The sequence below is a fragment of the Pseudorhodobacter wandonensis genome (assembly GCF_001202035.1).
GTDB lineage: Bacteria > Pseudomonadota > Alphaproteobacteria > Rhodobacterales > Rhodobacteraceae > Pseudorhodobacter > Pseudorhodobacter wandonensis.
In genome coordinates, this window is record NZ_LGHT01000031.1 from 1 (window position 1) to 230,686 (window position 230,686).

Annotated in this window: 207 protein-coding genes, 3 tRNA genes and 2 riboswitches (1 of these 212 cut by a window edge); of the genes, 110 read left to right on the forward strand and 100 right to left on the reverse strand. The window is 58.9% G+C overall.

Features of this window, described 5'->3' with window-relative positions:
- The coding region (locus AKU79_RS19720; protein WP_231580132.1) for a hypothetical protein at positions 1–288 on the forward strand (288 nt) is incomplete at its 5' end.
- Between the two features lie 18 nt (positions 289–306).
- Here AKU79_RS19720 and AKU79_RS08630 read toward each other — a convergent pair.
- From AKU79_RS08630 to AKU79_RS08650, 4 genes are all read right to left on the reverse strand, one after another.
- Positions 307–1,326 (reverse strand): hypothetical protein, encoded by a 1,020-nt coding sequence (locus AKU79_RS08630; protein WP_156209614.1) that lies wholly within the window; start codon positions 1,324–1,326, stop codon positions 307–309.
- 136 nt (positions 1,327–1,462) lie between these two features.
- Entirely contained in the window at positions 1,463–2,500 is a 1,038-nt protein-coding gene (locus tag AKU79_RS08635) for a restriction endonuclease (protein WP_050523200.1), read from the reverse strand.
- Positions 2,490–5,411: a class I SAM-dependent DNA methyltransferase gene (locus AKU79_RS08640; protein ID WP_050523201.1), complete on the reverse strand. Its 2,922-nt coding sequence runs from the start codon at positions 5,409–5,411 to the stop codon at positions 2,490–2,492. Before AKU79_RS08640 ends, AKU79_RS08635 begins: the two co-directional genes overlap by 11 nt.
- Before the next feature lie 502 nt (positions 5,412–5,913).
- A tRNA-Ser gene (locus tag AKU79_RS08650) sits at positions 5,914–6,003 on the reverse strand.
- Positions 6,004–6,192: 189 nt separating this feature from the next.
- On the opposite strand from AKU79_RS08650, the gene AKU79_RS08655 reads away from it, so the two are divergent.
- Positions 6,193–7,074: a DUF2059 domain-containing protein gene (locus tag AKU79_RS08655; protein WP_082223982.1), complete on the forward strand. Its 882-nt coding sequence runs from the start codon at positions 6,193–6,195 to the stop codon at positions 7,072–7,074.
- Between the two features lie 118 nt (positions 7,075–7,192).
- Here the strand turns inward: AKU79_RS08655 and mntR are convergent, their stop codons facing one another.
- Positions 7,193–7,630: a manganese-binding transcriptional regulator MntR gene (gene mntR, locus AKU79_RS08660; RefSeq protein WP_082223997.1), complete on the reverse strand. Its 438-nt coding sequence runs from the start codon at positions 7,628–7,630 to the stop codon at positions 7,193–7,195.
- Between the two features lie 251 nt (positions 7,631–7,881).
- On the opposite strand from mntR, the gene AKU79_RS08665 reads away from it, so the two are divergent.
- Entirely contained in the window at positions 7,882–9,165 is a 1,284-nt protein-coding gene (locus tag AKU79_RS08665) for an Nramp family divalent metal transporter (RefSeq protein WP_050523205.1), read from the forward strand.
- On the opposite strand, the gene AKU79_RS08670 is transcribed toward AKU79_RS08665, so the two are convergent.
- The 6 genes from AKU79_RS08670 to AKU79_RS08695 form a co-directional block, all read right to left on the reverse strand.
- On the reverse strand, positions 9,162–10,517 hold the full coding sequence (locus tag AKU79_RS08670) for an MATE family efflux transporter (protein WP_050523206.1): 1,356 nt from the start codon (positions 10,515–10,517) through the stop codon (positions 9,162–9,164). The two genes, AKU79_RS08665 and AKU79_RS08670, sit on opposite strands and share 4 nt — an antisense overlap.
- Before the next feature lie 206 nt (positions 10,518–10,723).
- Positions 10,724–12,982 (reverse strand): glycoside hydrolase family 2 protein, encoded by a 2,259-nt coding sequence (locus AKU79_RS08675; protein WP_050523207.1) that lies wholly within the window; start codon positions 12,980–12,982, stop codon positions 10,724–10,726.
- A 1-nt stretch (position 12,983) separates the two neighbouring features.
- Positions 12,984–14,132 (reverse strand): galactonate dehydratase, encoded by a 1,149-nt coding sequence (dgoD, locus tag AKU79_RS08680; RefSeq protein WP_050523208.1) that lies wholly within the window; start codon positions 14,130–14,132, stop codon positions 12,984–12,986.
- A 7-nt stretch (positions 14,133–14,139) separates the two neighbouring features.
- Positions 14,140–15,054 carry a Gfo/Idh/MocA family protein gene (locus AKU79_RS08685; protein ID WP_050523209.1) on the reverse strand — a complete coding sequence of 305 codons (915 nt, stop codon included), beginning with the start codon at positions 15,052–15,054 and terminating at the stop codon, positions 14,140–14,142.
- A complete protein-coding gene (locus tag AKU79_RS08690; RefSeq protein WP_050523210.1) occupies positions 15,054–16,112 on the reverse strand; it encodes an ABC transporter ATP-binding protein in 1,059 nt (352 codons plus the stop codon). Before AKU79_RS08690 ends, AKU79_RS08685 begins: the two co-directional genes overlap by 1 nt.
- A 46-nt stretch (positions 16,113–16,158) precedes the next feature.
- Positions 16,159–16,968, reverse strand: a complete 810-nt coding sequence (locus AKU79_RS08695; RefSeq protein WP_050523211.1) for an IclR family transcriptional regulator — start codon at positions 16,966–16,968, stop codon at positions 16,159–16,161.
- A 146-nt stretch (positions 16,969–17,114) separates the two neighbouring features.
- Here AKU79_RS08695 and AKU79_RS08700 point away from each other — a divergent pair, with 146 nt between their 5' ends.
- The 7 genes from AKU79_RS08700 to AKU79_RS08730 all read left to right on the forward strand — a co-directional run bounded on the left by AKU79_RS08700 (position 17,115) and on the right by AKU79_RS08730 (position 24,640).
- Positions 17,115–18,347, forward strand: coding sequence for an ABC transporter substrate-binding protein (locus AKU79_RS08700; protein ID WP_050523212.1), 1,233 nt, complete (start codon positions 17,115–17,117; stop codon positions 18,345–18,347).
- Positions 18,348–18,465: 118 nt separating this feature from the next.
- Positions 18,466–19,380 (forward strand): carbohydrate ABC transporter permease, encoded by a 915-nt coding sequence (locus tag AKU79_RS08705; protein WP_050523213.1) that lies wholly within the window; start codon positions 18,466–18,468, stop codon positions 19,378–19,380.
- Positions 19,380–20,225 (forward strand): carbohydrate ABC transporter permease, encoded by an 846-nt coding sequence (locus AKU79_RS08710; RefSeq protein WP_050523214.1) that lies wholly within the window; start codon positions 19,380–19,382, stop codon positions 20,223–20,225. Before AKU79_RS08705 ends, AKU79_RS08710 begins: the two co-directional genes overlap by 1 nt.
- Positions 20,222–22,306 carry an alpha-galactosidase gene (locus AKU79_RS08715; RefSeq protein ID WP_231580133.1) on the forward strand — a complete coding sequence of 695 codons (2,085 nt, stop codon included), beginning with the start codon at positions 20,222–20,224 and terminating at the stop codon, positions 22,304–22,306. Before AKU79_RS08710 ends, AKU79_RS08715 begins: the two co-directional genes overlap by 4 nt.
- Positions 22,303–23,193 (forward strand): 2-dehydro-3-deoxygalactonokinase, encoded by an 891-nt coding sequence (locus AKU79_RS08720; protein ID WP_050523215.1) that lies wholly within the window; start codon positions 22,303–22,305, stop codon positions 23,191–23,193. The genes AKU79_RS08715 and AKU79_RS08720 overlap by 4 nt, the downstream gene beginning before the upstream one ends.
- Positions 23,190–23,792, forward strand: coding sequence for a 2-dehydro-3-deoxy-6-phosphogalactonate aldolase (locus tag AKU79_RS08725; protein ID WP_050523216.1), 603 nt, complete (start codon positions 23,190–23,192; stop codon positions 23,790–23,792). The genes AKU79_RS08720 and AKU79_RS08725 overlap by 4 nt, the downstream gene beginning before the upstream one ends.
- Complete coding sequence (locus AKU79_RS08730; RefSeq protein ID WP_050523480.1) at positions 23,789–24,640, forward strand: SMP-30/gluconolactonase/LRE family protein; 852 nt, start codon at positions 23,789–23,791, stop codon at positions 24,638–24,640. The genes AKU79_RS08725 and AKU79_RS08730 overlap by 4 nt, the downstream gene beginning before the upstream one ends.
- Before the next feature lie 82 nt (positions 24,641–24,722).
- On the opposite strand, the gene AKU79_RS08735 is transcribed toward AKU79_RS08730, so the two are convergent.
- On the reverse strand, positions 24,723–25,634 hold the full coding sequence (locus AKU79_RS08735; RefSeq protein ID WP_050523217.1) for a LysR family transcriptional regulator: 912 nt from the start codon (positions 25,632–25,634) through the stop codon (positions 24,723–24,725).
- 93 nt (positions 25,635–25,727) lie between these two features.
- Here AKU79_RS08735 and metF point away from each other — a divergent pair, with 93 nt between their 5' ends.
- Positions 25,728–26,597, forward strand: coding sequence for a methylenetetrahydrofolate reductase [NAD(P)H] (gene metF / locus AKU79_RS08740; RefSeq protein WP_050523218.1), 870 nt, complete (start codon positions 25,728–25,730; stop codon positions 26,595–26,597).
- A 49-nt stretch (positions 26,598–26,646) separates the two neighbouring features.
- Here metF and AKU79_RS08745 read toward each other — a convergent pair whose 3' ends face one another.
- Together AKU79_RS08745 and putA are read right to left on the reverse strand one after the other, a co-directional pair.
- Positions 26,647–27,393, reverse strand: a complete 747-nt coding sequence (locus AKU79_RS08745; protein ID WP_050523219.1) for a rhomboid family intramembrane serine protease — start codon at positions 27,391–27,393, stop codon at positions 26,647–26,649.
- Between the two features lie 42 nt (positions 27,394–27,435).
- Positions 27,436–30,885, reverse strand: a complete 3,450-nt coding sequence (putA, locus tag AKU79_RS08750; protein WP_050523220.1) for a bifunctional proline dehydrogenase/L-glutamate gamma-semialdehyde dehydrogenase PutA — start codon at positions 30,883–30,885, stop codon at positions 27,436–27,438.
- Positions 30,886–30,989: 104 nt separating this feature from the next.
- Here putA and AKU79_RS08755 point away from each other — a divergent pair, with 104 nt between their 5' ends.
- Complete coding sequence (locus AKU79_RS08755; protein ID WP_050523481.1) at positions 30,990–31,454, forward strand: Lrp/AsnC family transcriptional regulator; 465 nt, start codon at positions 30,990–30,992, stop codon at positions 31,452–31,454.
- 7 nt (positions 31,455–31,461) lie between these two features.
- Here AKU79_RS08755 and AKU79_RS08760 read toward each other — a convergent pair whose 3' ends face one another.
- The 11 genes from AKU79_RS08760 to AKU79_RS08810 form a co-directional block, all read right to left on the reverse strand.
- Positions 31,462–32,550: a thiolase family protein gene (locus AKU79_RS08760; RefSeq protein WP_050523221.1), complete on the reverse strand. Its 1,089-nt coding sequence runs from the start codon at positions 32,548–32,550 to the stop codon at positions 31,462–31,464.
- Positions 32,547–33,740, reverse strand: coding sequence for an AMP-binding protein (locus AKU79_RS08765; RefSeq protein ID WP_050523222.1), 1,194 nt, complete (start codon positions 33,738–33,740; stop codon positions 32,547–32,549). Before AKU79_RS08765 ends, AKU79_RS08760 begins: the two co-directional genes overlap by 4 nt.
- A gap of 61 nt (positions 33,741–33,801) precedes the next feature.
- Positions 33,802–34,590 (reverse strand): inositol monophosphatase family protein, encoded by a 789-nt coding sequence (locus tag AKU79_RS08770; protein WP_050523482.1) that lies wholly within the window; start codon positions 34,588–34,590, stop codon positions 33,802–33,804.
- Between the two features lie 102 nt (positions 34,591–34,692).
- Positions 34,693–35,316, reverse strand: coding sequence for an SAM-dependent methyltransferase (locus AKU79_RS08775; protein ID WP_082223998.1), 624 nt, complete (start codon positions 35,314–35,316; stop codon positions 34,693–34,695).
- 171 nt (positions 35,317–35,487) lie between these two features.
- Complete coding sequence (locus tag AKU79_RS08780) at positions 35,488–36,030, reverse strand: biotin transporter BioY (RefSeq protein ID WP_050523224.1); 543 nt, start codon at positions 36,028–36,030, stop codon at positions 35,488–35,490.
- A gap of 13 nt (positions 36,031–36,043) precedes the next feature.
- Entirely contained in the window at positions 36,044–36,640 is a 597-nt protein-coding gene (locus tag AKU79_RS08785) for an energy-coupling factor transporter transmembrane component T family protein (protein WP_050523225.1), read from the reverse strand.
- Positions 36,615–37,355, reverse strand: a complete 741-nt coding sequence (locus tag AKU79_RS08790) for an energy-coupling factor ABC transporter ATP-binding protein (RefSeq protein ID WP_050523483.1) — start codon at positions 37,353–37,355, stop codon at positions 36,615–36,617. Before AKU79_RS08790 ends, AKU79_RS08785 begins: the two co-directional genes overlap by 26 nt.
- 149 nt (positions 37,356–37,504) lie before the next feature.
- Positions 37,505–37,765: a glycine zipper 2TM domain-containing protein gene (locus AKU79_RS08795; protein ID WP_050523226.1), complete on the reverse strand. Its 261-nt coding sequence runs from the start codon at positions 37,763–37,765 to the stop codon at positions 37,505–37,507.
- Positions 37,766–37,908: 143 nt separating this feature from the next.
- A complete protein-coding gene (locus tag AKU79_RS08800; RefSeq protein ID WP_050523227.1) occupies positions 37,909–39,186 on the reverse strand; it encodes a 4-aminobutyrate--2-oxoglutarate transaminase in 1,278 nt (425 codons plus the stop codon).
- Between the two features lie 200 nt (positions 39,187–39,386).
- Complete coding sequence (locus AKU79_RS08805; protein WP_050523228.1) at positions 39,387–39,797, reverse strand: hypothetical protein; 411 nt, start codon at positions 39,795–39,797, stop codon at positions 39,387–39,389.
- Between the two features lie 12 nt (positions 39,798–39,809).
- On the reverse strand, positions 39,810–41,012 hold the full coding sequence (locus tag AKU79_RS08810) for a pyridoxal phosphate-dependent aminotransferase (RefSeq protein ID WP_050523229.1): 1,203 nt from the start codon (positions 41,010–41,012) through the stop codon (positions 39,810–39,812).
- A gap of 122 nt (positions 41,013–41,134) precedes the next feature.
- Between AKU79_RS08810 and AKU79_RS08815 the strand changes: the two genes are divergently transcribed.
- From AKU79_RS08815 to AKU79_RS08825, 3 genes are all read left to right on the forward strand, one after another.
- The gene (locus AKU79_RS08815) at positions 41,135–41,530 is read left to right on the forward strand and encodes a helix-turn-helix domain-containing protein (protein ID WP_050523230.1); all 396 of its coding nucleotides are present in this window, start codon (positions 41,135–41,137) and stop codon (positions 41,528–41,530) included.
- A gap of 47 nt (positions 41,531–41,577) precedes the next feature.
- Complete coding sequence (locus AKU79_RS08820) at positions 41,578–41,814, forward strand: succinate dehydrogenase assembly factor 2 (protein WP_050523484.1); 237 nt, start codon at positions 41,578–41,580, stop codon at positions 41,812–41,814.
- A 106-nt stretch (positions 41,815–41,920) separates the two neighbouring features.
- Positions 41,921–42,418 carry a MarR family winged helix-turn-helix transcriptional regulator gene (locus tag AKU79_RS08825; RefSeq protein WP_050523231.1) on the forward strand — a complete coding sequence of 166 codons (498 nt, stop codon included), beginning with the start codon at positions 41,921–41,923 and terminating at the stop codon, positions 42,416–42,418.
- Position 42,419: 1 nt separating this feature from the next.
- Here the strand turns inward: AKU79_RS08825 and AKU79_RS08830 are convergent, their stop codons facing one another.
- The 3 genes from AKU79_RS08830 to AKU79_RS08840 all read right to left on the reverse strand — a co-directional run bounded on the left by AKU79_RS08830 (position 42,420) and on the right by AKU79_RS08840 (position 47,009).
- Positions 42,420–44,489 (reverse strand): capsular polysaccharide biosynthesis protein, encoded by a 2,070-nt coding sequence (locus AKU79_RS08830; RefSeq protein ID WP_050523232.1) that lies wholly within the window; start codon positions 44,487–44,489, stop codon positions 42,420–42,422.
- A 7-nt stretch (positions 44,490–44,496) separates the two neighbouring features.
- Complete coding sequence (locus tag AKU79_RS08835; protein WP_050523233.1) at positions 44,497–45,630, reverse strand: polysaccharide biosynthesis/export family protein; 1,134 nt, start codon at positions 45,628–45,630, stop codon at positions 44,497–44,499.
- An 86-nt stretch (positions 45,631–45,716) separates the two neighbouring features.
- A complete protein-coding gene (locus tag AKU79_RS08840) occupies positions 45,717–47,009 on the reverse strand; it encodes a capsule biosynthesis protein (RefSeq protein WP_050523234.1) in 1,293 nt (430 codons plus the stop codon).
- A 166-nt stretch (positions 47,010–47,175) separates the two neighbouring features.
- Here AKU79_RS08840 and AKU79_RS08845 point away from each other — a divergent pair, with 166 nt between their 5' ends.
- From AKU79_RS08845 to AKU79_RS08870, 6 genes are all read left to right on the forward strand, one after another.
- Entirely contained in the window at positions 47,176–47,778 is a 603-nt protein-coding gene (locus AKU79_RS08845) for a riboflavin synthase (protein ID WP_050523235.1), read from the forward strand.
- On the forward strand, positions 47,775–48,320 hold the full coding sequence (locus tag AKU79_RS08850; RefSeq protein ID WP_231580134.1) for a hypothetical protein: 546 nt from the start codon (positions 47,775–47,777) through the stop codon (positions 48,318–48,320). The genes AKU79_RS08845 and AKU79_RS08850 overlap by 4 nt, the downstream gene beginning before the upstream one ends.
- 81 nt (positions 48,321–48,401) lie before the next feature.
- Positions 48,402–49,502: a 3,4-dihydroxy-2-butanone-4-phosphate synthase gene (gene ribB, locus AKU79_RS08855; protein WP_050523237.1), complete on the forward strand. Its 1,101-nt coding sequence runs from the start codon at positions 48,402–48,404 to the stop codon at positions 49,500–49,502.
- 3 nt (positions 49,503–49,505) lie between these two features.
- On the forward strand, positions 49,506–50,027 hold the full coding sequence (locus tag AKU79_RS08860) for a 6,7-dimethyl-8-ribityllumazine synthase (RefSeq protein ID WP_050523238.1): 522 nt from the start codon (positions 49,506–49,508) through the stop codon (positions 50,025–50,027).
- Positions 50,024–50,509 (forward strand): transcription antitermination factor NusB, encoded by a 486-nt coding sequence (gene nusB / locus AKU79_RS08865; protein ID WP_050523239.1) that lies wholly within the window; start codon positions 50,024–50,026, stop codon positions 50,507–50,509. Before AKU79_RS08860 ends, nusB begins: the two co-directional genes overlap by 4 nt.
- Before the next feature lie 72 nt (positions 50,510–50,581).
- Positions 50,582–50,896: a hypothetical protein gene (locus tag AKU79_RS08870; protein ID WP_050523240.1), complete on the forward strand. Its 315-nt coding sequence runs from the start codon at positions 50,582–50,584 to the stop codon at positions 50,894–50,896.
- Positions 50,897–51,221: 325 nt separating this feature from the next.
- Here the strand turns inward: AKU79_RS08870 and AKU79_RS08875 are convergent, their stop codons facing one another.
- Positions 51,222–51,635: a hypothetical protein gene (locus AKU79_RS08875; RefSeq protein WP_050523241.1), complete on the reverse strand. Its 414-nt coding sequence runs from the start codon at positions 51,633–51,635 to the stop codon at positions 51,222–51,224.
- On the reverse strand, positions 51,632–53,053 hold the full coding sequence (gene tldD / locus AKU79_RS08880) for a metalloprotease TldD (RefSeq protein WP_050523242.1): 1,422 nt from the start codon (positions 53,051–53,053) through the stop codon (positions 51,632–51,634). The genes AKU79_RS08875 and tldD overlap by 4 nt, the downstream gene beginning before the upstream one ends.
- Positions 53,054–53,225: 172 nt before the next feature.
- Between tldD and coxB the strand changes: the two genes are divergently transcribed.
- The 10 genes from coxB to AKU79_RS08930 all read left to right on the forward strand — a co-directional run bounded on the left by coxB (position 53,226) and on the right by AKU79_RS08930 (position 62,184).
- Positions 53,226–54,101: a cytochrome c oxidase subunit II gene (gene coxB, locus AKU79_RS08885; protein WP_050523485.1), complete on the forward strand. Its 876-nt coding sequence runs from the start codon at positions 53,226–53,228 to the stop codon at positions 54,099–54,101.
- An 85-nt stretch (positions 54,102–54,186) separates the two neighbouring features.
- Positions 54,187–55,119 carry a heme o synthase gene (cyoE, locus tag AKU79_RS08890; protein ID WP_050523243.1) on the forward strand — a complete coding sequence of 311 codons (933 nt, stop codon included), beginning with the start codon at positions 54,187–54,189 and terminating at the stop codon, positions 55,117–55,119.
- A 1-nt stretch (position 55,120) separates the two neighbouring features.
- The gene (locus AKU79_RS08895; protein ID WP_050523244.1) at positions 55,121–55,300 is read left to right on the forward strand and encodes a hypothetical protein; all 180 of its coding nucleotides are present in this window, start codon (positions 55,121–55,123) and stop codon (positions 55,298–55,300) included.
- Positions 55,297–55,869, forward strand: coding sequence for a cytochrome c oxidase assembly protein (locus AKU79_RS08900; RefSeq protein ID WP_050523245.1), 573 nt, complete (start codon positions 55,297–55,299; stop codon positions 55,867–55,869). Before AKU79_RS08895 ends, AKU79_RS08900 begins: the two co-directional genes overlap by 4 nt.
- Before the next feature lie 53 nt (positions 55,870–55,922).
- Positions 55,923–56,723 (forward strand): cytochrome c oxidase subunit 3, encoded by an 801-nt coding sequence (locus AKU79_RS08905; protein WP_050523246.1) that lies wholly within the window; start codon positions 55,923–55,925, stop codon positions 56,721–56,723.
- Positions 56,724–56,804: 81 nt separating this feature from the next.
- Positions 56,805–57,476 (forward strand): SURF1 family protein, encoded by a 672-nt coding sequence (locus tag AKU79_RS08910; RefSeq protein ID WP_050523247.1) that lies wholly within the window; start codon positions 56,805–56,807, stop codon positions 57,474–57,476.
- 12 nt (positions 57,477–57,488) lie between these two features.
- Complete coding sequence (gene thrC, locus AKU79_RS08915; RefSeq protein ID WP_050523248.1) at positions 57,489–58,874, forward strand: threonine synthase; 1,386 nt, start codon at positions 57,489–57,491, stop codon at positions 58,872–58,874.
- Positions 58,871–60,130, forward strand: coding sequence for a M16 family metallopeptidase (locus AKU79_RS08920; protein ID WP_050523249.1), 1,260 nt, complete (start codon positions 58,871–58,873; stop codon positions 60,128–60,130). The genes thrC and AKU79_RS08920 overlap by 4 nt, the downstream gene beginning before the upstream one ends.
- Positions 60,130–60,717, forward strand: a complete 588-nt coding sequence (locus AKU79_RS08925) for a GNAT family N-acetyltransferase (RefSeq protein ID WP_050523250.1) — start codon at positions 60,130–60,132, stop codon at positions 60,715–60,717. The genes AKU79_RS08920 and AKU79_RS08925 overlap by 1 nt, the downstream gene beginning before the upstream one ends.
- Positions 60,718–60,765: 48 nt before the next feature.
- Positions 60,766–62,184 (forward strand): FAD-binding oxidoreductase, encoded by a 1,419-nt coding sequence (locus AKU79_RS08930; RefSeq protein ID WP_050523251.1) that lies wholly within the window; start codon positions 60,766–60,768, stop codon positions 62,182–62,184.
- Between the two features lie 225 nt (positions 62,185–62,409).
- Here the strand turns inward: AKU79_RS08930 and AKU79_RS08935 are convergent, their stop codons facing one another.
- Together AKU79_RS08935 and AKU79_RS08940 are read right to left on the reverse strand one after the other, a co-directional pair.
- The gene (locus AKU79_RS08935) at positions 62,410–62,943 is read right to left on the reverse strand and encodes an adenine phosphoribosyltransferase (RefSeq protein ID WP_050523486.1); all 534 of its coding nucleotides are present in this window, start codon (positions 62,941–62,943) and stop codon (positions 62,410–62,412) included.
- Positions 62,944–62,971: 28 nt separating this feature from the next.
- On the reverse strand, positions 62,972–63,832 hold the full coding sequence (locus tag AKU79_RS08940) for an S-methyl-5'-thioadenosine phosphorylase (protein ID WP_156209640.1): 861 nt from the start codon (positions 63,830–63,832) through the stop codon (positions 62,972–62,974).
- Positions 63,833–63,990: 158 nt separating this feature from the next.
- On the opposite strand from AKU79_RS08940, the gene AKU79_RS08945 reads away from it, so the two are divergent.
- Together AKU79_RS08945 and AKU79_RS08950 are read left to right on the forward strand one after the other, a co-directional pair.
- Positions 63,991–64,479: a GNAT family N-acetyltransferase gene (locus AKU79_RS08945; protein WP_050523252.1), complete on the forward strand. Its 489-nt coding sequence runs from the start codon at positions 63,991–63,993 to the stop codon at positions 64,477–64,479.
- A gap of 59 nt (positions 64,480–64,538) precedes the next feature.
- Positions 64,539–65,309, forward strand: coding sequence for an EcsC family protein (locus AKU79_RS08950; RefSeq protein WP_050523253.1), 771 nt, complete (start codon positions 64,539–64,541; stop codon positions 65,307–65,309).
- 59 nt (positions 65,310–65,368) lie between these two features.
- On the opposite strand, the gene AKU79_RS08955 is transcribed toward AKU79_RS08950, so the two are convergent.
- From AKU79_RS08955 to purD, 9 genes are all read right to left on the reverse strand, one after another.
- Positions 65,369–66,661, reverse strand: coding sequence for a sigma-54-dependent transcriptional regulator (locus AKU79_RS08955; protein WP_050523254.1), 1,293 nt, complete (start codon positions 66,659–66,661; stop codon positions 65,369–65,371).
- The gene (locus AKU79_RS08960) at positions 66,658–68,418 is read right to left on the reverse strand and encodes a sensor histidine kinase (protein WP_050523255.1); all 1,761 of its coding nucleotides are present in this window, start codon (positions 68,416–68,418) and stop codon (positions 66,658–66,660) included. Before AKU79_RS08960 ends, AKU79_RS08955 begins: the two co-directional genes overlap by 4 nt.
- Positions 68,418–69,617 carry an L-2-hydroxyglutarate oxidase gene (gene lhgO / locus AKU79_RS08965; protein WP_050523256.1) on the reverse strand — a complete coding sequence of 400 codons (1,200 nt, stop codon included), beginning with the start codon at positions 69,615–69,617 and terminating at the stop codon, positions 68,418–68,420. Before lhgO ends, AKU79_RS08960 begins: the two co-directional genes overlap by 1 nt.
- 96 nt (positions 69,618–69,713) lie before the next feature.
- Positions 69,714–70,070, reverse strand: a complete 357-nt coding sequence (locus AKU79_RS08970; RefSeq protein WP_050523257.1) for a DUF1850 domain-containing protein — start codon at positions 70,068–70,070, stop codon at positions 69,714–69,716.
- The gene (locus AKU79_RS08975) at positions 70,067–72,145 is read right to left on the reverse strand and encodes a TRAP transporter permease (RefSeq protein ID WP_050523258.1); all 2,079 of its coding nucleotides are present in this window, start codon (positions 72,143–72,145) and stop codon (positions 70,067–70,069) included. Before AKU79_RS08975 ends, AKU79_RS08970 begins: the two co-directional genes overlap by 4 nt.
- A gap of 76 nt (positions 72,146–72,221) precedes the next feature.
- Complete coding sequence (locus AKU79_RS08980) at positions 72,222–73,178, reverse strand: TAXI family TRAP transporter solute-binding subunit (protein WP_156209616.1); 957 nt, start codon at positions 73,176–73,178, stop codon at positions 72,222–72,224.
- A gap of 159 nt (positions 73,179–73,337) precedes the next feature.
- Entirely contained in the window at positions 73,338–75,581 is a 2,244-nt protein-coding gene (ptsP, locus tag AKU79_RS08985) for a phosphoenolpyruvate--protein phosphotransferase (RefSeq protein ID WP_050523259.1), read from the reverse strand.
- Between the two features lie 23 nt (positions 75,582–75,604).
- Positions 75,605–76,855, reverse strand: coding sequence for an aspartate kinase (locus AKU79_RS08990; RefSeq protein WP_050523260.1), 1,251 nt, complete (start codon positions 76,853–76,855; stop codon positions 75,605–75,607).
- 145 nt (positions 76,856–77,000) lie between these two features.
- Entirely contained in the window at positions 77,001–78,263 is a 1,263-nt protein-coding gene (purD, locus tag AKU79_RS08995) for a phosphoribosylamine--glycine ligase (protein WP_050523261.1), read from the reverse strand.
- A gap of 81 nt (positions 78,264–78,344) precedes the next feature.
- Here purD and xseA point away from each other — a divergent pair, with 81 nt between their 5' ends.
- Positions 78,345–79,928: an exodeoxyribonuclease VII large subunit gene (xseA, locus tag AKU79_RS09000; RefSeq protein ID WP_050523262.1), complete on the forward strand. Its 1,584-nt coding sequence runs from the start codon at positions 78,345–78,347 to the stop codon at positions 79,926–79,928.
- A 93-nt stretch (positions 79,929–80,021) separates the two neighbouring features.
- On the opposite strand, the gene AKU79_RS09005 is transcribed toward xseA, so the two are convergent.
- Positions 80,022–80,417 (reverse strand): hypothetical protein, encoded by a 396-nt coding sequence (locus AKU79_RS09005; protein WP_050523263.1) that lies wholly within the window; start codon positions 80,415–80,417, stop codon positions 80,022–80,024.
- Between the two features lie 14 nt (positions 80,418–80,431).
- A complete protein-coding gene (locus AKU79_RS09010) occupies positions 80,432–81,517 on the reverse strand; it encodes an alkane 1-monooxygenase (protein ID WP_082223983.1) in 1,086 nt (361 codons plus the stop codon).
- Between the two features lie 293 nt (positions 81,518–81,810).
- On the opposite strand from AKU79_RS09010, the gene ftsY reads away from it, so the two are divergent.
- From ftsY to AKU79_RS09030, 4 genes are all read left to right on the forward strand, one after another.
- Complete coding sequence (gene ftsY, locus AKU79_RS09015) at positions 81,811–82,815, forward strand: signal recognition particle-docking protein FtsY (RefSeq protein WP_050523264.1); 1,005 nt, start codon at positions 81,811–81,813, stop codon at positions 82,813–82,815.
- Positions 82,816–82,882: 67 nt separating this feature from the next.
- Positions 82,883–83,782 (forward strand): DMT family transporter, encoded by a 900-nt coding sequence (locus tag AKU79_RS09020; RefSeq protein WP_050523265.1) that lies wholly within the window; start codon positions 82,883–82,885, stop codon positions 83,780–83,782.
- Positions 83,783–83,785: 3 nt separating this feature from the next.
- Positions 83,786–84,394, forward strand: coding sequence for an inner membrane-spanning protein YciB (locus AKU79_RS09025; protein ID WP_050523266.1), 609 nt, complete (start codon positions 83,786–83,788; stop codon positions 84,392–84,394).
- Positions 84,395–84,643: 249 nt separating this feature from the next.
- Complete coding sequence (locus tag AKU79_RS09030; RefSeq protein ID WP_050523267.1) at positions 84,644–85,276, forward strand: hypothetical protein; 633 nt, start codon at positions 84,644–84,646, stop codon at positions 85,274–85,276.
- A 130-nt stretch (positions 85,277–85,406) separates the two neighbouring features.
- Here AKU79_RS09030 and AKU79_RS09035 read toward each other — a convergent pair whose 3' ends face one another.
- A complete protein-coding gene (locus tag AKU79_RS09035; RefSeq protein ID WP_050523268.1) occupies positions 85,407–86,114 on the reverse strand; it encodes a glutathione S-transferase N-terminal domain-containing protein in 708 nt (235 codons plus the stop codon).
- A gap of 83 nt (positions 86,115–86,197) precedes the next feature.
- Positions 86,198–86,275: riboswitch (SAM riboswitch) on the forward strand.
- Between the two features lie 57 nt (positions 86,276–86,332).
- On the opposite strand from AKU79_RS09035, the gene metZ reads away from it, so the two are divergent.
- The 4 genes from metZ (at position 86,333) to AKU79_RS09055 (ending at position 91,751) form a co-directional block, all read left to right on the forward strand.
- Complete coding sequence (metZ, locus tag AKU79_RS09040) at positions 86,333–87,514, forward strand: O-succinylhomoserine sulfhydrylase (protein ID WP_050523489.1); 1,182 nt, start codon at positions 86,333–86,335, stop codon at positions 87,512–87,514.
- Positions 87,515–87,649: 135 nt separating this feature from the next.
- Positions 87,650–88,696: a GTP cyclohydrolase FolE2 gene (gene folE2 / locus AKU79_RS09045; protein WP_050523269.1), complete on the forward strand. Its 1,047-nt coding sequence runs from the start codon at positions 87,650–87,652 to the stop codon at positions 88,694–88,696.
- A gap of 95 nt (positions 88,697–88,791) precedes the next feature.
- A complete protein-coding gene (locus tag AKU79_RS09050; protein ID WP_050523490.1) occupies positions 88,792–90,240 on the forward strand; it encodes a TrkH family potassium uptake protein in 1,449 nt (482 codons plus the stop codon).
- A gap of 56 nt (positions 90,241–90,296) precedes the next feature.
- Complete coding sequence (locus AKU79_RS09055; RefSeq protein ID WP_050523491.1) at positions 90,297–91,751, forward strand: TrkH family potassium uptake protein; 1,455 nt, start codon at positions 90,297–90,299, stop codon at positions 91,749–91,751.
- A gap of 174 nt (positions 91,752–91,925) precedes the next feature.
- Here the strand turns inward: AKU79_RS09055 and AKU79_RS09060 are convergent, their stop codons facing one another.
- A complete protein-coding gene (locus AKU79_RS09060) occupies positions 91,926–93,716 on the reverse strand; it encodes a serine protease (protein WP_050523492.1) in 1,791 nt (596 codons plus the stop codon).
- 261 nt (positions 93,717–93,977) lie between these two features.
- On the opposite strand from AKU79_RS09060, the gene AKU79_RS09070 reads away from it, so the two are divergent.
- The 7 genes from AKU79_RS09070 to folP all read left to right on the forward strand — a co-directional run bounded on the left by AKU79_RS09070 (position 93,978) and on the right by folP (position 103,121).
- Positions 93,978–94,919: a glycine--tRNA ligase subunit alpha gene (locus AKU79_RS09070; RefSeq protein WP_050523271.1), complete on the forward strand. Its 942-nt coding sequence runs from the start codon at positions 93,978–93,980 to the stop codon at positions 94,917–94,919.
- Positions 94,916–95,446, forward strand: coding sequence for a DUF6446 family protein (locus AKU79_RS09075; protein WP_331458380.1), 531 nt, complete (start codon positions 94,916–94,918; stop codon positions 95,444–95,446). The genes AKU79_RS09070 and AKU79_RS09075 overlap by 4 nt, the downstream gene beginning before the upstream one ends.
- Before the next feature lie 3 nt (positions 95,447–95,449).
- Entirely contained in the window at positions 95,450–97,561 is a 2,112-nt protein-coding gene (gene glyS / locus AKU79_RS09080; RefSeq protein WP_050523272.1) for a glycine--tRNA ligase subunit beta, read from the forward strand.
- Positions 97,562–97,738: 177 nt separating this feature from the next.
- Complete coding sequence (locus AKU79_RS09085; RefSeq protein WP_082223984.1) at positions 97,739–100,306, forward strand: putative PEP-binding protein; 2,568 nt, start codon at positions 97,739–97,741, stop codon at positions 100,304–100,306.
- Between the two features lie 190 nt (positions 100,307–100,496).
- Positions 100,497–101,141 carry a cell wall hydrolase gene (locus AKU79_RS09090; protein ID WP_231580135.1) on the forward strand — a complete coding sequence of 215 codons (645 nt, stop codon included), beginning with the start codon at positions 100,497–100,499 and terminating at the stop codon, positions 101,139–101,141.
- A 103-nt stretch (positions 101,142–101,244) separates the two neighbouring features.
- Positions 101,245–102,132, forward strand: a complete 888-nt coding sequence (locus tag AKU79_RS09095) for a dihydroneopterin aldolase (RefSeq protein ID WP_050523274.1) — start codon at positions 101,245–101,247, stop codon at positions 102,130–102,132.
- Positions 102,129–103,121 carry a dihydropteroate synthase gene (gene folP, locus AKU79_RS09100; RefSeq protein ID WP_050523275.1) on the forward strand — a complete coding sequence of 331 codons (993 nt, stop codon included), beginning with the start codon at positions 102,129–102,131 and terminating at the stop codon, positions 103,119–103,121. The genes AKU79_RS09095 and folP overlap by 4 nt, the downstream gene beginning before the upstream one ends.
- On the opposite strand, the gene AKU79_RS09105 is transcribed toward folP, so the two are convergent.
- Together AKU79_RS09105 and ilvC are read right to left on the reverse strand one after the other, a co-directional pair.
- Positions 103,096–103,971, reverse strand: a complete 876-nt coding sequence (locus AKU79_RS09105; protein ID WP_050523276.1) for a DMT family transporter — start codon at positions 103,969–103,971, stop codon at positions 103,096–103,098. The two genes, folP and AKU79_RS09105, sit on opposite strands and share 26 nt — an antisense overlap.
- A gap of 63 nt (positions 103,972–104,034) precedes the next feature.
- Positions 104,035–105,057, reverse strand: a complete 1,023-nt coding sequence (gene ilvC / locus AKU79_RS09110; RefSeq protein WP_050523495.1) for a ketol-acid reductoisomerase — start codon at positions 105,055–105,057, stop codon at positions 104,035–104,037.
- A gap of 139 nt (positions 105,058–105,196) precedes the next feature.
- On the opposite strand from ilvC, the gene AKU79_RS09115 reads away from it, so the two are divergent.
- From AKU79_RS09115 to AKU79_RS09125, 3 genes are all read left to right on the forward strand, one after another.
- Complete coding sequence (locus AKU79_RS09115; RefSeq protein WP_050523496.1) at positions 105,197–105,655, forward strand: Lrp/AsnC family transcriptional regulator; 459 nt, start codon at positions 105,197–105,199, stop codon at positions 105,653–105,655.
- A complete protein-coding gene (locus AKU79_RS09120; protein WP_050523277.1) occupies positions 105,652–106,110 on the forward strand; it encodes an Lrp/AsnC family transcriptional regulator in 459 nt (152 codons plus the stop codon). Before AKU79_RS09115 ends, AKU79_RS09120 begins: the two co-directional genes overlap by 4 nt.
- A gap of 81 nt (positions 106,111–106,191) precedes the next feature.
- Positions 106,192–107,319: an aminotransferase class V-fold PLP-dependent enzyme gene (locus AKU79_RS09125; protein ID WP_050523278.1), complete on the forward strand. Its 1,128-nt coding sequence runs from the start codon at positions 106,192–106,194 to the stop codon at positions 107,317–107,319.
- 27 nt (positions 107,320–107,346) lie between these two features.
- Here AKU79_RS09125 and AKU79_RS09130 read toward each other — a convergent pair whose 3' ends face one another.
- The 3 genes from AKU79_RS09130 to AKU79_RS09140 form a co-directional block, all read right to left on the reverse strand.
- On the reverse strand, positions 107,347–108,546 hold the full coding sequence (locus tag AKU79_RS09130; protein ID WP_050523279.1) for a UbiH/UbiF family hydroxylase: 1,200 nt from the start codon (positions 108,544–108,546) through the stop codon (positions 107,347–107,349).
- Positions 108,547–108,634: 88 nt separating this feature from the next.
- On the reverse strand, positions 108,635–108,877 hold the full coding sequence (locus AKU79_RS09135; RefSeq protein ID WP_050523280.1) for a hypothetical protein: 243 nt from the start codon (positions 108,875–108,877) through the stop codon (positions 108,635–108,637).
- A 75-nt stretch (positions 108,878–108,952) separates the two neighbouring features.
- Positions 108,953–109,600, reverse strand: a complete 648-nt coding sequence (locus AKU79_RS09140) for a pyrimidine 5'-nucleotidase (RefSeq protein WP_050523281.1) — start codon at positions 109,598–109,600, stop codon at positions 108,953–108,955.
- Positions 109,601–109,703: 103 nt separating this feature from the next.
- Here AKU79_RS09140 and AKU79_RS09145 point away from each other — a divergent pair, with 103 nt between their 5' ends.
- The gene (locus AKU79_RS09145) at positions 109,704–110,339 is read left to right on the forward strand and encodes a GntR family transcriptional regulator (RefSeq protein ID WP_050523282.1); all 636 of its coding nucleotides are present in this window, start codon (positions 109,704–109,706) and stop codon (positions 110,337–110,339) included.
- On the opposite strand, the gene AKU79_RS09150 is transcribed toward AKU79_RS09145, so the two are convergent.
- Positions 110,336–112,270 carry a glycosyltransferase gene (locus AKU79_RS09150; RefSeq protein ID WP_082223985.1) on the reverse strand — a complete coding sequence of 645 codons (1,935 nt, stop codon included), beginning with the start codon at positions 112,268–112,270 and terminating at the stop codon, positions 110,336–110,338. The two genes, AKU79_RS09145 and AKU79_RS09150, sit on opposite strands and share 4 nt — an antisense overlap.
- A gap of 152 nt (positions 112,271–112,422) precedes the next feature.
- Complete coding sequence (carA, locus tag AKU79_RS09155) at positions 112,423–113,586, reverse strand: glutamine-hydrolyzing carbamoyl-phosphate synthase small subunit (RefSeq protein WP_050523283.1); 1,164 nt, start codon at positions 113,584–113,586, stop codon at positions 112,423–112,425.
- Between the two features lie 180 nt (positions 113,587–113,766).
- Here carA and AKU79_RS09160 point away from each other — a divergent pair, with 180 nt between their 5' ends.
- Positions 113,767–114,225: a GatB/YqeY domain-containing protein gene (locus tag AKU79_RS09160; protein WP_050523284.1), complete on the forward strand. Its 459-nt coding sequence runs from the start codon at positions 113,767–113,769 to the stop codon at positions 114,223–114,225.
- A 172-nt stretch (positions 114,226–114,397) separates the two neighbouring features.
- Here the strand turns inward: AKU79_RS09160 and AKU79_RS09165 are convergent, their stop codons facing one another.
- From AKU79_RS09165 to AKU79_RS09175, 3 genes are all read right to left on the reverse strand, one after another.
- Positions 114,398–114,886, reverse strand: coding sequence for a DUF2244 domain-containing protein (locus tag AKU79_RS09165; protein WP_050523498.1), 489 nt, complete (start codon positions 114,884–114,886; stop codon positions 114,398–114,400).
- A 108-nt stretch (positions 114,887–114,994) separates the two neighbouring features.
- On the reverse strand, positions 114,995–116,668 hold the full coding sequence (locus AKU79_RS09170; protein ID WP_050523285.1) for a cytochrome c oxidase subunit I: 1,674 nt from the start codon (positions 116,666–116,668) through the stop codon (positions 114,995–114,997).
- Between the two features lie 157 nt (positions 116,669–116,825).
- Entirely contained in the window at positions 116,826–117,245 is a 420-nt protein-coding gene (locus AKU79_RS09175) for a c-type cytochrome (RefSeq protein ID WP_050523286.1), read from the reverse strand.
- 361 nt (positions 117,246–117,606) lie between these two features.
- Between AKU79_RS09175 and AKU79_RS09180 the strand changes: the two genes are divergently transcribed.
- On the forward strand, positions 117,607–117,840 hold the full coding sequence (locus AKU79_RS09180) for a hypothetical protein (protein WP_156209618.1): 234 nt from the start codon (positions 117,607–117,609) through the stop codon (positions 117,838–117,840).
- A gap of 105 nt (positions 117,841–117,945) precedes the next feature.
- Positions 117,946–118,770: a helix-turn-helix domain-containing protein gene (locus AKU79_RS09185; protein WP_050523288.1), complete on the forward strand. Its 825-nt coding sequence runs from the start codon at positions 117,946–117,948 to the stop codon at positions 118,768–118,770.
- 11 nt (positions 118,771–118,781) lie between these two features.
- Here the strand turns inward: AKU79_RS09185 and lipB are convergent, their stop codons facing one another.
- Positions 118,782–119,465: a lipoyl(octanoyl) transferase LipB gene (gene lipB / locus AKU79_RS09190; RefSeq protein ID WP_050523499.1), complete on the reverse strand. Its 684-nt coding sequence runs from the start codon at positions 119,463–119,465 to the stop codon at positions 118,782–118,784.
- Positions 119,466–119,591: 126 nt separating this feature from the next.
- Here lipB and AKU79_RS09195 point away from each other — a divergent pair, with 126 nt between their 5' ends.
- The 6 genes from AKU79_RS09195 (at position 119,592) to AKU79_RS09220 (ending at position 126,059) form a co-directional block, all read left to right on the forward strand.
- Positions 119,592–120,956, forward strand: coding sequence for a peptidoglycan-binding domain-containing protein (locus AKU79_RS09195; protein ID WP_082223986.1), 1,365 nt, complete (start codon positions 119,592–119,594; stop codon positions 120,954–120,956).
- A 147-nt stretch (positions 120,957–121,103) separates the two neighbouring features.
- A tRNA-Leu gene (locus AKU79_RS09200) sits at positions 121,104–121,190 on the forward strand.
- 347 nt (positions 121,191–121,537) lie between these two features.
- On the forward strand, positions 121,538–122,638 hold the full coding sequence (locus tag AKU79_RS09205; protein ID WP_050523290.1) for an ABC transporter ATP-binding protein: 1,101 nt from the start codon (positions 121,538–121,540) through the stop codon (positions 122,636–122,638).
- A 73-nt stretch (positions 122,639–122,711) separates the two neighbouring features.
- The gene (locus AKU79_RS09210; protein ID WP_050523500.1) at positions 122,712–123,785 is read left to right on the forward strand and encodes an ABC transporter substrate-binding protein; all 1,074 of its coding nucleotides are present in this window, start codon (positions 122,712–122,714) and stop codon (positions 123,783–123,785) included.
- A gap of 93 nt (positions 123,786–123,878) precedes the next feature.
- Positions 123,879–125,141 (forward strand): ABC transporter permease, encoded by a 1,263-nt coding sequence (locus AKU79_RS09215; protein ID WP_050523291.1) that lies wholly within the window; start codon positions 123,879–123,881, stop codon positions 125,139–125,141.
- 6 nt (positions 125,142–125,147) lie between these two features.
- Positions 125,148–126,059: an ABC transporter permease gene (locus AKU79_RS09220; protein ID WP_050523292.1), complete on the forward strand. Its 912-nt coding sequence runs from the start codon at positions 125,148–125,150 to the stop codon at positions 126,057–126,059.
- A 74-nt stretch (positions 126,060–126,133) separates the two neighbouring features.
- On the opposite strand, the gene AKU79_RS09225 is transcribed toward AKU79_RS09220, so the two are convergent.
- From AKU79_RS09225 to AKU79_RS09295, 15 genes are all read right to left on the reverse strand, one after another.
- Positions 126,134–127,069 (reverse strand): AEC family transporter, encoded by a 936-nt coding sequence (locus AKU79_RS09225; RefSeq protein WP_050523293.1) that lies wholly within the window; start codon positions 127,067–127,069, stop codon positions 126,134–126,136.
- Complete coding sequence (locus AKU79_RS09230) at positions 127,066–127,872, reverse strand: MBL fold metallo-hydrolase (protein WP_050523294.1); 807 nt, start codon at positions 127,870–127,872, stop codon at positions 127,066–127,068. The genes AKU79_RS09225 and AKU79_RS09230 overlap by 4 nt, the downstream gene beginning before the upstream one ends.
- The gene (locus tag AKU79_RS09235) at positions 127,869–128,663 is read right to left on the reverse strand and encodes a TatD family hydrolase (protein ID WP_050523295.1); all 795 of its coding nucleotides are present in this window, start codon (positions 128,661–128,663) and stop codon (positions 127,869–127,871) included. Before AKU79_RS09235 ends, AKU79_RS09230 begins: the two co-directional genes overlap by 4 nt.
- 3 nt (positions 128,664–128,666) lie before the next feature.
- Positions 128,667–129,806 (reverse strand): DNA polymerase III subunit delta', encoded by a 1,140-nt coding sequence (locus AKU79_RS09240; RefSeq protein WP_050523296.1) that lies wholly within the window; start codon positions 129,804–129,806, stop codon positions 128,667–128,669.
- Positions 129,803–130,471: a dTMP kinase gene (gene tmk, locus AKU79_RS09245; RefSeq protein WP_231580136.1), complete on the reverse strand. Its 669-nt coding sequence runs from the start codon at positions 130,469–130,471 to the stop codon at positions 129,803–129,805. The genes AKU79_RS09240 and tmk overlap by 4 nt, the downstream gene beginning before the upstream one ends.
- Entirely contained in the window at positions 130,452–131,606 is a 1,155-nt protein-coding gene (locus AKU79_RS09250; protein ID WP_050523297.1) for a D-alanyl-D-alanine carboxypeptidase family protein, read from the reverse strand. Before AKU79_RS09250 ends, tmk begins: the two co-directional genes overlap by 20 nt.
- A 72-nt stretch (positions 131,607–131,678) precedes the next feature.
- A complete protein-coding gene (locus AKU79_RS09255) occupies positions 131,679–132,470 on the reverse strand; it encodes an SPOR domain-containing protein (RefSeq protein ID WP_231580137.1) in 792 nt (263 codons plus the stop codon).
- Positions 132,471–132,769: 299 nt separating this feature from the next.
- Positions 132,770–134,098 carry a lipopolysaccharide biosynthesis protein gene (locus tag AKU79_RS09260; RefSeq protein ID WP_156209620.1) on the reverse strand — a complete coding sequence of 443 codons (1,329 nt, stop codon included), beginning with the start codon at positions 134,096–134,098 and terminating at the stop codon, positions 132,770–132,772.
- Positions 134,095–135,573 carry an O-antigen ligase family protein gene (locus AKU79_RS09265; RefSeq protein ID WP_050523300.1) on the reverse strand — a complete coding sequence of 493 codons (1,479 nt, stop codon included), beginning with the start codon at positions 135,571–135,573 and terminating at the stop codon, positions 134,095–134,097. Before AKU79_RS09265 ends, AKU79_RS09260 begins: the two co-directional genes overlap by 4 nt.
- Positions 135,566–136,456 carry a glycosyltransferase gene (locus AKU79_RS09270; protein ID WP_050523301.1) on the reverse strand — a complete coding sequence of 297 codons (891 nt, stop codon included), beginning with the start codon at positions 136,454–136,456 and terminating at the stop codon, positions 135,566–135,568. Before AKU79_RS09270 ends, AKU79_RS09265 begins: the two co-directional genes overlap by 8 nt.
- On the reverse strand, positions 136,443–137,537 hold the full coding sequence (locus AKU79_RS09275) for a hypothetical protein (protein ID WP_050523302.1): 1,095 nt from the start codon (positions 137,535–137,537) through the stop codon (positions 136,443–136,445). Before AKU79_RS09275 ends, AKU79_RS09270 begins: the two co-directional genes overlap by 14 nt.
- Before the next feature lie 13 nt (positions 137,538–137,550).
- Positions 137,551–139,425 (reverse strand): glycosyltransferase, encoded by a 1,875-nt coding sequence (locus tag AKU79_RS09280; protein WP_050523303.1) that lies wholly within the window; start codon positions 139,423–139,425, stop codon positions 137,551–137,553.
- Positions 139,422–140,414, reverse strand: a complete 993-nt coding sequence (locus AKU79_RS09285; protein ID WP_050523304.1) for a glycosyltransferase — start codon at positions 140,412–140,414, stop codon at positions 139,422–139,424. The genes AKU79_RS09280 and AKU79_RS09285 overlap by 4 nt, the downstream gene beginning before the upstream one ends.
- Positions 140,411–141,289, reverse strand: coding sequence for a haloacid dehalogenase-like hydrolase (locus AKU79_RS09290; protein WP_197087266.1), 879 nt, complete (start codon positions 141,287–141,289; stop codon positions 140,411–140,413). Before AKU79_RS09290 ends, AKU79_RS09285 begins: the two co-directional genes overlap by 4 nt.
- Positions 141,290–141,337: 48 nt before the next feature.
- A complete protein-coding gene (locus AKU79_RS09295; RefSeq protein ID WP_050523306.1) occupies positions 141,338–141,988 on the reverse strand; it encodes a phosphoribosyltransferase in 651 nt (216 codons plus the stop codon).
- 207 nt (positions 141,989–142,195) lie between these two features.
- On the opposite strand from AKU79_RS09295, the gene AKU79_RS09300 reads away from it, so the two are divergent.
- Positions 142,196–142,462: a spike base protein, RCAP_Rcc01079 family gene (locus AKU79_RS09300; protein WP_050523307.1), complete on the forward strand. Its 267-nt coding sequence runs from the start codon at positions 142,196–142,198 to the stop codon at positions 142,460–142,462.
- Positions 142,459–143,235, forward strand: a complete 777-nt coding sequence (locus AKU79_RS09305) for a hypothetical protein (RefSeq protein WP_050523308.1) — start codon at positions 142,459–142,461, stop codon at positions 143,233–143,235. The genes AKU79_RS09300 and AKU79_RS09305 overlap by 4 nt, the downstream gene beginning before the upstream one ends.
- Positions 143,236–143,242: 7 nt before the next feature.
- Here the strand turns inward: AKU79_RS09305 and AKU79_RS09310 are convergent, their stop codons facing one another.
- On the reverse strand, positions 143,243–144,214 hold the full coding sequence (locus tag AKU79_RS09310; RefSeq protein ID WP_050523309.1) for a GDP-L-fucose synthase family protein: 972 nt from the start codon (positions 144,212–144,214) through the stop codon (positions 143,243–143,245).
- A 9-nt stretch (positions 144,215–144,223) separates the two neighbouring features.
- Positions 144,224–145,339: a GDP-mannose 4,6-dehydratase gene (gene gmd / locus AKU79_RS09315; protein ID WP_050523310.1), complete on the reverse strand. Its 1,116-nt coding sequence runs from the start codon at positions 145,337–145,339 to the stop codon at positions 144,224–144,226.
- A 310-nt stretch (positions 145,340–145,649) separates the two neighbouring features.
- Between gmd and AKU79_RS09320 the strand changes: the two genes are divergently transcribed.
- The 8 genes from AKU79_RS09320 (at position 145,650) to AKU79_RS09355 (ending at position 155,106) form a co-directional block, all read left to right on the forward strand.
- Positions 145,650–146,951, forward strand: a complete 1,302-nt coding sequence (locus AKU79_RS09320) for an acetylornithine deacetylase/succinyl-diaminopimelate desuccinylase family protein (protein WP_050523311.1) — start codon at positions 145,650–145,652, stop codon at positions 146,949–146,951.
- Between the two features lie 11 nt (positions 146,952–146,962).
- A complete protein-coding gene (locus tag AKU79_RS09325) occupies positions 146,963–148,438 on the forward strand; it encodes an ABC transporter substrate-binding protein (protein WP_050523312.1) in 1,476 nt (491 codons plus the stop codon).
- A gap of 100 nt (positions 148,439–148,538) precedes the next feature.
- Positions 148,539–149,486 carry an ABC transporter permease gene (locus tag AKU79_RS09330; protein WP_050523313.1) on the forward strand — a complete coding sequence of 316 codons (948 nt, stop codon included), beginning with the start codon at positions 148,539–148,541 and terminating at the stop codon, positions 149,484–149,486.
- Positions 149,483–150,304, forward strand: a complete 822-nt coding sequence (locus AKU79_RS09335; RefSeq protein WP_050523314.1) for an ABC transporter permease — start codon at positions 149,483–149,485, stop codon at positions 150,302–150,304. The genes AKU79_RS09330 and AKU79_RS09335 overlap by 4 nt, the downstream gene beginning before the upstream one ends.
- Positions 150,301–151,911, forward strand: a complete 1,611-nt coding sequence (locus AKU79_RS09340) for an ABC transporter ATP-binding protein (RefSeq protein ID WP_050523315.1) — start codon at positions 150,301–150,303, stop codon at positions 151,909–151,911. The genes AKU79_RS09335 and AKU79_RS09340 overlap by 4 nt, the downstream gene beginning before the upstream one ends.
- The gene (locus AKU79_RS09345; protein ID WP_050523316.1) at positions 151,901–153,349 is read left to right on the forward strand and encodes an aldehyde dehydrogenase family protein; all 1,449 of its coding nucleotides are present in this window, start codon (positions 151,901–151,903) and stop codon (positions 153,347–153,349) included. The genes AKU79_RS09340 and AKU79_RS09345 overlap by 11 nt, the downstream gene beginning before the upstream one ends.
- Positions 153,350–153,353: 4 nt before the next feature.
- Complete coding sequence (locus AKU79_RS09350) at positions 153,354–154,091, forward strand: glucose 1-dehydrogenase (protein WP_050523317.1); 738 nt, start codon at positions 153,354–153,356, stop codon at positions 154,089–154,091.
- Entirely contained in the window at positions 154,075–155,106 is a 1,032-nt protein-coding gene (locus AKU79_RS09355; protein WP_050523318.1) for a P1 family peptidase, read from the forward strand. Before AKU79_RS09350 ends, AKU79_RS09355 begins: the two co-directional genes overlap by 17 nt.
- Here the strand turns inward: AKU79_RS09355 and AKU79_RS09360 are convergent.
- The 11 genes from AKU79_RS09360 to AKU79_RS09415 all read right to left on the reverse strand — a co-directional run bounded on the left by AKU79_RS09360 (position 155,078) and on the right by AKU79_RS09415 (position 168,996).
- The gene (locus tag AKU79_RS09360) at positions 155,078–156,316 is read right to left on the reverse strand and encodes an NAD(P)/FAD-dependent oxidoreductase (RefSeq protein WP_050523319.1); all 1,239 of its coding nucleotides are present in this window, start codon (positions 156,314–156,316) and stop codon (positions 155,078–155,080) included. The genes AKU79_RS09355 and AKU79_RS09360 overlap by 29 nt on opposite strands.
- Before the next feature lie 3 nt (positions 156,317–156,319).
- Positions 156,320–157,480 (reverse strand): iron-containing alcohol dehydrogenase, encoded by a 1,161-nt coding sequence (locus AKU79_RS09365; protein WP_050523320.1) that lies wholly within the window; start codon positions 157,478–157,480, stop codon positions 156,320–156,322.
- Complete coding sequence (locus tag AKU79_RS09370) at positions 157,477–158,865, reverse strand: aldehyde dehydrogenase family protein (protein ID WP_050523321.1); 1,389 nt, start codon at positions 158,863–158,865, stop codon at positions 157,477–157,479. Before AKU79_RS09370 ends, AKU79_RS09365 begins: the two co-directional genes overlap by 4 nt.
- Positions 158,866–158,949: 84 nt before the next feature.
- Positions 158,950–160,329: a glutamine synthetase family protein gene (locus tag AKU79_RS09375; protein ID WP_050523322.1), complete on the reverse strand. Its 1,380-nt coding sequence runs from the start codon at positions 160,327–160,329 to the stop codon at positions 158,950–158,952.
- Between the two features lie 146 nt (positions 160,330–160,475).
- Positions 160,476–161,408 carry a 2-hydroxyacid dehydrogenase gene (locus AKU79_RS09380; RefSeq protein ID WP_050523323.1) on the reverse strand — a complete coding sequence of 311 codons (933 nt, stop codon included), beginning with the start codon at positions 161,406–161,408 and terminating at the stop codon, positions 160,476–160,478.
- A 116-nt stretch (positions 161,409–161,524) separates the two neighbouring features.
- Positions 161,525–162,664 carry a rod shape-determining protein RodA gene (gene rodA / locus AKU79_RS09385; RefSeq protein WP_050523324.1) on the reverse strand — a complete coding sequence of 380 codons (1,140 nt, stop codon included), beginning with the start codon at positions 162,662–162,664 and terminating at the stop codon, positions 161,525–161,527.
- Positions 162,661–164,601, reverse strand: coding sequence for a penicillin-binding protein 2 (gene mrdA / locus AKU79_RS09390; protein ID WP_050523325.1), 1,941 nt, complete (start codon positions 164,599–164,601; stop codon positions 162,661–162,663). The genes rodA and mrdA overlap by 4 nt, the downstream gene beginning before the upstream one ends.
- On the reverse strand, positions 164,598–165,137 hold the full coding sequence (locus tag AKU79_RS09395; protein ID WP_050523326.1) for a hypothetical protein: 540 nt from the start codon (positions 165,135–165,137) through the stop codon (positions 164,598–164,600). The genes mrdA and AKU79_RS09395 overlap by 4 nt, the downstream gene beginning before the upstream one ends.
- On the reverse strand, positions 165,137–166,048 hold the full coding sequence (mreC, locus tag AKU79_RS09400; RefSeq protein WP_050523502.1) for a rod shape-determining protein MreC: 912 nt from the start codon (positions 166,046–166,048) through the stop codon (positions 165,137–165,139). The genes AKU79_RS09395 and mreC overlap by 1 nt, the downstream gene beginning before the upstream one ends.
- A gap of 61 nt (positions 166,049–166,109) precedes the next feature.
- Positions 166,110–167,147 carry a rod shape-determining protein gene (locus AKU79_RS09405; RefSeq protein ID WP_050523327.1) on the reverse strand — a complete coding sequence of 346 codons (1,038 nt, stop codon included), beginning with the start codon at positions 167,145–167,147 and terminating at the stop codon, positions 166,110–166,112.
- A gap of 271 nt (positions 167,148–167,418) precedes the next feature.
- A complete protein-coding gene (locus tag AKU79_RS09415; protein ID WP_050523329.1) occupies positions 167,419–168,996 on the reverse strand; it encodes a 2-isopropylmalate synthase in 1,578 nt (525 codons plus the stop codon).
- A gap of 299 nt (positions 168,997–169,295) precedes the next feature.
- Between AKU79_RS09415 and AKU79_RS09425 the strand changes: the two genes are divergently transcribed.
- Positions 169,296–169,961 (forward strand): SDR family NAD(P)-dependent oxidoreductase, encoded by a 666-nt coding sequence (locus AKU79_RS09425; RefSeq protein WP_050523331.1) that lies wholly within the window; start codon positions 169,296–169,298, stop codon positions 169,959–169,961.
- 101 nt (positions 169,962–170,062) lie between these two features.
- Here AKU79_RS09425 and AKU79_RS09430 read toward each other — a convergent pair whose 3' ends face one another.
- Positions 170,063–171,508, reverse strand: coding sequence for a 2-isopropylmalate synthase (locus AKU79_RS09430; protein WP_050523332.1), 1,446 nt, complete (start codon positions 171,506–171,508; stop codon positions 170,063–170,065).
- Between the two features lie 170 nt (positions 171,509–171,678).
- On the opposite strand from AKU79_RS09430, the gene AKU79_RS09435 reads away from it, so the two are divergent.
- The gene (locus AKU79_RS09435; RefSeq protein WP_050523333.1) at positions 171,679–173,337 is read left to right on the forward strand and encodes an NAD+ synthase; all 1,659 of its coding nucleotides are present in this window, start codon (positions 171,679–171,681) and stop codon (positions 173,335–173,337) included.
- Between the two features lie 58 nt (positions 173,338–173,395).
- On the opposite strand, the gene AKU79_RS09440 is transcribed toward AKU79_RS09435, so the two are convergent.
- Complete coding sequence (locus tag AKU79_RS09440) at positions 173,396–174,352, reverse strand: 1-phosphofructokinase family hexose kinase (RefSeq protein ID WP_156209624.1); 957 nt, start codon at positions 174,350–174,352, stop codon at positions 173,396–173,398.
- A 353-nt stretch (positions 174,353–174,705) separates the two neighbouring features.
- Here AKU79_RS09440 and gltX point away from each other — a divergent pair, with 353 nt between their 5' ends.
- The 3 genes from gltX (at position 174,706) to AKU79_RS09465 (ending at position 178,270) form a co-directional block, all read left to right on the forward strand.
- Positions 174,706–176,040 (forward strand): glutamate--tRNA ligase, encoded by a 1,335-nt coding sequence (gene gltX, locus AKU79_RS09445; RefSeq protein WP_050523334.1) that lies wholly within the window; start codon positions 174,706–174,708, stop codon positions 176,038–176,040.
- Between the two features lie 489 nt (positions 176,041–176,529).
- On the forward strand, positions 176,530–177,060 hold the full coding sequence (locus tag AKU79_RS09455) for a DUF1993 domain-containing protein (RefSeq protein ID WP_050523336.1): 531 nt from the start codon (positions 176,530–176,532) through the stop codon (positions 177,058–177,060).
- 496 nt (positions 177,061–177,556) lie between these two features.
- Positions 177,557–178,270, forward strand: coding sequence for a hypothetical protein (locus AKU79_RS09465; protein WP_156209626.1), 714 nt, complete (start codon positions 177,557–177,559; stop codon positions 178,268–178,270).
- Between the two features lie 143 nt (positions 178,271–178,413).
- Here AKU79_RS09465 and AKU79_RS09470 read toward each other — a convergent pair whose 3' ends face one another.
- Positions 178,414–178,980 (reverse strand): gamma-glutamylcyclotransferase family protein, encoded by a 567-nt coding sequence (locus AKU79_RS09470; RefSeq protein WP_050523339.1) that lies wholly within the window; start codon positions 178,978–178,980, stop codon positions 178,414–178,416.
- Between the two features lie 74 nt (positions 178,981–179,054).
- Positions 179,055–179,156: riboswitch (glycine riboswitch) on the forward strand.
- A gap of 153 nt (positions 179,157–179,309) precedes the next feature.
- Here AKU79_RS09470 and gcvT point away from each other — a divergent pair.
- The 6 genes from gcvT to AKU79_RS09500 all read left to right on the forward strand — a co-directional run bounded on the left by gcvT (position 179,310) and on the right by AKU79_RS09500 (position 185,261).
- Positions 179,310–180,434 carry a glycine cleavage system aminomethyltransferase GcvT gene (gcvT, locus tag AKU79_RS09475; RefSeq protein ID WP_050523504.1) on the forward strand — a complete coding sequence of 375 codons (1,125 nt, stop codon included), beginning with the start codon at positions 179,310–179,312 and terminating at the stop codon, positions 180,432–180,434.
- Between the two features lie 28 nt (positions 180,435–180,462).
- The gene (gene gcvH / locus AKU79_RS09480; protein ID WP_050523505.1) at positions 180,463–180,822 is read left to right on the forward strand and encodes a glycine cleavage system protein GcvH; all 360 of its coding nucleotides are present in this window, start codon (positions 180,463–180,465) and stop codon (positions 180,820–180,822) included.
- A complete protein-coding gene (locus tag AKU79_RS09485) occupies positions 180,819–181,169 on the forward strand; it encodes a VOC family protein (RefSeq protein ID WP_050523340.1) in 351 nt (116 codons plus the stop codon). The genes gcvH and AKU79_RS09485 overlap by 4 nt, the downstream gene beginning before the upstream one ends.
- A gap of 14 nt (positions 181,170–181,183) precedes the next feature.
- Complete coding sequence (gene gcvP / locus AKU79_RS09490; protein ID WP_050523506.1) at positions 181,184–184,027, forward strand: aminomethyl-transferring glycine dehydrogenase; 2,844 nt, start codon at positions 181,184–181,186, stop codon at positions 184,025–184,027.
- A gap of 99 nt (positions 184,028–184,126) precedes the next feature.
- Entirely contained in the window at positions 184,127–184,576 is a 450-nt protein-coding gene (gene trxC, locus AKU79_RS09495) for a thioredoxin TrxC (RefSeq protein ID WP_050523341.1), read from the forward strand.
- Positions 184,577–184,637: 61 nt separating this feature from the next.
- Positions 184,638–185,261, forward strand: coding sequence for a flavin reductase family protein (locus tag AKU79_RS09500; RefSeq protein ID WP_050523342.1), 624 nt, complete (start codon positions 184,638–184,640; stop codon positions 185,259–185,261).
- Positions 185,262–185,372: 111 nt separating this feature from the next.
- Here the strand turns inward: AKU79_RS09500 and AKU79_RS09505 are convergent, their stop codons facing one another.
- The 5 genes from AKU79_RS09505 to AKU79_RS09525 all read right to left on the reverse strand — a co-directional run bounded on the left by AKU79_RS09505 (position 185,373) and on the right by AKU79_RS09525 (position 190,024).
- Positions 185,373–185,672 (reverse strand): DUF4387 family protein, encoded by a 300-nt coding sequence (locus tag AKU79_RS09505; protein WP_050523343.1) that lies wholly within the window; start codon positions 185,670–185,672, stop codon positions 185,373–185,375.
- Complete coding sequence (locus AKU79_RS09510) at positions 185,669–187,027, reverse strand: acyclic terpene utilization AtuA family protein (protein WP_050523344.1); 1,359 nt, start codon at positions 187,025–187,027, stop codon at positions 185,669–185,671. Before AKU79_RS09510 ends, AKU79_RS09505 begins: the two co-directional genes overlap by 4 nt.
- Positions 187,027–188,541, reverse strand: coding sequence for a tripartite tricarboxylate transporter permease (locus tag AKU79_RS09515; protein ID WP_050523345.1), 1,515 nt, complete (start codon positions 188,539–188,541; stop codon positions 187,027–187,029). The genes AKU79_RS09510 and AKU79_RS09515 overlap by 1 nt, the downstream gene beginning before the upstream one ends.
- Before the next feature lie 74 nt (positions 188,542–188,615).
- Positions 188,616–189,056, reverse strand: coding sequence for a tripartite tricarboxylate transporter TctB family protein (locus tag AKU79_RS09520; protein ID WP_050523346.1), 441 nt, complete (start codon positions 189,054–189,056; stop codon positions 188,616–188,618).
- On the reverse strand, positions 189,056–190,024 hold the full coding sequence (locus AKU79_RS09525) for a Bug family tripartite tricarboxylate transporter substrate binding protein (RefSeq protein ID WP_050523347.1): 969 nt from the start codon (positions 190,022–190,024) through the stop codon (positions 189,056–189,058). The genes AKU79_RS09520 and AKU79_RS09525 overlap by 1 nt, the downstream gene beginning before the upstream one ends.
- A 121-nt stretch (positions 190,025–190,145) precedes the next feature.
- On the opposite strand from AKU79_RS09525, the gene AKU79_RS09530 reads away from it, so the two are divergent.
- The 3 genes from AKU79_RS09530 to AKU79_RS09540 are packed head-to-tail and all read left to right on the forward strand — an operon-like array spanning position 190,146 to position 193,191.
- A complete protein-coding gene (locus tag AKU79_RS09530) occupies positions 190,146–190,811 on the forward strand; it encodes a response regulator transcription factor (RefSeq protein ID WP_050523348.1) in 666 nt (221 codons plus the stop codon).
- Positions 190,808–192,187, forward strand: a complete 1,380-nt coding sequence (locus AKU79_RS09535; RefSeq protein WP_050523349.1) for a sensor histidine kinase — start codon at positions 190,808–190,810, stop codon at positions 192,185–192,187. Before AKU79_RS09530 ends, AKU79_RS09535 begins: the two co-directional genes overlap by 4 nt.
- Positions 192,157–193,191 carry an ABC transporter substrate-binding protein gene (locus AKU79_RS09540; protein WP_050523350.1) on the forward strand — a complete coding sequence of 345 codons (1,035 nt, stop codon included), beginning with the start codon at positions 192,157–192,159 and terminating at the stop codon, positions 193,189–193,191. Before AKU79_RS09535 ends, AKU79_RS09540 begins: the two co-directional genes overlap by 31 nt.
- An 89-nt stretch (positions 193,192–193,280) precedes the next feature.
- Here the strand turns inward: AKU79_RS09540 and AKU79_RS09545 are convergent, their stop codons facing one another.
- The 3 genes from AKU79_RS09545 to AKU79_RS09555 are packed head-to-tail and all read right to left on the reverse strand — an operon-like array spanning position 193,281 to position 197,743.
- Entirely contained in the window at positions 193,281–194,180 is a 900-nt protein-coding gene (locus tag AKU79_RS09545) for a DMT family transporter (RefSeq protein ID WP_050523351.1), read from the reverse strand.
- Positions 194,181–196,532, reverse strand: coding sequence for a PIG-L family deacetylase (locus AKU79_RS09550; protein ID WP_050523352.1), 2,352 nt, complete (start codon positions 196,530–196,532; stop codon positions 194,181–194,183).
- On the reverse strand, positions 196,523–197,743 hold the full coding sequence (locus AKU79_RS09555) for an ROK family transcriptional regulator (protein ID WP_050523353.1): 1,221 nt from the start codon (positions 197,741–197,743) through the stop codon (positions 196,523–196,525). The genes AKU79_RS09550 and AKU79_RS09555 overlap by 10 nt, the downstream gene beginning before the upstream one ends.
- A gap of 156 nt (positions 197,744–197,899) precedes the next feature.
- Between AKU79_RS09555 and AKU79_RS09560 the strand changes: the two genes are divergently transcribed.
- The 7 genes from AKU79_RS09560 to AKU79_RS09590 all read left to right on the forward strand — a co-directional run bounded on the left by AKU79_RS09560 (position 197,900) and on the right by AKU79_RS09590 (position 205,238).
- Entirely contained in the window at positions 197,900–199,156 is a 1,257-nt protein-coding gene (locus AKU79_RS09560) for an extracellular solute-binding protein (RefSeq protein WP_050523354.1), read from the forward strand.
- A gap of 67 nt (positions 199,157–199,223) precedes the next feature.
- The gene (locus AKU79_RS09565; RefSeq protein ID WP_050523355.1) at positions 199,224–200,120 is read left to right on the forward strand and encodes a carbohydrate ABC transporter permease; all 897 of its coding nucleotides are present in this window, start codon (positions 199,224–199,226) and stop codon (positions 200,118–200,120) included.
- A gap of 29 nt (positions 200,121–200,149) precedes the next feature.
- Positions 200,150–200,986 carry a carbohydrate ABC transporter permease gene (locus AKU79_RS09570; protein WP_050523507.1) on the forward strand — a complete coding sequence of 279 codons (837 nt, stop codon included), beginning with the start codon at positions 200,150–200,152 and terminating at the stop codon, positions 200,984–200,986.
- On the forward strand, positions 200,983–202,470 hold the full coding sequence (gene argH, locus AKU79_RS09575) for an argininosuccinate lyase (RefSeq protein ID WP_050523356.1): 1,488 nt from the start codon (positions 200,983–200,985) through the stop codon (positions 202,468–202,470). Before AKU79_RS09570 ends, argH begins: the two co-directional genes overlap by 4 nt.
- Before the next feature lie 3 nt (positions 202,471–202,473).
- On the forward strand, positions 202,474–203,523 hold the full coding sequence (locus tag AKU79_RS09580) for an ABC transporter ATP-binding protein (protein ID WP_050523357.1): 1,050 nt from the start codon (positions 202,474–202,476) through the stop codon (positions 203,521–203,523).
- Positions 203,520–204,428, forward strand: a complete 909-nt coding sequence (locus tag AKU79_RS09585; RefSeq protein WP_050523358.1) for a carbohydrate kinase family protein — start codon at positions 203,520–203,522, stop codon at positions 204,426–204,428. Before AKU79_RS09580 ends, AKU79_RS09585 begins: the two co-directional genes overlap by 4 nt.
- Before the next feature lie 114 nt (positions 204,429–204,542).
- The gene (locus AKU79_RS09590) at positions 204,543–205,238 is read left to right on the forward strand and encodes a hypothetical protein (RefSeq protein WP_050523359.1); all 696 of its coding nucleotides are present in this window, start codon (positions 204,543–204,545) and stop codon (positions 205,236–205,238) included.
- Positions 205,239–205,284: 46 nt separating this feature from the next.
- Here the strand turns inward: AKU79_RS09590 and AKU79_RS09595 are convergent, their stop codons facing one another.
- On the reverse strand, positions 205,285–207,612 hold the full coding sequence (locus AKU79_RS09595; RefSeq protein ID WP_050523360.1) for a Tex family protein: 2,328 nt from the start codon (positions 207,610–207,612) through the stop codon (positions 205,285–205,287).
- Between the two features lie 284 nt (positions 207,613–207,896).
- Positions 207,897–207,973, reverse strand: a tRNA-His gene (locus AKU79_RS09600).
- Between the two features lie 114 nt (positions 207,974–208,087).
- Between AKU79_RS09600 and AKU79_RS09605 the strand changes: the two genes are divergently transcribed.
- Positions 208,088–208,297: a DUF6324 family protein gene (locus AKU79_RS09605; protein WP_050523361.1), complete on the forward strand. Its 210-nt coding sequence runs from the start codon at positions 208,088–208,090 to the stop codon at positions 208,295–208,297.
- A gap of 89 nt (positions 208,298–208,386) precedes the next feature.
- On the opposite strand, the gene AKU79_RS09610 is transcribed toward AKU79_RS09605, so the two are convergent.
- Positions 208,387–208,848, reverse strand: a complete 462-nt coding sequence (locus AKU79_RS09610; protein WP_050523362.1) for an MmcB family DNA repair protein — start codon at positions 208,846–208,848, stop codon at positions 208,387–208,389.
- Positions 208,849–209,018: 170 nt separating this feature from the next.
- Here AKU79_RS09610 and AKU79_RS09615 point away from each other — a divergent pair, with 170 nt between their 5' ends.
- Complete coding sequence (locus AKU79_RS09615) at positions 209,019–211,031, forward strand: M3 family metallopeptidase (protein WP_050523363.1); 2,013 nt, start codon at positions 209,019–209,021, stop codon at positions 211,029–211,031.
- A gap of 219 nt (positions 211,032–211,250) precedes the next feature.
- Here the strand turns inward: AKU79_RS09615 and AKU79_RS09620 are convergent, their stop codons facing one another.
- Positions 211,251–212,216 carry a GlxA family transcriptional regulator gene (locus AKU79_RS09620; RefSeq protein ID WP_050523364.1) on the reverse strand — a complete coding sequence of 322 codons (966 nt, stop codon included), beginning with the start codon at positions 212,214–212,216 and terminating at the stop codon, positions 211,251–211,253.
- An 80-nt stretch (positions 212,217–212,296) separates the two neighbouring features.
- Between AKU79_RS09620 and AKU79_RS09625 the strand changes: the two genes are divergently transcribed.
- The 10 genes from AKU79_RS09625 (at position 212,297) to AKU79_RS09670 (ending at position 222,948) form a co-directional block, all read left to right on the forward strand.
- Entirely contained in the window at positions 212,297–213,211 is a 915-nt protein-coding gene (locus AKU79_RS09625) for a BKACE family enzyme (RefSeq protein ID WP_050523365.1), read from the forward strand.
- Positions 213,212–213,224: 13 nt separating this feature from the next.
- Positions 213,225–213,542, forward strand: a complete 318-nt coding sequence (locus AKU79_RS09630; protein WP_156209628.1) for a hypothetical protein — start codon at positions 213,225–213,227, stop codon at positions 213,540–213,542.
- 98 nt (positions 213,543–213,640) lie between these two features.
- Entirely contained in the window at positions 213,641–215,101 is a 1,461-nt protein-coding gene (locus AKU79_RS09635; RefSeq protein ID WP_050523367.1) for a carnitine 3-dehydrogenase, read from the forward strand.
- Complete coding sequence (locus AKU79_RS09640; protein ID WP_050523368.1) at positions 215,098–215,844, forward strand: SDR family oxidoreductase; 747 nt, start codon at positions 215,098–215,100, stop codon at positions 215,842–215,844. Before AKU79_RS09635 ends, AKU79_RS09640 begins: the two co-directional genes overlap by 4 nt.
- 3 nt (positions 215,845–215,847) lie before the next feature.
- Complete coding sequence (locus tag AKU79_RS09645) at positions 215,848–217,011, forward strand: acyl-CoA dehydrogenase family protein (RefSeq protein ID WP_050523369.1); 1,164 nt, start codon at positions 215,848–215,850, stop codon at positions 217,009–217,011.
- A 289-nt stretch (positions 217,012–217,300) separates the two neighbouring features.
- Positions 217,301–219,295 carry an acetate--CoA ligase family protein gene (locus AKU79_RS09650; protein ID WP_082223989.1) on the forward strand — a complete coding sequence of 665 codons (1,995 nt, stop codon included), beginning with the start codon at positions 217,301–217,303 and terminating at the stop codon, positions 219,293–219,295.
- A complete protein-coding gene (locus tag AKU79_RS09655; protein WP_050523370.1) occupies positions 219,292–220,089 on the forward strand; it encodes a carnitinyl-CoA dehydratase in 798 nt (265 codons plus the stop codon). The genes AKU79_RS09650 and AKU79_RS09655 overlap by 4 nt, the downstream gene beginning before the upstream one ends.
- Positions 220,090–220,210: 121 nt before the next feature.
- Complete coding sequence (locus AKU79_RS09660; protein WP_050523371.1) at positions 220,211–220,675, forward strand: OsmC family protein; 465 nt, start codon at positions 220,211–220,213, stop codon at positions 220,673–220,675.
- An 85-nt stretch (positions 220,676–220,760) separates the two neighbouring features.
- Positions 220,761–222,362: a GMC family oxidoreductase gene (locus tag AKU79_RS09665; protein ID WP_050523372.1), complete on the forward strand. Its 1,602-nt coding sequence runs from the start codon at positions 220,761–220,763 to the stop codon at positions 222,360–222,362.
- 223 nt (positions 222,363–222,585) lie between these two features.
- Positions 222,586–222,948 (forward strand): SpoIIAA family protein, encoded by a 363-nt coding sequence (locus tag AKU79_RS09670; protein WP_050523373.1) that lies wholly within the window; start codon positions 222,586–222,588, stop codon positions 222,946–222,948.
- 38 nt (positions 222,949–222,986) lie between these two features.
- On the opposite strand, the gene betC is transcribed toward AKU79_RS09670, so the two are convergent.
- Entirely contained in the window at positions 222,987–224,501 is a 1,515-nt protein-coding gene (betC, locus tag AKU79_RS09675; protein ID WP_050523509.1) for a choline-sulfatase, read from the reverse strand.
- Between the two features lie 144 nt (positions 224,502–224,645).
- Here betC and AKU79_RS09680 point away from each other — a divergent pair, with 144 nt between their 5' ends.
- The 5 genes from AKU79_RS09680 to AKU79_RS09700 all read left to right on the forward strand — a co-directional run.
- Entirely contained in the window at positions 224,646–226,637 is a 1,992-nt protein-coding gene (locus AKU79_RS09680; RefSeq protein WP_050523374.1) for a CocE/NonD family hydrolase, read from the forward strand.
- A 242-nt stretch (positions 226,638–226,879) separates the two neighbouring features.
- Positions 226,880–228,451, forward strand: a complete 1,572-nt coding sequence (locus tag AKU79_RS09685) for an ABC transporter substrate-binding protein (protein WP_050523375.1) — start codon at positions 226,880–226,882, stop codon at positions 228,449–228,451.
- Positions 228,452–228,458: 7 nt separating this feature from the next.
- The gene (locus tag AKU79_RS09690) at positions 228,459–229,415 is read left to right on the forward strand and encodes an ABC transporter permease (protein ID WP_050523376.1); all 957 of its coding nucleotides are present in this window, start codon (positions 228,459–228,461) and stop codon (positions 229,413–229,415) included.
- A complete protein-coding gene (locus AKU79_RS09695) occupies positions 229,412–230,227 on the forward strand; it encodes an ABC transporter permease (RefSeq protein ID WP_050523377.1) in 816 nt (271 codons plus the stop codon). The genes AKU79_RS09690 and AKU79_RS09695 overlap by 4 nt, the downstream gene beginning before the upstream one ends.
- A protein-coding gene (locus AKU79_RS09700; RefSeq protein WP_050523378.1) for an ABC transporter ATP-binding protein crosses the window boundary here: on the forward strand, positions 230,224–230,686 show its beginning. Its footprint extends 1,172 nt past the window's final position; only the first 463 of its 1,635 coding nucleotides appear in the window; it begins with the start codon at positions 230,224–230,226; its stop codon lies off the right edge, out of view. Before AKU79_RS09695 ends, AKU79_RS09700 begins: the two co-directional genes overlap by 4 nt.

A 230,686-nucleotide genomic window follows, 5' to 3' on the forward strand; every position in this document is an offset into this window, starting at 1 on the left:
TTGTTTGCGGAAAGAAATTTCGGCAAGCCGATTTTGATCCTGTCTTTCCGAGTCGCTGATCCTGACGCCCCCGGCGGCTGGATCGTGGGGCACCACATCGCGGACCCCGGAAGCCGCCTAAAAAGGGAAGCCTTTACGCACATCCCAGCCTTTACCGCATGGAAGCGAAACCCCAGCCCGGACATAGAAGACACTTTGATCTGCGAAACGCTTTGGCGCGATGCCAAGCGCGTCGGAGGGGCGGTTGAGACGCAAGCACGGTTTCTGCTTTTGCCTGTGTCCGAGTAACGCCTTGCGCGGGCTGTTCTAGGCCCGCGCAAGCGCCCTATACCAGTGCCCCCAGCGCCGTTGTGCGTTTGGATCGTCGGGCGCATCCGCAACGCCCTTCAAGGCCCGCAGGAAGGCCAACCTATCCGCTTCCCCCTCAATCGCCTGAAACATGCCTTGCACGGCGCTGTCAGCAGCCCAATAGACCGCCATAAGCGCCGCCAACTCGTCCGGCGTGTCTGGCCGCCTCCTTGGCCGCCCCAACGGCTTAGGCGCACTCATTCGTGCCGGGTTGGGTATCTTGTTCCGATCCGGCAAGATGCGCCTCGAAGGCCCCTCTGGCGGCTGCGCAGCCCAAACCTTCAAGGGTGTCGCAAGCGGCCCCCGTGCCTCGCCCAGCGCGGGCCGGGAAGCCGTTGTGGCTAATCTCGCGGCCAAAGGCTCGCCCCCGGCTCTCAATGCGGCTTTCATAGCGCGGCCTTCCTTCGTACGCTTGTCCAGATTGCCCAACCGGACCCAAACCATCGAGGCGTCCGCGTCCGCAATGCGCTTGGGCAAATCCACCCGGACGGCCCGCGTCCATGTCTCGTCCGCCGTCCGGTCCAGTTGCGTCCGCTGGAAGCGCCACGCCAACCAATCTCGGACGGCGGGCAAAAGCGCGTCCACGTCCGCGCCCAGCGCCCGAACGGCGTCTACGAATGGCCCTTCTGACGCGCCAAGATCAATCGTACGCCCCGGCAGGGACGGGTTTTTCTTCCAACCGTTCGTCAGGCGATTGCGGGCACGGCGGGCTTCGGCCCGCGCAAATTCCTCCGGAGAGGTCTTTCCGGTTTGCATCTGCCGGAGTTGGGTTTCCCTATGCGCCCGCGCCGCGCCCGGCCCACAATGGCGTTGGCAGCGACCCTTGCCTTCACTGATCGGGACTTGGGTACAGATTGTTCCCGTGCGCGTCCGCGCGCCGCAAACAGGCGACAAAACCCCGCCGCGCCGGTGCAACTTGGCCGCCGAAATGAAGTTTTCGCGCTGTGCGTCTGATTTGAAACCGGGCGGACATTGCATGGGGGGGCTTTCGGATAAATGACAAGACAGGCATGTGTTATACTATAACATAAAATCCTGTATTATAGTAGCCTCGCATCCTTAGCACTCAATCACCAAGTCAACGCACCGCCGCCCTGTCCACGCAATCCCTGCTCTAAACCTTAGGCAGGTCAGGAACGTAAATCTGCTTTAATGGCAATAGCGTGCGATAGCGCGGCGAAAGTTTACCGTAATTTTCCAAAACCATTTCGACAAACTGCTCGCCATCAATCAAGCGCAACTTCGATCTGTTGCGCTCCAGCTCTATGGCTGGCCGTGTGTACGACCCAAGACACACAAACAATCCAAACTCACCCTCGCCCAAAGTACCAAGAAGTTGGTTTACTTCTGCTATGCCGATAGGGCTGGTTATACGCTTGCATTGGACCTTGATTATCGGCGGTTGTAGGCCCAGCGCGTCCATATGAGCAATCACGTCCACGCCACCATCGCTGCTTTTTGGCGTCACCCGCGCGGTATATCCCATGCACTCCAACAGGTGTGCCATAAAGTCTTCAAATTGGTGGCCCGTCAGTTCTGTCATAAGCCGCTTGATGACAAAATCGCTTGTGTTTGCCTCGGCCTGCAACGAAGCGGCAACCGTCGCCGTGTCGTCGTCAGTTGTGTCTTCTGCCTCGTAAGGGTCAGCCGCTATGCTGGGTAGGCTGGTCTTGATGCTTGGATCAATTTTGCCAAGAAATTCGGTCTTATGTCGTTTTATCCGAAACATTGTCAGAAAAGAGCCGATTTCATTCAACGCGCTTTGGCTGAATTCGTTGCGAGGGAAATGCCCTAGCCATTCCACATGTTGGTGCGTTAGATAATCGTCAGGGTCATTTGCTACATATTCAGCCGACCCTTTAAATCGCCCTATATTGACCATACGGTCTGCTTTAGAGGGGTAGACGACAATGTCCCCAGCTTTGATTTCATGCAGAAATTTGAACATTGATCCTGCATCGACAGGTATAGCGCCCGCTTTTTTGTCGGGATAGGCTACGGCAAGCGCGGCTTTGAACGCTTCCCTGTCGGGCGCTATTTGGGTCAAATCGCCCATTTTGTCCCAGCCAATTCCTACATACCCGCCGTCAATTGGGCGGTCGCCAACATGCGCGCCCATATGAACGCCCCAGACGGTTGGGTTATTTGCCATTGGCATTGCCTTTCTTGCTAGCTTTGGCCTCAGCCGCCGCGCGGGATTGATTGAGGTGGAACAGGCGCGACAAGGTTTCGTCTTCGGTCAGCAGCCCCGCGCGGTAATCATCGCCCCAGCCGTAGGCCTCGGCCACGGCTTCATCCAGCGCTTTGTGGGCGTGGTCCAGCCATGCGGGGCGGGCGTTGTAGAGGTTGGTCAGGGTGCGCTTTTTCAACTCCTTTGCCGCCGCTTCATCCTTGGGCAAGATGCGGTCGGGGTAGCCGGGAACCACTTCTGGCACGCGGTTAACCAGATTGGCGGGGTTGAGCCAGTTTTCCCGTTTTGTATTGAGGTCGGTTGCGGCGGCGGCGATTTTCTGGGCGCGCGGGTCGGCGGCGTAATCGGCGGCGGGGATATTGGGGGTGAGGCCTTCGGGGAAGGGGAAGGTTTCAAAGGTGGTAGAGGGGGTGTAGCGGGGGCGGTCCTCTAATGACGTTCCCATGCGCAGCGCCCAGAGTTCATGGAAGCGGGAATGCAGGATGCCAAAACTGGTGTCGTCGTCGCGGGCGATGGCGTCAATTGCGGTATCGGGTTTTGCTGACGCATCTAGCCAAACAAAAATTCGGTGCTTTGAAACGCGCGGCGTTCCGATGTAGCGCGGCAAGCCATCTAAGCGCTTTCGCAAGGCAACACGGGCTTCTTCGAAAATCCACCAGCGGGCCTTAGTTCGTTCGCGCCGTACAGTTTGCCGATAGGGATATACAAATGTAGAAACATGCTGAAAAGGGCGCTCAAAAAGTGCAGCATCCTCAAGGGTTGGATGAGTGCCAAAATCAATAACCCAACGATCCATTGGTCGGCGGACAATATCAATGGCAACTATTAAGGGAAATAAAACATCTGAATTTGGCTTGCCGTGAACATTAGTTGGCAATGTCAGCCACTCCCTAGCGGTGTCTCCCGGTACATCAAACTCGCCGTATTTTTTCATTCCCTCAAAGCAATATCCGACATTTTCCGGAATTCGCGCCGCTTTAGTAAGATTGAAACCATGTGAATTGGAAGTAAGGTCAGAGTGGATTTCTTCCACTTCAATCCCGCCAAGGCAAGACTTGCCGCCCTTTACTGTATTAAAGCAGATAAGTGATACGCGCACCGCCGCGCCGTCAACCGTCCACTCCTCATCTGCCCAAGCCTCAAATATCCGCCCTGCGTCTACAATGGGCTTCAACACCTCGCGGTTTGCCCCGCCACGAATGGAGTTGGTGGAAACCAGCCCGGCGCGGGTAAGTTCTCCCGCCTGCATCTGCGACCACGCCTTTGCAAACCAGTAACACACCAGATCGGCAAAGCCCGGCACAGTATCGCCCCACGCCTTGCGCAGAGTTGAGGTGTAGTCCTCGCCCAGCTCGCCCAGCAATTTGCTTGCACCCAAAAACGGCGGGTTGCCCACCACCACATCGGCCTTGGGCCAACTCGCGCGCGTGCCATCGGCGTTCAGCACGGCATCCCTATTCTCAATCGTGTTCAACGTGCGCAAAATCGGGTTTCTCGCGGCCTCAAAGCCATTGCGCCGCATCCATTGGATTTCGCCAATCCAAACCGAAACGCGGGCCAGTTCGGCGGCATAGGGGTTCAACTCTATGCCCAAAACACATTCTGGCCCGATAGAGGGGAAAGCGCGCGGTAGGCCTAGCGCTTCGGCCTCTAGGTTGGCGCGGTGTTCGATGTTTTTTAATTCCAACAGCGCGATATAGAGGAAGTTGCCAGACCCACAGGCTGGGTCAAGTACACGAAAGGCCTTGAGGCGTTCGATAAAGCCCTTGTGCAGTGCCTCGGCGTCTTTGTGCGCCTTGGTGTTGGCAGCAAGGTCTTTGCCCCGCAGTAGCTTTTCTTTGGTTGCCTTTGGGGCTTTGTCTAGCAGTTCGGTAATCTTGCCCCGCACCTCGGCCCATTCTGCCAGCAGGGGTTGCACGATAACCGGGCTAACAATTTGCATGATTTTATCGCGGTCGGTGTAATGCGCGCCCAGTTGGCTGCGCTTGTCCGGGTCCAGCCCGCGTTCAAACAAGGTGCCAAGGATAGAGGGGTCAATATCGGACCAATCCAGAGTGGACGCGCGAATAAGGTCGTCAAGGTCTTCCCAAGTCAAAGGTAGGGTGTCGTCACTGTCAAACAAGCCGCCGTTGAAATACTCCACCGCCTCAAAGCCGACCATGCCGCCCGTGCGCATGGCGGCAAACAGGGTTTTGGCGTGGGCGTCAAAGGTTTCAGGCTTGGGACGCGCGGCTTTTATCATCCGCTCAAACATCTTGTTGGGCAGCAGGTTCACGTCTTCGGCAAACATACAAAACACAAGGCGGTTGATGAAATGCGCCACTGCTTCGGGGTCATGGCCCCGGCCTCGCAAGCGCTGGGCAAGTGTCGCAAAGCGCTGGGCGGCTTCCTCAGTAAGTAGTTGGCGGGTTTTGGCGGGTTTGAGGCGTTCGGGGTCGGTAAAACAGTGGCGCAGAAGATCGCGGTTCGCGGCGTCCGTCAGGTCTACCAATTCGATGGTATGGACTTTTTGAACGGTGTTGGTCCAGTTGGTATGGATGCGGATGCGGTCCATATCCGACACAATCAGCAAAGGCGGGTTTTCTAGCGCGATTGCGTATTGACGTAGTTGGTCAAAGGCTTTGTCGAGGTCTTTGCGTTTGCCCTTGTACTCCCAAGCAAAGCAATCCTTTCGCCAAACATCGGCCCAGCCTTCGCCGCCGGATGATTTGGACGCGCCCTTTTCAAAGGTGAACCATTCGCCCTTCGGGTCCGCAGTAACCGGGTCGGGAATGCCTAAGAGGGTGCATAGATCAAGGAAATGGCTATGGGACGCTGTGCGCTCTTTCAGATCAACATTGCGCCATTTGTCGATAAATTGCTGCGGTGTCATGCGCCTAGCCCCAAATACTTCGACCGCAGTAAGCCTTGGATAGGGATTGAAGCCAAGGGGGGAATTGTCTGCTTTGTCACCAATTCCAGAAAAATCACCGCTTTGTGGGCGCGGTATAGAGAGGTTACAGCCGCGCCGTCGGGGTAGGCCGGGGGGTGGAGGGTGTCTTCCCGTCCACGTCCATGTCCGGGCTTGGCGTCCGCCGCTGCGCGGTGTCCACATCCGGCCCGTCCATGCCCGTCCGCCACGCCCCGTCCGGCGTCTTGCGCTTGTCCGCCACGGACGCGGCGTTCAAGTCCGACATGCCCCAACCATCGCTGCTCCTGCCGGACGATCAACGCCCACATGCGCGCAAACATGCGACATTCCGACGCACCCCGGGCCGTATCGATGTGATGAATCCGCCTAGGAAACCAACACTCAGCAAGCCAACCTCCCAAACGGGGTCAGGATGGGGTGAGGGGGTTAAAATCAGGAATTATTCAATGATTTCAATGGTATATGGCGGAGAGACAGGGATTCGAACCCTGGGAACCCGTAAAGGCTCAACGGTTTTCGAGACCGCCCCGTTCGACCACTCCGGCACCTCTCCGCGTCGGGGATCGTATCTTGGGGCGTTTAACGCGCCGCGGAATGTGTTGCAAGTCTGATTTGCTGCAATTTTTGAATGGCGGTCTGATTTTTTTTGCGTGGCATGAATTTGCCGCAGGATGCTGTGCGCGGGTTGGCAAGTATTGCGGGGCGGGATAGGTATGTACATGCTTTTCCAAGGTGTCAGAAAATGAATGCTCGCGTGAACTTCGCAAAGGTTTGTCTGCTCGGTCTGTTTGCTGGCCTGGGGTCTTTGGTGATGGCCGATGCAAAACCCGTTCCGTTACTTCAGATTCAGGCGAGTAAGGTGCCGACTGTTTCCGAATTGGTGAATACACTGAAAATCGCTGACGTGATTGATGTGATGCGCCAGGAAGGGCTGCAATACGGGGACAGTATGGAACAGGACCTGTTCTCGGGCGATGCGGGGGCCGGGTGGGCTGCTGCGGTGGAGGCCATTTATGATGAGCCGACAATGCGGGCGCGGTTCGAGGGGGCGTTTGGGGCGGCTTTGAAGGGGAGTGATGCGGATCTGGCAGCGATGGAGGGGTTCTTCGCGTCAGATCTGGGGCAGCGGATTCTGACGCTGGAAATTGAGGCGCGCCGGTCTTTGATGGATCAGGCGGTTGAAGATGCGGCGCAGGCGCGGGTGGAGGATATGATGGCCGAGGCCGCGCCGCGGATCGAGGCGTTGCAGACCTTTTCGGATACCAATGATCTGGTCGAGTTGAATATCGCCGGCGCTATGAATGCCAATCTGGCGTTTTTTCAGGGGCTGGCCGAGGTGGGCGGCGCGGCAGGTGAGATGTCTGAACAAGATATGCTGGCCAATGTTTGGGGGCAGGAGGCGGATATTCGGGCCGAGACAGAGGCCTGGGTTTTGCCCTACCTGGCGCTGGCTTATGGGCCGCTTTCAGATGCGGAATTGGCCGATTATATCGCGTTTTCAAAATCCGAGGCGGGGCAGAAATTGAACCATGCCTTGTTCAGCGCTTTTGATACGGTTTTCACCCAAATTTCGCGCGATTTGGGGCGGGCGGCGGGCAAGCAGATGATGGGCGAGGATATCTGAGTTTGTGGCCCGTTTCCCTGCGTTGACCGCGCGCGGACGTATTGCTAACCCGCTGATAATAAGCGGTTTTGCATTTTTTATTTACCAAACATTAACCCCTGAAAAGGGCAGGGTGGCGCTAGCGCGGTGGCTGTTTGGCCAAGAACGCGTCAAAGGCGGCGAGGGTGGTATCAGAGACGTGATGTTCCAGCCCTTCGGCGTCAAGCTCGGCTGTTTCGGGCGGCACGCCGATGGCGATAAGCAGATCAACAACGGTGCGATGGCGCGCGCGGACACGCTCGGCCAGTTCGGCACCGGCGGGCGTTAGGAAAACGCCGCGATAAGGCCGAGAGGTGCAGAGACCTTCGCGTTTTAGGCGGGCGACGGCTTTGGTTGCGGTCGGGTGGGCCACGCCCATACGGGCCGCAATGTCGGTGACGCGGGCCTCACCCAGTTCCTCTATCAGATCGCCGATCATTTCGGCGTAATCCTCGAGCACGGCAACGGCTTGGGCAGCGCGGGCTTGGTTAAAGCGCTCGGCCTGTGCAGTGTCTTGCGCTGAAGCTGAGTCGGGCATTTCGGCGGCCGGACGATTTTGGTTTGGCATCACGTCCCCCGCTGTATCACGCTGGCGGGATTTTTAGCAGAAGGGGGGCGGGGTTGCAAGTGATGGCACGGTTTGCAGCCTTGGCTATACTTTCAGAGGCGTATTTAAAGTTGCGGCATTTTGGACCAACGCAAAATGAAGGTTCGGCCATGATTACCAGCCCGTTGACAAAAGTGTAGCCTTGGCTTTATTTGACCTGAGAAAGCCGAGGGCAAGAAAACATGGCACTGAACACAACAGATCGGGCGCGCAAGGGCATGGCCGACATTCTGGCCGGCGGAAAAATGGGGCCGCGGCGTGCGCTGTTTTTTGTAGGGCCTGCAGTGATCGCATCGATCGCCTACATGGACCCCGGCAATTATGCGACGAATATTCAGGCCGGCGCGGGCTATGGCTATGGCTTGCTGTGGGTGGTGCTGGCCGCCAACCTGATTGCGATGCTGTTTCAGGCGCTTTCGGCGCGGCTGGGTATTGTGACAGGGCGCAATCTGGCCGAGTTGAGCCGCGACTATTTTCCCAAGCCGGTGGTTTTTGTGATGTGGGTTATCAGCGAGATTGCCGCGATGGCCACCGATTTGGCCGAGTTTCTGGGCGGCGCGATTGGTTTGGCGCTGTTGTTTGGCATCCCTTTGTTCTGGGGGATGGTGATAACGGCGATTGTGACCTATGGCATTTTGATGTTTGACGCCAAAGGCTTTCGCCCGATGGAGCTGGTGATCGGCGCCTTTGTCGCGGTGATCGGGCTGTGTTTTCTGGTGGAACTGGTGATTGCGCCCATTGATTGGCGCGATGCCGCGCTGGGCTTGGTGACGCCAAATCTGCCCGATATGACCGCACTGACGATTGCCGTGGGGATCATTGGGGCCACGGTGATGCCGCATGCGATTTACCTGCATTCGGGGCTAACGCAGGGGCGGGCAGTGACGCCGGATGATGCCACGCGGGCGCGCGTTGTGCGGTTTTCGAATATTGAGGTGGTCGTGGCCCTTGCGGCGGCGGGCATGGTGAATATGGCGATGGTAATGATGGCGGCAAGTGCGTTTCACGCGGGCAACCCCGAGGTGGCCGAGATTGAAACCGCCTATCACTTGTTGACGCCTTTGCTGGGCGGGGCTGCGGCGGTGGTGTTTCTGATCTCGCTTTTGGCGTCGGGGATTTCCAGCTCGGTCGTTGGCACGATGGCCGGGCAGTTGATTATGCAGGGATTTTTGCGGATACGGTTGCCGTTGTGGTTTCGCCGTGCGGTGACGATGATGCCGGCTTTTGCGGTTGTGGCGATGGGGGTTAATGCGACCGAGGCGCTGGTGATGTCGCAAGTCGTGTTAAGTATCGCGCTGCCGGTGCCGATGATTGCGCTGTTGATCCTGACGGCGCGGCGCGAGGTGATGGGCGTATTCGTGACCGGCCCTGTGGTGCGCGGCCTTGCGATTTTTGGCGCAGGCGTGGTGCTGGTTTTGAATTTTGTGCTGTTGGGCGAGGTGTTTGGTTTGGTGGGTTTGGGTTAGGATTGCGACAGCCCGCGTTTCCAATCGCCTTTGAACAGGCGCTTGTGGAAGGGCGGGAATTTTACCAGCTCTTCGCCCAAGAACAGGGCGAAAACCCATGTGACGGGTGTATCCCAATAGAGGATGAACAGCGCCGTGAGCGGTACACGAAACAGCCATTGCGACAGCACAAAGATGTTCATCACGTAAAGCGTGTCGCCCGCCGCGCGCAGGGTATGGCCGCACATCGCGTTTGAGCCTTTAGGGAACGACAGCAGCAGCAGCACTGGCAGAAAGCTGAACAAGGCGGCGCGGGTTTCGGCCTCGAGGTTGCCATAGATCAGATCTGCGCCGAAGGTGACGATGCAATAGCTGGCCGAGACGAGGGCGGCGGCGATCATCGACATGCGCCAGGCGCGGCTGAGGAAAAGGTCTAGATCATCGCCTGTGCGGTTGTTGCCCAAGAGTTGGGCCACGATGATGCCCGCGGCCTGTGCGATCGAGGTGCCGATATTGCCGGTAAGGTTGATCCATGGGGTGATCAGCGTCAGGGCGGCGAAGTTGTTGACCGACATTTTGGCAAAGAGCAGTGCGAGGACATAGACGGCGAGGGCGTTGCTGATAAACGTGCCGGCGATGGGTAGGGCGAATTTCAGGTGGCGTTTGGTGGATTGCCAAAGTGTGGCCTGCATCCAGCCCGCAACATCGCGGTAGGCGCCGGTCAGCCGGTAAAAGCTGGTGCCAAGATAGGCCACGCGGACGGTTGAGGCGATGACGCTGCCGATGCCCGCGCCGACCACGCCAAGGGCGGGCATGCCGTAATGGCCGTGGATCAGCGCATAGCTGGCAAGAACGTTGATCGGCACTGCGATCAGATAGCTGCGAAACGGGATGACGGTTTTGCTGCGGCCGTTGAAATAGCTGCCAAGGCATTGGGCGACCGCCTCGACAAAGACCAAGATGAGGAAAACCAGCAGGTAATTCCAGGCTTGTTCAGCGATCCAGGGGCTGTGGGCGAAAGAGGCGATTAGCGGCGGGGCGATGGCCCAGACAATAGCGGCACCGATTGCCGCCGAGGCGAGGTTGATGATGACGCCTGCGTAAAAGCCGGTTTTCAACGCGACCGGGTTTCTGGAGCCGAAGGCCTGTGCGATCAGGATTTGGGTCGCCGTGGAAAAGGCAAACAGCACCCCGAGCAAAAGGCTGCCAAAGGCCGCTGCAAGGCCCATCGCCGCCACCGCCTCTTCGCCCAAGGCCGAGACGAGATAGGCGTCGATCACGACAATCCCGTTCAGCATCATCGCCTTGAGCATCAGGGGCCAAGCAATGGAAAGCATATCTTTGGTCGTGGGCGGGGGAAGCGTGTCGGTCATGGTAATCCATCGGGGGTGTGGATGTACCTAAGGGCCGAGCAGGAGGAGTGGCAAGGGCGAAACGTGCTTTGGGGCTGAGAATCTGGTATTTTAGTATGGTAGTTGCCGCAAGTGGGCTTTGGAGACGGGAAAATAGGTGTCCCGCCCCCAATAAAACGGGGGAGGGAAAGGGTGAAGCGGGGCGAAGCCCGACTCAGGGCGCTGGGCTAAAGTGCGAAGGTTTGCAGCTTGTTTTGTGGCTGCGGGGGCACTGCTTGCAGGGTGACGCTTTGCGTACCAAAACGCGGCGAGGTGACCAAAAGCGTGATCTGCCCGACGGCCCCAGTAAGCCGCAGCCAGACACCAGAGGTGCCGCCAGCCAGAACGGTCGTCTCTGGCCCGATCACTTTGGCGGGGCCTTCGACTTGCAGGGTCAAGGGCTCATTCAAGAACAGCATCTTGTTGCCTGCCTGATCCAGCGCGCGGAAGATCACGCGGATTTCCGCGCTTGCATCAGCCTCGGCCTCGGTGGAATCGGGTAGGATTTCCAAGGTAGTGGGCACGCTGTCACCGGGGAACAGCCGTTCAGCGACTTTCTCGCCGTTCAGAAAACCCGTGATCCGCCCGCCGTGCCAGCTTTGGCCCCAATGGCCCAGCTCATCCGGCGAGAAATGGCGGTGGTCGATGATGACAGGCGGGTTGGGCAGATGGCCAAAACGTTCCACATCCGGGCCGACACGTTTGACGACATCGGCAAAGGCCAGCTCTACCTCATCACAGTTGGTTAGCACGATCAGGGGCAGCACGCCGCCGATGTTACGCTCGCCCCGCGCCCAGACGGTGACGGGTTCCATCACGATGCCTTCGCTTGCGGGCTTTTGGCTGGAATAGGCGTAGGCGGCGAATTTGGGTTCGCGGAAAATCGTCATCACGCCGTGGTGGCAGATGCGGTCGCCTGCGCCGAAATCTTTGTGCGTGTTATAATCATACATGCACCAGCCGATGCAGCCCGCGATTTGCGGGTCGGCGTGGGCGGCGTTCAGCACCTCTAGGTGGCGGATCACATGCTCGGCCTGATGCGCCTCGGGGTCGCCCGCTTTGGTGGGGAACATGTGACCGTTATATTCGGTGATGATATAGGGCACTGGATTGGGCAGGCCCGTCACCTCGGCTTGGGTCCGCAGCGCAGTGCGGGGGCGGTTGTTGCCCGGCAGCTCAAACTCGCCCAACACAAAGTCATTCATTGTGTAGACGTCTTCAAGCAGCTCGCTTTCGGTAATATAGCGCACGCCGCCGGTGGGGCGGGTGGTATCGAGCGCGCGGGCAGCGGCGTTGGTGCGGATGTAGAAATCATGGGCATCCATGCTTTCGTTGATGCGCACACCCCAGATGATGATCGACGGGTGGTTCCAGTCGCGTTCGATCATCCGGGCTACGTTTTGGATGGATTCATCCTGCCATTTGGCGCCGCCGATATGCTGCCAGCCGGGGATTTCCTCAAACACCAGCAGGCCGATTTCATCGCAGCGATCCAGGAAATAGCTGCTTTGCGGATAATGCGAGGTGCGCACGATGTTGCAGCCAAGATCATGGCGCAAAATCTCGGCATCGCGTTCTTGGGCGCGTTTGCCTTGCGCATAGCCGGAATAGGGGAAGCTTTGATGCCGGTTCAGCCCGCGCAGTTTCAGCGGCTTGCCGTTCAAAAGAAAGCCTTTTGCCGTCCAGTCGATCTGGCGAAAGCCAAAGCGGGTCAGGGTTTTATCGCCGCTGTCCAGTGTGATTTGCGCGGTATAAAGCACCGGCGTTTCGGTGGACCAAAGTGCGATGTTTTGCAGGCCGGTCAGGTTGATTTCGGCGCGGTTGTCGGTGATTGCACCTGTGGCGCGGGCAATTTCTGCGCCTGTCGCATCAAGAATAACAGCCTCGGCCGTGCCAGAGGCGGCCTCACTCGTCACCGTAATTTTGACGGTTTTATCCGCCGCCAGCACATCTGGCGTTTCAATCTTGGCATTGCGGAGATGGGCGCGGGGCAGCACCCGAAGCCAGACATCGCGGTAGATGCCCGCATAGGTCAGATAGTCGATCCGGCCACCGAAAGGCGGGATTTCGGGGTTTTCCGAGCCGTCAATCCGCACGGTGATGCGGTTGATGCCGCGCGTCAGATGCGGGGTCAGGCGGGCGGCAAAGGGGGTATAGCCATCGGCGTGGCGGATGATTTCCACACCGTTGCACCAGACAACGGCATCGGCCATCGCGGCATCAAAGCGCAGTTCAACCTCGCGGTCTGTCCACGCGTCATCCCACGCCAATTCGCGCTGATAGGTAAAGGCGCGTTGATAGGCGGTTTCATCAAAATAGTTCAGCGGCAGGTCAACCGCGTTATGGGGCAGGGTGACCGTGTCACCTGCAAGCGGGGTATTGACCCAAGCCGCATCAAAGCCCGCCGCAAAGGTCCATCCGGCGTTCAGTTTGCTGTTGTTGCGCATATTACCACTCGGCAAAGCTGTTGTCGGCATGGCGCCAGACGGGGTTGCGCCAACGGTGGCCATTTGCGGCCTCACGCCGGACTTTTTCTTCGTTCACTTCGACGCCGAGGCCGGGGCCTTGCGGGATGCCAACGAAACCGTCTTTGTATTCAAAGACTTCGGGGTTTGTCAGGTAATCCAGCAGGTCAGAGCCTGCGTTGTAATGGATGCCCAAGGATTGTTCCTGAATGAAGGCGTTATAGCACACGGCATCGAGTTGCAGGTTTGCGGCCAGCGCGATAGGGCCAAGCGGGCAATGCAGGGCCAGCGCTACGTCATGCGCCTCGGCCATGGCGGCAATGCGGTAGGTTTCGGTGATGCCACCCGCGTGGGACGGGTCGGGCTGAATGATGTCGACAAAGCCTTCCTTAAGGATGGTTTTGAAATCCCAGCGGGTATAGAGCCGTTCGCCCAGTGCAATCGGGGTTGAGCAATGGTTGGCAATTTCGCGCAGCGCCTCGGCATGTTCCGACAGCACGGGTTCCTCGATGAACATCAGGCGGTAGGGTTCCAGTTCTTTGGCCAAAACCTTGGCCATTGGGCGATGCACGCGGCCGTGGAAGTCAATGCCAATGCCGAAATCCTGGCCCATTTCATCGCGGATGGCCTGCACGCGTTCCAGCACCTGATCGACCTTGGCGTGGCTGTCGACGAATTGCATTTCTTCGGTGCCGTTCATTTTGACGGCAGTAAAGCCACGGTCGCCGCAGTCGCGGGCCATGCGGGCGGTATCGCCGGGGCGGTCGCCGCCGATCCAGCTGTAGACGCGGATTTTATCGCGCAACTGGCCGCCAAGCAGGGCGTGAACCGGCTGGCCAAGCGCCTTGCCTTTGATATCCCACAGTGCCTGATCAATGCCTGCAATCGCCGACATATGGATGCCGCCGCCACGGTAGAAACCGGCGCGGTACATCACGGTCCAATGGTCGTTGATCTGGCGCGGGTCTTTGCCGATCAGATAATCCGACAGCTCTTCCACCATCGTGGCGACGGTTTGGGCGCGGCCTTCTAGTACGGGTTCGCCCCAGCCGGATATCCCCTCATCGGTGCTGATTTTCACAAAGCACCAGCGCGGCGGCACGATGAAGGTCTCAATTGTGGTGATTTTCATTTTGGCCTCAGGATTGGAAAGGGGCGGTGGGGTGATGCGTGCCGGTCAGGAAAGCATCGGCGACAAGGCGGAGGGGTGCGAGGTCTACCTCGCTTTGGCGGGTTGCGATCAGATCACGGAAGCGGGCGTAAAGCCGTGCGTATTCGTGGTTTTCGCCAGCGATCAGGGGTGTTCCATCGATGGTTGCACGTGCGCCGCCGTCATCCAGCAACAGTGTGCCTTGGTCGGTGGTCAGGCTGATGCGCCAGATCTCATCATGGTCCAGCCGCCAGTCAAAGCCTGCGGTGATTGGAACGTTGCCGGCCCGCAGGTGCAGATCGGCGGCAATCGGGGTGGCGCGGCCTTGGGGGATGTGCAGATCGGCAGACACCAAGATCACGCCGGCCACCAGTTTGGTCAGGATAGACAGCGCGTTGATGCCAGGGTCAAAGACACCGAGGCCGCCCGCTGCCCAGATCCATTCCTGACCGGGGTGCCATTTGCGGACATCCTCGCGCCAGTCGATGGTGACAGAGCGCAGGGTTTTGCCAACCAGCCAGTCACGGGCAGAATCAACCGCCGCCGCCTCGCGCGAGTGCCACGTGGCAAAGAGGGTGAGGCCGCGTGCGGTGGCCTCGGCCTGCAATGCCTCGACTTCGGACAGGGTGGCGCCCGGCGGTTTTTCCAGCATCAGGTGCCGCCCTGCGTGCAAGGCAGCCATCGCTTGGTCAAAGCGGCCTTGCGGCGGGGTACAGAGCGAAATCGCGGCGATGTCCGGTTCGGCCTGCAATAACGCGTCGATGTTTTGGTAGCAGGGCGTGCCCTCTAGCGCCGCATTGCGCGAGGCGATTGCGGCCAGATGCAAACCATCGGTTGCTGCAATCGCGGGCAAATGCTGGGCGCGGGCGATTGTGCCAAGGCCGACAAGTCCGATCCCCAGCATCAGCGCACCCGCAAGCCGTTGTCAGCGCGGAACACAAAGCAGTCGGCGGGGTCATATTCCAAGCCGACCATCGTGCCGCCTGCAGCCGGAAGCCGCTGGTCAGTTTCGACCACCAGCCGTTCACCCGACGGTGCGGTTAGATGGGCATAGGTCACAGCGCCAAGGTTCTCGGCGTGCTCTACGCGGTAAGGCCCTTGTTCTGTAAGGCGCAGCGCGTTCGGGCGCAGGCCGATTTCGACTGCAACCGCGTTTTCGGGCATCTTGATCGCAGGTTTCAGGCGCGCATTATCCAGCCCCGGCGCGATGATTGCACCGTCTTTGACCGTGGCGGCGACAAAGTTCATAGCAGGCGAGCCGATGAAACCCGCGACAAAGCGGTTATCGGGGTCATCATACAGATGCATCGGGCTGCCGACCTGTTCGATATGGCCCGCGCGCAGCACGACGATTTTATCGGCCATGGTCATCGCCTCGACCTGATCGTGGGTCACATAGATCATGGTTGCGCCGATTTCGCGGTGCAGGCGGGCGATTTCAGCGCGCATTTCAACGCGCAATTCGGCATCAAGGTTCGAAAGGGGTTCGTCAAACAAGAACACCTCGGGGCCACGGACAATGGCGCGGCCGATGGCGACACGCTGGCGCTGCCCGCCTGACAGAGCGGCAGGTTTGCGGTCCATCAGCGGTTCAAGTTTCAGGATCCGCGCGGCCTCATCAACCTTGGTGGTGATTTCAGCCTTGGGGTGGCCGTTCATTTTCAGGCCAAAGCCCATGTTTTCGCGCACGGTCATGTGCGGATACAGCGCGTAGGTTTGGAACACCATCGAGATGCCGCGCTCGGCCGGGTCGGCATTGGTAACATCACGCGCGCCGATGGAAATGCTGCCACCTGTGGTTTCCTCGAGCCCGGCGATCATGCGGAGCAGGGTGGATTTGCCGCAGCCGGACGGGCCGACGAAAACGCAAAACTCGCCTTGTTGGACATCAAGGTCGATGCCGTGAATGACCTGAGCTGCGGAATAGCGCTTGATGACCTTGCGTAGGGTAACTTGAGACACGTGATTTCCTCCCACGGGTGATTGGGTATGGCCTGAAATGGGCCGATTATTGTTCTGGAAAGCGCCAGGTATTGGCGGCTTGGGCAATGGATGCGGCGGTTTGCAAGACGCGCGGGGCATAGGATTCCAGCTTGGCGCGATCTTGGGCATTGGCGGTGGTGATGGACAGCGCGCCCAAAACACGACCGCTGTTTGACAGGATGGGGGCCGCGATGCAGACGATGCCGGGTTCGTGTTCCTCATTGTCCCAAGCATATTTGCGGGTGCGAATGGCCTCTAGTTCGGCGCGCAGGCTGGCCTCATCGGCCAAGGTGGTGGGCGTGTAGCGCTGGAATGAGGTGCGGGCGATGGCGTCTTTCAGCTTATCCTCGGGCAGAAAGGCCAGCATCGCCTTGCCAACGCCGGTGCAATAGCTGGGGCCAACCTTGCCCGATTGCGAGAACATTTCCACGGGGCGGGCGGCATTGCGTTTATCAACATAGAGCACCATGCCGTGGTCAAGCTGGGCAAGGTGGATGGTTTCGCCGGTTTCTTGCGACAGTTCATCCAGAAAGGGCGCTGCGATCGGGGCAAGGCTGCTTTGCGCCCAGGCCGAATGCGCCAGCCGCACCAGACGCAAGCCGGGGGCATAGGTTTGGCGATCTGCATCAAAGGCCAGCATTTCCTGATTCGTGAGCGCCTGAAGAAAGCGGTAGAGCGTGGCCTTTGGCAGGTCCGAGCAGGGCAGGATTTCAGCAAAGCGCACGGGGCGGGCAAAGCCGGCCACGAGGTCTAGCACAGCCAATGTGCGGCCAACGGTGCCGTCTTGGTTCGCCAATTGGCTTGTCGTGGCTAACGGGTCTTGATGCTTGGTCATCTGGCCCCCTCCCTTGGTCCAAATTTGCGCGGTTCATTTCGAACACTGTTGACATAGTGGCCGATTCGGGACAAGGTTTCAATATCCAATAACTGGTTCCAACATGTGAAACCGACGATTGGTTGAAATTAGCTTGGGAGGAGCGAATGAAGTTTACGAAAACAGCCCTTGTGGGGGCTTTGATGCTGTCGGTTGCTGTGCCGGCATTTGCCCAGCAGCGTTCGTTGGTCATCAATACCGATACATCCGACCCCGCGCCGAAAGCGGCGTTTGATGCATTGATCGCGGATTTTGAAGCCGCAAACCCTGATGTCAAAGTCACAGTGAACCTGTTTGACCATGAAGGGTACAAAACTGCGATCCGTAACTTTTTGACCGCAGACAGCCCTGATCTGGCCAACTGGTATGCGGGCAACCGTATGGCGCCGTTTGTCAAAGCGGGTCAGTTCATGGATGTATCTGATGTTTGGGCAGAAAACGGCCTGAACGAGAGCCTTGCTTCGGCGGCATCGTCGATGACGATCGATGGCAAGCAGTGGGGCGTGCCCTATACCTATTATCAGTGGGGCATCTATTTCAACAAAGACGTCTATAAGGCGGCCGGCGTTGAAGTGCCGAAAACCTGGGATGAATTTGTTGCCAACTGCGCGAAATTCCAAGCGGCTGGTGTGGATTGCTTGACCACAGGGTCCAAGGCACTGTGGCCAACGGCTGGTATCTTTGACTATCTGGATCTGCGTACCAACGGCTATGATTTCCACATGCAGCTGACCAGCGGCGACATTCCGTGGACAGATGACCGTGTGAAAGCCGTGTTCGCTGAATGGGCAAAAGTGGTGCCATACACCACGGCAAACCATGCCGCGATTGACTGGCAAGATGCGGCGGCGTTGTTGGTACAGGGCAAGGCTGCGAACTATGTCATGGGTAACTTTGCCGTGGCGACGTTCAAAGACGGCGGCATGACCAATGACTCCCTCGGCTTTATGCCCTTCCCGGAAATTACCCCCGGATTGGCACGTGCCGAAGAAGCACCGACCGACACGATCCACATTCCTGCCGGTGCGAAAAACGTAGCGGATGCAAAGAAGTTCCTTGCGTTCATGGCGTCGGCAGAACAGCAGACCAAGATGAACGAAACGCTTGGCCAGCTGCCGATCAACAAGGATTCGACTGTCGGCGACGACCCGTTCCTGAAGGCCGGCTTTGAATTGCTCAGCACTGCCGATGGTGGCATTGCGCAGTTCTTTGACCGTGACGCCTCGGCTGAAATGGCCAAGGTTGGCATGGAAGGGTTCCAGGAATTCATGGTTAAGCCTGATCGCATCGACGCGATTCTGGACCGCCTTGAAAAGACCCGTGCGCGCCTAGCGAAGTAAGCTTTTATACGGGGGCAGGTTCGCTTGCCCCCGTATTCTTGCGCCCGTATTCCTGCCATTCGCGTTCTTACCTGTTTTCGCCCATCATCCTGCCGATGCCCGAGGGAGACCCACGGCCATGACTTTATCCCCCAACAGTATTACCGCCCCCCGCAAGCGCCGGTCGCGCCAGGCGCTGGCGCCTTGGTTGTTTCTTGCGCCCGGTTTGGCGATGTTTTTGGTTTATGTGATCGTTCCGGTTTTCCAATCGATGTGGGTTTCGTTTTTTGACTGGGACGGGCTTAGCCCGAAAACCTGGGTTGGTATTGCCAACTATATCGAGCTGATTGACGATGAGGCGTTTTATACCTCGTTGAAAAACAACGTGATCTGGTTGGCGTTGTATATGTTGGCGGTGCCTGCGGGTTTGATGATCGCGCTGTTCTTGAACCAGACAGTGCGCGGCATCCGCATCTATAAATCGCTGTTCTTTTTCCCGTTCGTTATTTCGCAAGTCGTTGTGGGCCTGATCTTTTCATGGTTCTACGCACCCGATTTCGGGTTGCTGTACAAGCTGATCGAATGGTTGACCGGTTCGCAGGTCGCCATTCTGGCGGATGAGCATCTGGTGACCTATGGCATCATTGCCGCGGGTCTGTGGCCGCAAATCGCCTATTGCATGATTTTGTACCTGACCGGTCTGAACGCCGTTGCCCCCGACCAGATTGAGGCCGCGCGGCTGGATGGTGCGAAGGGCTGGAAAATGCTGTGGTATGTTGTGTTGCCACAGTTGCGCCCTGCCACGTTTATCGCGCTGGTGGTGACTGTGATCGGCGCGCTGCGCAGTTTCGACCTTGTGTCGATCATGACCTCGGGCGGGCCATATGGGTCTAGCCGCGTGTTGTCCTACTATATGTATGAGCAGGCACTGTCTGAATACGGCTATCGCATGGGCTATGGCGCAGCGATTGCGGTGGTTCTGTTTGCCATCATGATGATCTTTATTTCGGGCTTCATCTGGAAGATGTGGCGCGACGAACAAGGAGCACGCTGATGTTTCCGCGTCCAATTCAAACCCTGTCGCCCACGGCGCAATGGGCCTATAAAATCGCTTTGCCGGTGATGCTGATCCTGTGGTTGTTGCCACTGATCGGGGTTGCGATGACCTCGGTGCGTCCTTCCTCTGACCTGGCGGCGGGCAATTATTTCGGCTGGCCCTCGGCGCTGGCGTTTGACAACTATATCACGGTGTTCAAAAACACGGCGCTGGATAAGTACCTGTTGAACAGTTTTAAGGTGACAATCCCAACGGTGATCGGTGCGGTCGGTCTGTCTTGCCTGACCGGTTTTGCGCTGGCGGTGTATAAGTTCAAAGCGAACTTGCTGTTGTTTTTCATGTTTGTGGCGGGCAACTTTGTACCGTTCCAGATTTTGATGGTGCCAGTGCGCGATCTGACGGTGCACCTTGGGCTTTACAACACGATTTCCGGCCTTGCGCTGTTTCACATCGCGTTTCAAACGGGGTTTTGTACGCTGTTCATGCGCAATTTCATCAAGGCGCTGCCGTTTGATCTGATCGAAGTGGCGCGGGTTGAAGGTGTGTCCGAATGGCAGATTTTCCGTCATGTGGTGATGCCTTTGATGCGGCCGGCGATTGCGGCGCTTTCGGTGCTGATTTTCACCTTTATCTGGAATGATTATTTCTGGGCGATGGTGCTGACAACGGGGGCTGATACGCAACCGATCACCGCCGGTTTGAACAGTCTGAACGGGCAGTGGATTGCGGCGTGGCATCTGGTTTCGGCGGGGTCTATTCTGGCAGCTTTGCCGCCGGTTATCATGTTCTTTGCCATGCAGCGCCATTTCATTGCCGGCCTGACTTTGGGAGCTGTTAAGTGAAAGCAGATGTGCAGGTTTGGCATCTGCAGGATGCGCGTCAAAGCTTGGTACTGTCATCGACGCAAGGGCGTTTGCCGCAGATCGCCTATTGGGGCGCGCCGCTGGTTGATGAGGATTTGACAGCCGTTGCGCAGGCGCAAAGGATGGATGTGACAGGGGGGATGCTGGACGATAACCCCGATCTGTCGATTTGCCCCGAGGCTGCGCGCACCTTTCCGGGCCAGGCGGGGATGCGTTTGCGGGGGGCGGATGGTGCGGTGATTTTGCCGCAGTTCAAGCTGGAAACGGTAGAGGAAAGCGCGACGGGGTTGCGCTTTGCCTATCGTGACAAGGGCTTGCGCTATTATGCCGAGTTTGCGATCAACCCGCGCACCCATGTTATCACAGCGCAGGCGCGGGTAGAGGCCGAGGAAGCGGTGCATCTTGATTGGTTGGCCGCGCCGGTGTTTCCGGCGCCGCAGCTGTCGGATGAGCTGATCGATTTTAGCGGCCGCTGGATTGGCGAGTTTCAGATGCAGCGCCATGCTTGGGCTGCGGGCATCCATGCGCGCGATAACCGCACAGGCCGCACGGGGCATGAACATTTCCCCGCCGTTTTGCTGCCCGCGCGTGGCGCCACCAATACGGCGGGCGAGGTTTGGGCGCTGCATTACGGCTGGTCGGGCGGGCATGGGATGGTGGCCGAAGAGCTGCCCGATGGACGCCGCCAGATCCAGTTCGGCCATGCGCCGCAAACCGAGCTGGCCGCAGGAACGCGCTTTGAAACAGCAAAGCTCTATGCGGTGTTTTCAGCCAACGGCCTGAACGGTTGTGCCACGGCCTATCAGCGCCATTTGCGCGATGAAATCGTTAAATGGCCGCACCCCGACCGCCCGCGCCCTGTGCATTATAACTGCTGGGAAGCGGTCTATTTCGACCATTCCCTGCCCGAGTTGAAAGAGATTGCCACCCATGCCGCAGCACTGGGGGCCGAGCGGTTTGTGCTGGATGATGGCTGGTTCGGGCGGCGGGATGACGACACCACTTCGCTTGGGGATTGGGCGATTGATAAACGCAAATACCCTGACGGGCTGGCCCCGCTGATTGATCATATCCACGGGTTGGGCATGTCATTCGGCATTTGGTTTGAACCCGAAATGGTGAACCCCGATAGCGATATTTACCGCGCGCATCCCGATTGGGCCTTGGGCAGCACAGATCAGATCTTGGGTCGTCAGCAGATGGTGTTTGATATGTCGCGGGCGCAGGTGCGCGACTATCTTTACGCCCAGATCGCGGCGGTGCTGTCGGCGTATCAGATCGACTATATCAAATGGGATCACAACCGCGTTCTGCCCCATGCCGATGCGGCGCAGGCGCGTGGAACCTATGCGCTGCTGGACAGGCTGCGCGCCGATTTCCCGCAGGTAGAGATTGAAAGCTGCTCATCCGGTGGTGGGCGCATAGATTTTGGCATTATGGCGCATACCCAGCGGGTTTGGCTGTCGGATAGCAATGACGCGTTGGAGCGGCTGCGGATTCAGCATAATGCAGCGCTGTTTTTGCCATTGGTGGTGACGGGCAGCCACGTTGGCCCGCGCCATTGCCACACCTCGGGGCGGGTGATCGATATCCGGATGCGGGCCTGGGTTGCTGCGGCCCGCCATATGGGGTTTGAAATGGACCCGCGCGAGCTGACCGAGGAAGAAGCGGCAGTTCTGCGCGAGGTGACCGCCTGGTGGAAGGCCAACCGCGACTGGACCAGCCGCGCCGATATTTTGCGGCTGGACAGTGCCGATCCGGCGGTGATTGCCGAAGAGCAACTGGCACAGGACGGCACGCGGTTTGTGGTGTTTGCGGGCAAGGCCGATAGCGCGGCACAGATTTTGCCACGACCGTTGCGCCTGACACAGCTTGACCCTGCGGCACGATACCGTATCACGCTGCGAAATCGTGCGGATGCAATCGGTCTGTCGCGTGGAACACCTGCGCTAAAGGCTGCTGATCTGGTGCTGACGGGGCAATATCTGATGTCGCAGGGGATAAACCTGCCGTGGAGTTTCCCGCTGACGATGTGGGTGATCGAGGGGGAGAGGCTATGAGCAACGCGCATTGGATCGCGGCTGATTGGGGTACGACCAACCTGCGCCTTTGGGCGATGCGCGGGGCCGATGTGGTGCATCATCGGGCGTCGGGGCAAGGCATGGGCGGGCTGTCGCCGGCCGAGTTTGCGCCCGTTCTGGCGCATGAGACGGCCGAGTGGCGGGCAGGCGACTGGGCCAAAGCGCCGGTTGTTGCCTGCGGGATGGTTGGCTCTCGCCAAGGGTGGACCGATGCACCCTATGCAACCGCGCCCACGCAGGCCGGTACGCCGCTGACACGGGTTGCGGGGGAAAATGTGTGGATTGCCGGCGGTGTGAAGCAACTGGACCCTGCCGATGTGATGCGCGGCGAGGAAACCCAGATTGCCGGGCTATTGGCCGCGCGGCCTGATTTTGACGGGGTTGTTTGCCTGCCCGGAACCCATACGAAATGGGTGCGCGTTTCGGCTGCCGAGATCTGTTCGTTTCAAAGTTTTATGACCGGCGAGATTTTCGCGCTTTTGGCCGAGCAATCGATCTTGCGGCACACGGTTCAGGCTACGGAATTTGATGCTGAGGCGTTTGATGGGGCTGTTCAGGATGCGCTGGCGCAGCCGCACCGCGCCTTTGGTCGGTTGTTTCAGCTGCGGGCAGGGGCCTTGGTTGGCGATCTGACGCCCGAGGTGGCGCGGTCAACGCTGTCTGGCCTGCTGATCGGGTGGGAATTGGCGGCGGCCAAGCCCTATTGGCTGGGGCAAGAGGTTGCGCTTGTCGGCTCGCCCGCGCTGTCGGCGCTTTATGCGCGGGCATTGGTGGCGCAGGGCGTTCAGGTAAGTGAAGCGGATGCGCAGGCGGCCACATTGGCGGGGCTGCACCGCGCTTGGAAGACAATAGGAGAGATGGCATGACGCTGAATCTGGTTGCGATTTTACGCGGGGTCACGCCCCAAGAGGCCTTGGCCGTGGGGCAGGCGCTGGTTGATGCGGGGATTAACCGGATCGAGGTGCCGATGAATTCGCCCGAGCCGTTGGAAAGCATTGCAGCCTTGCAAGCCGCGTTCGGGGGTGTTGCAAAGATTGGGGCGGGTACGGTTCTGCAGGTCGAACAAGTGGCACAGGTTGCCGCGACGGGCGCCAAGCTGATTGTGTCACCGAACTGCAATCCGGCGGTTATTCGCGCGGCAAAAGCGGCCGGTATGGAGAGTTTTCCCGGTGTGATGACACCGACCGAGGCATTCGCGGCGATAGAGGCCGGGGCCGATGTGCTGAAGCTGTTTCCGGGTGAGCTGGTCGGGCCGGTTGGGCTGCGCGCGATGAAGGCAGTGTTGCCGCGCGACATGCCGCTTTATGCGGTGGGCGGGGTGACGCCGGAAAATATGGCGGATTGGTTGGCGGCAGGGGCCACCGGCTTTGGCATCGGATCCTCCATCTACAAACCTGGCGACAGCGCCCAAGTGGTTGCGGGCAAAGCGCAGGCGCTGGTAGCAGCATGGAAGGCGGCGCAATGAAGCTAACGGTTTTTGACGCGACGGCCTGCACCTTGGGCGAAGGGCCGCTTTGGCTTGCCGATCGCAACGCCTTGCTGTGGTTTGATATTTTGGGCCGCAAGATGTTTTTGCGCCCCGAGGGCGGCCCTGCAAAGCACTGGGCATTTGACGAATATGTTTCGGCAGCAGGGCGCGTAGATGCCGACCGGTTGCTGATAGCGTCGCAAACCGCGTTAAGCCTGTTTGATCTGAAAACCGGCGCACAAGAGGTGCTTGCGCCTTTGGATGCCGACAACCCGATCACCCGTTCCAACGATGGCCGCGCCGACCCGCATGGCGGGTTTTGGATTGGCACGATGGGAATCAAAGCCGAGCCGAAGGCGGGGGCGATCTGGCGCTATTATAAAGGCGAGCTGCGCAAGATTTTCGCAGGGATCACCATTCCCAATTCGATCTGCTTTGCGCCGGATGGCGGCTTTGCCTATTTTTGCGATACCGCTGAAAAAACCATTCAGCGCGTGCGTCTGGATGCGCAGGGCTGGCCTTTGGGCGCGCCCAAAGTGTTTATCGATCTGCGGGCCGAAGGGATTAACCCTGATGGCGCGGTGATTGATACCGAAGGGGCGCTGTGGTCGGCGCAATGGGGTACGTGGCGCGTGGCACGCTATGACACGGCGGGGCGCTTTACCGACGCGGTGGCCTTTCCGGCAGAGCAAGTCAGCTGCCCGGCGTTTGGCGGCGCAGATTTGACTACGCTCTATGCGACTTCGGCAGCTGTAGACCTGACCAAGCCGACCGCACTGGATGGCGCGGTTTTTGCGGTGCTGGGCGTAGGCCGTGGCCAAGCAGAGCCTTTGGTTGTGCTGTAAACGGGTGGTTTGTCGGCGCGTTTTGGATGCGCCGACTTATTTGAAATATTGGGGGGCCATAATGGCCCGCACGGCGCGCCACTTACCCTTGGGCGCGTTGCAGCTTGACCGGTTCACTGCGCCCCAGTTTCAGGAAATGCGCCATGAAGGGCTTGGTCGCGTCTTCTTCGCGGGTCGCGGCATAGAGCCGTTTGGTAATGGTTTTTGGCCCCAAAGGCCGCGTAACGTAGTCGCTATGCGACCGCAGATCACGCAGTACCCAATCGGGCAGCACCGACACACCGCGGTTTGACCCGACCAGCATCAAAATCACGGCAGTCAGCTCTACCGCCCGTGTGCCGCGCGGCTCGACTTTGGCGGGGGTTAGCAGCTCGGTAAACACATCCAGCTTGTCGCGGGTCACGGGGTAAGTGATCAGCAATTGATCGCGAAAATCCTCGGCCTCGATCATCATCTTTTCCGCCAGCGGGTTTTGGGAGGAGGCGACGAACATCGGATGGTAATCAAACAGCGGGTTGAACACCACATTCGCCAGCGGGGCAGGGTCGGATGAAATCACCAGATCCACCTCTTCGCGCTGCAAGGCGGGCAGGGCCTCAAACGCGAGCCCTGCGCGGATATCGACGTCTACCTCGGGCCAGGCGCGGCGAAACAGTTCCAGCACCGGAAACAGCCATTCAAAACAGGCGTGACATTCAATCGCGATATGCAGCCGCCCCGATTTGCCCGAGCGAAGGCCGCGAAATTCTTCTTCCAGCGCGTCCAGTTCGGGCAAAATCCGTTCGGCAAGCCGTAGCATCCGTATTCCCGCCGCTGACAGCTTTAGCGGTTTGGACCGGCGCACGAACAGTTCGACGCCTGCTTGGTCCTCTAGCCCCTTAACCTGATGCGACAGGGCCGATTGCGTCATGTTCAGCATATCGGCCGCCCGTGCCAGGCCACCTGCCTGATGAATAGCCCGTATCGTACGCAGGTGGCGGAACTCGATGTGCATTATGCGGTCATCCTCATAAACATGATTAGAATTATGAAATTGTCTCACATGATCGAATCTGCGACAAGAGGGGTCAGAGCAGGAGCTTATGAAATGACCAAGACACCGAATATCTCGTTTGAATTTTTCCCACCCCAGACGCTGGATGCTTCTTTCCGGCTGTGGGAAACGGTGCAGACCTTGGCACCCCTGAACCCGAATTTCGTGTCGGTTACATATGGCGCCGGCGGCACGACCCGCAAGCTGACACATGAGGCTGTGGGCGCTATTGCCAACAATTACGGGCTGAATGTGGCGGCGCACCTGACCTGCGTTGATGCGACCCGCGCGGAAACGCTGGAAATCGCGGAAAGCTATGCTGCGGTTGGCGTGACCGAGATTGTGGCGCTGCGCGGCGATGCCCCCAAGGGCGCCGAACGTTTTATCCCGCATCCCGAAGGCTTTGCCTCATCTGTGGAACTGGTTGAGGCGCTGGCCGCTACCGGCAAATTCAAAATCCGCGTGGGCGCCTATCCCGAGCCGCACCCCGATTCGGCCGATACCCTGGCCGATGTGCGGTTTTTGAAGCGTAAGATCGACGCTGGTGCAAGCAGCGCCATGACCCAGTTTTTCTTCGAGGCCGAAACCTTCTTGCGGTTCCGCGATGCCTGCGTGAAAGAGGGCATTACCGCGCCAATCCTGCCCGGCATCCTGCCGATCCAGTCTTGGGAAGGGACCAAGAAATTCGCAGCGCGCTGTGGTACTTCGGTTCCGGCCTGGTTGGACGATGCCTTTGCCGCAGCCAAGCGTGACGGGCGTGAGGAACTGCTGGCAACAGCGCTGTGCACCGAGCTGTGCGATACGCTGATTTCCGAAGGTGTTGAGGATCTGCACTTTTATACGTTGAACAAACCGCATCTGACGCGCGAGGTTTGCCATGCGCTGGGCGTTTCGCAGGCGGTAGATCTGCAAAACGTCGCCTGATCGGCCAAAGGGTATCTCCGAACTCGGGCAGCGGTTGCTGCCCGCTTTTTTATTTGCGCCGGATGACGCGGGGAATACCTGATTTAACAGTGGGATAGCTGGTTTCGGGGTGCGGTGGGGCGCCATGTGTCTGGCGCCAAAATGCGGGCCCGCCAAGGCCAAGCCAAACCGGCGCCATCATCAACAGCCCCGCAATGAACCCGCCCGCATGCGCCCAATAGGCCACACCGTCGCCATCGCCGGCTGTGGAAAAACCGTTGAGCAGCTGCATCCCGAACCAGACCCCCAGCATCACCCAGGCGGGCAGCGGGAAAACGCGGAAAAAGATCACAAAAATGAACAAGATATCCACTTTGGCGCGGGGGAACAGCAAGAGATAGCCGCCCATCACCCCCGCAATCGCGCCCGAGGCCCCGATCATCGGCACGGGTGAATAGGGGGCGGCAAAAATCTGCAAGCCGGCTGCAGCCAAACCCGACAAAAGGTAAAAGCCAAGATAGCGGGCATGGCCCAAAATATCTTCGAGGTTGTCACCAAAGATATATAAAAACAGCATGTTACCGGCCAGATGCAGAAAGCCGCCATGCAGAAACATCGACGTTAAAACAGTGCCATAGCCGCCACCAGCCATGATGCGGCGCGGCACCAGCCCCCATTCTACATAGAACATCGCCAATCGCGGTTCGTTCGGAATGGTTACGTAATAGCTGAGAAATACCCCGATATTCAGCAGGATAAGCGCATAGGTGACATAGGGCGTGCGCCCGGAGGGGTTATGATCGCGGATCGGAAACATTCGGCCAAAGTTTCCGATCCGCGTTCAGGCGTCAAGCCTGTTTTACGACTCTCCCATTTCGGCCAACAGTTGCGCGTTCCCGCCCGAGGCGGTTGTATCCACACAAACATGCCGTTCCAGCTGCACATGGGCCGCGTCGGGCATCCCGCCAATCAATGGCAAAATCGCGCCTGTGCGTGCTGCCAAAGCCTGCGCATAGGCGCGGCCCTGATCGGCACCGCCCCACCAGAGCGCGCCGGAAAAACGGCCTAGACGGGTCAACGCTTCGGGCGCAAGGCACGCGGCCTCAACCGCTTCGCCGCCCAAAGCCCGCACTGCCTCGGCTTGTGCGAGGGCCTGTTCGCGGCTTGGCCCAAGGCAGAGCAAGGGTGTTCGTGCATAGGCCGACAGGCGGTTACTTTCGCCGGTTGGTCCAGGCAAATCCTGAACATGGATCGCGCGGCGCGGCGTGGCCTCGGCCTTTAATGCTGTTTCTACGGTTGCCAGCGTGCATTCGCCAGATTGGCCGCCCAGAACGGGGGCCGCCACATGGGTGAACCGCGCGATATAATCCGGCCCGCCTGCCTTTGGGCCAGTGCCAGAAAGCCCTTCGCCGCCAAAGGGTTGGCTGCCAACAACTGCGCCGATCTGGTTGCGGTTTACATAGGTGTTGCCCACGCAAATCTGTGCGACAACCCGTTCCACCCGGTCATCAATGCGGCTGTGCAGGCCAAAGGTCAGGCCGTATCCGGTTGCGTTTACATCCGCGATCACTTTGTTCAACCCGCCGGCCTTCCACGGCGCAATATGCAGCACGGGGCCGAATATTTCGCGCGGCATATCGGCAATGCCCTTTACGGCAATCACTGTGGGCGCGATGAACGTGCCGCCTGCCGGTACTGTGCCTTCCTTAAGCACCCGCCCTTCGGCGCGCGCGGCGTCAATATAGGCGCGAATATCGGCCTGCGCCTCGGTATCAATCACCGGCCCGACATCGGTTGCCAGATCCCAAGGGTTGCCGGCCTCTAGATCATCCATCGCGCCGAATAACATTTCCTTAACGGTATCCGAGATATCATCTTGCAGATACAAACAGCGCAGCGCGGAACAGCGTTGCCCGGCCGATTGGAAACTGGATGCCAAGACATCGCGCACCGCTTGCTCGGGCAGGGCCGTGCTATCGACAACCATCGCGTTCAAGCCCCCCGTTTCTGCGATAAGCGGTGCGGTTGGGTCCATGTGATCGGCCATGTTGCGGCGAATACGCTGGGCTGTCTCGGTCGAGCCGGTAAAGCAGACACCGTTTACCCGCGCATCGCCGGTGATTGCGGCGCCAACGACTGCGCCTTCACCCGGCAGCAGTTGCAAGGCCGTTACTGGCACACCGGCTTTGTGCAGCAATTCCACCGCCAACGCGGCGATCAGGCCTGTTTGCTCGGCCGGTTTGGCCAAAACCGCATTCCCCGCCGCCAAAGCCGCAGCAATCTGGCCCGAGAAAATCGCCAAGGGAAAGTTCCACGGGCTGATGCAAGCAAACACGCCGCGCGCAGGTGTGGTCAGTGTCGCACCCTGATCGGCATAATAGCGCAAGAAATCAACAGCTTCGCGCAATTCGCCAACGGCGTCGAGCAGGGTCTTGCCTGCTTCGCGTGCCAAAAGCGCAAAAATCCGGCCAAATTCGGCCTCGTATAGATTGGCGGCGCGGCGCAGCACCTGCGCCCGTTGTGCCGGCGCTGCATCCCAAGGGCGCGCAGCTGTCAGAGCTGTTTCCACATCAGGGGCGGAGGCGGGCAGCACATGCCCGACGGTCGCGCCGGTCGCCGGGTTCTGCACTGCCCAACGTTTGCCACCTGCGACCGACCCTGCGAGCATTGGTCGCGCGTCAAACAAAAGATCGGCAAAGGGTGCGCGTGCCGACTCAATCGCGGTCAGATCGCGGCTGTCGGTCAAATCCCAGCCTTGCGAATTGTCACGCGCCCCGAACAGCCGTGGCCCTGTCCGCAAAACCGGGCTTTCGACCGGCGTCATTGCCTCCATCGCGTCCATCGGGCAGGCGGCAACCTCTTGGGGTGGGACAGCTTCATCGACAATCTGGTTCACAAAGCTGCTGTTCGCGCCGTTTTCCAACAAGCGCCGCACCAAATAGGCCAGCAAATCGCGATGCGCGCCCACGGGGGCATAGATCCGGCAACGCGTGCCTTTTTCTTCCAGAACAATATCATGCAGGCGCTCGCCCATGCCATGCAGGCGCTGGAATTCAAAGGCGCGCTTGTCGGTTGCCATATCCAGAACAGCTGCCACGGTATGCGCGTTATGCGTGGCGAATTGCGGGTAAATCCGGTCGGTCATGCCCAACAGCTTTTTCGCATTGGCCATATAGGACACGTCTGTTGCCTGTTTGCGGGTAAAAACGGGGAAGCTTTCAAGCCCCATCACCTGCGCGCGTTTTACCTCGGCATCCCAATAGGCGCCTTTGACCAGACGCACCATGATCTTGCGGTCCAAGCGGTCGGCCAGCCCGTACAGCCAGTCAATCACAGCGCCCGCACGGCGACCGTAGGCCTGCACGACCACGCCGAAACCATCCCAGCCTTTCAAGGCCTTGTCGGATAGAACTGCCTCGATCACCTGCAAGGACAGCGCCAAACGATCGGCCTCTTCGGCGTCGATGTTAAAGCCCAAACCTGCCGCCTTGGCCAAACCCGCAAGGGCACGGACACGCGGCACCAGCTCTTCCATGACGCGCTCGCGCTTGGCCACCTCATAGCGGGGATGCAGCGCCGAGAGTTTTACCGAAATGCCCGGATTTTCGCGGATGTCTTTGGACTTGGCCGCCTTGGCGATTGCCGTGATCGCGGCTGTATAGGCCAGATGATAGCGCCGCGCGTCATGTTCGGTGCGGGCTGCCTCGCCCAGCATATCGTAGGAATAGGTAAAGCCTTTGGCCTCAAGCTCGCGCGCACGTTTCATTGCGGCGTCGATCGTTTCGCCCAGAACGAACTGCTTGCCCATTTCTTTCATAGCACGCGAAACGGCTGTGCGAATGACGGGTTCGCCCAGCCGTTTTACGGCGCCGCGCAGGCTGGCCACCACGCTTGGCTTGCGGTCATCCAGTACGCGGCCGGTGAGCATGAGTGCCCAGGTCGAGGCGTTGACGAGCGAGGAGGCCGAATGCCCCAAGTGCTTGCCCCAGTTGCTTGGCGCGATCTTGTCTTCGATCAGCGCATCCATCGTGTCGGCATCCGGCACCCGCAACAGCGCCTCGGCCAGACACATCAGCGCGATGCCTTCGTCGGTGGACAGGCCGTATTCGGCAAGGAATACCTCCATCAAACCGGGTTTGGCGCTGGCGCGAATGGCGCGGACCAGATCGGCGCCCGAGGCGGCAATACGGGCGCGGTCTTTGGCGCTTAGCCCCGCCTCGGCAATCAGCGCGCGGACCAGATCGGCCTCGGGCCGCAATGCGTCACGGTCAACAATATTCCAGGCAGTTTCGAGGGAATCACGGGGCATGGGCAAGCTCTCCTATTTCAAATATCATAGGCGTGAATCAAAAGCCTTTCGTCCCGAATTACGGGGAACGGCGGGCGTTTTGGCTGTTTGTAAGGGGATTTTCGATGTCATCAGAGCCGTTTGACCTTGATCGGTTTGATCTGGCAATTTTGCGGGTGCTTGCGGCCGAGGGGCGGATCAGCGCGACCGAACTTGCGCGCCGTATCGGGTTGTCAAAATCGCCGACCCAAGCGCGGATGAAACGGCTGGAGGAAAGCGGTGTTATCACGGCGTATCGCGCGCAACTGGACCCGATCAAGATGGGCCAAGCCCATGTGGCCTTTGTCGAAGTGCGGCTGTCGGACACGCGCGAGGCGGCGCTGCAGGCGTTCAACAAGGCCGTGCTGGCGATTCCCGAGGTCGAGCAATGCCATATGATGGCCAGTCGGTTCGATTATATGCTGAAGGTACGGACGGGGGACATTCAGGAATATCGCCGCGTGCTGGGCGAGCGGATTTCATCCTTGCCGCATGTTTCATCGACCTCGACCCATGTTGCGATGGAGGCGGTGAAAGAGGCGGGGGTATAAGCGGGGATCAGGCCTCGATTAGCAAAGCCGAGCCTATGCCGCCGGCCGCGGCTATGGCGGCGAGGCCGTGCCCGCGTTCGATATCGGCAAACAGCCGTGCGATCAAAACCGCCCCCGAGGCCCCGACCGGATGCCCCCGTGCCAAGGCCCCACCACCGATATTCACGGTCGCAGGGTCCAGCCCCGCGCCCTGAATGCAGGCGATGGCTTGCACGGCATAGGCCTCCATAATCTCGCATTGGTCGGGGATCAGGCGGGGCATCATGCGGGGGGAAAGAACCCGCGCAATCGCCCCTAAAGGGGCAAGCCCGGGTTCTTGGGGGTTGGCACCAAGGGTTGCGCCGGCCTTGATATGCAGCGCGCGACGGGCCTGTTTGGCGATGCGTTCGGACACGACGAGGCAAAACGCGGCGCCATCGGCAGAAACTGCTGCATTGGCCGCTGTGATCGTACCTGCAATCACTTTGGCCCGTGCAGCCAATGCAGGCGTCATCGCGCGGGTAAAGCCATCGCGTTGAAGGCCCGTTATGGGCACAATTTCGGGCTGCTGTGAGGCCATCGCCCGCGCATGCGAGGCCACGGCATAGGCATCTTGGGTAGCCCGCGAAATGCCAAGCCGCTGTGCCAGATCCGCTGCCGCGACATGCATCATTGGGTCACGGTTCGGCCAAGGCGTAAAGGGCGGAGCGTCATAGGCAACCGGCGGCCCGCCATCGGGGTCGGTTCGCAACCGCAGGGGGCGGCGCGAATAGCTTTCGGCCCCGCCTGCCAGCACCACATGGGCCGCGCCCGCATTCACCAAGGCGCCCGCCAGAATGACCGCATCCAGACCGCCCGCGCATTGCCGGTCGATGCTGAGCCCGGCCACGCGTTCTGGCAATCCGGCGGCCAGAGCGGCCACGCGGGCAGGGTTGCCACCGGCGCCCAAAGCGTTGGAGAGGATTACTTCATCCACCTGATCGGGCGCAATTCCGGCATCGCGCAAACATGCCTGCATCACCGACACGGCCAAGTCATGCGGCAAAAGCCGTGCAAAGGCCCCGCCTGCAGGCATAACAGCACTGCGCCTTGCGGCGATGATGAATGCGCGGCTCATGTTGCGGCCAAGGAAATCAGATCGGTCTTGCCCGAGGCCAAAACCGGCCAATCGCTGCGCCACCGCAGGCGCTTGGGCGCGACCAATGCGCCAAACCGCGCCCGCAATGCCGCCAGAACTTGTGCCTCATCTGCCGTGCCCATCAGCACAGCCTCTAGCACATTACCCCGCAAACCATCAGCTATTGGCAAAACCGCCGCCCGCGTCACGCCGGGAAAGGCCAATAAAAACAGCTCTATCGCCTCGGGATAGGCGTTTTGCCCAGCCACCGTCACCATCCGGTCAATGCGGCCCAACAGCACCAACTGCCCGTCGTCAATCCTGCCAACCTCACCCAGCGCCAGCCAGCCGTCCTGCCACGCGGCCACGCCGGTATCCGCGCCGGCGTAACCCTGAAACAGATATGGGCTGCGCACCCAGACCCGGCCCTCGGGCGCGGTGCCGCCGGGCGCACCGATGCCAATCTCTACGCCCGGATAGGCCCTGCCAACGGCATGATCTGGCGTCGTGGCATCTGCCATAGTGACAAAACTCGCCTCTGCCGCGCCGTAAAATTCGCGTATCTTGGCCGTGGGGCACATATGTGCAAGGGCCGCCCGCAGGCCTGCATCGAGCTTGGCGCCGCCCACCAACACATAGCGCACAGCGGGCAGAACCGCGCCGCCAGTCTCAATCAACAATTGCAATTGCGGGGGCGAGGCCCAGATTACCCCGACCGCACGCGCAAGCAATGCAGCGCGTTGCCGGTCGGGGCGGATACCGTCGAGGATATGCAGTTCGGCCCCAAGGCTTATCGCCTCGACCGCTCCGTAAAGTGCCAAAGAATGAGTAAGCCGCCCCAGCACCGCCACCCGTTGCCCTGGCCCAATGCCAAACGCTGCTGCATTCACCGCAAAGCTGCGCCGCCACGAGGCAAAATCACGTGCGATCCGCCGGGGTGTGCCGGTGCTGCCGGATGTCAGGGTTTCAAAGCCTGCCAGCGGGGCAGGGGCACCTTCGGCACCAATCCGAAACGGCCCACCGGAAAACGCCTGTCCTAGCGCCAATGCGACCGGCCTATCGGCACAGACGCCGGATTTTGCAATGGAGCTGCCCCCAGAAACGGCAAAAGGGCGCGGCATTGCCACACCCTTTCCGTCATAAACCTGCGCCTCTGGATGCCAATGAAACCCGTCCATCTGCCACCCCATCAGACCGAGGCAATTTCATCTTGGCCCAAATACCTGAACCTGAAATTTGCCAAGCCGCGCATCACTCGCCGCGTACAACCTTGCGAAAGCCCTCGAACAAAGGCTCGTTGCAGGCCACGATCGACCCTTTCACCAAAGGGTCGTCGCCTTCGCGAATCGCCGAAACCATACCGCCGGCTTCGCGTACCATCACGATGCCCGCTGCAATATCCCAAGGCTGCACGCCGCGCGCCCAATAGCCGTCAAACCGGCCCGCGGCCACATAGGCCATGTTCAGCGCGGCCGAGCCCCAGCTGCGCACCCCAGCGGTTACAGGCGAAATACGTGCCAAATCCTGCAGGGTCGCAGGCAATGTGCCTTTGCCGCCAAATGGTATTGCGGTGGCGAAGATGCTCTCGATCATGCTGCGCCGGCCCGAAACCCGCAGACGGCTTTCGTTCATCCAGGCGCCGCCGCCTTTTTCAGCCCAAAACATCTCGTCTTTGGCTGCGTCAAAGATGACGCCGGCAATAATATCGCCTTTATGCTCCAAAGCGATTGAAATCGCCCAGTGCGGCAGGCCGTGTAAAAAGTTGGTTGTGCCGTCCAGCGGGTCGACAATCCAACGCCGCGTCGGGTCGGCGCCATCGGTTTCCTTGCTTTCCTCGCCCAGAAATCCATAGGTCGGACGCCCACCCAACAGTTCTTCGCGCAGCATCTTTTCTGCCTCGCGGTCGGCACGGGTTACAAAGTCACCTGGGCCTTTGCTTGACACCTGAAGGTTTTCCACCTCGCGGAAATCCTTGACCAAAGCCCGTCCCACTTTGCGGGCGGCTTTCTTCATCAGGTTTAGGTTCGCGCTGCCTTGCATTCCATCGGCTCCATTCGGGTAAGGCCAAAGCCTATACGCAAGGCCCGCGCCAATGCCAAGGGCAGAAGCCAAGGCTGTTCACTTTTCCAGCCGTTTCCCACGTCAAACCGGGTTTTGGGCGATCAAATCTATCAGCGCCGCAGGCCCGCTATGCCCCGGCCCCTCATTCAGCGGGGCTTCATAGCTTGCCAGCCGCTCAATGTGGAAGTCGTGGAAGGCGTCGGCCAGCATCGCCTCGCTGTAAAGGTTTTCCAGCACTTTCGGCCCGCCCGAGCTGAATTGCATCTGCGCCTGCGCAAACCCGTGCAGCATCACGCGGCCCCCCGGTTTTACTGTGCGCTTCATGCCGTCGAATATTTTGGTCCGAAAGGCAGGTTCGGCAAATTGGATAAACACGGCGACAACGAGATCATAGGCGTCGTCTTGCCAAACCCAATTGCGCAAATCGGCCAGAATGAAACTTGGGCTTACACCGCGCTGTGCGGCCAGCGCACGCGCCTTGGCCAGCCCTGTCTCGGCCGAATCCATGGCCGTGACCTGCAGCCCTTTTTGCGCCAAATAGACCGAATTACGCCCTTCGCCATCGGCTATCACCAGCGCCTTATGGCCGGCTTGCAAAGTCCCTTGCTGGTCGGCCAAGAATTGCGCGGGTGCGGTGCCAAACAGGTAATCGGCGCGGTCGTAGCGTTGGTTCCACATTGTCCCGCTCCAGTTTGTGTTTGGCATCTGGCCGGCCCTTCGTAAACCATTGTCTAATTTAAAAAATGCCCTGCCGGATGCATCGGTCGCCGCCATTATACGGTACAGGTGCTGTCCAATCAAAATCAGTCTAAAAACCGCGCACAAACAATCGGTTATCGGTTTGATCGTGCGCGGTTCAGGTTGCAAAGGCGCGGATTACGCGCGCGACAACACGGCCTCGGGGCGCAGTTTTGCCAAGCCTTGGGTGATAAAGCCGGCCATCGCCGCCTTGATCAGATCGCCGGGGATATAGGCACCCACCAACAAGGACGCCGCAGGCCAGCTTTTGCCAAGAACCAGCGCCATGCCGGTGATTCCAAACAGATAGAGCACCAGAACACCACCGACCAATGCGCCGGCAAAAGCCGCCAGACCGATTGCCGCGCGGGTTTTTTCAACCACCAAACCGGCAACAAATGCGGCCACCGGAAAGCCGATCACAAAGCCGACTGTCGGGCTTGAAAATACGCCCAAACCGCCACGCCCGCCGCTGAGCAGTGGTAAGCCGAGTGCCACCAGTCCGACGAACAAAAGCACCGCGAGGCCACCGCGCTTTGCCCCCAAAACCGTGCCGCACAGCATTACGCCCAAGCTTTGCGCCGTGATTGGCACCCCGCTGGCAAGGCTGATCTGCGGCACCAGCCCCAGAACGGCGATCAAGGCCGCAAACAGTGCAATATAAGTTACATTCTTTTCCATCAACGTTGTCCCCTCAAAGCCCACCGCGGGCCCGTATCGCCTCGGCCACCCTATCGGCGTCATCCAGCGCCATCAAACTGATGGGCAGCACGATCCGCCAGTTAACCCGTTGCGCTGATCGCGCGCGCCATGCCTGCCCCAACTGCTGTGCTTTGTCCATCAAAACCGGTGTAAACCGGATTACCAGCGCAATGGCTACGGCCAGTACGCGGGGTTGCATACCCAGCCGCGCCAAAGGGGCTGCGGCGCGTTCGACTACAGCGATCATATCATCGAGGCGGGTTGTCATCGTCACCAGATTTGCCAGCCCGACGGCAACCAGCATACGGGCACCGATCAGCAGCCCTGCCGCCCACTCGCCCAACCACAGATGCCACAGGCCCAGCACCAGAAAAAACGGCCAGAGCGGGCGTAGCATTGCAGCACCGAACCGTGCAAAACCCAAGCCAAAGCTGAGGTATAGCAGCGCCAGCCCGACCGTTGCCGCCAGTACCATCCACAGGCTTTGCAGGCTGAACAGCCCCACACTCAGCCCCGCCAGCGCCGCGAGTTTCACGCCTGCGGGCACGCGGTGAAGCGGTGTTTCAAAGGGTGAGGTCAGTGTCAGCATCGACATCCCCCAAGCGCGCCATCGTCTCTGTAAACTCGGCCACGACCGGCCCGACAGGCCCATCGGCGCGCAAACGCCCGTTTTCCAGCCAGATCACGCGGTCATACCCAGCCAGCGCCTTTGGATCATGCGTGATCAAAACCAGCCGTTGCGGCAGCTTTGCCAGTTCGCGCCCCAGCCGCGCCTGCGTTGGCAGGTCGAGGCCGGCAAAGGGTTCATCCAGCAAGATCGTTTGCGGCTTCATCGCCAGAACTGCCAGCAGGCATAGAAAATGCCGCTGCCCTTGCGACAGGGCCGTTACGGGTTCGGGTTCCCAATGGCTGCGGCCGTGATGGGCCAGTAAGGCCCGGACTTGCGCTGTAGCCTGTGTTTTATCCAGCCCTTGCTGACGCAGGCCAAAGGCCAGTTCTTCGCCGACAGTCGGAAAGATGATCTGATGGTCGGGGTTTTGAAACAGGATGCCGATTCGCGCCAGCATGGCCTTGCGGTCGGATGCCGGGGCGACGCCGCCGATCTGAACCTCGCCGGTTGTCGGGGCGATCAAGCCGGCCACCAGCCGCAGAAAGGTCGATTTGCCAGAGCCATTGCGCCCGATAATTCCGATCCGCTGCTCGGTGAGGGACAGGGTCAAACCGGACAGAATGGTCCGCCCTGCAACCGCATAGCCGGCATCTTTCAGATTTAGGCTGCTGTTGTTGGGCAGGGGTGGGGGCATGAACTTTTCGGCCAATCAGGGATTTGCCGCGCTTTTAGCGGGTTCAGGCGGGGCTGCCAAGCCAACAGAAAAAGCCGGATCGCCCGCAGGGGGCAAATCCGGCCAGTACTGGCACATGGATATGACGTCAGAGCCAGCGCAGGGGTGGTTTAGCAGGCAGCGATGAACCGCTGGCCACGGCTGTCACGATAGTAGCACTTATTGTTGCCCGGTGCCGTGCCGATCAGGGTCGAGGCTGCGACACCTGCGGCGGCCCCCAATGCGGCACCGGCTAGGCGGTCTTCCTTGCTTGAAATGGCAGCGCCGAGAACCCCGCCCGCGACAGCACCGGCTGCGGCGTTCTGGTTTGCGGTTTGACACCCTGCAAGAGCAAGGGCCGCGACTGGAGCGATAAAGAGCAGCTTGTTCATGGTAACCTCACGTATGTTGTTTCACCGGGTTAACCTGTCAGGCGGAAAATGGTTCCCGCCTGTATGACGTTTTTTTGCGGGCCAATTGCCAGCGCAACAAAAAAGGGGACCCAAAGGCCCCCTTTTGCAGATGATTGACGGCCTCAGACCTTGCGAGCGGCTGCGACGGATGCTTCGAGGATGTCCATCGCTTCGGCGAAATGGTCATCCGGAATGGTGATCGGGGCGAGGAAGCGGATGACGTTGCCGTAGACGCCACAGGTCAGCAGGATCAGGTTGCGCTTTAGCGCCTCTTGACGGACGCGATTGGTGAAATCGGCATCCGGTTCCTGAGTGTTCGGGTTACCGAATTCAACAGCGACCATAAAGCCGGGGCCGCGAATGTCGATCACCTCGGGGGTGGTGGAGCGGATGGATTCCAGCTTTTGGCGCAGGCGGCTGCCCAATTCATTCGCGCGGTCGCAGAGCTTTTCTTCCTCGATCACATCCAGCACGGCATGTGCAGCGGCGATGCCAAGCGGGTTGCCGGCATAGGTGCCACCCAAACCACCGGGGCGGGCGGCATCCATCAGATCGGCGCGGCCGGTCACGGCGGCCAGCGGCAAGCCACCTGCAAGGCCTTTGGCCATGCAGGTCATATCGGCGGATACGTCATAGCCGTCCATCGCGAACATCGTGCCGGTGCGGGCAAAGCCTGTTTGCACCTCATCCGCGATCATGACGATTCCATGCTCGTTACAGAATGCCCGCAGGCTGCGCAGCAGATCTGGTGGCGCGGGGTAAAAGCCGCCTTCGCCCTGAACAGGTTCAAAGATGATGGCGGCCACGCGGTCGGGGTCGAGATCGGATTTGAACAGCTTGTTCAGCGATGACATTGCATCGGCAGTGGAAATGCCATGCACATCTTGCGGGAAGGGCACGTGATAAACATCAGGCATCATCGCGCCAAAGCCCTTTTTATAGGGTTCAACCTTGCCGGTCAGCGACATGCCCATGAATGTACGGCCATGGAAGGCCCCGCCAAAAGCGATAATCGCAGGGCGGCCCGTGGCAATACGTGCAACCTTGATCGCATTTTCAACGGCTTCGGCACCTGTGGTCACAAAGATGGTTTTCTTGGCAAAATCGCCGGGAACCAGATTGTTCAGCCGCTCGGCCAAACGGATGTAGGGCTCATATGGCAAGACCTGATGGCAGGTATGGGTGAAGCGGCCCAATTGTTCGGTCACGGCGGCCATAACCTTGGGGTGGCAATGGCCGGTGTTGACCACCGCAATACCTGCCGCAAAGTCGATATAGCGGTTGCCCTCGATATCCCAGATTTCCGAGTTCAGTGCCCGTTCGGCATAGATCTGCGTCATCATGCCCACGCCGCGCGAAATCGCCTCGTCCCGGCGCTTGGCCACTTCTGCATTCAACATTGTCGTTACCCCGAATTAAGTTTGGGGGATTTGACCTTTTTTTAGGCGCCGCTTCAACCAGTCTTTATTGCCCGAGCGTCAGTGTTAGCGTTAGCATGCACCGGCGCGGCAGAAAATTTCAGTATTTTGCTGAATTGCGGCGGAAAATTCTGACTTTTGGCATAAAAGCACGAATATTCGTAGAATATTCGAGGTGCGGGTCAGGCTTCGCCGCCTTTTATCAGGCGATCCGCCTTTTTGCGCACCAAAACCGAGCGCAAATCATGCATCGCCATAAGTAGTGAATCGGTCACCTGATCCAACTGTGCATCGCTTGCACGGGTTTGGACCCATTGTGCAGTCAGATTCATATGGTCAATCGCGCGCAAGATGTCATCTACCTCGCGCGCGGCCAGTTGATGGGTGCGGTGTGTAATCCAGCCTTGGATTTCGGTTATATCCTCGGGGGTTAGCTTGCGCTCGCCGTGGGGTTTTACCTCACCATTGCGGATGTTGATGGTGGCGATCTGGTCCATTTCAATCCGGCGCTGGCGGTTTTCGGACTCTATCCGAAACACCAGCGCCCCGTTATCACGGATTCGAAAATAATATTCCGGCAGATCGCCCGCCATATTGCCCCCTGTTTACACCAAGCCTGCGCAGAACGTCTGAATCCGCGTGCAAGCCTCTTTCAGCGCCGCGTCAGAGGTAGCGTAGCTGACGCGGAAGTTTGGCGAAAGCCCGAAGGCGGCGCCAAACACCACCGCAACACCGGTTTCTTCCAGCAAGGCGGTTGCAAAGGCTTCGTCATCGACGATTTTCGCCCCGCCAGCACTGGTTTTGCCGATGCAGCCCGAAATATCGGGGTATACGTAAAACGCGCCTTCGGGTTTGGGGCAGGTGATGCCGGGTGCCTCGTTCAGCATACCGACCACCAGGTCGCGGCGGCGTTGGAACAAGGCTTTGTTTTCGGTCAAAAACTCTTGCGGGCCTGTCAGCCCTTCGAGGGCCGCATATTGGCTGACAGAGCAGGGGTTTGAAGTCGATTGCGACTGAATCGTTCCCATCGCCTTGATCAAAGCCACCGGCCCCGCAGCATAGCCGATCCGCCAGCCGGTCATCGCATACGCCTTGGACACGCCGTTGCAGGTTAGCGTGCGGTCATACAGGCCGGGCTCTACCTGCGCCGGGGTGCAGAATTCGAAATCGTCAAACACCAGATGTTCATACATGTCATCCGACATAACCCAGACATGCGGGTGGCGCATCAGCACATCGGTCAGCGCCTTCAACTCGGCGCGGGTATAGCCGGCACCGGTTGGGTTGGAAGGCGAGTTAAAGATGAACCACTTGGTTTTCGGCGTAATCGCGGCCTCAAGCTGTTCGGGTTGCAGTTTGAAATCGGTCTCGATGCCTGCGGCCACTGCGACGGGCGTGCCGCCTGCAAGCAGCACCATATCGGGGTAAGAAACCCAGTACGGCGCGGGAATAATCACCTCATCGCCCGGATTGCAGGTCGCCATCAGCGCGTTATACAGAATTTGCTTGCCGCCGGTGCCAACCGACACTTGGTTCGGCGCGTATTTCAGGCCGTTTTCGCGCTCAAACTTGGCGCAGATAGCCTTTTTCAGCTCGGGGATGCCGTCAACAGCGGTATATTTGGTTTTACCGGCGTCAATCGCAGCCTTGGCCGCGTCTTTGACGTTCTGCGGCGTGTCGAAATCGGGTTCGCCGGCGCCAAGCCCGATGACATCCTTGCCGGCTGCCTTCAGCTCATTGGCTTTGGTGGTGACGGCGATGGTTGGCGAAGGTTTTACGCGGGCGAGGGTGTCGGACAAAAAGGCCATGATAGGCTCCGGTTCGGTGGGGGCGATTTGCCGCTGATGCCCCGGTTTGTACTTTGCGGCAGTTTGTCTTAGGGTGCGCGTCAACGACGATCAAGCACTAAGCAGGCTTTAGGAGAGTAACAATGCCGGATATGGACCAAACAGGATGGTATAGCGCCGAGGCGGCAACTTTTGGTGACCGTCTGGCTGGCGCACGTGAGGCAGCGAACCTGACGCCCGAGGCGCTGGCGCGCAATCTGGGCGTAAAGCTGGTAACAATCCAGAACTGGGAAAACGATCACTCTGAGCCGCGCGCGAACAAGCTGCAAATGCTGTCGGGGTTGTTGAACGTCTCGATGCGGTGGCTGTTGACGGGCGAAGGCGAAGGGATTGAAAGCCCGGTGTCGGCAACCGGCGACGACCTGCAAAAGGCGCTGATCGATCTGGCGCGGATGCGGGCACAGGCGCTTGCCTTGTCGCAAGATATGGGCCATCTGGAAAAACGGTTGCGTGGCTTGATGCGTGAGGTGGTGCTGTGATCGAAACGCAGGTTGAGAATGAAGCGGCGGATGCGCGGCTGAAGCGCATGAAGATGCGGTCGTGGCGGCGCGGCACCAAAGAAATGGATATGGTTCTTGGCCCTTATGCCGATGCGCATCTGGCGGGCATGGCCCCTGAACAGCTTGATCTTTATGACCAATTGCTGCGCGAAAACGATCAGGATTTACTGCCTTGGGTTCTGGGGCAGGCCAATGCGCCCGAAGCGTTGGGTGGTTTGATTGCCGAGATTGGCCAGTTTGCCCGCACCCGTCTTCAACGTTGATTGAACGATTTTTTCGCAAAATTCGTGATGAAACTGGCGCGAGTTTACGGAATGTTTTTGTTTTGTGCCGATTCTGCCCCTATCAATTCCATGGGCGGAGACGACAATGACACTACACACTCAATTGCTGGACGGATCGCAAAAGGCGCTCATGGCCAGTTATCTGGAAAGCCTTGCGCTGGTTGAGCGGCTGCACCGATTGCTGCTTGATGTTGTGAAGGACGAATTTGAACGCGTTGGAATCCTTGAGATAAATTCGGTTCAAGCACTGCTGCTGTTCAACATTGGCGAGAATGAGGTCACCGCGGGTGAGCTGAAATCACGCGGTTATTATCAGGGTTCTAACGTCAGCTATAACCTGAAAAAACTGGTTGAGCTGGGGTATATGCACCACCAGAGGTCTGAAATCGATCGTCGCTCGGTCCGCGTGCGCCTGACTGAAAAGGGCCGTAACGTGCGGGGTTTGCTGAATGAGCTGTTCGCGCGCCACACCGAGGGCTTTGAGGCGCGGGGGATCATCAATGCCGCTGGGATGGAAGATATCAATCAGTCGCTAAAGCGGATGGAGCGGTATTGGGCCGATCAGATCAGGTATATTTACTAGGCTATCGCCGCCAGAGCGCGGAATGACTGGCAAACCGCCCTTGCAGTTTCGCAAGCAGACGGCCGACTAGGCCGGGGCGCGGAATGTCACCGCTTTGCAGCCGCGCGACGGCGATTTCGGGCGGGCAGGGCAGTTTGCTGACCGGGTCGTAATAGCGCGGATAGGCAATCAGCGTGGCGTGAACAAGGCTTTCCAGATTGGGCCGGAATTGGGCCGGGTCATCTGGGTTTTGGAACCGCCGGGCAGGGATTGGGCCAAGATCGGTGGTCAGGCCCCAGCCGGCATAAAAGGGCGCGCCAAGGCAGGTGACAGGTTTTCCGCGGATCAGGGCCTCAAACCCAAGTAATGAGGTCATGGTCCACACTTCATCTACGGCGTCCAACAGCGCCACAGGATCGGTGTTTGACGCAATATGCTGAACCAAAGATGTCAGGCTGGCCGGATCCAGTTTGCCCGGCCGCAACCCTGCCTCGACATCAGGGTGGGGCTTGTAGATCAGCACGGCATTCGGGTTCGCCTGTCGTGCAGCCTGAATAAGCCCAAGATTGCTGCGCACAGCACCGGCCCCAAGCCGGATAGAGGCATCATCTTCGACTTGGCCGGGAACCAAAATCCGGTGGCCCGGCGGCAAAACGGGCAGACCCGCGCCGCCGAGATTGTATTTCGACAAGCGGCTTTGAATGATGGCATTCATTAGCCGTCGCGCGCGGGCTTCGCCGCCCGGGGGGCAGGGGCAGGCGATAAGGCGTTCTAGCCTGCTTTCATGGCTGGGGTCATAGTAAATTCCCAGATCATCGGTGACAAGGCTGAGAGGGGGCACCAATGCAGCGCCCAAGCCGCGCGAGCGCAAGAAGCCATCTTCAACGCGGTAAACCGTTGTGGATGCGGCGGTATTTGTGATTTGGGGGTGCGCGCTCGCTGCCCAAACCAACAGGCTTTTGCCGCTGTTCTTTGCCAGTGCCATGGCTGCTTCTGTCTTTGCGGCAAAGTGCAACGGGGTATAGCGGCCAAAAAATTGTTGCAGCCGACCGCGTTTCCATAACCGCATGCCGAGCGCGATATGGCCCGCGTGATCCTCGCGGAAAGCGCGGGTTTCGGCCTCTAGCTGGTCAACCGCCTGTTCAAAACTGCACAAGCGGTCTTGGCATGGGTCATACCATGTGGGTGCAAGGATCATCGCGGCAGCAAAAAGTTGTTCGGCGGTCAGGCGGCGGCTGCGGCGGGATGTCGTGATTTCATCGTCAGACACCCCCCAGCCGGCATAAAAGGGCAGACCAAAGACGCGCGGCCGGTGCCCGGCCAGAATGGCCTCAAACCCCATTTGCGAAGAGACGGTGTAAACAGCGGCGGCACCTGCAAGCAGCGCCCAAGGCGAGAGAGGGGTGGTGAGCAGGTCATGCCCGGCATCGGGGCCGAAATGGCCGGACCGCAACCCGAGGTTGGTTTCGGGATGGGATTTAATGACGATGCGTTTGCCGGGATGCTCGGCTTTGGCGGTTGCCAGCATGCGCTGGAATACATCTTTGGTCGCGCCCGAAAACCTCAGCGACGCATCTCCTTTGGTCTGATCGATCAGCAAAACATAGCCCGGCGCCGGGCAAGCGTGGCCGACTGCATGCATGTTGTATTTAGATAGGTCGAGGGCCTTTAGGCGGGCAATTCCGGTGGATGCACGGGCCAAAAGGTTCGGATTGTCCAAGTCGGCGCTTTGAAGAAGGACCTCTAGTTCCGAAGGGCAGCTGCCGTCAAAATGCACGCCGACCGTGTCGATCATCAAACCAATCGGGGCATCGCCTATACGACCCGGTCGGACGGAACGCAAAAAGGCATCCTCAACCCTGACCAGTTGCGACCCCCGCCATGATGCGATTTTTTCACCGCGTCCTGCAAAGGGGCTGCGGCCCCAAACGGCAATGCTATCGGCGCGGGCGGGCAGGCCGAGGGTCAAATCATATCCCGCAAGCTGCAAGATGCGCCGCAGCCGAGGGGCGCGCGCAAAGCCGGCGTTGAAATAGTAAAGCCGCCGGAGAGCGTTTCCGGCGGCTTTGGGTTTGAAGGTTTCTACCGTCATCAGGTGGTTAATTTGTTGAAGTTCTGAGGTTGGATGCGGCGCTGGTTGTTCCCGAAACGGCCGTGATGGTTTTTTGCCATTGCACAAACGGCGCTTCGGTGACGTAAACCGTATCGCCGTCGCGGATCAGGAAGTCGCGTGCTTCGAACATGCCGGTGGGCTGGGTGAGGTCGAGCACATAGACCATGCGTTGATCGCCTGTCAGGTCCGAGCGGCCGAGCACGGAATTCGCGATCTCGGCAGGTTCATTGCGGAACACGAACACACCTGTCGGATCGGCGAGGGTGGTATTCAGGCCGCCAACCTGCGCAATCGCCTCAATCGCCGACAAGGTTTGGGTTTCAAACGGAACGCGGTTTTGCGTGCCTGTTGCGCCCAATGCGACGAAAGCACGTGTATCTCTTTCAACAACGATGCGATCACCGGCCCGCAATGCAATATCGAGGGCAGGGTTGGAATACAGATCTTCTAGCCAGATTTTTCCGGTTTTGCTGCCGCGTGTTACGCGAACAACGGCGACTGCAGGTTCAATCGCCACACCACCGGCACGCGCGATCATGGCTGTCAGCGTGCGGGTCGGGCGTTCGATCGGAAAGACACCTTGGCCGCCGACCATGCCGGAAACCGAAACGGTCGAACCATCGCCGGCCACACGCTGCACGGTGACTTGCGGGTCAGGTGTCTGGGTGTCAAGCTTGCGGGTGATGGCGCGGCGCAGCCCTTCGGGGGATTGGCCCGCAGCTTTGATCCGGCCGGCGTAGGGGATAAAGATATAGCCTGATCCATCGACTTGTACCTGATCCAGCACCGAGACGCGCTGGCCCGTATTGCCGAGCAACGGGTCATCCTTGACGTTTTCAAACACCGACAGCGCCAGCGTATCACCAGGTGAAATCGTATCCGAGCCGATAACGCCCGCATTGCGGAAATCTGATCCAAAGCCGAGCGCGGGGGTCACGGCGGTGGCGCGCGTTACACGGCTGTTGACCGACACGATGAACGCATCGCCTTCTTTCAGCACAGAGCCTGCATAGATTTCTTTTTTGGTCGGGCCGGAGCGCGGCATGCCGCAAGCGGCCAGAGCCGTAAATAGAATAACAAGGGCCAAGCCTTTGGCCCCTTTTGATACCGATCGCTTCACTGCCCGGGCTCCTTTTTTGGATACTGCCTCAGAATTTTTTTACAAGGCTACACAGGCGCGGCAGAAAACTCCAGCTTTCCAGCGCGTTAACCGTTTACGATGCGCAACTGTTGCCTTGGTGCCGCGCTTCCTTTGGTCAGTGCGTCATAGGGATCGTCGGGTAAAAGCATCATATCTACTACCTGTCGTAGTAGCTCGCGTCTGCCACACGAGGAGTAGAAGCCGCCGGGCACTTGGCTGGTTTCCAGCAGGTAGTGGCGAAAATCGCGGTAAGCGCGGCTATCGGGGCGGCTTGGCTGCGAAAAGAACACGTCGAGCGGTTGTGGAGAGACGAATTCCGGCTTGGCATAGACCGCAGAGCCGAACACTTTTAGCGGCAAGCCACGCCATAGTACCTGCTGTGCGGCCGTGGAATTTACTGTGACGGCCGAACGTGCGTGGTTCAAAAGTGCCGCCAATTTTCCGCCCCGCACGAAATGCACCCGCCCTGTGACACCGTGCAGTTTTGCCAAGCGCCGGATTTCTGAGGCCACAGGCGCACGGCCATCCTCGAGCGGGTGCGCCTTGAACACGAGGTGGTGATGGGGGGCTGCCCCTTTGGCAAAACCTTCCATCACGAGGGCCAGAAACTCGGTCATAGTTGTGAAGGGGGAATGCATTTGAAAGCTGCTGTCATGTTCCAGTTGCAACAGCACCAGATGGTAGGGAAAGCCGCCATGTTTGATGCGAAAGCTGGCGAGCATTCGTTCCCAGCGGTGGAACGGCAACAGGGCCAACCGTTTGCAATAAAGCAAGAACTCTTGCCCGACAGTCAGTGCACGATGCGGGCGGTAGCCGCGATAATCCCAAAACCCGATCATCACGAACCAATGATAAAGCGCACCCCAAAACATATGTTGCCGCATATCGCCCCAGCGGGCCGGGGCATCGGGCAGATCCATATCGGATTGCGCAAGATCGGCCTGCATTTGCGCCAGTGTAAGGCCCATCAGCCGAGAGTTGCCATTGGACCCACCCCGTTCGTAGGTAACCCAATGCGGACGCAGATAGCCTTCTTCAAATACGTGGACAGTAATTCCCGCCGCTTTTGCAAGTTTGACGGCATAGGCATGCAAAGGGCGGGTATCGCCGTAAAGGACGATATCGGTGATGTTCAGCTGTGCGATCAGGGCGGAAAAAACCGGCGGCCAATCTGTGGCACTGCCTTTGTAGGGGATGTAGCTGGCGGAATCTGGCCAAAAGGCACGGTCGCCACGGTTAAAGCCGATGCGCCACACCGCGGCACCGGATTGCGTAAGCATTTTGCCCAATTGCCCAAAGAAAGGCCCGTGCGGGCCTTGCAGCAACAAAAACCGACGATGTTCACCCGATACGCGCATGGCACCCCTTTTTCCCTTTCCAATGCATTTATCGTGCCGCGTAAAGCAAATTTTTCCAACCATTGCATTGAAGGGGTATAGACCGTCTGAATTGTGGCAGGTATCGGCGGGCTTGCATGGGCGCGGCCGTGGCGCTAGGCCTTGGGGATGAACAAGGGGATAGGCTATGTTTACGGGCATCGTTACAGACATCGGCACAGTGCTAGAGTTGGAACAAAAGGGCGATCTGCGTGCGCGGATTGGAACGGGTTATGACGTTGCCGGCATTGATATCGGTGCGTCGATTGCCTGTGATGGCGTTTGCCTGACGGTTATCGCGCTGGGCAGCGCCCCGCAAAACTGGTTTGACGTGCAAATCAGCGCGGAATCCATCAGCAAGACCAATATTGGCGGCTGGGTTTTGGGCAAGCGCCTGAACCTTGAGCGCGCGCTGAAGGTCGGGGATGAGCTGGGTGGCCATATTGTTTCGGGCCATGTCGATGGTTTGGCCGAGGTGGTCGGCCTGCGCCGCGAAGGCGACAGCACGCGCGTGACCTTTCGTGCGCCACATGCCTTGGCCGGGTTCATTGCGCCCAAAGGCTCGGTTGCCCTGAACGGCACATCGTTGACTGTGAATGAGGTGGAGGGCACTGATTTCGGCATTAACTTTATCCCGCATACACAGGCTGCGACGACCTGGGGCGATGTGGCGCTGGGCGACAGGGTGAACCTGGAAATCGACACAATGGCGCGTTATGTTGCACGGCTGCGCGATTGGGCTGCGCAGTGACAGGCCATAACAAAGGCCCATCGATGGCGCCGGGCGTTGCCTGGCGCACCCATTGTTGGGGCGCCGCGCGCAAGGCGTTGCTGCCGCATTTGCCAATTGAGGTGCTGCGCGGCCGTCTAAGGCGCGCAGGTGAACTGGGATTGGATTATCGCACCTATGCCGGGATCAGGGCCACAACGGGGCGTGATATTGTGGCAGTGCTGTTTTCGTCAAATGCGCTAGAGCTGCGCAAGGGGCAGATGCGCCTTGCCGCCCATACGGCGGCCAAACTGGACCAGATTTTGGCCGATCGTCGGGGGCTTGCCACGGCGCCATTGCAGCCGGATGGATTGATGGCGGCGGCAGGTTTGGATGCTGCCTTTGCGGCCCCGCCAGCATTTGCCAGTTTTGCCGTGCAAAAACAGGCCCTGCGGGCGGCCTTGGGGCGGTACAGCGGTGATCAGGCCATTTTGATCGGCGCCTATGAGGCCGAGGTCGAATGGTGTGCAGCGGCGCGATTGGCGGGTTATGTGGCTTCTTCGGACTATTTTGCACAGCCCTAATGCCGCCTTGCCGATACGCGACCTCTGGCATTCAAGCCAAAGGCGCGGTATGGGCAGGGTAATCACAGCGCGAGGCCAAAGATGACCGATACCGAATTTACCAAAGACATCTCGACCATTGAAGAGATCATCGAGGACGCCCGCGCTGGCCGCATGTTCATTCTGGTGGACCATGAGGACCGCGAGAATGAGGGCGATCTGGTGATCCCCGCGCAAATGTGCACGCCGCAAGCAGTGAATTTCATGGCCACCCACGGGCGCGGCCTGATTTGCCTGACGCTGACCGAAGACCGGATCGACGCGCTGGGCCTGACTTTGATGAGCCCGAAAAACTCGAGCCGTCATGAAACTGCCTTTACCACCTCGATCGAGGCGCGCGATGGCGTTTCCACCGGCATTTCGGCGGCTGACCGTGCGCTGACAGTTGCCGTGGCGATTGACCCGACCAAAGGCCCGCAAGATATTGCCTCACCGGGTCATGTGTTTCCGCTGCGTGCCCGCAATGGTGGCGTTCTGGTGCGGGCCGGCCATACCGAGGCGGCAGTCGATGTATCGCGGCTTGCGGGGCTGGATCCCTCGGGCGTGATTTGCGAAATCATGAACGATGATGGGACGATGGCGCGCTTGCCCGATCTGATCGCATTTGCCAAGAAACATAAGATGAAGATCGGCACGATTTCCGATCTGATCGCCTATCGCCGCCGCAATGACAATCTGGTGCGCGTCAGTTCTGAAGCCACGGTCACGTCCGAGTTTGGCGGCGACTGGGTGATGCGGGTGTATACCGATGATACCGAAGGCGCCGAGCATGTCGTGCTGATCAAAGGCGATATTTCGACCGAGGCGCCGGTTCTGGTGCGCATGCACACGATGGATCCGCTGCTTGATGTTGTTGGCCTTGGCCCTGCGGGCCGTACGGGCGAGTTTGGCGATGCCATGCGCCTGATCGCGGCCGAAGGGCGTGGCGTGCTCGTGCTGCTGCGCGACTTGCATTCCAAAATGGTATCGGACGCCGAGGTCAGCCCGCAAACCCTGCGCCAATACGGGCTGGGCGCGCAGATTTTGTCCAGCCTTGGTATCAAGGATCTGGTGCTGTTGACCAATTCACCCCGCCCCAAAGTCGTAGGCCTGGATGCCTATGGCCTGACCATCACTGGCACCCGTGCCATTCCGAAAGCGTAGATCATGGCGTCATCCGAAACCCATTACACCCTGCCGCTGCCCGAATTTGACAAGCCGGTAAAGCTGTTGATCGTGGTCGCGCCTTATTACCGTGCCATCGCCGATCAGCTGATTGCGGGGGCCACCCAAACCGCCAAGGATTGCGGGGCCGAGTATGAAATCGTCGAAGTGCCCGGCGCGCTTGAGGTGCCCACAGTGGTGGCCATGGCCGAACGTCAAAGCAACTTTGACGGCTATGTCGCACTCGGCTGTATTATCCGTGGTGAAACAACGCATTACGATACGGTCTGCAATGACAGTAGTCGGGCTTTGTCGCTGTTGGGCCTGCAAGGCGCCTGCATTGGTAACGGCATTCTGACCGTCGAGAACATGGATCAGGCGCAAGCCCGCGCCAACCCTGCCGACCAAAACAAAGGTGGCGGTGCCGCTGCTGCCGCCCTTCACCTGATCGCCTTGTCGCGCCGCTGGTCCAGCGCCCGCAAAGGTATCGGCTTTCGCCCGCCCGAGGATAGCTTTCGCGCATGACCAAGACTGACCCCAAAAAAGACCAAAAGAAGCAAATGAAATCTGCCGCGCGGCTTTACGCGGTGCAGGCCTTGTTTCAGATGGAAACCTCAAACCAAACCGTCGAGGCCGTTCAGCGCGAGTTTGAAAACCACCGCTTTGGCGCCGTTTATGATGGCGATGAAATGGCCGAAGGCGATGTGACCCATTTTCGTGCATTGGTAAACCATGCGGTGAACCGGCAGGCCAAGATTGACCAGATGACTGACCGTGCTTTGGTCGCGAAATGGCCAATCGACCGGATCGACCCGGTTTTGCGCGCTTTGTTCCGTGCGGCGGGGGCCGAACTGGTTGAACTGGCAACGCCGCCAAAAGTGGTGATTACGGAATTCGTTGACGTGGCCAAGGCCTTTTTCCCTGAAGGCAAAGAGCCGAAGTTTGTAAACGCCGTGCTCGATCATATGGCACGCGAGGCCAAGCCCGAGGCGTTTCAAACGACATAGGCCGCGACAAATGGCCATTTGGACTTATGGCCCCTTCGTGCTAGATTTGCGTCAGCAACTAAGGGGCCTGCCATGCCGAAACTGATCCGTCTGTATATCGTTAACGTTGCCATCGGCTTTGCAATCGCCTTGGCATTCGTTTCGGCAATCGTCTTCTTTGACGTCGCAAATCTGCGGCATTTGGTGCTGGAAACCGAGATGGGCTGGCTGGCCTTTATCATGATGGTGGTTTTCAATGGCATCGTATTCGCGGGCGTCCAGTTTGCCTATGCGGTGATGTCGCTGGCCGAAAAAGATGACACGCCCAAAGGCGGCAAAAAACAAACTATCATGGCTGAATTGGCCCCTGTCCGTGTCGCTGCCCAAACAGGCGCGAAAAGGCGGTAAAAGTGGCGGGAACCGCAGCAGCCGTGCCTGCGTGAATTTCCCGAGAGCCTGAGTTTTCAGGTGGTCGCCAGATACTTGGACCAGGATCCAAACAGAGCCAGCTCCCTCGGAGATGCTTATGGGCCACTGGAAATGTGCTGATCACGAACCGAGCAGAACCCGCCACCCAAACAGATAGGCCTGATCGCCACTTATATCAAGGGCGATACCGCCCCTCAATGCGGCGTGCACCTGTTTCTCGATCACGTCTGCGCCATGGCTTTCTTTTCGGCAAAAATATCCTCGGGGGGAATTGCCGCAAGGCAAGGGGGGCTGAAAGCCCCCGCTACAGTGGCCGCAATGCAAGCCTGCTACCCAGTATCGCCCGCAACGCAAGCACAGCCATCCCCCCAAAAGGCAGCGCCACCGGGCTGCCAATCAACCCACCCGCAACCGCCCCCGCAACCAAGCCTACCAAACCAGCGCTTAGCCAGCCAAACCAGCCATCGCGCAACAATAACCAGACCAAGGGCAAGGCCAACAGCCAGCCTACCCATGAAAACAGTGGCGAAAACACCAGCAAATAAACCAAACCATACAGCGGTAGCTGTATTTCGGCCGGTACCAAGCCTTTGCCCGCAATCAGCAAAGCCGCCAGTATCCAGCCCAACACACAAGGCGCACCCCAAGCAAACGCGATGCTGCCAAACAAAACCGACTTCGGTACGGGCCGTTGTGCGGCAGAGCGCAAAAGCGTCACGTGGCCGAGCCTCCGACGGTCAGCCCTCCGATCAACAGTGTTGGTTGCCCGACTCCCACTGGCACCCATTGCCCCGCTTTGCCGCAATTGCCAATTCCGGGGTCCATTGCCATATCATTGCCGATGGCGCGGATTTTTTGCAACGCAGTGGCGCCATCACCGATCAGGGTCGCCCCTTTGACCGGCGCGCCGATCTTGCCGTTTTGAACGCGATATGCTTCGGTGCAGGAAAACACGAATTTGCCGTTTGTGATATCAACCTGACCACCGCCAAAACCCACGGCATAGATGCCATCCTTCAGGCTGGCCACGATCTCAGCGGGGTCGGTGGTGCCGCCCAGCATATAGGTGTTGGTCATGCGCGGCATCGGAATATGCGCGTGGCTTTCGCGCCGTCCGTTGCCGGTTGGTGCAACCCCCATCAGCCGCGCGTTCTGGCGGTCTTGCATATAGCCGACCAGCTTGCCGTCATCGATCAGCACATTGCGCTGGCTGGGCGTGCCTTCATCATCAAAACTGATGCTGCCACGGCGGTCGGGGATGGTGCCATCATCCAGTACCGTCACCCCTTTGGCCGCGATCTGTTGCCCCATCAAACCGGCAAAGGCCGACGTTTTCTTGCGGTTGAAGTCGCCTTCCAACCCGTGGCCGATGGCCTCATGCAGCAAGATGCCGGGCCAGCCGGCGCCAAGTGCCACGTCCATGATACCTGCAGGTGCGGGAACCGCGTCGAGGTTTACCAATGCAATCCGCAAGGCTTCGCGGGCAAGGGCCTGCCAATGCGAAGGTTCCATCAGGCGGGCAAGGCCATAGCGGCCGCCTCCGCCCATGCCGCCTGATTCGCGGCGGCCGTTCTGTTCGATGATGACCGAGATATTCAGTCGCGCCATCGGACGGATATCGGACAGGCGCAACCCTTCCGGACGCAGGATTTCGACCTCTTGCAGGCCTGCCGCGATGGTGGCTGACACTTGGATGATGCGCGGATCAAGCGCGCGGGTATAGGCGTCAATTTCGCGTAGGATGTCGATTTTACCTGCAAATGTCGCATCGGCCATCGGGTCGGCATCGGTATACAGCTTTTGATTCGTGCCTTTGGGCGCATCGGCCAGCGTGCCGCCGCCATTTCCCACGGCCAGACGCGCGGTATCCATTGCACGCCGTAGCGCTGCTTCGGAAATTTCGGTCGAATGGGCATAGCCTGCCACCTCGCCGCGCACGGCGCGCAGGCCAAAGCCCTCGGATGCGTCATAGCTGGCGGTTTTCACGCGGCCGTCATCCAAAACGATTGCCTCGGACCGCTTTCGTTCAAGAAAAAGTTCTCCGTCATCGGCGCCTGATGTGGCTTGACGCAGCAAATCGAGGGCCTTTGCTTCGTCAAGATGCGACTCAAAGGGGCGGAAAGGGGCGTCTGTCATTGAAAAGTCCTTGATTTACATCAAACGGCGTCGCTATGACGCAATGGTTTCTCTTGTTGTTACGGCCTTAATATGGTTTCACCAACACTAGAAACAACGGGATTCTGCCTAAGAGTCGGGCAAGCCTAAAAATGCAGGCTATAAAGAGCCGCGTAACGAACGGGATATGCATATGCGCATGATGACAGGTCTTTCCGGCATTGCCGCGAGTTTTGGAACAGTGATTGCGGCCGGAATGGCCGCAGCACAAGAGGGCGGCTTGGTTGGCAAGCCAGTGGCCGGGGGAACCGGTTTTCAGGTTGCCGCGACTGAGCTGGCACGCGATGTGCACAGCCTTGACCACTTTTTGTTGGTAATTATTGGCGTAATCACATTGCTCGTGACGACCTTGCTGCTGGTTGTTGCTTTCCGGTTTAACCAAAAGCGCAACAAAGTGCCTGCAACGTTCACCCATAACAGCCCGCTGGAAGTGGCGTGGACCTTGGTTCCGATTGTGATCCTGGTGTTTATTGGTGCGTTTTCTCTGCCCGTTCTGTTCAAGCAGCAGGAAATTCCGGCAGCGGATGTGACTGTAAAGGTCACAGGCAACCAGTGGTATTGGAGCTATGAATACCCCGATGAAGGCGTTGCCTTTGACAGCTTCCTGATCGGTGATGGCAAAGTCATGAACGCCGAGGTTGAGGCCGAGTTGAAAGAAGCGGGCTACACCAAGGATGAATTCTTGCTGGCGACCGATACCGCGATGGTTATTCCGGTAAACAAGACGGTTGTTGTGCAGCTGACCGGCGCTGATGTTATCCATGCGTGGATGGTTCCGGCGCTTGGCGTGCAATCTTCGGCTGTACCGGGTCGTTTGAACCACCTGTGGTTCAAGGCCGATCATATCGGGACCTATTTTGGCCAGTGCACCACGCTGTGCGGCAAGGACCATGCCTATATGCCGATCACTGTAAAAGTGGTTTCCGAGGCGGATTATGCTGCTTGGTTGGCAAAAGAAAAGACAGCAAGCCTTGGCGGCGTTCAAGCCGTGAAAGTTGCGTCGAACTGATAGCGACGGGAAGGGGCCAGCGGCCCTTTCCCTTTTTCTTGTCGGGGCGGTGGCCCTGCGGATGAAAGACCAAAGGACTGTGACTATGCCTGATGCACACATAATTGACCAAACGGGAGAGGCGGGGTTCGGCGATTACGTCGCGCTGCTGAAGCCGCGTGTGATGTCGCTGGTGGTCTTTACGGCGCTGGTTGGTGTTCTGGTCGCGCCGGGAACGGTGCATCCGTTTGTCGCGATGACCTCGATCTTGTTTATTGCGCTGGGGGCAGGGGCCTCGGGTGCGCTGAACATGTGGTGGGATGCCGACATCGACGTGATTATGAAGCGCACGGCCAAGCGGCCAATTCCTGCGGGCAAAGTGCAACCGAGAGAGGCGCTGGGTTTTGGCTTGGCATTGTCGGGCATTGCTGTCGTGATGCTGGCGCTGGCCGCGAACCTGCTGGCGGCGGCGCTGCTGGCCTTTACAATTTTCTTTTATGCCGTTGTCTATTCGATGTGGCTGAAACGCTCGACCCCGCAGAACATTGTGATTGGTGGGGCGGCGGGTGCCTTTCCGCCCATGATCGGCTGGGTGGCGGTAACGGGCAGCGTTTCCGTTGAAGCGGTGTTGATGTTCATGCTGATTTTCATGTGGACGCCACCGCATTTCTGGGCTTTGGCGCTGTTCATGAACGAAGATTACAGCAAGGCCGGCGTGCCGATGCTGACGGTGACGCATGGCAAGAAGGTCACGCGAAACCATATTCTGGTCTATACGATCGCCTTGGTGCCCTTTGCGATTGGCGCGGGATTTACCTCTATCGGCGGGCCGGTGTATCTGGCGGTATCTGCCTTGCTGAACGCGGGCTTCCTTTGGGGCGCGTGGCGGATTTGGCGGCGCGATGAGGTGCAGGCCGAGGCGGATAGCTATGCCGTTGAAAAGCAGGTCTTCAAGTTCTCGCTGCTCTATCTGTTCTTGCATTTTGGCGCGTTTCTGGCTGAGGCCGCATTGAAACCCTACGGGCTTGGAGGCTGGTAACATGGCATTTGACGTTGAACATGAGCTGCACAAGCGCCGCCTTGGGCGCAACGTGGGCCTTGGCCTTGTGTTGCTGGCCTTTGTGGCGTTGGTATTCGGCCTGACGGTGGTCAAGGTGCTAAACATGGGGGATGCCGAAGCTGCGGCATCTGCCAAGACTGTTCAGGTAGCAAAACCATGACCCCGATTCAGAAAACTGCTGCACAGCTTAGCTTTGTCGCCGTGCTGATGGTCTCTTTGTCTTTTGCGGCGGTGCCGTTTTACAACTGGTTTTGCAAGGTGACGGGCTTTGCCGGCACGACGTCTGTGGCAAGCCAAGGGTCGGATGTTATTCTGGACCGGACCATGAAAATCCGCTTTGATGCCTCATTGGAACGCGGAATGCCGTGGGAATTCAAGCCCATGCAAAACACGATGGATGTGCGGATCGGCGAAACGGGCCTTGCGTTTTATGAGGCTTATAACCCGACCGATCATGCCGTCGCAGGGCAGGCCAGCTATAACGTTACCCCCGACACAGCGGGTGGCTATTTCACCAAGATCGCCTGTTTTTGCTTTACCATGCAGGTGTTGCAACCCGGTGAGCGTGTGCAAATGCCTGTGACATTTTTCGTAGACCCCGAGATCGTCAATGATTCCGAGGGGAAATATGTTCATGAAATCACGCTATCCTACACATTTCATGAAGCAGAATTGCCGGTGGGAGAGCAAGCAGCCCTTGCCCCGACCGCACCCGAGAACGTAAACTAAGAAAAACCGACCTGCGCTAAGCGCGGCGTACCTAAAACGAGGGAACGACAACCATGGCCCACGCCAAGAACCACGACTACCACATTCTGCCGCCATCTATCTGGCCATTCATGGGCGCTGCGGGCGCGTTTATCATGCTGTTCGGTGCGGTGCTTTGGATGCATGGCTCGGCCCCATGGATGGGGCTGATCGGCTTTGCCATGGTGCTGTATGTTATGTTCGCGTGGTGGTCCGAGGTGGTGCATGAGGCCATTGTTGGCGACCATACGCCTGTGGTGCGGATTGGTCTGCGCTATGGTTTCATCATGTTCATCATGTCCGAGGTCATGTTCTTTTCGGCTTGGTTCTGGTCGTTCTTCAAGCATGCGATGTACCCGATGGGCCCGCTGTCGCCTGCTGTTGATGGCGTTTGGCCACCAGCCGGGATTGAAACCTTTGACCCATGGCACTTGCCGCTGATCAACACCTTGATTTTGCTGTGCTCTGGCGCGGCTGCAACTTGGGCGCACCATGCGCTGGTCGAAGAAAACAACCGCAAAGACATCAAAAGCGGCCTGATCTTGGCTGTTATTTTGGGCGCGTTCTTTACCGTGTTGCAGGCCTATGAATATTCCCACGCGGCCTTTGGTTTCGCTGGCAATATCTATGGCGCGAACTTCTTTATGGCGACCGGCTTTCACGGCTTTCACGTGTTGATCGGTACGATCTTTTTGTTGGTCTGCCTGATCCGTGTTTACAAAGGGCACTTTACACCCGAGCAGCATATCGGCTTTGAAGCCGCCGCTTGGTACTGGCACTTTGTTGATGTGGTGTGGTTGTTCTTGTTTGCCGCAGTATACGTTTGGGGCCAATGATCCCTAGTCGACGGGCATGAAAAGAGAGGCGCGGGCCGAAAGGGCCGCGCCTTTGGCATTAAAGCAAGTGAGACAGGTTTGATGATGCGGCGGATGATTGTGCCTTTGCTGTTTGGCGTCTTTGGAATCGCGGTTCTGGTGTCGCTAGGCGTTTGGCAATTGCAGCGATTGGCATGGAAAGAGACGGTTCTGGCCGAGATGGATGCGCGGATTGGTGCAGCACCTGTGGCCTTGCCTGCGGCGCCTGATGCGGTGATTGATAAATACTTGCCGGTAAAGGCATCGGGGGCGCTAACCGGTGAAGAGCTGGACGTTCTGGTCAGCCGCAAGGATTTCGGGGCGGGGTATCGCGTGATTTCGGTCCTTGAGACTGACACGGGCCGTCGCGTGTTGGTGGATCGCGGGTTCTTGGTAGATGACGCACGCGGGGTCCCGCGCGAAGTGCGGGCGTTGGAGGTTGAGGGCAATCTGGTTTGGCCTGATGAGGTTGACAGCTATACCCCGCCGCCGGACCCCCGCTCCGGGGTTTGGTTTGCCCGCGACCTGTCGGCGATGGCCGCAGCGCTGAAAGCCGAGCCACTGCTGATTGTTGCCAAATCGGAAACAGGTGATGGAATCGAACCGATGCCGGTGGATAGCTCGGCGGTTACGAATGATCATTTAAACTATGCGATTACGTGGTTTTTGCTTGCGCTGGTCTGGGCGGGGATGACAGGCCTGCTTCTGTGGCGTATGAGGCGGAACGCGGAATAGGGAGTCATTGCAATGCGGTATATCTCAACCCGGGGGCAGGCCCCTGTTTTAAGCTTTTCGGAAGCGATGATGACCGGGCTTGCGCGTGACGGTGGGCTGTATGTGCCGGAAACCGTACCGGTCATGGACAAGGCCGATATCGCGGCATTGGCGGGGCTGCCCTATGAAGAGGTGGCATTTCGGGTGATGTGGCCGTTTTTGGGTGACACCTTTGCCGAGGATGAATTTCGCAACCTGATCGCCAAGGCCTATGCCGGTTTTGGCCATGAGGCGCGGGCGCCTTTGGTGCAGTTGGGGCCCAATCATTTCTTGCTAGAGCTGTTTCACGGCCCGACCTTGGCGTTCAAAGATTTCGCGATGCAGTTGATCGGCCAGATGATGCAGGCCGCCTTGGCCAAATCGGGTGAGCGGATCACGATTGTCGGTGCGACCTCGGGCGATACCGGGTCGGCCGCGATGGAGGCGTTTCGCGGGTTGTCGAATGTGGATGTGTTTATCCTTTATCCGCATGGTCGGGTGTCTGAGGTGCAGCGCCGTCAGATGACCACGCCGGTTGAGGCAAACGTGCGCGCGATTGCGATGGATGGCGATTTTGACGATTGTCAGGCCCGCGTTAAAGATATGTTCAATGATTTGGCATTCCGTGACGGGGTGCGTCTGGCTGGGGTAAACAGTATCAACTGGGCGCGGGTTTTGGCGCAGGTTGTGTATTATTTCAGCTCGGCGATCAGCCTAGGTGCGCCGCATCGCAAAGTTAGCTTTACGGTGCCAACTGGGAACTTCGGCGATATTTTCGCGGGCTATATCGCGCGGCAGATGGGTTTGCCGATTGAGCAATTGGTGATTGCGACGAACCAGAACGACATTCTGGACCGTGCAATGAAAACGGGTGCCTATAAGACCGACGGGGTGAAGCCGTCGATCAGCCCGTCGATGGATATTCAGGTCTCGTCGAACTTTGAGCGGGTGTTGTTTGATGCCTATGGCCGCGATGGCGCGGCTGTTTCGGCCTTGATGGCCGAGCTGAAGGCTGGCGGGTTTACGATTTCGCAAGGGGCGCTGGAATTGTTGCGCGAGCAGTTTGCTTCGGGGCGCTGCGATGAGGATGAAACCCGCGCGACGATTCGCAGTGCCTTTGCTGCAACGGGCGAGGTGCTTTGCCCGCATTCGGCGGTCGGGGTTAAGGTAGCGGCCGAGCATCTGGGGGCGACCCCGATGATTACCCTTGCCACGGCGCATCCGGCAAAATTCCCCGATGCGGTTGAGGCGGCTATGGGCAAACGGCCCTGCTTGCCCGTGCGGATGGCCGATTTGTTTGACCGGGATGAACGTGTGACGCGCTTGCCAAATGATCTTGCTGCGCTTCAGGCGCATATCCGCGAAGGGATTGCCAATTGACCAGCCGCCTGACGACCTTGCCAAACGGGTTTCGCATTGTGACCGAAGCGATGCCCGGCCTGCAATCTGCCAGTGTCGGCATCTGGATTACAGCAGGCGGCCGGCATGAGCTGGCCGAGGAAAACGGCATTGCGCATTTTCTGGAGCATATGGCGTTCAAGGGAACCGAAAAGCGTAGCAGCTTGCAGATTGCCGAGGAAATTGAGGATGTTGGCGGGTTTATAAACGCCTATACCAGCCGCGAAATGACGGCCTATTACGCGCGCGTGCTGAAAGATGACGTGGCGCTGGCGCTGGATGTCATCGGCGATATCGTGTTGAATCCGGTTTTTGACCCCAAAGAGATTGAGATCGAACGCCATGTGATTTTGCAGGAAATCGGGCAGGCGTTGGATACGCCGGATGATATCGTTTTCGACTGGCTGCAAGAAGCCTGCTACCCTGACCAACCCTTTGGCCGCACGATTTTGGGGCCAGCCGAACGGGTTTCCAGCTTTAGCCGCGCTGATTTGACCGACTTTGTCGCCAAGCATTACAGCCCCGACCGGATGATCCTTTCGGCTGCAGGTGCGGTGGACCATGACGCGATTGTCGCACAGGCTGAAGCGTTGTTTGGTGGCCAAAAGGCGGTGGGCGGCGGGCTTATTCAACCGGCACAGTTCAAGGGGGCCGAGCGGCGGGAAAACAAGGCGCTAGAGCAAGTGCATTTCGCGCTGGCCTTTGACGCGCCGGGGTATCGCTCGCCCGATGTCTATACCGCGCAGATTTATGCGATGGCATTGGGGGGCGGCATGTCGAGCCGGTTGTTCCAAAAGGTGCGTGAAGAACGTGGGCTTTGCTATTCGATTTTTGCGCAATCGGGCGCCTATGAAGATGCCGGCCAGATTACGATCTATGCGGGCACGTCCGAGGAAGAAATCAGCGATCTGACCGCAATCACTTTGGATGAATTGAAACGCGCCAGCAGTGATATGTCCGAGGCCGAGGTGGCCCGCGCAAGGGTGCAGTTGAAGGCAGGTTTGCTGATGGGGTTGGAAAGCCCGTCAAGCCGTGCCGAGCGGCTTGCGCGCTTGCTGGCGATTTGGGGCCGCGTGCCGACACCCGAGGAAGCGGTTGAAAAGATTGACGCTGTGACCACCGCTGATGTGCGCCGCTATGCGGGCGAGATGATCGGGGCAGACGTGGCTTTGGCGCTGTATGGTCCCGTTGGCAATGCGCCGGGGCTAGAGGAGATCAAGCGCGGGCTTGCTCTTTGATGTTCGGCTTTCGACGCAAGATTCGCATTGAAACAGAGCGGATGACACTACGCCTGCCTGGCCACAGTGACTGGAATGCCTGGTCTGACCTGCGCGCGGAAAGTGCGGCGTTCCTGACCCCGTGGGAGCCGGATTGGGCACATGACCATTTGTCGCGCCGGTCCTTTACCAACCGTGTGTACTGGGCGGCGCGGGCGCAAACGCAAGGGACGGCCCTGCCGATGCTGCTGGAGCGCCGCGAGGATGGGGCGCTTTTGGGCGCGATCACGCTGGATAACATTCGCCGCGGGCCAGCACAGGCTGCGACAATTGGCTATTGGATCGGCCAGCCCTTTGCGCGGCATGGCTATATGCGCGAAGCATTGTTGGCGATGGTGCACCATGCCTTTGCCCATCTTGATCTAAGCCGTGTCGAGGCTGCGTGCCTGCCCGAAAACAGCGCCTCGCGCGGGGTTTTGGAAAAGACCGGCTTTAAATACGAAGGCGTGGCGCAAAGTTATTTGCAAATCTCGGGGCGGTGGCGAACCCATGTGCTTTATGCCAATTTGCGCAATGACCGACGGGGGCGCACAACTGCGGGGTTGTAACTTGCAAGGCTTTTCCTGCCTTATCAGTGGTTCATACAGGAGTTGACTATGCTGAACCCCGCCGATCCTGCATTTATGGACGCATTGGCTGCGCAGCTGCCAAAAGATACGATCGGTCCGGCTGAGCCGAGATATCTGGTCGATCCGCGCGGGCGCGTAGGTGGCCATGCGGGCGGCGTGGCGCGGCCACGTACAGTGCAGGACGTGTCCTTGATCGTCAAAGCATGTAACGCGGCGCGGGTTGGCGTGGTGCCGTTTGGCGGTGGCACGGGCCTGGTGCTGGGGCAGGTGATGGACGCGGGGCCGTTGCCTTTGGTTTTATCGCTGGAACGGATGCGGGCGGTGCGTAGTGTGCATCCTGCCGAAAATGTGATTGTGGTTGAGGCAGGTGCGACTTTGGCCGAAGTCCAAGCTGCGGCCGACGCTGTTGGCCGGCTGTTTCCGCTGTCGCTGGCCAGTCAGGGTACGGCGCGGATCGGCGGAAACCTGTCAACCAATGCGGGCGGCGTGAATGTGCTGCGCTATGGCAACACGCGCGATCTGTGCCTTGGCCTAGAGGCGGTGCTGCCGGATGGCAGCATTTGGCATGGGTTAAAGCGGTTGCGCAAAGACAATACCGGCTATGACCTGCGCAATCTTTTGGTGGGGGCCGAAGGCACGCTGGGGGTTATCACAGCGGCAAGCCTGAAGCTGGCGCCAATCCCGGCGGCGATGGGAACGGCGCTGATGGTGCTGCCAAGCCCCGCAGCCGCGCTCGAGCTGTTGGCACTGGCTCAGTCGCGCCTGGGGGGGCTGGTCTCGGCCTTTGAACTGATTTCGGGAATGGGGCTGGCCTTTCTGGCCGAAACCATGCCAAATCAACGCCAACCCTTTGATCTGGCGCCGGAATGGATGGTGTTGATTGATGTCGGATTGCCCGACGGTTTGAACCCTGATGAGGCGTTGGAAGGCCTGTTTGCGGCGGCGTTTGCCGCGGACTTGGTGCAAGACGGGCTTATCGCGCAATCGCAGGCGCAAAGGGCCGATTTTTGGTCCGTGCGCGAAAACATCCCCGAGGCCAACCGCCGCATCGGGTCAATCTCAAGCCATGATATCGCCCTGCCTCTGGGCGAGATTGCTGATTTTATTGCAGAGGCTGGCCCCGCGCTGGCCAGCTTGGGCGATTGGCGGATCAATTGCTTTGGCCATCTGGGCGACGGCAATTTGCACTACAATGTCTTTCCCCCGCTGGGCCATTCGCGTGATCCCTATATGGCGCAAGCCAAAGCGATCAAGACCATCGTACATGACATGGCGCATGCTCGTGGCGGCTCGGTCAGCGCCGAACATGGTATCGGGCGGCTAAAGGTCGACGATCTTGAAACATATGGCGATCCCGCAAAACGGGCAGCGATGCGCGCGATCAAAGCAGCGCTTGATCCGAACGGAATTATGAACCCCGGCGCAGTTTTGCGAACAACCGGCTGATTTCATCTTGGTTCAAATACCTAAGTCCGTCAGCAGTCCCACGACCGCAGGCGCAGGACACGTCCTAAAAGTGGCGTACCTACCCGCGCATGAAAATGCCCTGCCGGGGTGTACCGGCAGGGCTGGGGTTGGGGTTAGGTGGTCACGTGTTTTGCAAGCAGCGACCAGTTTCCCGGTTCCTTATGTCTAATGTGATTCCCTTACCAAAGGATTACCGGATTGTGCTTATTTCCCGCCAAAGGAACACAGCGCATGTACGTCCATGCCCATTTTCTCAAGCTTGGTACGTCCGCCCAGATCTGGCAAATCGACAATAAAGGCGCAGCCGATTACCTCGGCCCCCAGACGTTCGATCAGCTTGATTCCAGCTTCGGCCGTGCCGCCGGTGGCCAGCAAGTCATCGACCAGCAGCACCTTTTCACAGGGTTTGAAGGCATCATCATGTACCTCGACCACGGCCTGGCCATATTCCAGCGTATAGTCCTGGCTGATGGTGCGGCCAGGCAGCTTGCCTTGTTTGCGGATCGGCACAAAACCGGTCGATAATTGATGCGCGATAGCACCACCAAGGATAAAGCCCCGCGCCTCAAGTCCGGTCACCTTGTCAATCTGCGTACCGGCATAAGGTGCCAGCAGTTGGTCAATCGCCATGCGAAAGCCGCGCGGGTGGGCAAAAAGCGTGGTCACATCGCGAAACATGATACCTTTATGCGGAAAGTCATTGATGGTGCGGATATAGTCTTTGACGGCTTTGGTCATGATTGGCCTTTGTTGCACGGAATTCGGATCAAAGAACGCGGCCTGCGACGGCATCAAGTTTGGCCAACAGGTCGGGGTCGCGGGCTGAGGGCGCGGTCATGATCGCATGGTCAAGCGCACGGTCACAGCCGTGCAGGCATGCTGCGCGCGCCGCGCCCAGCAATGCAGGAAGCCCCGCGATCATTGCTTTGGCTTGGCCGGAATTGGCGGTCAGCGTGGCGATCACCTGCGCCACATCCACCGCGCCATGGCTTTCATGCCAGCAATCATAGTCAGTGACCATTGCCACGCTGGCGTAGCACAGCTCGGCCTCGCGTGCGAGTTTGGCCTCGGGCATGTTGGTCATGCCGATCACGTCTGCGCCCCACTCTCGGTAGAGTTTCGATTCGGCCAGCGTGGAAAACTGTGGCCCCTCCATCGCCAGATAGGTGCCGCCCTGATGCACGCGCACGCCGGTCGCCGCTTGGGCGCAGGCTGTGGACAGGCGCGGGCAGGTGGGGTGGGCTACCGATACATGTGCCACGCAACCCGTTCCAAAGAAAGACTTTTCCCGCGCGAATGTGCGGTCGATGAACTGATCGACGATCACAAAGTCGCCCGGCGCGTAATCTTCGCGCAGCGACCCGCAGGCGGAAACCGAAATAACATCGGTGCAACCCAGGCGTTTGAGCGCGTCGATATTGGCGCGATATGGCACATCGGTGGGCGACAGCCGGTGGCCGCGGCCGTGGCTGGGCAAAAACGCCATCTGAACGCCGCCCAACCGGCCCGTCAGAACCTGATCAGACGGTTGGCCCCAAGGCGTTTCAACCTTGACCCAAGATGCGTCTTCCAATCCGTCGATTTCATATAGGCCCGAGCCGCCGATCACACCGATCATCGTTTTCATCATATTAACCTTGGCTGGCCAAACTGCATTGATTGACAGGTTAGTCGCCAAGTGACGGGCGGGAAAGGGCAAAAAAACCGGTTGCGCAACAGAAAGGATTAGGGTTTGCATGCAAAGCCCCAAAGCAGTTTTGGGCACCAAAGGCGGAGGGTGCAGGTTTGTACCGGCTGGAGCAAGAGACCAAGGCAGATTGGTGGGAGGTCGAGGGCCTTTACGATCTGTGCTTTGCGCCGGGGCGGACGGCGCTGTCTTCGTATCGGTTGCGCGACGGCGTGCCGACGATAGCCGAGTTGTGCCTTGTTTTGCGCGATGCCGACGGGGTTTTGGCGGCGGCAATCCGGTTTTGGCCGGCTTTGGTGGGCGGTCAGGATATTCTGCTGTTGGGCCCGATTGCCGTGCATCCAACGCGGCAGGGCGAAGGGCTGGGGGCATTGCTGATGACCGAAAGTCTGGCGCGGGCAGAGCGATTGGGCTGGGCGCGGGTGCTTTTGGTGGGCGATGCGCCCTATTACCAGCGTTTTGGCTTTGCCAAATTGCAAGGCGTTGTCATGCCGCCGCCGACCAACCCTGATCGCGTTTTGGGGCTGGCGTTGCAAGAGGGGGCGTGGGACGGCGTCACGGGCGATGTTATGCGGGCCTCGACCTAAGCTAAGGGGTCGCTTCTGTCCGACTTGTTTTGCCCCGTTCTGCGCATTACTTTGGCAGGATGGAGCAAGATGTCACCTACCCTGTGCCAAGCGAACCTATCCCTGATCCGGGGCTAGAGATTGCCTTGCTCGCCGCGCGGCAGCGGCGGGCCAATGGTTTGCTGATGCGGGTCATTAACAAGTTTGGTGGCCAGATCGAAGGTCAGATGGCGCATTTGCCCAAAGGTCTGCGCCAACAGATTGAACGCGTGACGACCGAGGCGCTGACCCGCGCAGTTACGGTTGCAGGCCACGGAAAGCATGCGCCTGATTTAGGCCCACGCGCCGCACCCGCGCTTGCGGCCTTTACCGGCGCATTGGGTGGCGCGGGTGGGGTTATGACGGCTTTGGCCGAGTTGCCGGTGACGATCACCGTGATATTGCACGCAATTTTGCGCGCGGCCGAGGCAGAGGGCTTTGATACCAACTTACCAGAGGTGCGGGCCGAAGCATTGCGGGTGTTGTTGGCCGGTGGCCCTATGGATGATGACGACGGCATCAACACCTCATTTATCAGCGCGAGGATGGCGCTATCTGGCCCCGCTGTGCACAAGTTGCTGGCCAAAATCGTGCCCAAGTTTGCCGCTGTGCTTAGCCAAAAGCTGGCTGCGCAGGCGGTGCCGGTATTGGGGGCTGTGACGGGCGCGGGGCTGAACGCGGCCTTTTTAACGCATTACCGCGAGCTGGCGCATATTCGGTTTGCTCTGCTGCGGCTGACGGTTCTGCATGGGGCCGAACCTGTGCGGATGGCTTTTGAGAAAGAGTTGCGGGCGCTGACGATTGCGAAATAGGGTCGCAAGTGTTTTTTGCCCCAGTGTTTTTGCAAATGCAAATTAGGGCGCGAAATGCTTTAATCCTTGATCCCGTAGCGGGCCATCTTATCGGCCAAGGTGCGGCGCGGGATGCCCAAAGATTGAGCCGCGCGCTCTACCGATTGGTTGAAACGGTCAAGTGCAGCCGAAATTTCGCGGGCCTCATATTCAGCAATCCGCTCGGGCAGGGTCTGGGCCTGAGAGACGTGTGGCACCGACGGGCCGAGGCCAAGCGCCAGACGTTCAGCCGCGGTTTTCAATTCTCGGACATTGCCGGGCCAGTCATGGCGCTGCAGATCACGGCGCAAAGAGATGCCAATATCGGGCGCGCTGCGGCCATAAAGGCGGGCGGCAAGATTGGCGTAATGGGCAAAAATTAACGTGATGTCGGGGCCAAGCCCGCGCAAAGGCGGCAGGCACAACTCGGCACCATTCAGGCGATAGAACAAGTCGGCGCGAAAGCGGTTTTCGGCAATGGCCTGTCGCAGATCGGTTTTCGCAGTGGCTATGATGCGCAGATCCAGCGGGCGCAGGCGGTTTTCACCCAGCCGTTCGATATGACGTTCCTGCAGCGCGCGTAACAGCTTGGCCTGCACTTGCATCGGCATAGCCTCAATTTCATCCAGAACCAGCGTGCCGCCATTGGCCGCCTCAAGCTTGCCCGGCTTTTCAATCGCCCCCGGAAAGGCAGCGGCGGCATGGCCAAAAACCTCTAGCTCGAACAGGGATTCGGGCAGGGCGGCGCAGTTTAGCGCGATATAAGGGCCAGTGGCGCGGAGGCTGGCGGCATGAAGGGCGCGGGCGCACAGTTCTTTGCCGGTGCCGGTTTCGCCCGTCAGGATGACGTCGATATTCAGCGGCGCAATGGCAGAAATCTGTTCACGCAGTTTCACGAGAGCGGCACTTTCACCCAGAATGGAATCGGACTTTTGCGACAACTCGGATTGCAGGCGCGCCAGTTCGGCCCGCGTGGCCTGCGCGCGCAAGGTGCGGTTTAATACCGACAACAGATGCTGCGCGTCGTAAGGCTTTTCCAGAAAATCCTCGGCCCCCGCCTGAATGGCCCGAACGGCCGCAGCGACATCGCCATGGCCGGTCAACATAATCACCGGGATGTCGGCGTCCAATGCCGCCACGGCCTCGGTCAGCGCCATGCCATCCATTCCCGGCATTCGCAAATCGGTTAGAATTGCCTTGGGCGGGGTATCAGATGCGGCGGCGACAGCATCTTTGGCATGCAGAAAGCCGGTGGCGCTGTGGCCGCCAACCTCGATGAGGTCGCATAGCGCGGCAAGGTGGTCTGCATCATCATCGACGACAAAAACGGTCATATGGGGCCTGTGGTTTGCGGCGTGGGCAGGGTAACGGTGACAGTGGTGCCAGTGCCGATATCAGAGGATATTCTGATTTCGCCCCCAAATTCTTGCACGATGGCCTGGGAAATGGAAAGCCCGAGGCCAAGGCCCTCGCCGGTGATCTTGGTTGAAAAGAAGGGCTCGGTGATGCGGGGCAAGTCGGCAGAGGCGATGCCAGTGCCGGTATCGGTGACACGGATGGTTGTCAGGGCCGCTTGCTCGGCTGTCACGGTGATCCGGGCGTCGGGCTTGCCTTCAACCGCGTCGAGCGCGTTGAGCAGAAGGTTGACGAGAACTTGTTCCATCCGGATAGCACCCGCGCGGACATGAACTGACGCAAGCGGCGCAATAAACTGCGGTGAGACGCCAATCGCCTTGGCGCGTGGCGCGGTAAGTTCAATTGCGTTTTCAATGGCGTGCGAAATGTCTATCAGCGCGAGTTCGCCTTGCTCTTTGCGGCTAAAGCTTTTCAGATGTTTGGTCGTGCGTTGCATACGGCGGATCAGGCCGCGGGCGGTAGCGATACGTGTCTGGGTTTTCTCTTGCCCTGCGGGCAGCGCTATTTCAGCAGCGCCAAGTGTGGCCTCCATTGCCGCCAGAGGTTGGCTGATTTCATGCACGATAGCGGCGGACATACGGCCGAGCGCAGCCATTTTTTCAGAATGGATCAGGCCGTCTTGGGCGGCGCGCAGTTCGGCTTCGGTTTGGCGACGGGCTTGGACCTCATGCGCCAGATCGCGTGTGCGTTCGGTCACCCGCGCCTCGAGCAGTGCGTTTTGGCGCAGGCGCAGGGCCACGAGCTGGCGGCGCTGATTGGCGATTTTGGCCAAACCGGTGGCAAGCAGAGCTAAAAGTGCGGCCCCGAAGGCGGAAAGGGTGGCCGTGGTGGTGACGGGGGCAAGGGGGGCGCCGGTCAGTAAGGTCCAACCGTCATCGGTCAGCGGGCGTGTGCGGATCAGCATCGGGCCTTTGGCCGAAATGGCGTGGTCGGGCGCGGTAAGGATAGCCTGTGATGGTGCCAGATCGACGCCGTCATAGGTACGGGACGCGCGGATGCGTGCAAGGGTTTCGGGGCCAAGCGGCAAGGTGGGGCGGTAGAGCCATTCCGGCGCACCGGACAAAAACGCGACACCATCCTGATCGGTGATGGCCATGGAAAGCCCTGCGCGCGACCATGTGGCCTGAAGCGGGGTCAGGTCTACTTTGACCACCAAAGCGCCACTTGCTGCCCCGTAAGTTACCGGACTGGAGAGGAAGTAGCCAGGCAGGCCAGTCGTGACCCCGATGGCATAGAACCGGCCATGTTGGCCTTGCATCGCTGCCTGAAAATAGGGGCGGAAGCTGTAGTTCTTGCCGACCAGGCTTTGCTCGGTGTCGTAGTTCGAGGCGGCGATTGTGGTGCCATCGGCCCCCATCAGGAACAGCTGCGCCGCCCCCGACATTTGCCCGACCTTGGCCAGATAGCGGTTGGCTATGGCCTGATTTGCGGCGTTTTGCGGCGCGGCCAGCGCGGCGAGGATGCGGGCGTCCTGAGCCGCGATGCCCGGAAGCGAGCCGTAGCGCGCGATTTCGGTTTCAACTGCGCGGGCAGTCAGAATCAAGGATTGGTCAAGCTGGGCGCGCAGGGCAGTCTCGCTTGCGCGGTGGGTGAAGTGATAGGTCAGCAGCGCCGCGCAAAGGGCCAGCGCGAATGCGGCCCATAGCGTGCGCTGACCTGTCAGTTTGGGGCGCATTATCCGGCGTCAAGCAGCTGATCGGCAATATAGCGGCCGATCGGGATGGCCGATGTAGCTGCGGGCGACGGTGCATTGCAAACGTGAAGGCTGTGACGGGTTTGGGCAAAAAGGAAGTCGTCGATGATTTTGCCATTTTCGGCCACGGCCTGCGCGCGCACACCCGATTTATAGGGCGCGAGATCATCCAGCGTGATGCGGGGGCAGTATTTCTGTACCTTTTTCAGGTAGAGGGATTTAAGCAGCGAGGCGCTAAGTTCATCCACGGCTGAGGCCGCGTTTTTGGCAAGCAGTTTCCAAAATCCGGGGTAGGTCAGGGCCGAGGCGAGATCGGCGGCGTTCAGGTTGAATTTGCCATACCCTTCGCGCGCACCGGCCAGCACCGCCGAGGGGCCTACGGTGAAACCGCCGTTCATTTTGCGGGTCAGGTGGACACCGAGGAAGGGGCGCTCGGGGTCGGGGACGGGATAGATGAGGTGTTGGACCAGATCGTCAGGTTGGTTCTTGATCGCGAAATAGTCGCCGCGAAACGGGATGATGCGAAAGGCGATGTCGGCGCCGAAGCTGCGGGCAAGGCGGTCGGCGTGCAGGCCGGCGCAGAACACGGCCTTGCCAGCCGAAAGCGTGCCTTGGCCGGTGTGTAGTGTGACAGATTGCGGCGCTTCGTTACCCCCGGTGACACGGGTGTTAAGGAGGATGTCGCCGCCGCGGCTGGTAAAGATTTCAGCCATTTTCTGCGCGACCAAGCCGAAATCAACGATGCCCGTGGTGGGCGAGAGCAGCGCGCCGGTGGAGGAGATGTTGGGTTCCAAGGTCTGCGCTTCCTTGGCCGAGAGGCGCTCTATCTTGATGCCATTGGCACGGGCGCGCGATTCGAGTGTGGCCATGCGGGTGAGCTCGGCCTCATTCGTGGCAACGATCAGCTTGCCGCAGTTTTGGGTCGGAATGCCGTGTTCGGCGCAGAAATCATGCGAGGCTTGCACGCCGAGGGCGCAGAAACGGGCCTTGAGGCTGCCGGGGGCGTAATAGACGCCGGCGTGAATGACACCCGAGTTGCGGCCGGTTTGATGCAGCGCGGGGCGGGGTTCTTTTTCCAGCAGGGTGATACGGGCCGTAGGGTGGCGCGATTGCAGGTCAAGGGCCGTGGCGAGGCCGACAATACCGCCGCCGGTGATGGCAAAATCTGTTGTTTGGGGCATTATTGGCTCCGGAATTGGGGTTCGTGGCAGGCGCCGGGGGTTTTGCACCCCCGGACCCCCGCAGGATATTTGTACCGAAAAGAATGCGGAAAGGGGTTAGGGACAAGGTTTTATGGTGATGGGTGATCCTGCCTCGGTGCCGAGATCTTGGCAAGCGGTGTCGGTGCAAAAGTGCCAACCTGCGCCGGTGGTGCCGGAGGCGGCGAGGGTGAGTTTGGGGGCGGTGGTGTTGGGAGACCAGACCCACCAGCCATTTTCCAGTTTTGCATCATCGGCAGGTTCCATGCCGGCGCCCGAGCCTTTGATTTTGACGAGGGTTAGGGTGAGAGTTTGGTCGGTAATGCGCCAGTGTTCGACCCAATCGATCTTTTCGACCGAATGGGTCCAGCGGAGGGTAAAGTCGGGGCTGGGGAGGGCGAGCAGGGCCGCCCCCACCATCAGGCAGATGCTCATGCCAAGGCCCGTTTGCGCCACCAAAGAAGGGCTGCAAAGGTTGCGACCAGGGCAAAGCCGAGTTCATCGGTTGCAGGCAATGCTGCAATCAGGGATACGGCGGCGGCGACGGCCAATGCGCGCTCCCACAGGGCAAGCGGGCGGCCAAGCCAGCCGATGACGGCAGCCCCCCAGAGACCAATGGCAAGCACCGCTTTGAGCACGATATAGGCGACGGCCGGGGCAAAGCCGATAGTTTCGGCCAATGGCCCGCCCGGTTGCAGCATCAGAGCAGGCGTATAGACCGCCATGTATGGGATAACAAAGCCGGCCGCCGCGATCTTGACCGCTTGCATCGAGATTTTGAGGCCGCTTTCTTTGGCGATCGGGGCGGCGGCAAAGCAGGCAAGCGCAACTGGCGGTGTAAGGTCAGCCAGAATGCCGAAGTAAAAGACGAACATATGGCTGACGATCAGAGGCACGCCAAGTTCCAATAGCGCGGGGCCGGCGATTGCGCTTGTGATGATGTAGTTGGGGATGGTCGGGATGCCCATGCCAAGGATGATGCAGGTGACCATGGTCAGGATCAGCGACAGGATAAGGCTGTTCTGGCCGACCGAGACGATGAAGCTGCCAAAGGTATTTGCCACACCAGTCAAAGTCATGGTGCCGATGATGATGCCGACCAAGGCGCAGGCGATGCCCACAGGCAGGGCGGTTTTTGCGCCATCGGCCAGCGCATCGCGGCAAATGCCAAGCGTTTCACGCCCACCTTTTTGTGTGGCATTCCACAAGATCAGGACCATGATCGCGGACATGACGACCCAAATACCAAGTTCAAAGAAAGCAGCGGCGATGAGGCCGAGGCCAATCCAGAAGATCACGCGAATGACGCCTTGGGGCAGGTTCAGCACAGCCGAAGCCCCGAGGATGAGCATAACCGTAAGCGCGAGGCCAATAGTGCCGGCAAAAAGCGGCGTGTAGCCGGAAAACAGCAGGTAGACGAGCACCGCGAGCGGCAAAATCAGGTGCCAGCCTTCGCGTAGCGCTTTGCGCGGTGAGGGGAGTTTATCTGCCGAAAGGCCCATGAGATTAGCGCGCCCGGCCTCTAGGTGGACCATCCAAAAGGCTGATGCAAAGTACAAAATGGCGGGAATGAGGGCGGCAGTGACAACTTCGAAATACTCGACCCCAAGGGTTTCGGCCATGATAAAGGCTACAGCCCCCATGACGGGGGGCATCAACTGGCCGCCCATCGACGCCGTTGCCTCGACCCCGCCGGCAAAAGCCGAGCGGTAGCCAAAGGATTTCATTAGCGGGATGGTGAACTGGCCGGTGGTGACCACATTTGCCACGCCCGAGCCGGAAATCGTGCCCATCAGGCCCGAGGACAGCACGGAAACCTTGGCCGGGCCGCCTTGCTTATGACCGACGAGGCCAAGCGAGACATCGGTGAAAAGTTTGATCATCCCGGCTTTCTCAAGGAAGGAACCGAAAAGGATGAAGAGGAAAATATAGGTTGATGAGACGTAAATCGGAATGCCGTAGATGCCTTCGGTGCCAAAAGCCATGTGATCGACGACTTGGGAAAAGTCATAGCCACGATGGTTGAAAGGGCGGGGCAGGTATTGGCCGAACAGGCAATATGACAAGAACAGGCCCGAAATGATTGGCAGCGCCGGCCCCATCAGCGCCCAAGCAGCGGCAAAGACGGTGAACAGCGCAATGCATCCGATCACGATATCCATTGTCAGCGGGTCGCCTGCGCGCATGATCAACGGCACATATTCCCACCATTGATACAGCGCCACGGTAACGCCAAGGGCGGCCATCGCCCAGCCCATGGTGCGGGCAGCAATGGTGCCGCTTTTCATCAATGCAAGCAGCGGAAAGCCCAAAAGGGCAAGAAAGCCGAGGTGAAAGGCGCGGGTAATTTGGCTGGCAAAATCAATCAGATGTGCGGCTGTTGCGATCTGAAAGGCCGAGAAGGCGACGGCAATCCAAAACAGGATACGTCCTTCCATACCTGGCGGAAAGCCAGAGGACAGCGGGTCGTGGTGCGCCACGTCTTGATTTGGTGTATGAGTGTTTTGCATGTTTTGCGCCCTCCCCAGCTGCAAAGACTGGGGCGGCCCCTGTAAACAAGGCCGCCCCTTCGTCGGATTGGTTGGCTTACTTAATCAGACCAACTTCGCGGTAATAACGCTCGGCACCCGGATGCAGCGGGATCGGCATGCCATTTAGTGCGGTATCAAGCGTGATCTGTGCAGCTGATTTATGGGCAGCCACCAGCGTCGGCAGGTTTTCAAACATCAGCTTGGTCATCATATAGGCGGTTTCTTCTGGCACGTCCTCGCTTGTCACAAAGAAGTTCATGACAGCCACTGTCGGCACATCTTCGGTCTGGCCTTCATATGTGCCTGCGGGGATAACGCCGGCAACGAAAGGCGCGCCCAGCTTTTCAACCACATCCACCGGAATAGACACCATCTGCGTCGGCATTGCGGTTGCAAGATCCTTGATCGAGGCTACGCCAACACCCGCAGATTGCAAAGTCGCGTCAAGCTGACGGTTCTTTTGCAGTTCAACCGATTCGGCGAAAGGCAGGTATTCGACTTTGGACATATCGTCATAGCTCATGCCTGCCGCTTCAAGAATCGCGCGGGCGTTCAACTCGGTGCCCGATTTTGGCGCGCCGACAGACAGGCTTTTGCCTTTCAGGTCGGCCAGCGTTTTGATGCCACTGTCAGCCGTTGCCGCGATCTGGATATAGTTTGGATAGGCCGCAGCAATACCGCGCAGTTTTGTCAGCGGAGCTTTAAAGCCGACATCCGCGTTGCCTTCCCAGGCAAATTTCACGGAATCGCCAAGCGCCAAAGCTAATTCGCCTTTGCCTTGCTGCAACAGGTTCAGGTTTTCGACGCTGGCTTTGGTCGATTGAACCTGCGCCTGAACGTTTGGCATTTTCTCGCCATAGAGCGTGGCAAGCGCCGAACCAACGGGGTAATAAACGCCCGAAGTGCCGCCTGTCAGAACGTTAATAAATTCTTGGGCATGTGACGCGGCCGGGGCGGCTGCGATTACAGCACCGGCCAAAAGGCTGCGCAGGGTTGCGGTCATTTTCGACATAGGGTCCTCCTCCAAGGTGTATCGTCACGTCTTAGATTGCGTGATCCAAGGGGAGTGTGGGCCGAATGAGGGGTGATGCTCAATCATTTTCGACATTTTTATCGAATTCAAACTGCAGCAGGCTGCCAAAACCTTGGCGAAATCTCGCCAAGGAAGGGCTTACTTGGCCTGTTCGGCCAGAAATTCCATAACGGCGGGGCGCACCGAAACGCTGCCCTTGGCGCATTCGGCATCTATCACGGCGCGCAGGGCGGCAAGGTCTGTCCGGCGGATCAGGCTTTTGACGGGGCCGATTGACGCGGGGCGCATCGACAGGCTGCGCAGGCCGATGGCCGCAAAGCAAACGGCCTCGATCGGGCGGCCGGCATCTTCGCCGCAAAACGACAGGGTGGTTCCTGCCTCATCGCAACGGGCAATGATCTGGCGGATCAACCCGAGAAATGAAGCGTTCAAACTGTCATAGCGGCGGCGCACGCGTTCGTTTTCACGATCGGCAGCAAAAAAGAACTGCTTTAGGTCGTTGCCGCCGATCGACAGGAAGTCTGTCGCTTTAAAGAAATCAAGAGGGGCAAAGGCAAGGCTGGGGGTTTCCAGCATCGCGCCAATTTCAAGCGTTTCGGGGGTGGGATGGCCAAGATCGGCCTCACGCTTAACCTGCGCCATAACATAGGCGCGGGCGTCGAGATATTCCTCATACTCGGCGATAAAGGGAAACATGATCGACAAAGGCCGGCCAGCTGCCGCACGAATAAGCGCCTGCGCCTGCATTTGCAGCACACCGGGTTTATCAAGCCCGACACGGATCGCGCGCCAGCCCATCGCGGGGTTGGGCTCATCCTGCGGTTTCATATAGGGCAACACTTTGTCGGAGCCGATATCAAGCGTGCGAAAGGCAACGCGGCGGCCTTTGGCGGCATCCATCACGCGGGCGTAAAGGCGCGCCAATTCATCACGTTTGGGCATCTTGTTGCGGATAAGGAACTGCAATTCGGTGCGAAACAGGCCAACACCATCAGCGCCCGAACTTTCAAGGCTGGGCAAATCGGCCATCAGCCCCGCGTTCATTTGCAGGCTGATTTTCTGACCGTCGAGCGATTGCGCAGGTTTGTCGCGCAAATCGGCATAGCGCAACTGCGCCTGCGTTTGCATGGCGATTTTGTCGCGAAAAGCCGCGGCGACCGATTCTTCGGGCCGCAAATGCACAATGCCCTGATCGCCATCCACCAGGATTGCGTCGCCGTTCAACGCCTGTACGACCACGCCTTCGGCATGGATCACCAATGGAATTGCCAGCGCGCGTGCAACAATCGCTGCATGCGAGCCGACCGAGCCTTCGGATAGCACAACGCCGCGCAGGCTGCGGCCATATTCCAGCAGCTCGGCAGGGCCGATGTTGCGGGCCACGAGCACCGGGTTTTCAGGCAGCGCAGCACCGGTATCACGGCCTTGGCCGGTCAGAATGCGCAAAAGCCGGTTCGATAGGTCATCCAAATCATGCAAACGGTCGCGCAGATAGGCATCGGGCACCTGAGATAGCCGCGCTCTGGTGGCGGATTGCTCTTTTTCTACGGCGGCTTCGGCGGAAAGGCCGGCTTGGATGTCTTCCTCCATCCGGCGCAACCAGCCGCGCGAATGGGCAAACATGCGATAAGCTTCAAGAACCTTTTTCTGCTCTTTATCAAGGCTTTGTGCGGCCAAAAGGTCATCAACCGACACCCGCAACTCGCCCACGGCGGCGCGAATGCGCGTCAGCTCGACCTCGGGGTCATCAGCAACAGGGTTGGTGACAACCACGCGGGCCTCATGCAGCCAGACCTGACCTTCGGCGGTGCCTTCCTGCCCAGTGGTGCCGCGAAACATAACGGGCTGTTTGTGCAACGCCCCCAATGCAGCGCCGTCGCCAAGAAAAGCGCCAAGTTCGGTCATCTCGGCCAAAACCATGGCGACGACTTCCAGCGCGTAAACTTCATCATCCGAAAACTGGCGGGCAGCTTTGGATTGCACGACCAACACGCCCAGCTTTTCGCCAACCCGTTGGATAGGCACACCAAGGAACGAAGAGTAAATCTCTTCGCCGGTTTCGGGCATAAAGCGAAAGCCTTTTTCCGACGGGGCATTGGCGGTGTTTACGGGCACGGCTGTACGGGCCACGCGGCCCACAAGCCCCTCACCCAGACGCAGTCGGGTTTGGTGTACTGATTCCGCCAGCAAGCCTTCGGTGGCGCAAAGCTCCAGAGTTCCTGCATCGCGAAACAGGTAGATCGAGCACACTTCGGTTAGCATCGAATCTGCAATCAGATGTGTAACCCTGTTCAGACGTTCTTGGCCTTGACCCGGTTCGGCAAGGCTGTCGCGCAAGCGCTTCAATAGCTTGCGACTGTCGCTTTCACTACGTTCCGGCATGATCCCCCTGTGTGGACGGCGGCTTAGCCCGCTTTATCCAATTCAAAGGCATCATGCAGGGCTTGCACGGCAAGTTCCATATATTTCCGGTCAATCAGCACCGAGATTTTGATCTCGGACGTGGAAATGACCTTAATATTCACGTTCTCGTTCGAAAGTGCCTTAAACATAGTCGCTGCAACCCCAGCGTGTGACCGCATGCCGATTCCCACGACCGAGATTTTTGCGACATCGCTGTCGACGTTCAATTCTTCAAAGTCGATCGATTTCGCGGCCTTGGCATCTTCCATCGCTTTGCAAGCGCGGGCAACTTGGTTGACCGGGCAAGAAAAGGTCATATCGGTAACCGCGCCACCATCGGCTTTTTCTGAAATGTTTTGCACGATCATGTCGACGTTCACACCGGCCTCGGACAAAGGCCCAAAGATCGCGGCGGCTATGCCGGGGCGGTCAGCCACCGTCACAAGCGTGATTTTCGCCTCGTCGCGCGAATAGGCGACGCCAGAAACAACTTTCGATTCCATGATTTCATCCTCGTCACAGACAAGAGTGCCAGAGTTTTCATCGGTTTCCTCAAACGAGGACAGAACCCGCAAACGCACCTTATAGCGCATCGCCAATTCTACCGAGCGGGTTTGCAGAACCTTTGCGCCAAGCGAGGCCAGTTCCAGCATTTCTTCAAATGCGATTTTGTCCAGCTTGCGCGCTTTGTCGGTGATACGCGGGTCGGTGGTATAAATGCCATCGACATCGGTATAAATATCACAGCGCTCGGCACCAAAGGCGGCAGCAAAGGCTACGGCTGTCGTATCCGATCCGCCACGGCCCAGCGTGGTAATCCGGCCTTCCGGCGATACGCCTTGAAAGCCCGCAACGACGGCCACTTTGAAACCCTCGGCAAACTTGGCATTAATGTTTTCAGGCGGAATAGACTTGAACCGCGCCGAGGCATGCGCCGAGGTGGTATTGATCGGCACTTGCCAACCTTGCCAGCTGCGGGCAGGTACATCCATTTCCTGCAGCGTCAGCGCCATCAGGCCTGCGGTGACATTTTCACCCGAAGACACCACAGCGTCATATTCGCGCGCGTCATAAAGCGGCGAGGTTTGTTCAACCCAGCCCACCAGCTCATTGGTCTTGCCCGACATTGCACTGACGATGACGATAACGTCATAGCCGCGCTCTACCTCACGCTTGACCTTCTGCGCTGCATTCTTGATGCGGCTCAGATCGGCAACCGAGGTGCCCCCAAATTTCATCACGAGAAGCGGCATGGATTCCTCCCCCGGCCCCAAAAGTTGGCGCTTCTTATGCGGCTATCCAATCGGGCGCAAGGGGTTGGTGTTGTGCATCGCTGCTGATTTCATCTTGGTCCAAATACCTATAACCCGCAGGCGGCGCCAAGCGCGGCCTTGGGCGTTACAGCGCGCGCCAGCCAATATCGCGGCGGCAAAACCCGCCCGGCCAGTCAATCGCATCTACCATCGCATAGGCGCGGGCGCGTGCGGCGGCCAAATCGTCGCCACGTGCGGTCACGTTCAGCACGCGGCCACCGGTTGCAATGACCGCACCATCCCGCGCAGCGGTTCCCGCGTGAAACACCATATGAAAGCTGTCCTCGGGCAAATCTGGCAGCCCGCCAATCACGCTGCCTTTTTCCGGCGTACCCGGATAGCCATTGGCGGCCATGACGACCGATAAAGCGTGATCCTCGGCCCAGTTCACCTTCGCAGTTGCCAATTCACCCCTGGCACAGGCCAGCAGCAAATCCAGCGCTTGTGCACCCAGTCGCATCATCAGGACCTGGCACTCGGGGTCGCCAAAGCGCACATTATATTCCACCAGCCGCGCATGGCCGTCCTTAATCATTAGGCCGGCATATAGCACGCCCTCAAAAGGCGTGCCGCGCCGCGCCATTTCGGCCACGGTCGGGCGCACGATCTGCGCCATGGTTTGTTCCAAGATTGCGTCGGTCAGCACCGGCGCGGGGCTATAGGCCCCCATTCCGCCCGTATTGGGGCCGGTGTCGCCATCGCCCACGCGCTTGTGGTCTTGGGCGGTCCCGACAGCCAGGCAATTCACGCCGTCCGACAGGATAAACAGGCTGGCCTCTTCGCCTTCCATGAACTCTTCAATCACCACCTCGGCACCGGCCGCACCAAAGGCGCCCCCGAAAATCTCGTCGATGCCATCCAGTGCCTCTTCCAGCGTCATCCCCATGATCACGCCTTTGCCAGCGGCCAAACCATCGGCCTTGATCACCAACGGCGCGCCGTGTTTGGTCACATAGTCCCGTGCCGAGGCCGCATCGGTGAAGCGTGCATAACCCGCAGTCGGGGCGGCGCAAGCATCGCAAATCTCTTTGGTAAAGGCTTTTGACGCCTCAAGTTTTGCGGCCGCTTTCGACGGCCCAAAGGTCAGCAAACCTGCCGCGCGGGTGGCATCGGCCACGCCTTCGGCCAGTGGAGCTTCGGGGCCGACCACGACAAAATCAATCGCGTTCTCTTCGCAGAAATTCACAACCGCCGCGCCGTCCATAATGTCAAAACTGGCACATTCGGCCAACATCGCGATGCCCGCATTGCCCGGCGCCACGATCAGGCGATCACATTTCGGGTTTTGCTTGATCGCCCATGCAAGGCTGTGTTCACGCCCGCCGCTGCCCAAAATCAAGATATTCATCGCGCGTCCCCTTTGGCCCCACTTGGACTTTGTTGCCGGGCGTTCTAAAGTCTCGGCAAGCAGATCACAAGAAGGCACCGCATGTCTGACCTTTTCGAAGACGGCCCAGCCCCGACAGGCAACTCACCCGAATTCACCGTGTCCGAGCTTTCAGGCGCGGTAAAACGCGTGATTGAGGGCGAATTTGGCCTTGTCCGCGTGCGTGGCGAAATCGGCCGCGTGTCGCGGCCTGCGTCGGGGCATATGTATTTCGACTTGAAAGACGACCGATCAGTCATCGCAGCGATTAGCTGGAAAGGGCAGGTTGCCAAAATGCAGGTCCGCCCCGAAGAGGGCATGGAAGTGGTAGCCACAGGCCGTATGACCACTTTTCCGGGACAATCCAAATACCAGTTGATTGTCGAAGATATCGCCCCAGCCGGGGCGGGCGCCTTGATGGCCATGCTTGAGGCGCGGCGCAAAGCACTGGCTGCCGAGGGGTTGTTTGATGCAGGGCGTAAGCGTGCACTGCCTTACTTGCCCAAGGTGATCGGGGTCGTCACCTCGCCTTCGGGGGCGGTGATCCGCGATATTTTGCACCGCCTGCGCGACCGCTTTCCGCGCCATGTGCTGGTCTGGCCAGTGGCAGTGCAGGGCCAAGCCTGTGCGCCCGAAGTGGCAGCGGCAATTCGCGGGTTCAACGCAATTGCACCCGGCGGGGCGGTGCCGCGCCCTGATCTGATTATTGTCGCCCGTGGCGGTGGCTCACTAGAGGATCTGTGGGGCTTTAACGAGGAAATTGTCGTGCGGGCGGCGGCGGAAAGCCGGATTCCGCTGATTTCGGCCGTGGGGCATGAAACCGATACAACATTGATCGATTACGCCAGTGACATGCGTGCGCCGACCCCCACAGCGGCGGCAGAAATGGCTGTGCCGGTACGGATGGAATTGTTGGCTGGGTTGGATGGGCAGGGCGCACGGCTGTCGCGGGCAATAGTGCAAACCGTTGGCCTGCGTGGGCAGCGCTTGCGCGATCTGGGCCGCGCCTTGCCGCAGTTGGACAGGTTAACCCAGGCAGCAGCGCAGCGGTTTGATTTGTGGTCGGGGCGGTTGGGCGGTGCCTTGGTGCTGGCAACCAGTGCCAAGCGCAGCGCCCTGGACCGCGCGGCAGGCCCAATGCGTCCGCGGCTTTTGTTGGATCTGGTGGCGCGGAGCGCTGACCGGCTGGATGAGCGGGGCCGAGCCTTGACCCATGCGCAAACGCGGCGGTTGGAACGCGCCTCCGAACGGCTTGCGCTTATGTCTTCGCGGCTTGCACCTGCGCTTGGCCGCGCCTTTGCTGATGCCGGGCGCGATATTGCGCGGTCGCGCGAAAAGCTGGCGGGATTGGACGCCCGCTTGCAATCGGCGCCCGCGCTGCGGCTGTCCGATCTGGGCAAGCGGTTGGATGCCCTGGACCGCACGCGCCAGACGCTGGGCTATGCCGAAACCTTGCGGCGCGGCTATGCCGTCGTCCGCAGCGAGTCGGGTGTTGTCACGTCAAAATCCGCAGCCGAAACCGCGAGAGGGCTGGAGATCGAATTCCACGATGGCCGTTTTGCGCTGGGGGCGGGAAAGACCGGTATTGTTAAGGCACCTGCCAAAGAGCCGAAAAAGGAACCGGGCGGTCAAGGTAGCCTTTTCTAGAAATGTTCGATTTTTGCGGGTCGTCGAGCGGCAGTTCCCATTTTTCGATAAAAAATCAGACGGATTCTTTGGTGATTGTTCGAATTTGATAAGTCAAACACCCACATCCGGCCCCGTACAGACCAGAGGGTCCGAGGTTTGGTTGACCTCTTTCAGCTCGGTTTCAGGCGGTTCAGACACAAAGCGCGCCATCAGCTTGCTGCCTTCCATGTGAAAGGTCCAGCATTGCGGGGTGGCGTCATGCTCATAAACAAAGCAGATCTCGCCTGCGTCTTCATACCAATGGCCGATGCGGCAGGTGTCATCGATAAAAGCCCAGCGAACACGGCGGTTTGGCAGGTATTGTTCAACCCCGTAGACCTGCCCGTTCGACGCATAGGTTAGGGTTTTTCCGGTGGCATAGGCCTCAAATTCCTGGCCGGTCATGTTGGTCTGGGCGTTCACGGCGGTGCCGGTCAGCAAAAGGCAAGTTAGGATAAGCGCGCGCATGGTGGGCTGGTCCTTCAGGGTTGTTGGGCTGACGCCAAGGATGCCGCATCCGGTGCAGGATTGCCAGTCACAGCTATGTGGGCGTGCCATTTGCGCAATGATTTGGCCATCATGCGCTGCCACAGGCGGGGCGCCAGCGCCAGTGCACAGCACAAAGGCAATGGATAGGGCAGGTATGGCGCATCGTCTCGTGCGGGCAGACGCAGCGCGGGGTAGGGGCGGTTTGGATGGGCGTGATGGTCGGAATGGCGCGGCGCGTTCAGCATCAGGGCCGAGGAATACCATTGCAGCGCGTTCCAACTGTGGCGTGCGTTAACCGGTTCCAGCTTGCCATTGGGCAAGGTGGCCCGCAACAGACCATAATGCTGCACATAATCGGCCAGCAGCAACTGGCTGTGGCCATAAACCGCCAGCAGCAGCCACACTGCTACGCCCGCCACGCCCGCCAGCGCAAACCCTGCGCCCAACGACACAGCCGAAATCAGTGCATAAACCGCATAAGGGTGCAGCCCCGCTTTACCTGCCCGCCGTTCTGTCTCGGCCCGCAGCCCGGCCCGGTACGACCCAACCCAGGCCCTGCGCCAAAAGTGATAGAAGCTCTCGCCTTGCCGCGCAGTGTTCGGGTCTTGCATACTCGCGGCATGGCGGTGATGCACCAACCGGTGCGCCGAGGCGTGGTGCCCAAACAACATCGTCGCGTAAACCACTACACCCAAAGCATAAAATGCGCGATTGCCCCTATGGATCAGCTCATGCGCACAAGGGTTGGACACTTGGCCGAACCATTGCCCTGCGGCCAGCAACAGCAAAACCCGCTCCCATAACATCATCCCGCTTGGACCGGCTACAGCCCAAACCACAATCGGAAAAGCGATCAAATGACCCAGCGCCAAAACCACAAGCAGGGCATCGGCGGCTGGAAACTCGGCCCCCTCAGCGGCATCAGGAATGACCAGCGGGATGAACTGATCCAATAGCGCCGTGAACAGCCCCATATATAAAACCGCCAAAACCACCCAAGGCCCGCCAAACGGCACGGCTATGGCAATCAGCCAAAGCGGCGTCAGGGCGGCAAACGCAAACAATGGCATGCGGGGCATCGGTTTTCCTTATCAGGCCCTGTTCAGGACGGCACTTTCGGGGCGAACGGCTGCTTTGCCGCACAGCTTATGCCAAGCCTGGGCGCGAAGAAAGTGCAATGCCCCTTTCTCAATGGACGCGTTTCTGTGGCTGCAGGGCGCAATTTCGGGCGCAGGCAAGCCACTGATTGGGGCGGATTCCTACCCTGCCAAGCCTGTTGGCGTTGATTTGGCCGCTAAAGCCCTTTCCCTAGGCTGCTTGATTGATTAGGTGGAAAGAAACCCACCCAAAGCCAAATTCATCGGGGGCAGAGATGTCGTTCTTTAAAAAACTGCGTAATAAAATGTTACGCTCTTCGGATAAGATCACCGATGGGCTGGATGCTTTGGTGACCGAAGACGTTGCGCCAGAGGCGCCAACCCAACCGGCCCCCGCAAAACCTGGCATCCTTGGCCGTCTAATGGGGCAAAGCCCCGCAGAGGCCAAACGGGAATTCGACGATGCCATGCTCGAAAGCCTTGAAGAGTTGCTGATTGAGGCCGATATGGGCGTCGAAACGGCGCTGCGCGTCACCGCCAATATCGCCGAGGGGCGAATGGGAAAACGGGTCAGCACGCTAGACATCAAACAAGCGCTTGCTGCCGAAGTAACCCGGATCATGGAACCCGTCGCCCGTCCGATGCCGCTTTATGCCAAACGCCCGCAAGTGGTGTTGGTAGTTGGGGTCAACGGCTCGGGCAAAACAACCACGATTGGCAAGCTGGCAAGCCAGTTCAAAGCGGCGGGTAAATCGGTGGTTATTGCAGCAGGTGACACATTTCGCGCCGCGGCCGTTGAACAGCTTCAGGTCTGGGGCACGCGTGCCGGCGTGCCGGTGCTTACCGCCCCCGAAGGGTCCGACCCGGCAAGCCTCGCCTTTGACGCGATGACCAAAGCGCAAGAGATCGGCGCCGATTTGCTAATGATCGACACAGCTGGCCGCCTGCAAAACCGGGCTGACTTGATGGAAGAGCTTAGCAAAATCGTCCGCGTAATTCGCAAAAAAGACCCTGAGGCGCCTCACAATACCCTTCTGGTCCTTGATGCCACGACCGGCCAGAACGCCGTAAATCAGGTCGAGATTTTCCGCAAACTTGCCGACGTATCGGGCCTTGTGATGACCAAACTTGACGGTACAGCGAAAGGCGGTGTGCTTGTTGCATTGGCCGATAAATTCGGCCTGCCAATCCATGCGATTGGCGTCGGTGAACAAATCGATGACCTCGCGCCCTTTGACCCCGAAGATTTCGCTGCCGCCCTTGTAGGCCTTGATAAATGAGCCTGCTTTCTGTTCGGCCCAAATATCCCGGGGGGGGCGGGGGGCTGGCCCCCCGCTTCTTGCCAAGGTGAGCGATTGGATCCGCGCTTTGGAAGGCACGCAAGCTGGCCATGATCTGGCCCTTGCTTTGGCATTGCTCGCTGCGGTTTTGCATGCGCTGTTCGGGGCGCTGCAAAAGGGCAAGCATGACCCGTGGATGGCCCGCAGCGCGATTGATATCAGCTACGGGCTGATCGCGGCTCCCTTTGCGCTGTTCGTTTTCCCGTGGCCTGAACCGCATATGTGGGTCATTTTTGCGGGCGCAATGGTGATCCATGCGGGTTACAAATATCTCCAGGCCATGACTTACAGCCGGGGGGCCTATACAGTGGTTTATCCGGTCGTTCGCGGTACGGGGCCGCTGTTTGCGGTGCTGGGCGCTGGCGTCTGGTTTGGCGAGCATTTCAATACGGGCCAATGGCTCGGGCTTGCGACCTTGCTTGCGGGAATTTTCGGGTTGGCGGCTTATAACCTGCGCTACGTCACGGTGGCGCGTGAGACCTTGGTGCAGGCTTTGGGCCTTGCAGTGGCGACGGGCGGGTTTGTGGCGCTTTACACGACCTATGATGCCTATGGCATCCGCGCGACGCATGACCCATTCACCTTCCTTGCATGGTTTTTCATGATTGACGGGTTTTTCATGCCCTTATTGATGCGGCGCGAATTGCTGTCGTTGACGCGGGCCGAGGCTGTGCCCTTGTTCAGGCGCGGCGTGTTGGGCGCCTTTGTCGCGTTTTTCAGCTTTGGTTCGATCCTGATGGCGACCCGGCTGGATAAAGTGGGCGAGGCGGCGGTTCTGCGGGAAACTTCAACCGTTTTTGCAGCATTGATCGGTTGGTTGGTGCTGAAAGAAAAGGTAACAAGGGTGCAACTGGGGTTGATGGCCCTGATCGCGGCGGGCGCCGTGATTGTTGAGATGATGGGATAGAATATGGCGGATAAAAAGGTCAGCGGTGGGCTAAAGCTGTTTTTGGAACTGGGGCCGGTGGCCGCGTTTTTCATTGCCTATGTCAAGTTGAAGGGCCAGACCTTTACCATTGGCGGCACCGAATATGACGGGTTCATTCTGGCCACTGCGGGGTTTATTCCGCTTATGTTGCTGTCCACGGGCATTCTTTGGGTGCTGACGGGCAAGCTTTCAAAAATGCAGATCATGACGGTGGTTCTGGTTGTTGTATTTGGCGGGCTGTCGGTCTGGTTGAATGACGAGCGGTTTTTCAAGATGAAGCCGACCATGATTTACGCGCTTTTTGCCGGAATTTTGGGGTTCGGGTTGTTGCGGGGCGAATCTTATTTGAAGGCCGTGATGGGGGAAAGTTTGCCGATGCAAAGCGACGGCTGGATGATCCTGACCAAGCGTCTGACCTTGTTTTTTGCGGTTCTGGCTGTGTTGAATGAGGTGATCTGGCGCGGCTTTTCGACCGAAGTCTGGGTGAATTTCAAAACCTTTGGCCTGACGGCAGCGCTGTTTCTGTTTTTCATGACCCAGAGCCGGATTTTTGCCAAATATGGCAGCGAAGTGCCGAAAGATGATGAGTGAAAACGCCGAAAAAATACAAGCTGACCGCGCGCGGACGTTTTGGTAATATACTGATATAAAATAACAAACCTGTTTCTGTTTACCTGATGTTAAGCTTTGCACGCGGCATCGGTCGTGCCGATATTTGGCCTGCCGTGCGATTGTGCGCAATCCGGAAATCATGTTCGCGGCAATGCTGCATTCACGCCCTAGTGACGCCCCATTCCGTGCTTATCGCAGCACAAAAGGATGTGAATTGAGGAGCGTGTCATGGACAGGCGCATCTGGAAAGCACTGCAACTTTTTGCCATGCTTTTCACGAGAATACCGATGGTCGAAGCGCGGAGCATGCTGCCGTCGGCGGTTTTGCTGATTGCCTATCCGGCGCTGTGTATGATGTGGCCAGAGCAATCTGCGCTGGCCTTTAGCAGCGCGTTTGTATTGTGTCAGGCTGCGCGGCTGTCGCTGCGGTGGCGTGAGGTTATCTCGCGCGAGGCGCGGCGGGTGGATGCGGGGGCGGCGCGCAAGCGGCTGGTCGGGGTGGTTTTGATTCCGGTTGCGGTATTGTTTGCGTCGCAATATCCGGCTTTGTGCCTGCATGTGCCCAGCCTGATTGGCGCCGGTTTCGTGTTTTTGTTTGTCGTTGATGCTTTGGACGGCAGTTATTCGACCGTGCGGGCCTATTGGCCGAGCGAGACCTTTACCCGCTATGCGCGCGAGCTGACACTGGCGATGCTGGTGTTGCATCTGACCTATATTTTGCTGAACGAGACCATGATCCGGACGGTCACGCTTGAGGGGTGGTTGGTGTATTATGCGTTTTTGCCGGTGCTGCATCATGTTTTGCTGACGGCGCTGTTTCGCACGGTGCTGTTGATGTCGCCGGAAAGGGAACGCCGATAAACTGGCAGTGATGATCGGGCAGTGATGATCGGGTGGGGCGCTTGTGGCGGGCGGCAGAGCCTTCGGCGAGGATATTTAAGGATAGATGATGGGGGGTGCCGGTAAAGGTGCCCCCCGTTTGGTGCTTGGGTCAGGTTTTTTTGCCGAACATGTTTTTCTGGGCGTCGGTGTTTTTTGATACATCGCGGCGCAGGTCGGCGGCAAGGGCGCGGCCGCGGATGACGCCGGGGCGGGCAGAGAGCTCGGTCAGCCAGCGCGCGAGGTTGGGTTTATCGTCAAGCGTTTGTTCCTGACCTTCCCACAGCGAGGCCCAGCCCCAGCAGGCGAAATCGGCGATCGAGAGGAAATCGCCGGCGAGGTATTGGTGTTTGGCAAGCTGGCGGTCCATCACGCCGTAAAGTCGTGCGGTTTCAGCGCGGTAGCGGTTTTTGGCATAGGGCAGGTCATTCGGTGGGTCCATCGCCGGTGCGTATTTGAGGAAGTGGTGGGTTTGGCCCGCCATTGGCCCGAGGCCTCCCATTTGCCACATCAGCCATTGGTCGGTGCTGATACGGTCTCGTTCCGTTTTACCGTAGAACAGGCCGGTTTTGCGGGCCAGATATTGCAGGATGGCACCGGATTCAAAGATCGAGACCGGCGCATTATCGGGGCCATTGGGGTCGATGATGGCTGGCATCCGGTTGTTGGGCGCGATTTTCAGAAATTCGGGTTTGAACTGATCGCCCGCGCCGATGTTGATGAGGTGGAGGGTGTAGGGCAGGGCCATTTCTTCGAGTGCGATGCTGATTTTCCAGCCATTTGGCGTGGGCCAGTAGAAAAGGTCGATCGGGTCTTGCATGGGTATCTCCGGTTATTTGGGGTATCAAAGCCGAAAACCGCGCGGGCGGAAAGGGGTGTTGACGTAGCGCGGGTGTAGGCGTAATTGGGATTTGTGGCGCTTTGTTACCGGATTGCGGGCCACGTTAAATATTCCGCTAAAGAGGTTTCGGGATGTCCCGGCGCCTTTTGGGGTTGCCGGGTTTTTTTATGGCTGTGTCAAACGCAGGGGGCCGCAGAATGTCGAAAGAATGGAAAACGCGCACGCAGTTGGTGCATGAAGGCAGCCGCCGCAGCCAGTATGGCGAGATGGCCGAGGCGATTTTTCTGACGCAGGGCTTTGCCTATGACAGCGCCGAGGCAGCCGAGGCGCGGTTTATCAAAGCGGGCAATGACGAGTTTATCTATGCCCGTTATGGCAACCCGACGGTGCGGATGTTCGAAGAGCGGATTGCCGCGATCGAGGGGACCGAGGATGCCTTTGCCACGGCAAGCGGGATGGCGGCGGTTTCGGGTGCGCTGACGGCGATGCTGAAGGCGGGGGATCATGTGGTGTCATCCCGCGCGCTGTTCGGGTCTTGTCTGTACATTCTGGAAGAGGTTTTGGCGCGGTTTGGCGTGCAGGTGACCTTTGTGGATGGCACCGACCTTGCGGCCTGGGAAAAGGCCTGTGTGCCGGGGACGAAGGCGGTTTTCTTTGAGTCGATGTCGAACCCGACGCTGGAACTGATTGATATCGAAGCCGTTTCCAAGATTGCGCATAAGGTTGGTGCGTTGGTTGTGGTGGATAATGTGTTTGCGACGCCGATCTTTTCACGTGCGGTTGCGCAGGGTGCGGATGTGATTGTTTATTCCACCACCAAGCATGTCGATGGCCAAGGCCGCGCGATGGGCGGGGTGATTTGTGGCACGCGCGAGTTTATCCGCAAGGTTGTCGAGCCCTATATGAAGCATACCGGCGGGTCGATGAGCCCGTTTACGGCGTGGATCATGTTGAACGGCATGGCCACGTTGGATTTGCGGTGTCGGGCGATGGCCAGTGCTGCGGCAAAGATTGCGGCGGCGCTGGATGGCAATGCGCTGTTGGGCAGGGTGATTTATCCGGGGCTAGCCAGCCATGCGCAGGCAGAATTGGCGGCGCGGCAGCTGGGCGCGGGCGGGACGATGCTGTCGTTTGACATCAAAGGCGGCAAGGATGCGGCCTTCCGCTTTATGAACGCTTTGGAGATTATCAAGATTTCCAACAACCTGGGCGATGCCAAGACGATTGCCACGCATCCCTATACCACCACGCACCAGCGCCTGCCCGAAGAGCAAAAGGTGCAGTTGGGGATTACGCCGGGTTTGATCCGCTTGTCGGTCGGGTTGGAAGATCCGGATGATTTGATCGCGGATCTGATGCAAGGTTTGGCGGCGGTTTAGCGCCCTTTCATAAAATCCCCCCGCAGGTTGGCTTTGTCTGATATGCTGGGGGGGATAGTTGCTTTTTTGCGTGTGCGACCCTAAATCGTCATACGGGGCCGCTATGTCGGGCCAAAACCCATTGGGGGACGTGCAATGAACATCCATTCGCCAGAAGTTGACGCAAGCCCTAGCCGCGAAGAGGCCGAGGCCGCGCTGGCAGTTGTGCGCGCTTGGGAGGCGAAGGCCGGTGCGGCGTTGGGCTATCCCGAGCTTTCGGCTGACTATCCTGCCGGTTTCAAGGTGGATGCGGCGTATAAAGCGGGCTTGCCCGATTTGCAGAACGGTCCTGCAAGCCTGATCGTGGGCGAAAAGACCCTGATCCAGCATGTGGGGATTTCGAATTTCCGGTTGCCGATCCGTTATCATACGCGCGACGGGGCCGATGTGGTGCTGGAAACCAGCGTCACAGGCTCGGTCAGTCTTGAGGCCGAGAAGAAGGGCATCAACATGAGCCGCATCATGCGGTCGTTCTATGCCTATGCCGAAAAATCATTTAGCTACAAGGTGATAGAACGCGCTTTGGAGGATTATAAACGCGATCTGGACAGCTTTGACGCGCGCATCCAGATGCGGTTTTCCTTTCCGATGAAGATTGAAAGCCTGCGTTCGGGCCTTTCTGGCTGGCAGTATTACGACATCGCGCTGGAGCTGGTTGATCTGGGTGGCGTGCGCAAAACCATCATGCATCTGGACTATGTTTATTCCAGCACTTGCCCGTGCTCATTGGAACTGTCGGAACATGCGCGGCGGACGCGGGGGCAACTGGCCACGCCACATAGCCAGCGCTCGGTTGCGCGGATCTCGGTTGAGCTGGTGAATGACAAATGCCTGTGGTTTGAAGACCTTATCGACTTGGCCCGCGCCGCTGTGCCGACCGAAACGCAGGTCATGGTCAAGCGCGAGGACGAACAAGCCTTTGCCGAGCTGAACGCCGCGCATCCGATTTTCGTCGAAGATGCCGCGCGCAGTTTTTGTGCGCAGCTGCAGGCCGACCCGCGTGTGGGTGACTTTAGAATCGTCGCCAGCCACCAAGAAAGCCTGCACAGCCACGACGCGGTAAGCGTTTTGACAATTGGCGACACCTTTGCTGCGACCAGCCTTGACCCCAAGCTGTTCACGACTTTGTTTCATATCGGTTAATTTGGCCCCGTTTGCGGCGCAACTGACACATCTGCGCGCCTGCGATACGTGACCAATTGACGTTTTTGCGGCGCAAGATTACCGATACGCGCATTATGATCGACATACGCCCAGTTGCCTATGTGATCGGGCGCATCCTGATCGTGCTCGCCATATTGATGATGGCGCCAGCCGTGATTGATTTACGCGATGGAGATGCCAACGGCGCACGGATACTTGAGGCCGCGATGGTCACCGGCCTTGTTGGGCTTTGTGTGGTTTTCGCGACGCAAAACGCGCTGCGCGGCAACCTTTCGGTCAAACAAGCCTATCTGTTGACCACAGGCATCTGGGCGCTTGTGCCGGCCTTTGGGGCGCTGCCGTTCATATTTGGCGAGCCGCATTTGCAATTTACCGACGCCTATTTTGAGGCGGTTTCGGGCATCACGACAACCGGCGCCACGGTGATTTACGGGCTGGATGATTTGCCGGTTGGTTTGATCTTGTGGCGGGGGATGTTGAACTGGCTGGGCGGCCTTGGCATAGCGTTTATCGCGATGATTTTCTTGCCGTTGATGCGTGTGGGGGGGATGCAGTTTTTCCGTACCGAAGGTTTTGAAACCTTTGGTAAAGAACTGCCACGCGCCACTGACCTCGCAGTCGAATTGGCGCGGGTCTATGTGCTGCTGACGGTGGCCTGTATTTTAGGCTATACTTTGATTGGCATGACACCGCTTGATGCGATTGTGAACGGCGCGACAACGATTTCGACCGGTGGGTTTTCAACCTCGGATAAATCCTTGGGAAAATACCCCGGAGCTGGCGAATATGTTGGTACAATTTTCATGATTTTGGGGTCTTATCCCTATTTGCGCTATGTTCAATTGTTGCGTGGCGATGCCGGCCCTTTGTGGCGTGACCAACAGATCCGTGGCTATATGCGCTGGCTAGGGAGTGCAGCATTCATGGTGTGGGTGTGGCAAGTTTGGCGCACCGATATGGGGTGGGAGCCTGCCTTTCGCGAGACAATTTTCAACCTGACCTCGATCATGTCGAGCACGGGCTATTCCTCTGGCTCTTTTGCGACGTGGGGCGGGTTCATGATGATCGTGGCTTTTGTGATTGGTACGATCGGGGCTTGCTCGGGGTCATCGGCGGCGGGGCTAAGCGTGTTTCGGGTGCAGGTGGCGATGGCCGCCTTGCGGGCGCATCTGGCGCAGATCACCAGCCCTAACACCGTTACCGTGGTAAAATATGAGGGGCGGCGCGTTGAGAACGACGTGCTGAACGGGCTTATCCTGTTTTTCACCGGCTATATTCTGTTGCTTGGCACGATGACCGTAGCGGTATCATTGACCGGGGTTGATACGGTTTCGGCCTTGTTTGCGGTTTGGACAACGCTGGGCAACGTTGGCTATGCCTTTGGCCCTTTGGTGTTGCGAACCGGCACGTTCATTGATTTTCCACAAGGCGCGATTGTGGTAATGACGGTTGCGATGCTGTTGGGGCGGTTGGGTTTGCTGGCGATTTTGGTGATCGTATTGCCCAACTTTTGGCGCAAGTAGCTGCTGCAGCCGGCCAAGCGGTTGACAGCCACGCTGCGGGCCGTCAAATCTGCAAAATGATTGATCTTCGACCTGTTGGATATATCATCGGTTTGCTTATCGCCACGCTAGGGGCGATGATGCTGTTTCCTATGGCGTTAGATTATATGTCCGGCGATGACAACTGGATGTCATTTCTGGAAGCATCGGTTTTGACCTGCCTTGCGGGCGCGATGCTGGCCCTTTCCTGTGCCAATAGCAATGCAAGCGGGCAAGGCATCACCTTGCGCCAAAGCTTTGTTTTAACGACAGGAACATGGGTCATGTTGCCTGCCTTCGGGGCCTTGCCGTTCATGTTCGGCGCGCCCGAAGCCAGCTTTACCAATGCAGTATTCGAGGCGGTTTCAGGGGTGACGACGACGGGCACGACGGCGTTTGTCGGGCTGGATGCGCTGCCGCCCGGGGTGAACCTGTGGCGCGGGATTTTGCAATGGCTGGGCGGGCTGGGGATTGTTATCGTCGCCTTGATCTTTTTGCCGGTGATGAAGGTCGGCGGGATGCAGTTTTTCCGCTCGGAAGGCTTTGACACGCTGGGCAAGATTTTGCCGCGGGCGCTGGATATTTCGACTGCGCTGATCCAGATTTATATCGTGCTGACGGTGGCCTGTGCCGCGTCTTATTTCGCCTTGGGGATGAGCGGGTTTGACGCGGTGGTCCATGCGCTGACCACGGTTTCGACGGGCGGGTTTTCCAGCTCGGATATCTCATTCGGCAAATTCGAGCATTCGATGGAACTGGTGGCGATTGTGTTCATGCTGCTGGCTTCAATGCCGTTCATCCGCTTTGTGCAGGTGGCGCAGGGCAATTTTACCCCGCTGTGGCAAGATCCGCAGGTGCGGGCCTATATTCGTTGGAACATTTACGGCGCTTTGGCGGTCACGGCCTATGAGATGTATCATTTCGATCGCCCGTTTCTGGAATCCTTGCGTGAAAGCAGTTTCAACATTGTATCCACCTTTTCCGGCACGGGCTTTGCCTCGGTCGATTTGTCGACCTGGGGGCCGTTTCCGTTTGTGGTGCTGATCACGGTGGGGCTGATCGGGGGGTGTACCTCTTCGACCGGCTGTTCGGTCAAGGTGTTCCGCTATCTGATTTTGTTTGAGGCGATCAAAGTGCAAATCCGGCGGCTGCACAGCCCGTCAGCGATGCTGGATGTGCGCTATGCGGGGCGGCGCGTAGGTGACGATGTAATCGGCTCGGTCATCGTGTTTTTCACGCTGTTTATCCTGACCTTTGGCGTGGTTGCTGTGGCTTTGGCCCTGACGGGGCTGGAAACCAAAACCGCGTTTACCGCAGCCTGGACGGCAGTGGCCAATGTTGGCCCCGCCTTTGGCCCCGAGGTTGGGCCGACGGGTGCGGTAGACGGCTTTCCTGCGGCGGCGCGCTGGATCATGATTGGCGGCATGTTGGTCGGCCGGTTAGAGCTGCTGTCGGTTTATGTGCTGTTCCTGACGCGGTTCTGGCGCAATTGAGCCTGTGGATTACACTGAATTCCTGCGCCCTGCAGGCCACCCAAAACCCGCTTTGCGATTTCATCTTGGCAAAAATACCTAACAGTCGCAGGTAACACGTACGAACGGCACAAGAAAAAGGGGCGATGTAAGCACCGCCCCTATCCTTGTGTTTCTGCTGCGATCAAAGGCGGGTTATTCCCAGCACGATACCAGAACCGTCATTGATGTCGCCAGATCGGTTAGATCTTCGGGCGGCAGCGCGGTATTGCGGCTGGCCGCCTCGGTTGTGACCCCGGCGGCGGTCAGCATGGTTTTGATGCTGGCGGCGGTGTTCAGAAAAGATACCTCGCCCGGCAAGACGCGGCCGTTTTGTGCCTGAGCAGGCAGCAACATACCCAGCACGGCGCCTGTGCCATCAACCACCGGCCCGCCGGCATCGCCCGGCAAGGATGACAGCGACAGCCGCGCGATACCCGCTTCGCCGGCAAGGCCCGTGGTATCCTCAATCGTGCCATAGGTCAGCGTGGGCGAGGGCAGGGCGTCTTCATAGCTGTAGCCGGCCAATGCGACCTCGGTGCCGATACGCAGATCATCGGCCTTGAATGCGGCCACATGGCGCGGCGCGAGCTGTTTGGTCGGGGTCAGCAGCGCCAGGCCCAAAGCGGCATCCTGGGCTGTGACCGTTGCCTCGATGTCGCGGTCAAGCGTGATGCGGCCGCAGGATTGCAGCGCCTCAAGTGTTGTCAGCACATCGCCGGTCGGTGAAACAAAGAACCCGCTGCGCGACAGCCGTGGTTTGCGCACTTCCATACCGGCCAGCAGCGTGCGGCGTTGCACGTCATCCAGCGATACCAAGCCCGGATCAAGCGCACGCCCGCCGATGGTTTTAAAGCTGGCCTGCATGGCGGCAAGCGACCGTGCGGCCTTGTCGGCGGCTTCGGGCGTCCAGACCATCATATAGCCTTTGATAAGCCCGCCGCTTAGTTCGGCAAAGGCATGTGTTGCAAGGCTGTCATTGGCGGCGTCGATTGTGAAACCGTTGTCGGTCAGGCTGCGTTCGCCACCTTGCGGGATCACTTCGAGCGTTTGCAAAATGTCATAAAGCCCGCGCAGCGTGGCGCGGTCGCCGGGTTCGGAAATCAGCACCACGCGCAGGCCCGAGTTGTTCTTTTCGGTGAAATGCACAAAAGGCGGTTCGTAATGGTCAAAGCTGACAAGCGCGAGCGGTAGGGAAATCTCGATCCCTGCCTCTTCTTCGATCACGGTTTCCAGACCCAGCTCGGCAATGATCGCACGGCGGTCAGCGACGATTTGTTCGCGTTGCTTGGTGGTCATCACGCCTGTGGCCTCATGGCCGTTCGCCGCTTGCCACGCGGCCATAGAGGCGCGGGTGCCGCGGCCAAAGGCGCCGTCGATGGCGGAATCGTAAAAGCCGAACCATTGCAAGGCTGATTGCAGGTCGCGGCGTTCATCGCGGGTCAGGGCGGCTTCGGCACGTTGGGCCTCGGCCAGGGTTTCTTGGGGTTCGACGAAGGGGTCGATAACCGGTTCGGCCGCGGGTGTGGTGGCTGGTGCTGCATCGGGCGCGACTTCGGTAACGGGCGCGACGGTTGGTTCTGCTGCGGGGGCCACGATCAACGGCAGGGCCAAGGCGTCTTGGCCAACCGGCCAAAAGCCATCGCGGTATTGGTCGCCGCTTGCCACAAAGCTGTCGCCGGGTATCAGGTTGTCGCGGCGCAGGTCGCGCAGGCGGGCAAGGGCGCTATCGGGGTCATAGGGGCCAAGGGCTATGACATACCAGCCCGAGGCCATGCGAAACCCGGCCACATCGCTAAAGGCGGCAGAATAGGCGCGGGCGCGTTCTTCGGCTTGGGTCAGGGTTGGCTGGGCCTCAATCTGCACCCATGCACGGCTTTGTGCAAAGGCGCCCCCCCCGAACAATACTGCAAACATCAGGGCAAGGACTGAGATAAAATAGCGCATAAAGATCCCGTATTCGTGAACGCAAACTGCAATGGACGTGCGAAACCACAAATTTGCACAATTTACCAGACTGCGAGGTAAATTTGGCGTTATATCTGGGGCTGTTGTGGCGCTTTGGTAGAGTTTTTGCGCGCAAAAGCGGAAAGGCGGGGTGTAAAATCTGCGTTGGGCTGCGGGGCCGCATCGGGTGCATTGACCCTTTCGCCGGCTTTGCCTATGCAATGGGCAATCTGACACAGGCCTAGCCCCCGAGGTATACGCATGACCAATACGCCCAACGCTCCGCGCAGTTTTCAAGAGATTATCTTGCGCCTGATGACGTATTGGGCGGGCAAGGGCTGCGCCGTTATGCAGCCTTATGATATGGAGGTTGGCGCAGGCACGTTCCACCCTGCTACGACCCTGCGGTCACTGGGGGCAAAGCCATGGGCTGCGGCCTATGTGCAGCCGTCGCGCCGCCCGACCGATGGGCGCTATGGCGAAAACCCGAACCGCTTGCAGCATTACTATCAGTATCAAGTGCTGATCAAACCAAGCCCGCCGGATTTGCAAGACCTGTATCTGGGGTCTTTGCGCGCAATCGGCATTGATATGGACCTGCACGACATCCGCTTTGTCGAGGATGACTGGGAAAGCCCGACGCTTGGCGCTTGGGGACTTGGCTGGGAAGTGTGGTGTGACGGTATGGAAGTCAGCCAGTTTACCTATTTCCAGCAAGTCGGCGGCCATGATTGCCACCCTGTTTCGGGCGAGCTGACCTATGGGTTGGAGCGTCTGGCGATGTATATCCTTGGCGTCGATCATGTGATGGATATGCCCTATAACGACCCCGATGCGCCGATTGCCCTGACCTATGGCGATGTGTTCCGCCAGACCGAGCAGGAATATAGCCGCTGGAACTTTGACCAGGCCGATACCGACACGCTGCTACAGCATTTCAAGGATGCCGAGGCCGAATGTATCCGCACGCTTGCGGCGCCTGTGGCCGATGCGGCAGGGCGCAATATCATCATGGCGCATCCTGCCTATGACCAATGCATCAAGGCCAGCCATCTGTTCAACCTGCTGGATGCGCGTGGCGTGATTTCGGTGACCGAGCGTCAGGCCTATATTGGCCGGGTGCGGGCCTTGGCCAAGGCCTGTGCCGATGCGTTCGTACAGACAGAGGCGGCGGGTGCAAAGCCCGCGGTAGCCGCGCTGTGATTGGCAAGATTTATGTGGGTGTGATCGTGATTTCGGCATTACTGGCAGGCGCTGCCATTTATTATCTGCAGGTTTACGGGTTCTATTCGGAAATTGAGGCCAGCTCGCCAGCGGCTGAAATTCGCATGACGACGGTAGAAGGCGTGGCCGAACCGGTGATGATCGAAGGCTTTGAGGGCATTGACGCCGACAGCTCGCCCATCCGGTTTCGCGCCTGTTTCCGCACGCCGCAAAGCATGGCGATGATGACCGAAACCTATAAGATCTATGATGGTGCCACGCCGCTGGTCGCCCCCCGTTGGTTTGGCTGTTTTGATGCCAATGCGATTGGCGAGGCGCTGGAGCAAGGCCGCGCCGTTGCCTATCTGGGCGAGGAAAACATCGAATACGGTATCGACCGCGTTGTCGCCGTGATGGATGATGGCCGCGCCTTTGCCTGGAACCAAATCAATCATTGTGGGGCTGTCGTATTTGACGGCCAACCCGCACCCGAGGGCTGCCCCAAAGCCCCGCAGCCGGAGAATTAAGCCATGCCAGATATGCTTTTAGAACTGTTTTCCGAGGAAATTCCGGCCCGTATGCAGGCCCGCGCGGCGGCTGATCTGAAAAAGCTGGTGACGGATGGCTTGGTTGAGGCCGGTCTTACCTATGCCTCGGCCGGTGCGTTTTCGACGCCGCGCCGGTTGGTGCTGTCGATTGAAGGGCTGCTGGCCGAAAGCAAACCCGTGCGCGAGGAACGCAAAGGCCCCAAGGCCGATGCGCCCGAGGCTGCCTTGCAGGGGTTTTTGCGATCTACCGGCCTGACGCGCGACCAACTTGAGCTACGCGACGATAAAAAGGGCCAGGTGTTCTTTGCGGTGCTGGAAAAGCCGGGCCGCGCCGCGCCTGAAATCATTGCCGAGGTGGTGGAATCCGCCATCCGCAACTTCCCTTGGCCGAAATCGATGCGCTGGGGGGCGGGATCTTTGCGTTGGGTACGCCCGCTGCATTCCATCCTGTGCGTGCTGTCGGATGAGGGCGGAAATGAGGTTGTGCCGATCACCGTCGATCACCTGACATCGGGGAACACGACCATGGGCCACCGCTTTATGGCCCCCGCCCGCCTTACCGTGACCGGGTTTGAGGATTACACCGCCAAGCTGCGCCGCGCCTTTGTGATGCTGGATGCCGCCGAGCGTGAGGCCGCGATCTGGAATGACGCGCAAAATCAAGCCTTTGCGCAAGGGCTGGAAATTGTGCCGGATGCGGGGCTGCTGGCCGAGGTGGCAGGGCTGGTCGAATGGCCCGTTGTGTTGATGGGTAAGATTGGCGAGGCGTTCTTGGGCCTGCCTGCGGAAGTGCTGCAAACCTCGATGCGTGAACATCAAAAGTTTTTCTCGGTCCGCAACCCCAAGACAGGGCGCATTGAGGGCTTTGTCACCGTCGCCAACCGCGAGACCACCGACCACGGTGCGACGATTTTGGCAGGCAATAACAAGGTGCTGTCGGCGCGTTTGTCGGATGCGAAATTCTTTTGGGAAAACGATCTGCGCACGGTGAAAACCGAAGGGCTAGAGGGCATGGGCAAAGGCCTTGCCTCGGTTACGTTTCACAACAAACTGGGCAGTCAGGCCGACCGCGTGACGCGGATTGAGGCGTTGGCCCGCGAAATCGCCCCCATGGTCGGTGCGAAACCCGATCTGGCGGCCGAGGCGGCGCGCATCTGCAAAGCCGATCTGCAATCGGCCATGGTCGGCGAATTCCCCGAGCTGCAAGGCCTGATGGGTCGCTACTACGCGGCGGCGGCAGGCCATAATGACGGCGTGCCCGAGGCCTGCGAGATGCATTACAAACCGCTGGGGCCGACCGATGACGTGCCATCGGCGCCCGTTTCCGTGGCGGTGGCGCTGGCCGATAAACTCGATACCCTGACAGGCTTCTGGGCGATTGATGAGAAACCGACAGGGTCGAAAGACCCCTATGCCCTGCGCCGTGCTGCACTGGGGGTTATTCGGTTGGTGCTGGGGAATGGGGTGAGAACGAGCATCTCGCACTTGGTACATAGTTCTATTCCAAATTTCGGATTGGAGATAGCGGCAAGTGACGACGAAGATGATTACACCAATCTTGATATTGGCTTGAACCTTCTAGCCTTCTTCCACGACCGCTTAAAAGTATTCCTCAAAGACGAAGGCATCCGGCATGACATCATCGACGCCTGCATCGCGATGCCGGGCAATGATGACCTGACGCTGCTGGTCAACCGCGCCCGCGCGCTCAACGCTTTCATCACGTCCGAGGATGGCACCAACCTTCTCCAAGGCTTCAAACGCGCCAACAACATCCTGACGCAGGCGGAAACCAAGGATGGCGTCGAATATTCCTACGGGGCCGACATCAAATTCGCGGAAACCGATGCGGAACGCGCCCTGTTTGCGGCCCTCGACACCGCTGAATCCACCATCAAACCCGCAATGGAAGCCGAAGGTTTCGCCACAGCCATGGCCGAACTCGCCAAACTCCGCGCCCCCATCGACGCGTTCTTTGACACCGTTCAGGTTAACGCCGATTCCGAGGTCATCCGCCGCAACCGCCTGAACCTGCTGCACCGCATCCGTGCGGCCTGTGCCCCTGTTGCCGACCTCACTAAAATCGAAGGCTAACAGCCAAACGGCTTTCTTTTCGGCTAAAATATCCCACGGGGGTCCGGGGGGGTGAAACCCCCGGCTCTGCCCTTAGGTCCGGGGCCTCTTTCGGCTTTGGCAAACCAGTGCCACTGTAAAGCTTGCGTGAAAGGTCGATACAGGTATGCTGCGCCTGAACAGCACAGGATTGCCGCAGTGCAGAAACTCGACCCGATTACCGAATTCACCGAAATCACCCCGACAGCCGCGATTTCGGCGGCCACCTATGGTTGGCGCGCGAAATGCCTGCAAAGGTTGGTGCGGCTTGATATGCCGGTGCCACGTACTGTGGCCTTGCCTGCATCGGCGGTGCGGGGCATTGCTTTGGGGCGGGCGTTGGATTGCGCCGGGGTGTTGGCGCATTTCGGCGATGCGCCTTTGGTCTCGGTACGTCCCAGCCCGGCCGAGCCGGAATGGGGCGGGCCCTCGACGGTGCTGAATATCGGGATGAACGCGGCCCGTCATGCCGATTTGGTCAAGACCCAGGGGCAAGCCGCCGCCGATGCGCTTTATCTTCGATTTGTGCAAGGTTACGCGGTTCATGTGGCCCGTTTGGACCCCGACATGTTCGAAATTGCTGAACCTTCGGCACAGGCTTTGCGCGATGCCTTGCGCGCCTACCGCGATGAAATGGACGAGGACTTTCCCGAAGATCCGGCCAGACAATTGGCCGAGGTGCTGCGATCAATGGCCCGCGCGTGGGAGGGCACGTCGGCCCGCCTGTTGCGCCAATCCAAAGGCGCGCCTGAAAACGCGGCGCTGGGTCTTGTCGTGCAACAGATGGCGCAGGGTATCGGGCAAGGGGTTTCGGGCAGTGGCAGGATACAGTTTGTTGACCCCGTGACGGGCTTGGAACAGATTACGGGCCGTTACTTGGGGCAAAGCCAGGGCGGTGACATGAAAACGCGCGTGGCGGATGCGATCTACCTGACGCGCGACCCGCGCGGGCCCTCGCTAGAAGACCTTGCGCCCGAGCTGTTCGAAAGCCTTGCCCGTCAAGGCTCGGCGTGTCGCGTTAAATTGCGCGAAGAGATGCAGATCGAATTTACCATTGATGACAGCAAGTTGGCGGTCATTGATGCGGTGCGCGTGCCAAGATCCAGCCGCGCGGGGCTGCGCATTGCGGTCGATCTGGCAAAAGAAGGCATTATCACGCGCGAAGAGGCGCTGTTGCGGGTCGAACCCCGCGCGCTGTCCGAGTTATTGCACCCGCAGGTCGATCCGCGGGCACCGCGCGATGTGGTTGTGCGCGGAATCGGGGCCAGTCCGGGCGCCGCCACGGGGCGGATTGTGTTTTCCTCGGCGGCAGCACAAGCCAGTGCTTCGCGCGGCGAGCCGTGTATCCTTGTGCGCCGCGAAACCGCGCCCGAAGATATTCGCGGCATGCATTCGGCGGTTGGGGTTTTGACCGAACGCGGCGGCATGACCAGCCATGCGGCGGTTATCGGGCGGGGTCTGGGCCTGCCGTGCATTGTGGGCGCGTCGGACCTGCGGTTTGACATGAAAGACCACAAGATCACCACCAAGGCAGGGCGCAAATTTGTCGAAGGCGATGTGATTACGGTAGATGGCACCACAGGCGAAGTGCTGGCAGGCGCTGCCGAAATGCTGCCGCCTGCGCTGGACGACGCGTTCCGTACATTGCTGTCCTGGGCCGATGATGTGTGCGATATTGGCATTCGTGCCAATGCCGATACACCCGCCGATGCGCAAACTGCCCGCAATTTTGATGCGCAGGGTATCGGGTTGTGCCGCACCGAGCATATGTTCTTTGAAGAGGCGCGTTTGGTGGCCATGCGCGAGATGATCTTTGCCGATACATCGCAAGATCGCGCGGCGGCGCTGGCACGGCTTTTGCCTATGCAACGCGCTGATTTTGTGCAGCTTTTTGAAATCATGCAAGGTTTGCCTGTTTGCATTCGGCTGTTTGATCCGCCTCTGCACGAGTTTCTGCCGCATTCACGCGAAGGCCTGCGCGAGCTGGCCGAGGCGCTGGACCGCCCGCTGTCTGACGTGATGCGGCGGGCCGAGGCCTTGGCCGAATTTAACCCGATGTTGGGCATGCGCGGCGTGCGTTTGGGCATCGTGTTGCCCGAAATCTACGACATGCAAGCGCAGGCGATATTTGAGGCAGTGGTCGAGGTGGCGCGGCGCGGCGGTGCGATTGTGCCGGAAATCATGATCCCCTTGGTCTCTGCCAAGCGCGAGGTTGAACTGGTCAAACACCGCATTGATGCTGTGGCGAGCAATGTGCGTTCAGGCTCGGGAGTCGATTTCGCGTTCAAACTGGGGGTGATGGTTGAAACCCCGCGTGCGGCGTTGCGGGCGGGCGATATTGCCCAGCACGCGACCTTTCTGTCATTCGGTACCAATGATTTGACACAGATGACCTATGGCCTGTCGCGCGATGATGCGGGGCGGTTTATGAACACCTATGTGCAGCAAGGCGTCTATCCCGAAGATCCGTTCCACATTCTTGATGTTGAAGGCGTTGGGGAACTGCTGTTGATCGGCGCCGAACGTGGCCGCCAAACGCGCGAAAAGCTGACCCTGTCGATCTGCGGCGAGCATGGCGGCAACCCCGAATCAATTGCCTTTTGTCGCAAGGCGGGATTCGACTATGTGTCGTGTTCACCCTATCGTGTTCCGCTTGCAAGGCTGTCTGCAGCGCATTTGGCCCTGATGGATCGGGAAACGGAAATTGATTTTGAATCAATGGATTAGCGTGAATGGGCTGTTGGCGATGCTCCATTTTCCGCCTATAGATGTTGCAAAAATACAACATAGGATAGACTCGGCAGTATTTTTTCTCTAAGTGTCCGCTCGGTTAGCCAAGGGTGTCCAGTGAGTCGGGCACATGTTTGCAGGTATTTTTTGCAGCGGCGACCGAGTTGAAACGATAGGGACGACACCAATGAACGTGCGATTAAGCTGCTTGGGCGGAATGGCCTTTTTGATGGTTCTAGCTGGTGCTGCAACCGCTGAAACCTCGGTCAGCCGCTCAAACAACCCAACCGAAAAGCTTGGTTCACTGATCGGGGCGGAACAGCGCGCCCTGGGCGCATTGCCCGAAAATATGCTGGTTGATAAGCGTCCAAAGGGTGCGGCCGCCCGTGTCAGCTATGACCGGGGTTGGATTGCCGCGCAGCCCGGCGCAAAAGGTGGCGAGCAGTTCGCCTGTCTTGCCAAGGCGCTGTATTTTGAAGCGCGTGGCGAGTCGGTAAAGGGCCAGTTTGCCGTGGCCGAGGTTATTTTGAACCGCGTTGATAGCAACCGCTACCCGAATTCGGTTTGTGGCGTGGTTAATCAAGGCGCAGGCAGCGGCGGTGGTTGCCAGTTTTCCTTTGCTTGCGACGGCCATGCCGATACGATCCGCGAAAAGGCAGCTTATGCAAGCGTTGCCAAAGTGGCGCGGGCGATGATGGACGGGGCGCCGCGCGCGCTGACCGGTGGTGCCACGCATTTCCACACAACCAATGTTCGGCCCAACTGGGCACGCCGCTTTCCCAATACGGCAAAGATCGGTAGCCATCTGTTCTACCGTCAGCCCTCGGCATAAGCCAAATATGTCGTGCCCTGCGGATGATGGGGCGCGATAAGACATAGCCGGGCGGAGGCTTGCGTGCTATTGCAGCCGTGACTTTCGCCACCAGAAGTGAGCTATGACCTCTAACCCTGCCTTTGGACCCCTTGAAACGCGCGCCGCAGCGATGGCGCGCGGCTATGACCGTATTTCCGTGCGCGATTACGTGGTCGAGGTGGAAATCGGTGCCTTTGCGCAAGAGCGTGGCCTGCTGCAAAAGGTGCGGTTCAACATTGTGGTTGAGGTGGCTCCGGTGCCGCAGCCGTTGGATGATGATGTCGATCTGATCCTGTCCTATGACCGGCTGACAGAGGCGGTGACGCAAGAGCTGGGGGCCGAGCGCAACAACCTGTTGGAAACGCTGGCCGAGCGGGTGGCCCTGCGGATATTGCGCGAGCGGCAGGCGATGCGGGTTTTTGTGCGGATCGAAAAGATCGACCGTGGCCCCTATGATCTTGGTGTTGAGATCATGCGCGACAAAGAGGCGGTTGAGGCAAGCGCGGATGACGCGGCGCCGCGCCCTCGGGTGGTCTTTGTTGCGCCTGCTGCCATGGGGCAACTGGCGGATTGGATTGCGGCGCTTGATACGCAAGTGCCGCTTATTCTGGCTGTTGGTGGCCTTGGCTTGCCTTTGCCGCAGGCGGCAACGCCCGAGGCGCAGCGCCGGATTGATCTGCTTGCGCTTGAGCAAGCAGCCTGGGCGCTGGCCAGTCAGGATGCGCGTTGTTATGTCGTTGCCACACGGACCGAGCTGGATTGGGCGCAAAAGAATGGCCAGATTAGCGTTTGGGCGCCCTCGCGCATGGTCATGGATGCGGTGAACGGGCCGCAGGGTGATGGGCTGGCGCTGGCGGTGTGGCTGGCCGAGCAATTGCAGGCGGTGGAACTGGTTGTCATCGGGGCTGCGGCGCCTGTTGCGGCTGTGCCGGTAACTGTGCCGGTGCGGGTGATGGGGGCAGGCAAATGACACGGCGCTATGGGGCTGTTCCGTGTTTCGGCGGGGGCGGGGTGCCTTTGGCGGGCAGCGCTTTCGTGCGTTTTCAGGCGGTTATGTCGTTTCAAGGCGCTGATGCCGTGCCATTGCACGAGGTGCCTGAAGCGGTATTGACCCGTTTGTCACAGCTGCGACCGCCGCTGTGCGGCTTGGCGCTGGACCGACCGCGCATCATGGGAATTTTGAACGTCACACCTGACAGCTTTTCGGATGGTGGCGATTTGGCGACGGTGCAGGCGGCGGTGGCGCGTGCGCAGGCCATGGCGGCCGATATTCTGGACATCGGTGGTGAGAGCACGCGCCCCGGTGCGCAAGCGGTTGGTGTTGCAGATGAAATCGCACGTGTTGCGCCAGTGATCCGCGCGCTGCGCGATGCAGGTATTACGACCCCGATCAGCATTGACACGCGCAAAGCCGCTGTCGCCGAGGCGGCGCTGGATGCGGGTGCAGATATTGTGAATGATGTTTCCGCCTTTCGCTATGACCCCGAGCTTGCCGATCTGGTGGCGGAACGTGGCGTTCCGGTGTGCCTGATGCATTCCAAAGGCGACCCCGCGACGATGCAGGATGCGCCGCGCTATGATGATGTGGTGGCCGAGGTGCTGGACCATTTGGCCGAGCGGATGGCGTTTGCCGCCGCACGCGGTATTGCGCGCGACCGGATGATCGTTGATCCCGGCATCGGTTTTGCGAAAACGCAGGCGCATAATCTGGCGCTGTTGGCGCATTTGCCATGGCTGCATGATTTGGGCGTGGCGGTGTTGCTGGGGGCGTCACGCAAAAAGTTTATCGGCACGATTGGCGGGGCCGAGATGGCAAAAGACCGGATGTCGGGTTCTGTGGCTGTGGCGCTGCATGGGGCGGCGATGGGGGTGCAGATTTTGCGCGTGCATGACGTGGCTGAAACCGCGCAGGCGCTTGCGCTGTGGCAGGCGATCAACGCGCCGGTTTGTGCTGGCTAAGGGCCAAGCCGGTCAGAATAAACGCAAGGGCGGCAAAAAAGCGCAATGGCAGATCTTCGCCCAGGATGGTTGCGCCAAATATCACCGACCAGACAGGAACCTGATAGCTGGTCAGGGTCATAAACCCAGAGCCGGCCGAGCGGATGACCAGCACGCGCAGCAAAGCGGCAAGCGCAGTGGGCACCAAGCCGAGCAGAATGATCGCGGTGCCGGATTCGGCGCCCGCCCAATGCGGCACGCCTTCCATCAGCAGCATCATCGGGATCAGTGGGACCGCGCCGATAACAAGCGAGGTTGCCGCAAGGGTGATCGGGTCGATCTTGGGGCAGCGGCGGGTCAGGATAGATGCAAAGGCATAGCAAAGCGCCGCCGCAATACAGGCCAGACGCGGCAAAACCAACGGCCCACCGCTAAGGATATCTGGCCCCAGCAAAATGATGGTGCCGATAAAGCCAAGGCCAAACCCCAGTGCCTTGTTGCGGTGCAGGGTTTCGCCCGCAAAGAAAAAAGCCAAGGGCAACACGAACAACGGCACAGCAGCCATTGAAAGCCCCGCAAATGCCGAGGGAACAAAGCTTTGCCCCCAGCTGAGCAGCGAAAAGGGGACGGCCGAAGATAGCAACCCGATCGGGACAAGGTAGGCCCAGAGCTTGCTATCGCGCGCGGGCAAAGGGCGTTTGAGGGCAATGGCGAGGCTGGTGAGTGCGACAGCGCACAGTACGACGCGGGCTGTTGCCACTGTGATCGGACCATAGCCGCGAAGGGCGAATGAGATCACCATGAACGTGCCACCCCAGACCACGCCAAGGAAAAGTACAGAAATCCAGTCGCGGCGGGTGGGTGTTTGCATTGTATAAGTCTCTATCGAAAAGGGGGGCCAAATGGCCCCCCAAAAGTTCGAATAGTGTAAGCCTTAGTTGCGGGCTTTATCAACCATTTTGCCTTTGGAGATCCAAGGCATCATGTCACGCAGCTTTTTGCCAACGAGTTCGATCTGGTGCTCGTCGTTCGAGCGGCGCGATGCTTTGATCGTGGGCTGGCCAACAGCGTTTTCCAGCATGAAGTCGCGCACGAATTTGCCGGACTGGATGTCGGACAAAACAGCTTTCATCCGGGCCTTGGTTTCGTCGTAAGGCAGGATGCGCGGACCGGAAACATACTGGCCATACTCGGCGGTGTTCGAGATCGAGTAGTCCATGTTGGCGATGCCGCCTTCATAGATCAGGTCAACGATCAGTTTCACTTCGTGCAGGCATTCAAAGTAAGCCATTTCAGGCTCGTAACCAGCCTCAACCAGCGTTTCAAAGCCCATGCGGATCAGTTCAACCAGACCGCCGCAGAGAACAGCTTGCTCGCCAAACAGGTCGGTTTCACATTCCTGACGGAAGTTGGTTTCAATGATGCCCGAACGACCACCACCGATGCCCGAGCAATAGGACAGGCCCAGTTCCATCGCTTTGCCGGTTGCATCCTGATGAACGGCAACAAGGCAAGGCACGCCGCCGCCTTTGGTGTATTCGCCGCGCACGGTGTGGCCTGGGCCTTTTGGTGCCATCATGATGACGTCAACGCCGGCTTTTGGCTCGATCAGGCCGAAATGCACGTTCAGGCCGTGGGCGAATGCAATCGCAGCACCTTCGCGCAGGTTGTCATGGACGTATTTCTTGTAGGTTTCAGCCTGCAATTCGTCGGGCATGGTGAACATGATCAGGTCGCACCAAGCGGCTGCTTCGGCGATACCCATAACTTTCAGGCCTTCGCCTTCGGCTTTTTTCGCCGATGGGCTGCCTTCGCGCAGGGCAACAACAAGGTTTTTCGCGCCGGAATCGCGCAGGTTCAGCGCATGGGCGTGGCCCTGCGAGCCGTAGCCGAGGATCGCGACTTTTTTATCTTTGATCAGGTTGATGTCAGCATCACGGTCATAATACACGCGCATAGTTTTTTCCTTTTGGTTTGGGCTTTCGCCTTTGATGGGGGCAGAATAGGGGATAATGCCGTGTAGCGGCTGCAAAGTTTGACGTATTTTGCGAAATATGAGAAAGATCATTCGTCAAATACCGGAATATGAAAAATTCATGCAAATAGACGATACCGACCGCCGCATCTTACGCCATTTTCTGGCCGATCCCGCCTTGGCCAATGCGCAATTGGCCGAGCGGGCAGGGGTGACGGTTGCCACTTGCTGGCGGCGACTGGAAAAGATGCAAGAGGCGGGGCTGATTGCAGCACCCGTCGCCATTATCAACTGGCGGGCCTTGGGCTATGAGGTCGAGGTTTCCTTGCGCTTTAACCTTGATAAAACCGAGCCCCGCGCCTTTGACGAGTTTCTGGCTGCGGCGCGCGACGTGCCGGAAGTCATTGGAATTGAAACTTTTTTAGGCCGCGTGGATGTGCGCCTGAACGTGATTGCCCGCGATATGGCGCAATATCAGGACATCTATCGCAAGCGCATTTTAACCCTGCCACATATCGCCGATATTGAGGCCTTGATGCTGATAGCGACCATAAAAGACGAAAGTGCCTTGCCACTATGATTGACCTAGATGACCTTGATCGCGCCCTTTTGCGCAGCCTGTCACGTGATGCGACGACCAGCGCGGGCGAGCTGGGCCGCCGTTTGGGCCTAAGCCAGCCTGCCGCGTGGCGGCGGATCAAGCGCATGGAAGAGGCGGGAATCATCGCGGGCAGGCGGGTTGAGGTGGACCGCCCTGCGCTGGGGTTCGGCGTGACGGTGTTTTTGGGCGTGAAACTGGCGACCAAGGGCCGTGTGTCATTGGAGGATTTTGAGCGCGCGGTACAGGCTATTCCCGAGGTGCAGATTGTGCAGCACGTTCTGGGCCTGTTTGACTATCGTTTGCGGGTGGTTGCCCGCGACATTGCCGATTTCGAACGTGTCTTGCGGCGGCGGATTATGACGCTGCCGGGTGTGGGGCAGGTAGAGGCAAATGTGCTGCTGACCGAAGAAGTGCGGCCGGGGCCGTTGGGCTAAGCGCCGCAGCCTGCGCGTTTTTGCTTGAAATCAGGCGCGATCTGCTTTGAAACAGTGGGAACCCCTTTGAAAGGAAAAATTATGGCCGCGTTGCACCCCGAAATTGACCCGAACGGGCTGGAAGAATTCTCGGTCGTTTTCTCGGACCGGTCGCTGAACCATATGTCGGCCAAGTTCCAAGGCGTGATGCGCGAGATTTCGGCCACACTGCGCGAGGTGTATAGTGCCGAGGCTGTGGCGGTTGTGCCGGGTGGTGGCACCTATGGGATGGAAGCGGTGGCGCGGCAGTTTGGCCGTGGCGCACGGGTGCTGGTCGTGCGCAACGGCTGGTTTTCCTATCGCTGGAGCCAGATTTTTGAGGCGGGCGGTTTTGCAGCGAATGTCGATGTGGTGATGGCGCGGCAAACCGGCAACGACCCGCGCGCGCCCTATGCGCCGCCGCCGATCGCCGATGTGGTGGCCCGCATTCATGAGGTGAAACCCGAGGTGGTTTTTGCCCCGCATGTTGAAACCAGCGCCGGAATTATCTTGCCGGATGACTATATTAGCCAAATGGCGGCGGCCGCGCATGAGGTTGGGGCGATTATGGTGCTGGATTGCATCGCAAGCGGCTGTATATGGGTGGACATGGCGGAAACCGGCGTCGATGTGCTGATCACGGCGCCGCAAAAGGTGTGGTCGTCCAGCCCTTCGGCGGGTTTGGTGATGATGTCTGCCGCCGCTGTGACGCGGTTGGAGGCGACAAGCTCGGACAGTTTTGCGCTGGATTTGAAGAAGTGGCGCAGCATCATGGCGGCCTATGAGGCGGGCGGGCATGCCTATCATGCCACGATGCCGACCGATGCTTTGGTCGGGTTTTTGGATGCGGTGCGTGAAACCAAAGCCATGGGATTTGCCGAAGCTAAGGCCGCGCAATGGGAGCTGGGCCGCGCCGTGCGGGCACTGTTTGCTGCGCGCGGGCTGGTTTCGGTTGCTGCCGAAGGCTTTGCCGCGCCGGGGGTTGTGGTTAGCTATACCGATGATCCGGCGATTCAGAACGGTGCGAAATTCCGCGAAAAAGGCCTGCAAATTGCCGCAGGTGTGCCGCTGCAAGTTGGCGAAGGCGCTGCGTTCAAAACCTTTCGTATCGGCTTGTTCGGGCTGGATAAACTGGCAGATGTTGCCGGAACTGTGAAACGGTTGGAGCGGGCGGTCGACGCTGTTTTATAGGTATTTGGGCCAAGATGAAGGCGGTGGTTAGCGTAAGCCAAGGCCCGCCTTCATCAGCGTTTTTCGAACTGGCGCGGTGGCATAAAGCGCGCCGAGAATGTTTGCCCGCAGGTCGCGCAACAATGGCGCGCCCAACATCGACGTCCGGTTGAGCGCGTCAATCGCCGTGACGCGGGCCTGCACCTCGCGGTGGCGGCGTTTGTGGTAGGCGTCGAGCATTTTTTCCGACCCGATTGCCGCAGGTGTGGCCAATGCCAATTCGTGCAAAACCGCCAGATCAGCCAGGCTCATATTCAGGCCTTGCGCGCCGATTGGCGGCACGACATGCGCGGCCTCGGCCATCAAGGCGGTGCGTTGGCCAGACATGCGGGCGGCGATTTGGCTGATGATGGGCCAAGAGGTTAACGGGCTGTTCAGCGTCATCGGGCCCAAGATGTGGCAGGCGCGCAGGTTCATCTCGGCTTCGAAGGCGGCTTGGGGCAGGGCGGCTAGACGGGCGATCTCGGGGCCATGTTCCATCCAGACAACTGCCGAGGCAGGCAGGCCGTCATGGTCGGGCAGAGGCACCATTGTGAAAGGCCCGCCCGAGCGATGCACCTCGGTCGAAACATTGTGATGCGGAATTGGGTGGGTGGTGGTGAAGGCCAAGGCCTTTTGCCCGTAGCGTGTTGTTTTGACATCAATACCAGCAGCCTGACGGACTGCTGAGTTGCGGCCATCCGCGCCGATCAGCAGCTTGGCCCGCCAGGACGTGCCATCGGACAGGCCGACCAAAGCCTCACTCTCGCGCGTGAGTACCGAGGTTGTCGCGACGCCGAGGCGGAAGGTGACATTTGGTAAGCCCTGCACATGCGCCAGCATTTCGCGGCGCAAGAGCCAGTTCGGCAAGTTGTAGCCAAAAGGGGTGTCGGACAATTCTGCGGCGTCAAAGTCGCGGGTTTGGCGGGCTTCGCCTGCGGTACCGCCGGCATCGACAATACGCATGATTTGCAGGGCCGCAGAAAAGGGCGACAGCCTGTCCCACAGCCCGATGTCTTGCAGTAAGGTGATCGAGGGCATCAGGAACGCTGTGCTGCGCATATCAGCACCGGCGCTTTGGCGGTCGGTGACGGGGGCGGTCGGGTCGACGCAGAGCACTGAAAAGCCGGCGCTGCCAAAGGCGGCAGCCGCCGAAAGACCGGCGACTCCGCCGCCGGAGATCAGGATATCAACGGTTTCACGGGTCATTCATTGCGCCTTCCTGCAGGCCCCCTGAGCGGGGCTTTGGCATTTAGATAGGCCGATAATGTGCCCGCGTCCAAGGGACAAAGCGCCGCTATTTGCCCAAAGTGATCGCAATCAAGGTGATAAGGATCACCGGCACAAAGGCAAGCGCGGTCATGGCAAGGGCAACCAGACCCCAAGCCTTAACCCCTAGAACTACGCAGGTTACCAAAATCACCAAGGCGTAGTAGATGCTGTTGATGTCTTTTTGAATATCGCGCGCAATCTGGCCGAAAAACGGGGTGGCAAAAAGTATGCGCATCCCAAGGGGCACGCGTTTTGTGTTGGTGTTCATTTCATTCTCCTGTTCGCAGGGGGTAGGTAGCGTGCAGAGACGTGGAGACCATGTGGCAGCGTGCCGCAGCGGCGTTTAGCCAATGAGTTTTGCCAGAAAGCCGGTCAAATCGCTGGTATGGTGATGGATATGGGCAGCAGGTTCGGCCGTTGGTGCGACGTGGACAGTGCGCATCCCCATCTGATGCGGTGCGGTTAGGTTGCGGCTGTCATCTTCGAACATCGCGCCTTGGCTTGGGTTCAGCTTATCAAGGGCAAAAATCGTTTCAAAAGCAATGCGTTCCGGTTTGGGGCGAAAGCCTGCGTGTTCGACGCCGTAAACCGCATCAAACAGGTTTGACAGCCCGCGCGCCGCCAAAACCCGTTCGGCATAGGGGCCTGAACCGTTGGTATAAACGATCCGCCGCCCCGGAAGGGCGCGGATGTGAGAGGCCAGATCCAGATCCTGTCCGAGGTGATCCAGCGAAATATCATGGACGTCGGTCAAATAGGGGGCAGGGTCGACACCATGTTCGTGCATAAGCCCTGCAAGGGTTGTGCCATATTGCGCCCAATAGTGGCGTCGCAAACGGTCGGCCTCGGGCCGGTCGACATTCAGGCTTTGCATCACCCAATTGGTCATCCGCACCTCGATCTGATCAAACAGACGGGCGGCAGGCGGGTATAGCGTGTTGTCGAGGTCAAAGACCCAGGACCGAACCTGTGTGAAATCTTGTGTTGGCATGCGCCTAAACTAGGGCGCATGCGGCGGTTTGGCAATGCGATTGCGGTTGAGATGGGGCGCAAGGCCCGCTAACCTGACTGGCAGTTAGAAAAGGTGCGAAATTGTGCAAAAAGATGCCTATACCCTGATCCTCGAGGCGATTGACGCGGGCGTTTACAAGCCGGGAGACAGGTTGGTCGAATCCGAGCTGGCCGACCGCTTTGGTGTATCGCGCACCCCGGTGCGTGAGGCGTTGCAGCGGTTGGAAACCCAGTCGATGCTGACGCGCGATGGCCGCAGCCTGATTGTGGCCTCGTTGAACCATAACCAACTGGCCGAGCTATATGCCGTTCGCACCGAACTGGAAGGGCTGGCCGCGCGTTTGGCCGCGCGCCATGCAACTGAAGAAGAAATCCATGTTTTGCGCAGCATGGTTGAGGATGACAAGGCCTTGTTGGGGGGCGATCCGCGCAGCCTGAGCCGCGCGAACAAGCGGTTTCACAAGCAAATTCATCTGGCCTCGCATAACCGCTTTTTGGTGCAGCAATTGGATTTGGTGCATCGCTCGATGGCGCTGATGGCGACCACGTCTTTTGCGGCCGAAGGGCGCGATGCGATCGGGCTGGCGGAACATGATGCTATCGTTGCGGCGATAGAGGCGCGTGACGGTGATGCGGCCTATAACGCCTTGCGCAGCCATATTTCCAAGGCGTTCGAGACGCGGCTGCGTATTGATGCGGGCGAGATAAAAACCCGTTAATGCGGGGCTGATTGGTCAAAATGGCCATGGCTGGTTTTATCCCAATAAAAGGGTTTGGTGACCATTTCCCAAGCCGCTTTGTATGATGCCAATGCCCCCAACGGAAAATAGAAGTGCAATGTTGCAACCCAGAGTTTGTTGATGCTGTGGTTGGTTTTGCGCAGGCCCATGACATTCACCGTCAGGTTGATCACCTCGGTCAGCAAATACGACCCGTAGAGCGCCAGCATTGCCAAAGGTGACAGTGCCGCGGCCAGAGGGTGGGAAAACCCGAGCGGTACAAGCCAGAATGACCAAAGCACCGGTGCAAGCAGGAATTGCGACAGGGTGCAGAGGAACAAGACCTGAAATCCTATGAATTTCCACGCCCCCAATTGCCGCCAGAGCAAGACCGGTGCGCGCATATGCACGGCCCAAGTCATCATATAGCCCTTTAACCAACGGGACCGCTGCCGCACCCATGGCAAGGTACGACAATTTGCCTCTTCTTCTGTGACCGTATCCAGCATTTCGGTCCGGTAGCCGTGCCGCGCCAGACGCATCCCGAGATCGGCATCTTCGGTCACATTATGCGCATCCCAACCGCCCAGATCCTCTAGGGCGGCACGGCGGAAAAACAGCGTTGTCCCGCCCAAGGGGATGGCAAAGCCCAGACGTTGCAACCCCGGCAGGATGATGCGGAACCAAGAGGCATATTCCATTGTAAAACAACGAGATAGCCAGTTGGTGTTCGGGTTGTAGAAATCAAGTATGCCTTGCAGGCAGGCAACATCGGCGCCGCGCTGGTAGAAGCGTTCCACCACTTTGCGAATCTGGCTAGGCTCGGGTGCGTCTTCGGCGTCATAAACCCCGATGATAGAGCCTCGGCACAGGTCGAGGCCAAAATTCAAGGCGCGGGGTTTGGTTTTCAACGGCCCGTCCGGCACCACAACAACCCGCATCCATGGTGGCAAATCCACCGATTTCAACGCATTACGGGTAAGGTGGTCGTTCTCTTCCACGACCAACAGAATATCAAGCAGATCGCGCGGATACTCCAACCGGTCCAAGCGCCTGATCAGGCGCGGGGCGATATCGCCTTCTTTGAACAGCGCGACCATAATCGAAACCGTCGGCGGGCGGGCGATGATGGGCGCGGGGTTTGGTGGCTCAATGTAGCGCAGGGCGGCAATAACGGCACCTGTACGCAAGGCGGTTGATAAGAACAGCGTCAAACTGGCCCAAAAGGTAAAGGCCAGCCCAACAAAACTGGGCGAGAGCCACAGGCCGAGGCAAAACACGCCAATGCCCAAGGCGACCTTGATTGCCAAGCCTTCGCTGCCATAGTTGCGGCAGCTTTCCGATGCTGCGACGCGGTTTTCGGCAGCGTCATTCAACAGCGCCGAGCGGGCCTTCATCACTGCCGCCTGAATTTGGGATACAGGGGCAAGGGCCATGACTACCGAACCGAAAGCCGCGCGCAACATCTTGGAATGTTTTGCAAAATCTTCGGGGTAGGCGGTGGCGACCACTACGATTTCTCCGACAGCCTGCCAAGGGATCAACCCTTCGCGCAGGCAAGTGGCGGCGCCCAGACGGTCAATCAGACGGGGATCTGCAGGTTTGGACAAAGGATTTATCAGCCGTACGTTCCAATGCCGTGCCAGTGCCTGATACAGCGGCTTTTCGGCAATCATTTGCCGCGCCAAAAGGATGTCGCTAAGCCGCCCCCGATGCCGTTTTTGCAAAGACAGTGCCTGCACCAGATCATCCGCCGAGATCAACCCGTCACGCAGCAGTGTGATACCAAGTGACCGCACCGATGGCGCCGTAATTGCGATGCGCCGTTTGCGCTGCGGGTCAGGAAACACCTGCGCCACGTGGCCAAGCGTATTTTGGCGGCCAGAAACGGGTATCAGGTTGGCGTTGGCGATGCGGTTGGAAGCGGTCATTATCCCCCCTTGTTAGGATCAGAATGGGGAGATTCCAGTTAATGGCGAGTTAACGCATTAATTTTAAATGAGTTTTTTATAAAATGGGCAGGGTAGGTAGTGGCCCGTATATCTCGGGCCACTAAATCTTGAATGTCCTGCTGGCAAGGTTATCAAGCGCGGCGGGCTTTCATCGCTTCGGCGAATCGCTCAAACAGGTAATAGCTGTCTTGCGGGCCGGGGCTTGCCTCGGGGTGGTACTGCACGGAAAACACAGGTTTGCCATCCACCGCGATGCCACAGTTAGACCCGTCAAACAGGCTGACATGGGTTTCGCGCACGCCTTTTGGCAAGGTTTGCGCATCAACGGTAAAGCCGTGGTTCATCGAGGTGATTTCGACTTTGTTGGTGTCGTAATCCTTAACGGGGTGGTTCGCACCGTGGTGGCCGTGGTTCATCTTGATGGTTTTGCCACCCAGCGCCAGCGCAAGCATCTGATGCCCAAGGCAAATACCGAAAACCGGGATGTCAGCATCCAAGACGCCTTTGATCATGCCAACCGCATATTCGCCGGTTGCGGCAGGGTCGCCCGGGCCGTTTGACAGGAAAACCCCTTCGGGGTTCAGCGCCAAAACATCCTCGGCCGTGGCGGTTGCGGGCAGTACGGTCACGTCACAACCCGACGAAGCCAAGCAGCGCAAGATGTTGCGTTTTGCGCCGAAATCTATGGCAACCACGCGCAGGCCATCGCCCGTGCGCTTAGTATAGCCTTGAGGCCAGGCCCAACGCATTTCATCCCAGCGATAGCTTTGCGCGCAAGTTACCTCTTTGGCCAGATCAAGGCCTTCGAGGCCGCGCCACGCACGTGCAGCAGCGACCAGCGCCTCAATATCAAAATTGCCGTCCGGATCATGGGCAAGCGCCACATGCGGCGCACCTTGCTGGCGGATTGCGCGGGTCAGACGCCGTGTATCAAGGCCGCCAATGCCAATACGGCCTTTGGACAGCAGCCAATCGGTCAATTCCGCCGTTGCGCGCCAGTTGGAAGGGTCGGTCGGATCCCATTTCACCACCATGCCCGCCGCCACCGGATCGGTGGTTTCGTCATCTTCGGGCGTCACACCGGTGTTGCCGATATGCGGAAAGGTAAAGGTGACAACCTGACCCGCGTAGGACGGATCTGTCATGATTTCCTGATAGCCGGTCATCGCGGTGTTGAACACCAGCTCGGCCACCGTTTGGCCGGTTGCGCCAAAGCCGCGCCCGTAAAAGATGGTTCCATCGGCCAGCGCAAGGCAAGCGGTTGGTTTATCAGTGATTTGTGCAGTTTGGGGCATGGTACGACTCTCTCTGGCCGGATTTTGGGGACACTACGGGCCATGGGCTGCGGGGTCAAGGGTGGTGCTGAAATGGAATAACGTGCAAAACCAATGATTTACGATTTTCATCATCAGTTGCCTCGCCTTTCGCTTCGCGCTATGGTCGGCAGTTGCTGAAACTCTGGGAAAGAAATCAGAATGACTTTGCGTGATCGGCTGCAAGCCGCCCTAAAAGATGCGATGCGCGCCAAAGAGGTGGAACGGCTTTCGACGCTGCGCCTGATCAATGCCGCGATCAAGGATCGTGAGATTGCCCAACGGGGCGAAGGCGGCGAAGGCGAGGTCTCGGAGGCTGAGATCACGGCGATTCTGTCGAAAATGGTCAAGCAGCGGCAGGAAAGCGCGCGCGTCTATGAAGAAGGCGGGCGGTTGGAACTGGCCGAGAAAGAACTGAACGAGATTTCGGTGATTGAGGAATACTTGCCGCGTCAATTGCCGGATGATGAGGTCGACGCCGCGATTACTGCTGCGATTGCCGAGGCGGGGGCATCCTCGATCCGCGATATGGGCAAGGTGATGGCTGTGCTGAAAGGCAAATTCACCGGCCAGATGGATTTTGGTGCTGTCGGGCCGCGGGTCAAGGACAAGCTGGGATAAGCAGGGCACGAATTACCGCTGCGTGAAAACAATATGCCCTGCACCCAAAAGTGCAGGGCTTTTGCATCTAAAATAAACAGTACAGGCCAAAGCTGGGGCGGGGACTAGGTGCCAGTCTTTGGCCGGTTGAATGCCGATAGTCTATGCAAGACATATGTCAGCTGTGTGACAGTTACCAAGAATTGTGGTCACGAAGGGCGCGGCGCAATTCATCGGCCAGTTTGACGCGCTCTTCTTCGGATAAAAACGCCCCCAACTCTACCTCGCGCGGGCCGCCCTTTAGGGTGATGTATTCGGGCACCGGCCCAGAGCTTTTATACAGCTCTACCCGCACCCAATGGGGGTTTGCCTCCCATTCCTGATGCTTGCCGCGCGGGCCATCGCGGGTCAGACGCAGGCGCGTGGGTTCAAAGGTCAGGGTCTCGATTATCTCGGCGTCGCGGTAGTTGCGATCCAATGCCCAATACATTCCGCCGACCGCCAAAACCAAAAACGGCAGTAGCCCCCATAAAACCATCGAGCCGATAACGGCGAATAGTGGTACCAAGACCATAAGGGCCGTGGCGCCAATAAAGACGACAAACCCGCGCTTTGGCAATGAGCGATAGGGCCACAACTGTAGCACCATCGGGGCAGGGGTTTTGATCCATTCATAGGGCATTGGGGCATTCTCGGTCAGGGGGCTGGCAAATTCTAGCGGCATATCCGGCCAAGAAAAAGGGCCCCTGCATTGCTGCGGGGGCCCTTTTCGATTGGTCAGCTACGGCCGTTAGTGGCTGTGGCCTTTATCCCAGTCAGACTGCTTTGGCAGCTGCTCGAACGTATGCTCTGGCGGCGGGCAAGGCAGGGTCCATTCCAGGGTGTCCGCATATTCGTTCCAGTAGTTGTTTTGCGTCACGCGCTTGCCGTAGCGCAGCGTGTAAAAAACGATCCCGATAAAGAACACGAAGGACGCAAAGGACAGGAACGCACCAAGGCTCGACCAGAAGTTCCAGTAGGCGAATGCCTCGGGATAGTCGATATAGCGGCGCGGCATGCCTTGACGGCCAAGGAAGTGCTGCGGGAAGAAGGTCAGGTTTGCACCGATGAACATCATCCAGAAGTGCAGCTTGCCAGCCCATTCGGGGTATTGACGGCCCGACATTTTGCCGATCCAGAAGTAGATACCCGCGAAAATTGCAAACACCGCACCAAGCGACATCACGTAGTGGAAGTGTGCAATCACATAGTAGGTGTCATGGTACACACGGTCTACGCCTGCCTGCGACAGAACAACGCCGGTAACGCCGCCAACTGTGAACAGGAAGATGAAGCCGAATGCCCAGTACATCGGGGTTTTCATGTCAAGCGAGCCGCCCCACATGGTCGCAATCCACGAGAAGATCTTGATGCCTGTTGGCACCGCGATCACCATGGTTGCCAGCATGAAATAGGACTGCTGGGTCAGCGACATGCCGACAGTGTACATGTGGTGCGCCCAGACAACAAAGCCCAGAACACCAATCGCCACCATCGCGTAAACCATTGGCAGGTAACCAAATACCGGCTTGCGCGAGAAGGTCGCAACAACTTGCGAAATGATACCAAAGCCCGGCAGGATGATGATGTACACCTCTGGGTGGCCAAAGAACCACAAGATGTGCTGATACAAGATCGGGTCACCGCCGCCAGCTGCCTGGAAGAAGGTGGTGCCAAAGTTGCGGTCTGTCAGCAACATGGTGATCGCGCCTGCCAGAACCGGCAAGGACAGCAGAATCAACCACGAGGTTACAAAGATCGACCATGCGAACAGAGGCACTTTGTGCAGGGTCATCCCCGGCGCGCGCATGTTCAGGAAGGTGGTGATCATGTTGATCGCGCCCAAAATCGACGACGCGCCCGACAGGTGAACCGCGAAAATCGCGAGATCCATCGAGTAGCCGCCTTCATTGGTTGACAGTGGCGGGTACAGAACCCAACCCACGCCAGACCCCAACTGGTCATTGCCGCCTGGCGACAAAACCGAGGCCACAGCCAGCGAGGTGCCTGCAACATACATCCAATAGGACAGGTTGTTCATGCGCGGGAACGCCATATCCGGCGCGCCGATCTGCAATGGCATGAAATAGTTGCCAAAGCCGCCGAACAGGGCAGGGATAACCACGAAGAACATCATCAAGATGCCGTGTGCCGTGATGATCACGTTCCACAGGTGGCCGTTTGGCGTACAGGTATCACCTGCACCGGCAGCGAAAAACCGCGAGCCTTCCATACACATGTACTGAACACCGGGGTGCATCAGTTCCATCCGCATGTAGACAGTGAAAATTACCGAAATCAGGCCAACAAGGCCGCCGGTAAACAGGTACAAAATACCAATATCTTTGTGATTGGTTGACATAAACCAGCGAGTAAAGAACCCGCGTTCGTCATGTTCGTGGCCATGAATGGCTGCGTCGGCCATGCCTGCCCTCCCGTTAGCGTTTAATTTCCAGCGCACGGGAAAAAAAGAGATTCCCGCCGCCACTTGCATTCATGTTCTAGAATGCCCAAGCGGCGGCGGCAATTGCTGACTTTGACGCAGATCAAATAAAACGGCGTCAAAGCCACATTTTTTTTGATTATTTCGCCGCAGGACCAACCGAGGCAAGATAGGCCGCAACATCCTCGCCGCCTTTTTTCAGCTTGAAGGTCATTTTGGATTTGCCCTTCGCATCGCCCGAAAACTCTTCGAGGAACGTGGATGGATCGGGCAGGTATGCTGCCAATGTTGCCTCATCCCAGATCAGGCCTTTTGCGCCGGATTCTTTCATCACGTCCGAATATTTGAAATCTGCGACACCACCTGCGGCACGGCCGACAACGCCGTAAAGGTTGGGGCCAACTTTGCCGCCTTTAACGATTTCGGTGCCATCGTCTGCAACAATTGCATGACAGGCTTTGCATTTCTTGAACTCTTTTTCGCCATTTGCGGCGTCGCCGGCAAAGGCAGGCGCGGTCAAAGCAAGAAGGGCAGCGGTTGTGATAAGGCTAAGTTTCATTGTCAGTCCTCGTTTGTTTCGTAGTTGGTCCACGCCGCAACGGCCAAGGGGCGCACGGCCATTCAACGCATTGCAGTATCATAGGCCCAAGTCTGGCCAATTGACATAGGTCAAGCCGTCGCGTGGATAATAGCAACCTATCGCGACAGGTTCAATCGGGGCGGTATGCGTAAGGCGAATCAAGCTTGGGCATTGCAACCCAAAAGTGTGACATTTCAGCAAAAGGCCTCATTTCTGCAGCCTTGGCGTGTATTTTGAGGCTCGTTGGGGAAATTTGGCTGTGTTAGAGCGGATTTCGGGGACCAAGCATGATTGCCACGGTGTTTCGCAAGAAGATCATTGCAAGAAAAAGTGGCGCGATATGCAAACTGTAGATGAACAATATATGACACAAACCGATTCACCGCTTCGCAGCGTGGACAAGCTGAAGCTGGCTGCACGTTTGGTTGAAGAAGTCGCCTATGCGCAAGCCGGGTTTCAATCGCAGCAAAAAGTGGCGCATTTGATGCTTGTTGCCGCAAGCCTTGACAGATTGGCGCAAAGCCCGTCGGATTTTGCCGATGCAAATGCTTGGCCTGCGTTGGTGAAACGCTAACGCGTGGCAAGGTGTCGCTGTTTGGGGGGCAGGGCTGTTTTTGACGCCCTTGGACCCAATGCTTTGCAAGCATGGTATTGTAAATAAGTCTAACTACGCTACCGTATGGTTGCACGGTTTGTGATGGGCTTCATGTCAGTCTTGGGTAATTTCGGCAGTAACTTGCGTAAGCTGGCGCAACAGCGCGGGACTTTGGCCAAGGCAGCCAATGAGCTTGATATTTCCAAGGTGCAATTCCAACGCTATCTGCGCGGCGAATCCTTTCCCAAACCGCATATCTTGAAACAGATTTGCAACTATTTTGAGGTCGATGCCCGTATCCTGACCGAACCCCTGACTGATACGCTCTTATTCGAAATGCGCACGGCTGCGGTCGCGGGGCAGGGTGGGAATCCGGCGATGAATGCGGCGATCAGCTTTGCGTGCCCGACCCAGGATTATTTTCAAACCCCCGAGGCATTGCCCGATGGGTTTTACCGTGTGGTGCGAAAATCATTAACCTTTCCAAATTGTTACGCCAATCTTTTGTTTCTGGTGAAAACTTTGGGTAAGGCCCGTGTAATGCGGTGTTATGATGACAAGCTCATCTCAAACGGCACAATGCCTGCGCCGCTTCGCCAGTATCGCGGGATGGTTCTGGGGCAGGCCGATGGTATCTCGATGGTGGTATTTCACAGCCCGCCCGCAATGAGCGTTTCCCATATCTTTGTGGCGCCATTTTTTCACGCCAATGGCACCCGCGCGCTGACCGGATTCAGCACCAATGGCCGCACCGAACTGGTCGGGCGCGCCCGGATCGTGCGCATCTATATCGAGCCGATTACCGGCGGGTTTTCTGGCGTCATGGCCTATCGCCGCCGCAAAGTCTTTATGACGCCGGAAGAGGTAGAGCCGATGATTCTGGGCATCATCGAGCAGCCGCTGAACTGATCCGAATTGCGTCAGGAGGTTGCGCCGAATACCGCCTCAAACTGTTGCCGCAGCGCGACATCCAGATCATCCATCGTGACGGGCAAGCCAAGGTCGACCAAGCTGGTCACGCCATGATCGGAAATGCCGCAAGGAACAATGCCCGAAAAATGGCCCAGATCGGGTTCGACATTGATAGAGATGCCGTGAAAGCTGACCCATTTGCGCAGCTTTACCCCGATCGCCGCGATTTTATCTTCGGCGGGCTGCCCGTCGGGGCCTTTGCGGTCGGGGCGCACCACCCACACACCAACCCGGCCCTGACGGCGTTCACCCTTTACATTAAACTCGGCCAAGGTCTTGATAACCCAGTTTTCCAAAGCACAAACGAATTTGCGCACGTCGCGGCCGCGTTTGTTCAGGTCAAGCATCACATAGGCAACGCGCTGGCCCGGCCCGTGATAGGTATACTGCCCGCCGCGCCCTGCCACATGCACCGCAAAGCGGTCGGGCTGCACCAGATCTTCGGCCTTGGCACTGGTGCCGGCCGTGTAAAGCGGCGGATGCTCTAGCAACCAAACCGCCTCGGGCGCCGTTCCGGCGGCGATCCCGGCCACACGTGCCTCCATCGCGGCCAAGGTTTCGGCATAGGGGGCCAAACCGTCCAGTACCCGCCACTCAAGTGCTGTTAGTTCTGCCTTTGATGCGTTTTCCATCGCTCGCCCCTTCGCGGCCTTAGGCACCCGCATGCCGTTCGGGCCAAAAAACTTGGTCAAAACACGCTTGCGTGATACCGTTTTATTACATTGAGTCGATCTATTCCCTAGATGCGGAGTTTTCAAATGATATTCAAAAGCATTTCTACATCGTTAATTGCCACGGCTCTTATCATCACACCTCTGGAATCGCAGGCGGGTGACGGATTGGTCGGTGGTATTATTGGCGGCATTATCGGCGGTGCAATTGTCAACGGCGCGAATAGCAACCGCCGTGCGACCACGCAGCGCAGGACCACCACACGGTCAACCGTTTCCAGCAGTCAGCGGGCCGAAAACCGCGAAGTGCAAGTTGCGCTGAATTATTTTGGATTTCCGGTGGGCACGCCTGACGGGTCAATCGGCCCGCGGTCGCGCGGTGCAATCAGCCAGTTTCAGGCGCATCTCGGCTATGCGCCAACGGGCAATCTGAACGGCTGGGAAAAGGATTTCCTGATTCAGTCCTATTACCGCGCGCAGGCCGGCGGGCCGCTGACGGCCCAACAGGTCGCCCGCGATCCGCGCGGCACTATGGGGCTGCTGATTACCTATCGCGATGAAAAACTCGGGATAACGCCGCCCGCAGGTGAAATGGCTGCGGCACCAGAGGCAGCCCCTGCAGCACCGCAAACGGCTACGGTAGCGGCAGGAAGCTCGGCTGTGGCGGCTGCTGTGCCCCAATTCGGCGCCCCGGCTGCGCCAGCGGCTTTGCCATCGTTCTTGGGGCAGGGGGCAACCAAAGTATCCTTGGCCAGCCAATGCAACAAAGTGTCTTTGCTGACCAATTCCAACGGCGGTTTTGTCACGCAGGCCAATATGACCGATCCGGCCTTTACGCTGTCAGAGCAGTTCTGCCTTGCCCGCACCTATGCCATTGCGCAGGGCGAAGAGCTGGCCGCCAAGGTTTCGGGCTTTACGCCGCAGCAAATCGCCCAGCAATGCGAAGGCTTTGGTCCGGTGCTGAAAGATCAGGTCGCGGCAATCTCACTGCGGTCTCGTGAAGAAGTGCTGCAAGGCGTGTCCAGCTTTGTGCTGGCATCGGGCATGGCACCGGCGCAACTGGCGGGAACGGCCAAGATTTGCCTTGGTGTCGGCTATGTCACTGACAATATGGATGTCGCGATTGGTTCGGCGTTGATCCTGGTTGCCGTTGGTGAAACGGCTTATGCCGAATTGCCGGGCCATCATTTGGCTGCCGGTATCGGCGCGGCACAGCGGGCCGATCTTGCCTTGCCTTGGTTTGAACAAAGCTTTGCAGCCGGCACCGATGGCACGTTGCAGGTGTTTGCACCCGGTATGACGGACCGTACGGCGTTGATCCGGCAGGCGGCCTATACGGTTGCAGGTCGCCCGATGCCAGGGGCGGCTGCACCCGGCATGCCAGTGCCTGCGTCGGCTCTGCCAAGCTTTGCCCTGCCAGGGGCCACAGCCGCAGGCACCTCTAACCCGTAACCAGACACCGCCGGGGGTATTCCTGGCGGTTTAGTCCAACGGTTTGGCGCGGCGGTTTACTATTGTCGCAATCATTCTGCCGTTCAGTGCAGAATTGATCTTGAGGTCTGCGCAAGCCTTCGCTAAGACGCGGCCAGTCAAGATCGTGCGGTCGTGGCGGAATTGGTAGACGCGCAGCGTTGAGGTCGCTGTTCTTTAACCGGAGTGGGGGTTCGAGTCCCCCCGACCGCACCACTTGACCCAACTCCTGTCTTTGGCATGGCTTGCGCGCCGCGTATCGCGGTTTTGTGTAATTGCGGCCGCCGCAAAATGCCCAAAATTGCTTGGGACAGAATCGCTCGGGTCGCGAAACAGGTCTCTGGAAATAGGAGACGGCAACACGGGACCACGCCCGATTTGCCAGAAAACTGCCTTGAGAAAGGCAAGTTCCCTGTGAAACGCCGGTTAATGCCCCGATTTTCCTGCATTTGCGCAAAAATTGCCTCTTTGAAATTGAAACTGTTGCAATATGCCTGACATATCGCTTTAGTCATAAGAAATGAAAGTGCAGGTCACCTGCCGGAACGATCAGGGAGATAAGGGTGGTTAAACAACCCCAGAACGACGGTTTCGTCGTCTTCGATCATGTGCAAAAAAGCTATGACGGGGAAACACTAGTTGTCAAAGATCTTAACCTTTCAATTGGTAAGGGCGAGTTTTTGACAATGCTTGGGCCATCGGGTTCGGGCAAAACCACATGCCTCATGATGTTGGCAGGGTTTGAAACGGCGACCAGCGGCGATATTCGCCTTGATGGCCGTCCGATCAACACGGTACCGCCGCATAAGCGTGGTATCGGGATGGTGTTTCAAAACTACGCGCTGTTCCCGCATATGACCGTCGGCGAAAACCTGTCCTTTCCGCTGGAAGTGCGCGGCATGGGCAAGGATGAGCGCGAAACCAAGGTCAAACGCGCCCTTGATATGGTGCAGATGTATGACTTCATCAACCGCCGCCCTGCCCAGCTGTCGGGTGGCCAACAGCAGCGTATCGCATTGGCCCGCGCCTTGGTGTTCGACCCCAGCCTTGTGCTGATGGATGAACCGCTTGGCGCGCTGGACAAGCAGCTGCGCGAGCATATGCAGTTTGAAATCAAGCATTTGCATGAAAGCCTTGGCATCACTGTGGTGTATGTAACCCACGACCAGGGCGAGGCGCTGACAATGTCTGACCGCGTTGCCGTGTTCAACGATGGCCGCATCCAGCAGCTTGCCCCGCCGAATGAGCTGTATGAACGCCCCGACAACGCCTTTGTCGCGCAGTTCATCGGTGAAAACAACAAACTGGAAGGCGTGGTCGAAAGCATTTCCGGCAATCAAGCCGAAGTGCGGCTGACCACTGGCGAGCTGATCGCCGCGACACCAGTTAACGTGACCAAGAAGGGTGAGAAAACACTTGTTTCCATCCGGCCCGAGCGCGTTGAGTTCAAGCCCGAAATGATGCCGTCGGGCGCACATATGATTGAAGCCGAAGTGCTGGAATTCATCTATATGGGTGATCTGTTCCGCACCCGGCTGCGCGTGGCCGGTCACGATGATTTCGTGATCAAATCGCGCAACACGCAGGGGCAAACCATGCTGCGCCCCGGCGAAAAGATTAAGATTGGATGGTCGCCCGCCGACGCGCGCGCCCTTCAGCCTTAAAACCTTTGGTCGCCCGGCGGGTTCTGCTCGTGCGGCCGAAACCATAAAAAAAGTTCAACAAGGAGAATGCCCTATGAAAAAACTACTTATCCTGTCCACAGCGCTTAGCACTTTTGCCTTTGGTGCGTCTGCACAAGAAGTCGTGCTGATGTCTTGGGGCGGCGCCTATGGCAAAAGTCAGACCGAAGCCTATCTGAAGCCGTTTACCGCTGAAACCGGCATCAAGACGACGATGGTTGACGCTGACAACCCTGCGACACCGGTGAAAGCCATGGTTGAGGCGAACAACGTCACCGTTGACGTGGTTGATATCGAATATGCCGACGCGATCCGCCTGTGCGACGAAGGCCTGCTGGAAACGCTTGATCCGGCAATCCTGCCTGATGGCGCTGATGGCACCCCTGCGATGGACGACTTTCTGCCCGGCGCTGTGACCGATTGCTCGGCTGCAACGATCGTGTTCTCGACCATGTATGCCTATGACACCACCAAATTCCCTAACGGTGGCCCAAAGACGATGGCCGATTTCTTTGACATCCAGAAGTTCCCTGGCAAGCGCGGCCTGCGCAAAGGTGCCAAGGCGAACCTTGAAATGGCTTTGATGGCTGACGGTGTGCCAGCGGCTGATGTTTATGCCACTTTGGAAACTGATGCCGGCGTAGACAAAGCCTTTGCAATGCTTGATAAAATCAAGGCAGACACTGTTTGGTGGGAAGCCGGCGCGCAGCCTCCACAGCTGTTGGCCGATGGCGAAGTTTCCATGTCGACCGCCTATAACGGCCGTATCTTTGCTGCGGCAGTAGCTGAAGGCAAGCCGTTCGAATCTGTTTGGGATGGCCAGGTGTATGAATATGACGTGTTGGCAGTTCCAAAAGGTGCCAAGAACAAAGACGTAGCGATGCAGTTCATCGCTTATGCTACTGGCACCCAGCGTTTGGCTGATCAGGCAAAGTACATCGCTTACGGTCCTGCACGTAAATCGTCTGGCCCATTGGTTGGTCTGTACGAAGATGGCAAAACCGAAATGGCACCTTACATGCCGACAAGTGCTGCCAACCTGACCAATGCTTTGGCATCCGACTTTGAGTTCTGGGCTGACCATGACACCCAGTTGAACGAGCGTTTCAACTCTTGGTTGCTGAACTGATTTAACAAATCAAAGGGGCGCCCATCGGCGCCCCTTTACCCCAAAGCCCCGCCAGAGGGCGCATAAATATCCAACCGACAGGACCAAATCGCCATGGCCTCTCCCGATATTCCCAACCAGAACGATGTGCTGCGCACGGTTGACGGTATTCCGCTAAAAACCGCTTTGGCGACAGCCTCACGTCGCGCACGTATCCGCGCCTTCCTTTTGGTTGTGCCGCTTTTGGTCTTTATTTTGCTGACATTTGCTGTGCCTATCGGGCAGATGCTGTCGCGTTCCTTTACCGATGATAAATTCTCGGCCAATATGGTGGAACTGGGCAAATGGTTTGATGCCAATGGCAAAGCGGCACCAGATGAGGCCGCCTATGCCGCCCTTGCGGCCGATCTGAAAACCTCGGCCGAAGACCGTAGCGCCGGCAACGTCGGTACGCGCATCAACTACGAACTTCCCGGCACGCGGTCACTGTTTACATCCGCGGCCCGCAAAGCCAGAAACCTTGAGCCCCCCTTTAAAGAGGCCATCCTTGCGCTAGACCCGCAATGGGCGCGCGCCGATCTTTGGGCGGCCATGCGCTCGGCCTCGGCCCCGGCGACGCTTAACTTTTATCAAGCGGCATTGGATCGCCAGATCGGCGCCGATGGTGAATTTGAAGCAGCCCCCGAAAACACCCAGATTTACGTAAAGCTGTTCATCCGTACTTTTGTGATGTCGATTGTCATCACCGGTTTGTGCCTGCTTTTGGGCTTTCCTATCGCGCATTTGCTGGCGATCTTGCCGCTGCGCCATGCCAGCTTGCTGATGATCCTTGTACTCTTGCCATTCTGGACCTCGCTTTTGGTGCGGACGACAAGCTGGATGGTTTTGCTGCAAACCCAAGGGGTTATTAACGATCTTCTGGTCTGGCTGCATATCGTGTCTGATGGCGGCCGTCTGGAGATGATGTATAACCAGACCGGTACGATCATTGCGATGACACATATTCTGCTGCCGTTCATGATCTTGCCGCTCTATTCGGTGATGAAGACCATTCCGCCATCTTATGCCCGCGCTGCGCGCAGCCTGGGTGCCACCAGCTGGACCACCTTCCGCCGTATTTACCTGCCGCAAACCATTTCGGGCATCGGGGCAGGGGGCATTTTGTGTTTTATTCTGGCCGTTGGCTATTACATCACGCCGGCCTTGGTTGGTGGTGCAGATGGTACGCTGATTTCCAACCAGATCGCCTTCCACATGCAAAAATCGCTGAACTGGTCGCTGGCTGCCGCATTGGCAGGGATGCTCCTGGTTGCCGTGCTCATCCTTTACTGGGCTTACGACCGGATCATCGGCATCGACAATATGAAGTTGGGGTAACTATATATGGCACTTCCTATTTACGCAGACCCGCTTGAGCGCGCATGGTACTACTCATACCGCGTGATCTGTGCGCTGATCTTTATCTTTCTGATTGCGCCTATCCTGATCATCATGCCGCTGTCGTTCAACTATCAGCCGTATTTTACCTTTAGCCCCGAAATGCTGCGGCTAGACCCTGACGCCTATTCGTTGCGCTGGTATGACAACCTGCTGACCTTTGGCATGTCAGCCCCCGATGCCTTGCGTGATAGCAGCTGGTGGTCGGATGTGTGGCACAATGCGAAATGGGTGCAGGCGGCGAAAAATTCGATCATCGTCGGGTTCTTTGCGACAATCGTTGCCACGGTTTTGGGCACCATCGCCGCGATGGGCCTGTCGCGCCCTGAAATGCCGTTTCGCAAGCTGATCATGGCGATCCTCATTTCGCCTATGATCGTGCCGATCATCATTACCGCTACGGGCCTGTTTTTCTTTTACTCGGACATCGGGCTGTCGGGCACCTATTTCGGCCTGATCATGGCGCATGCGACATTGGGTATTCCCTTTGTTATCATCACGGTAACGGCCACGATGATGGGGTTTGACCGCAGCCTGATCCGTGCCGCGCAAAACATGGGTGCGGGGCCTGTAACCACCTTCTTTAAAGTGCAACTGCCGCTAATCACCCCCGGCGTTGTTTCGGGTGGCTTGTTCGCCTTTGTGACCTCATTTGACGAGGTTGTTGTGGTGCTGTTCGTTGGTAGCCACGAACAACAAACCATTCCGCGCCAGATGTGGAACGGTATCCGCGAGCAAATCAGCCCCTCGATTCTGGCTGTGGCGACGATCCTTGTGATCTTCTCTATCTGCTTGTTGACTGTGGTCGAATTGCTGCGCCGCCGGTCTGAACGTCTGCGCGGGGTTACGCCGTCATAAACCGCGCTAAACATTCCAGAGATAGGGCCGGTGCAGCGTTCTGCCCCGGCCTTTTTTAAGGCCCGTCCCGCCAATTACGGCAAGACATGCAGCCAACCCCAAGCCGTGATGATCGTGCCCGCAGTGGCCAGCAAAACGGTCGAGGCCGCAACCCGTTTTGCCACGCCATACATATTGGCAAACAAAAACGCATTTACGCCCGGCGCCATTGCTGCCGTTATCACGGCCGAGCGCATCTGATCGGTGTTCAGGCCCAATGCGTGGCCCAACCCAAAGGTGATCGCCGGGTGAATAATCAAGGTCAGCAGGCTAAGATAGGCGATGGTTTTCATATCGCCTTCGGGCCTGTAGCGCAGCAAAACGCCGCCCAACCCGAACAAGGCTGCAGGAATCGCCGCCTTGACCATCATATCCACCGCCGAGGTGACGACGCCCGGCAAAGGCAACCCTGTCAGGTTGACGGCAAAGCCGCACAAGATGCCGATTACCAAAGGTTGGGTAAAGATCGATTTCAGAACCCGCTGCGCCAATGCCGCCTTGGCAAGTCCTTCGCCACGGCTGCGCACGATTTCCATCAATGTGATCCCGATACCGTAAAGAACCGGCGAATGGATGGAAATAATCGCATAGTTTCCCGCCAAAGCCTCGGCGCCATAGGCGCGTTCGGTGATTGGCAGGCCTAGTAGCAACGAGTTGGAAAAGCTGGCGACGAAAGCAATCGCAACAGCATCGGCAGGTGAGCGGTCAAACAAAAGCCGCGCGCCGAAATACCCCAAGGCCCCCGCTGCCAAGGCGCCGCTATAAAAACTGATCAACAGCGCAGGGTCATAGCTTTGGGCCAGATCAAGCTTGCTAACCGATCGAAACAGCAAAACCGGCACGGCAAAATTCTGGGCAAAGCGCATGATGCCATTAACCGCTGCAGCGTCTACGATCTTGCGCCATGCTGCGAAATAGCCCGCACCGATAATCAGGAAAACCGGCAGGATGACGTCTAGCAGGGCATTCATACGGGTGCGTCAATCTCTAGGATCATGCCATCAAAGGCGGGGGTGATATGGGGCGGCGTCTCGGCCTCGACCGTCGCGTAATCAAGGTCGATATGCATATTCGTCAGCACCGCCTGTTTGGGGGCCGCACGGGCGATCCATTCCAGTGTAAGGTCAAGATGCGCGTGGGTTGGATGCGGCTTGCGGCGCAGGGCGTCAACCACCCAAACCTCTAGCCCATCCAGCATTTTCCACGCCTTATCCGGAATTGCCACGACATCGGGCACATACGCCAGGCCGCCAACCCGAAAGCCAAGCGCATCCATAGAGCCGTGATCAACAACGAAAGGCTGCAACACCAGATCGCCGCCTTTGCCTGTCACAGTGACCGGCCCGTCCAACAGGTGCAGATCAAGGATCGGGGGGTAGGGCGAACCGGGAAGCTGCGAAAACACATATGCAAAGCGGTTGCGCAAGGCGGTTTGCGTGGATGTATCGGCCCAGACCGGCAAGCGCCCGTGCATGTTGAAAACAATCTGGCGCAGGTCATCGATGCCATGCGTGTGGTCGGCATGGGCGTGGGTAAACAACACGCCGTCCAATGTACCAACACCCGCATCCAGCAATTGTTCGCGCATATCAGGCGAGCAATCGATCAGCACGCGGGTGATGCCCGCATCGGTCACGCGTTCGACCAGCATGGAACAGCGGCGGCGGCGGTTTTTCGGGTTTTTCGGGTCACAGTCGCCCCAAAGCCCACCCAAGCGCGGCACCCCGCCGGAAGAGCCACAGCCAAGAATGGTAAAGCGGAGTTTCGCGGTCATGCTGCTTTGGCTTTCCAGAACAAACGGTCGAAATTGGCGCAGGTGGCGGCCGCGAAATCGGGTAGCGCCATGCCAAAAACCTCGGCCCCGACCTTGGCAGTGTGGGCCGTGTAGGCGGGTTCATTGCGTCGGCCGCGATGGGGTGGGGGTGCAAGATAGGGGCTGTCGGTTTCCAGCAAAATCCGGTCCAGCGGGGCGGCGGCAAAGATGTCGCGCAGATCGCCCGATTTGGGAAAGGCCGCGATGCCTGACATCGATAAGTAGAACCCTAAGTCGAGCGCCGCGCGCCCCAGTTCGGCGCTGGACGAAAAGCAGTGCATGACGCAGGTATAGGCGCCTTTGCGGTGCTCATCGGCCAAAATCTCGGCCATATCATCATCGGCGGCGCGGGCATGAATGATCAGCGGCAGTTTGGTTTCGCGCGCTGCGGTGATATGGATGCGCAGGCTTTCGCGCTGCATGGCTGCACTTTCGGCGGTATAGTGGTAATCAAGCCCGGACTCGCCAATGCCTATAAATTTCGGATGCTGGGCAAGGGCGACGAGCTGGTCGACGGTTGCCATCGGCTCGGTTGCCACGCTCATCGGGTGGGTGCCTGCGGCGTAAAACACCGACGGGTTTGCCTCGGCAATCGCGCGGACGGCGGGTTCGTTTTTCAACTTGGTGCAGATTGTGACCATGCGGGTCACGCCGGCGGCATGGGCGCGGGCGATAATCTCGGGCAGCTCGCCCTCAAAATCGGGGAAGTCGAGATGGCAGTGGCTGTCTACGATTTGCACAGGGTTGGTCATGGCTCACCTCTGGGCGAGCATTCCCGCCGTCTGATCTATCTGTAGAACCATATCCATGAGAAGCGCGGCAGGGTCAAGGTTTACGGCCCGGCCACGACGCGCGCGGTTGGCCAAACCTTGGGCCAGATCGGCCCAGCGGCGGGCGGCATCGGGGGTGGGTGACAGGCGGGCAATCAGTTCGGCCTCGCCCGGGGCGGCCTCGGGGGGGCAATAGCCAAGCGTGCCTGCGCGGGCAAGGCGGGCCAGAAACAGGTCGATCAGCATGAGCAGCAGGTCGAATTTTTCCTCATTGCCACGGCCTGCACCGATTTCGGCAAGGGCCTGCGCGCGGCCCCGGTCCAACCGTGGCATGGTGGCAAACAGCGAAACCAGCCCTGCATAAAGCTTCATCCCGTCAAGGCTCATAATCCGGATTGCTTCGCCCACAGACCCGCCCGAAAGCTCGGCCAAGGGCACGGGGTTTTCGGGGGCGTCACCCGTCACAGCCAAGGCTGTTGCCATATCAGCGGCATTCAAAGGGGCCAGTCGCAGCTCGCGGCAGCGCGAGCGGATGGTGGGCAGCAGTTTGGATGGCTGGTGGCTGATCAGCAGCAAGGTCACATTCGGCGGCGGTTCTTCCAGCAGTTTTAGCAGCGCGTTCGCGGCGGCGGTGTTCATTTCATCCACCGCGTCGATGATTGCCACGCGGCGGCCACCATCGGCCGAGGACAGCGAGAAATAGTTTTTCAGCTTGCGCACCTCATCCACGGTGATCATGGATTTCAGCTTGCGGGCGGTATCATCCCAGGCACGGCGCAGCAAAAACAGGCGCGGCTCGGACAGTGCGGCAAGCCGGTGCGAGACTGGGTGATCGGCGGGAATATCAAGGGTTTCCGGCGGTTCGGGGGCGAACATGCCGCCGTCATCTTCGGGCGTGGCCAGCAGAAAGCGCGCGATTTTCCATGCCAGCGTTGCCTTGCCAAGCCCAAGCGGGCCAGTGATCATCCAGCCGTGGTGCAGCTTGCCCGCGCGGTAGGCATCAAGGAATGCGGCCTCGGCTTTGTGGCGGCCAATCAGGGTGGTGGTTTCGCGCGGATGCGGCGCACCTGTCACCCGGTCGGGTTCGGGGCGGTCCTCAAGGGCGACTTTGGGTGCGCGGCTCATGCCAGTTTGGCCATGGCTGCGGCCAAGACATCGGCGGCGATGGCGGCGGGGTCACCCGCGCCGTCGATCACGGCAAAGCGGGGGTGCGCGGCGGCGAGGGCAAGAAAGCCGTCGCGCATACGAGCCTGCATGGCGGTGCCCATATCTTCGAACCGCAATTCCGAGCCTGCACGCGCGATGGCGCGGGAATGTCCGGTTTCGGCGTCAATATCGATCAGGATCGTCAGGTCGGGTTCAACGCCAATCATGCGGCTGTGCAAGTCATCGACCATCGCCCTCAAATCGGCCCCTGTGCCACGGCGAATGCCTTGGTACATGCGGGTGCTATCGGCAAAGCGGTCGGTGATCACCACCTCGCCACGCGCAATGGCGGGGCGGATGGTTTTTTCCAGATGGTCACGGCGGGCGGCGGTGAACAGCAATATCTCGGTTTCGGGCGACCAGCGATCAGGGTCGCCTTCCAGCACAAGACGGCGGATATCTTCGGCGCCCGGGCTGCCACCGGGTTCACGCGTCAGCAAAACGCTGTGACCCAGCCCGCGCAACGCCTCGGCCAGCAAACGCGCCTGCGTGCTTTTGCCCGAGCCGTCGATGCCTTCAAAGCTGATGAAAAGCCCCGCCTTGGTCAGATCAGTCGCAGCCATATTATGTGGCCGGTTCGGCATCGGTTAGAAAGCGTTTTTGCAAAACCAGCGCCGCTTGTTGTAAATGCTGCAAAAAGCCGGCCTGGCCAACGGCGGATTGGGTCAGCAAGGGGATGCGGCGTTCGGGCAATTCGGGCACGGTGATGATCAACTCGCCAACCTCGGCCCCTGCCGCAAAAGGGGCTTTCAGCGGGCCGGTATAGCGTACCTCGGCCTTAACCCCATCTTGCACAATCGCCGGGACCAGCATTGCCACATCTTGCGACGCGACCAACCCTACGGATTTGACAGACCCCAGCCAAACGTCAGCCTCGGTGATCGGATCGCCGGCTTTAACCACCGTTTTCAAAACGAACTGGCGAAAAGCCCAGCTCATCATACGGTCAGCTTCCTCGGCCCGTTCGTTTTCCGAGGCCATGCCGGACAGCACAAAGATCACGCGGCGGTCGCCTTGCTTGGCCGAGCCGACAAGGCCATAGCCTGCCTCTTCGGTGTGGCCGGTTTTCATGCCATCAGCGCCGCCGCCCAGTTTCAGCATTGGGTTGCGGTTGTGGCGGTTGGCGGGGGCGCGATCGGCGTAGTTGAATTCGGTCTCGGAGAAGATCGGGTAATATTCCGGGAATTCGGTAATCAGGCGCAGCGCCAGAATGCCAAGGTCGCGCATCGACATGCGCTGCCCCGGATCAGGCCAACCAGAGGCATTGGCGAATTGCGAGTTGGTCATTCCCAAAGCGCTGGCGCGTTCTGTCATTTGGCGGGCAAAGGCCTCTTCTGTGCCGGCAAGCCCTTCGGCGACGACAACACAGGCGTCATTGCCCGAATTGATGATGATCCCATGGATCAGATCACGCACTGTGGGGCGGTCACGTTCGTTCAAGAACATGGTTGAGCCGGCCATATCCTTGGCGCGGGTCGAGACGTTGAACGTCGTTTCCATTGACACGCGCCCGTCGCGCAGCGCCTCAAACAGCATGTTCAGCGTCATCAGCTTGGACATCGACGCAGGCGGCAAGGATTCGTCGGCGTTTTTATCCATCAACACCGTTTGGGTTGCCATGTCATAGACCCAGGCAGCCTTGGCCCGCGTTTCAAAGGCCTGCGCCTGCCCGATGAACGGCAATAGGGCAAGCACGCATAAAAAGCGTTTGAATAACATGGGTGGCTCCTTCAATTCTCAAATCCGCGAAGTTTCAGGGCGGCTATGTTTGGCGGCGGGTCCTTGGGGGGATTAGCGCGAAAGATAATAGGCGTCAGTAAAGCCCAACCCTTTGACCTTGGTCAATGTCGCATCACGTGCATTTGACGGCGCGGGGCCTGCAGTGACACGCCAGAAGGTTTTGCCTTGGCTGCTGTCTTTGGTTACGCTGGCTGCGATGCCAGCCTTCGTCAACGTGCTGGCGGCGCGGTTGGCGTTGGCTTCGACGCTGAAAATGCCGATCTGGATCATGGCCTTTCCGCTTGCCGCAGCCGGCTGTTGCGCCGGTTTTGCTGCGGGCGTGGCCGTGGGGGTTGCCGAGGCGGTATTTGTTATAGGCTGTGCATCGACCTTATCGAGCGCAGCCCCTGCCGCGGTAACCGCGCCCAATGACGATGTTTGCACGGCCTCATTGGCGTCAAGGATCGGGCGTGCGGCATCTGGCGTTTCGGCTTTGGCCTCTTCGCGGCGCAAGGCGGTTACGTTCAGCTTGGTCGGATTGCCTGCCAGAATATCCAAGGCGGCAGCGGCATCAGATGAAATCTGTAAGGCAGGACCGGGGTTCAAACGTTCACGCCGGAACAGGGCACCGATCACAAATTTGCCATTTGTCGGGTTGCGCAGAATAACGCGCTCGGGGTCTTTGGCATCGGGTGATGCGACCCAAACGCCCCCAAGCGACGGTCGGCCATCCCAAAGCGCCTCATCCGTAACCTGAAAAACCTGCGGCGCCTCGACATCACGATCAACCAGCCGCACCGAGGTTTCGGCAGGGGCGCTGTCTTGGGTCGAGTCGGGATTATCGTTGCTTTTAAAGGGGTTCATGCCACTTTGGCACGCGGAAAGGCCAATAGTTGCGGCCGATACCAGTAAAATCGTCTTAAATGTTGCCCGTACCATTCTTAGCCCTTACTGCTGCGCGAATTCTGTGTCGCGCTTGTTTTTTTGCCATCAAACTGATGGCCCGCTGCCCGAGAGGCGTAATTCTCTTTGTCGTATCATATAGTGGTGCTGCCCCGGTGGGAAGTGCCGGCCCGGCATTCGGCGGAAATTGGCAAGCAAAATGCCAAAGCGGGCGCGGGTGCCAATGGTGCACGTGCCGGAATGCCCGTGCTGCAGGTTGATCAGACGACCGGCCGCTGTGTTCGGGCAGGCGTCAACAACGGCACATAGGCGATCCAGACGCCAAATTTACGCCTTAGGTAGCAAGCGCTGGCAAGGTTCCAGCAGGTCAGGCTTGCCGCATATGCAATGGCTGCGCCGGTGGCGCCCAGTGTCGGGATCAGCAGAATGCTGGAAATCGTCGCCAAAACTGCGCTAGGGATGATGATGTTGCGCAAGGGCTTTTGCATGCGGGCCATGTTCATCAAAAAATCCGAAGGGCCGGTGATCGTGTTCACCAACTGGCCCGACAGCATGATCACCATCGGCAGATAGGCCGGTGCAAACGCGGGGCCAAAGGCCAGCACTATCAGCGGGCGGCCAAAGGCGATAAGCGCAACAATCAGCGGCATCACGGCCCAAAACATCAAACAAGAGGTGCGGCGGGCTAAACGCACCAGTTCATCCTGATCGCCTGCGGCATGCAGGCGGGCGAACATCGGGGTGGTGATAGCGTTGATCGACATCAGCACGAAAGAGGTCGTCGTGGCCAGCCGCAGCGCGATTGCCAACTGCCCTGTAGCTGCATGATCGGCCAAAATTGGGGTAATCAGCAGCCCAATACCGGTGACAACATAGGCGCCAATGGTGGAAAACAGCATCGGGGCCGAGTGGTGCAGAATTTCGGACGCGCTTGCGCCCGGCCGTTCGGGGGTGCCATCGGCGATGCGGCGCAGGTGGCGTTCAACCCAGGCAAAGCCCAGCAGCGCCGAAACGCCCAAGCCGCCAAGCAATGCCCAGAGTGCAACCATTGGCCCGCCCCCCAGTTGCACGCCGACCCCCAGCAAAGCAAGGTTCAGCACCGACGGCAGCACGATCAGGGCTGCGAAAGCGGGGATGTTTTCCAGCGCCCGCAGCGCCAACCCGGTCAATTCCGAAAACAGCCGCAGCGGTACCCCGACAATCGCGATGCCTAGCAGCAACCACGTGGGCGTGCCTGCTATGCCGTCCCTTAGAATGTTGCCAATCGGGTCGGGGAAAAGCCAAAGGGCCAGCCCAATGACGCCAGAGCCACACAAGCAGATCCTGATTATGCGGTAATAGCTGCGCCGCGCCGCCAGAACCGAGCCATGTTGAAGCTGCGTCGCTACAAAGAAATTCAGGCTGCTTGTCGTGCCAAAACCCGCCAATATCCCGCCAAATGTCATGATCGCGGTCAGCGAGGCGACGATGCCCACAGTTGATGCGCCATAGGTCTGCGCGGTGATCGACGTAATGGCGAAACTGGCAATCGTAAACGCTACACGCGCCAGAAACGCCGCCGAGGCGCCTTTGATGATGGCGCGCATCATTCGGCCCTTTCAGCAGGGCAGGATGTATCGGCCAGAACTGGTTTTACTGGCCAAGTGGTGGCATAGATCAGCGTGGTGGCAATAATCCAAACGCCGGCTTGGCGAAAGTTGATGAAAATCGCGGGGATATGCAGGCCCCAAACATAAAGCGCCACGATCAGGCCTGACATGCTGATGGTCAGCGGTACATAAGCCGTGTTGCCGCCCGCTTTGCCGGAACGCCAAAACGCCTTTAGCGCATGTACAAAAGGCAAACCGAACAGCAGCGCATAAAACCCCGCGCCAAACACGCCAAACCGCACCCAGATGTGATAGATCGCATGGTGTATCGACAAGGATTCGGCCACGCCATAGGCCTGCGTGCGCAGCAGCGCAAGCTTGGTCGCCGCCCCCGATCCGAACCAGAAATGCTCGGCTATATAAGCGCGGGCCTGTATCACATCGGTTTCGCGCCCAAAGTCTGAAACGGCAACTGTGCCTTGGCCCGCAAAACGCGCAAGCAGGGCCTCTGCCACGCCCGATTGCATGGCGAAAGCTGCAACAAAGGGCAGGGAAACAAACAGAAATGTCGCCATGCGCTGTTTGCTGCCAAAACCGGAAAGCGAAAACACAAAGAGCAGCAGGATCGTCGAGCCTAACACACCGCCGCGCCGCAGTGACGCAAGCAAGGCAAAGGTGGCCACGGCCGCCACCAGCCACCAAAACCAGCGACCAAAACGCGAAAGCTGCTTGGGCTGTTTTGACAAAATGACGCCCAAGGCAAGCGCCTGACCCAGCAGATACACCATCACGGATTCGTCTCCGCCAAAAAAGGCGGCGGTGCTGCCCGCGTAATTCGACGCATAGCTTTGCCAGAGAATAGAAAACCCAGCCCCCCAAGACAGCAGGCTTATGGCAAAATGCGCCAGCAACAGGCTGCCGATGGCATCACAGAAAAACTGCGGGTTCAGCCGCGCCAAGGGGGCAAGCAAAACCAAGCCAATAACCATGATTAGGGGCGAGCGGATCTCGGAAAAGGTCAGAATCTCGGCCAAAGCCGTGCCGTAGAACAGCGCAGTTGCGCCGCCAATCAAGATAAAAAGCATAAAGCCCGCGACGGCAAGCTTTATCGATTGCGGCAAGCCCTTGGGCAGGTCGCGCATGTGCAAAACCCGAATTGTCAGCGCGGCAAACAGCAGTTCAGGCGGTTTAATCCAGGCACCCGGCGACTCGTAAATCGTGTTGGTGATAAACGCGCCTTGGCGAAACCAAAGCGAAGCATCCAGAAATATTATCGCGGCAAGTACGGAAATGACCAGAAAACGCAGTGGCAGAAACAGCGGTATCAGGAACAAGACCAGCAATTCCCACCCGAGTGTTATCGCGGCAGATCCCGAAAACGCGACCAGTTTCGCCGAAAAAGCCAGCGCGAGCGCCCAGCCAAAGGCCAAGCCATCAAACGCAAGGCGCTGGGCGGCTGCGGCAGGGTCAGTCATGGCCGGCTTGGGGTGGTTCGGCCATCAAACGCACAAAGCTGTTCGATCGCGATGGGCCACGTTCCAACCGGCTGCGCAGGCGCTTGATGACGCGCGCCACAAATAAAAGCCGCGCCAAAAGCCAGTTGCGCAAACTGCAGGGCAGGCGGGCCCATGCCGGATAATGGCGGGCCATGGCATCAAAATGTTCCAGCCGCATGGCCGCATGATTGACGACCGACATGTTGTCGCCCGTCACCTTGAATGCCGCAAGCCGCAGGCGGATTTGGGCCACATTGACTTTATGGCGCACCAGCCTGACCCAGAATTCATAATCAAGCGAAAAGCGCGTATCTTCGGCAATCGGGCCGATTTTGTCATGCAGACTGCGCCGCCAAAAACAGGCCGGGTCGGCAAACAGGTTGTGGCCGTAAAGCACAACAAAGGGCGAATAGGCGGGTTCCAGATGTTCGCCCGCGAACTGGCCTTTTGCGTTTAGAAACACGATGTCGCCATAGACGAAATCGGCGGCGGGCTGATCGTGAAATGCGCGGTCAACGGCCTCTAGCGCGCCGGGCAGCAGGCGGTCATCGGCGTTTAGCCATTTGATGATTTCGCCGCCAACAAGGCCAAAGCCTTTGTTCACCGCGCCGGCCTGTTTGCGTTTATCGCCTTCAACCCAGCGAATGGCATCGCCGTAACCATCAAGCACCGCGCGGGTTTCGGGGTCGATATCATCGACCACCACCATCACCGCCACATCGTTTGCGCCAGCTGCGTTCACGCGGCGGCCGTTGATCTCTTGGCTCAGAATGGAATCAATGGCGCCGGGCAACTCATCCGGCATCATCCGCACCGGGATGACGATGCCAAAGCGCGGCTGTTCGGGGTTAGTTTTGTTCATAAACGCCCCCGCGGATCGTGCGGCGATAGACAATGCGCAGGACGTCGGCAAAAAAGATCGGGTTCAGCATATGGGCAAACTGTTTCAGCGTGGACAGAAACGAGGTGCGGTCGCGCTGCTTGGACAGAAAGGCCCACCAGAACACCTTGGCTGGCAGCTCGTAAGGGAAAGCCCCCGCCGGATCAAAGCCTTGGACCACAAGATCAGCATGGCCCAGTTTTGCAAGAATGCGGGTGATGCGCGGGTCGGTTTGGCCGAATTGCGCCAGATCAATGCCGCGCGTTAGCACAAGATTAACCGCGCAGGCATATTCTACCTTTTGATCGCGGCACATATCGACAAAGGCATCCAGCGTGCCGCGCTCTTCCATCAGGTCAAGATAGCGTTTGACCAGATAATAGGCCTCGATGGTAAAGCTTTTTTCGGGGAAGACAGTGTGAAACATCATCGCCGTCATTTCGGCATGTGGTTGCAAAATCGGGATTTTATAGCCTTCAATGTCGATGGTTTCCGTGAAATTGCGCATACGGCGGGGGTCAAGGTAGATGAAATAATCGGTAGAGGGCGCGACATAGCAGTCAATGTAATAGACGCCGCCCTTTTTGGTGGTGTCGGTCAGGCCGGTGCCGCCTTCTTCGATCAAGGTGGTTTGGCGGGGGGCGGTTTCCATCCACTTAAACCCGCCGTTTGGCGCGCAGAGGTGATCGACCAATTCCTGATGGCGGCGCGCCTCAAACGGGAACCAGTCGGTATCATTCGGGGTAGAGGCAAAAGGTTTGATCGATTTGAACAAAACCCAATCGCCTTTTGCCACCTCATCCAGCTTGCGGGCCAGTTTTACCACAACGCGGTCGGTTTCACGCCGCCGCGCCATAAGCGAGCCGTGCAATTCCAACGCTTTGGGGCCAAGCGCCACGCCGCGATTGACGCATTCATCCAGAAACAACAAACCAACGCGGCTTTTAAAGGCGAATTCGGTCGCATCCTCTAACATGTCAGCCTGCGGCGTCACTGTGCCTGCGCCGATCGGCCAGCCAATGGTTTGAAAGATAAGCCGCGAAGCTGCGGATTTTGTCATCATGTTGTATCGACTTTCAAGCTTTGCGGTCTCGTGCATTGTTCATGGCATTGCGGTAAGTGCTGTCTATGGCCGCATCAACGACCAGCGCGTCCACCAGTGATAGTGCGCGTTGTCGGGCGGTTGTGCCGAACCTTTGACGTGGGGTGTGCGGTGCGTCCAAAAGCTCTTTCAGGGCAAGGCTAAGGGCCGGGCCATCGCCTGGCGCGGTTAACAAGCCGTGGGTGCCATCCGTAATCATTTCAACCGCGCCGCCAGCCCGTGCGGCGATTGTTGCCGTGCCCGCAAGCAGGCTTTCGACAACGACGCCGGGAAAAGGGTCTGGCGTGACCGAGGCGTGAACCGAAATATCAGCCGCGCGCAGCAAATCGGGCACATCGCTGCGCACCCCCAGACATACGATGCCTGCGGCCCGTGCTGCCTCTGTCACCTGTTGCAGATAGGTTTCTTTGGCCTCTACCTTGCCGCCGACCAGCGCGAAAACCGTTGTCTCACGCAATGCACTCGGCAAGAGAGTGACGGCTTGAATGAACACATCCTGCCCTTTCCACGGCTCTATTCGGCCAATCATCAGAACCAGCTTGTCGCTTGGGGCAAGGCCTGTGGGGCGGGGCGCACAAAGGGTCGGGTCGCGGTTGTCGGCGATCAGTTTGGCATTGCCGAGATCATGGATCACCAACGCAGTGTGGCCCCGGATAGGGTATGGAAAGTAGTGGTCGCGCACCGCCTGCGAGACCGAGATGGACATAGTTGCAACTGCCCCAACAACACGGGCAAAACCGCGCCGCATCCAGTTGCGGGCTACAATCATGCGCAGATGCCAAACAACCGGAATGCCCCGCATACGCGCTGCCAAGGCGGGCACGAAATCATAAAGGTCGTTCACATGCACAATCGCAGGGCGTTCCCGCCCAAAAAGACGCCAGAAAAACCAAAGGCTTGCAGGCGCTGCAAGGGCGAGCCACAGCAAGCCGACAACGCCTTTGCTGACTTGCGGGCGTACGAAAGGGTGGTGGATGACCGGAATGCCCGCGCGTATATATTCTTCAATAACAGAGGTTTGCAGGCGGAGCGCCACAACAACCCTATAGCCGCCATCAGGCCGACCAAAATCGCGCATGTGCTGCGCCATCATTGCCAAAACCTTATCGGCCCCGCCGATATCAGAGTTATTGGCATGGACATAGATCACCAGCGGGCGATTGGTTTCGGCGTCAATCCGGGCCAGCAGCCAATCACGGTTGGTCGCAATCGGCAGGGTGCCGTCACGGGTTTCAAAGCCGAAAGCCTGGGCAATCGCCTCGTAATAGCGAAAGCGCAGGCGCAGATAGTCGATGTCGAAAATATCATTCTTGCGCTGAACCGAGACCTCGGGGGCGACGCGCAAAAACACGCGGACCTGCGGTAGCGGCAGTTTGGCCAGCCAGCTTTGCGCAAGTGCCACAACTTTTTCAGGGGGCCACCCCAAAGTCAGCCCGACATTTATAACAACATCAAACAGATAGCGGTCTGCGACAATTGTGGTTGCGCCGCGCGACCGCCAGCGTTTTACCGCGATTTGCAGCCGGTAATCTGCCCAAACCAACGCCAGATACAGCTTTACCGCCCAAGCATATTTTGCCGCAAGCGCCGTTTTGCGGGCGATCTCGGCGGCGTAATCGACGCGCTGCGAGGCGGTCCCGGGCCTTGGCAGGCCTGTTTTGATTGCGCCGCGCCGTGCCCAAGCCAGTTTCAGTATTCTGCGCACCGGGGCCATCACAAAGCTTTCGGCGCCAAGCCAGACCATCCGGGCCGTGCCGCCGCGCGCGCCAAGGGCCGACACGACAGCCTCGGCAAGGCTGGTTTTGCCGCTGCCATCCGTCCCGATGATGCAGATCAGATGCTGCGTCATCGGGTTTGCTCGAATGCAAGCAGGCGGGCAGTGATATGATGGGCGTTCAATCTGTCGGGCAGGCCTTGCGGGCGATCGGTTAGGCCGCTGCAAATCACGTCCTCGACCGATTGTGCAAAGGCGTCGCCCTCTGCAAAATGTACCCCTGCAACCCCGGCCAGCGCCTCGGGCAGGGCGCCGAAAGGCGTTGTAACGACGGGCAGGCCACAAGAAACCGCCTCAAGCACGCTGAGCGGTAGTTCAATAGCGCCTTGCGACTGCGGCGGCGGTGGAAACAGATAGAGGTCGGCAGAATGGTAAACCTCGGCGATAGAGGCGACAAACCCGCGATCAATCCAAATGCCCGCGGCTTGCAAGTCGTTGAGAAGGCTATCTTCGGGTTCAAAATAGGGGCTGGCGACGACGACAATTTCAATGCGGTCGCCCAGTTTGGCCTTGGCCTCGATTAACCGGTCAAGCCCGCGCGTTCGGCGCAAATGGCCGACATGCACCGCAATCGGCACTTTGCGCCCGGCAAGGTCTGGCGCCCGCAGCTCTGGCCATCTTGTCGCGCCTTTGCTTTTCAGGCGTTCGGGCGGAATGCCGATAGGTTGTTCGATCATTGCGGCGTCACAAGCAACGGTTTCCAGATCGGCGCGCAAGCGGTTGCAGATCACCGCATGGGCCGTGCGCCTACCCATTAGCCAACGTGGGCAGCGTGCAAGATCGGGGCGCGTGGCCAGCCAAACGATACGGGTTGACGAGAAAATTCGCAGGATAAGGCTTGCCAACACGGTGCGCGGCCCCGGTCCGTGCGTAAAAACCGTCGTCGCGGTGGGGGACATCAGCAGTCGCGGCAGATGCAACAACAGATGTGACGGCGGCACTAACCGCACTTTCCGCCCAGCCGCGCGCAAATCGTCGATCAAGGTTTTCGACACCACGTTGATACCCTCGGCGGGGGTCTCGTAATACTCGGCGACAACTGTGATCGGGGGGCTTTGGGTCAATGAAATATCCTCAGCCAATCACGCCGAACGCGCCGGTTCATCTGAATCAACAGCCGTTGACGCGATGTGGGGGGGCGCGGGCAATCGCGCCGCTGCACAGCAGGCAATAGCGGCATGCCGGGGCCAATTCTGCGCCATTGGCCGTTGCCTTGGTAAATCCGGGCATAGCGGTGCTTGCTAAGAATGGTTCTGATTTCCCAATGGTCATGTGGGCCGCTCGGACGGTCATCAAACCAAAGCCAATAGCCGCCGTTGGTTTGGCCTGTATCTGTATCGATATGGTGCAATATGACGGATTCGCTGGCCAAGAGCTTTTGAAACGCGCTGACCCCTGTGCTTGGTCCGACGATCACAGCCTCATCTGCAAGACGCAACAGCGCAAGGTCATCTATGTGGTCCGTCAGCGCGATCACATAAGACGCTTGTGGTCCTAGCCAAGCCGAACAGGCCGCAGCTTTGCGCCCGGCAAGCAATTCCTGCCAATCGCGACCGGCGGGGAAAGGCGTGGCCAAACAATCGGTTGCGCCGATCTGTTCGGCCAAAGCGCGGGCATAGACATCGGGTGCGGCGGTGGCCAGAACGATCTGGGCGCCGCTGGCCCTATAGGCATCAAGGGCGGCCAGCACGGGCTGCGACAAGGTGGCATTCAGGCGGCAAAGCGTGGCCTGTACAACGCTGTCCTGCCACGTTTGCGGCTGGCGCGAAAACCAGATCAGAACCCGCTTTTTCAGGCCCGCATGGCCGCCCGATAACCGCCCCGCGCTGCGTGCCAGAAACCGAAGGCCAAGCGAAATGCGCTGGCCAAGACTGCCCTTTGCCCAAGCAGTGACAAGGAAGACGTGAAACGAATTGTCCAGAACCAGCGTTCCGTCCAAATCGCAAAACACGACTCTCTTGTGCAAGGCTGCTGCCATATTCAAAAGTCAGACTCCGCGAAAATCCAGGGACCAAGGAAAGCGACACAATGTGTCGCGAAACAGAATAACATCGGGATAAAATGCGGGGCTGGGCCGGGTCTGCGTGATGACTGCGGTTGTGATCGACACATCTTGCGGCAAGGCGTTGCGCAGGCTGGTGTAAACACAGGCCAAGGTTGCGCCGCTATCGACCGCGTCATCCACGATTAGCACATGGCGCAGGCGCTGTGCCGCAACGGACTCGGCAACAAATGCCACATCGGCAAGCAGTTGGGCACTGGGTTGCCGAAGGGACGTCGGAGTCTTTGTCGCGCGGCGCGCAAGCTGTCGATCCTCGATCCGGCGAATGCAATTGGAAATGCTGTAAGGCATGGCCCGCAGCGCAGCTTGCAATACAATCTGCAATACAGGCAATCGTTTCGCCTCTGTGCCCGGGCGGCGCATGGCGCAGGAAAACACCGGCAGATTTAAGCTATCTTTAAGCTTTTCGGCGCATAAAAGGCCACCGCTGGCAATTCCAACAACGGCATCCGGCGCGGGGCGGCTCTGTGCGACTTGTTTCCACAGGGCCAACATGGCCCGTCCAAGCTCACCATCGTCAAAGGTGATGACCGGTTTGATAAATGGCGCGCGCGGGTGGTCGACCACAGTAAGCATGCCTCTTTAATAAAGAAATCAGTACAACCCTTAATGGCATTCACTTGGGTGCTGTGCAACTGAAAAGAGTGTTTGCGCGGATGGGCCGCTAACGGAGCGTCCGGTGCTGTCGGCATAAATTAAGGGATGGGCATTAGACATTTTGCGAGGCGCTGTCGGGGGGTATCCGCGGCAGCCCTTTGCAGTTGAATTCATCGGAGAACTGACATGTCAAACCCTTTTGCAAACCGTACACTTTCGCTGAGCGGCCCCGCCACCGACATCATGCCGGTAACGCCGAACAATAGCGTCGATCTGGTCCATGTCGCCCTTGCGCTCTATGTCGAAACCGGTGGTGCGCTTAGCTTTGTTACCGTTGCCGGGGCAACCAGAACGGTTGTTGTCGCCAATAATTCCATTCTTCCTGTCGGTGCCAGCCGCGTCCTTAGCACGGGCACGACTGCCACAGGCATTCACGCTTTGGTTCTCGCATGAGGGTGGATTATTCCATCGGGGTAACGACCCCGGCAAAAAGCCGCCTGAACGGCCCGCCAACAGCGCTTTTCACCGCGGGCGTCACGGGTTTCCTATTCGACCCGTCGCAGATTTCGACACTGTTTCAGGATGCGGCCGGCACGATTCCGGTGACGGCCACAAACCAGCCGGTCGGGCGCATCAATGATATTTCGGGCAAAGGAAATCACGCGGTGCAGGCCACCGCATCGGCACGCCCCTTGTACAAAAACGATGGCAGCAAGCATTGGTTGGAATTTGATGGCATCAACGATCATCTGACAACACCGGCCATAAACTGGGCCAGTCTTCAGGCGACAATCGGCACCGGCCTGCGCAAAAACGCAGATACACGTGCAACAGTCATCGATGGTGAGGGCGCACCGCGCCTTACCATTGAGGCACCGGGTCCGTCAGGCACCGACTTTGCGGCGTTCCTGTGGTCGTCTTTATCGGTGAATGCGACCGTTCGCCATATTGCCGCAGCCCCGGTATCGGGTGTTCTGGTTGCCGATTTCGACATGTCAAACCGCAAGGTCCGGATGTCCGCAAATGGAGGAACAGCGCTTTCGGCGACGGCGGCCAGTGGCAGTGATACCTTTTCCACGGGTGTCGTCTCAATTGGCCGCCGCACTGGATCGGCGCAATATCTGAATGCCAGAGTTTACGGGCTGGTCGGTATCGGCCGACTGCTGACACCGGCAGAAACGACGCAGATCACCGCGTTTTTGAACGCAAAAACCGGCGCATTCTAACGCAAAACTATGATCGAAAGGCGTTCTGATTTTCAACAAACCAGCGCAGAGTCTGTTTGATTCCAACATCCAGCGGGGTCTGCGCGCGCCAGCCCATTTTTGCAAGCCGCGTTATATCCATCAGTTTTTGGGGTGTGCCGTCGGGCTTTGACACATCAAACCGGATCGTCCCTTTAAAACCCGTGGCCTCGGCGATCATACCCGCCAATTCGGCAATGGTGATGTCCGTGCCTGTCCCGATATTGATATGGCTCAGCATAGGTGCGGTATTCGCCTGAAAGACCGCATCGGGCAATTCATGTACGAACATGCTGGCGCGGGCCATATCATCCACATGCAAAAACTCGCGCCGTGGGGTGCCAGTGCCCCAAACCACAACCTCGCTTTGCCCCGATACCGCAGCCTCATGAAACCGGCGGATCAGACCGGGAAAAACATGCGAGTTTTGCGGGTGAAAATTGTCATGTGGCCCGTACAGATTGGAAGGCATGACAGCACGGAAATCAGTGCCATATTGCCGGTTATAACTTTCGCACAGCTTGATGCCGGCAATTTTGGCCAAGGCATAGGGCTCGTTCGTCGGCTCTAAGGTGCCGGTCATCAGCATGTTTTCGCGAATTGGCTGCGTGGTTATTCTGGGGTAAATGCAATTCGAGCCCAAAAACAGCAGCTTTTGCACGCCCGCCTTATAGGCCTGATGAATGACATTGGTTTGTATCATCAGGTTTTCATAAATAAAGTCAGCCGGTTGGCTGCTATTTGCGACAATCCCGCCGACGCGCGCTGCGGCAAGGATCACCTCATGCGGCCGCGCCCTTTGCATGAAATCACGCACGGCCAGTTGATCGGTAAGGTCCAGCTCGGCATGGGTCCGTGTTACCAGCTCCAGCCGCTCGCCGCTGTTTTGCCGCGCAGTCAGCAGGCGCAAAATCGCGCCGCCAACCAAACCCCGATGACCTGCAATGAAAATCTTGCGCATGGCCGCCCCTTACACGCTGCAAATGGTTTTGCGATAGCCGTGCCGCCCCAGCAAGGCTTGCTCGCACGCGGCATCAAGATCGGACGCAACCATTTCGGCGCACATCTCGCGCGCTGAAATCTCGGGGCGCCAGCCCAGTTTTTCATGGGCTTTGCTTGGGTCGCCCAGCAGCGTTTCCACCTCGGCCGGGCGAAAATATTTGGGGTCGATCCGCAGCACCACATCGCCCACAGTCAGGGCAGGGGCCTTATCGCCGTGCAGCGCCACAACCCGCGCCGTCTCGGTCAGCCCTTCGCCTTCAAATGCCAGCGTGATGCCCAGATCCTCGGCTGCCCAGCGGATAAAGTCGCGCACAGAATATTGCTTGCCGGTGGCGATGACAAAATCATCCGCCACCTCTTGTTGCAGCATCATCCACTGCATGCGCACATAATCCTTGGCATGGCCCCAATCGCGCAAGCTGTCGATATTACCCATATACAGGCAGCGCTCTAACCCTTGGGCAATATTGGCCAAGCCGCGGGTGATTTTGCGGGTGACAAAAGTTTCACTGCGCCGGGGGGACTCATGGTTGAACAAAATCCCGTTGCAAGCATACATGCCGTAAGCCTCGCGGTAGTTTACGGTAATCCAATAAGCGTACATTTTGGCCACCGCATAGGGGCTGCGCGGGTGGAACGGTGTGGTTTCGCGCTGCGGGGTTTCCTGCACCAAACCATAAAGCTCCGAGGTCGAGGCCTGATAAAACCGTGTCGTCTTTTCCATGCCCAGAAAGCGAATAGCCTCTAGCAGCCGCAAAGTGCCAAGCGCATCAACATCGGCCGTGTATTCCGGCGCCTCAAAGCTGACGGCAACATGGCTTTGCGCGCCAAGGTTATACACCTCGTCCGGCCGCACCTGCGCCAAAATCCGCGTCAGGTTAGAGCTGTCAGACAGGTCGCCATAGTGCAAAAAGAAATTGGCATTCGTCGTATGGGGGTCTTGGTAAATATGGTCGATGCGTTGGGTGTTGAATGATGAGGCCCGCCGCTTGATGCCATGTACCTCATACCCCTTTTCCAACAAGAACTCGGCCAGATAGGAACCATCCTGTCCCGTAACCCCGGTGATCAATGCTTTCTTCACGCCTTACCCCTGCGGTTCGTTTTGCCATAGGTCTTGCAGCACGCGATGCGCGGCTGAAATTCCCTCAGCTTTCAAGGCCGCAACACGCTGTGATTGCACAGATAGAGCAACAACCTGTGATTGAAAAGCAGTGATTTGAATCGCTCATAAGGTTCAGCTTGTGCAATATCGGCCAAGCAACGCCCAAAGCGCGATCAGTCCCTTTGGTTCGCAGCGCGCACCAAACCGGCCAATTCCCTTTCAAAAAACCCCACGTGCCCCGCGTTTGCGCTGTATTGCCAAGGCATAAACTATCGGCAATGCTATCCCCATGAAACACAGCCCAGCCTTATCGCCGCTTCTTTTGAATGCTATCGCAGATCGCCGCGATGACCTTGTGGCGCTGACCCAGGATCTGATCCGCATCCCGACCCTGAACCCGCCGGGCGACAATTATCTTGAGATATGCGAATACCTTGACCGGCGGTTGCGCGGCGCAGGGTTTGAAACACAGCTGATCCGCGCCCATGGCACCCCCGGCGATAGCGATGCCTATCCGCGCTGGAATGTCGTCGCGCGGCGCGAGGGGCGGGCAGGCGGCCCTTGCGTGCATTTCACCAGCCATATTGATGTGGTTGAGGTGGGCAAAGGCTGGACGGTCGATCCCTTTGGCGGGCTGCTGCGTGATGGCAAAATCTATGGCCGTGGCGCCTGCGATATGAAGGGCGGGCTTGCCGCATCCATCATCGCGGTTGAGGCGTTTATTGCCACTTACCCCGATTTCAACGGCGCCATAGAAATTTCCGGCACGGCAGATGAGGAATCCGGTGGTTACGGCGGCGTGGCCTATCTGGCCGAAAAGGGGTTCTTTTCACCTGCGCGGGTGCAGCATGTCATTATCCCCGAACCGCTGCAAAAAGACCGTGTTTGCCTTGGCCATCGCGGCGGCTGGTGGGCCGAGATTGAAACCTTTGGCGAAATTGCCCATGGCTCGATGCCGTTTCTGGGCGATTGCGCGGTGCGGCATATGGGGGCGGTGATCAATGCCTTTGAAACCTCGCTTTATCCCGCAATGGCCGCGCGCCGCACCGATATGCCGGTGGTACCCGAAGGGGCGCGATCGTCAACGATGAACATCAACTCTATCCACGGCGGCCAGCCCGAACAGCCGGCGGCCTCTACCGCGCTGCCCTCGCATTGCGTGCCCGACAGCTGCCGTATCGTCATCGACCGCCGCTATCTGCTTGAGGAAAGCAAAGAGTCAGTATCCGGTGAAATCCTGGACCTGCTCGAAGGCCTGAAACGCAACCGTCCAAATTTTGACTATGCGATCAAAGAGTTAAACCATGTCATCCCTTCGATGACCGACCGCGATTCTCCTGTCGCCCGAACTGTGGCCGATGCGATCAGGGCCGTTTTGGGCAAAGAGCCGGAATTCGTCGCCTCGCCCGGCAGTTATGACCAAAAACACATTGATCGGATCGGAAAACTGAAAAATTGTGTAGCATATGGCCCCGGTTTGCTTGAACTTGCCCACAAGCCGGATGAATATGTCGGCGTCGCAGATATGAGTGATAGCGCCGCGGTCATGGCACAAAGCCTTGCCTCATTGCTGCTTGATAAAACGACTTAGGGGGACCACAAATGAATAAGTTCGTCACACTTGCACTGGCAGGGGCCACGGCCGCATTTGCCAGCGCGGCCTATGCGCAGCACACCGACATCCGCGTCGCCATGCAGCTAGAGCCGCCAAACCTTGACCCAACAGGCGGCGCAGCCCAAGCCATTGACTCGGTTGTCTATTCAAACATCTTCGAAGGCCTGACCCGTTTTATGTCGGATGGGTCTGTCGTACCCGGTCTGGCCAAAAGCTGGGAGATTTCCGAGGATGGCACGATTTACACCTTTCACCTGCATGAGGGTGTGAAATTCCATGACGGCACCACAATGGACGCCGAAGATGTGAAATTCAGCCTTGACCGCGCGCGCGCCGAAGGCAGCACCAACGCCCAAAAGGGCCTGTTCTCGGGCATCACCGATGTGACGGTCGTTGATCCGCTGACGGTACAGGTCACGCTGAAGGCGGCGAATGGCTCTTTCCTGTTCAATATGGCTTGGGGTGATGCGGTGATCGTGGCCCCCGAAAGCATTGCCGATATCGCGTCGAAACCCATCGGTACCGGCGCGTTCAAATTTGACAACTGGGTGCAGGGCGACCATCTGACGCTGGTCAAAAACCCCGACTACTGGGGCACGCCTGCCGCGCTTGAAACCGCAACTTTCCGCTTTATCTCGGACCCGACAGCCGCCTTTGCGGCGATGATGGCCGAAGATATTGACGTTTATGTCGGCTTTCCCGCCCCCGAAAACCTGCCGCAGTTTGAATCCGATCCGCGGTTCCAGGTGCTCGTTGGCAACTCCGAGGGCGAGACAATTCTGGCGATGAACAACAAGCTGCCGCCGTTTGATAACAAACTGGTGCGCGAGGCGGTTGCCCATGCCATTGATCGCAAAGCGGTTATTGACGGCGCAATGTATGGCCTTGGTACGCCGATCGGCACGCATTTTGCCCCGCATAACCCCGATTACGTCGATCTGACCGCACTTTCGGGCTATGATCCCGAACTGTCCAAAAAGCTGTTGGCCGAGGCAGGCTTTCCCGATGGCTTTACCACCACGCTGAAACTGCCGCCGCCATCCTATGCGCGGCGCGGGGGTGAAATTATCGCGGCCGAATTGCGGGCCGTGGGGATTAACGCCGAGATTGAAAATCAGGAATGGGCGCAGTGGTTGGAAACCACCTTCAAAGGCAAGGATTTCGGCATGACCATCGTCAGCCATACCGAGCCGATGGATATCGGTATCTACGCCAATCCCGATTACTATTTTCAATATGACAACCCCGCCTTCCAAGAGCTGATGAAAACGCTTGAGGCAACAACCGACCCCGCCAAGCGGTCCGAGCTGTTGAAACAAGCACAGCAGATCATCGCCGAGGATTACGTGAACGCCTATTTGTTTGAGCTGGCAGTGCCGACTGTGGCCCGCGCCGGTATCACAGGGCTGTGGCTGAACCAGCCTACTGCGGCCATTGATCTGACAGGCGTTACCTGGCCATAATCTATCGGGCGGGCGGTGCAATCTGCGCCGCCCGTCGTTTTCCTGCTGTCAAAGGCCCGCCCATGTTTCGCCCGCCGCCTTTCAACGCTGAACGCTGCAGATGACGCGTTACGTCCTGGGTCGGCTTGTCTCGCTTATCCTCAGCCTCGCCGTGGCCTCGGTGGTGATTTTCTCGGTGGTCGAAATTGTCCCCGGTGATCCCGCCGCCTATATGCTGGGCATCAATGCCCGCCCCGATACATTGCAGGCGCTGCGGGTCGAACTGGGCCTCGATGCACCGGTGCAAGAGCGTTATGTCGCTTGGGTCGCGGGCATGGTGCAGGGCGATTTCGGCATTTCCTATACTTATCGCACCCCCATTGCCGCAATGATCGCTGACCGTGTCTGGGTGTCACTGCCGCTGGCGCTTTACGCGCTTACGCTTTCGGTGCTGATCGCCTTTCCTGCCGGCGTCTTCGCGGCCAGCAGGCGCGGGCGGCTGGGCGATCTGGGGGTCATGGGCAGCACGCAAATCGGCGTTGCTATCCCCAATTTCTGGTTCGCGATGATCCTTGTGATGATCTTTGCGATCAAGCTGCGCTGGTTCCCCGCCGGCGGTTTTGCGGGCTGGGATAAGGGGCTGTTTGCGGGCCTCAAATCCCTGACCTTGCCCGCCTTTGCCCTTGCCTTGCCGCAAGCCGCTATCCTGACCCGCGTCATGCGCTCATCCCTGCTGGATATGCTGGGCGAGGATTTCATCCGCACCGCCCGCGCCAAGGGCCTTAGCCGCCGCCAAGCACTCTGGCGTCACGCCCTGCGCAACGCGCTTATTCCGGTTCTGACCATCATCGGGCTGCAATTCTCGTTCCTACTGGCAGGCGGCATCGTCATTGAACAGGTGTTCTTCCTTCCCGGTCTCGGCCGCATGATCTTTCAGGCCATATCAGCGCGTGATCTGGTGGTTGTGGAAAGCGTGGTGATGCTGCTGGTGTTCCTTGTCATCATGGTAAACTTCGTCGTTGACCTTGCTTACGGCGCCGTTGACCCCCGCTTGCGGACAGCGCGATGAAATACTCTCGCAGCCTGATCATTGGCGCCATTCTAACGCTTTTCTTTCTTGGCGCAGCGGCGGTGTCTTTTGTCTGGACGCCTTTTGACATCACGCTGCTGGATATTCCGGCCAAGCTGCAACCCCCAAGCCTTGCGCATTGGATGGGCACAGATCAGCTGGGCCGCGATATCCTGTCGATGGTGATGATGGGCGCACGCACCTCAATCGCGGTGGCGTTTCTGGCGGTGGGTATCGGCATGGGCCTTGGCATCCCGCTGGGCCTGCTGGCCGCCGCCCGCCACGGATCATGGCTGGATGAGGTCATCATGCGCGGCAACGATCTGGTCTTCGCCTTTCCCAGCCTTGTCATCGCCATTCTGATCACCGCCGTTTTCGGCCCCAGCGCTGTGAATGCGATCATCGCCATCGGCATCTTTAACATTCCGGTCTTTGCGCGGCTGTCGCGGGCAGGGGCGCTGTCAATCTGGTCGCGCGATTTCATTCTGGCGGCGCGCGTTTCCGGCAAATCCTCGGCGCGAATTTCGGTTGAACATATCCTGCCCAATATCGGCAATCTGATGATCGTACAGGGCACCATCCAGTTCTCACTCGGCATTCTGGCCGAGGCGGCGCTGTCCTATATCGGGCTTGGCGCGCAGCCCCCGACCGCCAGTTGGGGCCGGATGCTGGCCGATGCGCAAACCTTGGCCGCAATCGCCCCGCATGTGGCGCTGGTGCCTGGGTTGGTGATTGTTTTCATGGTCTTGGGCCTGAACCTGCTGGGCGACGGCTTGCGCGATTTGCTGGACCCGCGTGTCCGCGTGGTGCGGGCATGACCTTGCTTGCAATCGAAAACCTGTCCTTGCAGATCGGAACCCTTCCGATATTGCACGATATCTCGCTGACTGTGAACGCGGGTGAAATCGTCGCCATCACCGGCGAAAGCGGTTCTGGCAAATCAATGACGGCGCTGGCTGTGATGGGCCTTTGCCCTGACGGCATCCAAACCACGGGCCGGATAGTGCTGGATGGAACCGACATCCTGACCACCCCAGAACCCGCCCTTTGCGCCCTACGCGGCAATGAAATCGGCATGGTGTTCCAAGAGCCGATGACCGCGCTGAACCCCGTGCTGCCCATCGGCACCCAGGTCGCCGAAACCATCCGCATCCACCAATCTGTGCCCAAGGCCGAGGCCCTGCGCCGAGCGGCTGCCATGCTTGAACGCGTCGGCCTGCCGCCAGACCGCTTTCCCTTGAACCGCTACCCGCATCAGCTGTCCGGCGGGCAGCGCCAGCGCGTTGTCATCGCCATGGCCATTGCCCTGCGTCCTAAACTGCTGATCGCCGATGAACCCACAACGGCGCTTGATGTCACCACACAGGCGCATATTCTGACGCTGCTACAAGGGCTTGCACAAGAGTTCGGGATGGGCCTGTTGATGATCAGCCATGATCTGGCCGTTGTGGCCGACGTGGCCGACCGCATTGTCGTGATGCAGCAGGGGCGGGTGGTGGAATCCGGCCCCACCATGGCCGTGCTGCGTGACCAGACCCACCCTTACACCCGCGCATTGTTCGCGGCCTCATCCCATCAGGTCAATCTGCCCGCGCCGCCCGCGCCCGCACCGCTGCTGCGCGTGCAAAACGTCAGCCGCAGCTATGCCCAACCACGCCGCAGCCTGTTTGGCCCGCGCGGGCAAACGCTGGCTGTGCGCGATGTGTCGTTTACCCTGAACCACGGCGAACGCCTTGGGCTTGTGGGCGAATCCGGTTGCGGCAAATCTACCCTGACCCGTGCCATTCTGGGGCTGGAACCCGTGCAAGCCGGTGAGATTACCCTGAACGGCGCCCCCGTCTGGACCGACCGCCACGCCAACCTGACTGTGCGGCGCCAGATGCAGGTTGTGTTTCAGGACCCCTATAGCAGCTTTAACCCCCGCCACCGCGTTGACCGCCTGATCACCGAGCCGTTTCACTTGCTCGACACGCCCCCCCAAGGCGCAGAGCGCTGGGCGAAAATCGCATCGGCCCTTGCAGATGTCGGCTTGCACCCCTCGGACGCCCATAAATACATCCACCAGTTTTCCGGTGGCCAGCGCCAGCGTATCGCCATCGCCCGCGCGCTGATCAACGACCCCGCGCTGATCGTGTTTGATGAGGCGGTCTCGGCGCTCGATGTATCCGTCCGCGCGCAAGTGCTTGATCTGTTGGCCGATCTTTGCCGCAAGCGCCCTTTGGCCTATCTGTTTATCAGCCATGATCTGGCCGTCGTGCGCAGCATCACCGACCGCGTCCTGGTGATGCAGGCGGGCCAGATTGTTGAACTAGGGCCAACCGCGCAGGTGTTTGACGCGCCCTCGCACCCCTATACCCGAACGCTTTTGGCCGCCTCGCCCAAACTGCCCGATTTTTCTGATAGGAGCCTGACCCATGCCCCTTAGCGGCTTTGCAATCCCCCAAGCCTGCCATCTGATCGCAGGCGAATGGACCCGCGCCGAGGCTACACTCACGCTTTCCAACCCCTCGGATGGCACGGAAATCACCACCATCGGGCGCGGCACGGCTGCCGATATTGATGCCGCCGTCACCGCCGCCCGCAGCGCCCTGACCGGCGCTTGGGGCCAAATGACCGCAACCGAACGTGGTCGCATCCTTACCCGTCTTGGCCAGCTTATCCTGACCCGCACCGAGGAATTGGCCCAGCTAGAGGCCCGCGATGTCGGCAAACCGATTACCCAAGCCCGCGCCGATGCCGTGGCCCTTGCCCGCTATATGGAATTTTACGGTGGCGCGGCCGATAAAATCATGGGTGAAACCATCCCTTATTTGCAGGGCTACACCGTCTATACCCTGCGCGAACCGCATGGCGTGACGGGCCATATCATCCCGTGGAATTACCCGATGCAGATCATTGGCCGCTCGGTCGGCGCAGCCTTGGCAATGGGCAATGCCTGTGTGCTGAAACCGGCCGAGGAAGCCTGCCTGACCGCCCTTGCCTTTGCCGCCTTGGCGCATGAGGCAGGCCTGCCGGCAGGTGCGCTGAACGTGGTCACCGGCTTGGGGGCCGAGGCGGGGGCCGCACTGGCCGCGCATCCGAACGTTAACCATCTGTCCTTTACCGGCTCGGTCGGTGTGGGGCGGCTTATCCAGACGGCGGCGGCGCAAAACGTGGTACCAGTCACGCTGGAATTGGGCGGTAAATCCCCGCAAATCGTGTTTGACGATGCCGATCTTGACCGCGCTTTGCCGTTTCTGGTGAATGCGGGCATCCAGAACGCAGGCCAAACCTGCTCGGCCTCCTCCCGCATTCTGGTGCAGCGCGGTGTTTATACCCTGGTGCGCGACCGCATGGCCGCAGCCTATACCGCGCTGACCGTTGGCCCAGCGCCCAGCGACCCATCGGTTGGCCCGCTGATCTCGGCGCGGCAAAAGCAAATTGTGGCGGGGTTTCGGGACCAAGGCCGCGATTTGACCATCGCCGCCCAAGGTAAAATCATGGCGGATGCGCCATCTGCGGGCCATTACATCGCGCCGACCCTGTTTGATAACGTGCCGCCAAATCACCCCTTGGCCCAGCAAGAAATCTTTGGCCCAGTGCAGGTTCTTATCCCCTTTGACACCGAGGCAGACGCGCTGGCCATCGCCAACGGCACCGAATACGGCCTCGTCGCCGCCGTCTGGACGCGCGACGGTGGCCGCCAGATGCGGCTGTCCAAGGCGCTTCACGCGGGTCAGGTTTTCGTTAACAATTACGGCGCGGGCGGCGGGGTAGAGCTGCCATTTGGTGGCACCGGCAAATCCGGCCATGGCCGCGAAAAGGGGTTTGAGGCGCTCTACGGCTTTTCCACCCTGAAAACAGTTGCAACTTGGCACGGGTAAGCACATGAGATTGAAAAACAAAATCGCAGTCGTCACCGGCGCAGGGTCGGGCTTTGGCGCAGGTATCGCTGCCAAATTCGCCGCCGAGGGCGCGCATGTTATCGTCGCCGACATCAACGCCGCCGCCGCCGAGGCCGTGGCAAAATCCATCAACGGCACCGCCTTCGCCTGCGATATTTCCAGCCGCGACCAAGTGACCGCGCTGTTCGATATGGCCGAGGCCATCGGCCCCGTTGATATCGTCGTCAATAACGCAGGCGTCACCCATCTGCCCGCGCCAACCGAAACCGTCTCGGACGCCGATTTTGACCGTATTCTCGCCATCAATATCAAGGCGATCTATCTGACAACACAGGCTTTTGTGCCCGCCTTCAAGGCGCGGCGCGCAGGCAATATCCTGAACATCGCCTCTACCGCAGGTGTCTCGCCGCGCCCCAACCTCAGCTGGTACAACGCCTCCAAAGGCTGGGTCATCACCGCCACCCGTTCGCTCGCGGTTGAACTTGCCCCCTTTGGCATCCGCGTGAATGCGCTGAACCCCGTCGCGGGCGAAACGCCTCTGCTCAAATCTTTCATGGGCCAAGATACCCCTGAAATCCGCGCCAAATTCCTGTCGACCATCCCTTTAGGCCGGTTTTCCACCCCCGAAGATATGGGCAACGCCGCCTGTTTTCTCTGCTCGGATGAGGCGTCTATGATCACCGGCATCGCGATGGAGGTGGACGGTGGTCGCTGCATATAAATCCGGCCCGCGCAACCTGATTACCGATGTGGCGGGGCTAAAGGTCGGCAACGCCCAAGATCCGGTGTTGAAATCCGGTACCACGGTGCTGCTTGGCGATGCGCCCTTTACTGCCAGCGTGCATGTGATGGGCGGCGCGCCCGGCACCCGTGAAACCGATCTTTTGGCCCCTGATAAAACCGTGGCCCAAGTTGATGCGCTGGTGCTCTCGGGCGGGTCGAGCTTTGGCCTTGATGCCTGTTCCGGCGTCACCGCAGGCCTGCGCGATGCGGGGCGGGGGCTGCGCATCGGTGCGGCGCTTATCCCCTTGGTTCCGGGTGCAATTCTGTTCGATCTGCTGAATGGCGGCGAAAAGGATTGGGTCGAAAACCCCTATGCCGCCCTTGGCCGCCGCGCCTTGGATGCGGCCACCACCCGCTTTGATCTGGGCTCGGTCGGGGCGGGCACAGGGGCGCTGACGGCGATGCACAAAGGCGGGCTCGGCTCGTCCTCATTGGTGCTGACGGATGGCGTCACGGTCGGCGCATTGGTCGCCGCCAACCCCGTGGGCCATGTAACGACCCCCGGCGGCCGCCACTTCTGGGCCGCACCGTTTGAGCTGAATGATGAATTCGGCGGGCTTGGCCCCGACCCTGCGGCAGGGCAGTGCGGCCCGCTGGTATCGGATAAGATCGCGGCAATGCTGGGGCCGCGCGCCAATACCACAATCGCCATTGTCGCCACCGATGCCACGCTGACCAAGGCGCAATGCCATCGCCTGTCGGTCGCCGCCCATGACGGTATCGCGCGCGCGGTTGTGCCCGCCCACAGCCCGCATGACGGCGATCTGGTCTTTGCCCTCTCTACCGGAAACGGCCCGCCTGCAAGCGATGCGGATCTGGCGCAAATCGGCCATGCCGCAGCCCTGTGCCTGTCACGTGCCATCGCCCGTGCGGTCTATGCGGCAACCCCTGCGGACGGCGATATTTTGCCCTGTTATCAACCGGTTAAAAGCGCGTCGGCAAACAAGGCCTAATCGCTGCATCCGGTGTGCGCCCGCCCAGCAAATCGGCCACAATCTGTGCCGTCACCGGCGCCAGCGTCAGCCCGACGTGGCCGTGACCATAGGCGTGGATTACCTCATCCCCGCCACGGCTTGCCCCGATAACCGGCAGGCTGTCGGGCATCGACGGGCGAAAGCCCAGCCACTCACGGTCAGGCACCCCAAGGTCGGGGAAAAACGCCCGTGCGCCCTCTACCAGCTTGGCAATCCGGTGGGCTGAGGCCGGGGCCTCGGTGCCACCCAATTCAACCGTGCCCGCCACGCGCAAACGCCCCTGCATCGGGCAAAAGTAAAACCCGCGCGCGGTGGGGCAGCAGGGCCGCGTCAGGCGCGGGCTGTCCATATCCCATTCCACATGATAGCCGCGCTCGGTTTCCAGCGGTATGCGGTCGCCCGCCATGCGCGCCAGCGGTTTGGAATGTGCGCCGGCCGCAATCACCACCCGTCGCGCCGTCATTTCCAGCCCGGTTCCGGTCAGCCGCACCTGACCCGCATTCCGCGCCAAGCCGTCAACCTTTGCCGTGACAAACCGCACGCCTGCGGCCCGCGCGGCTGCCTCTAACCGGCCAACCATCGCGCCCGGATCAGCGAAAAACACTGCCCTCGGAAAATAGGCTGCACCACCGGCCACAGGCGGCAAGCCCGGCTCCATCGCGGCCAATTCATCTGCGGTCAGCATCTCGACCGACACCCCCAGATCGCGCCGAAAGGCCAGATCGTTTTGTGCGCCCTTATATCCCGCCTCGGTTTCAAACAGATACATGCAGCCCCGCCGCCGCATCAAATCCTCGCCGCCAATCTCGGCGGCCAGCGCATCCCAACCGGGCAGGGCGCCCGCCATCAAACCGGCAATCGCCACCGCATTGCGCCGCGCCGCATCGGGCAGCGACTGCCGCGCAAAACGTAGCAACCACGGTGCCAATGTCGGCAGCGCTGCATGGCGGATGGACAAGGGCGAGTTGCGATCAAACAGCAACGAGGGCAGATTGCGCAGCACATCGGGCGTGCCAACCGGCTGGATCGCATAATCCGCAATCGTGCCCGCATTGCCGTAGGATGCACCCGAACCGGGCGGGGCAGGGTCGATCACCACCACCTCATGCCCCGCATGCGCAAGGCGATGGGCAATCGCCAGCCCGATCACCCCTGCGCCAATCACTGCAATTTCGCTGCTCACCTCCATGGCTTACATGCAGGCATCAAACAACTTGCGGGTATTTTCGCGCGTCATTTCAACAGGGTTACCACCACAAGACGGGTCTTCCAGCGCCATTTCGGTCAGCTCGTCCAGACGCGCGGCCTCAACCCCCATCGCACCAAGGTTTTCAGGGATGCCAAGGGTTTCGCGCAGGTCCATCACGGCTGCCAAAAACCCGTCAAACCCGCCACGAATGCCCAGATACCGCGCCGCCGCCTCGATTTTATCCTCAATCGCGTGGCGGTTAAATTCCAGCACCATCGGCATTACCACCGCATTGGTCGTGCCGTGATGCGTGCCATACACCGCGCCAATCGGGTGGCTCAGGCTGTGAATCGCCCCCAACCCCTTTTGGAAGGCAACCGCCCCCATTGCTGCCGCCGACATCATATGCGCGCGCGCATCAAGGTTGTTCGGGTCGGCATAGACCAGCGGCAGGTTTTTAAACACCAAGCGCATACCTTCCAGCGCAATGCCTTGGCCCATCGGGTGGTAATGCGGGCTGCAATAGGCCTCAAGGCAATGCGCCAGCGCGTCCATACCCGTGCCTGCGGTGATGAATTTCGGCATGCCCACCGTCAGCGCAGGGTCGCAAATCACAGCCTTCGCCATCAATCCGGGGTGCCAGATGATCTTTTTCTTATGCGTGGCCGAGTTGGTCAGCACGCTTGCCGCCCCCACCTCGGACCCCGTTCCCGCAGTCGTCGGCACAGCGATTGTGGGGTAGATTTTGCTGGCATCGGCGCGGGTCCACCAATCGCCGATATCCTCCATCTCCCACACTTCCAGCCCGTCACGCTGATCAGCCATCAGCGCAATCATCTTGCCCAGATCCAGCGCCGAGCCGCCGCCAAAGCCGATAATCCCGTCATGGCCACCGGCTTTGAACACGGCAATCCCTGCCGCCAAATTCGCCTCATTCGGGTTGGCATCAACATCAGAAAATACCGCACGGCCCAACCCGCCAGCGTCAAGAATATCCAGCGCCTGTGCCGTAATCGGCAGGCTTGCCAATGCGCGGTCGGTCACCAGCAGCGGCTTTTTGATGCCAACAGCTTTGCAATGCTGCGCCAGCTCTGCAATCCGGCCCACGCCGAACTTGATAGCGGTCGGGTAAGACCAGTTACGATTGGGGACAGAGTGGCTCATTTCGTCACCTTCTTAAGATGGTAGGATTTAGGGCGGGTTACAGAATAGAACCCGAGATAAGACAGCGATCCGCCGCGGCCGGTATCTTTGCACCCGGTCCAGCACAGCGCGGGGTCAAGGTAGTCGCAGCGGTTCATGAACACCGTGCCGGTTTCAACCTGCGCGCCAATCGCGGCGGCGGCCTCGGCATCTTTTGTCCAAATCGAACATGTCAGGCCGTAAGGGCTGTCATTCATAAGGGTTATCGCCTCGTCGTCGCCGGAAACTTTCATAATTCCAACTACGGGGCCAAAACTTTCCTCTTTCATCACCCGCATCGAGTGATCAACATTTACCAAAATCTGCGGCGCCAGATAGGCCCCGCCATCATCAGCCGGAAACAGCGCAGGGTCGATCAGCGGCTTGGCCCCTGCGGCCACAGCCTCGGCCACTTGGTCGCGCACCACAGCGGCAAAGCGTTTGTTGGCCATTGGCCCGATTGTGCTGCCTGCCTCAAACGGGTTGCCCAGAGTCAGGCCTTTTACCCAAGCCACCGACTTTTCGACAAAGGCATCATACAGGCTTTCATGCACGTAAATCCGCTCAATCCCGCAGCAGCACTGGCCCGCGTTGAACATCGCGCCGTCCATCAGGCTATCCACCGCCGCATCCAGATCGGCATCGGCCCGCACATAGCCCGGATCTTTGCCGCCCAGTTCCAGCCCGAGGCCGGTAAACGTACCCGCAGCCGCCTTTTCCATCGCCACACCGCCGCCAACCGAACCGGTGAAATTGACAAAATTGAACGCGCGGGTCGCGATCAGATGTTCGGTCGTGGCATGGTCCAGCACCACATTCTGGAACACGTCTTCCGGCACACCCGCCGCATGAAAGGCCTGCGCCAGACGCTCGCCCACCAACAGGGTCTGGCTGGCATGTTTCAACACAACCGTGTTGCCCGCGATTAGGGCAGGGGCCAAAGTGTTGATCGTGGTCAGATACGGATAGTTCCACGGGGCGACGATAAACACCACGCCTACAGCCTCACGTGCCAGCATCCGTTTGAAACCGGCACTGTCCTCGATCACCTCGGGCGCCAAGGTTTTTTCTGCAATATCAGCCATATAGTTCGTGCGGTCATGCACGCCGCCAAACTCGCCACCATAGCGGGTGGGACGGCCCATTTGCCATGCCAGTTCCTCAACCAGCGTATCCTTGATCTTGTCCAGCTCGGCCACGCCCGCTTTGACCAAGGCGATCCGTTCCACCAGCGGTCGCGCCGCCCACGCCTTTTGGGCAGCCCGCGCGCGGGCCGCTGCGGCCACGGCCTGCTCTTGGGTCAGGGGCGTGCGGCTGGCGTAAGTGCTGCCATCCACAGGGGAAATCAAGGAAATCGCTTTGGTCATTTCATCCTCATCAAAAACGTAGGTCTTGTGGCCATTTGGCCAGATATCTGCGCCGCGCGGCAGGCTTTGGCAATGCCGAAACGCTTAGGCGCGTTCCATCAGGCGCGCGAGTTCAATGTCGGTCACCACGCGGTTATGCTCGGATACTTCCCACATTGCTGCATGGTGGTAATGGTCGATCACATCATCGCCAAAGGCCGCGCGCAGCATGGTCGATTTGTGCATCCGTTTGGCCGCCTCGTCCAACGTCGCGGGCAGGGTGCGCACATTTTCCGCCTGATACATATCGCCGGTCAGTTCGGGTTCCAGCGGCAGCTTGCGCTCTATCCCGTCCAGCCCCGCAGCCAACAGCGCGGCCATCGCCAAATAGGGGTTCAGGTCGGCCCCGCCAATCCGGCATTCGACACGCACGCCTTTGGTGCCTTCGCCGCAAACACGGAAACCGGCAGTGCGGTTATCGCGGCTCCACACGGCCTTTGTGGGCGCAAACATGCCCACGGTAAACCGCTTGTAGCTGTTCACATAGGGCGCCAGAAACGCGGTAATATCGCCGATATGTTCCAACTGCCCCGCCAGAAAATGCTTCATCAGGTCAGACATGCCATGCGCGTCGGAACTATCCTGAAACGCGGGCGTAGATCCGGCCCAAAGCGACTGATGCACATGGCTGGATGACCCCGCGCGGCGATGGTTATATTTCGCCATGAATGTCACCGAATGGCCCTTGGCCCAAGCGATTTCTTTGGTCGCCTGTTTGGTAATCACATGATTGTCGGCCGTATCCAGCGCGTCGGAATAGCGGATGTTGATCTCTTCTTGCCCCGCATCGGCCTCACCTTTGGAACATTCCACCGGAATGCCCGCGCCATACAGCCCGTTGCGCAAGGCCCGCATCACGGCCTCTTCCTTGGTGGTCTGAAACAGCTGGTAATCCTCGTTATGCGGCGAGATTACCTGCAAATCGCGGATCTGGCCCGTTTTCTGATACCCATCGCGCAAGGAATCGTAAGAGTTTTCAAATAGATAAAACTCCAATTCAGTCGCCATCATCGCGTCAAAGCCCATCGCCTTGGCCCGCGCGACCTGCGCCTGCAATATGGCGCGCGGCGAATGCGGCACGGGCGCGTGGGTGTGATGATCCAGCAGATCGCATAGCACCAGCGCTGTACCCTCCAGCCACGGCACAACGCGCAGCGTGGCCATATCGGCCTTCATCACATAATCGCCATAACCCGCCTGCCACGAGGTCGATTTATACCCCTGAACGGTATTCATCTCCATATCGGTGGCAATCAGATAGTTGCAGCAATGGGTTTCCTGCCAGGCACTGTCGATAAAATTCTGCACATGAAAGCGCTTGCCAACCAAACGGCCTTGCATGTCAATTGCGGCCACCATCACGGTGTCGATGTCACCTTTTGTGGCCGCGGCTTTCAACGCGTCTAAGGTCAAATTTCCCGGCATGTCGCACCCCCAATTGGTCCAAATCTGAAAGTTAGGCGGCAAACCTGCCCATGCCTTAAAGGCACGAACCTAACCAGTTGGTCAAAAAGCTAGCGCGGCGCCAACAGCAAGGCTAGCCCCCAATTTCACCTACAGTGCGAATTCGGTCAATAACCAAGGCTCCGGTCAACCAAATGCACAAATGGCAGGCCCGCCTCACCGCGCCTGATGTTTTCGACAACCACCCGCGAGGCCGAATTGGGGCGGGTCTCGGCTGCGACATGCGGCGTAACTGTCACGCGGGGATGCGCCCAGAACGGGTGGCCCGCCGGCAAAGGCTCTTGTCGAAACACATCCAGCGTCGCATGGCCAATCGCGCCCGTGTCCAAGGCCGCAAGCAGCGCCGCATCGTCAATCAAATGCCCGCGGCCGGGGTTCAGGATCGCGGCCCCACGCGCAGGCCAAGCCAGACTTTCGGCGTTCAATATGTTCTCGGTCTCGGGCGTTTTGGGCAAAAGCAACACGACAATCTCGGCCCCCGTCAAAGCGGATTGCAGGCCTTGGTCACCGTGAAACGTCTCTAGCCCCGCCACTGCTTTGGCAGTCCGGCTCCAGCCCCGAACCTTGAACCCGATGCCTTGCAGTGCCACAGCACAGGCCTGACCCAAAGCACCCAAACCCAGCACCGTCACCGCGCGTTCGGCGGCAATCGGCGGGCAGGTTGGGTCCCATTTATGCGTGGGGTTGATGATGTGGCGGTCCATCCCCAAATGATGGCGCAAACTGTGGCCAAGCACCCATTCAACCATCCCGGCAGTCAACGCAGGGTCAACCATGCGGCACAGCGGTTGGGTTAGGGTTTGGTTGGTCACAATCCTCTCAACCCCTGCCCACAGGTTCAAAACCGCTTTGCAACGCGTGAAAGGGGTGAAATCCTGTATCTCGCCGCCGGGGGCAAAAACGATGTAATCGACCAAATCGGGGGCAGGGCAATCGGCCCCTACATCGGCCTGAAGGCCTGCCTCGGCCAAGGCCGCGCGCAAGGGCCCCTCATATTTGGGCCAAAGTGCCTGACCAGCCGCAAAATAAACATTGATCATCGCGTTCACCCTTAGCCTGTTCTTTGCCAGACCGCCGTATAGGTATTTAGACCAAGATGAAATAGAGCCGTCTGCGCTTCATCTTGGTCCAAATACCTAAATCCCGATGGCTTCACCTAGCGCGGGCGGTGGATATGCGCGCTTTGCACCAAACCAAAGGCGGCAAGCAGCACCAGCATCGACGACCCGCCATAAGAAACCAGAGGCAGCGGCACGCCGACGACAGGGGCAAGGCCCATCACCATCAACATATTGATCGCAAAGTAGAAAAAGAACGTGGCAGCGATGCCGAGTGTGACAAGGCTGGCAAAGCGGTCTTTGTTCTGGATGGCGCTTGAAATGCAAAAGGTCAGCACCAGCGCATATAGAATTAGAAGGGAAAAAGCGCCGATAAAGCCGAATTCCTCGGCCAGGGTGGTAAAGATGAAATCGGTGTGCTTTTCGGGCAAAAAGTTTAGGCGGCTTTGCGTGCCTTGCATAAATCCACGCCCGGCCCAACCACCCGAGCCAAGCGCGATCTTGGCCTGCGAAATATGGTAGCCTGCGCCCAAAGGGTCGCTCGACGGGTCAAGGAATGTATCGATCCGGCGGTATTGGTAATCTTTCAGCAACTGCCAGCTGGTCCCGCGCGAGGTAAACACCGCCGCAATCGCCCCCCCAAGCATCGCCGCAACCGCGCCGAAATAATACCAGCTGACACCTGCGCAGAACATCACCACCGCGCCGCCCATCATCAGCAGCAAGGCCGTCCCAAGGTCGGGCTGCACCAAAACCAGCGCGGTTGGAAGCATGATCAGGATCACCGGAATCAGCACCCAGATCGGGCGAGAGGTTTTGCGGATATCCAGCCAGTCGTAATAGGCTGCCAGCAGCATCACCAAGGTGATTTTCGACAGTTCCGAGGGCTGCAAGCGCAGTGGCCCCAGTTCGATCCAGCGTTGCGCTCCCATCCCGATCGAGCCGAACAGCTCGACCGCGACCAGCAGCATCAATGAGCCGGCATAGGCCAGCCCCGCCATGTTGCGCCAAAACCAGATCGGCACAAAGCCAACCATCAGCATGACGCCGACGCCCGCCACAAAGCGTTTGATCTGCGGTTCGGCCCAAACCTCCATCCGGCCGCCGGCCACCGAATACAGCATCAAAAACCCGACCGAGGCGATTGCCGTCAGCAACATCACCAAAGCCCAGTTCACATGCAGGATTTTCGCAGCCCCTGTCGGAACCGTCTTTAGCCGATATTCTAAAAAGCTCATGCGCGGGTGCTCTCGGGTAGGTTGCCTTCGGCATCACGCAAGATCAAACCGCGTTGCTGGGTGTCGATCCGGTTGCGCTGTGACGCTGGATAGGCCGAAAGTGGCGGCAAGCCATCGCTCATCGCGCGCAACAAAGCATCGCGCACAATCGGGCCTGCTACGGTAGAGCCGCCGCCGCCATGTTCCACCACCACCGCCGCCGCATAGCGGGGCGCGTCAAACGGCGCAAAGCCGACAAACAGTGCGTGGTCGCGGCGAATCCATGGCAGGTCGTTGTTGCTGATAACCCCGCTTGCCCGCTCGGCCGCGCTGATGTTGCGCACCTGGCTCGTGCCCGACTTGCCCGCCAGACGCATCGATTTGTCATCAATACGCGCAGAATAGCCGGTGCCACGCTGGCTGTTGCAAACGGCAAACATGCCTTGCCGCACAGAGTTCAGCAAATTGGCATCCAATCCCAGGCTCGGGCCAGCAGGCGCGGGTTGTGCCACGCCGTCAATGCTGTGAATAAGCCGCGGCGAAACCGCCCGCCCGCTGGCAATCCGTGACGTCATCACCGCCAGTTGCAAAGGCGACGACAAAACATAGCCCTGCCCAATTGACGCGTTGACAGTGTCGCCGATCACCCACTCTTTCTTATAGCGCTCTTGCTTCCATGCCTTGTTCGGCATCAAACCATCGGTAATCGCCGACATCGGCAGGTCATGCCGCTCGCCCAAGCCCAATCTGCGGCCCATTTCGGCGATTTTATCAATGCCGACCTTCATCGCAATGTCATAGAAAAACACATCGCAGCTTTCGCCCAAGGCGCGATCAAGGCTTACCTTGCCATGGCCACTGGACCGCCAGCAGTGAAACTTGCGCCCGCCCACCTCATAATGGCCGGGGCAATATACCGTGGTCGAGGTGGTGATCGCCCCCGCCTCAAGCGCCGCCAAGGCTGTGACCATCTTAAAGGTCGAGCCGGGCGGATAAGCCCCCGCCACCGTTTTGTTTGCCAAAGGCCGGTGGTCGTTTTCGGTCAAGGCGTTGTAATCGGCGTGTGAAATCCCGCGCACAAACAGATTCGGGTCAAAAGACGGGGCCGAGGCTATCGCCAGAATGTCGCCGTTCTGCACATCCATAACCACTGCCGCCGCCGACTCGTCGCCCAGCCGCGCCTGCACAAAGTTCTGCACATCGGCATCAATCGTCAGGCGAATATCGGCGCCTGCCACACCTTCCTGCCGCCCCAACTCGCGCATCACGCGGCCAACCGCATTCACCTCGACACGGCGATTGCCCGCCTTGCCGCGCAACGTGTCTTCCATCCAGGTTTCAACCCCGATCTTGCCGATCTGAAACTTGGGCGTCTGCAACAGCGGGTCCGGCTCATCCAGCTTGGCCAAATCGCGGTCGCTCACCGGGCCAACATAACCGATGATATGCGCAAAATCGAAATCGCGCGGATAAATCCGGCTCAGCCCCACCTCGGGCGATACGCCGGGCAGGGCAGGGGCATTGATTGCCACTTTCGACACATCATCCCAGCTAATGCGATCCGACACGATAATCGGCAAAGGGCTGCGCTTGCGGGCCTCTTTCAGCGCGCGTTCGAAATCTTCCTCCGAGATCGGCAAAATCCCGGTCAGGCGGTTCAGCACATCCTCGACATTGCCCGCATCATCGCGGCTGATCACCACGCGATAGTTTTGTTCATTGCCCGCCAACAGCTTGCCGTTGCGATCATGGATCAGGCCACGCGCAGGCGGAATAAGCCGGATCGAAATGCGGTTATCCTCGGCCAGCAGTCTAAATTCTTCGGCTTGGTCAACCTGCATATGCCGCATCCGCGCGCCCAGAACGGCAACCACAGCCGCCATAGAGCCGCCCAGAAACAGCCCCCGTCGGGTAACTTTGGCCGCACTTTCATCGGTGTCGCGGGCTGAGCGTCTCATATGCGTCTCCCTTTCGCGTCAACTTCTCCGGCGCCGGGTTTGCGCAGATGCAACAGAACGCGCATTCCCCAAACAACCGCAGGATACATCAAAATCGACCCGATTGTCTGGGCAAATGCAAACCCGAACCCCGGTTGCGCCAAAAACGCGATGGCGAAAACCAAACGATAGGCCAAAAGCATCGCAACCATCACAACCGAAAGCAGCAACCATTCGGTGACAAAGCCCAATTCCCGCGTCAGCGCCGAACGCGCGCGCAAAAACTCGGTCGCCAGCACCACAATCGCAGCCCATAGGCCGGGCGGGCGCATCAAAACCATGTCCTCAACCAAAACCACCAGCGCGATCAACCAAGTCGGTAACTGGTCGGGCCGCTGCGTCACCCATGCCAACATCAGGCACAGCAGAAAATCAGGGCGCGGCCAGTCGCCCGCCACGCTGCCCAACGGCAGCAGGCGCAAAAACAACAAGACCAGCGCAATGGCGACAAACCCTGCACGGTACAGCCAAACGCTGTTGCGAATCCCTGTCACCATCACTGCCCCACCGCAGCGGGCGCTTCGGTTTGCACCGATGGCGCTTGGGTTGCAGGCACAGCAATCAGATTGCCCGCATCGGTAATCGGCTCTTGCGGGTGGCTGCGCAAGACGCGCAAAAATTCCAACCGCTCATAATCGGCCGAAAGCGAAACCCGCAGGCGGCGGTCGTTGCCTTGCACCACAGTTCCCACCAACAGCCCCGCCGGAAACACGCCGCCATCGCCCGAGGTGACAACCTGATCGCCGGGCCGCACCAAATCCGGTTTTTCAACAAAATCCAGCGGCGGGCGCGCAGAGTTATCGCCAGAAAGCAAGCCGCGCTGCCCCGAAGGCTGCGCCGTGACCGGAATGCGGCTGTTGCTGTCGGTCAGCAGAATAACCCGTGCCGTGCGTTGCCCCACGCCCGAGATTCGCCCGACCAGACCAATGCCATCCATCGTGGCCCAGCCGTCCTGAATACCGTCGCGCGAGCCCACGTTCAGCAAAACCGATTGCCGGAACGGGCTGCCGCTATCGGCCATCACAACGCCGGTCACATGGGTCAGCTTGGGGTCAAGTCGAACCTGATTAAGGTCCATCAGGCGCGCGTTCTTTTGCTCCAACTGCAAAGCCGCTTCTTTCCAGGCCTTCATTTGCTGCAACTCGCGGCGCAGCTCTTGGTTCTGGTCGTACAGATTGCCGTAGGATTGAAAGCTTTTGACCATATCGACGGTTTTGGTCACCGGCACCAAAGCCCATTCAAAGCTGGGTACAAATGTGTCAACCAGCGCGGTCCGGAACCGTTCGACCCGCGGGCTGTCAATGCGCCAAAGCAGGAACAATGCCAGCAAGGCAAACACCAAAACCCCCACCAGAATGCGGCGGAGGGGGCGGGTGTATTCATCCGGTGATGTGCGGTTTCTTGCCACCACTGCCTCGCATCAAAGGGCGGGCCGCAGATTGGCCCAATACTATGTAACCGGTTTGGTCTTAGCTTTCATAATCAATGACATGCCGAAGCTGCTTTTCGTACTCCAGCGCCTTGCCAGTGCCAAGGGCCACGCAGTTCAAAGATTCGTTAGCAACCGAGATCGACAAGCCGGTCTGCTCGCGCAGCGCCAGATCCAGATCGCCCAGCAACGCGCCGCCACCTGTCAGCATCACGCCGCGGTCAACAATATCTGCGGCCAGATCGGGCGGGGTCGCCTCAAGCGCTTGCATCACCGCGTCACAGATTTGCTGCACCGGTTCGGCCAAGGCCTCGGCCACTTGGGCTTGGTTAATCTCGGTTTCCTTCGGCACGCCGTTCAACAGGTCGCGCCCGCGAATGGTCATCGAGCTGCCGCGCCCATCGTCGGGCATCCGCGCCGTGCCGATGCTGGTCTTGATCCGCTCGGCCGTAGATTCGCCGATCAACAAGTTCTGATGGCGGCGCAAATAGCTGACAATCGCCTCATCCATCCGGTCACCACCCACCCGAACCGAGCGCGCGTAAACAATATCACCCAGCGACAAAACGGCCACTTCGGTCGTACCACCGCCGATATCAACCACCATGTTGCCGGTGGGGTCGGTGATCGGCATCCCTGCACCAATCGCCGCCGCAATCGGCTCGGCAATCAGACCCGCGCGGCGTGCACCAGCCGAAAGAACCGACTGCCGGATCGCCCGCTTTTCCACCGGCGTCGCGCCATGCGGCACACAGACGATAATCTTGGGTTTGCTGAATGTGGTCCGCTTATGCACTTTGCGGATGAAATGCTTGATCATTTCTTCTGCGGTGTCGAAATCGGCGATCACCCCGTCACGCATCGGGCGAATAGCCTCAATGCTGCCCGGTGTCCGCCCCAGCATCAGCTTGGCATCCTCACCCACGGCCAGAACCTGCTTTTTGCCGTCCTTGACGTGATAGGCCACCACCGAAGGTTCGTTCAGCACAATACCTTTGCCGCGCACATAGATAAGCGTGTTCGCCGTGCCAAGGTCAATCGCCATGTCTGACGAAAACAGACCCGAAAAAAACCACATGCTCAAGCAATCCTTTTAGTAAACCGAAAAACCCCGCGACTCAGACGGCTGAGGCAGGCGTCTTCTTATAGGGAGCCAACATAACAAGGGAAAGAGCCATGCCAACCGCTATGGGCGTCTTCCCGCCGCTTGGCCAAAGCAAGCACGACCCCGCGCAAACCCACATAGTTGCAATACTGCAAATATACCGCTTCAAAACGCACAATGGCGGCGCAATATACGCCGCCATTGTTTGATTTCTGCAATTCCAACAAAACACAAAAAAGTGTGTTTACGATTGGTCGCGATAGCTGATTCCCTTGGTATCATAGCCCATTTCGGCCTTTTCGCGCCGCACGATCAGGCGGTTCAGCGCGTTCACATAGGCCCGCACCGATGCCACAATCGTATCTGTATCGGCCGATTGACCCGTAGAAATGTTGCCATCCTCTTCCAAACGCACCGAAACGGTCGCCTGCGCATCCGTGCCTTCGGTCACCGCCTGCACCTGATACAGCTGCAAACGCGCCTTATGCGGGTACAGCATTTTCACCGCGTTAAAGGCCGCATCCACTGGCCCGTCACCCGTGGCATCAATCGAATGGTCCACGCCTTCGATCGACAGCGTCAGCTCGGCCTCTTGCGGGCCATCGGTGCCGCAGACCACGCGCAGGCGTTTTACTTGCAACGTGTCATGCGCCGCAGCCGTCGCACTATCATGGATCAACGCGATCAGATCGTCGTCAAACACTTCTTTCTTGCGGTCGGCCAGCGCCTTGAACCGCACAAAGGCATCGTTCAACTGGTTGTCGGCCATGTCATAGCCCAGATCTTTCAGCTTGGCCCGCAGCGCAGCCCGCCCCGAATGCTTGCCCAAAGGCAAAGACGTGCCCGACAGGCCCACATCTTCGGGGCGCATCACCTCAAAGGTCTCGCGGTTTTTCAGCATGCCGTCCTGATGAATACCGCTTTCATGCGCAAAGGCGTTCTTGCCAACAATCGCCTTGTTGAACTGCACGGCAAAGCCCGAAACCGTGGCCACGCGGCGGCTGATCGCCATGATTTTCGTGGTGTCCACGCCGGTGCGGTAGGGCATGATGTCATTGCGCACTTTCAGCGCCATCACCACCTCTTCCAGCGCCGTGTTGCCCGCGCGTTCGCCCAAGCCGTTGATCGTGCACTCAATCTGCCGCGCGCCAGCCTCAACTGCGGCCAGCGAGTTGGCGGTCGCCATGCCCAGATCGTTGTGGCAATGCGTGGCGAAAATGATGTTATCCGCCCCCGGCACACGCTCCAGCAACATGCGGATCAGATCGGCACTTTCGCGCGGCGCGGTATAGCCCACCGTGTCGGGGATGTTGATCGTGGTCGCCCCGGCCTTGATCGCAATTTCAACCGTGCGGCACAGGTAATCATGCTCGGTCCGCGTTGCATCCATTGGCGACCACTGCACATTGTCGCACAGGTTGCGCGCATGGGTCACGGTTTCATGGATACGCTCGGCCATCTGGTCCATGGTCAGGTTCGGAATGGCGCGGTGCAGCGGCGAGGTGCCGATAAACGTATGAATACGCGGGCGTTTTGCGTGTTTCACGGCTTCCCAGCAGCGGTCAATATCTTTGAAATTCGCCCGCGCCAAACCGCAAATCTGTGCCGATTTCGCCTGCCGTGCAATTTCGGACACCGCCGCAAAATCGCCCTCGGACGCAATCGGAAACCCTGCCTCGATAATATCCACGCCCATTTCGTCCAGACTGGCCGCAATCTCCAGCTTTTCGTCATGGGTCATTGTCGCACCCGGGCTTTGCTCGCCATCGCGCAGCGTGGTGTCAAAAATCAGAACACGGGGTTGCGTGCTTTTGTCAGTCATTTGAAAATCTCTCTGAAAGTTCCGTTAGCCTTTGCGTTCCGGGCGCTTGTCACCTCTGAGCGGTCGCACCCGAAGGCACGCTCAACGGAGGCTAAGAAGGAGAAGCGCACAGGAAAGAGGGGCGCAAGGCGCCTTGTGGGTCGTGGATATGATCGTTTCCTGTACCATGGGGGCGACTATACCCAAGCTTTTGCGAATGAAAACCCTAAAATGCGGGTGCCTGCGCGTTTTCACCTGCGCTTTGGTCTGGTCACCGCCGCGCATCGCCCTAGGTCGCAGTTTGGCAAAGGGAGGGGATTATGGCAAAAGCATTGGTTGTCGGCGCATCAGGCGGCATTGGCGCGGCATTGGTTGGCGCGCTTTCCGCCGAGGGGCATCAGGTCACGCCTTTGTCACGCAGCACGGATGGCCTGGACATCACAGATGAGGCCAGCGTTGCCGCGTGCATGGCGCGTCTGCAAGGCCCGTTTGATACGGTGTTCATCGCCACGGGCGCTTTGGAAATCGGTCCGCATTCGCCTGAAAAATCCTTGCGGGCAGTTACCGCCGCCGGTTTGCTTGCGCAGTTTCAAACCAACGCAATAGGGCCGATGCTGGTTCTGAAACACCTTATCCCGCATTTGCCACGTGACAGGCTTGTACGGGTGGGCATCTTGTCGGCGCGGGTTGGGTCAATCGGCGACAACGGTTTGGGCGGCTGGTATTCTTACCGCAGCGCCAAGGCCGCGCTGAACCAACTGGTCCACACCGCCGCGATAGAGCTGTCGCGCAGTCACAAACAGGCCGTTCTGGCCCTGCTGCATCCCGGAACCGTGGAAACCAGCTTTACAGCCAAATACGCGGGCCATCACCCGACTGTCCCACCCGAGGCGGCGGCGCAAAACCTGCTTGCCGTGCTGTCTGCCCTTGGCCCCGCACAATCGGGCGGGTTTTATGATTGGGCAGGCAAGCCCGTGCCGTGGTAAAGGTTCGGGCGCGTTTCAAAGGTTAATATCGGGTAAACCGTTTTTGTTAATACTTTTGATATCAATTGGTTATGCAATTGTCCGCGCGCGGTCACGCAGCCCTAATTCCCTGCAACCGGCGCGGTCGGCGTGGCCTCTCCCGCGCCCTCGCTTGCCTTTGCTGGGCCGGTCAAGATTCCATTGGTCCACTCACCCGCCGTTTCCTGCCCCGAGCTATATTTCAAAACCCCTTGCCCTTGCCGTTTGCCCGCCACAAAGGCCCCCTGATAGGTGTCGCCATTCGGATAGGTCGCCAGCCCGATGCCTTCAATCTGGCCAGCCTTCCAGTCGCCCTCATATTGAAAGCCGTCAGCCATCACGACCTTGCCTTTTCCGTCGCGCAGGCCTGCTTTGAAAGTGCCGGTATAAACGCTGCCATCCACATAATTCGCGACGCCTTCACCATCGCGCAGGCCGGCCTTCCAGCTGCCTTCATAACGATAGCCGTCAGGGTAGGTCATGATACCATTTCCCTGATATTGGGCGGCCACAAAGTCACCCTCATAGACCTGCCCGTTGGCATAGGTTGCGCGGCCATTTCCTTCAATCACGCCGCCCGCCCAAGCGCCGTTATAGGTAGAGCCGTCAGGGTAGGTTATCTTGCCTATCCCATCGGGTTGGTCATTTTTGAAACTGCCCGCATACACCGCCCCATCCGGATAGGTGACCGTGCCGCTGCCATCAATATGGCCGTTCACCCAGTCGCCGCTGTAAACATAGCCGTCGGGGCCATTGAAGATGCCTTTGCCATGCCGCTGGTCGTCGGCAAAGTCGCCTTCATAGCGGTCGCCATTTGCATAGATCACGCGGCCCTTTCCGACCCGCTGGCCATTCACAAAACTGCCCTCATAGACGTCGCCGTTCGATTGGGTCAGCTTGCCCGCGCCATTGATCTGCCCGTCCGCCCATTCGCCTGTATAGATCAGCCCGTCCGGCATCGTCAAAACACCCGTTCCTTGCCGCTGGCCTTGCACGAGGTCGCCGTCATAGATCGTGCCGTCCGGATAGGTCACCTTGCCACGGCCCTGCTTTTCACCCGCGACCCAATCCCCCTCATACCGGTATCCGCCCGCATCAACGAGCACACCTTTTCCGCTATGAACGGCATTGACAAAACTGCCGGTATAAACCGATCCGTCGGCATAGCGCGCGACGCCCTCGCCGGTCATGCTGCCCGCGGTCCAATCGCCCTCATAAGTGCCGCCATCGGGATAGGTGATCTTGCCTTTGCCTTCGGGCTTGCCCGCGACGAAATCGCCCTCATAGATAGACCCGTTGGGAAAATTCGCGATACCTTTACCGCGAATTTCGCCGGCAACCCAATCACCGGTATAGGAATAGCCATTCGGCAAAGTATAGGTGCCGGTGCCATCCTGGCGGCCATCCTTGAACGTGCCTTCATAAACCGAGCCATCGTCATATTGTTTGCTGATTACGCTGTCTTGCGCAAGGCTGGGGGCTGCAAGCATAGCCGCAGCGATGGCCCATCCAAAAACATTTGTGTTCATGTTGCGCTCCTTTTTTCATTTGGGGACGCCACCGACGGCCTCTTTGGGCAAAGCCTAGCCTTCTGCCCAAGCCCTGACAAGTTGCCAAACAAATGCTTTGGCGACAGATCCCCTTTCCCTCGCGCGTCAGTCTGCTAAACCGAAGCCATACAAAGGATAAGGGACCGCGCATGGCCGATACTTTCCGCCTGACTCTGGCACAGCTTAACCCGACCGTTGGCGCCATTGCCGCAAATGCCAAAGCTGCGCAGCAAGCATGGCAAGCGGGACGGGATGCAGGCGCGCAGATGGTCGCGCTGCCCGAGATGTTTATCACAGGGTACCAAATCCAAGATCTCGTGCAGCGCCCGCGGTTCATCGACGATTGCATCGCCGCGATTGAGGGGCTGGCAGTTGAATGTGCTGATGGGCCCGCACTGGGTATTGGTGGCCCGCTGTTTCAGGCGGGGCGGCTGTACAACGCCTATTTCATTCTGCAAGACGGTAGGATTTCGGCGACTGTGCTAAAGCATCACCTGCCAAATGACAGTGTTTTTGATGAAAAACGCCTGTATTCCTCGGCTGATGTGAATGGCCCATACCGTGTGGGGCCGCTGCGGATCGGCTCTCCGATATGCGAAGACAGCTGGTATGCAGACGTTGCCGAAACCCACGCGGAATCGGGGGCTGAGATTTTGCTGGTGCCAAATGGCTCGCCCTATTACCGCGATAAGCTGGCGGTGCGGCAGACTATCATGGTCGCCCGTGTGGTGGAAACCGGTCTGCCGCTGGTCTATCTGAACATGGTTGGCGGGCAGGATGATCAGGTGTTTGATGGCGCGTCTTTTGTGCTGAACCAAGGGGGCAAACTGGCTGTGCAGATGCCGGCGTTTGAAACCGCGATCACGCATGTCGATTTCGTCAAGACGTCCGATGGCTGGCGCGCCGAGCAGGGTGAGCGGGTAAAGCAACCCGACGCGTGGGAGGCAGACTATCACGCGATGGTGTTGTCTTTGCGCGATTATCTGGGGAAATCTGGTTTCAAGCGCGTGCTGCTGGGCATGTCGGGTGGGATCGATTCGGCACTTGTCGCCACAATCGCCGCTGATGCGATTGGGCCCGAAAACGTGCGCTGTGTGATGCTGCCGTCGGAGTATACGTCCGAGGATAGCCTTGAAGATGCCAAGGATTGTGCTACCCGTTTGGGCTGCACCTACGATTTCGTGCCAATCGCCGAGGGGCGGAACGCGATCACCAATACGCTTGCACCGCTGTTTGCAGGGCGTAAGGCCGATTTGACCGAGGAAAACATCCAGTCGCGTTTGCGCGGGCTGCTGCTGATGGCGATGTCGAACAAGTTTGGCGAAATGCTGTTGACCACGGGCAATAAATCCGAGGTCGCGGTTGGATATTGCACGATTTATGGCGATATGGCGGGCGGTTATAACCCGATCAAAGACCTTTATAAAACCCGCGTGTTTGAAACCTGCCGCTGGCGCAATGCCAATCACCGTGACTGGATGATGGGTGTCGCGGGCGAGGTGATCCCCCCGCGGATTATCGACAAACCGCCTTCGGCAGAGCTGCGCCCTGACCAGAAAGACGAAGACAGCCTGCCGCCGTACCCTGTATTGGATGCGATTTTAGAGGGCTTGGTCGATAATGACGTGTCGGTCAGCGATCTGGTTGCAGGCGGTTATGACCGTGACACTGTCAAAAAGGTCGAAAAGCTGGTCTATCTATCGGAATATAAACGCTTTCAGGCAGCCCCCGGTACGCGGCTGACACGTCGGGCCTTCTGGCTTGACCGGCGTTATCCGATTGTGAACCGTTGGCGGGATGAAAGCTAGGCATTAGCCGTAAATCAGCCGAAGTAGCACGGGCGCGGCCTTCGGGTGGCCAAGCGCCTTAGCACCTTGTCACGCTGCATTGGTCAAGCAGGTCGATCACATCCGAGGCGCGGCAGAGTTCGGTTGCGGGGGTCATGACTGCCGCCGACGCTGCGGCAACCCCTTGGGCCAGCGCCTCGACATCAGATTGGCCGCGTGACATGGCCAGCACAAAGCCCGCGACGAAACTGTCGCCAGCGCCGATCTTGCTCACCACCGGTACCTTGGCCGCGGTACAAAACCAGCGTTCATCCGGTGTGGCCATAACCGAGCCATCTGCCCCGCGCGCGATGATGACGCGGTTTGCAACCCCGCGCAGTGCCAGTTTTTGCGCAAAATCTGCGCTGTCCTGACGGCTGGTCAAAGCGGTTTTTGCCACGGCTTCGGCCTCTTCGCTATCCATCCTTAGCACGTCGAGCCTGGCATGGGTTGCGTTGGTGGCCGCCAGCAGCGGCCCACCGGAAGTATCAACGATCAACCGCGCCGAGTGGGGCAATGACGAGGAAAGTTTGGCGATGAAATCATCAGGAAAGCCAGGGGGTTGGCTGCCACTGTAAACAACATAGCCCCCCGCTTGCATCGCCAGGGCAATTGCCTGTTGGGCCGCGTTGACCTGTATTTGCGACCAGACCGGGCCCGGCATTACAAAGCGATATTGTGCGCCGCTGCCCTGATCGGTCACAGAAAAGCTGAGTCGGGTTTCGCCCGGAGCCGTCAGTTGGGAAAGTTGAATGCCTTGCTCGGTCAACAGGCTGGTCAGGCGCACCCCCATAACCCCGCCCAGTGCCACCAAAGCTGTGGATTGCCCGCCCATCGCGGCAATCGCGCGGCTGATATTGATCCCACCGCCACCTGGATCCAGATGGGGAGCGGCGCATCGCAGCTTAGGGCCGGCGCTTACCTGCGCAACTTCGGTGCTTAAATCAAGCGCAGGATTCAGCGTTACGGTCAGAATAAGGGGGTGGATGTCGCCCATTGGTTGGCCTTTTGTCTGCGACAGCAATAACTTAATAACATGGCAGACTAAGGGCCGCATGGCAACGACTGGTCAAGAAGAAACTCGCGTATAAAGTGCATTTGCCCCGAAGGACGACCCCGACAGAGATAGCGCCATTCCCGCACAGAGCTTTTCAGGAAATTTTCTGATGTCTTTTATGCGCTTGTGGCTATGCAGGGCGTCGGGATGGGCCTTGATGGATATAGTGCGGGCGCAGTTCGCTGCCATCAATGGCCCCCCAGGAAAACACATTCCTGCCGCCGGTTTTGGGGTGCGATATGGACAATCATAGGGCTATGTGACAGATCAGCGGAGATCAGGAGAGCAAAATTATGACCACGCGCCCCACAATTACACGTTTCGCCCCGTCGCCTACCGGATATATCCACGTGGGCAACCTTCGCACGGCTTTGATGAACTGGATGATCGCCCGCAAATCGGGTGGCACTTTTATCTTGCGCCTCGACGATACCGATCAGGAACGCTCCAAGCAGGAATATGCTGACGGGCTGATGGAAGATCTGGAGTGGCTGGGCCTGACTTGGGACCGCGTTGAAAAGCAATCCTTGCGCATCGAGCGGTACCGCGAGGCCGCCGAAGAACTGAAATCAGCGAGCAGATTCTACGAGTGTTTTGAAAGCCCGACCGATCTGGACCTGAAGCGCAAGAAACTGCTGAACATGCACAAGCCGCCGGTTTACGACCGTGCTTCGATGCATTTGTCCGAGGCCGAAAAGGACAAGCTGCGCGAAACCAACCCCGGTTACTGGCGGTTCAAGCTGGATCTGGAGCGCATTGAATGGCCGGACGGTATTTTGGGGCCGGTGTCGATTGATGCGGCAAGCGTGTCCGACCCGGTTCTTATCCGCGCGGATGGGCAGGTTTTGTACACTTTTGCCTCTTCGGTTGATGATATCGATATGGGCGTGACCTTTATTGTGCGCGGGGCCGATCACGTGACGAACACGGCGACGCAAATTCAGATTATGAAAGCGATGGGTGGCACGCCCCCCGATTTCGCGCACCATTCCTTGCTAACCGGCCCGCAGGGTGAGGCGCTTTCTAAACGTCTGGGCACGCTATCGCTGCGTGATTTGCGGGCGCAAGGGGTCGAGCCGCTGGCCTTGCTGTCATTGATGGCGCGGTTGGGTTCGTCGAAACCGGTCGAGATTGCGGGCAGCCATCAGGAATTGATGGACGGGTTTGATATCGGCAGCTTTGGCGCCGCGCCGACAAAGTTCGATAAAGAAGACCTGTTCCCGCTGACCCGTTCCTATGTTCAGGGCCTGCCTTTTGATGCGGTGGCCGAGCGGATCGCGGCACTTGGCGTGCCTGAAGGCCTGCGTGAAGGGTTCTGGCGGGTTGCCAAGGAAAATATCACGGTGCTGAACGATCTGGAGGGCTGGTGGCAGCTGTTCCGTGATGGGGCCGAGCCGCTGATTGATGATGAAGACCGCGAATTTATCGCGCAGGCGATGGGTCTGCTGCCTGAAATGCCGTTCGGGCCCGAGACGTGGAAAGACTGGACCGCGGCGGTAAAAGAGGCGACGGGCCGCAAAGGCAAAGGCTTGTTCATGCCGCTTCGCAAGGCTTTGACAGGCCAGGCCCATGGCCCGGAAATGGCCGATGTGATGCCTTTGCTGCAGGTTATCCGCGCGAAGGGATAAGACAAGCGCGCGCGGTTTTGGCCAGATGACCGCGCGCGGACGTTCTTTTAAGTGACTGACATATAATATAAATCCTATTTTCGTTTACCAGATGTTAACGTTTGTACGCAGACAAACTGTGCAGGGGGCGGGTGGGATTGGTTCGCTGAAAGCTATCTTACGTTTGCCGCTTGCTGGCCATTGAACAAGCTGTGGTTTTGGAGGCGCTGTGCGTGTGCCGCGAACGGCAGGTTAGAGTTTATTCTGTTGGATAATTCTGCCCCGCGAAAATTGCCTCGAAAACTTGGAGCGCTGTCCTCATCAAAGGCCCCTTCGTAACCGCTGTTTGCAAGAGTCCGTCTTTGAAGGAAGTTATGCTGCCAATCTGGCCCGTTTGCCGGAAGTGTTGAGTTTGTTCACAGAATAGGCTTGGTGCGACCAGTGCGATGGCACGCACAGACGCCCGCTTTGGGGATTGCCTGAGGGCCGCCACATTGGCATACTTTGCGCATGACAACATCTCTTTTCGATTTGAGTGTGCCGACGTACTTGCAAACGGTGCGTGCAATCGGGCTGTGCCTCGATAAGGCAGTCGTGCATTGCTCTGAGGTCGGAATTGATCCGGATGACTTGGTGGAAGCACGTCTGGTGTCGGATATGGCGCCGTTCTGGTTTCAGATCGAATGCGTGGATAACTATTCTGTCTGGGGGCTGGACGCCATCAGGCAGGGAGCCTTCAACCCACCTGAGCTTGTTGGAGCGATCCCTTTCAGCGGTCTGCGGAGCAGGATCGCAAAGACGGAGGCCGCGTTGGCGGAGTTCGTGCCGGCCGAGGTTAATGCATGGTCAGGAAAGAAACTTGACATGCAAATACACACAAATCCCCAGAGGTCTGCATTTAGATCTGAAACCTACCTTCTGTCATTTTTGCTGCCGAACTTTTACTTCCATGCGGTCACGGCCTACGACATATTGCGCACGCGCGGCGTGCCGATCGGGAAGGTCGATTTCTCGGGCCAACTGCGCGTAGATCTGCGGTAGTTTGAATTTTACTTATCGCATGGCCTGCACTGCGAAACGCGTAAACACAAATCGCCGCCAGTCAGATCGGTCAATGGTATGGCGCACTTCGTCCCGCCAAGCTGTCCTTGCACAATAAATCCAAGCATGGCCGCATCAGACCCAAAGCCAAGTTTGGCGTTGCAACGCAACTTTGGCTTGCCCCTGAAGGGCATGGTGGTGGTCAAATCCAGCATTTTGACTGAATGAAGGTTGGTTCTGCGGGCTTGGCGGCGCTTGGTTAGAACAGCTTGGCGGGCAAACTTCAGATATGCCTTGCGATACGCGCCAAGGCCGGAACGGGCCACGGCTTTGGGTGCCGTTCTTGGCCAATTGGGCTATAGTGCGCGGTTCGGCGTATGAAGCGTTGGGGCGGAGTATTGGTGCGTGATGGGAAATCGTCGGTTTCTCGCCCTATTACCGTCATTCTCTATCGGTAGGGAACCTGAATTCAGTTGAGTTAACGATAGGTGCCGATGTGAAAGACGTTGCAATTCTACTCTTCCATCTTTTGGCGCTTCCTGCCGAGCAGACAGTTCCGGTAACGGCGGCAGAATTGCATCAATCGCTGCGTCAAGCGAAGTTTGATTTGAGGCCAGCGGCTATCGCGCCCAGCGTCACGATGAACGACGTGAAAGAGAACTATAAGAAGCAAGACGCGGTGCTTTTTGAGAGTTGGCTTTGGAACAAAGCGGGCCGTTCAGAAATTGCGGATTATCGCGCGAATTTGCAGCGGTCATTTGAAGCCGTTGAAACGGCATACCCAAGCCTAAAAGATGTAAAGTTCTATCAGTACACCGACGAAGCGCGACAGTTGACGGTAAGCTATTTGCAACAAAAGCAAAACGTGTTGGTAGTTACGGCCCATATACCAAGTTTGGGTTTTAGAACGTCAAAAGATGGCCCGACTTTGGAGACCGTGATCCGTGGCACAGCCGAAGCTTTTGAGGAGTTGAGCCAGACGCCGTTTACCACGTCGATTGAAGACGCCATGATGTTGGTAGATCAAATGGAAAAAGATCAGGATCCGCGGCTCGGCTATCCGATCGTGCTGGGTGACGGGAATGGCAGGGTCATGCTGTCGTCGGCTTTAATATTTGGCATCAATTTTGTGTATCTTCCACGCGCGGACGTCAAAGGGTTGCCCGACATGAAGTATTGGTTTGGAGTTCATAGTGCCATGCCGTTCTAGAAACGGTTTTTCCCAAAAGATGCGCGGCCCAGAGGCTGGAGGTTGGCCGCACTGCTGACCTTGGCCAATTTAGCATGAAAAAGCCCGTTTTGGCCGCGTGATGCGGCTGATTTTGTGGGCGGGGTGGCCAAGTTGATGAGGGATCAAGTCATTAGGGTTGCGCCCAAGTTTGACAGGCCGGCATCGACCACGGCTGTTTCTGCATCGGTCAACCGCTGCGCTCTTGGGTATTGCGGCGCGTTGCGGTCGTTGATGATGGGGGCATGCCAGCCTGTGGTGGTGGCGAAAAAATCCTCGGCGCCTTTTGCCCCGAATTCGCGCAAGAAGCCTTGGACCACCACGTCGATATAGCTGAGCAAGATCGGGTGGGCGGTATTATCGGTCTGCGTTTGCGGCACGGCATAGACCTGAATCGGGTGGGGGGTGTTGCAGGACAGGCGGGCCTCGGCCAAATGGCGGTTATAGCCATGCTCGCGGGCATCCAGCGCTGCCCAATCGCCGTTGGGCACATGGGCAATCAGGCCTTGAATCGTGGTGTTGGGATCGGGTTCCACCGACAAAAAGGCGAGGGGGCGGACAGGGGTGTGGACCCATGTGCGGCGCCATCCGGCAAGGCTTGCCTGTGCGGCATTCGGGTAGGTGTGGGTGGCGCGGTTCACGAGAGAGCCGTAGCCGAAGAAGTGTTTTGGCGCAAAGACCTGTTGCTGCATGTCGGTTTCCGTATCTGTGCGGTCGGTTTGGTTTTCGGGCTTGCCACGTGGGGGGCAGGTCGGCTAGGTATTTGCCATCAGGATCGGGAGAATCCGGTCTGGGCGCAAGCCCTGTTCTGGTGCCGAAGGAGCAACCGCCCCGGTAAACTCTCAGGCAAAAGGACCGGTTCTGGTGGTGGACTCTGGAGAGTGGTGTTTTTGCGAACACCCGCCGAAGGGATAACGATCTCAGGCGCCCTTTGGTGGGCAAGGACAGAGGGGGCATTTTGCGGGTGGGATTGGCCTGTCCGCAGGGTGCCGGGGATTTCCGGCGTGGTTTTGGGGGTTGTATGACCGAACTGGCGCGGACGGGGTTGTTTGATTTACATGTGGAATTGGGTGCCAAGATGGTGCCGTTTGCGGGTTATGAGATGCCCGTGCAATACCCGATGGGGGTGTTGAAAGAGCATTTGCATTGTCGCGCGCAGGCGGGCTTGTTTGATGTGAGCCATATGGGGCAGGTGATTTTGCGCCCCAAGGCGGGCATGGACGCGCTGGTAGCCGGGCTGGAGGCGATGATGCCGGTGGCCGTTGCGGGTCTGCCCGAAGGGCGGCAGCGCTATGGGTTGTTCACCACTGACAGTGGCGGGATTATTGACGATCTGATGTTTGCCAATCGGGGCGATCATTGGTTTGTTGTGGTCAATGCGGGCTGCAAGGTGGGCGATATTGCGCATATGCGGGCCTGTTTGTCAGATGTGGCCGAGGTGGAAGAGCAGACAGACCGTGCGCTGATCGCGCTGCAGGGGCCTGCCGCCGAGACTGCGATTTCGGGGATGATCCCTGCCGTGATGGCCATGCGGTTCATGGATGTGATCACCGCGCATTCGGTCTTTGGCGAGCTGTGGATTTCGCGCTCGGGCTATACCGGCGAGGACGGGTTCGAGATTTCGGTGCCGAACGCGGGTGCCGTCGGGTTGGTCAAGGCGCTGTTGGCGCATCCGGCTGTGGCGCCGATTGGTCTGGGCGCGCGCGACAGTTTGCGGCTGGAGGCGGGGCTGTGCCTTTACGGCCATGACATGGACACCACTGTGACACCGGTTGAGGCGGGGCTGACCTGGGCCATTCAGAAGGCGCGGCGCGAAGGCGCGCGCGCGGGCGGTTTTCCCGGCGCCGAGGTGATTTTGCCGCAACTGGCCGACGGGCCTGCGCGGCTGCGTGTGGGGTTGCGGCCTGACGGGCGGGCCCCGATGCGCGAGGGCGTTGAGCTGTTTGCTGCTGCCGAGGGCGGCACGGCTGTCGGGCGTGTAACCTCGGGCGGGTTCGGGCCATCGGTCGAGGCGCCGATTGCGATGGGTTATGTGCCAAGCGCGCTGTCGGCCGCAGGTACGCAGCTTTGGGGAGAGGTGCGGGGCAAGCGGTTGCCAGTTACGGTTGCGACCCTGCCATTCCGTGTATCTACCTACAAACGTTGATTATTTTTCACCAGGGAACGAAGCGATGATGAAATATACTGAAGATCACGAGTGGCTGCGCGTTGAGGGCGACCTTGTTGTCGTTGGCATTACCGAGCATGCGGCGACGCAATTGGGCGATGTTGTCTTTGTCGAATTGCCCGAGATCGAGACCATGGTTGCCACGGGTGACGAAGTTGTGGTGATCGAATCTGTCAAGGCGGCCTCGGATATTCTGGCACCTATCGATGGCGAGATTGTCGCGGTGAATGACGCGCTGTCGGACAAGCCGGGTATGGTGAATGACGACCCGACGGGTGAGGCGTGGTTTTTCAAGCTGAAGGTTGATGACCTTTCTGTGCTTGATGATTTCATGACCGAAGATGAATACAACGATTTGATCGGATGACCGTTTTACGCATTGTTGCCAATCTTGCGGTGTACAAGCCGCAGGAGGTGGCCGCGTTCTATACGCAGCTATTGGGGCTGGAGGTGGCGATGGACCTTGGGTTTATCACCACCCTGACCGGAACCGGGCGGCAAACAGTGCAGGTGAGTTTCGCCTCGGAAGGCGGATCGGGAACCGAGGTTCCCACGTTTTCCATTGAGGTTGATGATTTGGACGCGGTCTTGGCAAAGGCCGAGGCCCTTGGTGCCACCCCGATTTACGGCCCTGTGACCGAGCCGTGGGGTGTGCGCCGTTTCTATTTGCGTGACCCTGTGGGGACCGTGATCAACATCTTGTGCCATGAGTGATCGGAGCGATCAAAATGACCTATACGCCTGTTGCCTATAACACCTATGATTTTGCCAATCGCCGCCATATCGGCCCATCACCCGAAGAGATGGACGAGATGCTGCGGGTTGTCGGTGCCGCAAGTTTGGATGCGTTGATGGATGAAACCATCCCCGCCTCGATCCAGCAAAAAACCCCTTTGGGTTGGGCGCCACTGGCCGAACATGAACTGCTTGCCAAAATGCGCGGCGTGGCGGCCAAGAACAAGGTGATGACCAGCCTGATCGGGCAGGGTTATTACGGTACAGTCACGCCGCCTGCCATTCAGCGCAATATCTTGGAGAATCCGGCGTGGTACACGGCCTATACGCCCTATCAGCCCGAAATCGCGCAGGGCCGGCTAGAGGCTTTGTTGAACTATCAAACCATGGTTGCCGATTTGACCGGCCTGCCCGTAGCCAATGCCAGCTTGTTGGATGAGGCGACGGCGGCGGCCGAGGCGATGACCATGGCCGAGCGCTCTGCCAAATCCAAGGCACGCGGCTTTTTCGTGGATCGCAACTGCCATCCGCAAACCATTGAGGTGATTAAAACCCGTGCCGCACCTTTGGGCATCAAGGTGATCGTCGGCGACCCGATGGCGATTGACGCAGGCGCGGTGTTTGGCGGGATTTTCCAATATCCCGGCACTTTCGGCCATGTGACGGATTATACCGACCAGATTGCGGCGCTGCACGCAGCCAAGGCGATTGCTGTTGTGGCGACCGATTTGCTGGCGCTGACGATGCTAAAGGAACCCGGAGCGATGGGGGCCGATATTGCCATCGGGTCCAGCCAGCGCTTTGGCGTGCCGATGGGGTATGGCGGGCCGCATGCGGCGTTTATGGCCTGTCAGGACGGGCTGAAGCGTTCGATGCCGGGGCGGATTGTTGGCGTATCTATCGATAGCCGCGGCAACACCGCCTATCGTTTGTCGCTGCAAACCCGCGAGCAGCATATTCGCCGTGAAAAGGCCACGTCCAACGTTTGCACAGCGCAGGCTTTGCTGGCTGTTATGGCGTCATTCTATGCAGTGTTTCATGGGCCAAAGGGCCTGCGTGCGATTGCCGAGCGTGTGCATTTTTCGGCTGTACGTCTGGGGCGCGCACTAAAGGCCGCGGGGGCCAAAGTGTCGCCCGATGCGTTTTTTGATACGATCACCGTCGAGGTGGGCGTGGGCCAAGCGGGTATTCTGGCCGCAGCCCGCCAAGAGGGCCTGAATTTCCGTAAAATCGGCACTGATCGCGTAGGGATTTCACTGGATGAAACCACGGATGAAAAGGTTTTGATTGCGGTTCTGCGGGCCTTTGGCATCGAAGGCGTGCCGCCCCATCGGGCCGAGCTGGGCTTTCCCGATGCGATGGTGCGCGAAAGCGCCTATCTGACCCATCCGGTGTTTCATATGAACCGCGCGGAATCGGAAATGATGCGCTATATGCGCAGGCTTTCCGACCGTGACTTGGCGCTGGACCGCGCAATGATTCCGCTGGGCTCTTGCACGATGAAGCTGAACGCGGCGGCGGAAATGATGCCGATCACTTGGCCCGAATTTGGCAGCTTGCACCCGTTTGTGCCGGCCGATCAGGCGCTGGGCTATAAAGAGGCGATTGACGATCTGTCGGCCAAGCTGTGCGAGATTACCGGCTATGACGCGATGAGCATGCAGCCCAATTCGGGTGCGCAGGGCGAATATGCGGGGCTGTTGACCATTCAGGCCTATCACCGTGCGAATGGCGGGGCAGACCGCGATATTTGCCTGATCCCGACATCGGCGCACGGCACCAATCCGGCATCGGCGCAGATGGCGGGGATGAAGGTTGTGGTGGTGAAATCGGCACCGAATGGGGATGTTGATCTGGATGATTTCCGCGATAAGGCGGCGGCGGCGGGTGACAAACTGGCGGCCTGCATGATTACCTATCCTTCCACGCATGGGGTGTTTGAGGAAACCGTGCGCGAGGTGTGCAAGATTACGCATGACCACGGTGGGCAGGTTTACATCGACGGCGCGAATATGAACGCGCTGGTGGGGTTGGTGAAACCGGGGCGGATTGGCGGCGATGTAAGCCATTTGAACCTGCACAAAACCTTTGCCATTCCGCATGGCGGCGGTGGGCCGGGCATGGGGCCGATCGGGGTTGGTGCGCATTTGGCGCCATACTTGCCGGGGCATACAGAGGTTGCGGGGCTGGAAGAGGGTGCAGTTTCGGCGGCGCCATACGGGTCGGCGTCTATCTTGCTGATTTCATGGGCCTATTGCCTGATGATGGGCGGCGAGGGGCTGACGCAGGCGACGAAGGTGGCGATTTTGAATGCCAACTATATTGCGGCACGGCTGAACGGCGCTTATCCGATCTTGTTTATGGGTAACAAGGGGCGGGTGGCGCATGAGTGTATTCTGGATACACGTCCCTTTGGCGATTGCGGTGTGACGGTGGATGATATTGCCAAGCGTCTGATTGATAACGGCTTTCACGCGCCAACGATGTCTTGGCCCGTGGCGGGCACGCTGATGGTTGAACCTACCGAGAGCGAGACAAAGGCCGAGATTGACCGCTTTATCACCGCGCTTTTGGCTATTCGGGCCGAGATCCAGTCAGTGCAAGACGGTGATATTTCGGCCGAAGATAGCCCGCTGCGCCATGCGCCGCATACGGTGAACGATTTGGTTGCCGAATGGGACCGCAAGTATAGCCGCGAGGCTGCGTGCTTTCCGCCCGGTGCATTCCGCGTTGATAAATACTGGCCACCCGTGGGCCGTGTTGACAACGTGCATGGCGACCGCAATCTGATTTGCACCTGCCCGCCGCTTTCTGCCTATGAGGATGCTGCCGAGTAAATAGGGGCCGGGGTTCGCCCCGGCTTGCCTGCCGTGCGGGCTTGAAAACCGGTTTGGGCGGGCTCATATATTCTGCAACTGGAATGTTTGGGGGTTGCTATGGCGGATGCTGTAAAACTGTGTTGCACCACTTGTGGGCAGATGAACCGTGTGCCGGTGGCCAAGCTGGCGGATGGGGCGAAATGCGGGTCTTGTGGTGATCCTTTGGTCACGGGCAAAGTGGCCGAGCTGGACGTGGCGGCGCATGACAAGGCCACGCGCGGCGATGAGCTGCCGCTGATCGTCGATTACTGGGCGCCGTGGTGTGGCCCGTGCCGGATGATGGCGCCAGAATTTGCCAAGGCGGCCAAAGCCTTGGAAGGGCGCGCGCGCTTTGCCAAGATCAACACACAAGATCACCCGAAAGTGTCGGAAAAGCTGCGGATTCAAGGGATTCCGTTGTTGATCCTGTACCATAAGGGGCGCGAGGTGGCGCGGTTGCCGGGCGCGCGGCCTGCGGCGGATATTGTAGCCTTTGTGGAAAGCAAGGTGCCTGCGCGGGCGGGTTAGGGCTGGCGCAAGGTTTGATTGCGGTTAGTATCGGGGCGAGTTCCGGAAAGGATTGCCCCGAATGCTGTTTGAGTTTGATAAAATCACGCCCGAGATTGGCTATAAGCTGCTGACCTCGACCATCACACCGCGACCGATTGCGTGGATTTCGACGCTGGGTTTGAATGGTGTGGTCAATGCGGCCCCGTTCAGCTTTTTCAATGCGATGGGGCATACACCGCCGACGGTGGCTGTCGGGTTGGTTAAGGATGGTGTGCGGGGGTGGAAAGATTCTGCGCGCAATATTCTGGATACGGGCGAGTTTGTCGTGAACCTTGTGCCCGAAGCGCTGGCCGAGGCGATGAATGCGACCAGTGCAGCCGTCGGGCCTGAAGTCAGCGAATTGGGGCTGGCGGGGTTGGAGGCGGCGGCGTCGCTGCATGTAAAGCCGCCCCGGATCGCGGCGGCCCCTGTGGCCTTTGAATGCGAGATGCTGTCATCGGTTGTGACAGGGCCAATGCAGACGGTTGTGATTGGCCGTGTGGTGGCCGCGCATATCGCCGATGCAGTGGTTCTGGACGCTGAGCGCGGGTATATCGATACGCCGGCGCTGGGGCTGATCGGGCGGATGCATGGCGCGGGATGGTATGCGCGCAGCACCGACCTGTTTCAGCTGGAGCGGCCCAAGGCCGGGTCTGGGGGGTAAGGGGGCAGGGGGCGTTGCCCCCTGTTTGCCTGTAGGCCCATTCGCCAAAGGCGATTTTTTTTTGAAAAAAATGCGCCGGTTAGGATATTTTCGCCGAACAGAAAGCGTGGACTAGATTGCAAGCTCGGCCAGTAGGGTTGACCATTGTGCGCCGTGCATGTCGCGGTCGGTGCGGTGGCCCTGGGTAACGGGGCGTGGGAACGAGAATTTGATCACGTTCAGGTCGGGGATGTCGAAACGCTTTAGCAGTTGCGTGGGCTGGTGATAGAGGGCAGCGATTGCGTCTGTTTTCAAGGCATTGCGCAGCTGGTCATAGGCCTGCGTGCTGCCACAGAACACATCGATGGTGACCCAGAACGGGCCAGCGTTCTTGGATCGGACTTTCAGGGCGATGTCGGCGACTTTGGTCATGGGTTTACCTCGGAGACCAATAGGCGGAAGGCGGACATCGGGTCGTCCAGTTCCAGCACATGGTTTAGGGCGAATTCATAGAGCGCGCCGCGGTCGGATTGGGCGGGCGAATAGGGAAAGGCGAAGGTCGGGAGTTCTTCGTTTTCCGTGAGCGGGTAATGCAGCATATGCGGGTTGGCGAGTTTGCCAATTTCAGACGCAAGCGCCTGGGTCTCGGCGGTGATGATCAGCAGCACGCCAACCTCAACCGGATCACCGCTGCGGTTTTCCATTGCGCCGAGGGCTGCGTTGACGCCGATCAGGCGAAAATCAAGCGCGTAGCTGGCCGCATCAAGCCCCATGCGCTTGGCGATGAGGGCGGTCAGGAAACCGTGCAGTTTATCGGCCCAAGCCTGTGCGTTGGCGACGTAATGGGCGTCGCGCAGCACGGCGATGAGAGTTGTTTGAAAGCCTGCGGCGCGGGCGCCTTCGAGTTTGACTGTGTATTGACCCGGCACCCATTTTGAGCCTGTCGCGCGGGTGCGTGTGGCATCAAGTGCGGTGTATTTGGTTTGCGTCACGTCCAGATGGCCGCCCGGCTCATACAGGATAAACGGGTCAGAGTTTTCATAAAGCATATGGGCGGAAACGGAGTGCGGCGTGCAGGTGGCACCCGTGGCAAGGGGTTCGACGGTGAAGCCTTCGCTATCGAAATCGACGAGGATGACGCCCGAGGTCGGGTTGGTGGAACACAGCGCCCCGCATTCGGCCACTTTGGCACCGTGCCAAGCCGCCCCCGCATGATCGCCGCGCATCAGGGGCAAGGCTGCGATGATTGCGGTATCCGTAGTGCGGCCGGCGATGACGATGTCGGCACCGGTGTTCAGTGCGGCCTGGATTTGCTCGGCGCCGGCAAGGGCGACGATATTGGTCATTTGCGCCAAGGTTTCGGCGCTGATTTCGGGTGCGGGTGTCAGGGGCCTTATGCGGCCCGCTGCAAGGGCGTCGGTAATACGGGCGGCGGGTTGGCCCGAATAGAGGCGGGCGACGCGCAGGGATTGGCTCAGCTCGGTGGCGATTTCCTGGGTGATGTCGAACATCCAGTCGACGCAGGCATCGGCGCCGCAGGTGCCTGCTGTGCCGATGACCAGTGGTACGCCAGCCTCGGCGCGTGCCAGCATCAGTTCGCGCCATTCCGATTTGGTGACGGAACGCGCGTATTTTGATTGCCCCGCGCCGAGAGAGAAGGGCCCACTGTCAGTGGACCCCCCGTCGATTGCGATCAGGTCTGGCTTGGCAGCCACACCGCGGGCCAAGGCGGCGCGGTCAAAGCCGAGGCAGAGCACGCCGGAAGGGATGAGTACGCGCGTTGGCATTAATCTTCGTCCGTAGTTGGGAGAGGGGGCTTTTTCACGAATTGGCGCAGGAAGATCGGGGCGAGGAAGCCCAGAACCGCTGCAATCCAGAACCCGATCGCGATGGGTGACGAAAAGAGGTAGGTCCAGTCGCCATCCGACAGGATCATCGCGCGGCGCAGGTTATCCTCCATCGCGTTGCCCAAGAGGATGCCGAGGATGATTGGAACGGTTGGAATGTCGATCTTGCGGCAGACATAGCCAAGCACACCAAAGCCGACCATCAGCATCATGTCAAAGCTGGAACCGGTCAGCGAGTAGATGCCGACAAAGGCGATCATCGTGACGCCCGGCAGCAGGATGTAGGACGGCACCGAGAGGATTTTGACGAACACCTTGACCATCGGCACGTTCATGATCAGCAACATGACGTTGGCAATCAGAAGTGCGGCGATCAGCGACCAGACCACATCAGGCCGTTCGGTAAACAGCAGCGGGCCGGGGGTGATGTTCAGCGTCAGCAGCAGTGCCAGCAGAACGGCGGTGGTGCCGGAACCGGGTACGCCAAGGGTCAGCATTGGGATCAGCGCGCCGCCGGCGGCAGCGTTATTGCCGGCCTCAGGCGCGGCGACACCGCGCGGGTTGCCTTTGCCAAAGCTTGCCTTGTCATTCGAGATCGATTTTTCGCCCATATAGGCAAGGAACGAGCCTAGGGACGCGCCCGCACCCGGCAGGATGCCTGCCAGAAACCCGATGCCAGAGCCGCGCAGCATGGCGCCTTTGGTGTCGTTCAGCATCTTCCACGGGATCAGCACTTTGCCCAGTTTCACGCCGATGGCGCTGTTTTTGCCGTGGGTTTCGATAAAGTGGAACACCTCGGATACAGCGAACAACCCGACGATGGCGACAAGGAAATCGATACCGTCAAACAGGTGCAGGTTGCCAAAGGTAAAGCGCTGCATGTTGGTGGTTTTATCCAGCCCGATCATCGCGATACCAAGGCCGATACAGGCGGCCATGGCCGATTTGGCCTGATTGTTTGACCCCACACCGCCAAGGGTGCAAAAGGCCAGCATGTAAAGCGCGAAATACTCGGCAGGGCCGAATTTGAACGCCACGCGGGCCAGCCAAGGGGCCATCAGCATCAGGCCGACCGTGGCCAGAAACGCGCCGACGAATGAGGCGACGCCAGACACAACCAGCGCATCGCCAGCCTTGCCCTGTTTGGCCATCGGGTAGCCATCAAGCGTGGTCATCATCGCCGGTTCATCGCCCGGAATGTTCAGCAGGATCGAGGAAATCCGCCCGCCATACATTGCGCCGTAGTAAACCGAGGTGAGCAGGACCAATGCGGAGATCGCATCAAATCCCATGGAAAACGAGATGGGGATAAGCAAGGCCACGCCGTTGGATGGCCCAAGCCCCGGCAAAGCGCCGATGATGGTGCCGACAAAGCAGCCGATGACGGCCAATACGAGGGTATAAGGCGACAATGCGATGGAAAACCCAAGCGCGAGATTGTTCAGCAGATCCATGAGGAAATCCTTAATGCTAGAGGCGATACGGCCTCTATATGTCTTGGTTCGCGGTCAAACGGACGCAGAATGCGCTAGCCCATCAAGGCAGGCGGCAATCCTTTGAGGCTGAGGCCAAGGATGAATTTGAACATCACATAAAGCCCGACGCCAAGGCCAAGGCCGGTTGCCACGGCCAGTTGCGGCTTGGGGTTGATTTGATAGCTGAGGATGCCCGAAACGATGATCGTGGGCAGGATAAAGCCCAAGGGTTTGACCAGCATCGCATAGGCAAACATCGCAACCAGCGCGATGCCGAGGTTCAGCAATGTCTTGCCAATCGGCCATTCGACATCCGGGTCGGGCTTTAGCATCATCGCGAACGCGCACAGCATGGTCACGCCACCGATCAGGTAGGGAAAGATCCGCGGGCCAACCGGGTCTGACATAAAGCTGGTGCGAATGGTCGTGGCGCTGAGGATATACCCCAGCGCCACAATCATCATGACCAGACCAAAAATCCGGTCTCCGCGCATTATTGGATAACCCCGATTTCCTTGGACAGGGTAACGGTATCGGCAATCACGCCATCAACCCAGGTCTGGAAGTCGGCACCAACTTTGGTGAAAGGCGCAAGGCCGTTTTCGGCCATCGCGGTTTTCCACTGCTCGCTGTCAGCCACAGCTTTCAGGCGGGTCGCCCAGGTGTTGAACTGGTCATCCGAGATGCCTTTGGGCACATAGACGCCGCGCCAGTTTACAGCAACCACGTCAAAGCCTTGCTCGCGTGCGGTCGGGATGTCTTCAAAGCCGGGAACACGCTCTTCGGTTAGAACGGCCAGAACGCGCACGTCGCCAGATTTGATGAAGCCGACGATTTCCGACATGTCGCCGGTCATCGCTTGGGTAAAGCCGCCAACGGTTTGGGTGATCGCATCTGCGCCACCGTCAACACCAATATATTTGATTTTGGTGATGTCGTTGAAACCAGCAGCTTTCATGATTTGCAGTGGTTTCATGTGGTCAAAACCGCCCACAGCCGAACCGCCTGCAAAGGCAACCGAGGCCGGATCAGCCTTGATCGCGGCAACCATGTCGCCAAGGTTTTGGAACGGGCTGTCCTTGGCCACAACGATCACGCCCGGATCAGCACCGATTGCGCCAACGAAACGCACCTGATCGGCGGTCATGCCGGCATAGGCGTTTTGCGCCAGACGGGTGGTGGTTGCCGAAGAGGCTGCAACGATCACGTCAGGATCGGTGTTGTGATCTGCCACAACGGCCGAAAACGCCACACCGCCGCCGCCGCCTGCCATGTTGGTCACTTGCATCGGTGCGTCGATGGCTTTGACTTCATACATGATGTTGGCGATCTGACGGCAGGTGAAATCCCAGCCGCCGCCGGGGTTTGCGGGTGCGATGCATTCAGTCGCAAAGGCCGAACCTACAGACATGGCGGAAAGCAGAGCGCTGGTGCCCAGCACTTTGAACATAGTCATTTTCATTATTGTCCTCCCAGACGTTAATATGCGCTGGGGTCCGGCTTGCGCTGACCCTCTTGCATGCCAGACGATTCCCGTTGAAGCTGACACTAACCTGTCATGGGTTGGGGGAGACATAAGAAACGTGCGATTTTTATTGGTCGAGGATAGCGCCGAACTGGCGCAGCCGGTGCGCGATTTGTTGGCATTGGACGGGCACGGGGTAGATTGGGCCGCCAGTTTGGCCGAGGCGCAGGATTGTCTGAACGCGGCGACTTATGACCTGATATTGCTGGATATTATGCTGCCAGATGGCGACGGGCGGCGGTTTTTGCAGGCGCAGCGGCGGGCGGGCCATGACACACCGGTAATCGTGATGACCGCCCGCGCGGCGGTGTCTGACCGCGTGGACGTGCTGGATAGCGGGGCGGATGATTATATTACCAAGCCGTTTGATTTTGCCGAGCTGGAGGCGCGGGTGCGGGCGGTTTTGCGCCGCAGGGGGGGCGCGGCGCAGACGGTGCGAATCTATGCCGACTTGTCATTTAACCCTTTGACCGCGACTGTGACTATCAACGGTGAGTCCCGCGATTTGCGTAACCGCGAGCTGCGGTTGTTTGAGGTGTTGCTGGCGGCCCCCGACCGGATTTTCAGCAAGGACCAGCTGTGCGACCGCCTGTTTTCCTATGCCGAAAGCGTCAGCGACAACGCGATTGAGGTTTATGTAGGTCGTTTGCGCAAGAAGCTGGCAGGTTCGGCGGCGCGGATAGAGACGGTGCGCGGGCTGGGCTATAAGTTGACAACAGGATGAGGGCGTTTTTGCCCAATGGCAGTCTGCGTGCCAAGCTGGTGGTGCAGCTTTTGGTGGTGGCGGCGGCGCTGGCGGTGCTGCTGTATTTCACCGTGCGCACCACAGCCGACCGCGCCGCCGAAGCAACGCAGGATGCGATTTTGGGGGCGGCGACGACCTCTATCGCCGAGCAGCTGCGTGCGACCGAGGACGGCATCGAGGTTGATCTGGCCTATGCGACGTTTTCGATGCTGGGGGCGATCGGGCAGGACCGTTTGTTTTACCGCATTGATATTGGTGGGAAAACGGTCACCGGCTATGATGATTTGCCGTTGCCCGAGGTGCAGCCTGCGTCACTGGCTGCGGCGTTCTACACAGCGCCCTATCTTGATACCGAACTGCGGATTGCCGTGGTGGCCCGCAGTATGATTGTGGGCAAGGGGCCGGTGCCTGTGCTGGTTATGGTGGGGCAAACGCGGCTGGGGCAGGCGGCGATTGCCGATAGTCTGGCCAACCGTGCGGCGCTGGTGGGATTGGGGTTTTTCTTGCTGGCGGTGCCCTTGTCGCTGCTGTCGGCGGGATCGGTTTTCAACCCGATCAACCGCTTGGCCGAGGCAGTGGGGCGGCGTGGCCCGCGCGATTTGCGGCCTGTGCGCCACCCTGCACCGCGCGAGTTGGCGCCGCTGATCGGGGCGTTGAACGGGTTTGTCGCGCGGTTGCGGGGGGCGTTGTCGCAGACTGAAACCTTTATTGCCGAGGCGGCGCATCATATCCGCACCCCGCTTTCTACCGTGCGGACCGAGGCCGAAATTGCGCTGCGCCAATCGAATGATGAAGGCACGCGGGTGCGGTTGCGCTCGATGATCCGCGGGGTTGAGACGAGCGCGCGTTCGGCCAGCCAGTTGCTGGACCATGCGATGGTGCTGTACCGCTCGGATCAGCTGGAAAGCGTCGAGGTGGATTTGGCGACCGTTGCGCAGAATGTGGCGCGGGCATTTGAACCCACGGCCGAGTTGAAAGAGCTGGATCTGGTGGTGGAAGGCGAGGCGCCGCTGTTGACCACGGGCGATCCGTTGCTGGTGGAAAGCGCTTTGCGCAATCTGGTGGACAATGCGATCAAGTATTCCGAGGCCGAAACCGAGGTGCGGATTGTGCTGTCGCGTGCTGTGGGCATGGCGGTGGTGCAAGTGTTGGACCAAGGGCGCGGCTTGCAAGGCGTGCCGGTGGCGCGGCTGACGGGCCGGTTTACGCGTGGGCAGAATGTGGGCGATGTGGTAGGGTCGGGGCTTGGGTTGACGATTGTGACCGAGGTGGCTGCAGCGCTGGGCGGGCGGTTCGAGTTGACGCAAAGAGAGACGGGGGGCACATGCGCCAGCTTATTCTTGCCGGCTTGCTAGGCCTGTATGCCTGTGCGGCGCAGGCGTTCGAGGTTGAAGATCAGCGCGTCTTTGGTACCGGTTCGGGGGCCGAGATTGCCGTGCTTTCAACCACCGATACCGAGATTTTCGCGCCGTTGATCGAGGCGTTTTTGGCGCAAAACCCTGCGCTGCGGTTGCGCTATGTTGTGGCGTCAAGCCAGGAAGTGTACCGCGCGGTGCATGACGAGGGGGCGGCGTTTGATCTGGTGATTTCCTCGGCGATGGATTTGCAGATGAAGCTGGCAAATGACGGGTTTGCGGCTGGGTATGCCTCAGATGCCGTGCTGGGTTTGCCGGGCTGGGCGCGTTGGCGTGACCGCCTGTTCGGCTTTGCGTTAGAGCCGGTGGTGATGTTGGCGTCGCGCCGCGCGTTGCGCGGGCTAGAGATGCCGCGCAGTCGGCGTGATCTGATTGATTTGCTGCGCGCCAACCCAGAACGGTTCAACGGGAGGATTGCGACCTATGACCCGCATGTTTCGGGGGCGGGTTATTTGTTTGCTACCCAGGACGCGCGGCAGACGGATGCGTTTTGGCGGCTGGCCGAGGTAATGGGGCGGTTGAATGCGCGGCTCTATTGCTGTTCGGGCGATATGATCAAAGGGTTGGAGAACGGTGATCTGGCGCTGGCCTATAATGTGGTGGGCAGTTACGCGCAAACGCGACTGCCCGATGGTGCAGAGGGTGAATTGCCCGATATTGTGGTGATCGAGCCTGAGGATTTTACGGTTGCGCTGCTGCGCACCGCCTTTGTGCCGGTGGGGGCGGCGCGGCCGGAACTGGGGGGGGCATTGCTGGATTTCATGTTGGGCGTGCAGGGACGGGCGTTGATTGACGGGGTGGCGGAATTGCCGCCTTTGGACCAGACCGCGCTTGCACCGCATTTGCGGCCCATCCGTCTGGACCCCGGCTTGTTGGTCTATCTGGACCAGATCAAGCGGCGGAACTTTTTGGGCGAATGGGATGCGGCGATGACCCAGCCCTGAGGCGGAGGCGGTAGCAGGGGGGCGCGGCCCCCCTCTGGCCCTGAGGGGCCATTCACCCCTCGGGATATTTTTGCCGAAAAGAAAGCGGGTTAGCGGTGTTTGCGTTTTTGGCCAGCGATCAGTGCGGCACTGATGATGAGGGCGGCACCGATATAGATGCCGGTTGTCGGGATTTCATTGAACATGAAGTAGCCGACCGAAACCGAAAGGATCAGCGAGGCATAGCCCAAAGGCGCGATCACGCCGGCCTCGGCCCAGTAATGGGCGCGCATGAAGCAAAACTGTGCGGTTTGCGAGAAGATGCCGACCGAGAGCAGGATGGGCCAATGGCTGCCGGGGGCTTGCCAGTAAAACGCGGCGGGAAGGGCGGCCACGACGGCAAGGCCTGCGGTTTGCCAGACCATTTGGGCCAAAGGGTCCTCATGCCGCATGCGGCGCAGGATGATGACGGCGCCGGTACCGGCAAAGACCGAGGCAAAGAGGGCCGCGAGACCGGTGGCATAGGCGGCGCTGAGGCTGTTCGGATCGACAGCAATAACAACGCCGATCAGGCCGATGCCGCCGGCAAGCCATTGTTTGGGCAGGATGCGTTCGCGCAAGATCAGCGCGGCGAGGGTCATCATCAGCAAAGGTCGTGTGAAGTTGACAGTGGTGAACATGGCAAAGGGTAGTTTGGCCACACCGAAAAAGCTGCCCGTCATGGCGATGGTTGACAGCCCCGTGCGAAAGAGTTGCAGGCGCGGGTTGGTAAGGCGCTGGAAGCCGCCTTTGTAGATGACGAACGGGATGAGGACGGCAAGCCCGACCAGTGCCCGAATGAGAACGATCTGGATTGAGGGCAGCGAGACGCCCAGCGATTTGACAATGGTCAGCGACCAGATGTTGAAGCTCATATCCGTCAGCAGCCAGACTGCGCCGCGCAGATTGTTGCGGGCGGGGCCGGTATCGGGGTTGGTGTGCGGGGCCGTAAGGCGCGGGATGATGGCCATTCAAGCCGCCGGATTGGTAAGGTTGGCCATCAGGCGAAAGGCGCCGGTGACAAGTGCCTCCATCTGCAAGTGCAGGATCAGGGCGCAGTGGTGGTGTTGGCCTTTGCCAAAGCGCGCCGTCAGCAGAGCGCCTTGGTGCGGGGCCTCATCCGGGTCGTTCATTTGCAGCAGCGGCTGGTAGGCGGAGGCCCAGCTTTTGGCAAAATAGAGCCCGCGTTCTTTGACCCAGCCCTGCCAATCGGCCTCGGTGATTTTGTTGGGGGTGTTGAGCAGGGGGTGATCGGGGATGAGGGGGGTGACATGCGCGTTTTCATCCGTGACGCGGAAGCGCAGGCTGGGTTTGCCGATTTCCAGCGCGGCGGGCGCGGTATGGGCGGCATCCCAATTATCCCAAGGCCGGTGATAGAGCGTCAGCAATGTGCCGCCCTGATGCACCCATTGGTGGATGGCGGGCATGAAGGCGGCCAGCGCGGGGCGAAAGCGCAGGGCGAAAATGCCGATTACGAGGCTGTCGTACTCTGCGAGGGCTGCGGCGGTCAGGGCGCTGTCGGGCAGGGTGGTTACATCTGCGCCCATTGCGCGCAGCCAATGGTCAACGCGGTCATTTCCGCCGCCGATATAGGCGATGCGGGCCTTTGGCAGGGCAACCTCGGCCACGCGCAGGCGCAGAGTGGCGGGGGCGGCAAAGAGCAAAGGGCCGGTGTGCGGGTGGTGGATGGGGGTGACGGTTTGGGCGGGTTGACCGCCTGTTGTGACGGGCAGAATATGCAGGTTTGGCGCGGGGAGCAGCGCTGCGTCTTGCACGGTCAAGGACAGGCCTTTGCCGGTGTCGGATAGGGCAAGGCCCTGTGGCACAGGCACAGAGGCACCATGTGACAGATGCAGGGCCACGGGTTTTGGCGCAGCGGTGTTCAGGAATGCCGTAGCGGGGTCGATGGTTGCCTTTACTGCAGGCAAAACAAGCAGTTGCTGTTCTGGCGGCACGGTAAGGCTGGTGTCGATGCCTTCATAGCGCAGGGTGATTTTCACTGCGACGGGGCCTTGGGGGGCGTGGGCGTGGTGGACCATGGGAAAGGGGTCAAAGGGCAGGGCGGAGTTGGGCAGGGTGATGCTGTCATCCGTGCTGTGCCAGCCCTTTGGCAGGTGCCATGCGGCGCGGGTTTTGCACAGGTGATCCGGGGTTATCAGCGACAGGCTGGCGCCGATGGTCTGGCCCGGTTCGGCAAGGTCTGTATCCAGCCGAGCCGTTAGGCGGCACCCGCAGGCGAGGTAGGCCACGCGCGACAGTTGCGCGATGCTGCGGTCAAAGCGGTGGAGTGCGTAATCCTGCCCGCGTTCAACGCATTGGGCGCGGGCGGCGCGGGCATGGGCGATGGCAAGGAATGCATGGTGCAGCACGGCCGCGGCATCGGGATAAGCTGCCACACAGGCAGCAAGCTGCGTGTCCAGATCGGCGGCGCGGGCATTGCCGGGCAACAGATCGGCATAAGAGTTGGGTAGGTTGTCGGTAATTTTGGCCTTGTCGCCTGCGCGGTCGGGGCCAACGGTGCTGCGCACCAAATGCAGCGGCCAGCCTTTTGGCACAACGCCGCCGGTCCAGCGGCCCATGCCTTGGGTGGCGTGAAAGGCGCGGGATTGTTGGCCGATCTCGGCCCATGTCCAGCCGGACGGGGGTTCATGGCCTGCACCCGGAATATGGACAGTGGCGGGGGGCGGGGGCAGATCGTCGTCATAGGCATCGCCTGCGCCAGACCACGCAGGCAGGTACAGCTTGGCCACTTGCCACGGGGTGCCCTTTGCATCGAAATCGGGATCGGCGGCGGCATCCATTGCCTCATGCGCGGCTTGGGTCATGGCGCGGTGGTGGCCGTGCTGGCCGGGAATATCAAGAAATGTGGGGCAGAGGATGTCGGGGCGCTCGGCCCGGATGGCCTGCACCAGCATGCGCAGGGTATGGGCGTGGCCCCATTTGCCCAGCGTTTCCACACCGGATTTGGAAAAGCCGAAATCGGTGATCGGGTCGTCGGGTGTGTCTGACATCCAATACATCGACAGGCCCAGTACATCGGCGGCGGCGTGCATTTCGGCCATGCGCAGGGTGCCAAGGGCAGCGCCTGCCTCGCGCCCTATATCGTTCTGGCCGCCTTCGCCGCGGGTCGAGCAGACGTAGGAAACCGACAGCCCGTCACGGTAGGTCAGCGCGGCCAGCATGCTGGAATGTTCATCATCGGGATGGGCGCCCGAATTCATGAAGCGCACCAAGCCGCGCAAAGGTTGCAGTGCGCGCCACAGCATCAGGCCCGCAGGCTGGGCGGTCTGGAGGCGGATACGGGCGGCGTCAGTCATGGGCATGGCGGCGATTCCAATCTGTGGGCATCAAGGCGCGGGGTGACAGTGCTGTGGATGACAAGGGCGGCTGCGCCTAGGGCTGCGGTAAATCGGCCCGAGGTGCCGCGCTGGACACGTGGGGCCGTACGGTCGGAACGGCGGGCAACCGAACCTGTGGGCAAGGCCAGCCGGGCGATCAACGCGTCAATCAGCGCATCGGGCAAGGCACCGCCCAGCACGGTGGATTGCGGGTCAAACAGGTTTTCGAGCATTCCGATGGCACGTGACAGCGCCTCGGCTGCGGTGTCGAGCCATTCGATCAGATCCGGGTTTTGCGTATCCAGCAGGCGCAGCAGGGTTGCATCGGTGCCAGAGGTATCGGGGGCAAGGTGGCCCTTGGCGACAAGATGGCGCTGGACTGACAGGCGGCTGACATATTGTTCCAGACAGCCCGCATTGCCGCAGCCGCAAGCACGGCCGTTGGGGTGGATTATCACATGCCCGACCTCACCCGCATTGCCGAACGCGCCGCGCAGGGGGTGGCCTTGGGCCACGATGCCAAGGCCAAGTCCCGAACCGAAATAGAGAAAAGCATAGGTCGGCAGACCTTGAGCGGCACCCGACATGCCTTCGGCCAAAGCGGCGGCGGTGGCGTCTTTGTCGATATGCACGGGCAGGCCCAACAAGAGTTCAGCCCGCGCGGGCAGGGTGGCCGGATCCCATCCCGGCAAGGCGGTCGCATCATCGGTACTCAGCCCTTCGAGGCCAAAGGGGCCGGGGATCACCAGCCCTGCGCCCAAAATGCGGGCAATGGGGCTGCGCGCGATGGCCTTTTGCGCCAGCCTTGCCATTTGCGCCAAGACAAAATCGGGGTCGGTTTGGGCAAGGCGATGGTGCTCGCTGGCCAGTGCCGTTCCACCAAGGTCGGTCAGCACCATCGTCAGCATATCTGGCCGCACCTCAAACCCCAAAGCGGCGGCCCCTGCGGGGTTAAAGGCATAGACGACCGGCGGCTGGCCGCGTGCCGCCGCCCTGCGACCTGTGCGCAGCACAAGGCCCTCGGTTTCAAGTTCGGCCATCAGGTTTGACACGGTTTGGGTCGATAGACCTGCAGCTTTGGCAATCTCGGCCCGCCCCGCCGCGCGGGTTTGCAAATAGCCCAAAACCACGCGGCGATTATGCGCTTTGGTCTTTTCGGCGTTATTGCCGGCGATTTGCTGGGGTTGGAACGACACTCTGCAACCTTAACTCAAAACATTTGAATAAAATATTGATCTTTGTCACGAAGCCGTCAACACTTGGTTTCAGTTGCGTGACCCACCCGACCGAAAAGGGGGGGATTCGAGCCACAAGAACCGCCGCAAGTGCGGACAACATGGGAGTGATGACGAATGAAAGCATTCAAGGCATTTACGATGGCGGCGGCGACCAGCCTTTCCGCGTTGATTGCGGCCGCCCCTGCGCAGGCGGTCGAGATTGAGTATTGGCAGTACATCTTTGACGCCCGCATCAAGGCGATGGATGTGCTGATCGATAATTTCCAAAAGGCAAACCCCGATATTACGGTCAAGCAAAGCACATTTCCCTATGCCGATTACCGCACCAAGGTGGCAGCCGCCATTCCGGCGGGCGAAGGGCCGGATGTGGTGCAACTGTTTTATGGTTGGTTGAATGACTATGTGCAGGCTGATCTGATCCAGCCGCTGCCTGCGTCCAACTTTCCGGCTGACAAGATCGAGGCCGAGTTTTTCCCGATGGTCCGTGCGATGAAAATCGACGGCAATTATATGGCTTTGCCGACAGCGGTTCGGTCTTTGGCGCTGTTTTACAATACGCGCATGTTCAAAGAGGCAGGCTATGATAAGGCGCCGGCCAATCTGGACGAGCTGGTCGCAATGGCCGAAAAGATGACGACCAAGGATGGTGCAGGCAATATCACCGCCGAAGGCCTGACCAGCGGCATGACCGCCCAAGACCACCATTGGTGGCGCGAGGTTCTGCTGCGGCAGTTCGGTGGCGTGCCCTATTCGGATGACAACAAGACTGTGACCTATAACACCGAGGCCGGCGTTAAGGCCTTGCAGTTTTATGCCGACCTGGAAGGCAAGTATGGCGTAACCAAATCGACCTTTATGGACGAGCCGCAAGCCGCGTTCAAAGCGGGCCGTGCAGCGATGCATATCGACGGTTCCTTCCGTATTGGCGCGCTAAAGGATACGCGGGGCCTTGATTGGGCGGTGGCCGAATTGCCGGCGGGGCCGGACGGGACCAAATCAAACTATGCCAGCTATTGGGTGAACGCGATTACGAGCAAGGCCAAGGATGAAAAATACGAGGCCTCGGTGAAGTTCATGGAATATATCACCAGTGACGAGGCGATGCAGATCTGGCTGGATACGGTTGGTGAATTGCCTGCAAAGCCATCAGCCGCGATGACCGAGAAAAACCTTGCCGACCCGGTATTCGGGCCGTTCGTGGCGGGGCTTGGCTATGCGCAAACGACTGTATTCGCAGACGAATCCGGTCAGCGCCAAGTGCTGGTGGATGCGGTTAGCCGGATGTCGCTAGAAGGGCAATCGGCGGCAGATGCGCTTGCGGCAGCGGCCAAGGCCGAGCAAGCCATTCTGGACAGCTATTACAAAAAGTAACCCTCCCTGACTTGCGGCCCGGTTCGCCGGGCCGCTTTTTCCGGGGCAGAATACAGGGTTGGGGCAAATGGCAGTGTATCGCAATCTTTCCATCCGTCAGAAACAGGTGGTCTGGGCTTGGGGCTTTTTGGCCCTGCCCATCGTTTTTTACTGCGTGATCCGGTTTTATCCGACGCTGAACGCGATCATCCTGAGCTTTCAAAGCTGGAACCTGCTTGGCCCGCGCGAATGGGTGGGGTTTGATAACTATGTCAAGCTGTGGCACGACCCGGTGTTCTGGAAGGCGTTTCGCAATACCTTTGTGTACTTGATCCTTGGTACGCCGATTTCCTTGGTTCTGAGCTTTTTGATTGCCTATCAGTTGGACAAGACGCGGTTGCTGCATGGCACGCTGCGGGCGCTGTATTTCTTGCCATTCCTTACGTCAACTGTGGCGATGGCTTGGGTTTGGCGCTGGTTTTACCAACCGGTGCCGATTGGGTTGTTTAACAACTTTCTGGCATCGATGGGCTTTGCGCAGGTGGATTTTCTGAACTCGACCACCAATGCGCTGCCATCGATTTTGCTGCCGGCAATCTGGGCGGGCCTTGGCTTTCAGATCATCATCTTCATGGCCGGATTGCGGGCGATCCCCACCAGTTACTATGAGGCGGCGCGGATTGACGGGGTATCAAGCTGGACGATTATGTCCGAGATTACATTGCCACTGCTAAAGCCGACGATTGTGTTTCTGGTCGTGTTTTCTAGCATCGGTTTTCTGCGGATTTTCGATCAGGTGTTCAACATGACCACCAATAACCCCGGCGGGCCATTGGATAGCACCAAGCCGCTGGTTTTGATGATTTACCAAACCGCGTTTTCCAGCTTTGATATGGGGTATGCAGCCGCGCAAACGGTTGTTTTATTTGGTATTTTGCTAGTGGTTAGCTTGGTTCAACTGCGCGTGTTAAAGGAAAAGCCATGAGCGAGGTCAAAGCAAGCGCCAACAGCCTGATGCAGGCGCGGGTTGCAAAAGGCCCGCGCGATCCTTGGGCCGTGCTGCGCTGGACGCTGCTGGCGATGGGCGCGATTGTGATGGTGATGCCGATCATCTACATGCTGTCGGCCAGTATCAAATATCCGTTTGAAATGTATGACTTGAACATCATCCCAAAGGAGCCGACGTTTGAGAATTATACCTATGTGCTGTCGGACGGGCGGTTTTTGCGCTGGTTCGGCAACTCGTTCCTGATTGCCACGCTGACCACGATTTCGGCAGTGTTTTTTGATGCGCTGGTCGGCTATGCGCTGTGCAAGTTTCAGTTTCGCGGGCGGACATTCGTGTTCATCGCCATTCTGTCAACGCTGATGATTCCAACCGAAATGCTGGTGATTCCGTGGTATCTGATGTCCAAAACCTTTGGCTGGCTGGATAGCTATTGGGGCATCATGTTTCCGGGTGTGATGACGGCCTTTGGTACGTTTTTGATGAAGCAATTTTTTGAAACCGTGCCGGATGACTTCCTTGAGGCCGCGCGGATTGACGGGCTGAACGAATTTCAGATCTGGTGGTCGGTGGCCTTGCCGCTGGTGACGCCGGCACTGTCGGCCCTTGCGATTTTTGTGTTTCTGGGCAATTGGACCGCGTTTTTGTGGCCGCTTATCGTGACCAATTCCCAAGACCTATATACCCTTCCGGTGGGCCTGACGACCTTTAGCGTCGAGCAAGCCGTGGAATGGGAATTGATTATGACAGGGGCGGCATTGGCCACGATTCCGACGTTGATCGTGTTCTTGCTGTTCCAGCGCTATATCATTCGTGGTGTGGCCATGGCGGGGTTAAAAGGATGAAAGATAACAGTAAATTCCCTGATCCGACCTATCGTGACACTGTGTTGGAACCGCTGTTCGATGCGGCAAAGCTGCACTATGCGGCACCCGTGCGGGCGATAAACCGCGCGCATCTGGTCATGCTTGCTGAAGAAGGCATTTTGTCCCGCGATGTGGCGCGCAAAATCGCGCAGGCGCTGAACGAGATTGATGCCGAGATTGACCTTACCAAGCTGCGCTATACCGGCGAATATGAGGATTATTTTTTCCTTGTCGAGGCCGAGCTGAAACGCCGTCTTGGCCCGGATGTGGCGGGGGCATTGCACACGGCCCGGTCGCGTAATGATATGGACCATACAGTGTTCAAGCTGGTGCTGCGCGGCAAAACCGATGCGCTGTTGGCGCAGGCTATGGTGCTGAGCCGGGACTTGATAAAAACGGCGCGGCGCGAACGGGACACGCTGATCGTGGCCTATACCCATGGCCAGCCAGCCCAACCCACGACTTACGGGCATTACCTTGCTGCGGCGATCGAGGTGCTGATCCGGGATGGCGAGCGGCTTTGCGATGCGCGTGGTGCGCTTGACCATTGCCCGATGGGTGCGGCGGCGATCACCACCTCGGGCTTTCCGATCAACCGGCACCGCGTGGCCGAGCTGCTGGGTTTTGCCGAGCCTTTGCGCAATTCTTATGGCTGTATTGCGGGGGTCGATTATGTGACCGGCCTGTATTCGGCGATGAAGCTGATGTTCTTGCACCTCGGGCGGGTGATCCAGGACATGCAGTTCTGGTCGGCGTTTGAGGTGGGGCAGCTTTATGTGCCCAACGCGATGGTGCAAATTTCATCAATCATGCCGCAAAAGCGCAATCCCGTGCCGATCGAACATTTGCGCCATTTGGCCAGTATGACGGTGGGGCGCTGCGATGCTGTGGTGAACACCATGCATAACACGCCCTTTACCGATATGAATGATAGCGAGGGCGAGGTGCAGGCAGCAGGCTATGCCGCGTTTGACAGTGCTGCCCGCGTGCTGGCGCTGCTGAATGCGCTTATTCCGGCCTGTTCGATAAACGCCGACCGTGTGGCCGCCAATATGGATGCGGCCTGTGTAACCGTGACCGAACTTGCCGATAGTTTGGTCCGGGGCGAGGGGCTGAGTTTTCGCCAAGCGCATGAGATTGCTGCGAAAACCGCGCAAGATGTGATTGCCCGCGCGGTGCCGCTTGCCGATGGGTTTGCAGCGTTTCAACAAGCCTTTATTGCCGAGACAGGCCGCAAACCTGCCCTTGATCCGGCGGGCTTTGCTGTGGCGGTCAGTGCCAAGAACTTTGTCGCACAGCGCGACCGTTTCGGGGGGCCGGCCCCTGCGCCGATGGACGACGCATTGCGGCATTATACCTATCAGCTTGACGAATGCGGCGAGGTGAATCAGCTGCGCACAGAACGCGCTGCGCGCGCGGCCAAGATGCTAGAAACCGCGTTTAACGCATTGTTGGTGGAGTAAGATATGGCAACCGTAAGCTTGCGAAACCTGACCAAGGCCTATGGCAAAACCCGCGTGCTGCACGGGCTGAACCTAGAGATAGGCGACGGCGAATTTGTCGTGTTTGTCGGCCCCTCGGGCTGCGGCAAATCGACGACCTTGCGCATGATTGCAGGGCTGGAAGAAGTGTCGGGCGGTGAAATTTCGATCGGTGGGCAGGTGGTGAACCATCTGGAACCCAAGGACCGCGATATTGCGATGGTGTTTCAGAACTACGCGATCTACCCGCATATGACAGTGCGCAAGAACATCGGTTTTGGGTTGCGGCGGGCCAAGATGCCAAAGGCCGATAAAGAAAAGCGCATCGAAGAGGTCGGCGCGATGTTGTCGATGACCGAGTATCTGGACCGCAAGCCTGCGCAGCTTTCAGGCGGGCAACGCCAGCGGGTTGCGATTGGCCGCGCAATGGTGCGTGACCCAGCGGTGTTTTTGTTTGATGAGCCATTGTCGAACCTTGATGCGCAGTTGCGCAGCCAGATGCGGTTGGAAATCAAGAAACTGCACCAACGCGTTAACACAACGATCATCTTTGTGACCCATGATCAGGTCGAGGCCATGACGATGGCCGACCGAATCGTAATTATGAAAGATGGGCATATTCAACAAGTTGGCACACCTGCCGAGGTGTTTCATAAACCGGCAAATATCTTTGTCGCGCAGTTCATTGGCGCGCCGTCGATGAACCTGTTGGAAGGGCGTGCCAAGGGGCAAGGGGTCGAGGTTGCAGGGCGGAAAATTGCCCGCGCGACCGGGGTCGCAGAGGGTGCGGCAGTCACTGTGGGCATCCGGCCCGATGATCTGCTCGTCACGGAGGAGGCGGGCAGTTTTGAAGGGCGGATCACGGTGTTGGAACCTCTGGGTTCGGAAACGCTCGCCTATGTTGATATCGGCGGGCAAGAGGTTGTCGCGCGTGCCGATGGTCGCAACCCGCCCGCTTTGGGGGCTGTCGTGCAATTGTCGGTGGCGCCAGAAAACCTGCATTTGTTCGGCGCCGATGGAAAGGCGATCAGATGAGCGCGGCAAAACCGGCAAAGCACGAAAAGCGCGTGCTGTGTACGGGGCGGTTGTATTGTGATGTGGTGATGTCCGGTCTGTCGGGGCCACCCGTCGCGGGGCAAGAGGTCTATGCCAGCGCGATGGTCATGGCAGCAGGTGGAGGGGCCTATATCACGGCGGCCTATCTGGCTGCGATGGGGCGTGGTGCGGGGTTGGCCGCCGTCATTCCGGCCGAGCCCTTTGCTGGCCAAATCGCGGATGAGCTGGGCGCGGCCGGGATTGCGCTGGACGCTTGCGTTTGCGCGCCCATCGGGGCGGACCCGCAGATTACGGTTGCGATGGTTACGGGCGGCGACCGTGCCTTTGTAACCCGCCGCAGCGGGGCCGCAGTTCCCGATACGGTGCCTGCGCAGATCAAAAGTGGCAAGTATGCGCATTTGCATATCGGCGAGTTGGCTAGCCTTGCCGATATGCCGCAACTGGTGGCGCTGGCCAAGGCTGCGGGCATGTCTGTTTCGGTTGATTGTGCCTGGGATGCCGAGATTTTGGCGCGGGATGATCTGGTAAACCTGCTGCGCGGTGTGGACGTGTTCTTGCCCAATCAGGCAGAGGCAGAGGCCCTTGCCCGGCATGCCGCACTGGCCGATTATGCGGATTTGGTCGTGGTGAAAAAGGGCAGTCACGGCGCCGAAGCGATCATGGGCGGCGCCAAAACGGTGCGGCCAGCCCTGAAGGTGGACGTCGTGGATACAGTCGGTGCGGGCGATGCCTTTAACGCGGGCTTTCTGGATCGCTGGTTAGAGGGGTGCGGGCTGGCAGAATGTCTGGACGCTGGCGCCCATTCCGCGAGTGTGGCGCTGGCCCGCATGGGGGGCGCGCGTGGCCTGGCCCGTTTGGCCAGGTATCGCGGTGCCGCTGAATAGCCAACCGGTGACGGGATTTGTCACATAAAACAGGCTTCTCAAACCTTAATTTCAATGCAATTGTTTTGGTAAGGACCGCGGCGATGCGGAGATTTTAAACAGAGGAAGCATAAGATGACATTTAAATCATTAAGAATTATTTTGGCTACCACGGCGCTTGTCGGGTTTGCTGCCCCTGTTCTGGCACAGGATAAATCCGGCCCGAACGTGGATGAGGCTGCAAGCGGCCAGCCTGGTGGTGTGGCGCAATTTGATATGGCGCAGGGGCTTTATACGATCAGTCTGGCGAACAAAGATGCGCTGATGGCGCTGACGGCGGCCAAACTTGCTGCAGGTGTCGAAATGACCGATGTTGAACGCGAGGGCGAGCAAAAGCTGACCGAAGGCGTGACCGAAGAGGCCGATGTGGCCGATGCACCGGCGGATGTTGCAATGATGCTGGCCTCGGCCCGTGAATTTGCGGCGGGCGATGAAACCATCTTGGGCCTGATTGAGGATGCCGAGGCCGAAGGCGCGCGCGGCCGCATTGGCGGGGCGTCCCGCCAAATGAGCCGCTTGCCTGCGGGTGCGATTGATGTCTGGCGGATCCCGTTTTACGGCAACTCTTATGCCGAAATCGGAATTTCGGGCGATGGCGATGCGCCGCTTGCGGTGGTGGTAACCGATGAGAACGGCAACCGTGTCGGTTGCCCGGCGCGGGTCTATGACAAGTTTTATTGCGATTTTGTGCCGCGCTGGAACGGGTATTTCAACGTCACGGTTGCCAACCAAGGTGGCAAGCGCAACAGCTATTACATTTTGACCAACTGATTGATATGATGTGATAAAGGCCCGGCATATTGCAGCCGGGCCTTTTTTACTTGCCGAATTTTCCGCGCAATGCATCGGCAAACGGGTTGGCCGCCGCCGTAGATTTCGGCGCGCTTTGCATCTGTGCCGGTTTGGGCGGGGCTTTGGGTTTGTCGCCACCCCGTTCTGCCCGCCGTTCCGAGGCTTGCTCGCGCGCCTCGCCGCTGTCTTTCTTCATCGTCAGGCCAATGCGTTTGCGCGGCACGTCCACCTCTACCACCCGCACTTTGACCACATCACCGGCTTTCACCACCTCATGTGGGTCGCTGACAAATTTGTCGGCCAACTGGCTGACATGGACCAAACCATCCTGATGCACGCCGATATCAACAAAGGCACCAAAGGCCGCGACATTCGTCACCGTGCCTTCCAGCATCATACCGGGTTTGAGGTCTTTGATGTCATCGACGCCTTCGGCAAAACTCGCGGTTTTGAACTCGGGGCGCGGGTCGCGGCCGGGTTTTTCCAGCTCGGCAAGAATGTCTTTGATCGTGGGCAGGCCAAAGCGGTCATCGACAAAGGTCATCGGATCAAGCTGCGCCAGTTTGGGCGAGCCCATCACCTCACGCAGGTCGCGGCCACAGGCGGAGACGATTTTACGCGCAATATCATAGGCTTCCGGGTGCACTGCCGAGGCATCCAATGGCTCTGACCCGCCGGAAATGCGCAAGAAACCAGCCGCCTGTTCAAACACTTTCGGCCCCAGCCGCGCAACTTTCAGCAGGTCGCGGCGCTTGGCAAAAGGGCCGTTGGCGTCGCGGTGGGCAACAATCGCCTCGGCCAGGCCCGGCCCCACGCCTGACACGCGGGCGAGCAGGGGGGCAGAGGCGGTGTTCAGATCAACGCCAACCGCGTTCACCGCGTCTTCGACCACGGCTTCAAGGCTGCGGCCCAAACGATGCTGGTCAACATCATGCTGGTATTGGCCGACGCCAATCGCTTTGGGTTCAATTTTAACAAGTTCGGCCAGCGGATCCTGCAATCTGCGGGCAATCGAGACGGCACCGCGCAGGGACACGTCAAGATCGGGAAACTCGCGCGCGGCCAGTTCCGACGCGGAATAGACCGAGGCACCGGCCTCGGACACGATAACCTTGGTGGGCTTTTTGGCGGTAGCGGGCAGAACGGCCAGCAGATCGGCAACCATCTTTTCGGTTTCGCGGCTGGCGGTGCCGTTGCCGATGGCAATCAGGCCAACGCCGTGCTTGCCGATCAGCTGCGCAATCGCCACTTGTGCGCCGCGCAGGTCGTTTTTGGGCTGGAACGGATAGACCGTATCGGTGGCCAACAACTTGCCCGTGGCATCGATCACGCAGACTTTGACGCCGGTGCGGATACCCGGATCAAGCCCCATCGTGGCCTTGCCGCCAGCGGGGGCTGCCAAAAGCAAGTCTTTCAAATTGCGCGCAAAAACGCGGATGGCCTCGGCCTCGGCACGGTCACGCAGATCGCCCATAAGATCAAGTGTCAGACTGGTTTTCAACTTGATACGCCAAGCCCAAGCCGCAACCTCACGCAACCAAAGATCGCCTTTGCCTGTGCCACTTGCCTGCAATGAGGCGCCGCACATCGACTCGCAGGGAGAAGTGCCACGCGGGGCATCGGGGTCAATTTCCAGATCGAGGCTTAGAAAACCCTCATTCCGGCCGCGCAGCATGGCCAGAACGCGATGCGAAGGGGCGGAATGCCAGGGTTCGGAATGGGCGAAATAGTCGGAGAACTTGGCGCCCTCGGCCTCTTTGCCTGCAACGACGGTGGCAGCAAGGCGGCCCACCGATTTCATATGGTTGCGCAGCTTGCCCAAAAGCGTAGCATCCTCGGCCAAACCTTCGGCAATGATGTCGCGCGCGCCTTCAAGGGCGGCTTTGGTATCGGCGACCTCGGCATTCAGATAGCTGCCCGCCAAGGCAACGGGATCGGCGCTGCGATCGGCCAGAATACCCTCGGCCAGCGGACCAAGGCCGTTTTCGCGGGCAATCATCGCGCGGGTGCGGCGCTTGGGCTTATAGGGCAGGTAGATGTCTTCCAGCTCGGCCTTGGTGGTGGCGGCGGTCAGGCTGGCGGTCAGATCATCGGTTAGTTTGCCTTGCTCGGTGATCGAGGACAGAATCGCCGCGCGGCGTGATTCGAGTTCACGCAGGTAGGCGAGTCGTTCGGCGAGGTTGCGCAGCTGGGTGTCATCCAGCCCGCCGGTGACCTCTTTGCGGTAGCGCGCGACGAAAGGCACGGTTGCGCCGCCATCCAAAAGGTCAACGGCAGCAACGACTTGGCCGGGGTTTGCCCCGATTTCCGAGGCGATAAGGCGGGCAATGCGGGCGGCGAGATCTGGGGTCATGCTAACGGCTTCCTGTTGGGAAACCGGACAATAGCCAAGCGTTACGGCGGGGCCAAGACCCTAAAGAGTGGGTGCAAACACTCTTGGCAAATTAGGTTGCGTGCCTTGCCTTAGATAAAGGGAATCACCGGGATACCGTCACCACAGGCTGACAAAAGGGTAAGAAGGCTGAGTGCGAGCAAGTATTTCATGGCCGAATCCCTGATATGACGATCAGTAAACGCTAGCGGTTTGCCCTATGGGCGCAAGGCAAAACCTGTTTAAACAACGTGATATTGGGGGGATGGTACCACGTCCCCGGCTCGAACGGGGGACCTCTTGATCCACAATCAAGCGCTCTAACCAACTGAGCTAACGCGGCACTGGTGGCGATTTAGACCGTGCTTGCGGTGAATGCAATACCCTTTGGAACGCTTGTCAGACGAGACGGTTCGGTTTATGCGGGAAAAAACCGAATTGGTTAAAGGATTGGGTCATGGGGATTGATAAACAGAGCGATGTTGCGGCCAATTTGCAGATTGGGCCGACGAGCATGGGCATGGTGAGGCTGTATGTCGAAGGCGATGGCGTAGAATTGCCTTTGGACTTTGACCCGGAGGAAGCCGAAGAGATTGCCGAAGAACTGCGCGCTGCCGCAGCGGCGGCGCGTGCGATGGGCGACGGCGCTGGCAAGAAAAAGCGCTGAGCGCGACGGGCTGGCGCCAGATCTGCTGCCGGGGGCGGGTGCCTTCGGCGAGGATATTTATTGGATAGATGATAGAGCGTTTGGTGCGGCTATTCGGGCGAAGGCGTAAAAACCTGACCAAACCTTGTGTCGCGCAGGGCCTGAAGGCGCTGTGCGGCCGTACGGGCAAAGATTTGGGTAACCGACTTGCGCCGCGCGCCTGCGAGCTTTGACTCGTTGGCCATGCGGATGATTTCGGCATCATATTCATCAGCAAAAAGCAGGCCAGTGCCATCGGGAAGCAACTCGGTGGGGAAATCGGTCTGGACCGCCCAAAAGAACCGGTCACACCAGGGCAAGTATTTGTGCCATTTCTGATCGGTCAGATAATCGGCGCGCGAGGATTTGCATTCGATCACCCAGATTTCGCCTTTTGGGCCCAAGGCCATGACATCGACGCGCAGGCCCGCGGTCGGGACCAATTCTTCAACGCAAGCAAAGCCGTGTGTTTGCAGGTGGCGGCAGGTGCCTTGTGCCAATTTCTGGCCGGGGGTGAGCGTGGATGACAACATGTCTGAAATTGTGAACGAAGCGGGAACGTTTGGCAAGGGGTGGGATTTGACAGTTGATAGGGAAAACACCCTTGGCGTCCGTCCCCTGCGAGGTGGTCACAGGTAATTCGATACGCGTGCTCTGGACGAATGCGGTCGGGCTGCATAGCTTGTGCGCAAAGGAGATCCCGATGACCAATCCGCTTTTATCCGACTGGACCCAAGATTTTGCCCTGCCGCCTTTTGATAGGATTAAGGATGACGATTTCGCCCCCGCCTTTGACGCCGCATTGGCCGAAGCGCGCGCGAATGTGGCTGCAATTGCCGACAATCCTGCCAGCCCCGATTTTGCAAATGTGATTGAGGCGATGGAGCAAGCCGAGGCCAAACTGGACCGCGTGGCGGGGGTGTTTTACAACCTTGCCGGTGCAGATAGCACCCCTGTGCGCGAAGCATTGCAGCGTGATCTGGCGCCGAAGCTGAGTGCGTTTTCGTCTGAAATCACCAATAACGCTGCGTTGTTCGCGCGGATAGAGGCGGTCTGGGCTGCGCGCAACGGGTTGGCGGGTGAGCAGCTGCGGGTGTTGGAGCTGTACCGCCAGATGTTTATCCGCGCGGGTGCACAGTTACGGGGGGATGCAGCAGACAGGTTGACGGCGGTAAAGGCGCGTCTTGCTGTGCTCGGCACCCAGTTCAGCCAAAACCTGCTGGCGGATGAACGGGAATGGTTCATGGAAATCAGCGAAGCTGATCTGGAGGGCTTGCCCGATTTTGTGATTGCCAGTGCGCGGGCCGCTGGTTCGGAAAAGGGTGTATCCGGGCCGGTTATCACACTGAATAGATCGCTAATTGTTCCATTTTTGCAATTTTCACCGCGTCGGGCGTTGCGGCAGCGGGCCTATGAGGCCTGGGTGGCGCGGGGCGAAAACGGCAATGCCAATGACAATCGTGCAATTGCAGCCGAGACGCTGGCCCTGCGAGAAGAAAGGGCAAAGCTGCTGGGTTATGCCAGTTTTGCGGATTTCAAATTAGAGCCGGAAATGGCGAAAACCCCGCAAGCCGTTAGGGATTTGTTGATGCGGGTGTGGGAACCTGCAAAGGCCAAAGCAATCGCGGATGCCGAAGTGCTAGAGGCGATGATGCATGCTGATGGCGTTAACAGCGCGTTGGAGGCTTGGGATTGGCGCTATTATTCGGAAAAGCGCAGAAAGGCGGAGCATGATTTAGATGAGGCGGTGTTGAAACCGTATCTGAGCCTTGAGGCGATGCTGGCCGCGCAATTCGATTGTGCCAATCGCTTGTTCGGGTTGGAGTTCCGGGCGCTTGATGTGCCGCTGTATCACAAGGATGTGCGCGCATGGGAGGTCACGCGCAAGGGGCAGCATATTGCGGTGTTCTTGGGTGACTATTTTGCGCGTGGGTCGAAACGCTCGGGCGCGTGGTGCTCGGCTATGCGGTCGCAGAAAAAGTTGGGCGGAGATGTGCGGCCGATCGTGGTGAATGTGTGCAATTTTGCCAAGGGTGAGCCTGCGTTATTGTCATACGATGATGCGCGGACATTGTTCCATGAATTTGGCCACGCGCTGCACCAGATGTTGTCGAATGTGACCTATGGGTTCATCTCGGGGACAAGTGTGGCGCGGGATTTTGTGGAACTGCCAAGCCAGCTGTACGAGCATTGGCTGGAAGTGCCAGAAGTGTTGGAAAAACACGCGCGGCATGTGGATACGGGCGCGCCGATGCCTGCTGATATGTTGAAGCGGCTTTTGGCTGCGGGGACTTATGACCAAGGCTTTGCCACAGTTGAGTTTTTGGCAAGTGCTTTGGTTGATTTGGCCTTTCATGAAGGGGCAGCACCCGCCGATCCGATGGCGAAACAGGCCGAGGTTTTGGCGGAATTGGGCTTGCCCCATGCTATCCGTATGCGCCATGCGACCCCGCATTTTGCGCATGTGTTTTCAGGTGACGGCTATTCCTCGGGCTATTATTCCTACATGTGGTCCGAGGTGATGGATGCAGATGCCTTTGCCGCTTTTGAAGAGGCCGGTGATGCGTTTGACCCGAATGTGGCGGCGCGGCTGGAGAGGTTTATCCTTTCGGCAGGCGGAAGCCAGGATGCGGAGGCGCTGTATACACAGTTTCGCGGGCGTATGCCCGGGGTAGAGCCATTGTTGAAGGGACGCGGCTTGTTGGATGTGGCGTAGGCTTAGTTGAGGGCGGCGTGCCGATGGAAAAAACTGGGGTCCTTTCCTGACCCGAGAGAAGGCTGGGGGTTTCACACCCCCCGGACCCTAGAGAAGGCTGGGGGTTTCACACCCCCCGGACCCAAGAGAAAGCCGGGGGTTTCACACCCCCCGGACCCAAGAGAAAGCCGGGGGTTTCACACCCCCGGACCCCCGTGGGATATTTGTAGATAGATGATGTCAGGACGATTTGCGCAAGCTGCTAGGGGTGCGGCCAAAGGCGCGTTGAAAGGCGCGGCTGAGGGTCGATTGGCTGGAAAATCCGGTGCGTAGTGCCACTTCGGCAAGCGGGTGATGGGTGTCGGTTATCATGCGTCGCGCGGCCGCGAGCCGTAGGCCGAGCGCGTAGGCAGCGGGGCTTTGGTTCAGCGTTGTGCGGAAAAGTGTTTCCAAACGGCGCGTTGACAGGCCGAGATTGCGGGCCAGATCGGCGATATGCTCGGGCATGTCGAGCCGTGTTTCCATCCGCGAGATGGCGTTGGCAAGGCGTGGATCCAGTTTTTGGTGGCTGCTTTGCATTTGCGGTTCGGACCCAGACTGTGGTGTCGTGATGAAACTGGCGGCAACTTGGCGCGCGACTGCGGGGCCGTGCCTGCTGCCGATCAGGTGCAGCATGAAATCTGCGGCAGGCGCGGCCCCGCCTGCGGTAAAGCGGTTCCGGTCGATGACAAAACGGTCGGGGGCCACGTCAATTTCGGGGTGGGCGGCGGCGAGGTCTTCGAAATCTTCCCAATGCACGGTTGCGCGGTAGCCGTTTAACAGGCCCGCGCGGGCCAGAACCCAAGGGCCAGCGTCTATTCCGCCGATCATCGTGAAGCGATGGGCCGCGCGCCGTAAGGACGCGATGAGGGGGCGTGTGGCGACCTCGGCCTGTTTGAACCCCGCGATGACCACCAAGGCATCTGCCTCTCCGGCATGCTCCAATGTGCCAGAGGAGGGCAGTTCTATGCCGCAGGTCAGCGGAATCGGGGCGCCGTTTGGGGTGAGAATGCGCCAGCGATAGGCCTGTGACCCCAAGTGACGATTGGCCGAGCGCATCGGGTCCAATGTGCTTGCCACCTCGAGGATTGAGGCTTGGGGGAGTACCAAGACCGCCAAAGTAAGCGGTTCGGTTGAGGGGGCGAAAAGAGTTGCGTGTTTTGCCATAAATATTTCGTATATTGCAAAACAGCATTTGCCAAGGCCGTTAAGCTGGCCCGCAACCGAGAGACAAAAGGGAGATTCCAATGCCGCTGCAAATGAACCGAGAGGTTTTTATCACCTGTGCCGTAACCGGATCGGGTGGCACCCAAGACCGCAGCCCGCATGTGCCACGCTCGCCCCAGCAAATCGCGGAAAGCGCGATCGAGGCGGCAAAAGCGGGTGCCGCGATTGTGCATTGCCATGTGCGTGACCCCGAAACTGGCAAACCGAGCCGTGACCCTGCGCTTTACCGCGAAGTGACCGAGCGGATCCGCGACTCAGAAATCGATGTGGTGTTGAACCTGACGGCCGGCATGGGCGGGGATTTGCTGTTTGATGGTACGGAAAACATGGGCCGGATGGCCAGCACATCCGATATGGCGGGTGCAGAGGAGCGTGTGGCGCATGTGGTAGAGTGCCGTCCCGAGATTTGTACGCTCGACTGTGGCACGATGAACTTTAACGAGGCCGATTATGTGATGGTCAACACCCCCGGCATGTTGCGCGATATGGCCAAGCGCATGGCGGCATCGGGTGTGCGGATTGAGATTGAGGCCTTTGATACCGGCCATTTGTGGCTGGCCAAGGAGTTGGCAAAGGAAGGGATCATTCCTGATCCGGTTCTGGTGCAGCTGTGCATGGGCGTGCCATGGGGCGCGCCGGATGATCTGAACACGTTTTTGGCGATGGTGAATAACGTGCCAAGCGATTGGAACTGGTCGGCGTTTTCGATTGGCCGCAACCAGATGGCCTATGTTGCGGCATCTGTGTTGGCGGGTGGTAACGTGCGCGTTGGTTTGGAAGATAACCTGTGGTTGGACAAGGGCGTTTTGGCGACCAATGCGCAGCTGGTCGAGCGTGCGGTTGGCATTATCACCGCGCTGGGCGCGCGGGTGATTACGCCTGCCGAGGTGCGCACGCGGTTGCAACTGGAAAAACGGGCGCCTTTGCCAAGATGAGCGAAATCTGCAAATGCTCGCTATCGTCATCATGATATCGGTCCTTGCGCCACAAACCGTGACCAGCCCGCGTCTTTTGGGGCTGATTGCAGTTGCGGCCTGTGCGGCAATGACCGGCACATATCTGTGGAATGGCGGAGCTTCGGCTAGTGGTCAGGGTTTGCAAACGATTTGGTTGGTTTCGATTGTCGGCCTCTTGGTGCTTTTGAGCGCTTTGGGACGATGGCTAATGTTGCGGTTTTTCATCAAAGGGCCGGTGCCAAACCGTAGCAAGCTGTTGATTATATTGGGTGGCGCGGTGGGGCTATTGGTTGCGTATGCAAGCCGCTAGCGACGGTTAGCGGACCAAACCTGCCGAGGGGCCAAAGCAGCGGAATAACGGCCGGGACAAGCGCCCGCATAAGTTTAATTAGGATGTAGGAAAAACACATGGCACGCAAAGCGGCAATCATAGGCGGTGGGGTTATTGGCGGCGGTTGGGCCGCGCGGTTCTTGCTGAACGGCTGGAATGTCTCGGTCTTTGACCCGGACCCCGAGGCCGCGCGCAAAATCGGTGAGGTCTTGGCCAATGCGCGGGCCGCATTGCCTGCGCTGTCGGACATTCCGATGGTGGCCGAAGGTGTGTTGACCATGGCCGACACGATTACCGAGGCCGTTGAAGGGGCCGAGTATATTCAGGAATCCGTGTCGGAACGGTTGGAGTTGAAGCATCGCGTTTTTGCACAAATCCAGCAATCTTGCCCCGACGCTTTGATCGGTTCCTCAACTTCCGGCTTTAAACCCTCGGAATTGCAGCAAAACGCCGCGAATCCCGCGATGATTTTTGTCGCCCATCCTTTCAACCCTGTTTACTTGCTGCCCTTGGCCGAGGTTGTGCCTTCGCCTGCCTCTGACCTGGCCGCGATTGAGCGGGCAAAGGAGATTTTGCGCGAAATCGGTATGTTCCCGCTGCATGTGCGCAAGGAAATTGACGCCCATATCGCAGACCGTTTTCTAGAGGCTGTCTGGCGCGAGGCGCTGTGGCTGGTCAAGGACGGTATCGCCACGACCGAAGAAATTGATGAGGCGATCCGCATGGGCTTTGGCCTGCGCTGGGGGCAGATGGGGCTGTTTGAAACCTATCGCGTGGCCGGTGGCGAAGCAGGGATGAAGCACTTCATGGCGCAGTTTGGCCCGTGTTTGCAGTGGCCTTGGACCAAGTTGACCGACGTGCCAGAGTTTACCGATGAGCTGGTGGATCTGATCGCTGGCCAGTCGGATGCGCAATCGGGGGCCTATAGCATCCGAGAGCTGGAGCGCATTCGCGACGGCAACCTTGTGGGCTTTCTGCGGGCCTTGAAAGACCGCAACTGGGGCGCTGGTAAGGTGTTACGGGAACACGACGAACGCCGCCGCGTGGCCTATACCGATGGGACCCGTGATGTGGCGGCAGCGCCGATGGTCTTGGCGCATTTGCAAGTGTTGCCGTCGTGGATCGATTACAACGGCCATATGACCGAAAGCCGCTATTTGTTTGCAAGTTCAGAGGTTTCTGACGCGTTCTTGCGGTTTATTGGTGCCGATATGGACTATGTGGCCAGCGGGTTCAGCTATTACACCGCCGAAAGCCATATCATGCATAAGGGCGAGGCCAAGCTGGGCGACCGTTTGACGGGTTCGGTGCAGGTTTTGGCCGCCGATGAAAAGCGGTTGCATATCTTTGTTCGTATCCAGAAAGACGGGGCAGATGTGGCGACGATCGAGCAGATGTTGCTGCATGTCGATATGAAAGCAGGGCGTACGGTGGCGGCACCTGCGGCGATCTTGGACCGCTTGATGCCTGTGGCCAAGGCCCATGCAGTGCTGCCCCGTGATGCCAGCGTTGGGCGGTTTACTGGCCAGCGCAAATGAGCCGCGTTCTGATAACGGCAGGGGGGGCAGGCATTGGGCTGGTGATGGCGCAGGCCTTTGCCGCCACCGGCGCGCAGGTTTGGGTGACGGATGTTGACGCCGCCGCGATTGCCGCCTTGCCCGCTACCTTGCGCGGCAGCACCGTTAGCGTGGCGGATGAGGCGGGCATGGCCGCGCTGATGGCCGAGGTACAGGCCGAGTGGGGTGGGCTGGATGTGGTTTGCGTGAACGCAGGCGTCAAAGGCCCTACATCGGCCATTGTTGATACCGATCTGGACGCGTGGCGTGACTGTTTGGCGGTGTGCCTCGATGGTGCCTTTCTAACGGTCAAGCATGCGGCGCCATTGATGCAGCAGGGCGGCGCGATGATCTTTACCTCATCGACGGCGGGGCTGTACGGGTTCCCGTATCGCAGCCCCTATGCTGCGGCGAAATGGGCCATCATCGGGCTTATGAAAACCGCCGCGATGGAACTGGGCCCCAAGGGCATTCGCTGCAATGCCATCGCCCCCGGCTCGGTCGAAGGGCCGCGCATTGACCGCGTGTTTGCCGCCGAGGCCGAGGCCAAGGGTATGACCCCGCAGGCGGTCGCGGCAGGCTATGCCGCAGGTACTGCGCTGGGCTGTCTGGTCACTGCACAAGACGTGGCCGATATGGCAGTATTTCTGGCCAGCGCCCCGCGTATCGCGGGCCAGGTCATCGCCGTTGACGGCTTTACCATTAACCCTGATCCAAAGGTGTAACCGATGCATTTTGGCATGACTGACGAACAACGCATGATCGTTGACACCACCCGCGCCTTTGTCGAGGCCGAGATTTACCCGCATGAGGCGTTGGTCGAACGCACCGGCCACCTGCCGATGGAAATTATCCGCGAGGTGCAGGCCAAAGCGATCAGCGCCGGCCTTTACGCCGCGAACATGCCCGAGGAGGTGGGCGGTGCGGGGCTCGATACGCTGTCTTGGCTGTTGTATGAGCGCGAGCTGGGGCGGGCAAACTATGCCTTGCATTGGACCTGCGTGGCGCGGCCGTCGAATATCTTGCTGGCCGGTACCGAAGAACAGCGCGAACGCTATCTGCATCCCTGTATTCGTGGCGAAAAATGGGATTGTCTGGCAATGACCGAGCCGGGGGCTGGGTCTGACCTGCGCGGCATGAAGGCGAGCGCGCGGCAGGATGGCGATGACTGGGTGCTGAACGGCACCAAGCATTTCATCAGCCACGCCGACATTGCCGATTTCGCAATCGTGTTTATGGCCACAGGCGAGGAAGACACGCCGCGCGGTAAGAAAAAACTGATTACTGCGTTTTTTGTCGATAAAGGCACGCCGGGCTATTCGGTCCGCGATGGCTATCGCAACGTATCACACCGTGGCTATACCAATGCGGTGCTGGAATTTGACAATTGCCGTCTGCCAGCGGCGCAGGTGCTGGGCGAGGTGCACAAAGGTTTTGACGTGGCAAATACATGGCTGGGCGCCACCCGCCTGCAAGTCGCCGCAACCTGCCTTGGCCGCGCCGACCGTGCCTTGGGCCACGCCATCCAATACGCCGCCGAGCGCGAGCAATTCGGCCAGCAAATTGGCAAGTTCCAAGGCGTTTCTTTCAAGCTCGCCGACATGGCGATGGAGTTGAAAGCCGCTGAACTGCTGACATGGGACGCCGCATGGCGGTTTGATCAAGGCAACGTGACCGAGGCTGACATGTCTATGGCCAAGCTGAAAGCCAGCGAGGTGTTGGCCATGGTCGCGGATGAGGCGATCCAGATCCATGGTGGTATGGGCTTGATGGATGACCTGCCTTTGGAGCGCATCTGGCGGGATGCGCGGGTAGAGCGGATCTGGGAAGGCACCTCCGAGATCCAGCGTCACATTATCAGCCGCCAACTTTTACGGGCGCATGGTGGGTGAAACAAAGCGGGGGCTGTCTGCCCCCCTTCGCCTGACGGCGAATTCCCCCCGAGGATATTTTCAGATAGATGAATAACGGATTGTTAACTATGAGCCTGCATAATGATCTAGCGGTACAGGCGGGGACGCCGATGACCGCGATAGGTGATGTTTCTCTGTCTCCTTGGCTGGAGACAGAGCGACCTCTTTCCCCCATCATCTATCCAAAAATATCCCGGGGAACCTCGGTTGGCTTGCCAAGCGAGGTGGGGCAGCGCCCCGCTTTTGCGCTGGTTGCCGAGGGGGGCGCATGGTGATGCTGTCTCGCTTGTTGCGGCCGCGCTCTATTGCCGTGCTGGGGTCTGTTTGGGCCGAGAACGTTATTTTACAATGCCGTAAGATGGGGTTTGAAGGGGATGTTTGGCCGGTTCATCCGAATAAACAGTCTATTGGTGGAGTTCCTGCATTTCCTTCTCTCGAGGCTTTGCCCGCCGCACCCGATGCCACGTTCATCGGCGTAAATCGGCACGCGACGGTTGAGGTCGTGCGTAGCCTGTCCGCGATTAACGCGGGTGGCGCAATCTGTTTTGCATCGGGTTGGACCGAGGCGGGCGAGGCGGGCTTGCAAGCCGAGTTGGTGCAGGCCGCAGGCGACATGCCTATTCTCGGGCCTAATTGCTATGGCGTTATAAATTACCTTGATGGGGCGTTGCTTTGGCCCGATCAACACGGTGGCCGCAGGGTGGAACGGGGCGTGGCGCTGCTGTCGCAATCTTCGAATATCGTGATCAACCTGACCATGCAGGCGCGTGGCTTGCCTGTGGCCTATGTGGCCTGTTTGGGCAATGCGGCGCAGGTGGGCCTGGCCGATCTGGCGGCTGCACTTCTGGCGGATGATAGGGTTACCGCGCTTGGCCTTTATGTCGAAGGTATTGATGATGCGCCGGGTTTTGCAGCGGTGGCCGAGGCGGCACGCATTGCCGGCAAAGGTATTGTTTGCCTGAAGTCTGGCAAGACCGAGGCCTCGCGGATGGCGGCGGCCTCGCATACGGCGGCGCTGGCGGGGGGCGGGGCCGCGTCTTCGGCATTCCTGCGCCAGGCGGGCGTGGCTGAGGCCGCGACTTTGCCTGAGCTTTTGGAAACGCTCAAGATTTTCCATGTCCACGGGCCGCAGCTCGGGCGGCGCTTGTGCTCTTTGTCCTGTTCGGGCGGCGAGGCGGGTCTGGTTGCGGATCTGGCGGCGCCTTTCGGTATTTCGTTTGATCCGCCGACCACGGAACAGCGCACGCGCCTTGGTGAAATCCTCGGGCCGATTGTGTCGATCAATAACCCGTTGGATTATCATACCTTTATTTGGGGTGACGGGCCGCGCACCACGGATGTGTTTGCGACAATGCTGGCGGGGTATGACGCGGGGGTGTTTATCATTGACCCGCCGCGCCCTGACCTATGCGATCCTGCCTCGTTCGAGCCTGCTTTGCTTGCGATTGAAGAAGCTGCCAAGCGCACCGGTAAGCCGGCCTTCCCTGTCGCCTCCTTGCCAGAAAATTTTGATGAGGATCGCGCGATAGCGATGATGGCGCGCGGTACTGTGCCGCTGATGGGGCTTGAATCTGCCCTTGGGGCCTTGGTCGCGGCGCAAACGCCGCCGGGTCTGGCGGGGTGGCGGCCCTTGCCGTCGCGCAAGCCGACCCGACTTGCTTTGATGGACGAAGCTTCGGCAAAGGCGCTTTTGGCCGGAACAGGGGTTGGAGTGCCGCGCGGGGTGTCTGCGCCGGATTTGCAGACGCTCGACGTCGCAGCCCGCCAACTTGCAGCGCCGCTCGCGCTAAAGGGCTTGGGTTTTGCGCATAAATCCGAAAACGGCGCTGTGCGTCTTGGGTTGCCGAGCCTGCAGGGGCAGGCGCCAATGCCCGGCGCTACGGGTTATCTGGCCGAAGAAATGGTGACGGGGGTAGTGGCCGAGCTGCTGATCGGCATTCGGCGCGATCCGGTCTATGGTGTGACGCTGACGCTTGGCTTTGGTGGTGTTACGGCAGAGCTCTTGGGTGATACGGTTACCTTGATTTGCCCTGTTACCCCCGCTGAAATCGACACCGGTTTGCGCCAGTTGCGGTTATGGCCGCTGCTGGATGGCTATCGCGGTCGCGCGCGTGCCGATGTTTCAGCTGTGGTTGACGTTGCCATGCGCTTGCAAAACCTGATGCAAGACGAGACGTTGGAAGAAATAGAGATCAACCCGCTGATGGTGCGCGAACAAGGTGCCGTCGCGGCGGATGCAGTAATTTGGAAGGAAGCGCTATGATGCAAATGCGAACCGATGGCCCGATTTTGACGCGCTCTGAAGGGGCCATTCTAGAGGTCACCTTGTCGCGTGGCAAAGCCAATGCGATTGATCTGGTGACCAGCCGGGTAATGGGCGAGGTGTTTCGCGATTTTCGCGATGATGATGCTTTGCGGGTCTGCATCCTGCGCGCTGCGGGCGAAAAATTCTTTTGCCCGGGGTGGGACCTGAAAGCCGCGGCTGAGGGTGATGCAGTCGATGGCGATTACGGCATTGGCGGCTTTGGCGGCTTGCAGGAATTGCCGCATTTGAACAAGCCGGTAATCGCTGCTGTGAACGGGATTTGCTGTGGTGGCGGGTTAGAACTGGCGCTGTCTTGCGATCTGATCCTGGCCGCCGAGACCGCAAGTTTTGCGCTGCCGGAAATCCGGTCGGGAACGGTGGCCGACGCGGCCTCGATCAAGCTGCCCAAACGCATTCCTTACCATGTCGCGATGGATCTTTTGCTGACGGGCCGTTGGTTTGATGCCGATGAGGCGCAGCGCTGGGGGCTGATAAAAGCAATTCATCCGCAGGCAGATTTGTTGGCCAAGGCGTGGGATCTGGCACGCTTGCTCGAATCCGGTCCGCCTTTGGTTTATGCCGCGATCAAGGAAGTGGTGCGTGAGGCCGAGGATATGCGTTTCCAGGACGCGTTGAACCGTATCACCAAACGGCAGTTTGCGACAGTTGACAGGCTCTATTCATCCGAGGATCAGTTAGAGGGGGCAAAGGCCTTTGCCGAAAAGCGTGATCCGGTTTGGAAAGGTCGTTAAGGCGGGGCCAGGTCTTTCGCCCAACACACTGGCCCGTACCGGCAGTCATTGCGCTTTATGCAAAAGGTGGCAGGTATTTGGGCCAAGATGAAATGGAGAGCCAGGATGAAATGGAGCGAGTTTGCATAATTACACAAGTTGCGTGATTTGGACGGGCAACACCGGTGAGGGGACCGCGCATTACAAAGCCTATGCCCGCACTTGGGATATTGCCGTGCCGGGCAAGCCGCCCGTGCATTGTTCAAATGATCCGCTTTTGGGTGGCGATCCGGCCAAAATGAACCCCGAGGATCTGCTTCTCTCGGCGCTCTCGGCCTGTCACATGCTGTGGTATTTGCACTATGCCGCAGAGTCGGGGATCGTTGTGACGCGGTACGAAGACACGCCGATTGGTGTGGGCGAAGTCGGGCGCGGTGGCGCGGGGCGGTTTGTTTCGGCCGAGTTGCGGCCGGTGATCTGGGTGGCGCTTGGGGCAGATATGGCTGAGGCAGAGGCCATCCATCATCGCATCCATGAGGTCTGTTTTATTGCGAGATCGGTAAATTTTCCTGTGACCTATGCGCCGCGATTTGAAATTGACGCATAAGCGAAACTCGACATTTTCGGTCGCTAAGGGCTAAGGCATGGCCGTGTTGGGCCGATAAGGTGGCCTCCAAACAAAGGGGCATCTTGTGGCTGATATTGATTTCTTGATTGTAGGCGCGGGCTCGTCCGGTTCGGTGCTGGCAGAGCGGCTGAGCGCGAATGGCAAGCATAAGGTTTTGGTGTTAGAGGCTGGTGGCACGGATGCGCGGTTTTTTGTGCATATGCCGCTGGGTTATGGCAAGCTGTTCTATGACAAGGCGGTGAATTGGGCCTATGAGACCGATGCCGACCCAGGGCTTGGCGGGAACCACGATTACTGGCCTCGTGGCAAGATTTTGGGGGGCTCTTCGTCAATCAACGCGATGGTCTGGATCAGGGGGCATCGGGCTGATTATGACGAATGGGGCGCAGTTGGGGGCGCGAACTGGGGCTGGGATGCCACCTTGGCCGCTTACCGCGCCATTGAGGATAATGAGGCCGGCGCAGACACATGGCGCGGGCAGGGCGGCCCGCTGTTCATTTCGGCGAATAAGGATGGATTGCACCCCTTGGTACGCAATTATCTGGACGCCTGTGCCGCGGCGGGTCTGGCCGAGACCCCCGATTTCAACGGTGCGCAGCAAGAAGGCGCCGGTGTCTATCAGATGACAATCAAGGACGGGCGGCGCAATTCAACTGCCCGCGCGTTTTTGCGGCCCGCCCGCAAGCGCCCGAACCTGGAGGTGCGGACGCATTCGCATGTAACCCGCGTGGTGTTCGAAGACCGCCGCGCGGTGGGGGTCGAGGTGATGCGGGGCGGAGTGCGTGAGGTGATCCGTGCGCGCGAGGTTATTCTGGCCGGTGGTGCGATCAACTCGCCGCAGCTTTTGCAGCTATCGGGGATTGGCCCTGCCGAGGTTTTGTCGGGTTTGGGCCTGCCGGTCTTGCAGGATAATCCCCATGTCGGCGGTAATTTGAACGACCATCAGGGCATCAACTATACCTATCGCATGACTGTGCCGACTTATAATGACCTGTTGCGCCCTTGGTGGGGCAAGTTGCGGGTCGGGTTGGAATATCTGCTGACGCGGCGCGGCGTGCTGTCGAAAAGTATCAACCATGCGGGCGGCTTTTTCCGAACCTCACCAGAGCTGTCGCGCCCGAATATGCAGCTTTATATGCAGGCGTTTTCAACCTTGGTGCCCAAGGTGGGCGAGCGGCCTTTGCTGACGCCGGACCCGTTTTCAGGGCTGTCGATTGGCCTGTCGAATTGTCGGCCCACCTCGCGCGGGTGGTTGAAAATTCGCACCTCTGATCCGTTTGCGGCGCCGCAGATCGTGGGCAATGCGTTTTCGACCGATCAGGATGTGGCTGAAATGTTGGCTGCGGTGAAATTCGTCCGCAAAATTGCGGCGCAAGGCCCGATGGCCGATGTGATTGCCGAAGAGTTGCGGCCGGGGCCTGCGGTGATGTCGGACGAGGATTTGATTGCCGATTTCAGGGTGCGGTCTGGCACGGTTTATCATCCATCCTGTACCTGCCGGATGGGGGATGTGGTCGATGAAAATCTGCGCGTCAAAGGGGTTGAGGGGCTGCGGGTTTGTGATGCCTCGGCTTTTCCGAACCTGATCGCGGGCAACACGAATGCGCCGGCGATTCTGATGGGTTGGAAAGGCGCCGAGGTGATTTTGGCCGATCAGGGGCGGTGAAAGCGGTTGTTATGTGGGCTTTGGTCGCCGCTTTCGTACGCGCGCGGACATATATGTAACGCATTGAAAAGATGTGGTAATGATGTTTTCGTTAACCTGATCTTTACCACCGTTTCGCGCAATTGCGGGACAAAGTCGCACCCTGCTGGCGCTGGCTGATCTGGGGCAAAGCGTATTCGGCAAAAATAGGTTATGCTGCCCCTTTCAGACAGGAGGAAGAGACATGGCAACCAGTTTTCGCATGATCCCCGAGACCAAGACCTTTGAATTCACCGTGTCGGGCAAGGTGACGATGGAGGATTTTAACGCGCTTTCCGGCCCGTTAGAGGATTTTGCCGAAGAGCATGACAAGATCAAGCTGCTAGAGATTATCGAGGATTTTCAGGGCTTTGACCCGATGATGATGTGGCAGGGGATGAAGTTTGACTTCAAAATCATTCCCCATATCAGCCATTGTGCCGTGGTGTCGGATATGGGCTGGATCAGCCCGCTGACCAAGGCGGCAGGGGCGTTTATGGCAACCAAGCTGCGCACCTTTGATCTGGAAGAACTGGATGCAGCGCGCGCTTGGTTGGCCGAGGCGTAACGGGAGCCCCGAATTTTCGACGAAAACTCGGGGGGCGGTTATTCGCCGCGGGGAAAGCGTTTGCTTTCCTCGAGGATGTTCAGGTCCATATGGTTGCGCATATAGCGCTCGGATGCCTTTTGCAGCGGTTGGTAATCCCACGGGAAATAACCGCCCTGACGCAGCGCCTCATAGACCACCCAGCGGCGGGCCTGACTTTCGCGCACAGCCGCGTCAAAGGCGTGCAGATCCCATCGTGCCTCGGATTTCGCGCGCAGGGTTTGCAGGGTGGCCGAATGGGCAGGGTTATCGGCAAGGTTGTGGCGTTCCAGCGGGTCGGATTCAATGTCGAACAACTGGTCGGGGTCGGCAAGGCAGCGGGTGTATTTCCACTTGCCATAGCGCAGCATGACCAAAGGGGTGATTGAGCCTTCGGCGGCATATTCGATTGCCACGGGGCTGGTGCGCTCGGTTCCTTTGGCCAGTGGCAGCAGGCTTTCACCATCGGTCCAAGGCATGACCGCCGACATATCAATGCCCGCCAGATCGCAGAGTGTTGGCGTGACGTCGATTGAGGAAACGGGGGTCGTTTCCAGATGCGGATCAAGGCCGGGTGCGCAGATCATCAGGGGCACGCGGGCCGAGCCTTCAAAAAAGTTCATTTTGAACCAGAGCCCGCGGTCGCCCAGCATATCGCCATGGTCCGAAACAAAGACGATGATTGCCTCTTGGCGGGTGTCTTCGAGCACCTGCAAAATCTCGCCGATCTTGTCGTCGATATAAGAGATGTTGGCGTAATAGCCTTGGCGGGCGCGGCGGATGTGGGTGGGGGTGATGTCGAATTTGTCGCTGTCGCAGGCGTCGATCAGGCGTTTGGAATGGGGGTCCTGATCGGCATAGTCGATAGGGCTTACCGCGTCCAGATGGGCGCAATCATTGTACAAATCCCAATATTTGCGGCGCGCGACATAGGGGTCATGCGGGTGGGTAAAGCTGACGGTCAGGCACCACGGGCGCGCGGCTGCATCGTCGGATGAGCGTGACAGGTCATACAGTTTTTGCGTGGCTTGATGTGCTATGTCATCATCATATTCCAGCTGGTTCGAGATTTCGGCCACGCCGGCACCTGTGACCGAGCCGAGGTTGTGATACCACCAGTCGATGCGTTCACCCGGTTTGCGGTAATCGGGGGTCCAGCCAAAGTCGGCGGGGTAGATATCGGTGGTCAGGCGGTGTTCAAACCCGTGCATCTGGTCGGGGCCGACAAAGTGCATTTTGCCCGACAGCGTGCATTCATAGCCTTTGCTGCGCAAGTGATGCGTGAAGCAGGGAATATCTGACTGAAACTCGGCCGCGTTGTCATAGACGCGGGTGCGTGAGGGCAGTTGGCCGGACATGAAGCTGGCCCGACCGGGGGCGCAGAGTGGCGAGCCGGTATAGGCATTGGCAAAGCGCACCGATTTTGCGGCCAGCTTTTTCAGGTTGGGGGCATGCAGCCAGTCGGCGGGGCCATCGGGAAACAGGGTGCCGTTCAGCTGATCTACCATCAGGATAAGAATGTTTGGTTTGGTCATCATGGGCCCTTATTGCTGCTTGCCTTTGCGGCGGTCTGCGCCTTTGATGGGCGCAAAGGCAAGGGTGGTCTGTTCTTTTTGCGACCTGTTTTAGGGGGCAAAGACAGATAGGTATTTTTGCCAAGATGAAATTGGGAGCAGGCGATGCAGGTGGTAACAGAGTTTCCGTTCGAGGTGATGGAAGAGGCAGATGTGGGCATAGTGATGCCCGATGGCTGCCGCTTGTCGGCACGGATTTGGCGGGCCAAGGGGGCGGGGGCGGTGCCTGCGATTTTGGAATATATCCCGTACCGCAAGCGCGATGGTACTTTGGCGCGGGATGAGAGGATGCACCCTTATTTTGCCGGCCATGGCTATGCCGCTGTGCGCGTGGATATGCGCGGGAATGGCGATAGCCAGGGGTTGATGGCGGATGAATACACCGCGCAGGAGTTGCAAGATGCCTGTGATGTGATTGCCTGGCTTGCCGCGCAGGAGTGGTGCAACGGGTCTGTGGGCATGATGGGCAAAAGCTGGGGCGGGTTTAACTGTTTGCAGACCGCCTTTTTGCAGCCGCCTGCGCTAAAGGCCGTGGTGACGGTATGTTCGACGACCGACCGGTTTGCGGATGATATTCATTTCAAGGGCGGCTGCCTGTTGGGCGAAAATCTGGGCTGGGGCGGCGTGATGCTGTCCTATTCCTCGCGCCCTGCGGACCCGGCTTTGCGGCCTGACTGGCGGGCGGATTGGTTGGCGCGGTTAGAGGCCGAGCCGTTTTTGGCGCCGCGCTGGGCCAGCCATCAGGCGCGGGACGGCTATTGGAAACACGGGTCGATCTGCGAGGATTACAGCCGGATGCAGGTGCCGGTGCTGAGTTTCAGCGGTTGGGCGGACAATTACATGAACACTTCGGCGCATTTGGTGCGCAATGTGGCAGGGGCCAAGGCGATTGTCGGCCCTTGGGTGCATCAATACCCGCATCAGGCCGTGCCTGGGCCTGCGATTGGTTTTCTGGATGAGGCGCTGCGCTGGTGGGACCGGTGGCTAAAGGGCGTGGAAAACGGGGCCGAGGATGGCCCCGCCTATCGCGCCTATATGCTGGACAGTGCGCCGCCTGACGCCAGTGCCGCCTATCGTGCGGGCGCATGGGTGGCCGAGGATGCGCTGCCGTCGGCCCGTGTGACTGACCGGCAGATCCCTTTGACCGCAGGCGGCGTTTTGGGCGGGGCAGGGGGCGCGTTGGCGCAAGCGGTATGCACGCCGCCGCAGCTTGGGCTGATGGCGGGCGAGTTTTTCCCGATGGGGTTGAACGCCGAGATGCCGGGCGATCAGGCGCAGGACGACGCGCTATCGGTGTGTTTTGACGGGCCGGTGCTGGACGCGCCTTTGCCGATGCTGGGGGCGGCGCGGTTGCGGTTGCGGCTGCGCAGTGACAAGCCCCGCGCCTTTATCGTGGCGCGGCTGTGCGATGTCGCCCCCAACGGGCAATCGGTGCGGATAGCGCATGGCATGTTGAACCTGTGCCACCGCGACAGCATGGAGGCCCCCAGCCAACTGACGCCGGGCGAGGATGTCGCGGTGGAACTGGTGCTGGACGATATGGCCTATCGGGTGGCAGCGGGGCACCATTTGCGGCTTGCGCTGTCAACGACCTATTGGCCGTTTTTATGCCCCAGCCCCGAGGCCGCGACCCTGACTCTGCTGGAGGGAGACCTGAGCCTGCCCATCCATCGCGGCGTTGCGGCGGGTGAATGGGTGCCGCCGCCGGCACGGGCCGCGCGGGCATGGAATCACCTGGCCCATACCTCTGCCCATTCGGCGCGCCGGACAGAGACAGACTTGCTGACCGGCAAACTGGCTTTGGTGGTAGAGGACCGATCGGGACGTGTGGAAAATCTGGATCACGGTCTGATCACCGAAGAAATTTTTGCCGAACGGTTTGAAATTGACCCCGCAAACCCCGGCGATTCCCTTGCCCGAAATGACTGGACGCAATGCCTGTCGCGCGGGGATTGGCAGGTGCGAACGCAGACCCATGCCGAAATGCGCACCACCGCCGATGCCTTGCAATTTTACGCGAAATTGCAAGCATGGGAGGGCGAAACACTTGTTTTTGAACGCGAGTTTTCACAAGATGTGTCACGTGAATTTGTGTAAATTCGGGAGGCTAGGGTGGTAACTTGGCGTTTGATGCGCCAAGATAGCGCTATCAGGCCCGTGATGGGCCGCGACATTGGGGGTGGCAGGCGTTGCGACACCGGACCTGCCGCGCCGGATTTGACTGGATGGACAAAAAATTACAGGGCCGAATCAAAAGAACTTGTTGCCGGAACCGTTTTTACCGAGTTTATTGACTCAACAGACAACAAAAACAGCTAATGCTGACCAGGGAGATACGAATGAAAGACGACCTAGCAAAATTGATCGATCAAATTGACGCCGCACGCCTGAGCCGCCGTGGCTTTATGGGCGGTGTCGCCGCGGTCGGTGCGCTGGCTACGATGCGTGCACCGGCTTTTGCGGCCGATCCGAACAAAGGCGGCACCCTGAAATTGGGATTGGGTGGCGGCGAGACGACCGACACGATGGACCCAGGTCTGTCCGACAGCCCGGTACCATTCTCGGTTGGGCGTCAGTGGGGCGATACCATTGTCAACGTGACACCCGGTGGCGAAATTGAAATGCGTCTGGCCGAGTCGATGTCTTCGGATCCAGAGGGCAAGGTTTGGACGTTCAACATCCGTCAGGGTGTAAAGTTCCATGACGGGTCGGATATGACGGTGGATGACGTGGTTGCCACGTTCAAGCGCCACTCGGATGAAAATTCGAAATCGGGTGCTTTGGGCATTATGAAAGGCATTGCCGACATCAAGGCCGACGGCAACGCTGTTGTGTTTACCCTGACCGATGGCAACGCCGACTTGCCGTATCTGCTGTCGGATTATCACCTGATCGTGCAGCCAAAAGGCGGCGTGGATAACCCGAACGCAGCTATCGGTACCGGCCCCTACAAGGTGGTTTCGGTAGATCCGGGCGTGCGCTATGCCTTTGAAAAGAACGCTGATGACTGGGATACAACCCGCGGCCATTATGATGCTGTGGAAATTCTGGTAATCAACGATGCGACTGCCCGTACCAGCGCCTTGCAGTCGGGCCAGGTGCATATGATCAACCGCATCGACCCCAAAGTTGCCAAATTGCTGGCCCGCGCGCCGGGGGTTGAGGTAAAGAACGTGTCGGGCCGTGGTCACTATGTGTTCATCATGCACACAGACACTGCACCGTTCGACAATAACGATCTGCGTCTGGCGTTGAAGTTTGCAATCAACCGCGTTGAAATGGTTGACAAAATCCTTGACGGCTATGGCGGTGTTGGCAACGACACGCCGATCAACGCAGCCTATCCGTTGTTCAGTCAGGCTGCACCGCAGCGCGTTTATGACATTGAAAAAGCCAAAGAGCATTACGCCGCTTCCGGCCATGATGGCAGCCCGATTGAATTGATCGTTGCTGACACCGCCTTCCCGGGTGCTGTTGATGCTGCTGCATTGTTCCAGCAATCGGCCGAGGCTGCGGGCATTCCGCTGGTAATCAAACGCGTGCCGGATGATGGCTATTGGTCGGATGTCTGGAACGTCAAACCGTTCTGCGCGTCTTATTGGGGTGGCCGTCCGGTCCAAGACCAGATGTGGTCGACGGCCTATCTGTCAACCGCTGACTGGAACGACACCAAGTTCAAGCGCGAAGATGTGGATGCGTTGATCCTGCAGGCACGGTCGGAAACCGATGTGGCAGTGCGTACGGAACTCTATGGCAAGATCTATAAAATCGTGAACGAAGAGGGTGGCGTGATTTGCCCGATGTTCAACGATTTCATCGACGCACATTCCGATAAGGTCGCGGGTTGGATTGAAAACCCGAACTATGAAATGTCGGGCGGTTTTGCCTCTTCGACAACATGGTTCGCGTGATCGGACGATGCATCCGGTAATCAAATTGGTCGCCCAGCGCTTAGCGCTGGGCCTCCTGCTGCTGTTCGCGGCTTCGGTGCTGATCTTTATCGGCACCCAGATTTTGCCCGGCGATGTGGCCCAAAGCATTCTGGGCCAATCCGCAACCCCGCAATCCCTTGCCAATTTACGCGCCGAGCTTGGCCTCGATGTGCCGGCCCCTGTGCGCTATTTCAACTGGCTGGCAGGTATCATGCATGGCGACCTTGGCAAAGCGTTGACCAATGGTCAGGATATTGCGACTGCCATGGGCAAACGCCTCGGCAATACGCTGTTTTTGGCCAGCTGTGCCGCCGTTATCGCGGTGCCCGCCGCAATTTTGCTGGGCTTGATCGCGGTGCGTTACCAAGGCCGCTGGCCAGACCGCGTGATTTCAACCATCACGCTGGCAACGGTTTCTGTGCCGGAATTTCTGTTGGGCTATATCGCCGTTTATTTCCTGTCGGTGCAGCTGCGCTGGTTTCCATCGCTGGCCACGGTTTATGACGGGATGACATTCGGTGAAAAGCTTTATGCCGTGTCGATGCCGGTGCTGGTTTTGGTGCTGGTCGTGCTTGGCCATATGATGCGGATGACCCGCGCCGCCATTCTGAACGTGATGCAATCGGCCTATGTCGAAACGGCCGAGCTGAAGGGTTTGCGCAAGTTCACCATCATCGCCCGCCACGCTTTCCCCAACGCGATTGCGCCTGTGGTCAATGTGGTGATGATCAACCTTGCCTATCTGGTGGTTGGTGTGGTCGTGGTTGAGGTGGTTTTTGTCTATCCCGGCATGGGCCAGTATCTGGTTGACCATGTGTCCAAGCGTGACGTGCCTGTGGTGCAGGCCTGTGGCTTGGTCTTTGCGGCTGTGTATATCGGCCTAAACTTGGTGGCGGATGTGGTTTCCATCCTTGCCAACCCGCGTTTGAGGCATCCGAAATGACCCGTATTCCTTTGGCAGCCCTGATCGGGCTTTTCTTTACCGGCCTCTATTTTGGCGCAGCGGTGTTTGCTGGCTGGATTGCCCCTTATGGCATGGCCGAAATTGTCGGTGACAGCTGGGAGCCTGCTTCGGCAGCGCATTGGCTGGGCACCGATTCCATCGGGCGCGATTTGCTTAGTCGGATGATCTGGGGCGGGCAGACCACGATTTTCGTGGCCGCCGCGGCAACTATGTTGTCCTTTGGCATGGGCTCGATCTTGGGCTTTTTCGCAGCCGTGAAAGGCGGTTGGGTTGACCAGTTGCTTAGCCGCTTGGTGGACTTGATGATGTCGATCCCGTCGCTGATTTCGGCGCTGGTTGTGCTGTCGGTGCTGCCGGTATCGCTGCCTGTGCTGATTATCGTGATGGGCGTGTTGGATAGCACACGTGTGTTCCGCCTTAGCCGCGCTGTGGCTGTCGACATCACTGTGATGGATTATGTCGAGGCGGCCCGCCTGCGCGGCGAAAAGCAGCTTTGGATCATTTTCCGCGAAATCCTGCCCAACGCATTGTCGCCGCTGGTGGCTGAAATGGGCCTGCGGTTTATCTTTGCGGTGCTGTTCATCTCGACTCTGTCTTTCCTTGGGCTTGGCGTGCAACCGCCGCTGGCGGATTGGGGCGGTATCGTGAAAGAAAACAAAGAGGGCATCGTTTACGGCATTTCCGCCGCCTTGATCCCGGCCTTTGCCATCGCCTCGCTTGCCATTTCGGTCAACCTCGTTGCCGATTGGGTGCTGAACCGGACCACCAGTTTGAAAGGGGGCCGAGGATGAGCAGCAGCTTGCTAGAGGTCAGAGACCTGAAAATCGAGGCGACAGCTTATCCACCTGGTGAGGCCCCGCGCGATATTACCATCGTTGAAGGCGTGTCGTTCAAGGTGGAAAAGGGCAAGGTGCTGGGGCTGATCGGCGAATCCGGTGCCGGCAAATCGACTATCGGCCTGTCGTCTATGGCCTACGGCCGTGGCGGTGTGCGCATCACCGGCGGCGAGGTGTTCGTCAATGGCAACGACATACTAAAGGCGGGGCCTGCGGGGCTGCGGGCTTTGCGCGGGCATGAGGTGACGTATGTTGCCCAATCCGCCGCCGCCGCCTTTAACCCCGCGAAAAAGCTGATGGAACAGGTGATTGAAACCACCCTGCACCATGGGCTGATGACACGGGCCGAGGCTGAAGAGCGCGCTGTGTCGCTGTTTGCACGGCTGGGCCTGCCAAAACCCGAAAGCATCGGCA

Coding starts and splice junctions, on each gene's coding strand:
- AKU79_RS08630 (WP_156209614.1), bottom strand. CDS start 1,326: ATGCAATGTCCGCCCGGTTTCAAATCAGACGCACAGCGCGAAAACTTC.
- AKU79_RS08635 (WP_050523200.1), bottom strand. CDS start 2,500: ATGGCAAATAACCCAACCGTCTGGGGCGTTCATATGGGCGCGCATGTT.
- AKU79_RS08640 (WP_050523201.1), bottom strand. CDS start 5,411: ATGACACCGCAGCAATTTATCGACAAATGGCGCAATGTTGATCTGAAA.
- AKU79_RS08655 (WP_082223982.1), top strand. CDS start 6,193: ATGAATGCTCGCGTGAACTTCGCAAAGGTTTGTCTGCTCGGTCTGTTT.
- mntR (WP_082223997.1), bottom strand. CDS start 7,630: ATGCCCGACTCAGCTTCAGCGCAAGACACTGCACAGGCCGAGCGCTTT.
- AKU79_RS08665 (WP_050523205.1), top strand. CDS start 7,882: ATGGCACTGAACACAACAGATCGGGCGCGCAAGGGCATGGCCGACATT.
- AKU79_RS08670 (WP_050523206.1), bottom strand. CDS start 10,517: ATGACCGACACGCTTCCCCCGCCCACGACCAAAGATATGCTTTCCATT.
- AKU79_RS08675 (WP_050523207.1), bottom strand. CDS start 12,982: ATGCGCAACAACAGCAAACTGAACGCCGGATGGACCTTTGCGGCGGGC.
- dgoD (WP_050523208.1), bottom strand. CDS start 14,132: ATGAAAATCACCACAATTGAGACCTTCATCGTGCCGCCGCGCTGGTGC.
- AKU79_RS08685 (WP_050523209.1), bottom strand. CDS start 15,054: ATGCTGGGGATCGGACTTGTCGGCCTTGGCACAATCGCCCGCGCCCAG.
- AKU79_RS08695 (WP_050523211.1), bottom strand. CDS start 16,968: ATGACCAAGCATCAAGACCCGTTAGCCACGACAAGCCAATTGGCGAAC.
- AKU79_RS08700 (WP_050523212.1), top strand. CDS start 17,115: ATGAAGTTTACGAAAACAGCCCTTGTGGGGGCTTTGATGCTGTCGGTT.
- AKU79_RS08705 (WP_050523213.1), top strand. CDS start 18,466: ATGACTTTATCCCCCAACAGTATTACCGCCCCCCGCAAGCGCCGGTCG.
- AKU79_RS08710 (WP_050523214.1), top strand. CDS start 19,380: ATGTTTCCGCGTCCAATTCAAACCCTGTCGCCCACGGCGCAATGGGCC.
- AKU79_RS08720 (WP_050523215.1), top strand. CDS start 22,303: ATGAGCAACGCGCATTGGATCGCGGCTGATTGGGGTACGACCAACCTG.
- AKU79_RS08725 (WP_050523216.1), top strand. CDS start 23,190: ATGACGCTGAATCTGGTTGCGATTTTACGCGGGGTCACGCCCCAAGAG.
- AKU79_RS08730 (WP_050523480.1), top strand. CDS start 23,789: ATGAAGCTAACGGTTTTTGACGCGACGGCCTGCACCTTGGGCGAAGGG.
- AKU79_RS08735 (WP_050523217.1), bottom strand. CDS start 25,634: ATGCACATCGAGTTCCGCCACCTGCGTACGATACGGGCTATTCATCAG.
- metF (WP_050523218.1), top strand. CDS start 25,728: ATGACCAAGACACCGAATATCTCGTTTGAATTTTTCCCACCCCAGACG.
- AKU79_RS08745 (WP_050523219.1), bottom strand. CDS start 27,393: ATGTTTCCGATCCGCGATCATAACCCCTCCGGGCGCACGCCCTATGTC.
- putA (WP_050523220.1), bottom strand. CDS start 30,885: ATGCCCCGTGATTCCCTCGAAACTGCCTGGAATATTGTTGACCGTGAC.
- AKU79_RS08755 (WP_050523481.1), top strand. CDS start 30,990: ATGTCATCAGAGCCGTTTGACCTTGATCGGTTTGATCTGGCAATTTTG.
- AKU79_RS08760 (WP_050523221.1), bottom strand. CDS start 32,550: ATGAGCCGCGCATTCATCATCGCCGCAAGGCGCAGTGCTGTTATGCCT.
- AKU79_RS08765 (WP_050523222.1), bottom strand. CDS start 33,740: ATGGGGTGGCAGATGGACGGGTTTCATTGGCATCCAGAGGCGCAGGTT.
- AKU79_RS08770 (WP_050523482.1), bottom strand. CDS start 34,590: ATGCAAGGCAGCGCGAACCTAAACCTGATGAAGAAAGCCGCCCGCAAA.
- AKU79_RS08775 (WP_082223998.1), bottom strand. CDS start 35,316: ATGCCAAACACAAACTGGAGCGGGACAATGTGGAACCAACGCTACGAC.
- AKU79_RS08780 (WP_050523224.1), bottom strand. CDS start 36,030: ATGGAAAAGAATGTAACTTATATTGCACTGTTTGCGGCCTTGATCGCC.
- AKU79_RS08785 (WP_050523225.1), bottom strand. CDS start 36,640: ATGCTGACACTGACCTCACCCTTTGAAACACCGCTTCACCGCGTGCCC.
- AKU79_RS08790 (WP_050523483.1), bottom strand. CDS start 37,355: ATGCCCCCACCCCTGCCCAACAACAGCAGCCTAAATCTGAAAGATGCC.
- AKU79_RS08795 (WP_050523226.1), bottom strand. CDS start 37,765: ATGAACAAGCTGCTCTTTATCGCTCCAGTCGCGGCCCTTGCTCTTGCA.
- AKU79_RS08800 (WP_050523227.1), bottom strand. CDS start 39,186: ATGTTGAATGCAGAAGTGGCCAAGCGCCGGGACGAGGCGATTTCGCGC.
- AKU79_RS08805 (WP_050523228.1), bottom strand. CDS start 39,797: ATGGCGGGCGATCTGCCGGAATATTATTTTCGAATCCGTGATAACGGG.
- AKU79_RS08810 (WP_050523229.1), bottom strand. CDS start 41,012: ATGGCCTTTTTGTCCGACACCCTCGCCCGCGTAAAACCTTCGCCAACC.
- AKU79_RS08815 (WP_050523230.1), top strand. CDS start 41,135: ATGCCGGATATGGACCAAACAGGATGGTATAGCGCCGAGGCGGCAACT.
- AKU79_RS08820 (WP_050523484.1), top strand. CDS start 41,578: ATGAAGATGCGGTCGTGGCGGCGCGGCACCAAAGAAATGGATATGGTT.
- AKU79_RS08825 (WP_050523231.1), top strand. CDS start 41,921: ATGACACTACACACTCAATTGCTGGACGGATCGCAAAAGGCGCTCATG.
- AKU79_RS08830 (WP_050523232.1), bottom strand. CDS start 44,489: ATGACGGTAGAAACCTTCAAACCCAAAGCCGCCGGAAACGCTCTCCGG.
- AKU79_RS08840 (WP_050523234.1), bottom strand. CDS start 47,009: ATGCGCGTATCGGGTGAACATCGTCGGTTTTTGTTGCTGCAAGGCCCG.
- AKU79_RS08845 (WP_050523235.1), top strand. CDS start 47,176: ATGTTTACGGGCATCGTTACAGACATCGGCACAGTGCTAGAGTTGGAA.
- ribB (WP_050523237.1), top strand. CDS start 48,402: ATGACCGATACCGAATTTACCAAAGACATCTCGACCATTGAAGAGATC.
- AKU79_RS08860 (WP_050523238.1), top strand. CDS start 49,506: ATGGCGTCATCCGAAACCCATTACACCCTGCCGCTGCCCGAATTTGAC.
- nusB (WP_050523239.1), top strand. CDS start 50,024: ATGACCAAGACTGACCCCAAAAAAGACCAAAAGAAGCAAATGAAATCT.
- AKU79_RS08870 (WP_050523240.1), top strand. CDS start 50,582: ATGCCGAAACTGATCCGTCTGTATATCGTTAACGTTGCCATCGGCTTT.
- tldD (WP_050523242.1), bottom strand. CDS start 53,053: ATGACAGACGCCCCTTTCCGCCCCTTTGAGTCGCATCTTGACGAAGCA.
- coxB (WP_050523485.1), top strand. CDS start 53,226: ATGCGCATGATGACAGGTCTTTCCGGCATTGCCGCGAGTTTTGGAACA.
- cyoE (WP_050523243.1), top strand. CDS start 54,187: ATGCCTGATGCACACATAATTGACCAAACGGGAGAGGCGGGGTTCGGC.
- AKU79_RS08895 (WP_050523244.1), top strand. CDS start 55,121: ATGGCATTTGACGTTGAACATGAGCTGCACAAGCGCCGCCTTGGGCGC.
- AKU79_RS08900 (WP_050523245.1), top strand. CDS start 55,297: ATGACCCCGATTCAGAAAACTGCTGCACAGCTTAGCTTTGTCGCCGTG.
- AKU79_RS08905 (WP_050523246.1), top strand. CDS start 55,923: ATGGCCCACGCCAAGAACCACGACTACCACATTCTGCCGCCATCTATC.
- AKU79_RS08910 (WP_050523247.1), top strand. CDS start 56,805: ATGATGCGGCGGATGATTGTGCCTTTGCTGTTTGGCGTCTTTGGAATC.
- thrC (WP_050523248.1), top strand. CDS start 57,489: ATGCGGTATATCTCAACCCGGGGGCAGGCCCCTGTTTTAAGCTTTTCG.
- AKU79_RS08925 (WP_050523250.1), top strand. CDS start 60,130: ATGTTCGGCTTTCGACGCAAGATTCGCATTGAAACAGAGCGGATGACA.
- AKU79_RS08930 (WP_050523251.1), top strand. CDS start 60,766: ATGCTGAACCCCGCCGATCCTGCATTTATGGACGCATTGGCTGCGCAG.
- AKU79_RS08935 (WP_050523486.1), bottom strand. CDS start 62,943: ATGACCAAAGCCGTCAAAGACTATATCCGCACCATCAATGACTTTCCG.
- AKU79_RS08940 (WP_156209640.1), bottom strand. CDS start 63,832: ATGAAAACGATGATCGGTGTGATCGGCGGCTCGGGCCTATATGAAATC.
- AKU79_RS08950 (WP_050523253.1), top strand. CDS start 64,539: ATGGAGCAAGATGTCACCTACCCTGTGCCAAGCGAACCTATCCCTGAT.
- AKU79_RS08955 (WP_050523254.1), bottom strand. CDS start 66,661: ATGACCGTTTTTGTCGTCGATGATGATGCAGACCACCTTGCCGCGCTA.
- AKU79_RS08960 (WP_050523255.1), bottom strand. CDS start 68,418: ATGCGCCCCAAACTGACAGGTCAGCGCACGCTATGGGCCGCATTCGCG.
- lhgO (WP_050523256.1), bottom strand. CDS start 69,617: ATGCCCCAAACAACAGATTTTGCCATCACCGGCGGCGGTATTGTCGGC.
- AKU79_RS08970 (WP_050523257.1), bottom strand. CDS start 70,070: ATGAGCATCTGCCTGATGGTGGGGGCGGCCCTGCTCGCCCTCCCCAGC.
- AKU79_RS08975 (WP_050523258.1), bottom strand. CDS start 72,145: ATGCAAAACACTCATACACCAAATCAAGACGTGGCGCACCACGACCCG.
- AKU79_RS08980 (WP_156209616.1), bottom strand. CDS start 73,178: ATGTCGAAAATGACCGCAACCCTGCGCAGCCTTTTGGCCGGTGCTGTA.
- ptsP (WP_050523259.1), bottom strand. CDS start 75,581: ATGCCGGAACGTAGTGAAAGCGACAGTCGCAAGCTATTGAAGCGCTTG.
- AKU79_RS08990 (WP_050523260.1), bottom strand. CDS start 76,855: ATGCCGCTTCTCGTGATGAAATTTGGGGGCACCTCGGTTGCCGATCTG.
- purD (WP_050523261.1), bottom strand. CDS start 78,263: ATGAATATCTTGATTTTGGGCAGCGGCGGGCGTGAACACAGCCTTGCA.
- xseA (WP_050523262.1), top strand. CDS start 78,345: ATGTCTGACCTTTTCGAAGACGGCCCAGCCCCGACAGGCAACTCACCC.
- AKU79_RS09005 (WP_050523263.1), bottom strand. CDS start 80,417: ATGCGCGCGCTTATCCTAACTTGCCTTTTGCTGACCGGCACCGCCGTG.
- AKU79_RS09010 (WP_082223983.1), bottom strand. CDS start 81,517: ATGCCCCGCATGCCATTGTTTGCGTTTGCCGCCCTGACGCCGCTTTGG.
- ftsY (WP_050523264.1), top strand. CDS start 81,811: ATGTCGTTCTTTAAAAAACTGCGTAATAAAATGTTACGCTCTTCGGAT.
- AKU79_RS09025 (WP_050523266.1), top strand. CDS start 83,786: ATGGCGGATAAAAAGGTCAGCGGTGGGCTAAAGCTGTTTTTGGAACTG.
- AKU79_RS09030 (WP_050523267.1), top strand. CDS start 84,644: ATGGACAGGCGCATCTGGAAAGCACTGCAACTTTTTGCCATGCTTTTC.
- AKU79_RS09035 (WP_050523268.1), bottom strand. CDS start 86,114: ATGCAAGACCCGATCGACCTTTTCTACTGGCCCACGCCAAATGGCTGG.
- metZ (WP_050523489.1), top strand. CDS start 86,333: ATGTCGAAAGAATGGAAAACGCGCACGCAGTTGGTGCATGAAGGCAGC.
- folE2 (WP_050523269.1), top strand. CDS start 87,650: ATGAACATCCATTCGCCAGAAGTTGACGCAAGCCCTAGCCGCGAAGAG.
- AKU79_RS09050 (WP_050523490.1), top strand. CDS start 88,792: ATGATCGACATACGCCCAGTTGCCTATGTGATCGGGCGCATCCTGATC.
- AKU79_RS09055 (WP_050523491.1), top strand. CDS start 90,297: ATGATTGATCTTCGACCTGTTGGATATATCATCGGTTTGCTTATCGCC.
- AKU79_RS09060 (WP_050523492.1), bottom strand. CDS start 93,716: ATGCGCTATTTTATCTCAGTCCTTGCCCTGATGTTTGCAGTATTGTTC.
- AKU79_RS09070 (WP_050523271.1), top strand. CDS start 93,978: ATGACCAATACGCCCAACGCTCCGCGCAGTTTTCAAGAGATTATCTTG.
- glyS (WP_050523272.1), top strand. CDS start 95,450: ATGCCAGATATGCTTTTAGAACTGTTTTCCGAGGAAATTCCGGCCCGT.
- AKU79_RS09090 (WP_231580135.1), top strand. CDS start 100,497: ATGAACGTGCGATTAAGCTGCTTGGGCGGAATGGCCTTTTTGATGGTT.
- AKU79_RS09095 (WP_050523274.1), top strand. CDS start 101,245: ATGACCTCTAACCCTGCCTTTGGACCCCTTGAAACGCGCGCCGCAGCG.
- folP (WP_050523275.1), top strand. CDS start 102,129: ATGACACGGCGCTATGGGGCTGTTCCGTGTTTCGGCGGGGGCGGGGTG.
- AKU79_RS09105 (WP_050523276.1), bottom strand. CDS start 103,971: ATGCAAACACCCACCCGCCGCGACTGGATTTCTGTACTTTTCCTTGGC.
- ilvC (WP_050523495.1), bottom strand. CDS start 105,057: ATGCGCGTGTATTATGACCGTGATGCTGACATCAACCTGATCAAAGAT.
- AKU79_RS09115 (WP_050523496.1), top strand. CDS start 105,197: ATGCAAATAGACGATACCGACCGCCGCATCTTACGCCATTTTCTGGCC.
- AKU79_RS09120 (WP_050523277.1), top strand. CDS start 105,652: ATGATTGACCTAGATGACCTTGATCGCGCCCTTTTGCGCAGCCTGTCA.
- AKU79_RS09125 (WP_050523278.1), top strand. CDS start 106,192: ATGGCCGCGTTGCACCCCGAAATTGACCCGAACGGGCTGGAAGAATTC.
- AKU79_RS09130 (WP_050523279.1), bottom strand. CDS start 108,546: ATGACCCGTGAAACCGTTGATATCCTGATCTCCGGCGGCGGAGTCGCC.
- AKU79_RS09135 (WP_050523280.1), bottom strand. CDS start 108,877: ATGAACACCAACACAAAACGCGTGCCCCTTGGGATGCGCATACTTTTT.
- AKU79_RS09140 (WP_050523281.1), bottom strand. CDS start 109,600: ATGCCAACACAAGATTTCACACAGGTTCGGTCCTGGGTCTTTGACCTC.
- AKU79_RS09150 (WP_082223985.1), bottom strand. CDS start 112,270: ATGACCGCTTCCAACCGCATCGCCAACGCCAACCTGATACCCGTTTCT.
- carA (WP_050523283.1), bottom strand. CDS start 113,586: ATGCCCCAAACTGCACAAATCACTGATAAACCAACCGCTTGCCTTGCG.
- AKU79_RS09160 (WP_050523284.1), top strand. CDS start 113,767: ATGACTTTGCGTGATCGGCTGCAAGCCGCCCTAAAAGATGCGATGCGC.
- AKU79_RS09165 (WP_050523498.1), bottom strand. CDS start 114,886: ATGCCCTATGAATGGATCAAAACCCCTGCCCCGATGGTGCTACAGTTG.
- AKU79_RS09170 (WP_050523285.1), bottom strand. CDS start 116,668: ATGGCCGACGCAGCCATTCATGGCCACGAACATGACGAACGCGGGTTC.
- AKU79_RS09175 (WP_050523286.1), bottom strand. CDS start 117,245: ATGAAACTTAGCCTTATCACAACCGCTGCCCTTCTTGCTTTGACCGCG.
- AKU79_RS09180 (WP_156209618.1), top strand. CDS start 117,607: ATGCAAACTGTAGATGAACAATATATGACACAAACCGATTCACCGCTT.
- AKU79_RS09185 (WP_050523288.1), top strand. CDS start 117,946: ATGGTTGCACGGTTTGTGATGGGCTTCATGTCAGTCTTGGGTAATTTC.
- lipB (WP_050523499.1), bottom strand. CDS start 119,465: ATGGAAAACGCATCAAAGGCAGAACTAACAGCACTTGAGTGGCGGGTA.
- AKU79_RS09195 (WP_082223986.1), top strand. CDS start 119,592: ATGATATTCAAAAGCATTTCTACATCGTTAATTGCCACGGCTCTTATC.
- AKU79_RS09210 (WP_050523500.1), top strand. CDS start 122,712: ATGAAAAAACTACTTATCCTGTCCACAGCGCTTAGCACTTTTGCCTTT.
- AKU79_RS09215 (WP_050523291.1), top strand. CDS start 123,879: ATGGCCTCTCCCGATATTCCCAACCAGAACGATGTGCTGCGCACGGTT.
- AKU79_RS09220 (WP_050523292.1), top strand. CDS start 125,148: ATGGCACTTCCTATTTACGCAGACCCGCTTGAGCGCGCATGGTACTAC.
- AKU79_RS09225 (WP_050523293.1), bottom strand. CDS start 127,069: ATGAATGCCCTGCTAGACGTCATCCTGCCGGTTTTCCTGATTATCGGT.
- AKU79_RS09230 (WP_050523294.1), bottom strand. CDS start 127,872: ATGACCGCGAAACTCCGCTTTACCATTCTTGGCTGTGGCTCTTCCGGC.
- AKU79_RS09235 (WP_050523295.1), bottom strand. CDS start 128,663: ATGACCAACCCTGTGCAAATCGTAGACAGCCACTGCCATCTCGACTTC.
- AKU79_RS09240 (WP_050523296.1), bottom strand. CDS start 129,806: ATGAGCCGCGCACCCAAAGTCGCCCTTGAGGACCGCCCCGAACCCGAC.
- tmk (WP_231580136.1), bottom strand. CDS start 130,471: ATGCCGAACCGGCCACATAATATGGCTGCGACTGATCTGACCAAGGCG.
- AKU79_RS09250 (WP_050523297.1), bottom strand. CDS start 131,606: ATGTTATTCAAACGCTTTTTATGCGTGCTTGCCCTATTGCCGTTCATC.
- AKU79_RS09255 (WP_231580137.1), bottom strand. CDS start 132,470: ATGAACCCCTTTAAAAGCAACGATAATCCCGACTCGACCCAAGACAGC.
- AKU79_RS09260 (WP_156209620.1), bottom strand. CDS start 134,098: ATGATGCGCGCCATCATCAAAGGCGCCTCGGCGGCGTTTCTGGCGCGT.
- AKU79_RS09265 (WP_050523300.1), bottom strand. CDS start 135,573: ATGACTGACCCTGCCGCAGCCGCCCAGCGCCTTGCGTTTGATGGCTTG.
- AKU79_RS09270 (WP_050523301.1), bottom strand. CDS start 136,456: ATGAACAAAACTAACCCCGAACAGCCGCGCTTTGGCATCGTCATCCCG.
- AKU79_RS09275 (WP_050523302.1), bottom strand. CDS start 137,537: ATGATGACAAAATCCGCAGCTTCGCGGCTTATCTTTCAAACCATTGGC.
- AKU79_RS09280 (WP_050523303.1), bottom strand. CDS start 139,425: ATGACGCAGCATCTGATCTGCATCATCGGGACGGATGGCAGCGGCAAA.
- AKU79_RS09295 (WP_050523306.1), bottom strand. CDS start 141,988: ATGCTTACTGTGGTCGACCACCCGCGCGCGCCATTTATCAAACCGGTC.
- AKU79_RS09300 (WP_050523307.1), top strand. CDS start 142,196: ATGTCAAACCCTTTTGCAAACCGTACACTTTCGCTGAGCGGCCCCGCC.
- AKU79_RS09305 (WP_050523308.1), top strand. CDS start 142,459: ATGAGGGTGGATTATTCCATCGGGGTAACGACCCCGGCAAAAAGCCGC.
- AKU79_RS09310 (WP_050523309.1), bottom strand. CDS start 144,214: ATGCGCAAGATTTTCATTGCAGGTCATCGGGGTTTGGTTGGCGGCGCG.
- AKU79_RS09320 (WP_050523311.1), top strand. CDS start 145,650: ATGAAACACAGCCCAGCCTTATCGCCGCTTCTTTTGAATGCTATCGCA.
- AKU79_RS09325 (WP_050523312.1), top strand. CDS start 146,963: ATGAATAAGTTCGTCACACTTGCACTGGCAGGGGCCACGGCCGCATTT.
- AKU79_RS09330 (WP_050523313.1), top strand. CDS start 148,539: ATGACGCGTTACGTCCTGGGTCGGCTTGTCTCGCTTATCCTCAGCCTC.
- AKU79_RS09335 (WP_050523314.1), top strand. CDS start 149,483: ATGAAATACTCTCGCAGCCTGATCATTGGCGCCATTCTAACGCTTTTC.
- AKU79_RS09340 (WP_050523315.1), top strand. CDS start 150,301: ATGACCTTGCTTGCAATCGAAAACCTGTCCTTGCAGATCGGAACCCTT.
- AKU79_RS09345 (WP_050523316.1), top strand. CDS start 151,901: ATGCCCCTTAGCGGCTTTGCAATCCCCCAAGCCTGCCATCTGATCGCA.
- AKU79_RS09350 (WP_050523317.1), top strand. CDS start 153,354: ATGAGATTGAAAAACAAAATCGCAGTCGTCACCGGCGCAGGGTCGGGC.
- AKU79_RS09360 (WP_050523319.1), bottom strand. CDS start 156,316: ATGGAGGTGAGCAGCGAAATTGCAGTGATTGGCGCAGGGGTGATCGGG.
- AKU79_RS09365 (WP_050523320.1), bottom strand. CDS start 157,480: ATGAGCCACTCTGTCCCCAATCGTAACTGGTCTTACCCGACCGCTATC.
- AKU79_RS09370 (WP_050523321.1), bottom strand. CDS start 158,865: ATGACCAAAGCGATTTCCTTGATTTCCCCTGTGGATGGCAGCACTTAC.
- AKU79_RS09375 (WP_050523322.1), bottom strand. CDS start 160,329: ATGCCGGGAAATTTGACCTTAGACGCGTTGAAAGCCGCGGCCACAAAA.
- AKU79_RS09380 (WP_050523323.1), bottom strand. CDS start 161,408: ATGATCAATGTTTATTTTGCGGCTGGTCAGGCACTTTGGCCCAAATAT.
- rodA (WP_050523324.1), bottom strand. CDS start 162,664: ATGAGCTTTTTAGAATATCGGCTAAAGACGGTTCCGACAGGGGCTGCG.
- mrdA (WP_050523325.1), bottom strand. CDS start 164,601: ATGAGACGCTCAGCCCGCGACACCGATGAAAGTGCGGCCAAAGTTACC.
- AKU79_RS09395 (WP_050523326.1), bottom strand. CDS start 165,137: ATGGTGACAGGGATTCGCAACAGCGTTTGGCTGTACCGTGCAGGGTTT.
- AKU79_RS09405 (WP_050523327.1), bottom strand. CDS start 167,147: ATGTGGTTTTTTTCGGGTCTGTTTTCGTCAGACATGGCGATTGACCTT.
- AKU79_RS09415 (WP_050523329.1), bottom strand. CDS start 168,996: ATGACTGACAAAAGCACGCAACCCCGTGTTCTGATTTTTGACACCACG.
- AKU79_RS09425 (WP_050523331.1), top strand. CDS start 169,296: ATGGCAAAAGCATTGGTTGTCGGCGCATCAGGCGGCATTGGCGCGGCA.
- AKU79_RS09430 (WP_050523332.1), bottom strand. CDS start 171,508: ATGAACACAAATGTTTTTGGATGGGCCATCGCTGCGGCTATGCTTGCA.
- AKU79_RS09435 (WP_050523333.1), top strand. CDS start 171,679: ATGGCCGATACTTTCCGCCTGACTCTGGCACAGCTTAACCCGACCGTT.
- AKU79_RS09440 (WP_156209624.1), bottom strand. CDS start 174,352: ATGGGCGACATCCACCCCCTTATTCTGACCGTAACGCTGAATCCTGCG.
- gltX (WP_050523334.1), top strand. CDS start 174,706: ATGACCACGCGCCCCACAATTACACGTTTCGCCCCGTCGCCTACCGGA.
- AKU79_RS09455 (WP_050523336.1), top strand. CDS start 176,530: ATGACAACATCTCTTTTCGATTTGAGTGTGCCGACGTACTTGCAAACG.
- AKU79_RS09470 (WP_050523339.1), bottom strand. CDS start 178,980: ATGCAGCAACAGGTCTTTGCGCCAAAACACTTCTTCGGCTACGGCTCT.
- gcvT (WP_050523504.1), top strand. CDS start 179,310: ATGACCGAACTGGCGCGGACGGGGTTGTTTGATTTACATGTGGAATTG.
- gcvH (WP_050523505.1), top strand. CDS start 180,463: ATGAAATATACTGAAGATCACGAGTGGCTGCGCGTTGAGGGCGACCTT.
- AKU79_RS09485 (WP_050523340.1), top strand. CDS start 180,819: ATGACCGTTTTACGCATTGTTGCCAATCTTGCGGTGTACAAGCCGCAG.
- gcvP (WP_050523506.1), top strand. CDS start 181,184: ATGACCTATACGCCTGTTGCCTATAACACCTATGATTTTGCCAATCGC.
- trxC (WP_050523341.1), top strand. CDS start 184,127: ATGGCGGATGCTGTAAAACTGTGTTGCACCACTTGTGGGCAGATGAAC.
- AKU79_RS09500 (WP_050523342.1), top strand. CDS start 184,638: ATGCTGTTTGAGTTTGATAAAATCACGCCCGAGATTGGCTATAAGCTG.
- AKU79_RS09505 (WP_050523343.1), bottom strand. CDS start 185,672: ATGACCAAAGTCGCCGACATCGCCCTGAAAGTCCGATCCAAGAACGCT.
- AKU79_RS09510 (WP_050523344.1), bottom strand. CDS start 187,027: ATGCCAACGCGCGTACTCATCCCTTCCGGCGTGCTCTGCCTCGGCTTT.
- AKU79_RS09515 (WP_050523345.1), bottom strand. CDS start 188,541: ATGGATCTGCTGAACAATCTCGCGCTTGGGTTTTCCATCGCATTGTCG.
- AKU79_RS09520 (WP_050523346.1), bottom strand. CDS start 189,056: ATGCGCGGAGACCGGATTTTTGGTCTGGTCATGATGATTGTGGCGCTG.
- AKU79_RS09525 (WP_050523347.1), bottom strand. CDS start 190,024: ATGAAAATGACTATGTTCAAAGTGCTGGGCACCAGCGCTCTGCTTTCC.
- AKU79_RS09535 (WP_050523349.1), top strand. CDS start 190,808: ATGAGGGCGTTTTTGCCCAATGGCAGTCTGCGTGCCAAGCTGGTGGTG.
- AKU79_RS09540 (WP_050523350.1), top strand. CDS start 192,157: ATGCGCCAGCTTATTCTTGCCGGCTTGCTAGGCCTGTATGCCTGTGCG.
- AKU79_RS09545 (WP_050523351.1), bottom strand. CDS start 194,180: ATGGCCATCATCCCGCGCCTTACGGCCCCGCACACCAACCCCGATACC.
- AKU79_RS09550 (WP_050523352.1), bottom strand. CDS start 196,532: ATGCCCATGACTGACGCCGCCCGTATCCGCCTCCAGACCGCCCAGCCT.
- AKU79_RS09560 (WP_050523354.1), top strand. CDS start 197,900: ATGAAAGCATTCAAGGCATTTACGATGGCGGCGGCGACCAGCCTTTCC.
- AKU79_RS09565 (WP_050523355.1), top strand. CDS start 199,224: ATGGCAGTGTATCGCAATCTTTCCATCCGTCAGAAACAGGTGGTCTGG.
- AKU79_RS09570 (WP_050523507.1), top strand. CDS start 200,150: ATGCAGGCGCGGGTTGCAAAAGGCCCGCGCGATCCTTGGGCCGTGCTG.
- argH (WP_050523356.1), top strand. CDS start 200,983: ATGAAAGATAACAGTAAATTCCCTGATCCGACCTATCGTGACACTGTG.
- AKU79_RS09580 (WP_050523357.1), top strand. CDS start 202,474: ATGGCAACCGTAAGCTTGCGAAACCTGACCAAGGCCTATGGCAAAACC.
- AKU79_RS09585 (WP_050523358.1), top strand. CDS start 203,520: ATGAGCGCGGCAAAACCGGCAAAGCACGAAAAGCGCGTGCTGTGTACG.
- AKU79_RS09590 (WP_050523359.1), top strand. CDS start 204,543: ATGACATTTAAATCATTAAGAATTATTTTGGCTACCACGGCGCTTGTC.
- AKU79_RS09595 (WP_050523360.1), bottom strand. CDS start 207,612: ATGACCCCAGATCTCGCCGCCCGCATTGCCCGCCTTATCGCCTCGGAA.
- AKU79_RS09605 (WP_050523361.1), top strand. CDS start 208,088: ATGGGGATTGATAAACAGAGCGATGTTGCGGCCAATTTGCAGATTGGG.
- AKU79_RS09610 (WP_050523362.1), bottom strand. CDS start 208,848: ATGTTGTCATCCACGCTCACCCCCGGCCAGAAATTGGCACAAGGCACC.
- AKU79_RS09615 (WP_050523363.1), top strand. CDS start 209,019: ATGACCAATCCGCTTTTATCCGACTGGACCCAAGATTTTGCCCTGCCG.
- AKU79_RS09620 (WP_050523364.1), bottom strand. CDS start 212,216: ATGGCAAAACACGCAACTCTTTTCGCCCCCTCAACCGAACCGCTTACT.
- AKU79_RS09625 (WP_050523365.1), top strand. CDS start 212,297: ATGCCGCTGCAAATGAACCGAGAGGTTTTTATCACCTGTGCCGTAACC.
- AKU79_RS09630 (WP_156209628.1), top strand. CDS start 213,225: ATGCTCGCTATCGTCATCATGATATCGGTCCTTGCGCCACAAACCGTG.
- AKU79_RS09635 (WP_050523367.1), top strand. CDS start 213,641: ATGGCACGCAAAGCGGCAATCATAGGCGGTGGGGTTATTGGCGGCGGT.
- AKU79_RS09640 (WP_050523368.1), top strand. CDS start 215,098: ATGAGCCGCGTTCTGATAACGGCAGGGGGGGCAGGCATTGGGCTGGTG.
- AKU79_RS09645 (WP_050523369.1), top strand. CDS start 215,848: ATGCATTTTGGCATGACTGACGAACAACGCATGATCGTTGACACCACC.
- AKU79_RS09650 (WP_082223989.1), top strand. CDS start 217,301: ATGGTGATGCTGTCTCGCTTGTTGCGGCCGCGCTCTATTGCCGTGCTG.
- AKU79_RS09655 (WP_050523370.1), top strand. CDS start 219,292: ATGATGCAAATGCGAACCGATGGCCCGATTTTGACGCGCTCTGAAGGG.
- AKU79_RS09670 (WP_050523373.1), top strand. CDS start 222,586: ATGGCAACCAGTTTTCGCATGATCCCCGAGACCAAGACCTTTGAATTC.
- betC (WP_050523509.1), bottom strand. CDS start 224,501: ATGACCAAACCAAACATTCTTATCCTGATGGTAGATCAGCTGAACGGC.
- AKU79_RS09680 (WP_050523374.1), top strand. CDS start 224,646: ATGCAGGTGGTAACAGAGTTTCCGTTCGAGGTGATGGAAGAGGCAGAT.
- AKU79_RS09685 (WP_050523375.1), top strand. CDS start 226,880: ATGAAAGACGACCTAGCAAAATTGATCGATCAAATTGACGCCGCACGC.
- AKU79_RS09690 (WP_050523376.1), top strand. CDS start 228,459: ATGCATCCGGTAATCAAATTGGTCGCCCAGCGCTTAGCGCTGGGCCTC.
- AKU79_RS09695 (WP_050523377.1), top strand. CDS start 229,412: ATGACCCGTATTCCTTTGGCAGCCCTGATCGGGCTTTTCTTTACCGGC.